Origin of the sequence: Ruania zhangjianzhongii, from assembly GCF_008000995.1 — a bacterium.
Classification (GTDB): Bacteria; Actinomycetota; Actinomycetes; order Actinomycetales; family Beutenbergiaceae; genus Ruania; species Ruania zhangjianzhongii.
The window spans coordinates 1,432,114-1,660,492 of record NZ_CP042828.1; the positions used below are offsets into that span (position 1 = coordinate 1,432,114).

At 69.3% G+C, this 228,379-nt stretch carries 215 protein-coding genes, 6 tRNA genes and 1 pseudogene (1 of these 222 cut by a window edge); 148 read left to right on the plus strand and 74 right to left on the minus strand.

What is annotated here, in order from left to right; all coding sequences use genetic code 11:
* Positions 1-1,384 carry the 5' portion of a penicillin binding protein PBP4B gene (gene pbp4b / locus FU260_RS06595; RefSeq protein ID WP_147916337.1) on the minus strand. It extends 1,028 nt beyond the left edge of the window, so the window shows 1,384 of its 2,412 coding nt (coding positions 1-1,384); its start codon is at positions 1,382-1,384; its stop codon lies beyond the left edge, outside the window.
* Between the two features lie 430 nt (positions 1,385-1,814).
* Here pbp4b and FU260_RS06600 point away from each other — a divergent pair, with 430 nt between their 5' ends.
* The 13 genes from FU260_RS06600 to FU260_RS06660 all read left to right on the plus strand — a co-directional run bounded on the left by FU260_RS06600 (position 1,815) and on the right by FU260_RS06660 (position 14,864).
* A complete protein-coding gene (locus tag FU260_RS06600) occupies positions 1,815-2,351 on the plus strand; it encodes a RidA family protein (protein WP_147916338.1) in 537 nt (178 codons plus the stop codon).
* A 93-nt stretch (positions 2,352-2,444) separates the two neighbouring features.
* Positions 2,445-3,434, plus strand: a complete 990-nt coding sequence (locus tag FU260_RS06605) for a LacI family DNA-binding transcriptional regulator (RefSeq protein ID WP_147916339.1) — start codon at positions 2,445-2,447, stop codon at positions 3,432-3,434.
* Positions 3,435-3,489: 55 nt separating this feature from the next.
* Positions 3,490-4,383 carry a creatininase family protein gene (locus FU260_RS06610; RefSeq protein WP_168211681.1) on the plus strand — a complete coding sequence of 298 codons (894 nt, stop codon included), beginning with the start codon at positions 3,490-3,492 and terminating at the stop codon, positions 4,381-4,383.
* A 31-nt stretch (positions 4,384-4,414) separates the two neighbouring features.
* A complete protein-coding gene (locus tag FU260_RS06615; protein WP_147916340.1) occupies positions 4,415-5,074 on the plus strand; it encodes a class II aldolase/adducin family protein in 660 nt (219 codons plus the stop codon).
* 1 nt (position 5,075) lies between these two features.
* Entirely contained in the window at positions 5,076-6,302 is a 1,227-nt protein-coding gene (locus FU260_RS06620; protein ID WP_168211682.1) for a Tm-1-like ATP-binding domain-containing protein, read from the plus strand.
* A 67-nt stretch (positions 6,303-6,369) separates the two neighbouring features.
* Positions 6,370-7,452, plus strand: coding sequence for a zinc-dependent alcohol dehydrogenase (locus tag FU260_RS06625; protein WP_147916342.1), 1,083 nt, complete (start codon positions 6,370-6,372; stop codon positions 7,450-7,452).
* A 41-nt stretch (positions 7,453-7,493) separates the two neighbouring features.
* A complete protein-coding gene (locus FU260_RS06630; protein ID WP_147916343.1) occupies positions 7,494-8,252 on the plus strand; it encodes an ABC transporter ATP-binding protein in 759 nt (252 codons plus the stop codon).
* Positions 8,252-9,097, plus strand: coding sequence for an ABC transporter permease (locus FU260_RS06635; RefSeq protein WP_147916344.1), 846 nt, complete (start codon positions 8,252-8,254; stop codon positions 9,095-9,097). The genes FU260_RS06630 and FU260_RS06635 overlap by 1 nt, the downstream gene beginning before the upstream one ends.
* A 21-nt stretch (positions 9,098-9,118) precedes the next feature.
* Entirely contained in the window at positions 9,119-10,165 is a 1,047-nt protein-coding gene (locus FU260_RS06640) for an ABC transporter substrate-binding protein (protein WP_147916345.1), read from the plus strand.
* Between the two features lie 26 nt (positions 10,166-10,191).
* The gene (aceB, locus tag FU260_RS06645; protein WP_210418217.1) at positions 10,192-11,781 is read left to right on the plus strand and encodes a malate synthase A; all 1,590 of its coding nucleotides are present in this window, start codon (positions 10,192-10,194) and stop codon (positions 11,779-11,781) included.
* Positions 11,782-12,568: 787 nt separating this feature from the next.
* Positions 12,569-13,405, plus strand: a complete 837-nt coding sequence (locus tag FU260_RS06650; RefSeq protein ID WP_147916346.1) for a transporter substrate-binding domain-containing protein — start codon at positions 12,569-12,571, stop codon at positions 13,403-13,405.
* A 65-nt stretch (positions 13,406-13,470) separates the two neighbouring features.
* On the plus strand, positions 13,471-14,142 hold the full coding sequence (locus FU260_RS06655; protein ID WP_147916347.1) for an amino acid ABC transporter permease: 672 nt from the start codon (positions 13,471-13,473) through the stop codon (positions 14,140-14,142).
* Positions 14,139-14,864: an amino acid ABC transporter ATP-binding protein gene (locus FU260_RS06660; protein ID WP_280527389.1), complete on the plus strand. Its 726-nt coding sequence runs from the start codon at positions 14,139-14,141 to the stop codon at positions 14,862-14,864. The genes FU260_RS06655 and FU260_RS06660 overlap by 4 nt, the downstream gene beginning before the upstream one ends.
* 112 nt (positions 14,865-14,976) lie before the next feature.
* Here FU260_RS06660 and FU260_RS06665 read toward each other — a convergent pair whose 3' ends face one another.
* Together FU260_RS06665 and FU260_RS06670 are read right to left on the minus strand one after the other, a co-directional pair.
* A complete protein-coding gene (locus FU260_RS06665) occupies positions 14,977-16,542 on the minus strand; it encodes a beta-N-acetylhexosaminidase (protein WP_244951268.1) in 1,566 nt (521 codons plus the stop codon).
* Positions 16,535-18,118 (minus strand): alkaline phosphatase D family protein, encoded by a 1,584-nt coding sequence (locus FU260_RS06670; protein WP_147916349.1) that lies wholly within the window; start codon positions 18,116-18,118, stop codon positions 16,535-16,537. Before FU260_RS06670 ends, FU260_RS06665 begins: the two co-directional genes overlap by 8 nt.
* A 183-nt stretch (positions 18,119-18,301) precedes the next feature.
* Between FU260_RS06670 and FU260_RS06675 the strand changes: the two genes are divergently transcribed.
* The 6 genes from FU260_RS06675 to FU260_RS06700 all read left to right on the plus strand — a co-directional run bounded on the left by FU260_RS06675 (position 18,302) and on the right by FU260_RS06700 (position 25,730).
* Entirely contained in the window at positions 18,302-19,330 is a 1,029-nt protein-coding gene (locus FU260_RS06675; protein ID WP_268957777.1) for a LacI family DNA-binding transcriptional regulator, read from the plus strand.
* Positions 19,331-19,404: 74 nt separating this feature from the next.
* Positions 19,405-20,709 (plus strand): ABC transporter substrate-binding protein, encoded by a 1,305-nt coding sequence (locus tag FU260_RS06680; protein ID WP_147916351.1) that lies wholly within the window; start codon positions 19,405-19,407, stop codon positions 20,707-20,709.
* 85 nt (positions 20,710-20,794) lie between these two features.
* A complete protein-coding gene (locus FU260_RS06685; RefSeq protein ID WP_168211684.1) occupies positions 20,795-21,640 on the plus strand; it encodes a carbohydrate ABC transporter permease in 846 nt (281 codons plus the stop codon).
* Position 21,641: 1 nt separating this feature from the next.
* Positions 21,642-22,505 carry a carbohydrate ABC transporter permease gene (locus tag FU260_RS06690; protein WP_147916353.1) on the plus strand — a complete coding sequence of 288 codons (864 nt, stop codon included), beginning with the start codon at positions 21,642-21,644 and terminating at the stop codon, positions 22,503-22,505.
* Positions 22,506-22,560: 55 nt separating this feature from the next.
* Complete coding sequence (locus FU260_RS06695) at positions 22,561-24,231, plus strand: FAD-dependent oxidoreductase (protein WP_147916354.1); 1,671 nt, start codon at positions 22,561-22,563, stop codon at positions 24,229-24,231.
* Between the two features lie 53 nt (positions 24,232-24,284).
* Positions 24,285-25,730: an arylsulfatase gene (locus FU260_RS06700; RefSeq protein ID WP_235912255.1), complete on the plus strand. Its 1,446-nt coding sequence runs from the start codon at positions 24,285-24,287 to the stop codon at positions 25,728-25,730.
* Here FU260_RS06700 and FU260_RS06705 read toward each other — a convergent pair.
* Positions 25,682-25,763: transfer RNA gene (locus FU260_RS06705), tRNA-Leu, on the minus strand. The genes FU260_RS06700 and FU260_RS06705 overlap by 49 nt on opposite strands.
* Positions 25,764-25,785: 22 nt before the next feature.
* Between FU260_RS06705 and FU260_RS06710 the strand changes: the two genes are divergently transcribed.
* The 6 genes from FU260_RS06710 (at position 25,786) to FU260_RS06735 (ending at position 31,206) form a co-directional block, all read left to right on the plus strand.
* Positions 25,786-26,478, plus strand: a complete 693-nt coding sequence (locus tag FU260_RS06710) for an HAD family hydrolase (RefSeq protein WP_147916355.1) — start codon at positions 25,786-25,788, stop codon at positions 26,476-26,478.
* Between the two features lie 243 nt (positions 26,479-26,721).
* Positions 26,722-27,750: a phosphate/phosphite/phosphonate ABC transporter substrate-binding protein gene (gene phnD, locus FU260_RS06715; RefSeq protein ID WP_147916356.1), complete on the plus strand. Its 1,029-nt coding sequence runs from the start codon at positions 26,722-26,724 to the stop codon at positions 27,748-27,750.
* A 96-nt stretch (positions 27,751-27,846) separates the two neighbouring features.
* Positions 27,847-28,629, plus strand: coding sequence for a phosphonate ABC transporter ATP-binding protein (gene phnC, locus FU260_RS06720; RefSeq protein WP_147916357.1), 783 nt, complete (start codon positions 27,847-27,849; stop codon positions 28,627-28,629).
* Complete coding sequence (gene phnE / locus FU260_RS06725) at positions 28,626-29,450, plus strand: phosphonate ABC transporter, permease protein PhnE (RefSeq protein ID WP_147916358.1); 825 nt, start codon at positions 28,626-28,628, stop codon at positions 29,448-29,450. The genes phnC and phnE (FU260_RS06725) overlap by 4 nt, the downstream gene beginning before the upstream one ends.
* The gene (gene phnE / locus FU260_RS06730) at positions 29,447-30,334 is read left to right on the plus strand and encodes a phosphonate ABC transporter, permease protein PhnE (RefSeq protein WP_147916359.1); all 888 of its coding nucleotides are present in this window, start codon (positions 29,447-29,449) and stop codon (positions 30,332-30,334) included. The genes phnE (FU260_RS06725) and phnE (FU260_RS06730) overlap by 4 nt, the downstream gene beginning before the upstream one ends.
* Positions 30,331-31,206, plus strand: coding sequence for a MurR/RpiR family transcriptional regulator (locus tag FU260_RS06735; protein WP_147916360.1), 876 nt, complete (start codon positions 30,331-30,333; stop codon positions 31,204-31,206). Before phnE (FU260_RS06730) ends, FU260_RS06735 begins: the two co-directional genes overlap by 4 nt.
* A 121-nt stretch (positions 31,207-31,327) precedes the next feature.
* On the opposite strand, the gene FU260_RS06740 is transcribed toward FU260_RS06735, so the two are convergent.
* Positions 31,328-31,804, minus strand: coding sequence for a peroxiredoxin (locus tag FU260_RS06740; RefSeq protein WP_147916361.1), 477 nt, complete (start codon positions 31,802-31,804; stop codon positions 31,328-31,330).
* A gap of 121 nt (positions 31,805-31,925) precedes the next feature.
* On the opposite strand from FU260_RS06740, the gene FU260_RS06745 reads away from it, so the two are divergent.
* Both FU260_RS06745 and FU260_RS06750 read left to right on the plus strand, forming a co-directional pair.
* Positions 31,926-32,001: transfer RNA gene (locus tag FU260_RS06745), tRNA-Lys, on the plus strand.
* A gap of 94 nt (positions 32,002-32,095) precedes the next feature.
* Positions 32,096-33,046 (plus strand): ATP-grasp domain-containing protein, encoded by a 951-nt coding sequence (locus FU260_RS06750; protein WP_147916362.1) that lies wholly within the window; start codon positions 32,096-32,098, stop codon positions 33,044-33,046.
* Positions 33,047-33,110: 64 nt separating this feature from the next.
* Here FU260_RS06750 and FU260_RS06755 read toward each other — a convergent pair whose 3' ends face one another.
* Positions 33,111-36,917, minus strand: coding sequence for a lamin tail domain-containing metallophosphoesterase family protein (locus FU260_RS06755; protein ID WP_147916363.1), 3,807 nt, complete (start codon positions 36,915-36,917; stop codon positions 33,111-33,113).
* 115 nt (positions 36,918-37,032) lie between these two features.
* On the minus strand, positions 37,033-38,373 hold the full coding sequence (gene mgtE, locus FU260_RS06760; RefSeq protein WP_147916364.1) for a magnesium transporter: 1,341 nt from the start codon (positions 38,371-38,373) through the stop codon (positions 37,033-37,035).
* 296 nt (positions 38,374-38,669) lie between these two features.
* Between mgtE and FU260_RS06765 the strand changes: the two genes are divergently transcribed.
* Complete coding sequence (locus tag FU260_RS06765) at positions 38,670-39,533, plus strand: DMT family transporter (protein ID WP_147916365.1); 864 nt, start codon at positions 38,670-38,672, stop codon at positions 39,531-39,533.
* Between the two features lie 48 nt (positions 39,534-39,581).
* Here the strand turns inward: FU260_RS06765 and FU260_RS06770 are convergent, their stop codons facing one another.
* Positions 39,582-39,989 carry a VOC family protein gene (locus FU260_RS06770; protein ID WP_147916366.1) on the minus strand — a complete coding sequence of 136 codons (408 nt, stop codon included), beginning with the start codon at positions 39,987-39,989 and terminating at the stop codon, positions 39,582-39,584.
* Positions 39,990-40,063: 74 nt separating this feature from the next.
* Between FU260_RS06770 and FU260_RS06775 the strand changes: the two genes are divergently transcribed.
* Positions 40,064-40,642 (plus strand): TetR family transcriptional regulator, encoded by a 579-nt coding sequence (locus FU260_RS06775; RefSeq protein WP_147916367.1) that lies wholly within the window; start codon positions 40,064-40,066, stop codon positions 40,640-40,642.
* Here the strand turns inward: FU260_RS06775 and FU260_RS06780 are convergent.
* The 8 genes from FU260_RS06780 to FU260_RS06815 all read right to left on the minus strand — a co-directional run bounded on the left by FU260_RS06780 (position 40,615) and on the right by FU260_RS06815 (position 50,333).
* Positions 40,615-41,202, minus strand: a complete 588-nt coding sequence (locus FU260_RS06780) for a TetR/AcrR family transcriptional regulator (RefSeq protein ID WP_147916368.1) — start codon at positions 41,200-41,202, stop codon at positions 40,615-40,617. The genes FU260_RS06775 and FU260_RS06780 overlap by 28 nt on opposite strands.
* A gap of 1 nt (position 41,203) precedes the next feature.
* The gene (locus tag FU260_RS06785) at positions 41,204-42,709 is read right to left on the minus strand and encodes an FAD-dependent monooxygenase (RefSeq protein WP_147916369.1); all 1,506 of its coding nucleotides are present in this window, start codon (positions 42,707-42,709) and stop codon (positions 41,204-41,206) included.
* A 150-nt stretch (positions 42,710-42,859) separates the two neighbouring features.
* Positions 42,860-44,359 (minus strand): CoA-acylating methylmalonate-semialdehyde dehydrogenase, encoded by a 1,500-nt coding sequence (locus FU260_RS06790; protein ID WP_147916370.1) that lies wholly within the window; start codon positions 44,357-44,359, stop codon positions 42,860-42,862.
* A gap of 33 nt (positions 44,360-44,392) precedes the next feature.
* Complete coding sequence (locus tag FU260_RS06795) at positions 44,393-45,715, minus strand: aspartate aminotransferase family protein (protein WP_147916371.1); 1,323 nt, start codon at positions 45,713-45,715, stop codon at positions 44,393-44,395.
* A 55-nt stretch (positions 45,716-45,770) separates the two neighbouring features.
* Positions 45,771-46,796, minus strand: coding sequence for a TIGR03842 family LLM class F420-dependent oxidoreductase (locus tag FU260_RS06800; RefSeq protein ID WP_147916372.1), 1,026 nt, complete (start codon positions 46,794-46,796; stop codon positions 45,771-45,773).
* A 9-nt stretch (positions 46,797-46,805) separates the two neighbouring features.
* Positions 46,806-48,236, minus strand: a complete 1,431-nt coding sequence (gene hydA / locus FU260_RS06805; RefSeq protein WP_147916373.1) for a dihydropyrimidinase — start codon at positions 48,234-48,236, stop codon at positions 46,806-46,808.
* A gap of 18 nt (positions 48,237-48,254) precedes the next feature.
* Positions 48,255-49,103, minus strand: a complete 849-nt coding sequence (locus FU260_RS06810; protein WP_147916374.1) for a nitrilase-related carbon-nitrogen hydrolase — start codon at positions 49,101-49,103, stop codon at positions 48,255-48,257.
* Positions 49,104-49,382: 279 nt separating this feature from the next.
* Positions 49,383-50,333 (minus strand): AraC family transcriptional regulator, encoded by a 951-nt coding sequence (locus tag FU260_RS06815; protein WP_147916375.1) that lies wholly within the window; start codon positions 50,331-50,333, stop codon positions 49,383-49,385.
* A 103-nt stretch (positions 50,334-50,436) separates the two neighbouring features.
* Between FU260_RS06815 and FU260_RS06820 the strand changes: the two genes are divergently transcribed.
* Together FU260_RS06820 and FU260_RS06825 are read left to right on the plus strand one after the other, a co-directional pair.
* Complete coding sequence (locus tag FU260_RS06820; protein ID WP_147916376.1) at positions 50,437-52,023, plus strand: MFS transporter; 1,587 nt, start codon at positions 50,437-50,439, stop codon at positions 52,021-52,023.
* Positions 52,016-52,888 (plus strand): LLM class flavin-dependent oxidoreductase, encoded by an 873-nt coding sequence (locus FU260_RS06825; protein WP_147916377.1) that lies wholly within the window; start codon positions 52,016-52,018, stop codon positions 52,886-52,888. Before FU260_RS06820 ends, FU260_RS06825 begins: the two co-directional genes overlap by 8 nt.
* Here the strand turns inward: FU260_RS06825 and FU260_RS06830 are convergent.
* From FU260_RS06830 to orn, 5 genes are all read right to left on the minus strand, one after another.
* Positions 52,885-53,748: an alpha/beta fold hydrolase gene (locus tag FU260_RS06830; protein WP_168211685.1), complete on the minus strand. Its 864-nt coding sequence runs from the start codon at positions 53,746-53,748 to the stop codon at positions 52,885-52,887. The two genes, FU260_RS06825 and FU260_RS06830, sit on opposite strands and share 4 nt — an antisense overlap.
* Positions 53,748-54,329: a GNAT family N-acetyltransferase gene (locus tag FU260_RS06835; RefSeq protein ID WP_147916379.1), complete on the minus strand. Its 582-nt coding sequence runs from the start codon at positions 54,327-54,329 to the stop codon at positions 53,748-53,750. Before FU260_RS06835 ends, FU260_RS06830 begins: the two co-directional genes overlap by 1 nt.
* 60 nt (positions 54,330-54,389) lie before the next feature.
* Positions 54,390-55,199 carry an alpha/beta fold hydrolase gene (locus FU260_RS06840; protein WP_168211686.1) on the minus strand — a complete coding sequence of 270 codons (810 nt, stop codon included), beginning with the start codon at positions 55,197-55,199 and terminating at the stop codon, positions 54,390-54,392.
* A 109-nt stretch (positions 55,200-55,308) separates the two neighbouring features.
* A tRNA-His gene (locus FU260_RS06845) sits at positions 55,309-55,384 on the minus strand.
* Between the two features lie 133 nt (positions 55,385-55,517).
* A complete protein-coding gene (gene orn, locus FU260_RS06850; RefSeq protein ID WP_268957778.1) occupies positions 55,518-56,192 on the minus strand; it encodes an oligoribonuclease in 675 nt (224 codons plus the stop codon).
* A 408-nt stretch (positions 56,193-56,600) separates the two neighbouring features.
* Between orn and FU260_RS06855 the strand changes: the two genes are divergently transcribed.
* From FU260_RS06855 to FU260_RS06865, 3 genes are read left to right on the plus strand one after another with little or no spacing between them, the layout of a single operon-like run.
* Entirely contained in the window at positions 56,601-57,122 is a 522-nt protein-coding gene (locus FU260_RS06855; RefSeq protein ID WP_147916381.1) for a DUF1697 domain-containing protein, read from the plus strand.
* Complete coding sequence (locus FU260_RS06860; RefSeq protein ID WP_147916382.1) at positions 57,119-57,553, plus strand: FluC/FEX family fluoride channel; 435 nt, start codon at positions 57,119-57,121, stop codon at positions 57,551-57,553. Before FU260_RS06855 ends, FU260_RS06860 begins: the two co-directional genes overlap by 4 nt.
* Positions 57,550-57,927, plus strand: coding sequence for a fluoride efflux transporter FluC (locus FU260_RS06865; protein WP_147916383.1), 378 nt, complete (start codon positions 57,550-57,552; stop codon positions 57,925-57,927). The genes FU260_RS06860 and FU260_RS06865 overlap by 4 nt, the downstream gene beginning before the upstream one ends.
* A 27-nt stretch (positions 57,928-57,954) precedes the next feature.
* Here FU260_RS06865 and FU260_RS06870 read toward each other — a convergent pair whose 3' ends face one another.
* The 4 genes from FU260_RS06870 to FU260_RS06885 are packed head-to-tail and all read right to left on the minus strand — an operon-like array spanning position 57,955 to position 60,211.
* Positions 57,955-58,716: an ABC transporter permease gene (locus FU260_RS06870; RefSeq protein ID WP_147916384.1), complete on the minus strand. Its 762-nt coding sequence runs from the start codon at positions 58,714-58,716 to the stop codon at positions 57,955-57,957.
* 9 nt (positions 58,717-58,725) lie between these two features.
* Entirely contained in the window at positions 58,726-59,517 is a 792-nt protein-coding gene (locus tag FU260_RS06875) for an ABC transporter ATP-binding protein (RefSeq protein ID WP_147916385.1), read from the minus strand.
* Positions 59,514-59,882 (minus strand): DUF1048 domain-containing protein, encoded by a 369-nt coding sequence (locus FU260_RS06880; protein ID WP_147916386.1) that lies wholly within the window; start codon positions 59,880-59,882, stop codon positions 59,514-59,516. Before FU260_RS06880 ends, FU260_RS06875 begins: the two co-directional genes overlap by 4 nt.
* On the minus strand, positions 59,879-60,211 hold the full coding sequence (locus FU260_RS06885) for a PadR family transcriptional regulator (RefSeq protein ID WP_147916387.1): 333 nt from the start codon (positions 60,209-60,211) through the stop codon (positions 59,879-59,881). Before FU260_RS06885 ends, FU260_RS06880 begins: the two co-directional genes overlap by 4 nt.
* Before the next feature lie 384 nt (positions 60,212-60,595).
* Between FU260_RS06885 and FU260_RS06890 the strand changes: the two genes are divergently transcribed.
* From FU260_RS06890 to FU260_RS06900, 3 genes are all read left to right on the plus strand, one after another.
* Complete coding sequence (locus FU260_RS06890) at positions 60,596-61,015, plus strand: DUF2695 domain-containing protein (protein ID WP_147916388.1); 420 nt, start codon at positions 60,596-60,598, stop codon at positions 61,013-61,015.
* 74 nt (positions 61,016-61,089) lie between these two features.
* On the plus strand, positions 61,090-61,659 hold the full coding sequence (locus tag FU260_RS06895) for a DapH/DapD/GlmU-related protein (protein ID WP_147916389.1): 570 nt from the start codon (positions 61,090-61,092) through the stop codon (positions 61,657-61,659).
* 159 nt (positions 61,660-61,818) lie between these two features.
* Positions 61,819-62,805 carry a GlxA family transcriptional regulator gene (locus FU260_RS06900; RefSeq protein ID WP_147916390.1) on the plus strand — a complete coding sequence of 329 codons (987 nt, stop codon included), beginning with the start codon at positions 61,819-61,821 and terminating at the stop codon, positions 62,803-62,805.
* 115 nt (positions 62,806-62,920) lie between these two features.
* On the opposite strand, the gene FU260_RS06905 is transcribed toward FU260_RS06900, so the two are convergent.
* Positions 62,921-62,993: transfer RNA gene (locus tag FU260_RS06905), tRNA-Arg, on the minus strand.
* 114 nt (positions 62,994-63,107) lie between these two features.
* Here FU260_RS06905 and FU260_RS06910 point away from each other — a divergent pair.
* The 5 genes from FU260_RS06910 (at position 63,108) to FU260_RS06930 (ending at position 69,191) form a co-directional block, all read left to right on the plus strand.
* Entirely contained in the window at positions 63,108-64,763 is a 1,656-nt protein-coding gene (locus tag FU260_RS06910) for a GTPase domain-containing protein (protein WP_147916391.1), read from the plus strand.
* The gene (locus tag FU260_RS06915; RefSeq protein WP_147916392.1) at positions 64,760-66,271 is read left to right on the plus strand and encodes a GTPase; all 1,512 of its coding nucleotides are present in this window, start codon (positions 64,760-64,762) and stop codon (positions 66,269-66,271) included. Before FU260_RS06910 ends, FU260_RS06915 begins: the two co-directional genes overlap by 4 nt.
* Positions 66,272-66,351: 80 nt before the next feature.
* The gene (locus tag FU260_RS06920) at positions 66,352-66,948 is read left to right on the plus strand and encodes a single-stranded DNA-binding protein (RefSeq protein WP_147916393.1); all 597 of its coding nucleotides are present in this window, start codon (positions 66,352-66,354) and stop codon (positions 66,946-66,948) included.
* A gap of 95 nt (positions 66,949-67,043) precedes the next feature.
* Positions 67,044-68,726, plus strand: coding sequence for an energy-dependent translational throttle protein EttA (gene ettA / locus FU260_RS06925; protein WP_147916394.1), 1,683 nt, complete (start codon positions 67,044-67,046; stop codon positions 68,724-68,726).
* A 3-nt stretch (positions 68,727-68,729) separates the two neighbouring features.
* Entirely contained in the window at positions 68,730-69,191 is a 462-nt protein-coding gene (locus FU260_RS06930) for an acyl-CoA thioesterase (protein WP_147916395.1), read from the plus strand.
* A 285-nt stretch (positions 69,192-69,476) separates the two neighbouring features.
* Here FU260_RS06930 and thpD read toward each other — a convergent pair whose 3' ends face one another.
* From thpD to ectA, 4 genes are all read right to left on the minus strand, one after another.
* Entirely contained in the window at positions 69,477-70,370 is an 894-nt protein-coding gene (gene thpD / locus FU260_RS06935; RefSeq protein ID WP_147916396.1) for an ectoine hydroxylase, read from the minus strand.
* Positions 70,371-70,557: 187 nt separating this feature from the next.
* Positions 70,558-70,950: an ectoine synthase gene (locus FU260_RS06940; RefSeq protein WP_147916397.1), complete on the minus strand. Its 393-nt coding sequence runs from the start codon at positions 70,948-70,950 to the stop codon at positions 70,558-70,560.
* A 39-nt stretch (positions 70,951-70,989) separates the two neighbouring features.
* Entirely contained in the window at positions 70,990-72,252 is a 1,263-nt protein-coding gene (ectB, locus tag FU260_RS06945; RefSeq protein WP_147916398.1) for a diaminobutyrate--2-oxoglutarate transaminase, read from the minus strand.
* 117 nt (positions 72,253-72,369) lie between these two features.
* The gene (ectA, locus tag FU260_RS06950) at positions 72,370-72,942 is read right to left on the minus strand and encodes a diaminobutyrate acetyltransferase (protein ID WP_147916399.1); all 573 of its coding nucleotides are present in this window, start codon (positions 72,940-72,942) and stop codon (positions 72,370-72,372) included.
* 205 nt (positions 72,943-73,147) lie between these two features.
* Between ectA and FU260_RS06955 the strand changes: the two genes are divergently transcribed.
* Positions 73,148-74,149, plus strand: coding sequence for an N-acetylmuramic acid 6-phosphate etherase (locus FU260_RS06955; RefSeq protein ID WP_147916400.1), 1,002 nt, complete (start codon positions 73,148-73,150; stop codon positions 74,147-74,149).
* 92 nt (positions 74,150-74,241) lie between these two features.
* On the opposite strand, the gene FU260_RS06960 is transcribed toward FU260_RS06955, so the two are convergent.
* The 3 genes from FU260_RS06960 to ptsP all read right to left on the minus strand — a co-directional run bounded on the left by FU260_RS06960 (position 74,242) and on the right by ptsP (position 77,325).
* Positions 74,242-75,117 (minus strand): acyl-CoA thioesterase, encoded by an 876-nt coding sequence (locus tag FU260_RS06960; RefSeq protein ID WP_147916401.1) that lies wholly within the window; start codon positions 75,115-75,117, stop codon positions 74,242-74,244.
* Positions 75,114-75,521, minus strand: coding sequence for a globin (locus FU260_RS06965; protein ID WP_147919361.1), 408 nt, complete (start codon positions 75,519-75,521; stop codon positions 75,114-75,116). The genes FU260_RS06960 and FU260_RS06965 overlap by 4 nt, the downstream gene beginning before the upstream one ends.
* A gap of 121 nt (positions 75,522-75,642) precedes the next feature.
* Positions 75,643-77,325, minus strand: a complete 1,683-nt coding sequence (ptsP, locus tag FU260_RS06970; protein ID WP_147916402.1) for a phosphoenolpyruvate--protein phosphotransferase — start codon at positions 77,323-77,325, stop codon at positions 75,643-75,645.
* A 109-nt stretch (positions 77,326-77,434) separates the two neighbouring features.
* On the opposite strand from ptsP, the gene FU260_RS06975 reads away from it, so the two are divergent.
* The 3 genes from FU260_RS06975 to FU260_RS06985 all read left to right on the plus strand — a co-directional run bounded on the left by FU260_RS06975 (position 77,435) and on the right by FU260_RS06985 (position 80,543).
* Positions 77,435-77,674: a PTS sugar transporter subunit IIB gene (locus FU260_RS06975; RefSeq protein ID WP_147916403.1), complete on the plus strand. Its 240-nt coding sequence runs from the start codon at positions 77,435-77,437 to the stop codon at positions 77,672-77,674.
* A 245-nt stretch (positions 77,675-77,919) separates the two neighbouring features.
* Positions 77,920-80,100, plus strand: coding sequence for a 4-alpha-glucanotransferase (malQ, locus tag FU260_RS06980; protein WP_147916404.1), 2,181 nt, complete (start codon positions 77,920-77,922; stop codon positions 80,098-80,100).
* Positions 80,097-80,543: a PTS sugar transporter subunit IIA gene (locus tag FU260_RS06985; RefSeq protein WP_147916405.1), complete on the plus strand. Its 447-nt coding sequence runs from the start codon at positions 80,097-80,099 to the stop codon at positions 80,541-80,543. The genes malQ and FU260_RS06985 overlap by 4 nt, the downstream gene beginning before the upstream one ends.
* An 83-nt stretch (positions 80,544-80,626) precedes the next feature.
* Here the strand turns inward: FU260_RS06985 and pepN are convergent, their stop codons facing one another.
* Positions 80,627-83,200, minus strand: a complete 2,574-nt coding sequence (gene pepN, locus FU260_RS06990) for an aminopeptidase N (RefSeq protein ID WP_147916406.1) — start codon at positions 83,198-83,200, stop codon at positions 80,627-80,629.
* A 138-nt stretch (positions 83,201-83,338) separates the two neighbouring features.
* Between pepN and FU260_RS06995 the strand changes: the two genes are divergently transcribed.
* A complete protein-coding gene (locus tag FU260_RS06995; protein WP_147916407.1) occupies positions 83,339-83,671 on the plus strand; it encodes a cupin domain-containing protein in 333 nt (110 codons plus the stop codon).
* A gap of 91 nt (positions 83,672-83,762) precedes the next feature.
* Positions 83,763-84,416, plus strand: a complete 654-nt coding sequence (locus FU260_RS07000) for a mycothiol-dependent nitroreductase Rv2466c family protein (RefSeq protein ID WP_268957779.1) — start codon at positions 83,763-83,765, stop codon at positions 84,414-84,416.
* Between the two features lie 18 nt (positions 84,417-84,434).
* On the opposite strand, the gene FU260_RS07005 is transcribed toward FU260_RS07000, so the two are convergent.
* Positions 84,435-85,397: an aminoglycoside phosphotransferase family protein gene (locus FU260_RS07005; protein WP_147916408.1), complete on the minus strand. Its 963-nt coding sequence runs from the start codon at positions 85,395-85,397 to the stop codon at positions 84,435-84,437.
* Between the two features lie 90 nt (positions 85,398-85,487).
* On the opposite strand from FU260_RS07005, the gene FU260_RS07010 reads away from it, so the two are divergent.
* Both FU260_RS07010 and FU260_RS07015 read left to right on the plus strand, forming a co-directional pair.
* Complete coding sequence (locus tag FU260_RS07010) at positions 85,488-86,063, plus strand: hypothetical protein (RefSeq protein ID WP_147916409.1); 576 nt, start codon at positions 85,488-85,490, stop codon at positions 86,061-86,063.
* A gap of 114 nt (positions 86,064-86,177) precedes the next feature.
* The gene (locus tag FU260_RS07015; protein WP_147916410.1) at positions 86,178-86,576 is read left to right on the plus strand and encodes a rhodanese-like domain-containing protein; all 399 of its coding nucleotides are present in this window, start codon (positions 86,178-86,180) and stop codon (positions 86,574-86,576) included.
* 88 nt (positions 86,577-86,664) lie between these two features.
* Here the strand turns inward: FU260_RS07015 and FU260_RS07020 are convergent, their stop codons facing one another.
* Complete coding sequence (locus FU260_RS07020; protein ID WP_168211932.1) at positions 86,665-88,614, minus strand: M13 family metallopeptidase; 1,950 nt, start codon at positions 88,612-88,614, stop codon at positions 86,665-86,667.
* A gap of 182 nt (positions 88,615-88,796) precedes the next feature.
* On the opposite strand from FU260_RS07020, the gene FU260_RS07025 reads away from it, so the two are divergent.
* Positions 88,797-89,246: a ribose-5-phosphate isomerase gene (locus tag FU260_RS07025; RefSeq protein ID WP_147916412.1), complete on the plus strand. Its 450-nt coding sequence runs from the start codon at positions 88,797-88,799 to the stop codon at positions 89,244-89,246.
* On the opposite strand, the gene FU260_RS07030 is transcribed toward FU260_RS07025, so the two are convergent.
* Positions 89,221-89,955, minus strand: coding sequence for a hypothetical protein (locus FU260_RS07030; RefSeq protein WP_168211578.1), 735 nt, complete (start codon positions 89,953-89,955; stop codon positions 89,221-89,223). The genes FU260_RS07025 and FU260_RS07030 overlap by 26 nt on opposite strands.
* Before the next feature lie 21 nt (positions 89,956-89,976).
* Between FU260_RS07030 and FU260_RS07035 the strand changes: the two genes are divergently transcribed.
* The gene (locus FU260_RS07035; RefSeq protein WP_328592993.1) at positions 89,977-90,345 is read left to right on the plus strand and encodes an MGMT family protein; all 369 of its coding nucleotides are present in this window, start codon (positions 89,977-89,979) and stop codon (positions 90,343-90,345) included.
* Positions 90,346-90,458: 113 nt separating this feature from the next.
* Here FU260_RS07035 and FU260_RS07040 read toward each other — a convergent pair whose 3' ends face one another.
* Together FU260_RS07040 and FU260_RS07045 are read right to left on the minus strand one after the other, a co-directional pair.
* Positions 90,459-90,815, minus strand: a complete 357-nt coding sequence (locus FU260_RS07040) for a nuclear transport factor 2 family protein (RefSeq protein WP_147916415.1) — start codon at positions 90,813-90,815, stop codon at positions 90,459-90,461.
* Positions 90,812-91,288: a carboxymuconolactone decarboxylase family protein gene (locus FU260_RS07045; protein ID WP_147916416.1), complete on the minus strand. Its 477-nt coding sequence runs from the start codon at positions 91,286-91,288 to the stop codon at positions 90,812-90,814. Before FU260_RS07045 ends, FU260_RS07040 begins: the two co-directional genes overlap by 4 nt.
* Before the next feature lie 95 nt (positions 91,289-91,383).
* Between FU260_RS07045 and FU260_RS07050 the strand changes: the two genes are divergently transcribed.
* The gene (locus tag FU260_RS07050) at positions 91,384-92,265 is read left to right on the plus strand and encodes a LysR family transcriptional regulator (RefSeq protein WP_147916417.1); all 882 of its coding nucleotides are present in this window, start codon (positions 91,384-91,386) and stop codon (positions 92,263-92,265) included.
* Here FU260_RS07050 and cysE read toward each other — a convergent pair.
* The 3 genes from cysE to FU260_RS07065 all read right to left on the minus strand — a co-directional run bounded on the left by cysE (position 92,256) and on the right by FU260_RS07065 (position 95,054).
* Positions 92,256-92,834 (minus strand): serine O-acetyltransferase, encoded by a 579-nt coding sequence (gene cysE, locus FU260_RS07055; RefSeq protein WP_147916418.1) that lies wholly within the window; start codon positions 92,832-92,834, stop codon positions 92,256-92,258. The two genes, FU260_RS07050 and cysE, sit on opposite strands and share 10 nt — an antisense overlap.
* Positions 92,835-92,847: 13 nt before the next feature.
* On the minus strand, positions 92,848-93,783 hold the full coding sequence (gene cysK, locus FU260_RS07060) for a cysteine synthase A (RefSeq protein ID WP_147916419.1): 936 nt from the start codon (positions 93,781-93,783) through the stop codon (positions 92,848-92,850).
* A 275-nt stretch (positions 93,784-94,058) separates the two neighbouring features.
* Positions 94,059-95,054: a DUF1648 domain-containing protein gene (locus FU260_RS07065; protein WP_168211687.1), complete on the minus strand. Its 996-nt coding sequence runs from the start codon at positions 95,052-95,054 to the stop codon at positions 94,059-94,061.
* Between the two features lie 281 nt (positions 95,055-95,335).
* Between FU260_RS07065 and FU260_RS07070 the strand changes: the two genes are divergently transcribed.
* From FU260_RS07070 to FU260_RS07080, 3 genes are all read left to right on the plus strand, one after another.
* The gene (locus tag FU260_RS07070; protein ID WP_147916421.1) at positions 95,336-95,593 is read left to right on the plus strand and encodes a type B 50S ribosomal protein L31; all 258 of its coding nucleotides are present in this window, start codon (positions 95,336-95,338) and stop codon (positions 95,591-95,593) included.
* A gap of 98 nt (positions 95,594-95,691) precedes the next feature.
* A complete protein-coding gene (gene rpmF / locus FU260_RS07075) occupies positions 95,692-95,862 on the plus strand; it encodes a 50S ribosomal protein L32 (RefSeq protein ID WP_147916422.1) in 171 nt (56 codons plus the stop codon).
* A 146-nt stretch (positions 95,863-96,008) separates the two neighbouring features.
* Positions 96,009-96,377: a helix-turn-helix domain-containing protein gene (locus FU260_RS07080; protein ID WP_147916423.1), complete on the plus strand. Its 369-nt coding sequence runs from the start codon at positions 96,009-96,011 to the stop codon at positions 96,375-96,377.
* A 79-nt stretch (positions 96,378-96,456) separates the two neighbouring features.
* On the opposite strand, the gene FU260_RS07085 is transcribed toward FU260_RS07080, so the two are convergent.
* The 3 genes from FU260_RS07085 to FU260_RS07095 all read right to left on the minus strand — a co-directional run bounded on the left by FU260_RS07085 (position 96,457) and on the right by FU260_RS07095 (position 98,144).
* Complete coding sequence (locus tag FU260_RS07085; RefSeq protein ID WP_147916424.1) at positions 96,457-97,074, minus strand: ClpP family protease; 618 nt, start codon at positions 97,072-97,074, stop codon at positions 96,457-96,459.
* The gene (locus tag FU260_RS07090) at positions 97,071-97,712 is read right to left on the minus strand and encodes a ClpP family protease (RefSeq protein ID WP_147916425.1); all 642 of its coding nucleotides are present in this window, start codon (positions 97,710-97,712) and stop codon (positions 97,071-97,073) included. The genes FU260_RS07085 and FU260_RS07090 overlap by 4 nt, the downstream gene beginning before the upstream one ends.
* Before the next feature lie 355 nt (positions 97,713-98,067).
* Positions 98,068-98,144: transfer RNA gene (locus tag FU260_RS07095), tRNA-Pro, on the minus strand.
* A gap of 138 nt (positions 98,145-98,282) precedes the next feature.
* On the opposite strand from FU260_RS07095, the gene FU260_RS07100 reads away from it, so the two are divergent.
* A tRNA-Gly gene (locus FU260_RS07100) sits at positions 98,283-98,356 on the plus strand.
* Positions 98,357-98,402: 46 nt separating this feature from the next.
* Here FU260_RS07100 and FU260_RS07105 read toward each other — a convergent pair.
* Entirely contained in the window at positions 98,403-99,293 is an 891-nt protein-coding gene (locus FU260_RS07105; protein ID WP_147916426.1) for a glycerophosphodiester phosphodiesterase, read from the minus strand.
* Between the two features lie 263 nt (positions 99,294-99,556).
* Here FU260_RS07105 and tig point away from each other — a divergent pair, with 263 nt between their 5' ends.
* The 5 genes from tig to FU260_RS07130 all read left to right on the plus strand — a co-directional run bounded on the left by tig (position 99,557) and on the right by FU260_RS07130 (position 105,418).
* Complete coding sequence (gene tig / locus FU260_RS07110; RefSeq protein ID WP_147916427.1) at positions 99,557-101,044, plus strand: trigger factor; 1,488 nt, start codon at positions 99,557-99,559, stop codon at positions 101,042-101,044.
* A 265-nt stretch (positions 101,045-101,309) separates the two neighbouring features.
* Entirely contained in the window at positions 101,310-101,930 is a 621-nt protein-coding gene (locus tag FU260_RS07115) for an ATP-dependent Clp protease proteolytic subunit (RefSeq protein ID WP_147916428.1), read from the plus strand.
* A 29-nt stretch (positions 101,931-101,959) separates the two neighbouring features.
* Positions 101,960-102,628 carry an ATP-dependent Clp protease proteolytic subunit gene (locus tag FU260_RS07120; RefSeq protein WP_147916429.1) on the plus strand — a complete coding sequence of 223 codons (669 nt, stop codon included), beginning with the start codon at positions 101,960-101,962 and terminating at the stop codon, positions 102,626-102,628.
* Between the two features lie 241 nt (positions 102,629-102,869).
* Complete coding sequence (clpX, locus tag FU260_RS07125) at positions 102,870-104,153, plus strand: ATP-dependent Clp protease ATP-binding subunit ClpX (protein ID WP_147916430.1); 1,284 nt, start codon at positions 102,870-102,872, stop codon at positions 104,151-104,153.
* Positions 104,154-104,227: 74 nt separating this feature from the next.
* On the plus strand, positions 104,228-105,418 hold the full coding sequence (locus tag FU260_RS07130) for a baeRF2 domain-containing protein (RefSeq protein ID WP_147916431.1): 1,191 nt from the start codon (positions 104,228-104,230) through the stop codon (positions 105,416-105,418).
* Here FU260_RS07130 and FU260_RS07135 read toward each other — a convergent pair.
* Positions 105,415-106,752, minus strand: a complete 1,338-nt coding sequence (locus FU260_RS07135) for a hypothetical protein (protein WP_147916432.1) — start codon at positions 106,750-106,752, stop codon at positions 105,415-105,417. The genes FU260_RS07130 and FU260_RS07135 overlap by 4 nt on opposite strands.
* A 93-nt stretch (positions 106,753-106,845) precedes the next feature.
* Between FU260_RS07135 and FU260_RS07140 the strand changes: the two genes are divergently transcribed.
* Complete coding sequence (locus FU260_RS07140; protein WP_147916433.1) at positions 106,846-107,211, plus strand: chorismate mutase; 366 nt, start codon at positions 106,846-106,848, stop codon at positions 107,209-107,211.
* A gap of 261 nt (positions 107,212-107,472) precedes the next feature.
* Here the strand turns inward: FU260_RS07140 and FU260_RS23530 are convergent, their stop codons facing one another.
* Complete coding sequence (locus FU260_RS23530) at positions 107,473-109,182, minus strand: HNH endonuclease signature motif containing protein (RefSeq protein ID WP_168211579.1); 1,710 nt, start codon at positions 109,180-109,182, stop codon at positions 107,473-107,475.
* Between the two features lie 238 nt (positions 109,183-109,420).
* On the opposite strand from FU260_RS23530, the gene fgd reads away from it, so the two are divergent.
* Positions 109,421-110,443, plus strand: a complete 1,023-nt coding sequence (fgd, locus tag FU260_RS07155; protein WP_147916436.1) for a glucose-6-phosphate dehydrogenase (coenzyme-F420) — start codon at positions 109,421-109,423, stop codon at positions 110,441-110,443.
* A gap of 40 nt (positions 110,444-110,483) precedes the next feature.
* Here the strand turns inward: fgd and FU260_RS07160 are convergent, their stop codons facing one another.
* The gene (locus FU260_RS07160) at positions 110,484-111,389 is read right to left on the minus strand and encodes an NADP-dependent oxidoreductase (protein WP_147916437.1); all 906 of its coding nucleotides are present in this window, start codon (positions 111,387-111,389) and stop codon (positions 110,484-110,486) included.
* A gap of 52 nt (positions 111,390-111,441) precedes the next feature.
* Between FU260_RS07160 and FU260_RS07165 the strand changes: the two genes are divergently transcribed.
* On the plus strand, positions 111,442-111,711 hold the full coding sequence (locus FU260_RS07165) for a hypothetical protein (protein ID WP_147916438.1): 270 nt from the start codon (positions 111,442-111,444) through the stop codon (positions 111,709-111,711).
* A 23-nt stretch (positions 111,712-111,734) separates the two neighbouring features.
* Here the strand turns inward: FU260_RS07165 and valS are convergent, their stop codons facing one another.
* The 5 genes from valS to FU260_RS07190 form a co-directional block, all read right to left on the minus strand.
* Positions 111,735-114,392 carry a valine--tRNA ligase gene (gene valS / locus FU260_RS07170; RefSeq protein ID WP_147916439.1) on the minus strand — a complete coding sequence of 886 codons (2,658 nt, stop codon included), beginning with the start codon at positions 114,390-114,392 and terminating at the stop codon, positions 111,735-111,737.
* Positions 114,393-114,577: 185 nt separating this feature from the next.
* Positions 114,578-115,381: a carbohydrate ABC transporter permease gene (locus FU260_RS07175; protein WP_147916440.1), complete on the minus strand. Its 804-nt coding sequence runs from the start codon at positions 115,379-115,381 to the stop codon at positions 114,578-114,580.
* Positions 115,378-116,289, minus strand: a complete 912-nt coding sequence (locus tag FU260_RS07180) for a carbohydrate ABC transporter permease (protein ID WP_147916441.1) — start codon at positions 116,287-116,289, stop codon at positions 115,378-115,380. The genes FU260_RS07175 and FU260_RS07180 overlap by 4 nt, the downstream gene beginning before the upstream one ends.
* Position 116,290: 1 nt before the next feature.
* Positions 116,291-117,658 (minus strand): extracellular solute-binding protein, encoded by a 1,368-nt coding sequence (locus tag FU260_RS07185; protein ID WP_147916442.1) that lies wholly within the window; start codon positions 117,656-117,658, stop codon positions 116,291-116,293.
* A complete protein-coding gene (locus tag FU260_RS07190; RefSeq protein WP_147916443.1) occupies positions 117,655-118,800 on the minus strand; it encodes a carbohydrate kinase family protein in 1,146 nt (381 codons plus the stop codon). The genes FU260_RS07185 and FU260_RS07190 overlap by 4 nt, the downstream gene beginning before the upstream one ends.
* 69 nt (positions 118,801-118,869) lie before the next feature.
* Between FU260_RS07190 and FU260_RS07195 the strand changes: the two genes are divergently transcribed.
* Positions 118,870-119,865, plus strand: coding sequence for a TIGR03557 family F420-dependent LLM class oxidoreductase (locus tag FU260_RS07195; protein ID WP_235912229.1), 996 nt, complete (start codon positions 118,870-118,872; stop codon positions 119,863-119,865).
* On the plus strand, positions 119,865-120,599 hold the full coding sequence (gene cofE, locus FU260_RS07200) for a coenzyme F420-0:L-glutamate ligase (RefSeq protein ID WP_147916445.1): 735 nt from the start codon (positions 119,865-119,867) through the stop codon (positions 120,597-120,599). The genes FU260_RS07195 and cofE overlap by 1 nt, the downstream gene beginning before the upstream one ends.
* An 87-nt stretch (positions 120,600-120,686) precedes the next feature.
* On the opposite strand, the gene FU260_RS07205 is transcribed toward cofE, so the two are convergent.
* From FU260_RS07205 to FU260_RS07225, 5 genes are all read right to left on the minus strand, one after another.
* A complete protein-coding gene (locus tag FU260_RS07205; protein WP_147916446.1) occupies positions 120,687-121,943 on the minus strand; it encodes a phospholipase D-like domain-containing protein in 1,257 nt (418 codons plus the stop codon).
* Positions 121,944-122,001: 58 nt separating this feature from the next.
* Entirely contained in the window at positions 122,002-122,811 is an 810-nt protein-coding gene (locus FU260_RS07210; protein WP_147916447.1) for an ABC transporter ATP-binding protein, read from the minus strand.
* Positions 122,808-123,914 (minus strand): putative F420-0 ABC transporter permease subunit, encoded by a 1,107-nt coding sequence (locus FU260_RS07215; RefSeq protein WP_147916448.1) that lies wholly within the window; start codon positions 123,912-123,914, stop codon positions 122,808-122,810. Before FU260_RS07215 ends, FU260_RS07210 begins: the two co-directional genes overlap by 4 nt.
* Before the next feature lie 9 nt (positions 123,915-123,923).
* A complete protein-coding gene (locus FU260_RS07220; RefSeq protein WP_147916449.1) occupies positions 123,924-124,943 on the minus strand; it encodes a putative F420-0 ABC transporter substrate-binding protein in 1,020 nt (339 codons plus the stop codon).
* A 238-nt stretch (positions 124,944-125,181) separates the two neighbouring features.
* Complete coding sequence (locus FU260_RS07225; RefSeq protein ID WP_147916450.1) at positions 125,182-125,940, minus strand: hypothetical protein; 759 nt, start codon at positions 125,938-125,940, stop codon at positions 125,182-125,184.
* Positions 125,941-126,072: 132 nt separating this feature from the next.
* Here FU260_RS07225 and FU260_RS07230 point away from each other — a divergent pair, with 132 nt between their 5' ends.
* From FU260_RS07230 to galE, 18 genes are all read left to right on the plus strand, one after another.
* Positions 126,073-126,582: an RNA polymerase sigma factor gene (locus FU260_RS07230; protein WP_147916451.1), complete on the plus strand. Its 510-nt coding sequence runs from the start codon at positions 126,073-126,075 to the stop codon at positions 126,580-126,582.
* Positions 126,575-127,372, plus strand: a complete 798-nt coding sequence (locus FU260_RS07235; RefSeq protein ID WP_147916452.1) for a hypothetical protein — start codon at positions 126,575-126,577, stop codon at positions 127,370-127,372. Before FU260_RS07230 ends, FU260_RS07235 begins: the two co-directional genes overlap by 8 nt.
* Before the next feature lie 93 nt (positions 127,373-127,465).
* Entirely contained in the window at positions 127,466-128,182 is a 717-nt protein-coding gene (locus FU260_RS07240; protein ID WP_147916453.1) for an ABC transporter ATP-binding protein, read from the plus strand.
* Positions 128,182-128,919: an ABC transporter permease gene (locus FU260_RS07245; protein ID WP_147916454.1), complete on the plus strand. Its 738-nt coding sequence runs from the start codon at positions 128,182-128,184 to the stop codon at positions 128,917-128,919. The genes FU260_RS07240 and FU260_RS07245 overlap by 1 nt, the downstream gene beginning before the upstream one ends.
* 35 nt (positions 128,920-128,954) lie before the next feature.
* On the plus strand, positions 128,955-129,557 hold the full coding sequence (locus FU260_RS07250; protein WP_147916455.1) for a TetR/AcrR family transcriptional regulator: 603 nt from the start codon (positions 128,955-128,957) through the stop codon (positions 129,555-129,557).
* A 61-nt stretch (positions 129,558-129,618) separates the two neighbouring features.
* Positions 129,619-130,314 carry a GNAT family N-acetyltransferase gene (locus FU260_RS07255; protein WP_147916456.1) on the plus strand — a complete coding sequence of 232 codons (696 nt, stop codon included), beginning with the start codon at positions 129,619-129,621 and terminating at the stop codon, positions 130,312-130,314.
* Between the two features lie 148 nt (positions 130,315-130,462).
* On the plus strand, positions 130,463-132,070 hold the full coding sequence (locus tag FU260_RS07260) for a carboxyl transferase domain-containing protein (protein ID WP_147916457.1): 1,608 nt from the start codon (positions 130,463-130,465) through the stop codon (positions 132,068-132,070).
* Between the two features lie 5 nt (positions 132,071-132,075).
* Positions 132,076-134,256 (plus strand): acetyl/propionyl/methylcrotonyl-CoA carboxylase subunit alpha, encoded by a 2,181-nt coding sequence (locus FU260_RS07265; RefSeq protein WP_187368372.1) that lies wholly within the window; start codon positions 132,076-132,078, stop codon positions 134,254-134,256.
* A gap of 34 nt (positions 134,257-134,290) precedes the next feature.
* Positions 134,291-135,625: an acyl-CoA dehydrogenase family protein gene (locus tag FU260_RS07270; RefSeq protein ID WP_235912230.1), complete on the plus strand. Its 1,335-nt coding sequence runs from the start codon at positions 134,291-134,293 to the stop codon at positions 135,623-135,625.
* Positions 135,622-136,116 (plus strand): MaoC family dehydratase, encoded by a 495-nt coding sequence (locus FU260_RS07280; RefSeq protein ID WP_147916458.1) that lies wholly within the window; start codon positions 135,622-135,624, stop codon positions 136,114-136,116. Before FU260_RS07270 ends, FU260_RS07280 begins: the two co-directional genes overlap by 4 nt.
* A 75-nt stretch (positions 136,117-136,191) precedes the next feature.
* The gene (locus FU260_RS07285) at positions 136,192-137,031 is read left to right on the plus strand and encodes an HpcH/HpaI aldolase/citrate lyase family protein (protein ID WP_147916459.1); all 840 of its coding nucleotides are present in this window, start codon (positions 136,192-136,194) and stop codon (positions 137,029-137,031) included.
* Between the two features lie 5 nt (positions 137,032-137,036).
* A complete protein-coding gene (locus tag FU260_RS07290) occupies positions 137,037-137,912 on the plus strand; it encodes an SDR family NAD(P)-dependent oxidoreductase (RefSeq protein ID WP_147916460.1) in 876 nt (291 codons plus the stop codon).
* Between the two features lie 34 nt (positions 137,913-137,946).
* Positions 137,947-139,389 carry a class I adenylate-forming enzyme family protein gene (locus tag FU260_RS07295; RefSeq protein ID WP_147916461.1) on the plus strand — a complete coding sequence of 481 codons (1,443 nt, stop codon included), beginning with the start codon at positions 137,947-137,949 and terminating at the stop codon, positions 139,387-139,389.
* A 124-nt stretch (positions 139,390-139,513) separates the two neighbouring features.
* Positions 139,514-140,656, plus strand: a complete 1,143-nt coding sequence (locus tag FU260_RS07300; RefSeq protein WP_147916462.1) for a PIN domain-containing protein — start codon at positions 139,514-139,516, stop codon at positions 140,654-140,656.
* A gap of 249 nt (positions 140,657-140,905) precedes the next feature.
* Positions 140,906-144,172 (plus strand): isoleucine--tRNA ligase, encoded by a 3,267-nt coding sequence (ileS, locus tag FU260_RS07305; protein ID WP_147916463.1) that lies wholly within the window; start codon positions 140,906-140,908, stop codon positions 144,170-144,172.
* On the plus strand, positions 144,163-145,599 hold the full coding sequence (locus FU260_RS07310; RefSeq protein ID WP_147916464.1) for a bifunctional folylpolyglutamate synthase/dihydrofolate synthase: 1,437 nt from the start codon (positions 144,163-144,165) through the stop codon (positions 145,597-145,599). The genes ileS and FU260_RS07310 overlap by 10 nt, the downstream gene beginning before the upstream one ends.
* Before the next feature lie 247 nt (positions 145,600-145,846).
* Positions 145,847-146,416 (plus strand): hypothetical protein, encoded by a 570-nt coding sequence (locus FU260_RS07315; RefSeq protein WP_147916465.1) that lies wholly within the window; start codon positions 145,847-145,849, stop codon positions 146,414-146,416.
* Between the two features lie 35 nt (positions 146,417-146,451).
* Positions 146,452-147,453, plus strand: a complete 1,002-nt coding sequence (gene galE / locus FU260_RS07320) for a UDP-glucose 4-epimerase GalE (protein WP_147916466.1) — start codon at positions 146,452-146,454, stop codon at positions 147,451-147,453.
* A gap of 83 nt (positions 147,454-147,536) precedes the next feature.
* Here the strand turns inward: galE and FU260_RS07325 are convergent, their stop codons facing one another.
* From FU260_RS07325 to FU260_RS07345, 5 genes are all read right to left on the minus strand, one after another.
* Positions 147,537-148,052 carry a mycothiol transferase gene (locus FU260_RS07325; RefSeq protein ID WP_147916467.1) on the minus strand — a complete coding sequence of 172 codons (516 nt, stop codon included), beginning with the start codon at positions 148,050-148,052 and terminating at the stop codon, positions 147,537-147,539.
* Positions 148,053-148,066: 14 nt separating this feature from the next.
* The gene (locus tag FU260_RS07330) at positions 148,067-149,014 is read right to left on the minus strand and encodes an ABC transporter substrate-binding protein (RefSeq protein WP_147916468.1); all 948 of its coding nucleotides are present in this window, start codon (positions 149,012-149,014) and stop codon (positions 148,067-148,069) included.
* Positions 149,014-149,463, minus strand: coding sequence for an ABC transporter permease (locus FU260_RS24085; RefSeq protein ID WP_244951270.1), 450 nt, complete (start codon positions 149,461-149,463; stop codon positions 149,014-149,016). The genes FU260_RS07330 and FU260_RS24085 overlap by 1 nt, the downstream gene beginning before the upstream one ends.
* Positions 149,464-149,757: 294 nt before the next feature.
* A complete protein-coding gene (locus FU260_RS07340; protein WP_147916469.1) occupies positions 149,758-150,468 on the minus strand; it encodes an ABC transporter permease in 711 nt (236 codons plus the stop codon).
* The gene (locus FU260_RS07345; protein WP_147916470.1) at positions 150,465-151,292 is read right to left on the minus strand and encodes an ABC transporter ATP-binding protein; all 828 of its coding nucleotides are present in this window, start codon (positions 151,290-151,292) and stop codon (positions 150,465-150,467) included. Before FU260_RS07345 ends, FU260_RS07340 begins: the two co-directional genes overlap by 4 nt.
* Positions 151,293-151,555: 263 nt before the next feature.
* On the opposite strand from FU260_RS07345, the gene dhaK reads away from it, so the two are divergent.
* The 6 genes from dhaK to FU260_RS07375 all read left to right on the plus strand — a co-directional run bounded on the left by dhaK (position 151,556) and on the right by FU260_RS07375 (position 158,734).
* Positions 151,556-152,563 (plus strand): dihydroxyacetone kinase subunit DhaK, encoded by a 1,008-nt coding sequence (dhaK, locus tag FU260_RS07350; RefSeq protein WP_147916471.1) that lies wholly within the window; start codon positions 151,556-151,558, stop codon positions 152,561-152,563.
* A complete protein-coding gene (gene dhaL, locus FU260_RS07355) occupies positions 152,560-153,201 on the plus strand; it encodes a dihydroxyacetone kinase subunit DhaL (RefSeq protein WP_147916472.1) in 642 nt (213 codons plus the stop codon). Before dhaK ends, dhaL begins: the two co-directional genes overlap by 4 nt.
* Positions 153,198-153,986, plus strand: coding sequence for a dihydroxyacetone kinase phosphoryl donor subunit DhaM (dhaM, locus tag FU260_RS07360; RefSeq protein WP_147916473.1), 789 nt, complete (start codon positions 153,198-153,200; stop codon positions 153,984-153,986). Before dhaL ends, dhaM begins: the two co-directional genes overlap by 4 nt.
* A 101-nt stretch (positions 153,987-154,087) precedes the next feature.
* Positions 154,088-154,705 (plus strand): TetR/AcrR family transcriptional regulator, encoded by a 618-nt coding sequence (locus FU260_RS07365; protein ID WP_210418218.1) that lies wholly within the window; start codon positions 154,088-154,090, stop codon positions 154,703-154,705.
* A 105-nt stretch (positions 154,706-154,810) separates the two neighbouring features.
* Positions 154,811-156,664 carry an MDR family MFS transporter gene (locus FU260_RS07370; RefSeq protein ID WP_147916474.1) on the plus strand — a complete coding sequence of 618 codons (1,854 nt, stop codon included), beginning with the start codon at positions 154,811-154,813 and terminating at the stop codon, positions 156,662-156,664.
* Between the two features lie 474 nt (positions 156,665-157,138).
* Entirely contained in the window at positions 157,139-158,734 is a 1,596-nt protein-coding gene (locus FU260_RS07375; RefSeq protein WP_147916475.1) for an HNH endonuclease signature motif containing protein, read from the plus strand.
* 130 nt (positions 158,735-158,864) lie between these two features.
* Here FU260_RS07375 and FU260_RS07380 read toward each other — a convergent pair whose 3' ends face one another.
* From FU260_RS07380 to FU260_RS07390, 3 genes are all read right to left on the minus strand, one after another.
* Positions 158,865-159,875 carry a Gfo/Idh/MocA family protein gene (locus FU260_RS07380; protein WP_147916476.1) on the minus strand — a complete coding sequence of 337 codons (1,011 nt, stop codon included), beginning with the start codon at positions 159,873-159,875 and terminating at the stop codon, positions 158,865-158,867.
* Positions 159,872-160,930: a Gfo/Idh/MocA family protein gene (locus FU260_RS07385; RefSeq protein WP_268957780.1), complete on the minus strand. Its 1,059-nt coding sequence runs from the start codon at positions 160,928-160,930 to the stop codon at positions 159,872-159,874. Before FU260_RS07385 ends, FU260_RS07380 begins: the two co-directional genes overlap by 4 nt.
* Before the next feature lie 88 nt (positions 160,931-161,018).
* Positions 161,019-162,200, minus strand: a complete 1,182-nt coding sequence (locus tag FU260_RS07390; RefSeq protein WP_147916478.1) for a Gfo/Idh/MocA family protein — start codon at positions 162,198-162,200, stop codon at positions 161,019-161,021.
* Positions 162,201-162,396: 196 nt separating this feature from the next.
* Between FU260_RS07390 and FU260_RS07395 the strand changes: the two genes are divergently transcribed.
* The 7 genes from FU260_RS07395 to FU260_RS07425 all read left to right on the plus strand — a co-directional run bounded on the left by FU260_RS07395 (position 162,397) and on the right by FU260_RS07425 (position 168,540).
* The gene (locus tag FU260_RS07395) at positions 162,397-162,960 is read left to right on the plus strand and encodes a DUF4233 domain-containing protein (RefSeq protein ID WP_147916479.1); all 564 of its coding nucleotides are present in this window, start codon (positions 162,397-162,399) and stop codon (positions 162,958-162,960) included.
* Positions 162,957-163,385: a nucleoside-diphosphate kinase gene (gene ndk / locus FU260_RS07400; protein ID WP_147916480.1), complete on the plus strand. Its 429-nt coding sequence runs from the start codon at positions 162,957-162,959 to the stop codon at positions 163,383-163,385. Before FU260_RS07395 ends, ndk begins: the two co-directional genes overlap by 4 nt.
* Positions 163,386-163,600: 215 nt before the next feature.
* Positions 163,601-165,124, plus strand: a complete 1,524-nt coding sequence (locus FU260_RS07405; protein WP_147916481.1) for a CoA-acylating methylmalonate-semialdehyde dehydrogenase — start codon at positions 163,601-163,603, stop codon at positions 165,122-165,124.
* Positions 165,121-166,029 (plus strand): sugar phosphate isomerase/epimerase family protein, encoded by a 909-nt coding sequence (locus tag FU260_RS07410; protein ID WP_147916482.1) that lies wholly within the window; start codon positions 165,121-165,123, stop codon positions 166,027-166,029. The genes FU260_RS07405 and FU260_RS07410 overlap by 4 nt, the downstream gene beginning before the upstream one ends.
* Positions 166,017-167,144, plus strand: coding sequence for a Gfo/Idh/MocA family protein (locus FU260_RS07415; protein WP_147916483.1), 1,128 nt, complete (start codon positions 166,017-166,019; stop codon positions 167,142-167,144). Before FU260_RS07410 ends, FU260_RS07415 begins: the two co-directional genes overlap by 13 nt.
* Positions 167,145-167,182: 38 nt before the next feature.
* Positions 167,183-168,034 (plus strand): prephenate dehydratase, encoded by an 852-nt coding sequence (locus tag FU260_RS07420; RefSeq protein WP_147916484.1) that lies wholly within the window; start codon positions 167,183-167,185, stop codon positions 168,032-168,034.
* A 278-nt stretch (positions 168,035-168,312) separates the two neighbouring features.
* Positions 168,313-168,540, plus strand: a complete 228-nt coding sequence (locus tag FU260_RS07425; protein ID WP_147916485.1) for a hypothetical protein — start codon at positions 168,313-168,315, stop codon at positions 168,538-168,540.
* Positions 168,541-168,648: 108 nt separating this feature from the next.
* Here the strand turns inward: FU260_RS07425 and FU260_RS07430 are convergent, their stop codons facing one another.
* Positions 168,649-169,905 carry a CehA/McbA family metallohydrolase gene (locus FU260_RS07430; RefSeq protein WP_147916486.1) on the minus strand — a complete coding sequence of 419 codons (1,257 nt, stop codon included), beginning with the start codon at positions 169,903-169,905 and terminating at the stop codon, positions 168,649-168,651.
* Between the two features lie 120 nt (positions 169,906-170,025).
* Here FU260_RS07430 and smc point away from each other — a divergent pair, with 120 nt between their 5' ends.
* The 24 genes from smc to dprA all read left to right on the plus strand — a co-directional run bounded on the left by smc (position 170,026) and on the right by dprA (position 194,388).
* The gene (gene smc, locus FU260_RS07435; RefSeq protein WP_147916487.1) at positions 170,026-173,589 is read left to right on the plus strand and encodes a chromosome segregation protein SMC; all 3,564 of its coding nucleotides are present in this window, start codon (positions 170,026-170,028) and stop codon (positions 173,587-173,589) included.
* A 204-nt stretch (positions 173,590-173,793) separates the two neighbouring features.
* Positions 173,794-174,102 (plus strand): hypothetical protein, encoded by a 309-nt coding sequence (locus FU260_RS07445; protein ID WP_147916488.1) that lies wholly within the window; start codon positions 173,794-173,796, stop codon positions 174,100-174,102.
* A 45-nt stretch (positions 174,103-174,147) separates the two neighbouring features.
* A complete protein-coding gene (ftsY, locus tag FU260_RS07450; RefSeq protein WP_147916489.1) occupies positions 174,148-175,332 on the plus strand; it encodes a signal recognition particle-docking protein FtsY in 1,185 nt (394 codons plus the stop codon).
* A gap of 156 nt (positions 175,333-175,488) precedes the next feature.
* Positions 175,489-176,742 (plus strand): ammonium transporter, encoded by a 1,254-nt coding sequence (locus FU260_RS07455; protein ID WP_147916490.1) that lies wholly within the window; start codon positions 175,489-175,491, stop codon positions 176,740-176,742.
* A complete protein-coding gene (locus FU260_RS07460) occupies positions 176,739-177,077 on the plus strand; it encodes a P-II family nitrogen regulator (RefSeq protein ID WP_147919365.1) in 339 nt (112 codons plus the stop codon). Before FU260_RS07455 ends, FU260_RS07460 begins: the two co-directional genes overlap by 4 nt.
* Before the next feature lie 2 nt (positions 177,078-177,079).
* Positions 177,080-178,822, plus strand: a complete 1,743-nt coding sequence (locus FU260_RS07465; RefSeq protein WP_235912232.1) for an HD domain-containing protein — start codon at positions 177,080-177,082, stop codon at positions 178,820-178,822.
* A 22-nt stretch (positions 178,823-178,844) separates the two neighbouring features.
* Positions 178,845-180,431, plus strand: coding sequence for a signal recognition particle protein (gene ffh / locus FU260_RS07470; RefSeq protein ID WP_147916491.1), 1,587 nt, complete (start codon positions 178,845-178,847; stop codon positions 180,429-180,431).
* A gap of 4 nt (positions 180,432-180,435) precedes the next feature.
* Positions 180,436-181,569: an amidohydrolase family protein gene (locus FU260_RS07475; RefSeq protein WP_235912233.1), complete on the plus strand. Its 1,134-nt coding sequence runs from the start codon at positions 180,436-180,438 to the stop codon at positions 181,567-181,569.
* A gap of 260 nt (positions 181,570-181,829) precedes the next feature.
* Positions 181,830-182,189 (plus strand): GntR family transcriptional regulator, encoded by a 360-nt coding sequence (locus FU260_RS07480; protein ID WP_147916493.1) that lies wholly within the window; start codon positions 181,830-181,832, stop codon positions 182,187-182,189.
* Positions 182,186-183,088: an ATP-binding cassette domain-containing protein gene (locus FU260_RS07485; protein WP_147916494.1), complete on the plus strand. Its 903-nt coding sequence runs from the start codon at positions 182,186-182,188 to the stop codon at positions 183,086-183,088. The genes FU260_RS07480 and FU260_RS07485 overlap by 4 nt, the downstream gene beginning before the upstream one ends.
* On the plus strand, positions 183,088-183,876 hold the full coding sequence (locus FU260_RS07490) for a hypothetical protein (protein ID WP_147916495.1): 789 nt from the start codon (positions 183,088-183,090) through the stop codon (positions 183,874-183,876). The genes FU260_RS07485 and FU260_RS07490 overlap by 1 nt, the downstream gene beginning before the upstream one ends.
* Position 183,877: 1 nt before the next feature.
* Positions 183,878-184,801 carry an ABC transporter ATP-binding protein gene (locus FU260_RS07495; RefSeq protein WP_147916496.1) on the plus strand — a complete coding sequence of 308 codons (924 nt, stop codon included), beginning with the start codon at positions 183,878-183,880 and terminating at the stop codon, positions 184,799-184,801.
* Positions 184,798-185,568: an ABC transporter permease gene (locus FU260_RS07500; RefSeq protein ID WP_147916497.1), complete on the plus strand. Its 771-nt coding sequence runs from the start codon at positions 184,798-184,800 to the stop codon at positions 185,566-185,568. Before FU260_RS07495 ends, FU260_RS07500 begins: the two co-directional genes overlap by 4 nt.
* A 213-nt stretch (positions 185,569-185,781) precedes the next feature.
* Positions 185,782-186,291 (plus strand): 30S ribosomal protein S16, encoded by a 510-nt coding sequence (gene rpsP / locus FU260_RS07505; RefSeq protein WP_147916498.1) that lies wholly within the window; start codon positions 185,782-185,784, stop codon positions 186,289-186,291.
* Positions 186,291-186,530 carry an RNA-binding protein gene (locus tag FU260_RS07510; protein ID WP_147916499.1) on the plus strand — a complete coding sequence of 80 codons (240 nt, stop codon included), beginning with the start codon at positions 186,291-186,293 and terminating at the stop codon, positions 186,528-186,530. The genes rpsP and FU260_RS07510 overlap by 1 nt, the downstream gene beginning before the upstream one ends.
* A gap of 86 nt (positions 186,531-186,616) precedes the next feature.
* Positions 186,617-187,186, plus strand: a complete 570-nt coding sequence (rimM, locus tag FU260_RS07515) for a ribosome maturation factor RimM (RefSeq protein ID WP_147916500.1) — start codon at positions 186,617-186,619, stop codon at positions 187,184-187,186.
* Positions 187,183-188,439, plus strand: a complete 1,257-nt coding sequence (trmD, locus tag FU260_RS24575; RefSeq protein ID WP_147916501.1) for a tRNA (guanosine(37)-N1)-methyltransferase TrmD — start codon at positions 187,183-187,185, stop codon at positions 188,437-188,439. The genes rimM and trmD overlap by 4 nt, the downstream gene beginning before the upstream one ends.
* Positions 188,440-188,606: 167 nt before the next feature.
* Entirely contained in the window at positions 188,607-188,966 is a 360-nt protein-coding gene (gene rplS / locus FU260_RS07525) for a 50S ribosomal protein L19 (RefSeq protein WP_147916502.1), read from the plus strand.
* 76 nt (positions 188,967-189,042) lie between these two features.
* Entirely contained in the window at positions 189,043-189,906 is an 864-nt protein-coding gene (lepB, locus tag FU260_RS07530) for a signal peptidase I (protein WP_147916503.1), read from the plus strand.
* A complete protein-coding gene (locus tag FU260_RS07535; protein ID WP_413038337.1) occupies positions 189,903-190,649 on the plus strand; it encodes a ribonuclease HII in 747 nt (248 codons plus the stop codon). Before lepB ends, FU260_RS07535 begins: the two co-directional genes overlap by 4 nt.
* Before the next feature lie 46 nt (positions 190,650-190,695).
* A complete protein-coding gene (locus tag FU260_RS07540; RefSeq protein WP_022916852.1) occupies positions 190,696-191,001 on the plus strand; it encodes a DUF2469 domain-containing protein in 306 nt (101 codons plus the stop codon).
* A gap of 316 nt (positions 191,002-191,317) precedes the next feature.
* Positions 191,318-191,674 (plus strand): YraN family protein, encoded by a 357-nt coding sequence (locus FU260_RS07545; protein ID WP_147916505.1) that lies wholly within the window; start codon positions 191,318-191,320, stop codon positions 191,672-191,674.
* 1 nt (position 191,675) lies between these two features.
* Positions 191,676-193,232 (plus strand): YifB family Mg chelatase-like AAA ATPase, encoded by a 1,557-nt coding sequence (locus tag FU260_RS07550; protein WP_235912234.1) that lies wholly within the window; start codon positions 191,676-191,678, stop codon positions 193,230-193,232.
* Entirely contained in the window at positions 193,225-194,388 is a 1,164-nt protein-coding gene (dprA, locus tag FU260_RS07555) for a DNA-processing protein DprA (protein WP_147916506.1), read from the plus strand. The genes FU260_RS07550 and dprA overlap by 8 nt, the downstream gene beginning before the upstream one ends.
* Before the next feature lie 106 nt (positions 194,389-194,494).
* Here dprA and FU260_RS07560 read toward each other — a convergent pair whose 3' ends face one another.
* Positions 194,495-195,208 (minus strand): SDR family NAD(P)-dependent oxidoreductase, encoded by a 714-nt coding sequence (locus FU260_RS07560; RefSeq protein ID WP_147916507.1) that lies wholly within the window; start codon positions 195,206-195,208, stop codon positions 194,495-194,497.
* Between the two features lie 56 nt (positions 195,209-195,264).
* On the opposite strand from FU260_RS07560, the gene FU260_RS07565 reads away from it, so the two are divergent.
* The 3 genes from FU260_RS07565 (at position 195,265) to FU260_RS07575 (ending at position 197,891) form a co-directional block, all read left to right on the plus strand.
* The gene (locus tag FU260_RS07565; RefSeq protein ID WP_147916508.1) at positions 195,265-195,813 is read left to right on the plus strand and encodes a MarR family winged helix-turn-helix transcriptional regulator; all 549 of its coding nucleotides are present in this window, start codon (positions 195,265-195,267) and stop codon (positions 195,811-195,813) included.
* 195 nt (positions 195,814-196,008) lie between these two features.
* Positions 196,009-196,959 carry a tyrosine recombinase XerC gene (locus FU260_RS07570; protein ID WP_147916509.1) on the plus strand — a complete coding sequence of 317 codons (951 nt, stop codon included), beginning with the start codon at positions 196,009-196,011 and terminating at the stop codon, positions 196,957-196,959.
* A gap of 140 nt (positions 196,960-197,099) precedes the next feature.
* Positions 197,100-197,891, plus strand: a complete 792-nt coding sequence (locus FU260_RS07575; RefSeq protein WP_168211688.1) for a class I SAM-dependent methyltransferase — start codon at positions 197,100-197,102, stop codon at positions 197,889-197,891.
* Here FU260_RS07575 and FU260_RS07580 read toward each other — a convergent pair.
* The gene (locus FU260_RS07580; RefSeq protein ID WP_235912235.1) at positions 197,882-198,556 is read right to left on the minus strand and encodes a murein hydrolase activator EnvC family protein; all 675 of its coding nucleotides are present in this window, start codon (positions 198,554-198,556) and stop codon (positions 197,882-197,884) included. The genes FU260_RS07575 and FU260_RS07580 overlap by 10 nt on opposite strands.
* 382 nt (positions 198,557-198,938) lie before the next feature.
* On the opposite strand from FU260_RS07580, the pseudogene rpsB reads away from it, so the two are divergent.
* From rpsB to FU260_RS07635, 11 genes and pseudogenes are all read left to right on the plus strand, one after another.
* Positions 198,939-199,910, plus strand: a pseudogene (gene rpsB, locus FU260_RS07585) (30S ribosomal protein S2); the annotation flags it as partial.
* 229 nt (positions 199,911-200,139) lie between these two features.
* The gene (tsf, locus tag FU260_RS07590) at positions 200,140-200,979 is read left to right on the plus strand and encodes a translation elongation factor Ts (protein WP_147916513.1); all 840 of its coding nucleotides are present in this window, start codon (positions 200,140-200,142) and stop codon (positions 200,977-200,979) included.
* A 146-nt stretch (positions 200,980-201,125) separates the two neighbouring features.
* Entirely contained in the window at positions 201,126-201,878 is a 753-nt protein-coding gene (gene pyrH, locus FU260_RS07595) for a UMP kinase (RefSeq protein ID WP_147916514.1), read from the plus strand.
* On the plus strand, positions 201,875-202,432 hold the full coding sequence (gene frr, locus FU260_RS07600; protein WP_147916515.1) for a ribosome recycling factor: 558 nt from the start codon (positions 201,875-201,877) through the stop codon (positions 202,430-202,432). The genes pyrH and frr overlap by 4 nt, the downstream gene beginning before the upstream one ends.
* Positions 202,433-202,439: 7 nt before the next feature.
* Complete coding sequence (locus FU260_RS07605; protein WP_235912236.1) at positions 202,440-203,477, plus strand: phosphatidate cytidylyltransferase; 1,038 nt, start codon at positions 202,440-202,442, stop codon at positions 203,475-203,477.
* Between the two features lie 17 nt (positions 203,478-203,494).
* Positions 203,495-204,646 carry a dual-specificity RNA methyltransferase RlmN gene (gene rlmN, locus FU260_RS07610; RefSeq protein ID WP_187368373.1) on the plus strand — a complete coding sequence of 384 codons (1,152 nt, stop codon included), beginning with the start codon at positions 203,495-203,497 and terminating at the stop codon, positions 204,644-204,646.
* A gap of 95 nt (positions 204,647-204,741) precedes the next feature.
* Positions 204,742-205,287 carry a DivIVA domain-containing protein gene (locus FU260_RS07615; RefSeq protein WP_147916517.1) on the plus strand — a complete coding sequence of 182 codons (546 nt, stop codon included), beginning with the start codon at positions 204,742-204,744 and terminating at the stop codon, positions 205,285-205,287.
* Positions 205,284-206,492, plus strand: coding sequence for a 1-deoxy-D-xylulose-5-phosphate reductoisomerase (gene dxr, locus FU260_RS07620; RefSeq protein ID WP_147916518.1), 1,209 nt, complete (start codon positions 205,284-205,286; stop codon positions 206,490-206,492). Before FU260_RS07615 ends, dxr begins: the two co-directional genes overlap by 4 nt.
* 12 nt (positions 206,493-206,504) lie before the next feature.
* Positions 206,505-207,857 carry a M50 family metallopeptidase gene (locus FU260_RS07625; RefSeq protein WP_147916519.1) on the plus strand — a complete coding sequence of 451 codons (1,353 nt, stop codon included), beginning with the start codon at positions 206,505-206,507 and terminating at the stop codon, positions 207,855-207,857.
* A 147-nt stretch (positions 207,858-208,004) separates the two neighbouring features.
* The gene (gene ispG / locus FU260_RS07630; RefSeq protein WP_147916520.1) at positions 208,005-209,168 is read left to right on the plus strand and encodes a flavodoxin-dependent (E)-4-hydroxy-3-methylbut-2-enyl-diphosphate synthase; all 1,164 of its coding nucleotides are present in this window, start codon (positions 208,005-208,007) and stop codon (positions 209,166-209,168) included.
* A gap of 28 nt (positions 209,169-209,196) precedes the next feature.
* Entirely contained in the window at positions 209,197-210,078 is an 882-nt protein-coding gene (locus tag FU260_RS07635) for a GNAT family N-acetyltransferase (protein ID WP_147916521.1), read from the plus strand.
* A gap of 279 nt (positions 210,079-210,357) precedes the next feature.
* Here FU260_RS07635 and FU260_RS07640 read toward each other — a convergent pair whose 3' ends face one another.
* Complete coding sequence (locus tag FU260_RS07640; protein WP_147916522.1) at positions 210,358-211,236, minus strand: Fpg/Nei family DNA glycosylase; 879 nt, start codon at positions 211,234-211,236, stop codon at positions 210,358-210,360.
* A 95-nt stretch (positions 211,237-211,331) separates the two neighbouring features.
* On the opposite strand from FU260_RS07640, the gene FU260_RS07645 reads away from it, so the two are divergent.
* Positions 211,332-213,116 (plus strand): proline--tRNA ligase, encoded by a 1,785-nt coding sequence (locus tag FU260_RS07645; protein ID WP_210418219.1) that lies wholly within the window; start codon positions 211,332-211,334, stop codon positions 213,114-213,116.
* Between the two features lie 84 nt (positions 213,117-213,200).
* On the opposite strand, the gene FU260_RS07650 is transcribed toward FU260_RS07645, so the two are convergent.
* On the minus strand, positions 213,201-214,151 hold the full coding sequence (locus FU260_RS07650; RefSeq protein ID WP_168211689.1) for a DUF4439 domain-containing protein: 951 nt from the start codon (positions 214,149-214,151) through the stop codon (positions 213,201-213,203).
* Between the two features lie 77 nt (positions 214,152-214,228).
* On the opposite strand from FU260_RS07650, the gene FU260_RS07655 reads away from it, so the two are divergent.
* The 11 genes from FU260_RS07655 (at position 214,229) to dapB (ending at position 226,828) form a co-directional block, all read left to right on the plus strand.
* Complete coding sequence (locus tag FU260_RS07655) at positions 214,229-214,723, plus strand: ribosome maturation factor RimP (RefSeq protein ID WP_147916524.1); 495 nt, start codon at positions 214,229-214,231, stop codon at positions 214,721-214,723.
* Between the two features lie 11 nt (positions 214,724-214,734).
* Positions 214,735-215,757 carry a transcription termination factor NusA gene (nusA, locus tag FU260_RS07660; protein ID WP_147916525.1) on the plus strand — a complete coding sequence of 341 codons (1,023 nt, stop codon included), beginning with the start codon at positions 214,735-214,737 and terminating at the stop codon, positions 215,755-215,757.
* A 137-nt stretch (positions 215,758-215,894) separates the two neighbouring features.
* Entirely contained in the window at positions 215,895-216,230 is a 336-nt protein-coding gene (locus FU260_RS07665; RefSeq protein WP_147916526.1) for a YlxR family protein, read from the plus strand.
* A gap of 69 nt (positions 216,231-216,299) precedes the next feature.
* Positions 216,300-219,170 (plus strand): translation initiation factor IF-2, encoded by a 2,871-nt coding sequence (infB, locus tag FU260_RS07670; protein ID WP_147916527.1) that lies wholly within the window; start codon positions 216,300-216,302, stop codon positions 219,168-219,170.
* A 144-nt stretch (positions 219,171-219,314) separates the two neighbouring features.
* Complete coding sequence (gene rbfA, locus FU260_RS07675; protein ID WP_147916528.1) at positions 219,315-219,788, plus strand: 30S ribosome-binding factor RbfA; 474 nt, start codon at positions 219,315-219,317, stop codon at positions 219,786-219,788.
* Positions 219,769-220,689, plus strand: coding sequence for a tRNA pseudouridine(55) synthase TruB (gene truB, locus FU260_RS07680; protein ID WP_147916529.1), 921 nt, complete (start codon positions 219,769-219,771; stop codon positions 220,687-220,689). The genes rbfA and truB overlap by 20 nt, the downstream gene beginning before the upstream one ends.
* 56 nt (positions 220,690-220,745) lie before the next feature.
* Complete coding sequence (locus FU260_RS07685) at positions 220,746-221,726, plus strand: bifunctional riboflavin kinase/FAD synthetase (RefSeq protein WP_147916530.1); 981 nt, start codon at positions 220,746-220,748, stop codon at positions 221,724-221,726.
* Between the two features lie 163 nt (positions 221,727-221,889).
* Entirely contained in the window at positions 221,890-222,159 is a 270-nt protein-coding gene (rpsO, locus tag FU260_RS07690) for a 30S ribosomal protein S15 (protein ID WP_147916531.1), read from the plus strand.
* Positions 222,160-222,366: 207 nt separating this feature from the next.
* Complete coding sequence (locus tag FU260_RS07695; RefSeq protein ID WP_147916532.1) at positions 222,367-224,583, plus strand: polyribonucleotide nucleotidyltransferase; 2,217 nt, start codon at positions 222,367-222,369, stop codon at positions 224,581-224,583.
* 6 nt (positions 224,584-224,589) lie between these two features.
* Positions 224,590-225,969: a M16 family metallopeptidase gene (locus tag FU260_RS07700; protein ID WP_147916533.1), complete on the plus strand. Its 1,380-nt coding sequence runs from the start codon at positions 224,590-224,592 to the stop codon at positions 225,967-225,969.
* A gap of 100 nt (positions 225,970-226,069) precedes the next feature.
* Entirely contained in the window at positions 226,070-226,828 is a 759-nt protein-coding gene (dapB, locus tag FU260_RS07705) for a 4-hydroxy-tetrahydrodipicolinate reductase (RefSeq protein WP_147916534.1), read from the plus strand.
* A gap of 56 nt (positions 226,829-226,884) precedes the next feature.
* Here the strand turns inward: dapB and FU260_RS07710 are convergent, their stop codons facing one another.
* Positions 226,885-227,538 (minus strand): TIGR00645 family protein, encoded by a 654-nt coding sequence (locus FU260_RS07710; RefSeq protein WP_147916535.1) that lies wholly within the window; start codon positions 227,536-227,538, stop codon positions 226,885-226,887.
* A gap of 209 nt (positions 227,539-227,747) precedes the next feature.
* Positions 227,748-228,296 (minus strand): GNAT family N-acetyltransferase, encoded by a 549-nt coding sequence (locus FU260_RS07715; protein WP_147916536.1) that lies wholly within the window; start codon positions 228,294-228,296, stop codon positions 227,748-227,750.
* Between the last annotated feature and the right edge of the window lie 83 nt (positions 228,297-228,379).

Sequence of the window (228,379 nt, forward strand, 5' to 3'; positions counted from 1 at the left end):
ACATCAACGGTGTCTGGCAGATCGATTCGATGATCCCGGACCGGTCGGTGTGCTCGGTGGTCTGGTACCAGAGCTCACCGGCAGCGTTCAGGTTCTGGTACTGCGGGTCCGGGATCATCCCGCCGCGGTGGTGCAGCAGGTCACGCAAGGTGATGGTGTCCTTGCCGGTGTAGACATCCTCGATCCCGCCTTCGCCGCCGACCGTCCAGATCCCGGTGTAGATCGAGCTCTCGTCGGCGAAGCACTCCCAGCCGGGGAAGCTGGCCACCGGCTGGTCCAGATCCAGCCGGCCCTGGCTGACCAGGTGCTGGATCGCGTAGTTGGTCGCGTACATCTTGGTGTTCGACGCCAGATCGAACAGCGTGTCGGTGCTGGCCGGCTCCCGCTGGCCGGCAGGCAGCAACTCCGCTGGCATCGTCTGCCCGTTCTCCTCGTGAGTGGAGTAGCGCAGGGCGTCTCCGTAGGCATCCTCCTTGACGATCTTGCCGTCCTTGGTGACGATCACCGCGACGGCCGGCCCACCGTCGTCGACCTGGGCCTGGATGTAGTCATCCAGCTCCGCGAGCCGGCCGGGATCGAAGCCGACCTGCTCCGGCTCGGCGCGCTGGAGCTCATCGTGGGCGACGTCCGCGGGCAGGAGGAGCCAGGAGTCCTCGCCCTGCGTGTGCGTGCCGACCTGGAACAGCCGCTCGATCTGGCCGAAGGAGAGGTAGTACTCACCGTCGGCCCGGAATCCGTCGACGTCGTCGAAGACCAGATCGGTGTAGTCCTCGAGCATGTTCCCGGTGACGTTCGACCCGATCCGGTTGGTATCGACGGCGATCTCGTAGTAGTCCCGGCCGCGGAAGACGGTGAGGATGTCGAGCGAGCCGGACGGGGCCCCGTCGAACTCGTATCCGTTCGTGCCGTAGGAGTAGGTGAGGTCGAGCAGCTCGGTGAGGTCCTCCACCGCCACGTACGGTGTGCCCTCGCGCCAGCTCACCTCCTCGTCGGGAATGGCCTGCGGTGCGGTGTAGCCCCGCGGGTCGCCGTCGATCGCCCAGACCTGCGCTGAACCGTCCTCGGCGCGCACGTAGCGGGTGTCCTCGCCGAAGGTGCCGTCGTCCACGGTGAAGCCCAGGTAGGCGTCCGGATCGGTACGGACGAAGCTGAAGGTGTACTCCGCGCCGAAGCGGTCGACGTCGAACCCGGTCAGTCGCCCGTCCCGCCCGTCCAGCGAGCGAGCCTCGACGGCACGTGGTCCAGCCACGGTGGGGGAGGAGTAGTGCACGGTCAGCTCGATCCGGTGGTTGCCCTCGGCAGCTGCGGGCAGGACGCCCGCGCTGAGCACGGACATCACCATCGCTGCACCCAACCCCGCCGCGATACGACGCTGCACTGTCATCGATCTCTCCCTCACCGGTGAGGACCCGATCTGCCACGACCGGAACCATCGCCGCGGTGCGATGAAACTCCCTTACGTAAGACACCACCTTGCCGTAACAGCCTTACCGTGTCAACGCGGCGCCGGCGGGCGCGATCGCGGTCTCGCGCGGTACGCCGATTGCCTGTGCCGTGCCCACGTGCGGGCACGATCTCGGCCGGGGTTTCCGGGCTGTCGGGGCCGGGAGGCCGCGCCTGTGCCGCACGACGTGCGGGCATGATCAGCGCGGCGGTCGGGCTGGGGCGGCGCTCGGTGGATGCCTCAGCGTGAAGAGCTCGGGACGAAATGGCGCCGACCTCTTGACGGCCCTTCGACGGTGCGTTATCGTCATTCATAGTAAACGGTTACTATTCCAGACCGAAAGCCGCTGAGAAGGCGCAGTGACTACCCGATGGGGGGTGCCGTGAAGGAGAACAACCGCACGACGATTCACTACCTTGCCGCGGGTACTCTCGGCCTCACCTTGGTGGGCTGTTCGGGAGGGAGTGGCGACGCGAGTAGCCCCGGTGATTACGCGCAGACATCAGAGAATGGTGTCAGTGTTCTCACACCTGACGGTGCCATCGATCCGACCGGCACCTGGAATGTCGGGACACGGTCTGGCGACTATGTTCACGTCGCCGGGATGCGTGGTATCGACCCGGACACCAATGAGCTCGTCGACGGTGACCTCGAACGGGTCCGGCAGGGCTTTCTGAACATGCAGACGATCGCCGAGTCGGAAGGGGCGACGCTCCAGGACGCTGTCCGGCTCGTCGTCTACGTCACCGATATGGACGAGCATCGCCCGCTGGTCAACGAGGTGCAGGAAGAGCTCTGGGGCGAGGCGATGTACCCGCCCCGCAGCATCATCGAGGTGACCGCACTGAACGACGACGACATCTTCGAGGTCGAGGGCACCTTCTACGCCCCGGTCGAGGACGACTAGTCCGGCACGGGCCGGCGCAGCAACCACCAGATCAGGAGGATGGTCGACCGATCACCGCAACGCAAATAGTAACCGGTTACTAGGGAGTGCACGATGGGTGTGACGATTCGGGATGTGGCCGCCGAGGCGCAGGTCTCGGTAGCAACGGTCTCGCGAATCACCTCGAACTCGGGGTACCCGGTCGGCGCGGCCACTCGGGAACGGGTGGTCGCCGCGATCGAGAAGCTGGGCTATCGGCCGAGCGAAGTTGCCAAAGGGCTCTCGATGCGCGGATCTACGCTGATCGGCGTACTCGCGCCGGACATGGCGAACCAGTACTACGCGGAGATCACCCGCGGTATCGAGGATGTCGCGCACGCCGAGGACTACCAGGTGGTGTTCTGCAGCTCCGACCGTGACTCCGACCGGGCCACTGCCTATGTCGACTCACTGGTGCGACGGCGGGTGGCCGGTCTGGTCGTCGTCGGCGGCGGTAGCGAGGTGGCCCTGGCTCCGGACGACGTCTCCCCCTACGAGGCTGCCGTCGTGATGGTCGGGCGTCCCTCGTCGGAGTTCTCCACCGTCCAGGCGGACAACGACCACGCCGGACAACGTCTGGCCCACCACTTTGCCGATCTCGGCCACCAGAGCATCGGCTACCTCGCCGGTCACTCCGAGTCCTCGGCGAGCACGGTGCGTTACGAGGCGATCACCGCCGCGCTGACCGGCCGAGGTGTCCCCGGCCCGAGGGTCGAACGCGGCGCCTACACCGAGGCGGGCGGGTACCGGGCGGCCACCGCCCTGCTCGAGGCCCGCGCGCGGCCGACGGCGATCATCGCCGCCAACGACCGGATGGCTATCGGCGCTCTAGCCGCCGCTGAAGACCTTGGACTCCGAGTACCGGACCAGGTCGCACTCGCCGGATTCGACAACACGCCGATCTCGGAATACGTGCGGCCTGCGCTGACGACTTTCTCGTTGTCCTCACGAGACATGGGCGCACAAGCAATGCGCCTGATTCTTGCTGGAAAGGAGGGCGACAACACAATCCAGCATATGACAGTGCGTGGCGATCTCGTCATCCGCGCAAGTTGCGGATCTTGAGGACGAGGACGCGTACGAGTTTCAACCGACTCCCACAATGAAGGAGAAACCAGAAATGGCAGTGAAGGACTACACCACGACCGACGCGGCAAACGAGCGCCGTCGCAACATTCTTGGCATGTCCTACTCGGAAGTTGCCGAGCGTTTGGCCGAGCCGGGTCAGGACACCGTGCTGGTGCCGATGGGAAGTACCGAGAAGCACGGTGCGCACATCCCGCTGGGGACGGACAGCTACGTGACGATGGAGGTCGTCTACCGGGCCGCCGCTGCTGTGGATGCTCTCTTCACCCCGTTGCAGCCGTTCGGGTACTCACCCCATCACATGGGGCGTAACGAAGAGGGCGCCGGCACGATCACGCTGCGTGCCGACACCTACCGCCGCGTGCTGCACGACGTGGCACGAAGCCTGATCTTCCACGGCGTGAAGAAGATCATCTTCGTCTCCCACCACGGCTCGAACACCAAGCCGATCGACGAGCTGATGCGTCAGCTGCGGTACCAGACCGGCGCCTACATCTCGTTCTACAAGACACCCACCGAGCGCGAAGCGAACGTGGTGCAGCACCTGTTCGAGAACACGCCGGAGGAAACCCCGGGCTGGCACTCCAGCGAGCTGGAGACGTCCTGCCTGATGGCCACCGCCGACAATCTGGTGCACATGGACCGAGCGGTCGACGACCGGGCGCACGCGCCTGCCTACATGGGCGATGCGTTCTCCAAGATCGACGGCGTCGGCACCGTGAAGTTCAAGGGGTCGGAGAACATCTGGGTTCCGATGGAGCACCACGAGTACTCCGACACCGCCACGATCGGCAACCCCTTCCGGTCCACCAAGGAGAAGGGCTTGAAGATGTTCGACGCGATGGCCGACCACCTGGCGGCCTACGTCGAAGAGGTGCGCAAGTTCGAGGTGGGCGAGGTCAACAGCGACTACCCCGAGCGCGCCTGACGTCCACGCGCCACCTGAGGAGGTGATCCGGATGACCAGCACCGACGATCAGTGGACGGTGCGCATGCTGCGCGAAGAGCTCGTGGCGATCTCGCAGCGCAGCTACCAGCGCGGCCTGGTGCCCGGGGTGAGCGGAAACAACTCCGTTCGAGTTCCGGGAACCGACACGATGCTGATCAAGACATCGGGTAGCTGCATGGGCGATATGACGCCTGAGGACACGGTTCATATGACCCTGGGTGGCGACGTCCTGGACGGAGAGCGGCGGCCCTCCAAGGAGTGGCAGTTCCACGCCGCGATCTACCGGGTGCGGCGAGACGTGGGTGCGATCGCGCATCTACATCCGCCGTACTCGGTGGCCTTCTCCGTCGCGGGGCAGATTCCACCGCTGGTCACGGCCGCCACCCGTGGCCACGTCCGCGAGATCGGGATGGTGGGGCTACTTCCCGCCGGCTCGATCGAGCTGGCAGAGGCGGTCGAAGCTGCGATGAGCGGCACGCAAGCGCGCGCAGTGCTGATGCAGGAACACGGCACCATTACGGTCGGCCCGGACCTGCGCACCGCCTACTACCGCACCGAGTATCTCGAGGACAACGCCCGCGTGGCGATCCTCGCCGGGATGGCCGCCGGTCAGCTCCCGGGGGACCTCGTCCTGGCCCACGACAGCGACCCGACGGCGGAAGGCGGCTGACGTGCCCACGCCGATCGTCGCCGTCCTGGCCACCCTCGACACCAAACAGGCCGAGGCCGACTATCTTGCGGAACAGATCCGCACCGCCGGCGGGACTCCACGCATTCTGGACATCGGCCTCGGCACGGGTGGTCGGGCGGGCGACGTCGGCAACGAGGAGATCGCCGGCAGGTCCGCACACACGGTCGCCGAACTGCGGCAGAGCCCTCGCCACGTGGCGATGCAAGAGATGGGCCACGGGGCGGGCGAGATCTTGCGGCAGTGGTACGAAGCCGGCGGTGTGCACGGTGTGATCGCCGTAGGCGGCAACCAGGGCACGGCGATCGCCTCGATCGCCATGCGCGAGCTCCCGATCGGGCCCGCCAAGCTGATCATCTCGACGGTGGCTTCCGGAAACGTCCGTCAGTACGTGCTGGACAGCGATATCACCATGCAGTTCTCCGTCGCCGATCTGCTCGGCGGTCCCAACGTCGTCACCCGGGACATCCTGCGGCGATCCGCTGCTGGGGTGGTGGCGATGGCGGCCGCAGCCATGACCCCACCCGAACCCGAATCGCGCACCGTGGTGGCGATCACCGCGTTCGGCAACACCGAACCAGCGGTCGTAGCCGCGATGACACATCTCGAACAGGCCGGATATGCGTGCGTACCGTTCCACGCCTCCGGTGCCTGCGGCTCAGCGATGGAACGCCTCATCGACGAAGGAACGATCGACGCCGTACTCGACCTCACCACCCATGAGGTCCTCGGCGAGATCGAACCGCGGGACATCTACGCCCCGGTCCGCCCCGGCCGCCTGAGGGCGGCAGGACGGCGCGGTGCTCCCCAGGTGGTCGTCCCCGGCGGCCTGGAGTACTTCTGCTTCGGTGGCGTCGAGACCATCCCCACCGAGTATCGCGACCGACCGACGCATATCCACAACCCCTACAACACCAACGTCCGGACCAGTGCCGAGGAGCTACGGCAGGCGGGCGAGCTCGTTGCGGCACGCCTGAACGAAGCAACCGGCCCGGTGGCCGTGCTGATCCCCACGCTCGGTTGGTCCGGCGTCGGCAGCCCGGGCGGAATCCTGCACTCGCCGGCGACCAACCAGGCATTCATCGATGCGCTGCGTGATCAGCTGGCCGACCACATCCGGCTCGAGCAGCACGCCCTCGCCATCAACGACCCGGAGTTCGCCGAACTGGCAGCACGCACGCTGATCGACCTTCTCCCGGCACCACGCTGAGGCGCCTTCGGCTACGGCACGGCGCCACCTGAAGTAGTTCATCACCCTTCGCAAAGGAGCTTTGACAATGACAGCCGATCACACCACCGCGATCCCGGACACGATGCGAGCCGCCGTCCTGTACGGCCCTGGCGACATTCGCGTCCAGGACAAGCCGGTGCCACGCCCGGGACCCGGCGAGGTCCTCGTGAAGGTCACCGTCTGCGGGATGTGCGGAACCGACCTGAAGATCTACGACGGACACTTCCCGCAGACCCCTCCGTATGGCACGTTCACCCCTGGTCACGAGTGGGCGGGCGCCGTTGTCGAGCTCGGGGAGAACGTGGACGAGGTCGCCCTGGGCGACCGGGTCTGCATCGAGGCTCACAGCGGCTGTGGTCGCTGCGGAAACTGCATGGCCGGGCTCTACACGGCGTGCACGAACTACGGCGACGTCGCCAAGGGCCACCGCGCCAGCGGGATGAGCGTCGACGGTGGCTTCGCGGAGTACGCCGTGCACAAGGTCGGCTCGCTGTACAAGATGCCGGACAACGTCTCGGACAACGACGCTGTGCTCATCACCACCGCCGGGACCGGCCTGTTCGGTCTGGACACGGCCGGCGGCTACATCGTCGGGGACACAGTGGTCGTGATCGGTCCCGGCCCGGTCGGACTGATGACCGTCCAGGCCTGCAAGCAGCTCGGCGCCCGTGAGGTGATCCTCGTCGGCACCCGCGCCAGCCGGCTCGCCAAGGGTGCAGAACTCGGCGCCGACCACATCATCGACGCCTCGGTCACCGACCCCGTGCAGGCAGTGCAGGAGATCACCGGTGAGGGCGCCGACCTGGTGATCGAGACCTCCGGTGCGGTGCGCACCCCGCAGCAGGCCGTCGACATGGTCGGCCGCGGCGGCAGGCTGCTGTTCGTCGCCTTCTACCCCGAGCCGGTCACCCTCGACCTGAGCGCCGTGGTCCGGAGAAACGTGCAGGTGTCCACCACCCGAGGCGAAGGCGGCAACAACGTCCGCCGGGCCCTCGCGCTGGCCGAGATGGGCCGGTTGCGTGGCGAGGAGCTCGTCACCCACGAGTTTGCACTCGACGACATCGCCGAAGCGTTGCGGGTCGTCCGCGACCGCGACGGGGATCCGCTCAAGGCGGTGATCAGGTTCTGATCCGTCCTGCAGGCCTGACTCCGACCGAATGAGGAGAAGTCATGAGCGTGAGTCTCAGCGTCGAAGACGTGCACGTCCAGTTCAAGAACACCACCATCATCGACGGGATGTCGCTGACCGTCGAGAACGATGAGTTCGTCAGCATCGTCGGGACCTCCGGCTGCGGGAAGACCACCTTCTTGCGGGCGATCGGTGGGCTGCTACCGCGACAGTCCCGGATCGGCGAGGCCCAGCTGCACGGGTCGCCGCTCCGGAGCCCGGAGCCGCGCGTGGCGATGGTCTTCCAACACTTCGGACTGTTCCCGTGGAAGACCGTCGAGGAGAACATCAGGTACGGCCTGGAGGTCCAGGGCCGCACCGACGGCCGGGACCGGATCGAGAGCCTGCTCGAGGTGATGCACCTCGGCCCGGCCCGGAAGAAGTATCCGAGCCAGCTCTCCGGCGGGATGAAGCAGCGCGTCGGCATCGCCCGCGCCCTGGTCCTCGAGCCGGACCTGCTGTTGCTCGACGAGCCGCTCAGCGCGGTCGACGCGATCACCCGGGAGATCATGCAGAAAGAGGTGATCGACCTGATCGAGGCCGAACGCCGCACGGCGCTCCTGGTCACCCACGACCTGGACGAGGCGATCATCCTCTCCGACCGGATCATCGTCCTCGGCGGACCACCCGCACACGTGGTCCTTGACGTCCGCTCACCGATCGAGAGGCCACGCTCCCTCGAGAAGGTGCGCAGCCACCCTGACTATCTGCCGCTGCGGAACGAGCTGTGGCAGGCCCTGGAGCTCGGGAGGAACAAGTGATGACCGATACCCCACCCCCGGCCAAGTACGACCCGCTGGCGACCACTGCCTCACAGGCCGAGGTGAAGCAGCGGCGCACGATGAAGCTCAGCCAGCCGCCCCGGCCACGACGCCTGGTTCGGTACGGCGCCCTGGTGCTGCTGCTGGTGATCTGGGAGATCTACGGGCGAAGCGTCAACCCGATCGTCTTCACCTACCCGACGGCGGTCGCCGAGGCATTCGTGGCAATGATCGCCGACGGCACCCTGACCGAAGCCCTCGGACAGACCTCGCTGGTGCTGGCGATCGGCGCCGCGGCGGGCATCGTGTTCGGCGTGACCCTCGGGCTGCTGATGGGCCGCAGCTGGATCGCCAAAGAGGCCCTCGACACTCCGGTGAACGCGCTCTATGCCCTGCCGGCGGTCGCACTCGTCCCGGTGATCGTGCTCTGGTTCGGCTTCGGCGACAGCGCGAAGATCTTCGTGGTCGCGTTCTTTGTTTTCTTCCCGGTCGTGATCAACACGACCAGGGGTGTGGAGGAGGTCGACTCCGAGCTCCTCGAGGTCACGCGTTCGTTCTGCTCGCCGGAGCGAAGGGTCTGGCGCGACCTGCTCATCCCCGCTTCTCTCCCGTATGTGTTCACCGGCGTCAAGCTGGCAATCGGCCGAGGGCTAGTCGGTGTGATCGTGGCGGAGTTCTTCACCGCGATCTCCGGCCTCGGCAACCTCATTGTGACGAACGCCAACACCTTCCAGACGGCGCGGATGTTCGTCCCCATCGTCGTGTTGTCCCTGATCGGCGTGATCCTCACCGGCCTCCTCGGTCTGGTCGAGCGGCAGCTGACTCCGTGGCGACGTGAATCCTGACGACACACTTGGAGCAGAACGATGCACAGTTCACCTACACGGCGCGGGGCCCTAGCGGCCGCGCTCGCCGCCACGATGTGCGCCGCCCTAGCGGCGTGTAACAACAGCGGAGGTGGCGCAGGCGGAGAGTCCTCCGAGCTGAACATCGCCCTTCCCACCGGCGTGACCAGCTTTGCGAACAGCGACGTCGTCGTCGCCGATGAGCTCGGCTACTTCGAGGACGTCGGGCTCACCGTCAACCTGACCAACCTGCGCTCCGGCTCCTCGGTGACCACCGGCGTCGTCGGTGGCGAGTTCGAGATCGGCGGCGCGAGCATCGAGCCGGTGATCAACGCTTACGCCGGCGGTGGCACGGTGCGGATCATCGGCAGCTACACCGACCGGCTCGAGGTGGAGATGGTCACCCCGGACGACATCGCATCGGTGGAGGACCTGCGTGGCGCATCCCTCGGGATCCAGGAGATCGGCGCCTTCCGCGAAGTGATGACCCGGATGGTGCTCGAGGGCGCCGGGATGACCCAGAACGACGTCTCCTACGTCTCCGTCGGTTCGGATGCCTACGTCTCAGCGCTCATCCAGCGCCAGATCGCTTCAGCGGTCCTGCACCCCGAGCAGCGCATCCAGGCCCAGCAGGAGGACGAGTCCCTGCACAGTCTGATCAACCTCTCCGAGGTGGAGCCGGACTACTACTACGGCACCTACTTCACCTCCACCGACTTCTTGGCAGAGAACCCGGAGACCGCTGCCGCGTTCACCGAGGCGATCACTCGCGCTCACCGCACGATGTACGAGGACCGGGAGGCCGTCGTCCCGATCATCGCCGAGGCCACCGGGATGAGCGAGGACATCATCGACGGTGCCTGGGAGGTCTACATGGAGCAGGTCTGTGCCTTCCCGGTCAACGAGGGCCTGGATGCCGACCGGCTGGACTACACCCTGCAGCGGATGGAGGAGATGGCCACTCTCGCCGAGGGAGCCGAGGTCGATCTGAACGAGCTGGTGGACCGCGGCCCGATCGAGACCGCGGTTCAGAACCTGGGTACAGCAGATGAACGATGCGGCCCCTGACCGGGTCCATCGAGTGAGGAGTAAGAATGACGATGCAGGTGGATGGGATCGAGATTGTCGGCGAGCTGCCCGAGCGCGCTGAGGACGTGCTCACCCCGAGGGCCCTCGAGCTGGTGGTGCTGCTGCACCGCCGGCTCGGGGAACGGCGGCTGGAGCTGCTGACCGACCGGCGCCGGCGGGTCGACGCGTTGGCCGCCGGCGGGTCGTTGGACTTCCTCGCCGAGACCGCCGACGTGCGCGCCGACGAGACCTGGCAGGTGGCGCCGCCGGCCCCCGGACTGGAGGACCGCCGGGTGGAGATCACCGGTCCCACCGACCGGAAGATGACCATCAACGCACTCAACTCTGGTGCGAAGGTGTGGTTGGCCGACCTCGAGGACGCCAACACCCCCCGCTGGTCGGCCGTGGTCGGGGGTCAGCTGAACCTTCTCGATGCGATCAACCGGACGGTCGACTTCACCGCGGAGAACGGCAAGTCCTACGCCCTGAAGCCGGACGAGGAGCTGGCCACGATCGTGATGCGGCCGCGCGGTCTGCACCTGCCGGAGAAGCACCTCCTCGTCGACGACGCACCCACCTCGGGTGCGCTGGTGGACTTTGCGCTGTTCGTCGCCACGGCAGGTCTGCGGCAGATCGAGAAGGGGCAGGGACCGTACTTCTACCTGCCCAAGCTGGAGTCCCACCTCGAGGCCCGGTTGTGGAACGACGCGTTCGTGCTGGCCCAGGACTTCCTCGGCATCGACCAAGGAACGATCCGCGCGACCGTGCTGATCGAGACCTTTCCGGCAGCCTTCGAGATGGAGGAGATCCTCTACGAGCTGCGGGAGCACTCCGCCGGTCTGAACGCAGGCCGCTGGGACTACATGTTCTCGGTGATCAAGAGCTTCAGGACCCGGGGTGCGGAGTTCCTGCTGCCGGACCGGAACAGTGTGACGATGACCGTGCCGTTCATGAAGGCCTACTGCGAGCTGCTGGTGCGCACCTGCCACACTCGCGGTGCGCACGCTATCGGTGGAATGGCCGCGTTCATCCCGAGCAAGGACGAGCAGGTGAACGCTGCCGCTTTCGAGAAGGTCCGTGCGGACAAGGCGCGCGAGGCCGGGCAAGGGTTCGACGGCTCCTGGGTGGCCCACCCGGGCATGGTGGAGCTGTGCCGGGAGGTGTTCACCGAGGTGCTGGGCGAGCGTGGGAACCAGATCGAGAACAAGCGCGAGGACGTGCAGGTCACCGCGGCCCAGCTGCTCGATGTCGCCGCCACGCCGGGGCAGATCACCGAGGACGGTCTCCGGATGAACATCTCGGTGGGCATCCAGTACCTGGCCGCCTGGTTGGGCGGGCTCGGTGCCGTCGCGATCAACAACATGATGGAGGACGCCGCCACCGCAGAGATCTGCCGGTCGCAGGTGTGGCAGTGGCTGCACAACGGGGTCACCCTCGCCGATACTGGGCGCCAGGTCAGTGCCGAGCTGGTCGAGCAGCTGGTGGCCGAGGAGGTGGCCAAGCTCCCCGGCAGCGAGGAGGACTATGCGGAGGCGCGCCAGACCTTCCTCGAGGTGGCGGTGGCGGAGAAGTACGTCGACTTCCTCACCCTGCCCGCCTACCAGCGGATGCCCTAGGCGTCCGGTACCGGGGCCACCAGCACAGTCCGGGGCGAACACCTCGCCGCACCGGGCTCCCGGTGGTCCGCCGTCGCCCCACCTGCAGCACCCCACGGCACAGGACTGCCAGAACGACCACGGTGAGCATCGCCGTCGGCGCCCCGAGCGTGCTCCTGCACAGCAGGACCAGCGGGAGCACCGCGAGGCCGACGGACCCGGGTCCGTCGGTACGCCTGAACGCAGGTGAGGTGGCGGCGGTCGGCCCGGCGATCGTGATCAGCGTGGGTGGCCAGACGCGGCCAGGTCGACCAGCAGCCACACCGCCGTGACGGTCGGCACCCGCGACCTCGTTTCGCTCGTCTCCTGGCTGAGGACCGATCCTCGGGAGAGGCGAGCGTCGTCGTCGGGCATCACCCGCACCGAAAGCAGCGATGAACGGTATTCAGAATCGTCGAATTCTTCACCGTCAGCGGCGTGCGGAATTTGCTAGAACAATCGTGCGTTGAATGCGCCGGAAGAGCCCGGGGGATAACGGTATCGCAACGATTCTGAGCTACGGAGATGCGGAGTTCAAGGGCGGTCGAGCATTCTGTCGCGCAGCGGTGCGCCACGACCGGATCGGCAGATCCATGCCGTTCCACGCCGCTCGCCCATCACCGTGAACGGGTGGAACGGCGCGGTTCTGGGCCCCTGCGCAGGTTTGACAGTACTGCACCCCCTCTATAGTTTCGACAGGTGGAGTGCGGATCCACATGACATTCTGACTCCTGCTCACCTGAAACTTGCGCTGAAGGAAAGGTCCTTCGTGAAATACAACAAGCGATTCACGACCACTGCTGCGGTTGCGGCAACGTTCCTGCTTGCCGGCGGGCTGGCCGCCTGCGGAGGCGGCGAGGGAGAGGGCGACGGCGGAGGCGACGGCGGCGGGCTGGAGGACTCCTATGTCGTGGCCACCGATACCGCGTTCGTGCCGTTCGAGTTCGAGGAGGATGGCGAGTACGTCGGTTTCGACATCGACATCATCAACGAGGTCGCCGACCGCGTCGGCTTCGAGATCGAGCTGGAGACCACGAACTTCGACGGCATGATCCCCGGTCTGCAGACCGGGACCTTCGACATCGCGATCGCCGGGATGACCATCACCGACGAACGTGCCGAAGCTGTCGACTTCACCAGCCCGTACTACAAGTCCGGTCTGCGGATCGCCGTACCGGTGGACAACGAGGACATCACCAGCGTCGATGACCTGGAGGGGCTGACCATCGCCACCCGGCTGGGCTCCACCAGTGCGGACTACATCGAGAACAACATCGAGGGTGCGACCCCGAACACCTACGAACAGCTCGACCAGGCCTACCTCTCGGTCGAGGGCGGTGGCTCGGATGCGGTGCTGTACGACGCCCCGAACGTGGAGTACTACATCCTCACCGCCGGTGAGGACAGCCTGAAGGTCGTCGGTGAGCTGCTCGAGGCCCAGAACTACGGCATCGCCGTGTCCCAGGGCAACGAGGAACTGGTCACCGCGATGAACGAGGCACTGGCCGCGATGATCGAGGACGGCACCTACGCCGAGATCTACACCGAGTGGTTCGGCAGCGAACCGGAGTGGTTGGACGAGCTCGCCGAGCTGCAGGCCGGCTGACTCACCGGGATGGACCTGAACGCGGGTGAGGTTTCGCCTGCCCCGACTCGGAAGGTGGGTACCGGATGAGGACCCTGGCTGACTTCGACTGGGCGGGGGTCATCGAGTTCCTGCCGGAGCTCGGCGAGGGCCTGCTGTACACCCTGCTGGTCTCGGTGGTCGGGCTGGTGATCGGCTTCGCCCTGGGAGCGCTCTTCGGGCTGCTGCGGCTGAGCCGGTTCAAGATCGTCAACGCGCTCGCCACCATCTACATCGAGGTGGTGCGCGGTACACCCCTGCTGGTGCAGGCGATCTGGCTGTTCTACGCGCTACCGCTGATCATCCAGTACACCCTGCCGTCCCTGCTCGCCGGCATCATCGTGATCGGGATCAACTCCGGCGCCTATATCGCCGAGATCGTCCGCGGTGCGGTGCAGTCGATCGAGAAGGGGCAGATGGAGGCCGGCCGCTCGCTCGGCATGAGCCACCACATCACGATGCTGAAGGTGATCTGGCCGCAGGCGTTCAAGCGGATGATCCCGCCGCTGGGCAACCAGTTCATCATCAGCATCAAGGACACCTCGCTGCTCTCGGTGATCCTGGTGCCCGAGCTGCTGTTCCAGAGCCGGACGATCGCCTCCAACCACTTCAACGCGGTGGAGATCTATACCTTGGTGGCAGTGTTCTACCTGGCGATCACGCTGACCCTGTCCGGCGTCCTACGAATCACTGAGAAGCGTCTGGAGCTGCGGTCATGATCATCGACGTCACCGACCTGCACAAGTCGTTCGGCGACAACGAGGTCCTCACCGGGATCGACCTGTCCGTAGCCGACGGCGAGGTGGTCTGCGTGATCGGACCCTCCGGCTCCGGGAAGAGCACGCTGCTGCGCTGCCTGAACCGGCTGGAGGACATCACCAGCGGTGAGGTGGTGGTGGACGGCCACCACCTGGCCGACCGCAAGATCCGGATCGACGACGTGCGCGCCGAGATCGGCATGGTGTTCCAGCAGTTCAACCTGTTCCCGCACATGAGCGTGATCGAGAACATCATGCTCGCGCCGATGATGGTCCGCCGGCTCGGCAAGGCCGGTGCCCGGGACCGCGGGCGCGCACTGCTGGCGAAGGTAGGTCTGGCGGAGAAGGAGAACGACTACCCCCGGCGGCTCTCCGGCGGCCAGCAGCAGCGGGTGGCGATCGCCCGGGCGCTGGCGATGGAACCACGGATCATGCTCTTCGACGAACCCACCTCAGCACTCGACCCCGAGCTGGTCGGGGAGGTGCTGGCGGTGATGAAGAACCTGGCCAAGGAGGGGATGACGATGGTGGTGGTCACCCACGAGATGGGTTTTGCCCGCGAGGTCGGCGACCGGGTGATCTTCATGGACGATGGCGCGATCGTGGAGCAGGGAACTCCGCAGGACGTCTTCGACCGCCCCCGCGAAGTGCGCACGCAGGACTTCCTGAACAAGGTGCTCTGAGCCGGCGGCGGCGAAGCGCCGCCGCCCTCGCATCGAATCCACCTGGCGCCTTGGAATCCAGTGGCAACCGGATTCCAAGGCGCTCAGTGGATGCCGAGCGATCAGGGCAGGATCAGTGCCGACGGCGCCCGGTCCCGCCGCGTTGCCACGGGTGCGGACCGGCCAGCGGCCGGTAGTTGACGCCCAGCGCGGTCAGGCGGCTCAGATGCGCCGGGAGGCGATCCATCAGGTCGGTCCGGGACTCTGGCGCTGACCAGCCAGCTTCAGCGACAGCGCAGAGCCGAGGGAACGCGGCGTACTCGACCTCGCGTGCCGTGGGCAGGAACTCGCTCCAGAGCTGTGCCTGGACGCCGAGGACCTGGCCGGGCAGGTCGGGTGCCTCGGCCGGCTCGGGCTCCCAGCTGAGGATGTCCGCCAGGGTAATAATCCGGCGCTGGGCGATCGGCTCGTCCGGGTCGTCGGAGGAGGCGTAGTCCAGATAGGTCACCCACTTGGTGGCCATCACGACGTCGTGACCGGCGGTCAGTCCTTGGACCGCATGCTCGGCACCCCGCCAGGCCGTGACGATCGTGTCCGCCGGCATACCGCCGTCATCGAGGATCTCGTCCCAGCCGACGGCGCGGCGGCCGTGGGCAGCGAGGTAGGCGTGCAGCTCGCGCAGGAACCAGCTCTGCAGCTCGTCCACCGACGCCAGGCCGAGCTCGCTCGCCCGAGCGGCAGCGGCCTCGCTGGCCCGCCACTCGGTCCGAGGCACCTCGTCCCCGCCGATGTGCACCCACGGTCCGGGGAACAACTCGATCAGGACATCCAGCACCTCCTTGGCGAAAGTGAGGGCCTCCTCGGTGGGCGCCAGCACGTTCTCGGAGATGCCCCAGGTACGGCGTACCTCGACCGGCTGGCCGGTGTTGCCGAGCTCGGGGTAGGCAGCCAGGACGGACTGCACGTGCCCCGGGAGGTCGACCTCGGGCACGATCGTGATCCGCCTCCGGCTCGCGTACTCGACGATCTCGCGGATGTCCGCCGCCGAGTAGTAACCACCGTGCGGGGTGCCGTCGAAGCCGGCGTCCCGTCCGACGACGGTCTCTGCTCGCCACGACGCCCGTTCGGCGAGCAGCGGGTGAGTCGGGACGTCCAGGCGCCAGCCCTGATCGTCGGTGAGGTGCAGATGCACGACGTTCAGCCGGTGCAGGGCAGCGAGGTCGATCGACCGCAGCACCGAATGCACCGGCAGGAAGTGTCGGGCGACATCGATATGGACGCCCCGCCAGCCGAACCGCGGTGCGTCCTCGATCTCACAGCAGGGCAGCGGCGGCGCTCCCGTGACCGGAGCGTGGCGCAGCGCATCGGCCGGGAGGAGCTGGCGAACGGTCTGCACCGCGCGGGCGAGGCCGTCTGCCGAGGCGCCGGTGAGCACCGCCCGCTCGCCGGTGATGTCGATGCGGTACCCCTCGGGCTGCGCCGAGATGCCGGAGTCGATGTGCAGCGCCACCGTTGCCGGCTCGCCGGGCGCCACCACCTGGACCGAGACACCGGCCCGGGTGAGGATCTCGGCGAGCAGGGTGGCGCTCGGCGCGGCGGAATCGTCTGAGCTCAGGCCGACCCGCCCCTCGAGGGTGAGCTGTCCGGTCCGCGCGCGATAGTGCCCGGGCGCGGGGACCAGGCCGGGATGCTCAGACACGGTGGGCGCCCACAACGCCGTCCTCGATGGCGAACGTCGCCCGGGTGTAGATCGGGAAGTCCGGCTCGGAGATCTTCTCCATCACCCGGAAGTCGTTCTGCAGCTGGTCCTTGGTCACGGTGATCCGGCAGTAGCCCCGCTGGAAGTTGACGAACTTCAGGTGCGGGTTCGTCTTGAGGTAGTCCTCTCCGACCGGAAGCATGTCCGCGCCGTCCTTGTTGCTGCTCAGTGACGTCCCGACGATCTCGGTGCCGACCGACGGCGAATCCGGATCGTCATAGTTGGTCTTCAGGTCCGAGATGTAGTTGCTGTGCCGGTCGCCCGTCAGCACCACGAGGTTCTCGGCCTCCCGGTCATAGGCCTCGGTGAGGACGTTGTCTCGTTCGGCGACGTAGGCGTCCCAGCCGTCCATGAAGAACTTCTCGACCTCCTCGTCCGGATCGCGGTCCACCTGCACCATCGGCACCTGGTTCCCGATGAGCTTCCACCGCGCATCGCTGGCGGAGAAGCCGTCGACCAACCAGTCGCGCTGGCGTCCGCCGAGCATCGTGGCATCCGGATCGGTGCGTGAGGACCTGGACGTGCGGTACTGGCGGGTGTCCAGCATCGTGAACTCGGCGAGGGTGCCGTACTGGAGCTTGCGGTGGATGCGGATCTCGGCGCCGTTGGGCATCTGCGCCTGTCGCAGCGGCAGGTTCTCGTACATCGCCTGGAACGCGTCCGCCTTGCGCTGGCGGAACACCTCGGGGTCCTGGTCCGGCTCGTCGTCGGGCTCGGAGTTGCCGGCCCACCAGTTGTTCTCGATCTCGTGGTCGTCGAAGGTGTGCACCCAGGGAAACTGGGCGTGAGCGGCCTGCAGGTGTTCGTCCATCTTGTACAGCGAGTACTGCAGCCGGTACCGGGGCAGGTCGAAGCACTCGGTCAGCAGGTAGTCGTACAGGGGTTCGCCGTTGTGGTGGAAGACCGGGTTCTCGATGTAGGACTCTTCGTAGATGTAGTCGCCGAGGTGGACGACCATATCGAGGTCCTCGTTCGCCAGGTGCTTCAGGGCCGTGTAGTACCCGGCCTCATAGCTCTGGCAGGACGCGACGGCGAACTTCAGTGCCTCAGGGCTCTCGTGTGGCGAAGGAGTGGTCCGGGTGTGCCCGACGGGGGAGACTTCGCGCCCCACGAAGAACCGGTACCAGTAGTCCCGTCCGGGCTCCAGCCCGGAGATCTCCGGATGGACCGAGTGCCCCAGCCGCGGCGTCGCGTGCGCGACCCCACGGCGGACCACGCGGCGGAACCGCTCGTCGGTCGCCACCTCGTAGCGGACCGGCACCACCCGCTCGGGCATCCCGCCGCGCCCGTCCGGGGCGAGCGGCTCGGGTGCCAGCCGCGTCCAGAGCACCATGCCGTCCGGCTGTGGATCTCCCGAGGCCACTCCGAGGCTGAACGGATACCCGGAGAACCGCCCGGGGGCCGCTGCTGCGGTGTCCCAGGCGCCGGTACCCAGCAGGATCGCTGCTGCGCCGGCTCCGGTATAGCCGAGAAACCCTCGTCGGCTCGGCAGGTGTACACGCGGTCTCGATGACATCCGTCGTCCTCTCCCGATGTGCCGGTCGCACCGGCGCTGGTGTCCATGACCTTCGTGGGCCGGTGACCTGGATGTCAAGTGGCTAATTCAAATTAGGGGTCCTAGATGATCAAGTTGCTCCGAAACGTTGACCAGGAGGCTGCCGATTGCTAACGTGCCCATCTAATGCGTATTGGAGAAGCCATGGCGACGCGGCCCAGACAGAGCGATATTGCGCGACTAGCAGGTGTCTCGCAGACGACCGTGTCGTTAACGCTGAATGGCAAGACCGCTGCGTACGGGATCAATCGGGAGACCGAAGAGCGGATCATGTCTGCCGCTCGCGATCTCGGGTACGTCCCGAACGTGACGGCCCGTGCGCTGCGCGGTGGCCGGAACCGACTGATCGGCGTGCACGCGTATGAGCCCCTCTTCCCGACCAGCCGGGAGTCCTACTACGAGGAGATCCTCGTCGGCATCGAGCAGGGATCGATCCGGGCCGGTCACGATCTCGTGCTGTTCACCTCGATCCATCAGGACCAGCGCCGCGCGAACATCTTTGACGAGGGACGCAACCGTCTCCGGATCGCCGACGGCGCACTGATCCTCGGCTTCGACCAGCACGACGACGAGCTCGTCCGGCTGGCCGAGGAGGGATTCCCGTTCGTGTTCATCGGCCGACGAGAGAAGCCGGCCGCGTTGGGGCCGTACGTGACCGCCGACTACGTGAGCGCCGTCGCCGACGCCACCTTGCGCGTGCACGAGGCCGGCCACCGGCGAGTGGCCTACCTGGGGGTCTGCGACAACGCCGAACCTCGCGCGGAGCGGCGAGAGGGCTTCCGGCACGGTGTCGAGGAGACCGGGCTGGAGGTCGTGGACCAGACCTGGAGCAGCACGGAGGAGTTGGACGAGGCCTGGGCCCGCCGGCTGCTCGACGGTGGCGTCACTGCGCTCCTGATCGAGAGCGCCTCGTCGCTGGAGACGCTCGCGGTGCGTTGCGCCGAGCTGGGCCTGAGCATCCCGGACCGGCTCTCCGTCGTCGGCCTCGACTCGATCACTGATCCCACGCGCACCTCACGGGCCTGGACCCACGTCCAGGTGCCGTTGCGGGAGATGGGCAGCCGCGCCGTCGAACTGTTGCTGGAGTTCCTCGACGGCGGACATGGACCCACCTATCACGAGCGACTGAGCTGCACCTTCGTCCCGGGCGAGACGCTCCGGCAGGTGACCTGACCTGACTTGACCTGAACTGCCGTGCCGGCACCGATGTTGGCACGGGCAAGTACCAACGAGAGAGGACAACCACGATGAGACGAACTCGACGCGTGCCCACGGCGATCGCCGCCGGCGCCCTGGCCGGATCTCTGCTGCTGACCGCCTGCTCCGGCGGAGGATCCGGTGAGGGCGACGGTGACTCGCTCACTGTCTGGTTCCCCGGCAACAGCGAGGCCGAGATGGCCCTGGTGAACGACACGATCGTGCCTGCCTTCGAGGAGGAGTCCGGCATCGATGTGGCGGTCACCTACGTCGACTGGGCTGACCTCGGCCCCAAGCTGAACGCCGCGTTCGCGGCCGGTACCGCCCCGGACGTGATCGGTCACGGGTTGGCCGCGACCGCCGACCTCGTGGCTAACGGCCGCGTCCTGGATCTCTCGGCCTATGTGGACGAGATGGACCCCGAAGCGGTCGAGGACATGTCCTCCTCCCTGCCCGGCGGTGAGGTGGATGGCGCGCCGTACATGGTCCCGCTCTTGATGACCGCCCGGATGATCGCCTACAGCGGCACCGACTTCGAAGACGCCGGTCTGGACCCGGAAGCACCGCCGGAGACCTGGGGCGAGGTCAGGGACGTCGCCGAGCAGCTCACCGAGCGCGATGGTGCGGACATCAGCCGGGCCGGACTCGTGGTGCCCAGCGACCCGATCGGCGTGCAGCAGAGCTTCGGGACATTCCTGTGGTCCAACGGTGGGGAGTTCCTGAACGAAGACAACACCGCCGCGACGATGAACACTCCGGAAGGTGTCGAAGCCCTGGAGTTCTACGCCAGTCTCTACCAGGGCGAGACCGCCGTGGACAACACCCTCGGCGTACAGCTGCCGGGTCAGCCCGCTGAGGCCCCCGTGGTCACTGGTGCCGCCGCGATGCAGCTGGTCTCCGCCGGGGACATCGTCAACCTGCAGGAGTCCGGCCCCGACCGAGACCTGCGCCTGATGATGCCGCCCGCCTTCGAAGGCAACGAGCCGGGTGCGTTCGGCGGGCCAGGGAACGGGCTGATGATCAACGCTGACAGCGACGTCCCCGATCTTGCCTGGGACTTCATCTCCATGATGATCGAACCCGAGACCAACCTGGAGTACGTGCAGTCGCTGGGTGCGCTGCCGGTGCACGCCTCCTCGATCGACTCCGAGTACATCTCCGCCAGTCCAGATCTGGAACGGGCGGTGGAGGCCCTCGCGAGCACCCACTCCAACCCGAACGTTCAGGGGTGGACGCAGATGCGGGATGCGATGGGTCAGCACCTGGAGCGGGCGCTGCACGGCGAGGTCGACCCCGCCGAGGCTCTCGAGCAGGCGAACGGCGAGGTGGAGCAGGTCCTTGCCTCGGCTTCGTGATCCAGAGGTGCGCCGGGGCGCTGCGGCGCCCGGCGCACCCCGCGCGCGGCCGCGGAAGAGCAGGCTGGGCCGTCCGCAGGCTCGGATGGGACTGCTGTTCGTGGTCCCGGCGGCGCTCTATGTGGTGATCTTCCAGCTCGGTCCGGTGCTCTACGGCCTGGTGCTCAGCTTCAGTTCGTACAGCCCGATCAGCCGCTCCGGTCCGGAGTTCATCGGCTGGGACAACTACGCCGCGATCTTCAACGACCCTCAGTTCGGCCAGGCGATGCTGGTGACCGGCCGGTACGTGCTCCAGGTGCTGCCGGTCACTGTGGTGATCGCTCTGGGCCTGGCGATGCTGTCCAACCGGGCGTTCCGTGGCGTTGGACTGTTCCGGACCGGCCTGTACGTCCCGCATGTGGTCTCGCTGACTGCGGTCAGCATGGTCTGGCTGTGGATGTACTCCGACCAGGGTCTGGTCAACCAGGTGCTGGACTTCTTCGGGCAGTCCGGCCAGCGGTGGCTGACCACTGAGGGCGGCGCGCTGAACGCCGTCTCGGTGATGCGCATCTGGAAGGCGCTCGGCAGCAACATGGTGCTGCTGCTGGCCGGGCTGCAGACGGTTCCGAAGGACTTGTACGAGGCAGCCCGGGTGGACGGCGCGAACGCGTGGCAGCAGTTCCGCGCCGTGACGTTGCCGGGGATCCGCCCCATGCTGACTTATGTGGTGGTGATGGACATCATCTACCTGGCCCAGGGCTTCGCGGAGATCTTCGTGCTCACCCAGGGTGGCCCGTACGGCACCACCACCACGGTGAACTACCTGATCTATACCGAAGCGTTCCAGTACAACGAGATGGGTAGCGCGTCGGCGATGGCCTTCGTGCTGTTCGCCTTCATCGCCGGACTGACGATCGTCGCGCTGCGAGCTGGTCAGGGGAGGAGAAGCTGACATGATCGGACGTCGACGACTCACCCGACGGGCGTGGCCCCGGATCGTGGCGCTTGCCGCAGTCACCGCGCTGGTGCTGCTGCCGTTCTGGTGGATGCTCAGCCTGGCGTTCACGCCCGAAGGTCAGAGCGTGAGCTTCATCCCGGAGCAGCCCACGGTCGAGAACTTCCAGATCGCGGTCCAGGCCGCCAACTTGGACACCGCCTTCGCCAACTCGACGATCATCACCGTCGTCGCCGTGGCGACGAACTGCATCGTGCCGGTGATCGCGGGCTACGCCTTCGCCCACCTGCCGTTCCGTGGTAGCAAACCGCTCTTCTACGTGTTGCTGTCCACAGTGGCGATCCCGGTCTCGGTCACGCTCATCCCGCTGTTCCTGATGGCCCGCAACTTCCCGTTGGCGGGCGGCAACGACCTCTTCGGCGACGGCGGAAGCGGGCTGCTCGACTCGGTCGGCGGGCTGATGCTGCCGTACCTAGTGGGCACGATGAACATCTTCCTGTCCCGCCAGTACTTCGCCGGGATGGATCGGGACTTCGCCGAGGCGGCCCGGATCGACGGTGCGAGTGAGTTGCGAACCTTCGCGAGGATCTACCTGCCGATGGCGAAACCGCTGCTCGCGCTGGTGGCGGTGTTCTCCTTCACCGGGGTCTGGGACGACTTCCTCTGGCCACTGGTGGTCTCCGCCTCGGAGCGCAGCACTACCGTCCAGCTCGCCATCACCACATTCGCCGCCAGCGGGAACGTGCGCTACGGCGCGTTGATGGCCGCGACGATCCTGGTCACCCTGCCGGTCCTGGTGGTCTTCCTGTTCAACCAGCGAGGGTTCATCGCCGGTCTGTCCGAGGGTGGGATCAAGGGGTGACGGTTGCGGCCGGCCTGACCTGTTTCAGCAACCATTCACGAAGGAGCATGCGCACGTGCCACATCACAGCGCTGACGTACTGATCATCGGGGCCGGACTGGGCGGCGTCGCCGCTGCACGCGCGGCCCTCGCCCTCGGGCGGACGGTGATCCTCACCGACGCGGGGGACTGGCTCGGTGGACAGCTGACCACGCAGGCCGTGCCGCCGGACGAGCACCCGTGGATCGAGAGTGATCTGGTGTCGGCGAGCTACCGCGACCTGCGCACCCGGATCCGGGACTACTACCGCAACCACCGCCCGCTGACCGCTCAGGCGAGCCAGGACGAGCACCTCAACCCCGGTGCCGGGTTCGTCTCCAAGCTCTGCCACGAACCCCGCGTGTCGGCTGCTGTGCTGGCCGAGATGCTCGCCCCCGCCGTCGCCGAGGGACGACTCACTCTGCTGTTCGGGCAGGAACCGGTCGCTGCCGAACGGGACGGCGAGCGCGTGGCCTCCGTGACGACCCGGGATCGCGCCACCGGTCAGCGGCAGGAGCTGGTCGGTCAGGTGGTGCTGGATGCGACCGAGCTCGGCGACCTGCTCGAGCTTGCGGACATCCCGCACGTGGTCGGTGCCGAGTCCCACGCCCAGACCGGTGAGCTGCATGCACCCGAGCAGGCCGACCCGCTGGACCAGCAGGCGATCACCTGGTGTGCGGCCGTGGAGTACCGGGCCGGCGAGAACCACGTGATCGAGGAGCCGGCGAGCTATGCCTACTGGCGGGACACCGTCGATCCCCGGTGGTCCGGTTCGCAGCTGTCCTGGACGGACATCCACCCGATCACGCTGGAGCACCGCTACCGGCCGCTGTTCGCCGGCACACCGGAGCAGGCGATCGACAGCAAGGATCGCGACCTGTGGCACTACCGCCGGATCCTCGCCCGCCGTCAGCTGCAACCGTCCTACACCGGCGGTGACATCTCGCTGGTGAACTGGCCGCACACCGACTACTGGGAGCTGCCGCTGGTCGGGGTGCCCGAGGAGACCCGGCAGGAGGCGTTGCGCAGCGCTCGCGAGCTGACGCTCTCGTTCGTGTACTGGATGCAGACCGAGGCCCCGCGACCCGATGGTGGCCACGGTTATCCCGAGCTGCGCCTGTGCGGCGAGGTGCTCGGCACCGAGGACGGCCTGGCCCGTGAGCCCTACGTCCGCGAGTCGCGGCGGATCAAGGCGCTGTTCACCGTGACGGAGGCGCACATCGGCTGCGAGATGCGTGGCGCGAGCGCTGGGTCCGCGATCTTCGAGGACACGGTCGGCATCGGGCACTACCGGATCGACCTGCACCCGTCCACGTCCGGACGCACGTACGTGGATATCGCTTCGTTCCCGTTCCAGATCCCGCTCGGTGCCCTGATCCCGGAGGAGACCACCAACCTGCTGGCGGCGAACAAGAACATCGGCACCACGCACATCACCAACGGCGCTTATCGGCTGCATCCGGTGGAGTGGTCGATCGGTGAGGCGGCTGGTGCGATCGCCGCGTACAGCCTGAAGGTGGGCCTGACCGCGGCCGAGGTGCGCGAGGACCCGACCGAGCTGGCCGCGTTCCAGCAGCTGCTCGCCGACGAGCTGGGGGTGACGCTGGAGTGGCCGGACGAGATCCGCCGGACCGGGGCGCCGGACGCCACCGGGCCCGTGCTGAAGAAGCAGCTGGCGAGTGCCGCCGTGCGGAAGCCGTCACGATGACTGAGGCACTGGCGGAGGACGGGGTGCGGGCACAGCCGAACATCCTGCTGATCATGGCGGACCAGTGGCGCGGGGACTGCCTTGGCGCCGCCGGGCACCCCGTGGTGCGGACCCCGTTCCTGGACCGGCTGGCTTCCGGGGGGACCCGCTACGCGAAGGCGTACTCGGCGGTGCCGTCCTGTACTCCCGCGCGCGCTTCGCTGATGACCGGGCTCCGGCCGACGACGCACGGGCGGGTCGGGTACGAAGATGCGGTGCCGTGGGACTATTCCACGACGCTCGCCGGAGAGTTCACCCGCCACGGGTACCAGACCCAGGCGGTGGGCAAGATGCACGTCGATCCGCCGCGAGCGCGGCTCGGGTTCGAGAACGTCGTCCTGCACAGTCCGCTTGGGATCATCCGGGCCGCGCGGCAACAGGGCCAGGACCCCGATCTGGTCGATGACTACCTGCCGTGGCTACGACTGCGGTTGGGCCGGGACGGGACCTTCTTCGACCACGGCATCGACAGCAACTCCTGGGTGGTCCGCCCGTGGGACAAGCCCGAGCACCTGCATCCCACGAACTTCGTGGCGACCGAGGCGGCGGACTTCCTCCGCCGGCGCGATCCGACCAAGCCGTTCTTCCTGTTCGCGTCGTTCAACGCACCGCATCCGCCCTATGACCCGCCGAGCTGGGCCCTGGACCAGTACCTGCACACCGAGATGCCAGATCCGCCGGTCGGCGACTGGGCCGAGGCGTTCCAGCAGTGGGCCGACCCGCTGAATCCGACCGCACTGGTTGGTGCGGTGCCGGATGAGACCCTGCACCGGGCACGAGCCGGCTACTACGGTCACATCAGCCATGTCGACCAGCAGATCAATTATCTGCTGGAGGAGCTCGACCACCGGGGACTGCGCGAGAACACGGTGATCTGCTTCCTCTCCGACCACGGCGAGATGCTCGGCGACCATCACCTCTACCGCAAGGGCTTTCCCTATGAAGGATCAGCCCGGATACCGATGATCCTCAACGGCCCGGGTGTCCCGTCGGGCGAAGTTTGCACCGACGTCGTCGAGCTGGGGGATGTGATGCCCACACTGCTTCAGGCGGCTGGGCTTCCGGTGCCCGACGACGTGGAGGGGCTGAGCTTCCTGCCCGCCGCTGGCGACGAGCACGCGCCAGCGCGCGCTTGGCTGCACGGTGAGCACACCCTGTTGGGACAGTCGTTCCAGTGGCTGACCGATGGGCACGAGAAGTATGTGTGGTGGAGCGCCACCGGCAACGAGCAGCTTTTCGACCTCGAGGCGGATCCGGCGGAGTGCACCGACCTCGCACAGTCAGCCGAGGCGCAGGAACGGCTCGCGCGCTGGCGGGAGAGACTGATCGGCGTGCTGACCAGCCGGGAGGAAGGGTTCGTCGCCGACGGCCAACTGGTGCCGAATCGACCCGTCCGGCCGACCCTGAGCAGTGCGCGAGGTGGGACTCGAACCCACACGCCCGAAGGCACAGGAACCTAAATCCTGCGCGGCTACCAGTTACGCCACTCGCGCTCTCGTCCCATAGCCTAGGGCCGTGTCGACTTCAGATCCATCCGCCGTCCTCGTTCTCGACTTCGACGGGACCGTCTGCATCGGCGACGACCCGGTGCTGTTCTACGCCGAAGAGGTCGCCGCCCGCCACGGCGCCGCAGCCGGCGTTGCCGACCAGGTTCGCGAATTCCTCGCCGGTGAGCGGCACGTGGCCGGTGCTGCCGACGGGTACCACGCCGTGCACCGGCTCTCGGCCGCGGTCGGCGCCGGCCAGGAACTGCTCCGGGAGGCCTATCTCGCTTCCCGCTCCAGACTGGACGCCGGAGAAGGAGACACCCGCGCCCCGCACGGGCTCAGCGACGCACTGGCAGAGCTGCGCGGGGCCGACGTACGGCTCGTGCTGGCTACCAACTCACCCCGGATCGGCATCGAGAAGTGGCTCGCCAGCCGGGACCTGGACCACCGGATGGACGAGGTCATCTCCGATGCCGGGAAACCGGCCGGAATGCCCGACCTGCTGGAACAGGTGGCCAGCCGTGCGGGGCTGCAGGTGCCGAGCACCCTGGGCAGCATCGGGGACGTCTGGGCGAACGACGTCGGCCCGGTGATGGCCCGCAGTGGTACCGGCTTCTTCATCGACCGCTTCGGCACGGGTCAGCAGCCGAGCTCCTACACCGGCAGCACGTTCGAGGACCTCCTCCCGGCACTGCGGGAGTGGGCCGCCCAGCCCCGCTGACGACGGCGGGTGACGCGGGCCGTGTCCGGCTCACCGGGGCGCCGAGGTGCTGTCCGTCTGTCTGCCGTTCGTGGTGCCTGCCGTGCACCAGACGGTTACCGAGATGCAACCTTCCATTCCCTGGCGCATCGGCGGCGCGGTCAGTACCGTGAAATCCGTGTTCACGGCCGAGACGTTCGATGCAATGGCGTTTCGGCACTCCATTCCGGTGCCGCGGCACCACCGAACCGTGAGGTGCGAACGATGAAGCGAAACCTGCGTTGGGCCGCCGTGGGCGCCGTGGCTGCCTTGGCTCTGACCGCCTGTGGCAGCAACCCGAACGAGCCCGAGGACTCTGCTGACGGGGGCGACTCCGGTGACGGTGGTGGCCAGGAGGAGACGGTCGAGAACCCGGAGACGTTGATTCTCGGTCTGGTGCCTTCTCAGGAGGTGGACACTCTCGTGGAGGACGCGGACGCGCTCGGCGCGCTGATCTCCGAGGAGGTCGGTATCCCGGTGGAGACGTTCGTCTCGGAGAGCTACGCCGCACTGGTGACCGCGATGGGCACCGGCCAGGCGCACATCGGTATGTTCGGTCCGATCGCCCTGGTGCAGGCCGCGGACCAGGGTGGTGCGGAGATCATCCTGCAGTCGGTGCGCTACGGCTCGCCGACCTACCACACGCAGTGGTTCACCAACGATCCGGGCACCTACTGCCTCGACGACGTCGTAGAGGTGACCAACGACGACGGATCGGTCTACACCTTCTGCAACGGCACCGATAGCGCGGAGTCCGGCCCGGCGGGCGAGGACGCCCTGGCGCTGATCGAGCAGGACACGCCGATCTCCATGGTGGACGCCGCCTCAGCCTCGGGGTACTACTACCCGGCCACCCAGCTGCAGCGAGTGGCGGACCTGGACCCGTTGGCACTGAACACCCAGTTCGCCGGTGGCCACCCCAACTCGATCCTCAATGTCGCCAGCGGCGACTACCCGGTGGGGGTGAGCTTCGACGACGCCCGGGACAACCTGGTGGAGGAGAACCCGCAGATCGGCGAGGAGGTCACGGTGTTCGCCTACTCCGGCGAGATCCCGAACGACGGTGTGGCCGTGGCCGGCGACCTCTCCGACGAGCTGACCCAGCAGATCTCTGACGCCATGATCGCCGTGATGGAGACCGAGGAGGGTGCGGCCCAGTTCGATGCCGTGTACTCGATCGAGGGGCTGGTCCCGGCCGACCTGGACGCCCTCGAGGAGGCCCGCGAGGTCGAGGCGAACTTCGCCGGTCTGTGACCGGCGGACCCGGGAACTGCGCGGGGCGGGCGATGCCCGCTCCGCGCGTTGCGGGGAGTCCGCACAGTGAGCACCGTCCGGCAGTGAGGGAGCAGCATGATCGAGTTCCGTGACGTGTCAGTCACCTACCCCAACGGCACCAAGGGCCTGGACGGGGTGAACCTGAGCATCCCGGACGGTGAGTTCGTCGTGGTCGTCGGCCTGTCCGGCGCCGGTAAGTCGACCCTGGTGCGCACGATCAACGGGCTGGTGCCGGTGACCGGTGGTGAGCTCACCGTCAACGGGGAGAACCTCGTGGGGGCGAGCAAGCGCCGGCTGCGGGCGCTGCGCTCGAACATCGGGATGATCTTCCAATCCTTCAACCTGGTCAACCGCACCTCGGTGATGAACAACGTGCTCACCGGCCGGCTGCACGCCACCGGCACGCTGCGGTCCCTGCTCGGCTGGTTCTCCGCGGACGACAAGGAGGTCGCCTTCGACGCCCTGGAGCGGGTCGGCATCGTGGAGAAGGCCTACATCCGCGCCTCCCAGCTCTCCGGTGGGCAGCAGCAGCGAGTCGCGATCGCCAGGGCACTGGCCCAGGACCCGCGGGTGGTCCTTGCCGACGAGCCGGTCGCCTCCCTCGACCCGCCGACCGCGAACGCGGTGATGCGGGACCTGCAGCGGATCAACCGGGACCTGGGCATCACCACGGTGGTGAACCTGCACTTCCTCGATCTGGCGCGCCGCTACGGCGACCGGATCATCGGGATGCGTGCCGGCAAGGTGGTCTTCGACGGGACCGCGGCCGAGGCCGATGACGCCGTGTTCGAGGACATCTACGGCCGCTCGCTGACTGCCGAGGACGTCGCGGAGAGGGAACCGGGAGCGCTGGCGTGAGCGCACCCGCGGCCCAGGCGACCACCGGCGCCAGGCGGCCCGACCGCCCCCGCAAGCCACCGCCGTCGATCGGAGGGCTCGTCGGCCTGGTCGCCTTCGCGGTCATCACCGCCTGGGCGGCGATCGGCGTGGAGTTCACGCTCGCACCACTGATCACGAACCTCACCCGGGGCAGCGACGTGATCTGGTACTACCTGCACCCGAACTGGGAGATCCTCACCCGCCCAGCGGTGGCCGAAGGCTTCCTGGAGACCCTGTACATCGCGATCATCGCCAGTCTGATCGGCTGCATCCTCGCACTCGGACTGTCCATGCTGGCCTCGAAGGTCTCCGCCCCCAATAGTGCGGTCTACCAGGTCAGCAAGATCGTCCTCTCCCTGATCCGGTCGCTGCCGGACATCGCCTATGGTCTGCTGTTCGTCGCGTTCGTGCAGACCGGGGCACTGCCGGGCATCCTCGCCCTGATCGTGTTCAACATCGGGGTGGTGGCCAAACTCACCCCGGAGAGCATCGACGCCGTGGACCGCGGCCCCATCGAGGCGGTCGAGGCGGCCGGCGCCACCCGGTTCCAGCGGGCCCGGTTCGCGATCTTCCCGCAGGTGGCACCGAACTACCTGTCCTACTGCTTCTATGTGTTCGAGCTCAACCTGCGCGCCTCCATGGTGCTCGGTTTCGTCGGCGCCGGCGGCATCGGTGAAGTGATCAACCTGCTGATGACCCGGCTCGACCACTCCTCGGTCTCGGCCGTGGTGGTCGCCCTGTTCGTGGTGGTGTTCGTGCTCGACCAAGCCTCCCGCACGGTGCGAAGGAGGCTGACGTGACCGCTACGCAGACCCGCACCGGCAGCAGCACCGTCCGGCCGAAGCCACCGTCGAAGCTGCGGCCCACCCTGGTGGTGGTGATCACCGGCGCGATCGCCCTGGCGGCGCTGCTCGCCGTGGATGCCCGCTGGGAACGGTTCCCGCAGATCTTCACCGAGGCCCCGGCCTACATCGCGCTGATGGCCGACGGCGTGTTCCAGAACCCCTTCACCATGCCGTGGAGCGAGTACTGGACGAAGACCTTCGGGTACATGTTCGAATCGGTGCAGATGGCCTGGATGGGTACGGTGATCGGCGCGCTCCTGTCCTTCCCGCTGTCCTTCTTGGCAGCGAGCAACGTTGCTCCGCGCTGGGTGGTGCTCCCGGTACGCCAGGTGCTGAACGTGATCCGTGCGCTACCGGAGATCGTGCTCGCCATCGCGTTCATGATCCCGATCTTCGGGCTCGGCGCCCTGGCCGGCACGATGGCCCTGGGCATCGGCTCGATCGGCACCTTGGGCAAGCTCTCCAGTGAGGCGATCGAAGGCATCGACACCGGGCCGGTGGAGGCCTTGAGCGCCACCGGCGCGAACAAGGCGCAGGTGTTGCGCTGGGCCGTGGTGCCGCAGGTGCTGCCGGAGATCGTGGCCTTCTGGCTGTACCGGTTCGAGATCAATATCCGCGCCAGCGCGATCCTCGGCATCGTCGGCGCCGGTGGGATCGGCTCCATCCTCGGCCAGCTCTTCAACGGCCGGATGTGGGACCGGATCGGTATCACGCTCGTGGTGATCATCGGCGTGACCGTGATCGTGGACCAGATCTCCGCAGCGGTCCGGCGGCGGATCATCTCCGGTTCGGCGCGGCCCTCGGTGGAGGCGAGCAGCGGCCCCGTGGAGGCAGCATGAGCGGCACAGTGATCCCGGAGATGGGTTCGGTGCCCGCCCTGATCCGGGCCGGCGTCTCCGCGCTGCACCCCAGCGAGCAGCGGGTGGCACAGGTGTTCATCGACCGCCCGGAGTGGACCATCGAGGCCGCCGCCCAGGACGTCGCCGATGCGGCCGGAACCTCGCGGGCCACTGTGGTGCGCGCCGCGCAGCGACTGGGTTTCACCGGCTACCCCCAGCTGCGGGTGCTGCTTGCCCGGGATCTGGGCCTGAGCGCCACTCAGCCGCCACTGACCGACCACAGCGGCGCCGTCGGCGTGGTGCGTGCCTACGTGCGGGAGGTGGCCAGTGCCGCACACGACCTGGCCGCGCTGCTCGATCCCGAGGACGTGCAGCGTGGTGTGGACCTGCTCCGCGCGGCCCGTTCGATCCTGGTGCTCGGCAATGGGCTCTCCGCACCGGTGGCGATGGAGGCCGCGATGCGGCTGAACGCCATCGGCCGCAACGCCGAGGCGCCCACCGACCATGTGGCTCAGGGAGTGCGGGCGCGGCTGCTCGGACCGGAGGATGTCTGCCTGGTGGTCAGCGGCTCGGGGTCCACCCGTCCCACGGTGCAGGCGGCACGCGCGGCTCGGACCGCTGGAGCGGCGCTGATCGCGATGACGGCGTTCACCACCTCACCGCTGACCGAGATCGCGACGGTGAGCTTCGTCTCGGCGCTGGGTGCCGGCTCGTTCCGGGACGAGATCACCCGCACCTCGCGGCTGTCCCAGACGATCATGGTGAATGCGTTGATCCGGGCCCTGATCCAGGCTGACCCGGAGGCCGCGCAGATGGCGCAGGCACGGATGCTGGACGTGATCGGCGAGGTGTTCCTGCAGGATCCGCCGTAACCGCGGCCCTCGGCGCTTGATCACGCTCGTGTGTGTGATTACTGGGGCCATACCCCCAGTGATCGCACACACCAGATGGTGCGAGTCGACGGCGGAGCTCAACGGGCCTAGATCGGTCGCCTCAGTCGATCTTCAGGTCGCGGCGCAGCTTGGCCACATGCCCGGTGGCGCGCACGTTGTACTGGGCCAGCGCTACGGTCCCGTCCGGGGCGACGACGATCGTCGAGCGGATGACGCCGGTGTAGGTGCGTCCGTAGTTCTTCTTCTCGCCCCAGGCGCCGTACGCCTCGAGAGCGGTGTGCTCAACGTCACTGAGCACCGGAAAGGTCAGCGATTCGGCCTCGACGAACGCCGCGAGCTTGTCCACGGGGTCGGGGGAGATGCCCACCACGGCGTAGCCGGCGCCGCCCAACGAGGCCAGCGAGTCCCGGAAATCGCAGGCCTGCTTGGTGCAGCCGGGGGTCCCGGCAGCCGGGTAAAAGTACACGATCACGCCATTTTCAGCCTGTGGCAGCAGGTCCGACAGGCTCACCGTGGAGCCGTCGGCGGCGGGGAGGGAGAAGTCGGGTGCGGGCGTGCCCACCTCAAGACGGGACATCGAACAGGCCTCCTCAGAGTCGGTGTCCGGCCAGCCTATCCGGGCCCGGTGCGGGCCTGTGGCGGGGTGCCGGCGGGTTCGCTTCGGCCGCGCCGCGGCTGCTAGTATCGCTGTCGCGCAAGCGCCTCTAGCTCAATTGGTAGAGCAAGTGACTCTTAATCACTGGGTTCCGGGTTCGAGTCCCGGGGGGCGTACCAGAATCGTTGGAATATCAACGGAAACGGCAGACTGGGGCTTGACCGATGGTGGTAGCGGCCCAGGTCCGCCGGACCTGACGGTACGGTTTGGTCTGTGTCCACTCCACGACTGGCCCTCGTTACCTGCGCCGACTATCCCCACCTGTTTGAAGAGGACGCGCCGCTGATCCCGGCGCTGGCCGAGCGGGACATCGCCGCCGAGGCGGCGGTCTGGGACGACCCGGGGGTGGACTGGGCCGCCTACGACATGGTGGTGATCCGTTCCACCTGGGACTACACCGCCCGCCGGCGCGAGTTCATCGAGTGGGCCGGATCGGTGCCCCGGCTGGTGAACCCGCCGAACGTGGTGCGCTGGAACACGGACAAGCACTATCTGCAGGCACTGGAGGACCATGGGCTGCGGGTGGTGCAGACCACCTGGCTCGAGCCGGATCGTGGCTATGACAAGCGCGCCCTGCATAACAGGTTCCCGGCCCGGGAAGACTTCGTGATCAAGCCGGCGGTCAGCGCCGGCTCAGTGGGTGCTGGCCGGTACACCGCCACTGATGCGAACTCCCGGCGATATGCGATCGAACACGCGATGCGGTTGCTGAACGAGGGGCACTCGGTGATGGTGCAGCGGTACATGCCCCAGGTGGACGTGCACGGCGAGATCGCGCTGGTCTACTTCCACGGCACCTACTCGCATGCGATGAAGAAGGCCGCCGAGCTCACCGACGTCGGCGAGGTCGCCACCGCCGATGGCTTCGAGACCGAGGAGATGGAGGTCTACAAGGCCACTCCCGCCGAGATCGAGGCCGGCCAGGCCGCCCTCGCATTCGCCCGCGCCCGGATTCCCGGGCGAAGCCTGTCCAGCCGACCGCTCGCCTACGCGCGGGTGGATATGGTGCCGGCCGGTGACGGTGAGCCGGTACTGATGGAGATGGAGCTGGTGGACCCGCGGCTGCACCTGCCACTGGGCCGGCAGGCGCTGGGCCGATTCGCTGACTCGCTCGCGGCCGAGCTGCGGATGGGGCCGGACGCCGCCAACATCGATCTCGCCTGAGAAGCGCGCAGTGCCCCGGACGCCACTCGCGTCCGGGGCACTGCCCGTCTCCGGGTCGGACCGCCTAGCGGCGTGCCTGCAGGGCTAGCGACCGCCTGCGCAGCAGCAGGCCGGCTGCCAGCAGGAGCAGCGCCACCACGGCGACGCCGAGCACTGTGGCACCGGTGACGGCCAGTCCGCTGCCGTCATCGGAGCCGGCACCGGCCTCCGGGTCATCGGCGTCCGGGTCGCCGCCGCTACCGGCGGCCGCATCGTCCTCGGACGGGTCCGAGGCGTCGCCCGGGTCGCCGCCGCCACCTGTCGGCTCCTCGCCCGGATCCTCGGTGGGGGAGTCGGTCGGGTCCTCGGTCGGCGGGTCCGTGGGGGCGGCCGCGGCCGGGAGCACCGCCGGCACCGAGGTGACACGGTTGCCGTCGGGGTCGCTGACCCGGGCGTACCAGAGCCGGTCGACGTCCGAGGCTTCGGCCAGGTCGACCTCTGCCGTCTCCTCCGGAGCTACTGTTCCGCCGTCGATCTCCTCGGCGGGGCCGGTGACAGCCCACAGTTGCGGCGCCAGGGTGGTGCTGCGGACCAGGTCCACCGCCACCACGAACTCTTCGTCGGAGGCGTCGTAACGGGCATCGTCCCCGCGGAACGCGGGCTCGTCATACCGCCACGACTCGAACGTGTCCAAGGTGGGGGAGTAGGCGTTGACCGCCATCAGCCCGGCGTCGAGGTCCAGCTGCAGCAGCCGCTGGAACCCGGTGTCCCGATCGAGCCAGTCGTCCCGCGTGACGGTCGGGTCCTCCGCCTGGGTGGACCGGTAGCCCTGGTAGTCCGCGAGCATCTCCACCACCATCCGGCCAGAGGAGCCGACGTTCTCGACCGCCACGGTGCCGGGGGTGACTTCGGTGGCGTCGGTCTGCTCACCGGTCACCGGGTCGCCGTACTGCGTGGAGACCCCGTGGTAGTGCCCGCCGAGGACGAGAAACACGTTCTCGTTCGGGGCCACGACCGTCTCCCACACGGCGACGCCGGTAGCCGGGTGGCGCAGGTCGACATTGTCACGCACGCCACTGGTGTGCAGGTAGGAGTGGGTGGACAGAACCACGCTGTGGTCCGGGTGCGCTGCTGCCTGATCGGAGGCCCAGGCCAACTGCTCGTTGCTGGGCCGGTAGGGCAGGCTGATCACGAGGAAGTCCACCCCGCCTTCGGAGAAGTAGTCCGTGTGCGCGGAGTTGTCCCCGGGCGCCCACGCCTGGCCGTACCAGGACTCCTCCTCGAACAGGCTCGGCCCGAAGTACTCGTTGTACAGGGTGTTGTCCCGACCCCAGAAATTGTCGTGGTTGCCCGGCAGCACACCGTTGGGAACGTCGGCGTCGTTGAGCAGGCCAATGATGTTCTGGGCGGCCTGGAACTCCCGGTCGGCCCGCTCCTGCGGGTGGTTGCCGTTCATCCAGTTCTCCACGATGTCACCGGTCAGCGTGCTGTAACCGATGTTCCGGGCCGCGGCGTTGGCGATCAGCCAAGTCGCCTGCTGGCGGAAGACGTCGCGGAACCCTTCGGCGAGGAACTGGGTGTCCGGCATGTGGTTGATCGCGACGTCGTAGCTGCCCGGATCCGCGAACGCGTTGTCGTGGACACCGATCTCCTCGATCAGCCCGCCGTTCGTCCGCGGGCCGTCGATCACCAGCACATGTGCGGTGCCTTCGGAGATGGCCGACGGCGGAATTTCCGTGGCGAGCGTCAGGTCACCGTCCGCAGAGGGTACGGCGGTATCGCCGCTCTGCCAGGCGCCGTCGGACCAGATCAGCAGCTGCAGCTCGTTCCGGGCGGTGGCGCTGCCGTGCCAGACGAACTCTGACTCCTCGGTGGCGTCGATCTCGAACCGTTGGAACGGGTAGCCGGTACCGGAGGCAGTCACCTCACCGGGTTCGGCGACGATCTGCTCACCGTCGATCTCGAGGGTCTCCGGCACTGGCACCGGGCTCACCCCCTCCCGCACGACGGCGTCGCTCGTCTCGCGCAGGTCTGCCACCCGGGCGGTCACCTCGAGGGTGCTGCCGGACTGGTCCGAGGTGGTAATGCCGGTGGGCTCGCCCTCGCCGCCGGATACGGCCGGGGTGCCGGGCACATGGTTCGTCTCGACCGTGACTGGGTCGAGCTCACCGGGCAGCGGCTCGGTGGGGTCGATGATCTCTGCGTCGATCAGCTCGCCGGGCGTGCGCTCGGCGGTGACGACGAAGTCCAGCTCGTTGTCCCCGGTGGACTGGGCGCGGGTGTAGCTCTCGCCCTGGTCGGTCTTCGTCCAGTTCCGGGCCTCCTCGCCGAGGCGGCAGGGGGTGTACTGGTCGACGATGACGTCGTAGGAGGCGAAGGCATCGACGAGCTGGTTGTTCTCGTCGGTGAGGTAGAGACCGTAGCCGTCGGTGTGGTTCAGACCGGTGCCGTACAGGCCGTCGGCGATCTCCTGCAGCGCGGCGGGTGCTCCGTCGGACACCCCGAGGTAGGTCTGGCCGGGCTCGATGGTGGCGTCCAGGTCGGCGATCTGCACCGACTCGCCCACCCCGGGTTGGCCGGTGCCGAAGCAGCGGTAGGCGCTCCACCCGGACAGGTCGACCGGTTGGTCCCCGTAGTTGCCGAGCTCGAAGAACTCGTCGCTCCCGCCGGCGGGCCCGCCGGCGGTGATCTCGCTGATCCGCACGTCCTGGAAGCCACCCCACTCGGGTACCGGCTCGAAGTCCGTCGACGGGTCGTCGATGCCCGGGGTGCGGGTGGCGGTCTGGATGAAGTCGGTGAGGTTGTCCCCGGTGTCCGAGACTCGCTGGTGGGTGGTGTTGTCGAAGTTGTTCAGCTTCTCGTGGATCGGCCGGCCGTCGCTGCAGGCGCTGTTCTTGTTGTTGTAGACACCGATGCGATCGACGATCTCGTCCTCGGCGGTGAGCAGCATGGCGCCGGAGTCGCGCCAGTGCATGGCGGTGCCGTAGGTGATGTCGGCCTCCTCGGCGTGGGCGCCATTGGCGCGCGCGGCGAGATAGCTCGCGCCCGGCTCGAGGGTGGTGCCCTCGGGCAGCGCGCCGATCTGGAGGTACTGGGTACCGTTCTCGCCGCAGCGGAAGAGCTGGTAGCCGGTCATGTCGACCGTGTCGTCACCGTAGTTGGTGACCTCGACGTACTGGTCCCAGGTGGAAGTGTCACCGCCGTTGGTGAACTCGGAGAACCGCAGCCCATTGTCGATGCGGGGCACGTCCTGCTCCGTCGCATTCGGCTCATCGACAGTACGTGGGGCGATGATCCAGTCCGCCTCGATGTCCCCGGTGTGCGACACGCGCTGGTGGGACTCCTCCAGCCGGTGCTGCAGAGCGTCCTGCAGCCACTGGCCCTCGACGTCACAGTCGTTGTTGACGTCTTCGTGGTAGAAGCCGATCGCATCCACCCGCTGCCCGGTCTCGTCCTCGAGGATCGCGCCGTAGTTGTAGCTGGCCAGGTTGGTGCCGTAGTAGGAGTCCGCCTGATAGCCGGAGCTCTCACCTGCTGCCGTGTACTGCTCGCCCGGCTGGAGCACCGTGCCCTCGGCCACGATCGCCTGCGGACCGTAGGAGGCGCCGGTCCCGCCACAGCGGTAGATCCGGTAGGAGGAGATGTCCATCGGTGCATCGCCGTAGTTGGTGATCTCGATGAAGTTCCTCGCGGAGGACCGACCCGCCTGGGTGTCACCGTTCTGACCACCGTTGGCGATCTCGCTGATCAATACCGGTGAGCCTGGTTCGATGTCGTAACGCAGCGGTGCGGGAGCTGCCGCGGCTGGGACCGCTGCGGCCAGCACCAGTGCGGCGGCGACGCCGGTAGCCGCGAGAGCAGCCCCGGATCGCCGTGGGAATGGGTTGTGCATGAGATCCTCTCGTCACCTGCGGACGGGATGTCGGCAGGCCCAGGACAGCCTGGCGGTCCGGGTGGAACGACCGGTGTCGGTCAGGCGACCAGGTGATGACGGGCAGGAGACCGAGTCAGAGGCCGAGGATGGCGCGGGCGATGGTGAAGTAGATGATCAGGCCGGTGGCATCACAGAACGTGGAGATGAACGGGGTGGAGAACACCGCTGGGTCCACCCGGCAGGCCTTGGCGATGATCGGCATCAGCCCGCCGACGGTCGCGGACATCGTGCACACTGCCAGCAGTGTCAACCCGATCACCGCCCCGATCGGTACCTCATAGGCGAGGCTGGCCACTGCGAATCCGAGTGCACCGAGCGTCAGTCCGAGCGCGAAACCGGTGCGCAGCTCTTTCAGCGCCACCCGGCCGGCATCCCGGGTGCTCAGCTCGTTCATCGCCAGTGCGCGGGTGACCGTGGTGGCAGCCTGGGCACCGGTGTTGCCACCGGTGCCGGTGAGCAGCGGGATGAACAGGGCGAGTGCTACCTTCTCCGCCAGGGTGGCTTCGAACAGCTCCAGCACTTGCACGGTGAGGATCGCTGAGACCGCCAGGACCAGCAACCACGCGATCCGCGCCTTGGTGATCGCCCGCACGGGGGTGAGCAGGTACGTGCGGCGCAGCGGCTCGCTGCCGCCGGCGCGCGCGTGGTCCTCATCCTCAGCGGCGCGGATGATGCGGATCGCATCGTCGATGGTGAGCAGCCCGACCAGCCGGTCCTCACGGTCGACCACCGGTAGCGCGAGCAGCCCTCCGTCCAGGCAGCGGCGGGCCGCCCTCTCGTCGCCGTCGTAGGCAGGCGCCGAGACCGGCGTATTCATCACCGCGGCCACCAGGTCGCTGTCCTCGGCACGCATCAGCTCGCGCAAGCTCATGATCCCCACCAAGGTGCGCGAGGAGTCCACCACCGGCACGGTGTAGATGGTCTCGTAGGTCGCCTCGTCTCGCCGCACCCGCGCCAGCACTGCCTGCACCGTCTCGTCCGGGCGAGCGATCAGATACTCCGGGCTCATCTTCCGCCCGATCGACCCCTGCGGATAGCCCAGGATCGGCGCGGTCGCCGTTCGCTGCCGCTCGCTCAGGGTCTTCAGCAGCCGCTTGGTGACCTTCGCCGGCAACTCGTCCAGCAGGGCGACCACATCGTCCGGGTCGAGCGCCTCGAACACACCGACCACCTCAGCCTCGGCGAGTTCGGTGATCAGGTCGGCCTGCGCCGCCGGCTCCAGGCGTTCGAACACGTCGATCGCGGTGTCCTTGGGCAGCAGCCGGAAGACGACAGCGGCGTCCACTGGGGAGAGTCGGTCGAGGAGCTCGGAAATCTCTGGCCGCGGGGTCGAGGCGGTGAGCGTCGCCAGCGTGGCCAGATCGGCGCGTTCGACCAGGTCGTGGATGGTCTCGAGAGTTTCGGTCATGGTCATGGCGGCACCTCCGCACAGGTGACGGCGCGGACGCGCTGTGCGCGGCCGGACCGGGGGAGTGGGGCCGTAGCAGGCACTGTGGAGTGCCCCGGGGCTACGGCGGGAATGCGCCTGGGTTTCGCCTGGCTCAGGAGTGCGCGGCGCGGCACGCGGACCTGATGGCGCGGCAATGTCGGCTACTACTGCCGGTGTCCATGGCCATCTCCGTTCGCGCGTGAGCCGATCCTGACGGTAGCCAGATTACCTGGTCCCAGGTCCGGGCCGGACACCGACGGATCGGTAGGGTGGGTGATCCTGTGACTGCCACCGCGCTGACTCTGGTGCTCTGTGCCGCACTGTTCCACGCGCTGTGGAACAGCGCAGCCAAGGGCGCCAGTGGCGACAGCTACGTGTTCGTGTGGGTGAACTCGGTGGGCTCGGCGGTACTCTGCCTCCCGCTCGCGCTGGTGCAGCTGGCCCAGGCGGGCTGGCCGTGGAGCTGGGAGCTGCTGGTCGCCGCCGTGGGGTCAGCGCTCTTGCATATCGTGTACAGCCTGGTGCTCCAGACGGGCTACCAGCGCGCCGAGCTCGGTGTGGTCTACCCGGTGGCGCGTGGAGTCGGACCGCTGCTCACCATGCTGGTCGCGTTGCTGGTACTGGGGGAGCGGCCTGGCGTGGCCGCGGTGCTCGGCGGCGTCGTGGTGCTCGCCGGCATCCTGGTCGTGACCACCGGGAATAGTGTGGCCCGCCGGGACCGGCTGGTGCGTGGGCTGGTCTACGGCAGCGCTACCGGTGTGGCGATCGCCGGGTACACCCTCTGGGACAACCACGCCGTGGTGGCCTGGGAGCTGGCGCCGCTGACCTACTTCGCGTTCACGATCACGATCCAGTCCCTGCTCCTCACTCCCGGTGCCCTGCTCCGGCGACGCCACTGGCAGGGGACTGTTCGCGCGAACTGGCACCGCAGCGCCGTCGTGGCCGTGCTCTCTCCACTCGCCTACATCCTGGTCCTGATAGCGATGCAGACCACCCCGGTTTCCGTGGTGGCACCGGTGCGAGAGTCCTCGATCGTGATCGGCTCGTTGTTGGCCTGGTGGCTGTACCAGGAACCGAACCCGGTGCGCCGGCTCATCGGTGCGGTGGTGGTGCTCGCCGGGATCGCCCTGATCGCGGCTGGGTAGCGGCCCGATCGGACGTGCGCTGGGACCAGGCGGGCAGCAGCCGAGGGCTCAGGCCAGGGTGTAGGCACCGGCGAACTCGGCGGACGGAGCGATCGGCTGGATCACGTCCAGGAGTACCCCGTCCGGTGCGGGCACGATGAAGTGACGTTGGCCGAAGTCCTCGTCCCGCAGGCTCAGCACCGGCTGCAGACCGGCCGTGGTGGTCAGCCGATCGTGCACCTGGTCGACGTCGTCCACCTCGACATTCACCAGCACTCCCTGGGGGAGAGCCCGATACTCCGGTGGAACGGTGGCGTGCTGGTAGTCGAGCAGCGCCAGCTCGAACGAGCCCAGGCGCAGACTGGCGTACCAGTCGATCTCGAACGTGGTCTCGAACCCGAGCGCCGTGCGGTAGAAAGCTGCCGCGGCGGTGACGTCCCGTGACATCAGGACCGGGTAGAGGCTGGTGACGGACATGGCATCTCTCCTTTTACGTACACTAAGAATGTAAAGAGCACGATACATACACTGTGTACGTAAAGGAAGGGTCCGTGCCCCGTACCTCTGCTGCCGTCGCCGCGCAGACCTCGCGCGACATCCTCGACGCCGCCACCGAGCTGCTGGCCGGCCGTGGCATCACCGAGGTCTCCTTGGCCGATGTCGCCACCGCCGCCGGCCTCACCCGCGGGGCCGTCTATCACCACTACCGGAACAAGGCCGGACTGTTCCGCGCGGTCGTCGCCCACCTGCAGGCGGACGTCGCGACCGCCGTGGTCGCAGCTGCCGAGCGAGCCGGCGCTGACCCCGGCGACCAGCTGCGCGCCGGCTGCCACGCGTTCGTGGACGCGATCACTGCCGCCCCCGCGGCCCGGGTCCTGCTGATCGACGCGCCGGCCACGATCGGCTGGCAGGAGTGGCGGGATCTGGACGCGCAACACTCCGGGCAGCACCTTCGCGAGGCGCTCGCCAGTGCAGGTGTGCTCGCCGACCTCCTCGAAGCCAGCGCGGTCCAGCTCTCCGGGGCGATGAACGAGGCGGCGCTCTGGCTCGCCCAGGACGCCGGCGGCCCTCGTGCGCATGCCGGTGCCCACCGCGTGCTGGATCAGCTGCTGGACGCAGTACTGACCTGACCACCGTGACCTCCGCCGTCGAGATGATCGGCGGTGGACAGGAAACCTTCGATGAGCTCATCGGCTGCGACCCGGTCTCCGCTCAGGCAGAGCTCGAACAGAGCGCCGCGCGCCAGTGCCAGCGCGGTCCGCGCGTTCCGGGCCGCCTGCTCGGGCCGGTGACCGGCGCGGAGGAAGACCTCGGTGAGCACCTCGTTCCACGCCGCGACCCAGTCGCGCAGCGTGCTCGCCCAGGCTCTGCCCTGCATCGCCGCAGCAGCGCACTCGAAGAACAGCGGACCCCAGAGCGAGGCCTCGTCGGCCAGGCGTTGCCAGAGCGCCCGGGCGGCCCCGAGTGGATCAGCCTCGCGGGTCAGCAGCGCCTCGAGATCCTGGGGGCGGCGGGCCCAGGTGCTCGCCACGACCGCCGTCAGCAGGCCGTCTCGCGAGCCGAAGTGGTAGATCAGCATCCGGTGGCTGGTGCCGACTCGCTCGGCCAGGGTGCGCAGGCTGGTGTCCCCCACCCCGTGTTCGGCAAGATGAGCGACGACCCGGCCCAAGAGCTCCTCCCGCGGACTCATCTCAGCTCACCGTCACCGGGCCGAGGAGGTCTTCGGCTCTGGCCCGAGCAGCGGCCACGTCTGCTCCGGTCGAGGCGATGTACCCGTCGGGCCGGACCAGGACATAGCCGGTGCTGCGGCGGTAGGCCCTGCGCACCGCGCCACCGGGGTCGGTGCCGGCGTCCACGACGACCGTGCGGAAGTGGCCGTGGCTGCGCTCGAGGCCGCCGGCTCCGAAGGTGATCAGTGTGCAGTGGTCCACGCCGAACTGCTGGTGCAGCCTGCCGCCGGCATACGGGGCGTCCGGTGCGCGGTCGCCGACCTGCGGACCGCGTGCCAGCACCTTCCGACCGGTGCGGTAGGTGGTCGCGAGCTGAGAGTTCGCCAGGCTGCCTCGGGCAGCCGCGCTACGACTACGGCCGCCGAGACGCAGGACGAGATCCCGGAGCCTGCGCACCAACGGATGGCGCACTGCGTACATCCGCCGCCGGGCGTCGACGTCCTTGATCGTGGCCACCGCGACCGGCCGGCGCTCCGCCTCGTACTCCGCCAGCAGGGAGGCAGGGGTTCCGCGGGTGACCGCGGCGATCCGCCAGCTGAGGTTGACCGCGTCCTGGATGCCCAGGTTCATCCCCTGCCCACCGAACGGTGGGAACACGTGTGCGGCATCGCCGGCGAGGAAGGCGCGCCCGCGGGCGTAGCTCGCGGCCAGGCGTAGCCGGCTGTGGAAGATCGAGGTCCAGTCGATCCGCTCGATCCGGGCAGCGGTCGGCCCGCGCTCGCGGAACAGGCCGACCAGGACCTCCTCGGTGAGCTCGGGCAGAGCGCCGGTGCTGGCAGTGTCAGTCATATCGGCGAAGAATCGCCACAAGCCCTCCTCGCCCGGCAGGCGCATCAGCATCAGCGGCCCCTGCGGACCCAGCCACATCGCGCTGTCGCCGATCGACACGCCGGGATCGAGCACCGCATCGGCGAGGTAGTACGTCTCGCCGGTGTCATCGCCGGGGAAGTCGATCCCCAGCTCGGCGCGCACCTGGCTGCGGGCACCGTCGGCACCGATCAGGTAGTCGGCGGTCAGCCTCTGCCCATCGGCGAGCCGGGCGTGCACCCCGGAGTCGTCCTGGGTGAGTGCGGTCAGCTCGGCGCCGGTCTCCACCCGCACGCCTCGCTCGGCCAGACGACGGCGGAGCAGGTCCTCGAGTCCTGCCTGGGGGAGGACATAGGTGTAGGGGAACCGGCTCGACGGCGGGATCCAGGGCATCCGGACGAGCTCCCGGTCGCCGGTCATCATCGAAGCACCGGAGAGCCGGTAGGCCACCTGTTCGACCTGATCGGCGATACCGAAGCCGTCGAGCAGCTCCATCGAACGGGCCTGCAGCCCCAGGGCGCGTGAGGTCCGGCTCGGCCCGGAGCGCCGCTCGATGATCCGGCAGGGGACGCCACCGGCGGTCAGCGTGAGTGCTGCCACCATCCCGGTCGGCCCGGCGCCGACCACGAGCACAGTGGCATCGGAGCTCTTCTTGATCATGTACCAAATGGTACATACGTGAGGGCGGGCTGTCACGAGTGAGGTACGTCATGCGGCCGAGCCGGGTGTCCGACACGGAGATCTCCTATGGCACGTCGCAGACCCGAGGGTCAGGTCTGCTCCTTCCCGCTGGTGTCCGCCAGCGTGCTGTCAGTCGTGCTCGGGGAAGCCGAGGTTGAGACCGCCGTGGCTGGGGTCCAGCCACCTGCTGGTCACTGTCTTCTCCTGGGTGAAGAACGCCAGTCCGTGCGCGCCGTAGGCCTTGGCGTCCCCGAACAGCGAGGCTTTCCAGCCGCCGAAGGAGTAGTAGGCCACCGGCACCGGGATCGGCACGTTCACCCCGATCAGGCCGACGGTCGCCTCGAGCTGGAAGCGCCGCACGGCACCGCCGTCGTTGGTGAAGATCGCGGTACCGTTGCCGTACCGGCTGGCGTTGATCAGCTCCAGACCTTCGTCGTATCCGGCGACGCGGATCACCGAGAGCACCGGTCCGAAGATCTCGTCGGTGTACACCGACGACGTTGTCGGCACCCGGTCCAGCAGCGTGGGGCCGAGCCAGAAGCCGTTCGGGTCGCCGTCCGGCTGCACGTCGCGTCCGTCCACCACCAGGTCGGCGCCGTCAGCCGTCGCGACGTCGAGGTAGGACCTGACTTTGTCCCGGTGCTCGGCGGTGATCAGCGGGCCCATATCGCACCCGCGACGCCCGTCTCCGGTGCGGAGCCCGGACATCCGCTCCCGGATCTTGGCGACGAGCTCATCTGCGATCGACTCCACGGCGAGCACCACCGAGATCGCCATACAGCGCTCTCCGGCCGAACCGAAGCCGGCGTTCACCGCAGAGTCCGCGACCAGGTCCAGGTCGGCGTCGGGCAGCACCAGCATATGGTTCTTCGCCCCGCCCAGGGCCTGGACCCGCTTGCCGCGGGCGGTCGCCGTCTCGTACACGTGCTGGGCGATCGGGGTGGACCCGACGAAGGAGATGGACGCCACCTCGGGGTCGGTCAGCAGCGCGTCGGCCGCCTCGGCGTCACCGTGTACCACGTTCAGCACGCCGTCCGGCAGTCCGGCCTCCTTGAGCAGCGCAGCCATCCAGTTCGCCGCGCTGGGGTCTTTCTCCGAAGGTTTGAGCACCACCGCGTTGCCGGCCGCGATGGCCAGCGGGAAGAACCACAGCGGCACCATGGCCGGGAAGTTGAACGGGCTGATCACTGCGACCACGCCCAGCGGCTGGGTCAGGGAGTACACGTCGACGCCGGTGGAGACGTTCACGGAGTACTCGCCCTTGAGGTGGCTCGCCGCACCACAGGCGAACTCCACCACCTCGATGCCGCGGGCGATCTCACCGCCGGCGTCGGACAGCACCTTGCCGTGCTCCGCGGTGAGGATCTGGGCGAGTTCGTCCTTGCGGGCCAGCAGGAGCTCCCGGAACGCGAACAGCACCTGTTGACGTTTGGCCAGGGACACCTGGCTCCAATCAGCGAACGCGGCCTTGGCGGCCCGCACCGCGGCGGCGACGTCATCGGCGGAACCGAACCGGACCTGCTTGCTCACCACCCCCTGTGCCGGGTCGTAGACCGGGCCGGTCCGGGTACCGGTGCCAGGAGAGGGAGCGCCGTCGATCCAGTGGTCGAGTACGGTCGTGGTGGTCATGATCGGTTCCTTCCAGGACGCGGGCAGGGGCGGTTAGCCGAGCAGGTCGAGGGACAAGACCTCGTCCAGGGCAGCGACTCCCTGGGCGACCTCCTCGGCCGTGATGACACACGGTGGGACGACGTGGATGCGGTTCCCCGCCAGCTGCGGCAGCACCCCACGCGCGAGCAGCTCGGACTTGACCCGGTTCATCACGACCGCCCCGACCGGTTCCCGAGTCGCGCGGTCGGTGACGAGCTCGAGGGCCCAGAACACTCCCTCGCCGCGGACCTCGCCGACGACCGCGTGCCGTTCGGCCAGGTCTGCGAGTGCCGGACCGAGGACGTCGGAGCCGATCTGCGCGGCATGGTCGATGATCCCTTCGGCGGCCATCGCACGGATCGAGCCGACGATGCTGGCCATCGCCAGCGGGTGCCCGCTGTAGGTCAGGCCGCCGGGAAAGACCCGATCGTCGAATGTGGCAGCGATCTCGTCAGAGATGATCACCCCGCCGGCCGGGACGTAACCGGAGTTGACGCCTTTGGCGAAGGTGATCAGATCCGGCACGACGTCGTAGCCGTCGAGTGCCAGCCAGCGGCCGGTCCGGCCGAACCCGGCCATCACCTCGTCGAGGATCAGCGTGATCCCGTGCCGGTCGGCCAACGCGCGTACCCCGGCCAAGTAACCCGGTGGGGGAATGAGAACTCCGGCGGTGCCCGGAACCGTCTCCAGCAGGATCGCGGCAATGGATGCAGGGCCTTCGCAGGTGATCACCCGTTCCAAGTGGTGCAGGGCGCGTTCGCACTCCTGAAGCGGTGCGGACGCCCAGAACTCGCTGCGGTACAGGTAGGGACCGAAGAAGTGCACGTGGGCGCGGTCGTACTCGTTGGACTGCCGGCGCCAGTCCCCGGTGGAGGCGATCGCCGCACCGGTGTTGCCATGGTAGGAGCGGTAGGAGGAGAGCACCTTGTCCCGCCCGGTGTGCACGCGAGCCATCCGGATCGCGTTCTCGATGGCGTCGGCACCGGCGTTGGTGAAGAAGATCTTCTCCATACCCGCGGGTGCGCGCTCGGCGATCAGCCGGGCAGCTTCGCTGCGGGCAGCGTTCGCATGCGGGGGCGCCACCGTGGTGAGGATCTCGGCCTGCTCCCGGATCGCGGCGACCACTGCGGGGTGCTGGTGGCCGATGTTGGTATTGACCAGCTGGGAGGAGAAGTCCAGATACTCCCGCCCGCTGTGGTCCCACACCGTGCTGGCCCTGCCGCCGGCCAGCACGAGGGGATCCAGCGCCCGCTGGGCGGACCAGGAGTGGAACACGTGTGCACGGTCCAGCGCGCTGATCTGCTCAGCGGTGGTGGAGTCGGACCTCTGGAACATATCGCTGCCCTCCTGCTCGTGCGGACCACCGTTGGCCCACGGTGCTGATGCGGTGCTAGTTGCCGCCTTCTTCGAGGGCGACCTGTGCGTCCAGAGCCGGGATCACGGTCTCGCCGTAGGCCCGCAGAGTGCCGTCCTGGTTGTCGTGCTGTAGATATCCGGCGAACTGGTGCACGCCGAGATCGCGAAGTGCGCGGAGCTTCGCGATGTGCTCCTCGGCATTGCCGAGAAGGCAGAACCGGTCCACGATCTCGTCTGGGACGAAGTCGGTATGGGTGTTCCCGGCACGTCCGTGCTCGGAGTAGTCGTACCCCTGGCGGCCGGCGATGTAATCGGTCAACGCGTGCGGGACGGCGCCGGTGGAGCCATAGCGGGCGACGATGTCAGCGACGTGGTTACCCACCATCCCGCCGAACCACCGGCACTGCTCGCGCATGTGTGCGACATCGGAGCCGATGTACATCGGCGCAGCCACGCAGACGGTGATCTCGTCCGGATTGCGCCCGGCCTCGGTAGCCGCCTGGCGCACGGCCGCGATCATCCATTCGGCGATGTCCAGGTCGGCCAGCTGCAGGATGAACCCGTCGGCCACCTGACCGGTCAGCGCCAACGCCTTCGGCCCGTACGCGGCGACCCACACCTCCAGCTCGGACCCCTGACTCCAGGGGAACTGCACCTGCGTGCCGCGGTAGGTGACCGGTCGGGAACTGGCGAGCTCGCGGATCACGTGCACCGATTCGCGCAACGTGTGCAACGTCGTCGGCGCGGCACCGAGGACCCGTACTGCCGAGTCGCCCCGGCCGATACCGCACACCGTCCGGTTGCCGTACATCTCGTTCAAGGTCGCGAACACCGATGCCGTCACGGTCCAGTCCCGGGTCGCCGGATTGGTGACGAACGGGCCGACCTTGATCGTTTCGGTCTGGGCGAGGATCGCCGAGTGGATCACATAGGGCTCCTGCCAGAGCAGGTGGGAGTCGAAGGTCCACACGTGGCTGAAGCCATACTGCTCGGCAGCGCGGGCCAGCTGGACAGTGCGCGCGGCCGGCGGGTTGGTCTGTAAGACGATGCCGAAGTCCATGGCGACTCCTCAGAGGAGGTACTGGGAAAGGTCGCGCTTGAGATAGCGGCCGTCGCCCTTGCGGCCCAGGTAGGTGTCGGCATCGACGATGACCTTGCCCCGGGACAGGACCGTGTCCACGTGACCGTCGATCTCGAACCCCTCCCATGCGGAGTAGTCCATGTTCATGTGATGCGTCGCCTCGTACCCGATGGAGGTGTGTCCGTTCGGGTCGTAGATGACGACGTCGGCGTCCGCGCCGGGGGCGAGGACACCTTTGCGGCCGTACATGCCGAACATCCGAGCCGGTGTGGTCGAGGTCAGTTCGACCCACCGTTCCAGGGTCAGCTCCCCGGTGACCACACCTTGGTAGATCAGATTCATCCGGTGCTCGATCGAGCCGATCCCGTTCGGGATGGCCCGGAAATCCGCCCGGCCCAGTTCCTTCTGGTCCTTGAAGCAGAACGGGCAGTGGTCGGTGGAGACCATCTGCAGATCATTGGTGCGCAGCGCCTGCCACATGGTGTCCTGGTGCCCTTCGGGGCGCGAGCGCAGCGGCGTGGAGCAGACCCACTTGGCACCCTCGAAGCCGTCGGTGCCACCCGCGCCGAGCTGATCCTCCAGAGACAGGTACAGGTACTGCGGGCAGGTCTCACCGAACACGTTCTTTCCGGCGGTTCGAGCGGTGGCGAGCTGGGCGACGGCCTGTTTGGCGCTGACGTGCACCACGTACAGGGGCGCGTCGGTGACGTCGGCGAGCATGATCGCCCGGTGCGTGGCCTCTTCTTCCATCTGCCAGGCCCGGGCGATGCCGTGGTAGTACGGACCGGTCTTGCCCTCGGCGACCAGCTGCTCGGCGAGGACGTCGATCGCGGGGCCGTTCTCTGCGTGCATCATCGTCAGCAGCCCGGTGTCACGGGACTTCTGCATCGCCCGCAGCACCTGCGCATCATCGGAGTAGAACACCCCGGGGTAGGCCATGAACAGCTTGTAGCTGGTGACGCCTTCGTTCACCAGCGTGTCCATCGCGGCCAGGGAGTCGGCATCGACTCCGCCGATGATCTGGTGGAAGCCGTAGTCGATAGCGCAGTTGCCGGCCGCTTTCTCGTGCCAGGCGGCCAGACCGTCCTGGACTCGCTCGCCGTGACGCTGGATCGCGAAGTCCACGATCGTGGTGGTGCCGCCGTGGGCAGCGGCGCGAGTGCCGGTCTCGAAGGTGTCCGAGGCATTCGTCCCCCCGAACGGCATCTCCATGTGGGTGTGGGCGTCGATACCGCCGGGAATGACGTACTGACCGGAGGCATCGATCACCGTGTCCACGGAGGTGGTCAGCTCCGTGCCGAGGAGAGCACTGCCGGGGGCAAGGAGGGCGACGATCCGCTCGCCGTCGATCAGGATGTCCGCTTCGCCGCGGCCGGTCGCGCTGACGAGCGTCCCGCCGGTGATCAGGGTCGTGGTCATGGTCAGCTCCGTCGCTGGTTACGGTCGGGTGGTCGCTGTATAGGTGTCCGGCCGGCGGTCCCGGTAGAACTGCCAGTCGTCGCGCATCTGCTGCACCATCTCCAGGTCGATCTCGCGGATGAGCACCTCCTCGTGCTCCGCGGAGCCGCGCTGACCGACGATGTTCCCGCGCGGATCGATCACCTGGCTCGTGCCGTAGAAGAAGACGGCCTGGTCGCCGTACTCGTTGTCCTCCAGGCCGACACGGTTGGGCTGGAGGACGAAGTAGCCGTTGGCAACGGCCGCAGCCGGGCCCTCAACTTCCCACAGCCGGTTGGACAGCCCGGGTTTGGTGGCGTTGGGGTTGAAGACCATGTGCGCGCCGTTCAGACCCAGCTCGCGCCAGCCTTCCGGGAAGTGCCGGTCGTAACAGATGTACACCCCGACCTTACCGACGGCGGTGTCGAATACCGGGTAGCCGAGATTCCCGGGGCGGAAGTAGAACTTCTCCCAGAACTTCTCCAGGTGCGGGATGTGGTTCTTGCGGTACTTGCCCAGGATGGTGCCGTCCGCGTCGACCACGACGGCGGTGTTGTAGTAGATCCCGGCCTGTTCCTGCTCGTAGATCGGCAGGATCATCACCAGGCTCAGTTCCTTGGCCAGGGCCGCGAACCGCTGCACGATCGGACCATCGGCGGCCTCGGCGAAACGGTAGTACGTGGCGTCCTGGGTGATGCCGAAGTACGGGCCGTAGAACAGCTCCTGGAAACAGATCACCTGTGCGCCCGCCGTCGCAGCATCCCGGGCAAACTGCTCATGCTTGTCCAGCATGGACGCGGTGTCCCCGGTCCAGGTGGTCTGGGTGATTGCTGCCTTGACGATGCTCACTGCTGCCTCCACGTGTCGTGGCCGGTCGCACTATCGGCCGCATCCGTTGGTCGGTGGATCTCACCCCCGGGTCAGACACCAGACCGCCAGACCCAAGCGCGCGTCTCGGGGCGGTGGGATGCCTCTACTTCCCAGGTGACCTCTCTTCCTTGAGGGTGTGGCCGCACGCTATCTGACCGAGGCCGGATCCGGGAAGGGGCGGGGGCGAGCTCGGCGTCTCCTTCCGCAGAATCCTCCGGCCCTTCCGTAAGTGGTGAGGCAGAGCGCCTGCTGGCATCGTCAGGGTAAGGCCGCGGCCCGCCCGCTCTGGCGTTGCCGGCGGTAGCGGCCGGGTGCGATGTCGTGCGCACGCCGGAACGCGGCGGCGAAGGCGAACTCGGAGGTGTAGCCGACCCGGAGGGCGACCTCCCGCAGCGGAGCGTCGGAGTCGGTGAGCAGTCGCGCCGCCAGGGTCATTCGCCACCAGGTCAGGTAGGCCATCGGCGGCCGACCCGTCAGGCCAGCGAATCGGCGGGAGAACGCGGCGCGAGAGAGTCGGGACTGCGCGGCGAGGTTGGGCACGGTCCAGGGGTGGGCAGGATTGCGATGCATGGCATCGAGTGCAGTGAGCATCGCCCGGTCGGCCAGGGCGGCTGCCCAGTCTGTGGCGCCATGGCCGCCGCCACGTGCGGTGTCGAACCAGGCACGGAGAACGTAAAGGAGAAGGGCGTCCAGCAGGGCCGGGACGAGCGCATCGGTCCCGAGGGTGGGAGTCTCCAGCTCAGCGGAGAGCGCTTCGATCGCCATCTGTAGCTGGTGGCGGTGCCCCGCTCTGGCCGGGAGGTGAAGGATCGCGGGCAGCTCGCCCAACAGCGGATGCGCTCGCGTCGGATCGACCCGGTATCCGCCGCACAGAGTCACCGTCGTGCGCCCACCAGGGGTACCGGCGCAGACAGACCCGAAGGACTCTGTGGGTGCGAGCTCGGCCACCTCGGTGGTCAGCGGTGTCGTGGGTTCGCTGGAGATGGCGTAGGCATCTCCGCGTGGGGAGAAGACGACGTCTCCGACACCCAGCTCCACGGGCTGGTGGTCCTCGGTGCGCAACCAACCAGACCCGCGGACGACGATCAGAAAGCCCGCCGTCCGGGGATCGGCGGAGAAGTCGTGACCCCACGGCTCGTGCCACTGAACCCGTCCCGCCCCGGGCTGACCCGTCCGCATGCTGACGATCACGTCGCTGAGCAGGTCCATGAGCAACACGTTACAGCACCTATCTACTGAACAAGAGGAATGCGTATGAAAACAAGCCAATGACGCATTGGTCGTGCTCGATTACGTGGATAGCGTCGTATCCATGACTACTGAGACCAAATCGGCCGCCCCGCCTCGGGCCGGAGCTCGAGAATGGGCGGCACTGGCCGTCCTGGCACTGCCGACAATCCTCCTGGGCCTGGACAACAACGTCCTCTTCCTCGCCCTGCCGCACCTGACTGCCGAGCTTGCGCCGAGCGGTACGCAGCTGCTGTGGATCACTGACATCTATGGCTTCATGATCGCGGGCTTCCTGGTCACGATGGGCAGCCTCGGTGATCGAATCGGCCGCAGGCGACTGCTCCTGATCGGCGCCACGGCGTTCGGGCTGGCCTCGATCGTGACGGCCTACGCGAGCAGCCCGGAGATGCTGATCGGCGCGCGGGCACTCCTCGGTGTCGCCGGCGCCACGCTGATGCCGTCGACCCTGGCCCTGATCAGCACGATGTTCCTCGATGGCAAGCAGCGTGCCACCGCGATCGCGGTGTGGATGAGCGCGTTCCTCGTCGGGGGGTCTGCTGGGCCGATCGTCGGCGGCCTCATGCTCGATCGCTTCTGGTGGGGATCGGTGTTCCTGCTCGGCGTGCCGGTGATGGCAGTGCTACTGGCCCTGGGCCGGGCCCTGCTGCCCGAGTCCCGATCAGCGACCTCCGGCCCGTTGGACCTGGTCAGTGTGGGTCTGTCGATCGGCGCGATCCTGCCAGCGGTCTACGGCCTCAAGGAATTGGCAACGGAGGGGGTCGGCGCGGTCCCGATTCTTACCGTGCTCGGTGGCGCCGTGGCGGCGATGCTCTTCGTCCGGCGGCAACGGTTGCTGATCGCTCGGTCGGACCAGCCGCTTGTCGACCTGCGCCTGTTCGGAGATCGGGCGTTCAGCACAGCCGTGGTTCTCCTGCTGCTGGTCACGATGATCATGGGTGGTGCCCTGCTGTTCGTGACGCAGTACCTGCAGCTTGTCCAGGGGTTGACCGCTCTGCATGCCGCACTGTGGTTGCTGCCCTCAGTCCTCGCCCTGGCCGGTGGGAACATGCTCGCGCCACTGCTCGTCCAGCGCGTTCGGCCCGGCGCTCTGATTGCCGGATCGCTGCTGATCGTGGCGGTCGGGCTAGCCGTGCTGACTCAGGTCCCGAGCGTAGACGGCCTGGCCTGGTTGATCGCGGGCTACGGCATCACGAGCCTTGGCATGGGGCCGCTCGCGACGGTGGGGACTGACATCGTCGTCGGCTCCGCGCCACCAGAACAGGCTGGATCGGCGTCTTCGCTGTCCGAAACCAGCAGCGAGCTCGGGATTGCGCTGGGGGTTGCCCTGTTCGGCAGCGTAGGTGCGGCGGCCTACCGCTCGCACGCGGTCGGTGATGCTCTCCGGGGGCTGCCGACCCAGGTGACCGAACGGGCTCAGGAGGCGCTCGCCGGAGCCGTCGCCGAGGCTGGTCAGCTCACCTCAGCGCAAGCAGCCGAGCTGTTGGCAGTGGCCCGAGGTGCCTTCACGTCTGGGCTGCACGTGGTCGCGGGGGTGAGCGCCGCCGTGGCACTGCTCTTCGCGGTCGTGGCGCTTGCAGTCCTTCGGCGCCTACCCGCTGCCGGCGATACCGCGGCAGTTGCTCATCAAGGAGACCACCACGATGCCTGACTACGGACATGACCTGCGCTTCGGCGCCGGCCTTCCCTCGACCACTGCCTCTGCGGCCGCCGTCGTCGAACTTGCCGAGATGGCGGACCGAAGCGGGGTGGATCTGCTGGCCTTCGCCGATCATCCTTATCATCCCGGCTTCCTCGATACCTGGACGTTGCTGAGCTATGTGGCCGCCCGCACCACCACCGTGCGATTGGCGGCGAGCGTGCACCCGGTTCCGCTCCGAGGGCCGGCTGTGCTGGCTCGCGCTGCCGCCAGCCTGGACGTTCTGAGCGGTGGCCGGATCGATCTCGGGCTCGGCGCGGGCCACTTCTGGGACGGGATCGAGGCGATGGGTGGGCCGCGGCGAACCCCTGGGGAGGCGGTGACCGCGTTGGCGGAGGGGGTCCAGGTGATCCGCGCGCTCTGGGATGTTCGTGCGCCGGGCCTCGCCCACCTGCACGGGGAGCACTACCGCCTCGCTGGTGCCCATCGCGGCCCCCGCCCGGCGCATGACGCTGGCATCTGGATCGGTGCGTACAAGCCGCGGATGCTGCGGCTGACCGGACGGCTCGCCGATGGTTGGTGGCCGTCGTTGCCCGCTCTGGCCGAGCACGGTTCGATCACCCTGGCCGAGGGGAACGCGGTCGTCGACCAGGCTGCCGCAGACGCCGGCCGTTCACCGGCAGATATCCGGCGCCTGCTCAACCTGGGTGCTCTGCTTCCGGTGCAGCAGATTGCGGAATTGGCGATCGAGGACGGCGTGAGTGTCTTCACCGTGGACGTGTCTGATCGGTACTCGCTCGAGCACGTGGCTCGAGAGACTGCTCCGGCTGTCCGGGAACTGGTCGCAGCAGAGCGACGCCGCAACGCGCCGCGCTAGCAGCTTGACCCCGGTCGCGGGCCTTCACCCGTGCGGGCGAGGAGACGCAGGAGCTCTCGGTTGAATGCGTCTGGATTGTCCTGGTTCGCATTGTGGCCCGCATCGGGGATCACCACGTAGTCGATGCGCGGGTCGCTCGCGGCCCAACCAGGGGCGTCCTTGGGGATGTTGCCGGTGCCGTCGTGCTCACCGTGAGTCAGCAGGAACGGGACATCGATGCGAAGGTCGGGGAATCCCGCTCGGCTCACGGCGGTGGCTATGGCTTGGAAGACCCGGACCAGGTCGCGCTGTGCGATCACCGACATCGCGTCCACCGCGTATGCCTGCACGTCCTGACGAACTGCCGTGGCTTTCGCCATCGAGCGGTGCAGATGGGCGAGCGGCCACACGCCGAAGCTGCGAGCGACGACCTGCAGCGCTACCTGATCGGCCCAGCTCAGCCCGAACGCGATCGGGGTTGAGCCGATCACCGCGAGGCCCACGACTCGCTCGGGTGCGCGCAGGATGATGTGCTGGGCGAGGTACGCCCCCATCGACTGGCCGACGAGCACCACCTGGCCGATGCCTGCGTCGTCCAGGACTGCGAGCAGATCCTCGACATAGTCGGTGATCGTGAGCCGTTCGATGCCGAAGGGCTGTGACCGGCCGTGGCCACGAGCGTCCCAGACGAGTACGCGGTGTTCGGCGAGCACCGCCGGGATCTGGGCATTGAACATGCGATGGTCCATGGTCGCCCCGTGCAGGAAGGCGACCGCTGGATGGCCCTGGTCACCGCCCACCCAGTAGTGCAGAGCGCTACCGTTGCGCTCCAGCACGCGCGGCTCGAGACCGTCAGCGGTGACCGTCCAGTCGGTAGTCATCATCGTTTCCCTGGGGCTACCCGTGTCGATCGGCGTCGGCGGTCGGTGAAGGCGAGATCCAGCCCGTCTTCGCCGTCCTCGTCCAGGGCCGGATCGCGGCTGAGGCCCGCCTTCAGCGCTACAGTACGCGAGGCCACGTTCTCCGGCCGGACCCGAGCGAGGATCGTTGCTCCTGGTTGAGAGGTCTGGGCCCAGGTGATCGCCGCACGCGCCGCCTCGGTGGCGTAGCCGCGGCCCCATACTTCTGGGCGGAACCGGTAGATCAGGTTCAGCACCGGCTGCTCCCGGGCCAGCATGCCCTTCACTCCGCAGTAGCCGACCACAGGAGTCCGGCCGGTCTCTCGCACGCACCAGTAGCCGAAGCCGTGCCGTTCCCAGTGCTGGATCCAGCGACCGACCAGGTCCTCAGCCTCGGCCAGATCACTGATCAGGTCGGAGGGATTGTGTTCCACCGCGCGTGGGTCGCCGGCGATGGCCAGCACCGCGGCCGCATCGCCACGCTCGGGCGGGTCCAGCCTCAGCCGGTCAGTGTGCAGCACGAAGCTGTTGTTCGAGTCGGGCGTGCGTGCTCTAGAAGGCATCGTGACATTGTCGCGGACTGTGCCGCCGTCTCGCGTGGCGCGGCTGGGCAGCGTCCGCTACTACCCACTCGCACCTGCGCCCAGATACTCCCGCAGGATGCGGGTCCAGGCCTCGACGGCGTCCAGATGCCCGTCGTGGCTCGCGCCGGCGAGCGCGGCGCGTGCGGTGGCCGGCCGCCGCCGGATCAGCTCATCCTGCTCCTCGAGGCTGAACATGCCGTGCTCGGCGAAGATGGCAAGGGTCGGGACGGTGAGCTGTTCCCACTCCGCCCAGCGGGGCCGATGTACCTCGAGGATGGTCCGTCGCATCACGTCGGCGTCGAACCGCGGTCGCAGTCCCTGCGGTGTGGTTTCGAGATCCGCGATCCAGGCGTTCGCCAGGGGAGTGTCGCCCAGGTGTGCCCGGGCGTGGTCCACCCCGGCGAACGGCACCGGCCAGGAGGCGAAGTAGTCGCCGAGCTGGTCTGCCTGCTCGGGGTCATCGTCACCGGCCACATGACCTTCGAGCATCACCAGGGCGCTGACCAGATCGGGTCGACTGGCCGCCGTCAGGAAAGCGGTGTGGGCGCCCATCGACTGGCCCACCAGTGCGGCGGGCTCTCCGGGCAGGAGACGCTCCAGCACGGCGACGACGTCATCGACGAATGCTTGCCGGGAAACATCGGCCGGGTGACGGGAGCTATCGCCGTGACCGCGCTGGTCGATCAGCAGCACGCGGAAGCTGTCGGCGAGCCGGTCAGCGGTGGGCAACAGCTCCCGGGAGCTGCCCGCCAGCCCGTGCAGCAGGACCACTGCGGGCCCGTTGCCGCCGCGGTCGGTCACCGAGATGTCGACATCTCCCCGTCGGATCAGGCGTCGGGCTGTGGTCACGAGGTCTGTCCTCCTGCATCGGTTCCTGAGGGGCGTGCAGTGCCCAGAACCAGACGAGGCCCGGACCTCGACCGGGATCTGCGGGTCGTGGTCTCGGGCCTCGTGCGTCTGGGGTGAGTAACGGGACTTGAACCCGCGACATCCGCGACCACAACGCGGCGCTCTACCAACTGAGCTATACCCACCATGTGCCTGCCGGGCGTACCGCGGCCTGCGAACAACCAGTGTAGCGAAGATCGACGCCGCCTTGGTACATCGCCGGTGTGCGCTCGGCCACCCGGGCGTGGCCGCTGCAGGTTCATCGCGCCTGCGCCGGACTCACTCCACGCCTGGCGCAGGGGCGCTCGCATCCGCGGGAGCGGCGGCCAGCGTGGGGGAAGCGGCGATCACCTCCGCCTTCCGCTTCGCGGTCGCCGAGTCCGGCCCGACACCCTCGGGCAGTAGCACGCTGCGGTAGTAGCGCAGCTCGTCGATGCTCTCCGCGATGTCGGCCAGCGCGCGGTGCCCACCGTTCTTCTTCGGCGAGTTGAAGTAGGCCCGCGGGTACCAGCGGCGGGCCAGCTCCTTGAGCGAGGAGACGTCGATGATCCGGTAGTGCAGGTGAGCGACCAGCTCGGGCATATCCCGTTCCAGAAAGCCCTTGTCGGTACCGACGGAGTTGCCGGCCAGTGGTGCCTTGCCCGGATCGGGCACGAACTGCTTGATGTAGTCGAGCACCTGGGCCTGCGCATCGGCCAACGTGGTGCCGCCGGGGAGGTCCTCCAGCAGACCGGAGGTGGTGTGCATCGTGGTCACCACCTCGCCCATGTTCGCCAGCGCCTCGGCCGGTGGTGCGATCACGATGTCGAATCCGGGGTGCAGCGCGTGCAGCTCGGAGTCGGTGACGATCACGGCGATCTCGATCAGTGCGTCGTCGACCAGGCTCAGCCCGGTCATCTCGCAGTCGATCCAGACGATCCGGTCGCCTTGTCCGGAAGAAGGTGCGGTATTCACCGCCCCAGCCTAACGGCGCCCGGTGCTGCGGGCCTCGCCCCGTCGACCCGCGCCGCCACCCGCGCGGGCCGACGTGGCGTCAGCTCGCGCGGGTGAAGGTGCTCGGGTCAGACAGGGCCGGAGACGACGAAGGGCGGCCGGTTTCCCGACCGCCCCGCGCTGCCACCGTAGTGCTGCGCCTATTCCGGATCCGCTCCAGGATGCTCCTGCGGGATGCGGCTTCGGCGCGAAGGTGTGCCTGCTCGAGGCGTTGTATGTCGTACACGATGAGGGGTTCCATAGGTGGGCCTTTCGGTGGTGGCGTCCTCATGCCCAGTGGGGCACGGGAAGTTACTGTCGCACCGCCGACGGCGCACGGTCACGTCTTTTTCTTCCGCTCTTCTGGGTCGGTGGTTACGGTAAGTGCTCATGACCAGCTATGCGGTGCTGCTGCGCGGCGTGAATGTCGGTGGGCGCACACTGAAGATGGCTGAGGTGCGCGAGGCACTGGCCGAGGGCGGGTTCCCCGCGGCGCGTACGGTGCTGGCGAGTGGAAACGTGCTGCTGGACAGTGCAGCCGATGCTGCCCAGGTGGGCCCCGCCGTCGAAAGCATCCTCACCGAACGGTTCGGCTACCGGGCCCGGGTGCTGGTGCGCAGCATCCAGGAGCTGGCCGAGATCGTCGCCGACTACCCGTTCGACACCGACGAGAGCAGCCACCATCCCTACGTCGTGTTCTGCCGGAGCGCGGCAGTGCTCGATGACCTCCGCGAGGTACTGACGGCGATAGACGAGACGGAACGGATCGCCCCCGGCGCCGACGTGCTCTACTGGGAGCTGCCGCGCGGGCGCAGCCTGGACACCGCCGTCGCGAAGGTGCTGGCACGAGCCAGGTACAAGGAGGACACCACCACCCGCAATCTGCGCACGCTGCGGCGCCTGCTGCCGTGACACGTTCGGCGCTTCCGCGCCCCGCTGTGCTGGGCTTGATCCTCGCCGGGGGAGCGGTAGGCACCACGGGGCGCTACCTGCTCGAGACCGCGTTCGCACCGCCGGCGGGGCACTGGCCGTGGGTGACCTTCGTGATCAATGTGACCGGGGCGTTCCTGCTCGGCGGACTGCTGTTCGGACTGGGCCGCAGCGGCGAGGACACCGGCGCGCGGCGCGGCCTGCGGCTCGGCGCGGGCACCGGCCTGCTCGGCGGGTTCACCACCTACAGCACGTTCACCCTCGAGGTCCATGGCCTGTTCGGCGGCGGTCAGCTCTGGACCGGGCTGGGCTACGCCGCGGGCAGCGTGCTCACCGGTGTGGCGGCCGCCGCCGGGGGAGCGCTGCTGGCTCGGTGGCTGGTGCCGGTGCAGCGCCCGGAGGCAGGCCGGTGATCGTCCTGGCGGTAGCACTGGCCGGGGGTGTGGGCGCGGTCCTGCGGTTCGTGGTGGACGCTCTGGTGGCCCGATGGCACGATCGCTCGGTGCCGCTGGGCACGATCGTGGTGAACGTGACCGGCTCGTTCCTGCTCGGCCTGCTGGTGGCACTGGTTCATGGCCACGCGGGCTTGGACGCGCTGGTCACCGTGCTCGGCACCGGCCTGCTCGGCGGCTACACCTCGTTCTCCACCGCCAGCGTGGAGGCGGTGACCATCGCGCTGCGTGACGGCGCCCGTGCCGCCGTCACCGCCGTGGGGCACGCCGTAGTGATGCTGCTGGTGAGCCTGGCGGCGGCCGGGCTCGGGCTGTGGCTCGGCGCAGGGTTCTGACCCGGTCGGCGCCCTGGCCGGCCTCGCTCACGCGAACCGCTTGCGGTAGGTGACCCTTGCGAGCAGGTACGCGCCGACAAGGACGCCGGTGCACCAGGCGAGAGCGACCCACAGGTCGCCGCCCACCGGCTGGCCGGCGAGCAGGGCGCGCAGCGCGTCCACGATCGCGGTGACCGGCTGGTGTTCGGCGAACCACCGCACCGGTCCGGGCATCGTGGCGGTGGGCACGAACGCGGAGCTGACGAACGGCAGGAAGATCAGCGGGTAGGCGAACGCACCCGCACCGTCCACAGTCTTCGCGGCCAGCCCAGCGACCACGGCGACCCAGGTCAGGCTGAGCGTGAACACGGTGAGAACACCGAGCACCGCAAGCCACGCCGTCGCGCTCGCAGGTGAGCGGAAGCCCATCAGCAGGGCCACGCCGACCACGATCGCCACCGAGGCCAGGTTGGCCACCAGCGAGGTGAGCACGTGCGCCCAGAGTGCGCTGGCGCGGGCGATCGGCATGGCCTGGAACCGCTCGAAGATGCCGGCCTTGATGTCGGTGAACAGCCGGAGCGAGGTGTAGGCGACGCCGGAGGCCACGGTGATCAGCAGGATCCCCGGCAGCATGTAGCTCACGTGCGAGGTGGCGCCGGTCTCGATCGCGCCGCCGAGCACGTAGACGAACATCAGCATGATCGCGATCGGCATCACCGCGCCGGTGATGATCGTGTCCGGACTGCGGCCGATGTGGCGCAAGGAACGTCCGGTGAGGGCTGCGGTATCGCTGAGGACGTGGGTGGTCATCATGGCTCCTTAGGCGGCGGGTTTGTCGGCGCCGCTGGAGCCAGAGCCGGTGAGGTGGAGGAAGATCTCCTCGAGCGTCGGCTGTTTCGCCACGTACTCGACCGTGGTGGGCGGCAGTTGGGCCTTGAGCTCGGCCAGCGTGCCGTCGATGAGGATCCGGCCCTCGTGCAGGATGGCGATCCGGTCGGCAAGCTCCTCGGCCTCGTCCAGGTACTGGGTGGTGAGCAGGACTGTCGTACCGCGGGCGGCGAGCTCGGTGACGGAGGCCCAGACCTCGCGTCGCGCCTGCGGGTCCAGGCCGGTGGTCGGTTCGTCCAGGAAGACCACGGCCGGGTCACCGGTCAGGCTCATCGCGAGATCCAGACGGCGGCGCATCCCGCCGGAGTAGGTCGACGCCTTCCGCGCGGCCGCCTCTGTCAACGAGAACCGGGCCAACAACGCATCGGCGACGCCACCCGGGTTGGGCAGGTGCCGGAGCCGGGCGATCAGCACCAGGTTCTCCCGGCCGGTGAGGACCTCGTCCACTGCCGCGAACTGCCCGGTGAGACTGATCGACTCCCGCACCTGAGCGGCCTGGGTGGCCACATCGAAGCCGTTCACCCGAACACTGCCGGTATCGGCGGTCAGCAGGGTGGACAAGATCCGCACCGTGGTGGTCTTGCCGGCACCGTTCGAGCCGAGCAGGGCGAAGATGCTGCCACGCGCGACGTCGAGGTCCACACCGCGCAGCACCTGGACGTCGGAGTAGGACTTGGTCAGGCCCCGGACCTGGATCGCCGGCGCGGTGGTCGCAGCGGTCATGACGCAGACTCCTCGGACTCGGCGCGAGCAACGGCCTGGATCAGGCGCTGACGTTCCTTGTTGATCCACTGGCCCTCGGAATAGTTCGCCAGGAAGGTCTCGGCGAACTCCACCGGGTCCTCGCCGACGATCTCGCGCAGCGGCGTACCGGCCTGTGCGCTCTGTTCGAAGAACTCGACCAGGTCTTCCAGCATCGTGACCAGGACGTCCCCCTTGGCGATCGCGCCGAAGTAGAGCAGGTAGCGGTCCAGGGCCTCCACCGTGGTGCGGTACGGCGCGGGCAGCGCCTTGGCGCGGGTCTTGTAGTCCCGGTAGCGCTTCTTGTCCTCGAGTGGTCCGGTGACCTTCTCGATCCATCCGATCATGACTGGTCTCCTTCGTGGAGCTCGTTCAGTCGTTCTGCGAGGAAGCTCCAGGTCCTCCAGAACTCATCGAGGTAGTCCTGCCCGACGGCGTTCAGCGAGTAGACCTTGCGCGGCGGGCCTTGGGTGGAGGGCACCTTCTGCACGTCCACCAGCCCTCGCTTCTCGATCCGGACCAGCAGGGCATACACGGTGCCCTCGGCGGTGTCGCTGAACCCCATCTCGCGCAGCCGGGCGGTGATCTCATAGCCGTAGGCGGGCTGGTCGCTCAGGATCGCCAGGACGATGCCGTCCAGCGTTCCTTTGAGCATCTCGGTCATCTGCCGACCCATCGCTATCCCCTTCCGGCTACTTAGCGACAATGACTACTGGTAGATAGTAACGCTGAGTACTGGAAGGGGCAACACCGATAACGGGCATCGGCCCGGTCGGTTCGGGGTGTGGGTCATGGATGTGGTGATTGACTGTGTGCGCAGGTCGGCGCTCATCGTGGTGGTGCACTGCACCATCAGATGCGAGGACACTCACTGGGGTCGTTCCGGAGGGGGTGGGGGCTCGCGCGTGCTGATTTCGCTCTGATCGGGATGGTCCTCGACTGTGGTGTGGTTGTGACGTACTGGGCACGTCAAAATCACTCCGTAGCGGCCCGTTCGGCGGGTGCCGGATCCGGTTCTCGGCTGAGGGGTGGTGTCGGTGGCCGCTGGTTCACTGCGGAGATGACGAACCTCACCATCGACGAGACCGAGAACTACCTGCGCAGGCTGGCAGCCCAGCTGACCGACCCGCACCCGGGGGAGTGCCTGCTCTGCTACGTCTACCGGATGCTCGAGCACGGCTGTACCGGCCTGCGCTGGGCGAGCCGCTACCGCGACCTGCGCGCACCGAGGGCGACCGCACTGGAGCGGCGCCTGGGGGACAAGGGCGGCTTCTGCGACTGCGAGATCTTCATGAACGGCTTCGACCTGCGTTCCGAGTTCCTGGTGCCTGAACGGGAGGAGGTGGACGCCGAGGGCGTCGTGACGATCACCGATCCGATGTACCCGAACGTCATGCCGCACTGTCTCGGCGCGCGGCGAGGGTCGACCCGGCCGTGCGGGCTGTGGGCGGCTCGCCGCAGAGGGTGGGCGGCGTTCTGAGCTCGGGCGGCGGTGCGGATCCGGGTGACGTACCGTGAACCGCACGCTGGTCAGTGTGAACAGGTGGAGGATCTATGACGCTTGATGATCTCCTTGACGTCTTGAATGCCGGCGGGACGATCACGGGCGACTCGCCGTTGCACGTGGTCATGCATGAGGTCAGCCAGGAGGCGCTGCAGATCACCGGTGAGCTTAACGACGGTTACCAGGAGCCCGCCCGGGTGCGCGAGCTGCTGGCCCAGCTGATCGGCACAGCTGTGGATGAGTCGGTGTCAGTCTTCCCGCCCCTGTATTCGGACTTCGGGAAGAACATCACGCTCGGAAAGCGAGTGTTCATCAACGCTGGCTGCAAGTTTCAGGATCAGGGTGGGATCGTGATCGGGGACGACTGCTTGATCGGTCACAACACCGTCGTGGCCACGCTGAACCATGATCTCAGTCCTGACCGGCGTGCCGATATGCACCCGGCCCGCGTGGTCATCGGCCGGAATGTATGGATCGGCTCGAATGCCACCATCCTGCCGGGCGTGACGATCGGGCCTGATGCAGTCGTGGGTGCCGGCTCTCTGGTGACGAAGGACGTCCCTGCGGCAACCGTCGTCGTGGGGTCCCCCGCGCGGGTGGTGCGCACGCTCGCTCCTTGAGGCCCAGCACCAGGTCGAAGAACTTGCCGGCCAGGATGAGTGCGACGAGCGCAACAGCGGAGACGACTAACTGGATGAAGAAGTCCACGTGAAGGATCGTCGCGTTGCGGCATCGCCACTACCAGTGGCCAAAATGTCGCTGTTCGATACATTGTCGCCATGCATCGGGTAGCGGTATTGGCGGCGAATCATGTGAAAGGCCTGGAGCTCGCGATCCCAGGCCAGGTGTTCGGCACGGCTCACTCGGCGGAGAAGTCCGAGGGCGCGGTATTCGGTGCGCCGCTCTATGACGTGTTCATCTGCGGTGAACGGCCTGACCAGGTGGTAGTCGGGCGTTCTGGTAGCGAGATGTACCGGATGACAGCGCCGTACGAGGTGAGCGCGGCACTGTCCGCAGACACGGTGATCGTCCCTGGAATCCGCACGGATCTGGAAGCGCCGGGGGAGGTGCTCGACGTGCTCCGGGAGGCGCACCGACGCGGTACGCGCATCGCCTCGATCTGCTGCGGTGCCTTCGTTCTCGCCGCTGCGGGTCTGTTGGACGGGCGACGGGCATCGACCCACTGGACGAACGCAGCCCTGCTCGCAGAGCGGTTCCCCCAGGTCGAGGTTGATCCGGACGTGCTCTTCGTCGACGGAGGAGATGTGCTCACCTCCGCTGGTGCGGCCACCGGACTCGACCTGTGCATCCACATGGTGCGCAACGACTTCGGCGCGGCAGTCGCCGCCGACACGGCCCGCCACATCGTCATTGCTCCGCAGCGTGCCGGGAGCCAAGCGCCATTCATCGTCCATCATGAGTCGCCTGGCTCGACAGGATCGCTGCAGCCGACCATGGAGTGGCTACAGCTCCGGCTCGGCGAGCCGTTGACCTTGTCAGACATCGCCCGGCATGCAGCGCTGAGTACCCGCACCTTAGGCAGAAAGTTCCACGAGCAGACCGGGACCTCGCCGCTGCAGTGGCTGCTGGTGCAGCGGGTGCGGTGGGCCCGCGAGCTTTTGGAGAGCTCCGACCTGTCCGTGGAGGAGATCGCGCGACAGTGTGGGTTCGGTACCGCCATCAACTTGCGGAAACACTTCACCCGGCGGATCGGGCTCGCGCCGCAGGCTTACCGCCGAGTCTTCCAGCCACCCGCGCAGCGCTGAGGGATCGCGACAACCCAGCCGCGGCGCAACGGCTCCTGCGTCGCCAGTGCCCCCGGGCAGGGCCGTCGCTGCGCTCCTCCTCGTCCCGCCGGGGCAACGGCTCCTGCGTCGCCAGTGCCCCCGGCAGGACTCGAACCTGCAACCTACGGATTAGAAGGCCGTTGCTCTATCCATTGAGCTACGGGGGCGTGCTGTTCCGGTGACGGCAGAGCGCCGGGACGCACCACCGGACCGCTCACAGGATAGCGGCGTGCGGCGCGCGAAGTTGGTCACAGGGCACTCCACACGGCAGGCTAGGGAGGGTGACCCCCGAATCCTCCGACGTCCGGCCCGCGCCCGGGGAGGACTCCGTGGCTCACCCGGCGCCCTCCACCGGGGAAGAGCGGGTGCCGATGGTCGAGGTGATCGAGCATCTGCTGGCGAACCTGGACGCCGCCACGCTGCCGCTCGAGGTCCCGGGCGTGCCGGCGGCCCGAGAGGACCGCGACCGGCTCGCCACCCAGGTGCGCCACCACCTGCTGCCCCGGCTGCGTCAGGTCGCAGCCCCGGTGATCGTGGTGGTCGGCGGCTCCACCGGAGCGGGCAAGTCCACGATCGTGAACTCCGTGGTGGAGAAGGAGATCACCACTGCCGGTGTGCTGCGGCCCACCACGCGCGAACCGATCCTCGTGGTCCATCCCAAGGACGCCGACCTCCTCGAGGGGCACCCGGTGGCCGATATCGCCCAGGTCAGCCCGGAGGAGGTCGTACCGCGCGGAATGGCCTTGCTCGACGCCCCCGACCTGGACTCCGTGCACGCCGCCAACCGGGGGCTCGCCGATGAGCTGGTGGAGCTGGCGGACCTCTGGGTGTTCGTCACCACCGGCTCCCGCTACGGCGATGCCGTCCCGTGGGCGCGCCTGCATGCCGCCAGAGAGCGCGGGGTCTCCCTCGCGGTGATCCTCAACCGGGTGGACCCCGCCGCGCTGGCCACGGTGCGCCGGGACCTGTTCGAGCGGTTGGAGAGCCAGGGTTTCGGCTCGGTGCCGTTCTTCGTGATCGCGGACGTCGGACCACACGAGGGAGTGTTGCCCACCGAGCGGATCCGCGAGTTCACCCAGTGGCTGACCGTGCTCGGTGCGAAGAGCCAGTCCCGCAGCATCATTGCCCGTACCGTCCGCGGCGCCTGGCCGGCGTTGCGTGAGGACGTGCAGCGGGTGGCCGTCGCCGTGGAGGACCAGCGGCGCCACCACCTCTCGTTGCGCAACCAGGTGCGGGCCGCCACCACCGGCGCTGCTGAGCAGGTCGAGGCCGATCTGGCAGCCGGCGGGGCAGCCGTCGGCGCACCCACGACCGCCTGGCTCGCCGGTGCCAGCTCCGGTGGAATCCTCTCGCCGCTGGTGGCACCGGCGGCGAACATGGTGGAGTCCTGGCGGCACCGCCGGGCGGTGCCCGCTCGCCGCGCCGCCGTCGCCTCCTTGCGCGAGGTGAGCATGAACTCCGCCCGCACGCTGATCGCCGAGGCCTGCGAACGAGCCGAACGCTCGATCCGGACGGGCGCCGCACAGTCCACCAGCGGTGCCCAGCTCGCCGCGTTGGTCAGTCCCGAGGACGCTGCCACCACCCGCACCGAACGGCTGGATGTCCTGTTCACCGAGTGGGACGAGGTGGTCGCCGAGCTGTGCGCCACGCTCACCTTCGACTCCGACGACGCCGGTCTGGACGAGGCGGCCAAGGCCGCCCTCGTGGAGGTGGCCGCGACCGGCCTGGACGGAGCAGAACGCGCAGTGGCGAGACTCCTGTCCGACCGGGGGACCGCCGTCGTGCGGCGCCTGCGAGGCGACCTGTCCACCTGGGCGAGAGTGGCCACCGAAGGTGAGGCCGACGTCTTCCTCACCGCCCTGACCACGCTCGGGGTAGATGACGGTGCGGCCCGTAGCCTCCGGTTGCGTGCCAGTGAGCTGAAGGGATACCAGTGAGCGCTTCCTCCCCGGCCGAGACCGCGGTGCCGACCGGTGGTGCTGGCCAGGAGCTGCACCACGAGGTCGAGCAGATCACCGAGGCTCTGGCCACCGCCGGTGCCCGCGTGCCCGGCGAAGCGACCGCGGCCGCCCATACCGATCTGGCGCAGGTGACCGAGCGCCTAGCCCTGGGCGTGGACTACACCGTGGTCGCACTGGTCGGTGGCACCGGTTCGGGAAAATCGTCCCTGTTCAACGCGATGTCCTCGTTGCAGTTCGCCGACGTCGGCGTGATCCGTCCGACCACCTCCCAGGCCGCCGCGTGCATCTGGGGGAGCAAGGCGACGGCGCTGCTCGACTTTCTCCAGGTCGCGCCCGACCGGCGGATCCAGCGGGAGTCGGCGCTGGACGGCGACGCTGAAGAAGGACTGGCCGGTCTCGTGCTCCTCGACCTGCCTGACCACGACTCGGTGGAGTCGGGGCACGCCGAGCAGGTGAACCGGCTGCTCCCACTGATCGATCTGCTCATCTGGGTGGTGGACCCGCAGAAGTACGCCGACAACGTGCTGCACGAGGACTATCTGCGCGCACTGTCGGCACGGCACGAGGCGATGGTGGTGGTGATCAACCAGATCGACACGATCCCGGACGCCACGCACGAGCAGGTGCGCGCTGACGTGGCCCGCCTCCTGGTGGAGGATGGCCTGACCGACGTGAAGATCGAGCTGGTCTCGGCACGCACCGGGGACGGTATCGATGACCTGCGCTCGCTGCTCGCCGAGGTGATCGCCGGGGAGTCCGTGGCGGCACGGACCGCTCGGGACGAGGTGGCAGCGGTACGCCGACGGCTCTCCGGGCACGTGGGGGCCGCGGATCCGGCACCGCCGGAGGCTGCGCAGGTGGCCGAGGATCTGGCGACGGCGTCCGGGGTGCCGTCGGTGGCGGAGTCGATCCGCCGGGCGGTGGCCTCACCGCGCCCAGTGGCGCTGAGTGCTGTGCAACGTCCGGCAGGCAGCCGGACCGCGGCGATCCGGGACCGGTGGCTGGCAGCAGCGACTGCCGGTCTGCCTGCGCCGTGGTCCGACGCGGTCCAGGCCCAGGTAGCCACCGAGGAGTCGTTCGACGACCACGTGTGGACGGCACTCGAAGGACAGCAGCTGCCCCGCAGCACCGACCGGGTGGCCAGCGGGCAGCGGTTGGTCGGCTTCGTAGCCGGCGGGCTCGGGCTGGCACTGCTGATCGCCGGCGCCGCGCTCTTCGCCGGGTCCGCCGTGGTTGGTGGCTCATTGGCCGGGGCGGGGGTGGCGCTGCTGCTCGCCTGCCTCGTGCTGATCGTCGTGGCCGGCAGGCGCAGGCGCCGCACCTCCGCCGAACGCGCTGAGGGCTATATGCAGAGCACGACGGCGGAGCTCGCCTCTGTGGTCTCAGCGGACCTGGTCCGGCCTGCTCAGGCACCTCTGGACCAGCACCGCACGGCGCGTGCCGGCATCCACGGCGATGCCACAGTTTCCACAGCCCGGGGGTGAGGCCCACCCGCGGTGTGCTCAGTTAGGTGAAGGTGACTCTATGCACCGGACAGGCCGGTGCCTGAGCAACTGGAGTCACCATGGTCAACGAGATCGAGGTCACCCTTCGGGGCCACGTGGGGCACGAGCCGAACCTGCTGGCGAGTCCGGGAAAGCAGACGTTCCTGCGGTTGAACGTCGCCAGTACGCCGCGGGTCCGCAGCCGCGAGGGGGAGTGGGGTGACGGCGCCACTCAATGGTTTGCGGTGAAGCTCTTCGGGGAGTTCGCCGAGCATGTGGCGCACAGTGTGCGCAAAGGAGATGCGGTGCTGGTCCGCGGCCGGTTGGAGCATGAGGAGTACCAGACCCGCGACGGTGAGCAGCGCTGGACTGCCGTGATCGTGGCCGACGCATTCGGCCCGGATCTGCGCACGGCCACGGCGCACGTCACCCGCGCGGTTCGGCGCGCCGACGCCGAGACCGAGACCGGCTCGGCGGCTACCGAGGAGGCGAGCGAGCCCGCCGGAACTGCTGCCGACTCTGCGTCGGAGGAGGAGGCGGATTCGGCCACGGAGGCGGGCGAGGCTACCGAGAGCAGCGAGGAGCAGGACGCCGGGGTGGACCTATCCGGATTCCAGGTGCTGCCCGATGACGACACCGAGACGGAGGAGTCGATGGCGGAGCGGATGAGCGCCTGACCTGCGCCCGGGCTCCGATTGCCATGATCGGGGGGCGACGGGCGTAGAGTGAGGGGTTGATCTAACCCTGAAACCTGCTCATCGCTGGGAGAAAAGTGGCCGAGTACATCTACTCGATGGTGAAGGCGCGCAAGGCGCATGGCGACAAGGTCATCCTCGATGACGTGTCGATGTCGTTCCTGCCCGGAGCGAAGATCGGCATGGTCGGCCCGAACGGTGCCGGAAAGTCGACGATCCTGAAGATCATGGCTGGACTGGAACAACCCTCCAACGGTGACGCCCGGCTGGCCCCGGGCTACTCCGTGGGCATCCTCCTGCAGGAGCCGCCGCTGAACGAGGAGAAGACCGTTCTCGGCAACGTCGAAGAAGGCGTCAGCCAGATCAAGGGCAAGATCGACCGGTTCAACGAGATCGGCAACCAGATGGCCGAGCCGGACGCCGACTTCGATGCGCTGATGGCGGAGATGGGCAAGCTCCAGGGCGAGATCGACGCCGCCGACGCCTGGGACCTGGACTCCCAGCTCGAGCAGGCGATGGATGCGCTGCAGCTGCCGCCGGGGGACGCGGAGGTCACCCACCTCTCCGGTGGTGAGCGCCGTCGAGTGGCGTTGGCCAAACTGCTCCTGGAGCAGCCCGATCTGCTCCTCCTCGACGAGCCGACGAACCACCTGGACGCGGAGAGCGTGCAGTGGCTCGAACAGCACCTGGCGAAGTACCCGGGCGCCGTCATCGCTGTCACCCACGACCGGTACTTCCTCGACCATGTGGCCGGCTGGATCGCTGAGGTGGACCGGGGCCGGCTGTACCCCTACGAGGGCAACTACTCCACCTACCTGGAGAAGAAGTCCGCCCGGATGGAGATCCAGGGCAAGAAGGACGCCAAGCTGGCCAAGCGTCTTAAGGACGAGCTGGAGTGGGTGCGCTCCTCCGCGAAGGGTCGCCAGACCAAGTCCAGGGCGCGGTTGGCCCGGTACGAAGAGATGGCGGCCGAGGCGGAGCGCACCCGGAAGCTCGACTTCGAGGAGATCCAGATCCCGCCCGGCCCGCGCCTGGGCTCGCTGGTGATCGAGGCGGAGAACCTGAGGAAGGGCTTCGGCGACCGCCTGCTGATCGACGGGCTGAGCTTCACCTTGCCGCGGAACGGCATCGTCGGTGTGATCGGCCCGAACGGTGTGGGCAAGACCACCTTGTTCAAGTCGATCGTCGGGCTCGAAGAGCTGGACGGCGGCGAGCTGAAGGTCGGCGACAGCGTCAAGATCTCCTATGTGGACCAAGGTCGGGAGAACATCGACCCGAACAAGACCCTCTGGGAAGTGGTCTCCGACGGGCTGGACTTCATCCAGGTGGGCAACGTGGAGATCCCCTCGCGGGCGTACGTCTCCCAGTTCGGGTTCAAGGGCCCGGACCAGCAGAAGCCGGCCGGAGTGCTCTCCGGCGGTGAGCGCAACCGGCTGAACCTGGCGCTGACCCTCAAGCAGGGCGGGAACCTGCTGCTGCTGGACGAGCCCACCAACGACCTGGACGTGGAGACCCTGGGCAGCCTGGAGAACGCACTGCTGAACTTCCCGGGTTCAGCCGTGGTGATCTCCCACGACCGGTGGTTCCTGGACCGTGTGGCCACGCACATCCTCGCCTATGAGGGCACCGAGGAGAACCCGGCGAACTGGTACTGGTTCGAGGGCAACTTCGCTGACTATGAGGAGAACAAGGTCGAGCGGATGGGGCCGGAGGCTGCCCGTCCGCACCGGGTCACCTACCGCAAGCTCACCCGCGACTGAGCTATGGGCCGCATGCGGGTGCCGGTGCAGATGCGCTGGGCGGACCTGGACGCCTACGGGCATGTGAACAATGCCGCGATGCTCACTCTTCTGGAGGAGGCGCGCATCGCGGTGTTCTGGACCAGTCAGGGCGAGGAGTCGATGGTCTCCGGCGCCAAGGTGCTCTCTGGCGGCCCGGGCAGCGATACGCACACCCTGGTGGCGCGTCAGGAGATCGAGTACCTGGCGCCGCTGTCCTACAGCCAGGACCCGGTGGGCGTGGAGCTCTGGATCGGGCAGATCGGCGGAGCAAGCCTGCTGGTCTGCTACGAGGTGCTCACTCCCACCGGTGAGGTCTGTGCCCGGGCCGCGAGCTCGATCGTGAAAGTCGACGCCGGTACCGGCCGCCCCGCCCGGTTCAGCGATGCCGAACGGGAGGCGCTGGCCCCACTGGTGGACGATCCGGTGGAGTTCCGGCGGCGGTAGCCTGACCGACCCCACCGCGACCTCGCGCCGGGAGCGACCTGGCCCGGCAGCGACCCGGCCCGGCAGCGACCCGGCCTCGCAGCGACCTCGCGCGGGTAGCGACCTCACCCTCGGAATCCACTTGGTCCCTCGGAATCCGCTTCCTCCTGGATTCGGAGGGGGCAAGTGGATTTCCAGGGCCGGGCAGGTCCCGGGACCGAACGCTCCCTGGTGCGGCGACCTCGTACGGCCTGCCGCACGAGGGAGCATTCGCCCTCGCTAGCTCGGCTGGCTAGCTCGGGTCCGCTAGCGCAGCGGGGTGACGTCCCGGTTGCCGATGTAGCCGGGTCGCGGTGCCGGGGCGGCGTACGGCTCCTCCAGCGCGTTCTCCACGCTGTTGAACACCAGGAAGATGTTCGACCGGGGGAACGGAGTGATGTTGTTCCCGGACCCGTGCATGATGTTCGCATCGAACCACAGCGCCGAACCTGCCGGACCGGTGAACTGGTCGATCCCGTGCTCGGCGGCCATCCGGGTGATCGCGGCCTCGCTGGGCACCCCCACGGTCTGTTCCTTCAGCGAGGAGGCGTAGTTGTCCTCCGGGGTGACGCCCACACCGGGGATGAACGTGCGGTGCGAGCCCGGGATGACCATCAGGCCGCCGTTGAACGGATAGTTCGGCGTCAGGGCGATCGAGCAGCTCACCGCCCGGGGCAGCGGCATACCGTCCTCGGCGTGCCAGGTCTCGAAGTCGGAGTGCCAGTAGAAGCCGGTCCCCTGGAAACCCGGCATGTAGTTCACCCGGGTCTGGTGCAGGTACACCTCGGACCCGAGCAACTGGCGCGCCCGGTCCAGCAGCCGAGGGTCGCGGCTGAGCGCATCGATCGGCGCGCTGAAGTCCTGGACCTCGAAGAGGGAGCGGACCTGGCCGGAGGCCTTCTCGGTGATCACGCGCTCGTCGCTGCGCAGTGTGGCGTCAGAGGTGAGCCGGGTCAGCTCGGCGCCGAACGTCTCCACCTCCTCGGCGCTGAGGAAATCCTCACAGATGGTGAAGCCGCGTTCTTCGTGAGTCCTCAGTGTGTCAGCGTCGAACGGACCGTCCGAGGCCGAACCCCACACAGTGGGGTGCTCGCGGGCGATCGGATCCTCAGTGCTCACGCGCGTGGGGTAAGCGTCCGTCCGTGCGGTAGCGGCTGTCATCGATTCTCCTTTCGTCGGCGAAAACGCCGCACCCGGTGCGGCAGTTGGCCGCACCGGGTGCTAGATGACGACACCGTGGTGCCGCCAGGTCCTTCCAGCGCAAACGCCCTCCCGCGCGGTGCAGATCATCAGATCTGCTCGCGCGGAAGAGCGTTCGCGAGGTACTACTGAGGGGCCGCGTTGCGAATCAGGCCTCTTCGACGATCAACGGGTACACGCCATTCTCGTCGTGCACCTCCCGGCCGGTCACCGGCGGGTTGAACACGCACACACACCGGATCTCGGTGCGTGGGCGCACCCGGTGCTTGTCGTGGTTGTTCAGCAGGTACAGCGAGCCCGGCGCCAACTGGTGCACCTCACCGGTAGCCAGGTCCTCGATCTCGCCCTCACCATGGGTGATGAAGACGGCCTCGATGTGGTTGGCGTACCAGAAGTAGTTGTCGGTACCGGCGTACAGAGTCGTCTCGTGTACGGAGAAGCCCACACCCTCGCGGGCGAGGATGATGCGCTTGCTGCGCCAGTTCTCGGTCTTGATGTCATCCTCGGTGTCGGTGACGTCGTCGAGGGTGCGAACGAGCATGAACGGGTCCTTATCTCTGGTGACGGTTGTCGATGCTGCTCAGGCTACGGCGTCCGCCGTGGCCTGGCGCAGGATATCGAGACCGCGAGCCAGCTCCTCGTTCGTCAGCGTCAGCGGCGGCAGCAGCTTGATCACCTCGTCGCGCGGACCGGAGGTCTCCACCAGCAGACCGGCCTCGAAGGCGTTGCGGCAGGTGGCGGCAGCGTGGTCCGGGTTGGTGAACTCGAGCCCACGGGCCAGGCCGCGACCCTTGGCGGACAGGCCGTGCTCCGGGTGGTCGGCGACGATCGTGTTCAGCGCCGACTCCGCGAACGCACCCTTGGCGATCGTGGAGCGCTGCAGGTCGTCATCGGACCAGTAGGTGCGGATCGCCTCGGCTCCGGTGACGAAGGCCGGTGCGAACCCGCGGAAGGTGCCGTTGTGCTCACCCGGCTCCCACACGTCCAGCTCGGGACGCAGCAGGGTCAGCGCGAGCGGCAGGCCGTAGCCGCTGATCGACTTGGACAGGCAGATGATGTCCGGGACGATCCCGGCCTCTTCGAAGCTGAAGAAGCCGCCGGTGCGGCCGCAGCCCATCTGGATGTCGTCGACGATCAGGATGATGCCCTGCTCCTTGCACAGCGAGGAGAGCTGACGCAGCCACTCCCGCCGGGCGGTGTTCACGCCGCCTTCGCCCTGCACGGTCTCCACGATCACGGCAGCCGGGGTGTTCAGGCCCGAGCCGGCATCGTTGAGCAACCGCTCGAGGTACATGAAGTCCGGCACGTCACCGTCGAAGTAGTCGTCGTACGGCATCGGCGTGGCGTGCACCAGCGGGATACCGGCGCCGCCGCGCTTCATCGAGTTCCCGGTCACCGACAGGGCGCCCAGGGTCATCCCGTGGAAGGCGTTGGTGAACGTCACCACCGACTCCCGGCCGGTCACCTTGCGGGCGAGCTTCAGCGCGGCCTCGACGGCGTTGGCGCCACCCGGCCCGGGGAACATCACCGTGTGGTCCAGGCCGCGTGGGCGCAGAATCTGGTCGGTGAAGGTGGAGAGGAAGTCGGTGCGGGCCGTGGTGAGCATGTCCAGGGAGTGCACCACGTTGTCACCGGCGAGGTACTTGATCAGTACCTCCTTCAGGTGGCGGTTGTTGTGGCCGTAGTTCATCACGCCGGCACCGGCGAAGAAGTCCAGGTACTGGTCGCCTTCCTCGTTGTACATGAAGCTGCCCTGGGCCTTGGTGAACGTGGTCGGCCAGGTGCGGGAGTAGCTACGGACACCAGACTCAAGAGCAGTGGCATCGATACTGGTGAGTGTCATGTGAGGTCGCTTTCCTTCGTGAGGTTGCGGATCAGGTCGGGTCACGCGGTGCGAGCCGCGCGCAGCACGCCGAGGCCGGGAAGGCCGGCGCAGCCTGTGGCTATCAGGTGCGTGGAATCAGCTCCTCGAGAGCGGACTGATCAGGAGGCGGGGTTCCGCCTCGTGCCCATCGGGGAAGTCTTCGGCCCGCACACCCGCGGACCAGCTGAGCTCGGCGCCCCGGTTGCGAGCGAAGGCGGCGAACAATCGTCGGGAGGCGGTGTTGGACTCGGTCACGGTCGCTTCCATCGCCTCGACCTCGGGCAGGCCGTCGACGAGATCGTCGAGCATCCGGGCAGCGACCCGCCGACCGCGCTGGTCGCTGCGCACCGCCACCTGCCAGACGAACACGTGACTCGGGCGGGCCGGGGGACAGTAGCCGAGCACGAAGCCGACCACCTCACCGCCGCTGACGGCGACGCGGCAGGTGGCCGCGAAGTCGTCGGCAAGGATCAAGTAGGCGTAGGAAGTGTTCAGGTCCAGTTCGCCGCCGTCGCGGGCGAGGCGCCACATCGCGGCGCCTTCGCCGGCCTCAGGCGGGCGGATCTGCAGCGGCTCGTCGGACGCCGTCGGGGTGGTGCTGAGGATGTCGGTGGTAGCTGAGGGTTCAGGAGTACCAGGGCGCGTATCGGACTCAGTCGGTAGTGGCATACGGCTTCTACGGTAGGCAGTCATTGACGAGATTGAAACCGGTCCTTGACCGGAATCGGGCGATTCCCGCCGACAGCGGGCATGGAGATACTCGCTCGCTGCTGCGGGAAACCTGGGGGCACCGGACGGCCGGAAAACTCCCTCCAGATTGAGTCCATATAGTGAGACGGCCCGGGAGGTCGGAACCCGATCCCTCGATATCGAGATGTCGGTCACACTCGGTGGCTACGCTGGTGAGGTGGAGCTCGAGGGTGCGGCGGAGGGTAAGCCCGTCCTGGCCGTCCAGGTCCGCTCACCCACCGAGGAGCGCAACCCGCGCACTACCGATATCGACACCCTGGACGCCAGCGGTGTGGTGGTGGCGATCCTCACCGAGGACGCGTCAGTGGCGGCTGCCGTGGCCGCCCGGTCCGCGGCGATCACTGTGCTGGTCGAGCGCGGGGTGGCCGCGCTGGCCGACGGTGGCCGAGTGGTCTACGTCGGTGCCGGTACCTCCGGTCGGCTGGCAGTGCTCGACGCCGCGGAGCTGCTGCCCACCTACCAGGTGAGCGAGGACCAGGTCCGGGCGCACATCGCCGGGGGAGCGCCGGCGATGCTGCACCCGGTGGAGGGTGCCGAGGATGATCCGGAGCTGGGCCGGGTGGCAGTAGCGGACGTGACCGCACGGGATCTGGTCCTCGGACTTGCCGCCAGTGGGCGCACCCCCTACGTGGCCGGCGCGCTGCGGCACGCCCGGTCTGTCGGTGCCAGCACCGGGCTGGTCTCCTGCAATCCGCACGCCCCGCTGGCCGAGCTGGCGGATGTGGCCGTTCTGGTGGACACCGGGCCAGAGGTGGTGACCGGGAGCACGCGGATGAAGGCCGGCACGGCCCAGAAAATGGTCCTGAACACCTTCTCCACCGCAGTGATGGTGCGGTTGGGCAAGACCTACTCGAACCTGATGATCGATGTTCTGCCGACGAACGAGAAGCTGCACGGGCGGGTGCTGCGGATGCTCACCCAGGCCAGCGGTGCGGATCTGCACCGGTGCCAGGAGGCGCTCGAGGCGTCCGGCAGCCCGCGGGTAGCGCTGGTCAGTCTGCTGGCCGACGTTCCACCGCAGGCAGCGGCGCAGGTGCTGGCTGCCCACCCACCCGATGACCGGCGTGCGGGGGATCCCTCGGGGGTGCGATCCGCCGTCGAGCAGCTCCGCGTGTCGCGTCGCTGAGGTGCGTCGCTCCGCCTGTCCAGCCGCTGAGGTGCGTCGCTCCGCCTGTCCAGCCGCTGAGGTGCGTCGCTCCGCCCGGTGAGGCGTGCGGCTCAGCTGGGGATCTGCGGAATCCGGATCATGCCCTCCTGGGCGATCGTCGCTACCAGCTCACCGGAGCGGGCGTAGACCTTGGCCTCGCCCAGCCCGCGGCCGCCTCCAGCCGACGGGGAGGACTGGGCGTAGAGCAGCCAGTCGCCCACGTCCACGTTCCGATGCCACCACATCGCGTGGTCCAGGCTTGCCACTGAGGCGTCCTTGGTCATCCAGGACAGTCCGTGCCGGCGCATGATCGGCTCCAGCATCACCTGGTCGCAGGCGTAGGCGAGGATCGCGCGCTGCTCCAGCTGCCCAACCGGCAACGGTCCACGTGCGCGCATCCACAGGTACTGCCGGTCGGTGCGGACCTCGCCAGGGCTGGTGAACAGGGCGCCGTCGACGTGCCGCAGATCGAACGCGCCGTTGCGGTAGAAGAACTTCGCGATCGGGTGGTCCAGGGAATTGAAGAACTCCACCGAGCTGTCCAGCTCCTCCGGGGCCGGAACCTGCGGCATCGGCTCGGCGTGGTCCAGACCCTCCTGCTCCACCTGGAACGAGGTGATCATCGACAGGATCGGCTTGCCGGACTGGATCGCGTGCGTGCGCCTGGCGGAGAACGAGCGGCCGTCCCGGAGGCGTTCGACGGCGAAGGTGATCGGCTCGTCCAGGTCACCGGGGCGCAGGAAGTAGCCATGCACGGAGTGCGGCAACCTGTCCGTGGTCATCGTGCGCCCGGCGGCGAGCAGCGCCTGGGCGAGCACCTGGCCGCCGTAGACCCTGCCGTGGATCTGCGGCAGCGACGTGCCCACGAACGTGTCCTCGCCGGCCTGCTCCAGCACCAGGGCGGCCAGCACCGCCTGCAGCGGGTCGACCTCCTGCCCGCCGGTCATGCGTCCTCCTCCAGGGTGTTCACCATCGAGTGCGCGGCCCGCTCCAGGTAGTCCAGCAGCCTCGCCTCGTGCATCGGGGCCAGCTCGGCCTCCTGGACCGCCACGGTCATGAACTGCAACCAGCGGTCCCGAGCGGTCGGGGTGACGCGGAACGGTACGTGCCGCATCCGCAGTCGCGGGTGGCCGCGGGTCTCGGAGTAGGTGGTCGGGCCACCCCAGTACTGCTCCAGGAACATCCGCAGCCGGTCCTCGGCCGGTCCGAGATCCTCCTCCGGGTACATCGGCCGGAGCAGGTCGTCAGTGGCTACCTGCTGGTAGAACCGATGCACGATGAAGCGGAACGTCGGCTCGCCACCGACAGCGGCGTAGAAGGAGTCCGGGCGTTCGGCCCGCGCGGGTGTCACACTCAGGCCGGGCCGAGCGGCTGGGCGGGGGCTGGGATCTGGCAGGCTCACGGGTTCAGCCTAAGCGGTTCTCTCGGTGGGTTCGGCGTTGCTCGTCGGCCGGCTGGCCGCGGTCCGGACGTCACAGGGCAAGCTCGGCCAGGGCGGGGAGCGCGCCGCGGGCCGCGCGGCGGGCGTCCTCGGCGCTGTCGGCGGCGAGTGCCAGACTCGCTGCCGTGCGGCACTGCGCGAGCGTGGTGGCCGCCAGCAGGGCGCCGACGTCGCCGAGCGCCCGCGGCGTCATCGACAGACTGGACACCCCCATACCGACCAACACCGCTGCCAGGGCGGGATCGGCGGCCGCCTCCCCGCAGACCCCCACCGGACGGGACTGGGCTGCTCCGCCGTCGCAGGTGCGCTGGAGCAGCTGCAGCACCGCGGGGTCCCACGGCGTGGACAGCGGTGCCAGCGACCCGAGCAGCCGGTCCGCGGCCAAGGTGTACTGGGTCAGATCGTTCGTGCCGACCGAGGCGAACGCCGCCCGGGCCAGGATCGGCCCAGCCAGCAGGGCGGCGCTGGGCACCTCCACCATCACCCCGGCGGTCTCCAGCCCGTGCGCCGCGCACGCGGCCACGAAGTCCTCCGCCTCGGCCACCCGGGCGATCATCGGTGCCATCACCCACACCGGTCCGTCATGGTCGGCGGCCGCCCGCGCGATCGCGGTCAGCTGATGATCGAGCACGTCCGGGTTCTGCCAGCAGGTGCGGATCCCGCGAACCCCCAGTGCCGGGTTCACCTCGTCCGCGGCGGTGAGGAACGGCATCGGCTTGTCCGCACCGGCGTCCAGGGTGCGGATCACCACATGCCGTCCGGCGAACGCGGCGAACACCGCCGAGTACGCCTCCACCTGCTCCTCGACGCTCGGTTCGGCATCTCGGCCGAGGAAGGCGAACTCCGTGCGGAACAGGCCGATCCCCTCGGCGCCAGCGGCGGCTGCCGGTTCGGCGTCGGCCACCTCGCCCACGTTCGCCAGCAAGGCCACCCGGTATCCGTCCTGGGTGCGACCCGGCGGGTCGAAGGAGCGGGTACGCACCCGCTCCCGGGCGGCCTCCACCTGCTCCGCGGTGGGATCCAGGAGCACCTCACCGGCACCGCCGTCGACCAGCACCACCTCCCGGGCAGCGACCTCCTCGATCCCGCTTCCCACCCCGACTACGGCCGGGATGCCCAGCGCGCGCGCCAGGATCGCCGTGTGCGAGGTGGGCCCACCCTCCTCGGTGACCAGCCCTCGCACCACCTCCGGATCCAGCTGGGCGGTATCGGCCGGGGCGAGGTCCAGAGCGAGCAGGATGTAGGGCTCCTCGCGCTGGGGGACCCCCGGGCTCGGGGCACCGAGCAGTCGGGCGATGATCCGGTCTCGGACGTCGGCCACGTCCCGGGCGCGCTCGGCGAAGTAGCCGCCGAGGGACTCGAACTGGCTGGCGACCGCTCCGGCAGCCTCCCAGACCGCACGCTCGGGGGTGATCTGCTCCTCGCGGACCCGGCGCTGGGCGTCTTTGACCAGTGTGGGGTCCTTCGCGATCTGTGCCGTGGTCTGCAGCACCTCCCGCGCGGTCCCCTCCGTGTGGCCGGCTCGTTCGGTCAGATCGTCGGCGACGGCGGTCGCGGCCGCGAGGATCGCGTCCGTCGCCTCCTCGGGGCCGACGGTGGCGCGCCGTCGGGCCGGTTCGCCGGCAGCCGTTGCCATCCGTACGGTGGGGCCAGCGGCGCGGCCGGGGGAGACCCCGGCACCGTGGATGATCCGAATCTGCGTCTCGCCTGACATGCTGCCTCCCGTCGCCGCTGGGTCGAGCCTCATTCTCGTCCGGTGGCGAGAGGGCGGCCATGCGGTTGTAGAGTGGGATGTATCACAAGGAAAGTGTGGAGGAGTGGACGTGATCAAGGCCGAGGATATCCTCGCGGCACTGGGTGGAGACACCAACGTGGTCGACCTGGAGCCGTGCATCACGCGCCTGCGGGTCGAGGTGACCGATCCGGCGCTCGTGGATGAGGAGAGCCTGCGGGCCCACGGTGCGTACGGCGTAGTGCGCTCGGGCCGGGTGGTGCAGGTGGTGGTCGGCCCGGTGGCCGACGATCTCGCGGCCGACATCGACCAGCTCCGCCCCGCCCCCTGAGTTGCTGGTGCCCTGGGCTGCCGGAGTTCGGCGGTGGGCCGGAGGGCGTGAGTCGATGGGTGGGCCGCACCGGCCGGATGCGATCGATCTCTGTCGGAATGCCGGTGGTCGGCGGCTTCGGGTGTGGGCGACTGAGCAGCGACCGGCGCCAACGCGGCAGAACCCGGGCTGACTCTGGCAAGATCTAGGCAGCGGGCACAGAAGGACCGCCACCGATCGATGGGGAGCACTGGTTACACGCCGTGATGGAGGACAACATCGACGTCGGCAGCGACGCCCTGCGTGCTCTCGCCACCGCGTATGGGGTGGCCACCGAGTTCTGGGACTACCACGGCACCCATCGGCACGTGCCCGCAGCGACGTTGCGAGCGGTCCTGGCCGCGATGGATGTCCTCGCCGAGACCGACCACCAGGTGCAGGCCGCACTGACAGCTGCCGAGGCGGCGCCCTGGCGGCGCACGCTGCCGCCGTCCGTGGTGGTCCGGCAGGGCACCCGGGCCCAGGTGCCTGTACACGTGCCCGACGGCGCGATGGTGCGGCTGCGGGTGGTCCTCGAGGACGGGTCCGAGCGAGCGCTGCGGCAGGCGGACGTGTGGGTGGAGCCACGCGAGGTGGACGGCGCGACGGTCGGCCGGGCCACGTTCGACCTGCCGAGGGACCTGCCGCTGGGCTGGCACGAGCTGGTCGCGGACGTCGACCAGCGCAGGACCGCCAGCCGGGCGCCGTTGGCCATCACCCCGGCGCGGTTGCCGCTGCCGGAGCTGCGCACCGAGCAGGGCGAGCGCGCCTGGGGGCTGATGGCGCAGCTGTACTCGGTCCGCTCGGCGAACTCCTGGGGGATCGGCGATCTGGCCGACCTGACCGAGCTGACCAGCCTGTCCGGTGAGTTGGGCGCGGACTTCCTGCTGATCAACCCGCTGCACGCCGCCGAGCCGAGCCCGCCGATGACGCCCTCGCCGTACCTGCCGACCACCCGCCGGTTCCTCAATCCGCTCTACATCCGGCCCGAAGACATCCGGGAGGCCGCGTACCTGCCGAACAGCCAGCGCACGCTGCTGGAGTGGGCCCTGGACGCACTGAAACCGATGAACACCGACTCCGGCCCGATCGACCGGGACGTCGTCTGGGCGGAGAAGAAGTCGGCGCTGGAGACGATCTTCACGGCTGGCCGCAGCCGTGCGCGCGCGGGCGCACTGCGCAGGTTCCGCACCGAGCAGGGCCGCGGACTGGAGGATTTCGCCCTCTGGTGCGCTGTCGCCGAGCAGCACACCGACGGGGAGCCCTGGCCGCTGGACGACCCGGCCCCCGGCGCACTCGCCGCGGTGCGCCGCGAGCTCGCCGAGCGGATCGACTTCCACTGCTGGCTGCAGTGGATCGCCGACGAGCAGCTGGAACGGGCCCAGCACACGGCGCTCGCTTCCGGGATGCGGATCGGGGTGATGCACGACCTCGCCGTCGGGGTACACCCCCGGGGCGCGGACTCCTGGTCGATGCGCGATGTCCTCGCCCGGGGGATCACCGTGGGTGCACCGCCGGATATGTACAACCAGCAGGGTCAGGACTGGTCCCAGCCACCCTGGCGGCCGGATGCCCTCGCCCGCTCCGGCTACCGGCAGCTGCGGGACATGGTGCGCACCATCGTGCGGCACGCCGGTGCGCTGCGGGTGGACCACATCATGGGGTTGTTTCGGCTCTGGTGGATCCCGGACGGGGCGGCGGCCGACCAGGGCACCTACGTGCGCTACGACCACGACGCGATGGTCGGGGTACTGGCCCTGGAGGCGCACCGGGCCGGTGCGACGGTGATCGGCGAGGACCTCGGCACCGTGGAGCCGTGGGTGCGCGACTACCTGGCTGATCTGGGCGTGCTCGGCACCTCGGTGCTCTGGTTCGAGCAGACCGACGACCGGCCCCGGCCACCGGAGGACTACCGGGAGCTGGCGCTGGCTACGGTCACTACGCACGATCTGCCACCGACGGCCGGGTATCTCGCCGAGGAGCACGTGGACCTGCGCCGCCGGCTGGGACTGCTGGTGGAGCCAGTAGCCCAGGTGCGGCTGGCCGCACAGATCGAGCGGGAACGGATGCTGCAGGCGCTGCGGGAGCGTTTCCTGCTGCCCCCTGACCCGACCGAACGGCAGGTGGTGGAGGCGTTGCACCGGTTCGTGGTGCACAGCCCGTCCGTACTCGTCGGCGTGGCGCTGACCGATGCGGTCGGGGAGCGGCGGGCGCAGAACCAGCCCGGCACCGACACCGAGTACCCGAACTGGAAGATCCCGTTGGCCGACGGTGGCGAGACCGCGGTGCTGGTGGAGGACCTGGCCGGTAACGCACGGTTCTCCTCGCTGGTGACCGCGGTGCGCCGCGAGCTGGTCGAGCGAGCCGCCACCCGAGAGTCGCCGACCCGCCGGTCCGCGCGGCCGTGAGGGTGCACGCTCCGCTGGCCGGGCGGGTGCTCGCGCTCGCGGACGTACCCGACGAGGTCTTCGCCCAAGGGCTGGTCGGCCCGGGTCTGGCGATCGAACCCAGCGGGGCCGGAGCGGTGACGGTGGTGGCACCGGTGGACGGGCAGGTGGTCAAGGTGCACCCGCACGCCTTCGTGCTGCTCGCCGCCGAGGGGCGGGGTGTGCTGGTGCACCTGGGTATCGACACGGTCGAGCTGGGTGGGTCCGGTTTCACCGTGCAGATCGCCGAGGGGCAGGCTGTGGTGGCGGGTGAGCCGATGATCACCTTCGATCCGGCAGCCGTGGCCGCGGGCGGGCGTAGTCCGGTGTGCCCGGTGGTAGCTCTCGACGGCGCAGCCGAGCAGGTGCACCCGCTCGCCCGGGAGCAGGTCGCCTCGGGCGCTCCGCTCTTCGACTGGCGCTGAGGCCGCTCGTCGTGGAACCGCGAACCTGAGGCGATCAGATCAGGGGGAGGTTCAGGGTGTCGATGTGCACCGTTCTTCCGGGGTCAGCCGGGGTTGCGGTCCCGGGCCTGGGCGGCCAGGGCCCGGCGCACAGTGTCCCGGGACTCGACCACGAGCCGGCGCAGTGCGGGCAACCGGTCACCGAGCGTGGTGAGGAACTCGTCGGTGCGGGCCAGCACGTCGACCCCCAGCGAGTCGTCCAGATCGGCCAGCTTCGCCGGGTACAGGCCGATCACGATGTTTTGCGCCATCTCGTTGGTCCGCTCGGCCCAGACCCGTTCGATCGAGTCGAAGTAGCGCTCGGTGAACGGGACAAGCAGGGATCGGTTCCGGGCCCGGCTGAACCCGCCGATCACCGCGGCCTGCACAGCGTTCGGCAGATCGTCGCTCTCCACCACCGAGGCCCACACCGCCTCCTTGGCCTCTGCGGTGGGCAGAGACGCGCGGGCTCCGGCGGCCGCGCGCTGCCCGGTCGCGGTCGCGTCCTGCCTCAGCTCTGCGGCGATCTGCTCCTCACCCGCGGCACCGGCGGCCACCAGCGCCGTGAGCAGCTCCCAGCGCAGATCGGTGTCCACGGTCAGCCCGGTCAGCGTCGTGCTGCCAGCGAGCAGGCCCTCCAGCACCTCGGCGTGCGCGTCAGTGCTCGCGCGCGCGGCGAACGCCTTCACCAGCTGGAACTGGCTGTCCGAACCGGCTTCGGCAGCACCGGCCAGCGCCCAGAGCCGGTCCGCCACCTCGACGGCGACCTGCTCACGCCGCGCGGGGTCGGTGTAGAAGTCCACCGCCGTGGCCAGCTGGCGCAGCAGCACCAGCGTCGTGGTGGAGTCGGTCTCGGCGCCCAGGTTCGCCAGCAGCAGGTCGAGGTAGCGGCTGGCCGGCCATTCGCCGTCCCGGGTCATGTCCCAGGCCGCGCCCCAGACCAGCGACCGCGGCAGTGAGCTGGTGAAGTCGGACAGGTGCTCGGTGGCCACCGCGAGCGACTTCTCGTCCAGGCGGATCTTGGCGTAGGCGAGGTCATCGTCGTTGACCAGGATCAGCTGCGGCCGGGTCAGCCCGACCAGCTCCGGCACCGAGGTGGCCGGGCCATCGATGTCCAGCTCGACCCGGTGGGTGCGCACCAGCGCGCCCTGGGCGTCCACGTCGTAGCCGCCCACCGCGATCCGGTGCGGGCGCAGCACCGGATGACTCTGTGGTGCGTCTTGGGTGATGGTGAAGGAGGTGATCCGGCCGGTCGCGTCCGTCTCCACCTGGGGTCGCAGCACCGTGACACCGGCCTCCTGCAGCCACACCCGGGACCACGCGCTCAGGTCCCGGCCGCTGGTGGCCTCTAGCTCGGTCAGCAGGTCGGTCAGCTCGGTGTTGGCGTAGGCGTGCTTGCGGAAGTAGGCACGGACTCCGGCAAGAAACTTCTCCTGCCCCACCCAGGCGACCAGCTGCTTGAGCACGGAGGCACCCTTGGCGTAGGTGATGCCGTCGAAGTTGACCTCCACGTCCTCCAGGTCGTTGATCTCCGCGACGATCGGGTGGGTCGAGGGCAGCTGGTCCTGCCGGTACGCCCAGGACTTCTCCAGTGCGGCGAACGTGGTCCAGGCCTCCTGCCACCGGGTGGCTTCGGCGGTGGCGAGGGTGGAGGCGTACTCGGCGAACGACTCGTTCAGCCAGAGGTCGTTCCACCAGCGCATCGTGACCAGGTCCCCGAACCACATGTGCGCCAGCTCGTGCAGGATGGTCACCGCGCGCCGCTCCACTGTGGCCTCGGGCGCCTTGGACCGGAAGACGTAGTGCTCCACAAAGGTCACGCAGCCGGCGTTCTCCATCGCACCGGCGTTGAACTCCGGCACGAACAGCTGGTCGTACTTCTCGTACGGGTAGGCCAGGTCGAACGCGTCCTCGTAGAAGGCGAACCCGGCCCGGGTGATGTCCATGATGTTCTCGGCGTCCAGGTGCTCGGCGAGTGAGCTGCGGCAGAACACGCCGAGCGGAACCCGGCGGCCATCGCGAGAGGTGAGCTCGCCGTCGACGCGGTGATAGGGCCCGGCCACGAGCGCGGTGACGTAGCAGGGCAGCACCGGGGTGGGTGCGAAGGTCCAGGTGGCACTGCCTGCACCGGCTGGCGCCGGCTCTGGGGTGGGGGAGTTGGAGACCACCTGCCAGTGCTCCGGCGCGGTCACGGTGAACGCGAACGTTGCTTTCAGGTCCGGCTGCTCGAAGACTGCGAACATCCGGCGGGTGTCGGCCACCTCGAACTGGGAGTACAGGTAGACCTCGTCGTCAACGGGATCGACGAACCGGTGCAGTCCCTCGCCGGTGTTCATGTAGGCGCAGTCGGCCACCACGGTCAGCTCGTTCTCCGCCGCCAGATCCTCGAGCTGGATGCGGGAGTCGGCGAACACCTCCGCCACCGGCAGCCCGCGCCCGTTCAGCACCACCTCGTGCACGGTCGAGGCGATCAGGTCGATGAAGCTGCTCGCGCCCGGGGTGGCGGTGAAGCGCACAGTGGTGCGAGAGGCGAAAATCGTCGGCCCCCGGGTCAGGTCCAGCTCCACGTGGTATTCGCTGACCGAGAGCACCTCGGCGCGCTCGCGGGCTTCGATCCGGGTGAGGTTCTCTCCGGGCATCTGCACTGCTCCTTGGGGTGACGGGCGATGGTGCGTCATCGACTCTGACCGGTGGGCCGGAATCGATCCTGCCACGTTGCCGGCCACCTGCCGAGATGATTGAGCGGGCGCGCGGCCGCCGGCCGTAGGGTGAGGAACATGCTCGATCAGCGATGGATCTTCCACGACGACGTTCCGACGACCGCGGCTGGGGAGGGCGTCACCCGCCGGGTGCTGGCCTACGACAGCGAGGTGATGTGCGTGGAGAACACCTTCGCGGCGGACGCTGTCGGCCCGCTGCACCACCACCCGCACACCCAGATCACCTATGTGGTCAGCGGAGTGTTCGAGTTCGAGATCGACGGAGTGGTCAAGACGGTCCGCGCCGGGGACTCGATGCTGAAGTCCAGCAACGTCCCGCACGGCTGTGTGTGCCGTGAGGCCGGTGTGCTGCTGGATCTGTTCACGCCGATGCGCGAGGACTTCGTCTGAGCCGACGGCCCTCCGGCGGGAATGTCTACTGTCACGGCGCGGTTGTGCCGGACGAGAAGAGCACCGAGCTGAAAGCCGAGGAGCCACAAGAGTGAGCACGCAGACCGAGATCCCCGACACCGGTACCGAAGAGCAGTCCACGGATGTGGCGGACTTCTGGTTTGACCCCGCCTGCCCGTGGGCTTGGATGACCTCCCGCTGGATCACCGAGGTGGAGAAGGTCCGCGATATCACCGTGCGTTGGCACATCATGAGCCTGTCCGTGCTGAACGAGGGGCGCGAGGAGCTCGATGCCGGCTACCGGGAGATGCTCGGCAAGGCGATCGGCCCGGTCCGGGTGATCAACGCCGCCCGCCAGCTGCACGGCGAGCAGTGGGTCAAGCCGCTCTACGACGCGATCGGCACCCGGTTCCACCCCGGTGGTCGGGGCGAGGACCGGCACGCCGTGCTGGTGGAGGCGCTCGACGAGGTCGGTCTGCCGGCAGAGCTGATCCGGTATGCCGAGACCGACGAGCTGGACGAGTCGCTGCGCGCCTCGCACGCGAAGGGCATCTCGCTGGTCGGCGAGGATGTCGGTACGCCGGTGGTGGCGTTCAATGGCACGGCGTTCTTCGGCCCGGTGATCACCCCCGCACCGAAGGGTGAGGAAGCCGGTCGGCTCTGGGACGGGGTGGTGGCGGTGGCGGCCTATCCGGGCTTCTACGAGCTCAAGCGCACCCGGTCTCAGGGACCGATCTTCGACTGAGCCGAGACGCTCGAGCGTTCACCGCCCCGCCAGCGCCTTGGCCACGGTCACCAGCCGGGTGACCTGCATCCGGTCGACCTCGGCTGCCTCGAGCTCCCAGAGTGCGTCTCGGACCAGGCGTAGGTGGGCGAGCGCCCGCGCGCGGTCGAGATCCACCCCGGTCACGTCCGCGAGGGTCTCCAGACGCCGTCGCACCGCCTGGCGCAGGTTGGTGGCGCGCTCCAGGGCAGGCCAGGTGTTCAGCAGCACGGGCTGGAACGCCCAGCCGGGCTCAGCGGCGAGCACCGAGGCGTCGATGGCCACCCACTCGCCAGGGTCCGGGCGCCAGAGCACATTGCCGTGGTGCAGGTCGGTGTGCGTCAGCCGGGCATCAAGGCCGTTGTCGGTGAGCAGGTCGGAGGCCAGCGCCCGCGCCTCCTCGAGCATCCGCCTGGGGAAGGCGACGGCGTTGCTTGCCGGGGCGAGCGCGACGTCCAGGTCTGTGCGGAGCTCGCGCAGGTGGTCACTGAGCGTGTCCGCCCAGGGCGGTGCGGACCGGTCCAGCGCGGTGATCAGGACCCCGAGGTCCTCGGTGGCGGTGAGCTCACCGAGTGCGGAGCCGGCTGCCTCCTGCTCCAGGGTGCGGTCGGCATCCAGGCGCTCCAGCAGCATCGCCCAGCGGGCCGGGTCGGCGGCGAGCAGCCGCACAGCGCTGCGCCCGTTCCACAGTTGCAGCGCCCGGTGCTCATCCCGGCCCTCGGTGTGCGGCCAGACGATCTTGGCCACGGCCCGCCCGCGCGGGGAGCGCACCGGCAGCACCAGGGCGGAGTAGCCGTGCCGCGGGGGCCCGTCGAGCTCCAGGTCCCACTCCTGCAGCACAGCAGAGGCGAGTGCCGGCAGCCGGTCCAGCCAGTCCGCGCCGGTGGGCATCCCCGGGTCCGGTACATGCCTGGACACCAGGCGGACCAGTTCGTCCGGGATGATCACGTCGGCGGAGGGCACCCGTCTTGCCTATCACCTCCGTCCCGGTTGGGAGCGCAGCGGCCGCTACCGTTAGAGTGACATGCTGATCGGCGCACGAACGGAGGAGACATGGCCAAGCGCGGCGCAGTGGGTCCCGCAGCGATCACCCTCATCGTGATCGACGTGCTGCTCATCGCCGCACTCGTGGTGATCATGGTCACTTGGCCAGATACCTCCGGCGCCGAGGAGGAACCCACCTCCTCCGCCAGTGCCTCGTCAGACGCGTCCGGTGCCGGCGGCAGCGGAGACGGGGAGGAGACCACCCAGGCCGATGCGGTCGAGGTGCCCGAGGGTGCCCGGGATGTGGCTGGGTTCGTGATGCCCAGCGGAAACATCTGGTGCGAGCTCGCCGAGCAGGACACCCAGTGCGTGATCGAGAACTTCAACTATTCCCCTCCCTCGATCGAGGACTGCGGCGACGACGTTGCCGGACACGTCTGGCAGGTCACCGCCGAGGAGGCCGGACCTGCCTGCCCCGGTGATGAGGTCCCCGAACCTTCTCAGGAGCTCACCGAGCTCGACTATGGCGAGGCCACCACTGTCGGTGACTTCCTCTGCGAAAGCACCGAGGAAGGCGTCACCTGCCGCTCGGTCTCCACCGGGCATGGCTTCGAGATCGCCCGGGAGGGCACCCGCAGCTTCTGACCAACGTCCAGAATCCGAGACGATCCGCTGCTCGTCCCGGCCGGATCGCCGGCGCTGTTGTGATGGTGCTACTCACCCGCACCAGGCGGGTACCAGCACCCGAGCGAGCAGACCATGACTCTTACCACCGGAACCACCTGGGACCTCGTCCTCAGTGCGCCCACCCGGCGCAGCACTCGGGCCGGTGGGTGTGGGATGAGCCCGCGGGCGCTGTACCAGGAGCTGCTCTACGACCGGGTGCGGGTGGTGGACCTGCGCACCAGCGCTGAGCGATCGGCGGGCGTGCTGCACCCGGACTTTCCCCTGGACGTGGTGCACCCGGCCGAGCTGGTCGCACACCTGGTGAACACTCCTGCTCTGCAGCCGGTGGTGCTGCTCAGCCAGGACGGCACCGCCGCCGCTGCTGCGGCGGACCAGCTCCGCACGCTCGGTCTTGCCCAGGTGGGCTACGCCGACGGCGGTTACCGGGCGTGGGCCGAGGCCGGTCTCCCAGTTCTCGGCCACACCGGCTGAGCGAATCGACCTCGACACCGGCTGAGCGGGTCCAGACCCGTACCGGCTGAGCGCAGCACCGGCCGTGCTCAGCCGGGCCGGCAGGTGCTCACCAGATCTGCACCCGCTCCTCGGGCGGGAGGTAGAGCCCGTCTCCGGGCTGGACGTCGAAAGCGGTGTAGAACTCGTCCAGGTTCCGCACCACCGCATTGCACCGGATCTCGTCCGGGGCGTGCGGGTCGATCGCCAGCAGGCGGAGCATCTCCTTGTCCCGGACCTTGGTGCGCCAGGCGCGGGCCCAGCCCACGAACAGCCGCTGCATGTCGGTGAGTCCGTCGATCACCTCGGCCTCGCGGCCGGAGCGGGCCAGCGCGATCCGATAGGCCTTGATCGCGATTCCCAGGCCGCCGATGTCGCCGATGTTCTCCCCGACCGTCAGCGCGCCGTTCACCTGCTGGGCATCGTCGAGCTGTGCTGGGGAGATCTGGTCGAACTGGGCGATCAACGCCTGGGTGCGCTGGTCGAACTCGGCCCGGTCGGACTCGGTCCACCAGTCGTGCAGCCGGCCCGCGCCGTCGTAACGGCTGCCCTGATCGTCGAACCCGTGCCCGATCTCGTGTCCGATCACGGCCCCGATCGCCCCGTAGTTGGTGGCGTCATCAGCCTCGACGTCGAAGAACGGCGGCTGCAGGATCGCCGCGGGAAAGACGATCTCGTTCATCGTCGGGTTGTAGTACGCGTTCACCGTCTGCGGTGTCATGAACCACTCGTCGCGGTCGATCGGTCCGCCGAGCTTGCCCAGCTCGTAGTCCGTGTCGAACGCGTGCGCGGCGCGGACGTTCCCGAGCAGGTCGTCAGCGCGCACCCGCAGTGCGGAGTAGTCCCGCCACTTCACCGGGTAGCCGATCTTCGGCGTGAAGGCCTCGAGCTTGGTCAGGGCCAGCTCCTGAGTGGCCGGGCTCATCCAGTCCAGGTCCGTGATGGATTGCCGGTAGGCCTCGATCAGGTCGGCGACCAACACATCCATCGCGTCCTTGTGCGACGGCGGGAAGTGCCGGGAGACATACAGCTTGCCGACCGCTTCGCCGAGCACCCCCTGCACCAGGGAGACGGCACGCTTCCACCGCTCGCGGATCTGCTGCGCTCCGGTCATCGTGCGGCCGACGAAGTCGAAGTTCTCCGCCACCACGGATTCGGTCAGGTACGGCGCACGGGCGCGGACCACTCGCCAGCTGAGCCACAGCTTCCAGTCCGCCAGGTCACCGTCGGCCCACAGCGTGCCGAAGCCGGTGAGGAACTCCGGCTGCCGCACCACCACCTCGGCCAGGGCGCCGGCGTCACCGAGTGCGGTGGTCCACGCGTCCCAGTCGAAGCCGGGAGCGTGTGCGCGCAACGCCTCCGCGGTCATCGGGTTGTGGGTGGCCTGGGCGTCGCGGCTGCGCACGTTGTCCCAGTGGTGGCCGGCGAGCCGGGTCTCCAGGGTCATGATCCGCTCGGCCGCGTCGGCGGCCTCGGCGCCGGTGACCACACCGGCCAGGGTGAGCATCCGGGCGAGGTGCGGGGGATAGGCCTCGCGCACTCCCGCGTGTGCCTCATCGGTGTAGTAGGCCTCGTCCGGCAGGCCGAGCCCGGACTGCTCCAGGTACACCCGGTACCGGGTCGGGTCGGCGGCGTCGACGTCCACGAACGGGGCGATCACCCCACCCACTCCACTGCGCTGCAGTGCTCCCAGCACTGCCGCGAGCTCGCTGTGGTCGGCCGCGGCCCGCACCAGGCTGAGCTCCAGATCGAGCGGTTCGGTGCCGAGCGCCTCAACCTTCTCGGTGTCCATGAACGAGGCGTACACGGCGGCGATCTTCGCGGCCTCGGCGCCGGCCGGGTCGTCAGCGGGTACCGCGGCTGCTTCGGTGATCAGGTCGCGCACGTCCTTCTCCGCCTGGTCGTGGAGCTGGTGGAGGGTGCCGTCCCGGCCGCGGTCGGCCGGGATCTCGTGAGTCGCCAGCCAGGTGCCGTTGACGTGCCGGAACAGGTCGTCCTGCGCCCGTACGGTGGGATCCATCGCGGCGCGGTCGGCCGCGGCTCGGTCGGCCGCTGTCAGCCGGTCGGTGGGCTCGCTCGGCACATGCGGGGTGGGATCGGCAGCGGAGGTCTCGGTGCTCATCCCTCGAACATACCTGCGCACCGCTGCCCGATCGCCCACGCGGGGCCGCGCCTCACCGGCCGGTGCGGCAGAATGTCGCTATGCGCATCCACATCGCCGCCGACCACGCCGGGTACGAGCTCAAGGCCATCCTGATCGAGCACCTGCGCAGCGAGGGGCACGACGTGCACGATCACGGCGCCCTGGTCTACGACGCCCAGGACGACTATCCGCCGGTGTGCTTCGCCGCCGGGGAGGCGGTGGTCGCCGATCCGGGCTCGCTCGGTGTGGTGATCGGCGGCAGCGGAAACGGTGAGCAGATCGCGGCGAACAAGGTGCGCGGGGTACGCGCGGCGCTGGCCTGGAACACCGAGACCGCGCAGCTGGGACGCCAGCACAACGATGCCAACGTGGTGGCGATCGGTGCCCGCCAGCACACCACCGAGGAGTCGGTGCAGATCGTCTCGGCGTTCGTGGCCGAAGCGTTCTCCGGTGATCCCCGCCACCAGCGGCGGATCGACCTGGTCAGCGAGTACGAGTCCGGTCGCTGAGCAATCGCCGGGTGCCCGCCACCAGCGCCAGGTGCAGCGGCACCAGTACCACCGCGACCGCGGGCAGTAGCCAGCACAGCGCCACCCAGAGTCCCATGATCAGCGCCGTGGCCACCACGGTGACCAGCTGACGCCATTCGTCGCTGTGCTCGCGTTCCCGCACGGCCGAGGCCCGGGACACCTCGCCGGCCCTGCTGTCGGCTGCGAGCAGCCCACGCAGCCGTAGCGCTCGGACCACATCGGCAGCAGCGGAGCCGGCCAGCCACCCGGTGGCTGCCGCCACCGCCACCGCCACGATGGACCCATCGGCCCAGGCGCGGCCGGCCAGGGCGACCAGCAGGGCCAGCACCGGGGTCAGCGCCGCCCCGGTGAGCACCGAGACGGTCACCAGACGACGTTCGGTGGCAGTGCGGGGGGCGTTGCCGTCGCGCCGAGCCAGGTCCGCGGAGGCGACCAGCAGGCCCACCGCGGTGGCGATCAGCCATGCCAGCAGACCCGCCCCGACCCAGGTGAGACCCGCCGTCGCCGGCAGCAGGAGTCCCACGGTGACGACTGCGAGCAGGACCAGCGCCGCCCGCAGTCCGGAGACCACGGCGAGCCGGGACCGGTAGCCACGCACCACGGCGCGTTCGTCCACATGGTCGTGCTCGTGGGTGGCCTCGCAGTGTGGGCAGATGTACGGCTCTGCGGGCGCGGGTGTCTCGCTCATCTCATAGGCGATCATAGGCAGGTGCGCGAGGTGGCTGAGGACTATGTGGAGGCGGTGCTGGACCTGGTGTGTGCCATCCCACCCGGGCGGGCGAGCACCTACGGCGTGATCGCCGAGACCATTCGGGAGGCGACTGGACGTGGTGGGCCCCGGGTGGTCGGGATGGTGATGTCTCGCTACGGCGGCGAGACTCCCTGGTGGCGGCTGGTCAATGCGCGCGGCGACCTGCCGGACGACAAGCGCGACCGGGCACTGCCCCGGTGGCGCGAGGAGGGGATCCCCCTCATCCGGACCGACCCGCCGCGGGTGGACCTGCGGCGAGCCGGTTGGGAACCGGGGGAGGAGCCGGAGGACGGTGGCGCTACCGCCACCGTCGACCGAGCCACCTGACCCGGGCGAGCGCAACTCACCTGACCCAGGCGAGCGCAACTCACCTGACCCAGGCGAGCGCAACTCACCCGACCCAGGCGAGCGCAACCGGGGCGCACCCGCCTGGACCGACGTCAGGTGGCGGTGAGCGGCCGCGGGTCGAACGTCACCCGGATGCGGGTGATCAGACCATCCTCGACGCGGCTCCAGTTCACCGTCGGGATCGGCGGAGTGTGATCGGTGATCAGGTCGAACCAGGTCATCGCGTCGACGCCCTCGACCACCCGGGCATGCAGCACCAGGTCGGTCATGATCGAGGTGGCCATACCGCGAAGCCCGGCCACGCACTCCTCCACCCCGGACGCGGTGCCCATCACCCCGGCGAACTCGACACCGGGGGCGAGCACCGTGCGTAGTCGCTCGAAGTCGCGGCCGCGCCAGGCGTCGAAGTAGGTGGCGACGGTGGCCCGGGTGGTCTCAGTCCGGTTCACAGCGCCGGCGTCCAGGCTCGGGTGGAGACACCGACGGCGTTCCAGGCGTTGATCGCGACGTTCAGGCTGACCAGGGCGCTGAGCTCGGCCGGTGTGAGGTGCGTGGCAGCGTCCTGCCAGACCGCCTGGGGGACGTGGGTCTCGCTGAGCCGGGTGATGCTGTCCGTGAGCGCGAGCGCCGCCCGCTCCCGGGCGGTGAAGAATGGCGACTCCCGCCAGAGGCTGACTGCAGCGATGCGTCCGGCCGGCTCGCCGGCAGCGGCCGCGTCGCGGGTGTGCTCGTCGACGCAGTACGCGCAGCCGTTGAGCTGTGACGCTCGGATCCGGACGAGCTCTCGAAGGCCAGGTTCGATCCCGGCTTCGTCGAGCTCGTGAGTGGCTGCGGCGTCGAGAGTCGTCAATGCACGAGAGAACGTGGGTGCTGTGGTGTCGATGTCCAGCCGGGTGAGGATGTCGACGGTCGTCGTGGTCATCAGCAGTTCCTTTTCTGTGGGGATGCCACCAGCCTCACGCGCATCGGACCTATCTGTCCAACATCAGAAACCGATCAGAAGTATCATTGGTAGATATGGAACTGCACCAGTTGCGCTACTTCCTCGCGGTCGCCGACACTGGATCGTTCACCGCTGCGGCAGGGGCGGTGCGGGTCAGCCAGTCCGGTATCAGCACCCAGGTGCAGAAGCTGGAACGCGAGCTCGGGCTCTCGCTGATCGACCGCTCGGCGCGCCGCATCTCGTTGACTCCTGCCGGGGAGCGGCTGGTGCCATTCGCGCGCGGGGCGGTCTCCGCCGTCGAGGACGTGTCCGGGGCCGCGGCCGACATCCGGGGACTGGTGACCGGATCACTCAGTGTCGCGACGGTGACCGGCCTGGCGTGGCCCGGACTGTTCGACGCCCTGGCGACGCTGCACGCACAACACCCCGGTATCGACATCCGCCTCCGCGAGGGGACTTCCCAGGACCTGATCGAGCAGGTGCGCGAAGGTTCGGCCGATGTCGCGATCGCCGCATGGTCCGACGTCGAACCGGCCGGCCTCCGGTCCTGCGTGGTCTTCGATGACGCGCTGGTCGCGGTGGTCGCCCGCGGCCACCCCTGGGCTGCGCGCAGTGGCCTGAGAGCCATCGATCTCGCCCACGCCGACCTCATCACCCTCCCGCGCGGAACCGGGGCCCGTGCAGCGCTAGAGACGCTGATGACCGGTGTGGGTAGCACTGTCGAGCCGCGCTGGGAGGTCACCACGCCCACGTTCGTGCAGATGCTCACCACTCGCGGGCTCGGCGTGGGCATCGTGAGCGCGACGACCGCCGAGCAGTGGGACGGAGTGGTCGCCGTGCAGGTCTGCGATGGACGCGCGCGCTCGCGGCTCGGCATCGTCTGGCGGGACCGGCCGAGTCACGCAGCCCGCGCGCTGGTGGACGAGCTTGAGCAGCGCGGCACCGCTCAGATGTAGATCGCCGGGTCGATCAGGTCGTCCTCGGCGCGGGCGGGAACGTGCCGGGGCCGCCCCGGTACGCCCACCACCACGGCGCCGTCGGGCACATCCTTGACCACCACCGCGTTCGCCCCGACCTGCACGTCGGACCCGAGGGTGACCGGGCCGAGGACTTTGGCTCCGGCACCGATCACCACCCGGTCGCCGACCGTCGGGTGCCGCTTGCCCTTGCTCATCGAGCGTCCACCCAGGGTGGAACCGTGGAACATCAGCACGTCGTCGCCGACCACCGAGGTCTCCCCGATCACTACCCCCATACCGTGGTCGATGAAGAACCGCCGACCGAGTACTGCCCCAGGGTGGATCTCCACTCCGGTGAGAGCGCGCGCCAGCTGGGACAGCAGGCGTGCCGGGAGTCGCAGGATCTGGGTGCGCCACATCTGGTGTGCCAGCCGGTACAGCCACAGGGCGTGCACGCCGGGGTAGGTCAGCGCCACCTCGACGGCGGAGCGTGCGGCCGGGTCACGGCGTCGCGCCGTGGCCAGGTCCTCGGCGATCAGATCGCGCAGGGGCAGGTGGGGTGACACGTGCTCCTCGGTCTCACTCGGCCAGGTCGGCGAACAGCAGGGTGGACAGGTAGCGCTCACCGAAGTCCGGGATCACGGCCACGATCGTCTTCCCGGCGTTCTCCGGGCGCTTCGCGACGTCGACGGCGGCCTTCAGCGCAGCGCCGGAGGAGATGCCCACGAGCAGGCCCTCTTCCCGGGCGGAGCGGCGGGAGTAGTCGAGCGCGTCGTCAGTGGCGACGGGGATCACCTCGTCGTAGATGCTGGTGTCCAGCACCTCCGGGACGAAGTTCGCGCCCAAGCCCTGGATCTTGTGCGGTCCGGCCTGGCCACCGGAGAGGATGGGGGAGTCCGCGGGCTCCACCGCGATGATCTGCACCTCGGGCTTGCGCTCCTTCAGCACCTGGCCGACCCCGGTGATGGTGCCGCCGGTACCGACACCGGACACGACGATGTCGACGTTGCCGTCGGTGTCGTTCCAGATCTCCTCGGCAGTGGTCCGGCGGTGGATCTCTGCGTTCGCCTCGTTCGCGAACTGGCGGGCGAGCACCGCCCCGGGCCGCTCGGCGGCGATCTGCTCCGCCTTCTCCACGGCACCCTTCATCCCGCCGGAGCCGGGGGTGAGGACGAGCTCGGCACCGTAGGCGCGAAGGAGCATCTTGCGCTCGTTCGACATCGTCTCCGGCATCGCCAGCACCACGTGGTACCCGCGGGCGGCGCCGACGAACGCCAGCGCGATCCCGGTGTTCCCGCTGGTGGCCTCGACGATGGTGCCGCCGGCGGGCAAGTCCCCGGAGGCTTCGGCGGCGTCGATGATCGACACCCCAATCCGGTCCTTGACGCTGTTGGCGGGGTTGTAGAACTCGAGCTTGGCGAGCACTGTGGCGCTCGCGCCCTCGGTGAGCGAGTTGATCCGCACCAGCGGGGTGTTGCCGATGAGCGCGGTGGCGTCGTCGTAGATACGTGCCATGAGAGGAAGTCCTTTGCTGCTAGTGGTCGGTAGATGCTGCTGAGCTGGTAGTGCCCGTCCGGTGTGGCGGGCTCAGGCAGGTGCTGCAATGCGTCCTAGCCTGCGGGGCGAGCGCGGGGGCTCGCAGGCGCCCGCGCTCTACGGACAGCAGCAGCCAGACGGCACGATCACGGTCAGCCGCGAGGGCGACATCCGAGCTCCAATTGGTTGAAGGTGCGAGTGAATCGCATCCTATCCTCTCACTTGTCGCCCGGAACTGGAACAGCACGGCCCCGTCAGTGACCACCGGCGGCGGAGGCCTCCCGGCTGCGCTCGGCGATCGTGTTCAGCAGGGCCGCAACCTCTGCCGCGCCATCGATGGTCACCACGAACACCCGGTCCCCGGACCGCTGCACCTGGATCGCCTCGCCGGCCCGAGTGACGACCCCGGTGCGACCGTCTCCAGCCGCGCGCAGCCCCCAGCCGCCGAACTCCTGGAAGGGGGATACCTGGACGACGTCAGCGCGCACCACCTCGTTCGCCGGGATCTGCTCGCGCGGCCAGCCCGCCTGCGCGGCGACGGTCAGGCCGCGATGATCGATGCGTACCCGCCAGCGGAGCAGACTTAGCGGCAGGGTGCCCACCACGACCACGAACGCCACCGGCCACCAGTGTCCGGTGGCGCTAGCGAACCACACGCCGAGGCCGAGGAGCACCGCTGTGGCGAGCCAGATCGGCCAGACCCGCGTGGTGCGTGCTTCCCCGGCCCAGAACGCCGAGGTGGGCAGAGCGGATCGCGGTGCGTCTGCGGGCACCGGGGCGGTGCTCGGCTGCGGAGGGTCATCGCCGGCGAGAGCTCCGGCGCCGAAGCCGATGACCAGTGCCGCCACGACCGTCACCGCCATGCCGATCGCGGGATCGGCGGCAGCCGCCGGGTCGATGACGTCCAGTTGGACTGCCGCACTGCTGAGGACGATCCCGGCGAACAGTGCACCCATCCCGGCCGAGACCCCCACCAGCAGCCGCCTGGTGAGCGCGATTCGGGCGGCGGTGAGGCAGAGAATGCTGACGATCAGCCAGCTCACCCCGCCGAGCACCAGCGGCACGGCGATCAGCTCGGACAGGCTGCCGGTGCGATCGACCCCGTTCGGCCCCCAGTGCACAGCGACCTCCGGTGGCATCCGGTCCCGCCAGCTCAACACCACCAGCACTGCGGTGACCAGAAGCACGGCCGGCAACGCGATGCCGAGCAGCACCGTGCGGGTACGGTGAGGGGGTGGAGCTTGAGCCACAGCGGAGTACACCTCGCGAAGTTCGTCACGGCCGTCGTCACGGATTTCGATCCACAGCAGCACCCTACTGTGAGTGATGCGTCACATCTGCTGCGAACCAGGGCGGATGTGCTGCTGCGCGGCTAGGTGTTCCCGCCAACTTGTGGGTATCATCGTCCGGGCGCTTCGTGACTGCAGTCTCGCGCGCCCAGCGTGTGCTGCCAGGGTGCGGACCGTGTTCCGGCGCCGCCAGCCACACTCCTGACGCCGCAACCGCGCAGCCGAACTAGAGGGAAGCAGACATGAAGAAGGACATTCACCCGGACTACAAGCCGGTCGTGTTCCGGGACATCTCCGCGAACTTCGCCATCCTCACCCGGTCCACCCTCACCTCGGAGACCACGGTGGAGTGGGAGGACGGGAACACCTACCCGGTCGTGGACGTGGACATCTCCTCGGCCTCGCACCCGTTCTACACCGGTAAGCAGAAGATCCTGGACACCGCCGGCCGCGTGGAGAAGTTCCGCCAGCGGTACGCCAAGGCGGGCTCCAAGGCCTGAGGCCGATCCGCCGGGCCAGGTCCCGGTGATCACCATTTCCACACCGCGCACGCCCGCGTGCCGGTCGACACACCACGACAGAAGGGGAGGTAGGGCCCATGGCAGTTCCCAAGCGCAAGATGTCGCGCAGCAACACCCGCTCGCGCCGTTCGCAGTGGAAGACGCAGCCCACAGACCTCGTCCCGGTCCGCTCCGGTGGGCGCGAGGTCAAGGTGCCGCGGCGCCTGGCCCGGGCCGTCGAGCGCGGCCTGGTCGACGTCGAGGACTGAGCGCCGACACAGACCACACACCGGCCGTCTCCGCAGCAGCGGGGGCGGCCGGTGTTCTTTCTGCCCAGGACGTCCGGGGCGAGGCGACCTCTCTGCTCTGAGCGGAAGACCGCCGTCGGGAAGCGCCTGCGGCCATAGCATCAAGCATGCGCAACCGACGACTGCATGCCGTGCCCACCTCACCGCCGAGCGCAGCGCCGCGACCGGGACGCACGGCGCGCGAACCGCTGTGGCGACACCTGCTCGGGCAGCGGCTGCGGCGCGAGCGCACCGACCGCGGCCAGACTCTGACCGAGACTTCCGACCGCGCCGGTATCTCCCCGCAGTACCTGTCCGAGATCGAGCGCGGTATCAAAGAGCCATCCAGCGAGATGATCGCCGCCGTGGCCGGGGCGCTCGAAGTCACTTTGTTGGACCTGACCGTTGCCGTGGCGCGCGAGCTGAACGGGCAGCGGGCGACGGCGCAGCACCAGGCGACGACGAACTCCGGTCAGGGCTTCGCGCTAGCCGCCTAACATCCGCACCCGCCGCCTAGGTCGTCCTGTCAGGCGTGCGCTATAGCGCACGGGTGACAGGACGACCCGGAATGCGGGCTCAGCCAGCCAGTGCGGCGCGAGCCGCGGTCTCCCGCTCGGCGAGTACTGCGTCGATCAAGCCGTACTCCACAGCCGCTGCAGCGGTGAGTACCCGGTCCCGGTCGGTGTCCGCACGTAGGGTCGCGCTCGGGTGCCCGGTGGCGCCGGCGAGGATCTCTTCGATGTCGGCGCGCACCCGGACCAGTTCGTCCGCCTGCACGATCAGGTCCGGGATGGCGCCCTGACTCCGGCCGACCGGCTGGTGCAGCACCATCCGGGCGTGCGGGAGCGCGGCCCGCTTGCCCGGGGTGCCGGCGGCGAGCAGCACGGCACCCACCGCGACCGCCTGGCCCACGCAGATGGTGGCCACGTCCGGGCGGACGTAGCGCATGGTGTCCACCACGGCGAGCATCGCGCTCGGGTCGCCGCCCTCGCAGTTGATGTAGAGCTGGATGTCCGCATCGGGGTTGTCCGACTCCAGGTGCAGCAGCTGGGCGATCAGCACGTTGGCCACTCCGGCGTCGATCGGGGTGCCCAGGTAGACGATCCGCTCGGTGAGCAGGTGGGAGTAGACGTCCATGATCCGTTCGCCCCGCGGGTGGGCGGCGATTACGTTCGGTACGGCGTAGGTGCTCATCGCATGCCTCCTGTGCTCTCGTGCAGCCGCGGGCCGATCCCGACCGGGCGCTGGCGGGTTGGGGCGATCGTGTGGAAGGAGTCGACGATCTCGTCGATGAAGCCGTAGGTCAGCGCCTGTTCGGCAGTGAACCAGCGGTCGTGCAGGGAGTCGGCGAAGATCTTGGCGGGGTCCTGGCCGGTGTCCTCGGCGATCAGTCCGAGCACGGTGTCCCGGGTGTGCCGGAGCTCGTCGGCCTGGGTCTCCACGTCCACTGCGGTGCCGGCGAACCCTGCCGAGCCCTGGTGCATGAGAATGCTCGCGTGCGGCAGGGCGCGGCGTTTGCCCGGAGTGCCCGCGGACAGCAGGAACTGGCCGGCACTGTAGGCGGTACCTAGGGCGAGGGTGGCCACATCGGGACCGATGGTGCGGATCACGTCCCGGATCGCCAGCATCGAAGGCACGGAGCCGCCGGGGGAGTGGATCCACAGGGAGATGTCGGCGTGCGCGTCCTCGGTCGCCAGCGAGATCAGCTGGCTGAGCAGCAGCATGCCGTTGTCGTCATCCAGCGGGCCGTCCAGGACGAGTACGCGCTGGTGGTACAGCTCGGCCCGGGCGCGTTCGCCGAACCGTGGTGGGCTGGGGTTCTCTTCGCTCATGTCCCCACGATGGGCCGATGGGCGCAGGGCGTCATGGCGGTGCTGCCCAGAGCAGCGTGCTGCTGCTGTGAGCAGAGTGCGCGGCGCTGGCGGCGGCCGGACCGGCACTTCGGCGCTGGCGGCCGCTCGTTCCGCTCCGCCGCCGGCCGGTTCGACGTCGGCCGGTTCGATACTTCCTGCACTGAGGCGATACCCGCGAGCACTACTCAGTGCCGGGAGTATCGCGTGAATGGATTCACGCCGGGGAGGAAGTCTCGGGATGACAGGAGCCGTCGCTGGCGCTCCTCCCAAATCCTGGCAGTGCGCGATGTGCGCGCCCGGCCACCCTCGTTCCTCGGGCGGCCAGTCGCACACATGGTCGGGATGACAGGATTTGAACCTGCGACCTTCCGCTCCCAAAGCGGACGCGCTACCAACCTGCGCCACATCCCGTGGACCGGGCCGCACCGGATCGAGGCGGCCGGGACCGAGACCGAGTCTAGAGCGTGCCGGCGGGCTCCGGTGACCAGGTCGCTGTGGTGGCCCGGCGGTGCACCCACCCCTGCGGACCCGGTAGGCTTGTTCCCGCCCGCGGGTGTAGCTCAATGGTAGAGCCTCTGCCTTCCAAGCAGATGGTGCGAGTTCGATTCTCGTCACCCGCTCCACAGTCCCTGGCCCAGCCAGGGCACTACCGGGCTCCGCCAGGCCCCGTCAGCGTCCGAGCGCGCCGCCGATGAACGCCGGTGCGTCCGTGACGATCCCGGCCACCCCCAGCTCCACCAGATCCGGCAGGTCGTTGGTGTAGTTCACCGTCCAGGCGAAGACTGGCAGGTCCGCAGCCTCGGCATAGGCGTACGTCTCCGGGGTGAGGGACTGGTGGTCGGCCGCGATGCCGGTGGCGTAGTCGGCCACGCCGTCCACCCAGGCCTGGTCGGGAATCTCGCCGATGATCGGCCACACCGGGACGTCCGGTAGCGCCTCGTGAAACGCGCGGGTGGCCTCGGTGTCGAACGAGGAGACGACCACCAGGTCGTCAGCAACGAGCTCAGCCCATACCTCGGTGCCGAGTGCCTCGGCGACAGCCTCGGCCAGCCCCGGTGAGTTCTCTGGGGACTTCATCTCGATGTCCACCCCGAGGTCCGGGCCGACCGTCTCTGCGACCTCGTCGAGGGCTGGGATCGAGGTCCCCTCGAACTCTGGCGAGAACCAGGCGCCCGCGTCCAGCTGCTGCAGTTCCTCCCAGGTAAAGGAGGTGATCGGATCGTCGATGCGGTCGGGGAACACACCGGCGACGTCGGTGGTGCGCTCGGGGGTGTCGTCATGGAACAGGAACGGCACACCGTCGGCAGAGAGCTGGACATCCACCTCGACCAGATCGGCCCCTGCCTCAACTGCCGCATCAAAAGCGGGCACCGTGTTCTCCGGCGCATCCTGCGATGCCCCGCGGTGCGCGATGATCGTCGTCTCCGGTGCCTCGGCCACCGGACTGGACTCCGGCTCCGGAGCGTCGGACGAAGGATCCTGCGTACCGGTGCCGCTACAACCCACGGCAGCAGCGAGCAGGAGGGCGGTCGGTACAACGTGACGGAACTGGAACTGCATCGTTCTCCCCGGTCGGGAACCCCGCAGCGCCGCCTCCGGCGACCACGGCTGGACCGGAGTGAGGATAGCGGAGTCGATGCTCCAGGCTCGATCGCCTCGCCCCCGGGCAGAGGCTGCACGCCGTGTCAAGGTCGGGCGAGCGCGGCAGGTACGATAGAAGCCGCTGTTCGCTGCCGCATGCCCTCATGCGTGCCCGCGGACACATCCAAACGATCTGGGCCTCGCCCCCGCCGGCCCATCAACCCACGAGTGGAGAGCACGTAGTGAAGAGCGCCGTCGAGAACCTCGAGCCCACCCGGGCAAAACTGACCGTTGAGGTGCCTCTGGACGAACTGCAGCCGAGCGTGGACCACGCGTACTCCCACATCGCTGAGCAGGTCAACGTCCCAGGCTTCCGCAAGGGCAAGGTGCCGCCCCGGATCATCGACCAGCGCGTCGGTAAAGGTGCAGTGATGGAGCACGCCGTGAACGACGCGCTGCCCGAGCTGTACCGCCAGGCGATCAGCGAGACCGAGCTCCGCCCGCTGGGCCAGCCGAACATCGAGGTCACCGCGGTCCCCGGGCTCAGCGAGGATGCCCCGGACCTGGTGTTCACCGCTGAGATGGACGTGCGCCCGGACTTCACCCTGCCCGCCCTCGAAGAGATCACCCTCACCCTGGACGATGTGGACGTCACCGACGAGGACGTCCAGGAGCGGCTCACCTCGCTACGCGAGCGCTACGCCACGCTCGTGGGCGTGGAGCGAGCCGCTGCCGACGGCGACTTCGTCACCCTGGACCTGAGGGCCACCATCGGCGAGGAGGAGATCGACTCGGTCTCCGGCGTCTCCTACCAGATCGGCTCCGGGGACATGCTGGACGGCTTGGACGAGGCACTGACCGGGTTGGAGGCGAACGAGACCACGACCTTCACTGCGCCACTGGCAGGTGGGGACCGGGCCGGTCAAGAGGCCGAGGTCACGGTCACTCCGACCGCGATCAAGGAGCAGGAACTGCCCGAGGTGGACGACGAGTTCGCCCAGACCGCTTCCGAGTTCGACACCGTGGCCGAGCTGGACGAGGACCTGCGCAAGCAGGTCTCCGACGCCAAGGAGAACAACCGCGCCGTCGCCGCCCGGGACCAGCTGCTCGAGCACCTGCTGGAGTCGACGGACTTCCCGCTGCCCACCGGTGTGATCGAGAACGAGGTGCACCAGCACCTGGAGAACGAAGGACGGCTCGAGGACGACGAGCACCGGGCCGAGGTCACCGAGGAGACCACCAAGGCGTTGCAGCGTCAGCTGCTGCTCGACACGCTCGCCGAGCAGGTCACCGTCAACATCGAGCAGAACGAGCTGCTGGAGTTCCTGATGCGCACCGCGCAGCAGTACAACCAGGAGCCCAGCGAGTTCATCCAGCAGGTCAGCCAGAGCGGCCAGATCTCGCTGTTCGTTGCCGAGCTGACCCGGAACAAGGCACTGGCCGTCGCCCTGCGCCAGGTCAAGGTGGTCGACTCGACCGGCACCGAGGTTGACCTCAGCGCCTACATCGGCTCCGACGAGGAGGACGCTGCTGCCGCTGCCGCCCAGGAAGCCGCGGCAGCGGGCACCGGCGCCGGGACCGAGCAGGTCCTCGTCGAGGACGTCAGCGCCGCGAGCGCGGAGTCCGGTGAGTCGGGCGACAGCGCCGACTCTGCTGACAGCGCCGAGTCAGCCGAGAGCGCCGAGTCCGCGCCGAGCGCTGACAGTGCCGAGGATGCCGCCAAGGCCTGAGCCGTACCTGCTGATGCCTCCCGAGGGAGTGCGACGGCGTCCCGTGGCCCGAACGCCCCTGCCTCACCACATCGAGGCGGGGGCGTTCGCCCCTCCCCGGTGCACTAGTGCTGCCCCGGCGAGTCCCGCCGTCGCCAGGCGCTGGAACGACTCCGGCTGCGCCGTCAGCGAAACCAGCGGGAGCCGGGCAGATCTGGCCCGGCGGCGGCGTTAGTGTCAAGCACAGGACCCACCAAGTCATTACCCGACGATCAGGAGCACACACGTGAGTGAGTTTCCGCAGTCCGCCGCCGGCGACACCCCAGGGCTTGCCCTGGGTGACCACATCTACAGCCGGCTGCTCAAGGAACGCATCATCTGGCTGGGCTCGGAGGTCCGCGACGAGAACGCGAACCAGATCTGCGCGCAGATGCTGCTGCTCGCCGCCGAAGATCCCGACCGGGACATCTGGCTGTACATCAACTCCCCGGGCGGTTCGGTGACCGCGGGCATGGCGATCTACGACACCATGCAGTACGTCGCGCCGGATGTGGCCACCGTGGGCATGGGGATGGCCGCCTCGATGGGGCAGTTCTTGCTCGCCTCCGGCGCAAAGGGCAAGCGCTACGCCACCCCGCACGCACGAGTGATGATGCACCAGCCCTCCGGCGGCATCGGCGGCACCGCCTCCGACATCAAGATCAACGCCGAGCTGATCCTGCACATGAAGAAGCAGATGGCCGAGCTGACCGCCGAGCAGACCGGCCGCAGCGTGGAAGAGATCAACCGGGACGCCGACCGGGACCGGTGGTTCACCGCCGCCCAGGCCCTGGAGTACGGGTTCATCGACCACGTGGTGACCGAAGCGACCGCTGTTGCCGGCGGTGGCGGCACCAAGAAGTCCTGACCGCCGAGCACCGAAGAGGAGCAACAAACGTGAACTTTTCCCCCCAGGCTTTCGGCGGCCGGGCCGGTAGCGCCCCCTCGGCCCGGTACGTGTTGCCGCAGTTCGAGGAGCGCACCCCCTACGGCTTCAAGCGCCAGGACCCGTACACCAAGCTGTTCGAGGATCGGATCATCTTCCTCGGTGTGCAGGTGGACGACGCCTCGGCCGACGACATCATGGCCCAGCTGCTGGTGCTGGAGAGCCAAGACCCGGACCAGGACATCACCCTCTACATCAACTCCCCGGGTGGGTCCTTCACGGCGATGACCGCGATCTACGACACCATGCAGTACATCCGACCGCAGATCCAGACCGTCTGCCTCGGCCAGGCCGCCTCCGCTGCGGCCGTGCTGCTGGCTGCCGGTACCCCCGGGAAGCGGCTCGCGCTGCCCAACGCCCGCGTGCTGATCCACCAGCCGGCCCTCGAAGGCGGCTACGCGCAGGCTTCGGACATCGAGATCCACGCTAACGAGGTGATGCGGATGCGGGAGTGGTTGGAGACCACGATCGCCCGGCACAGCTCGACCAAGCTCGAGCAGGTCCGCCAGGACATCGAGCGGGACAAGATCCTCTCCGCCGAGCAGGCCAAGTCCTACGGCCTGGTCGACCAGGTGCTGGAGAGCCGCAAGGCGCCCGCGGAGCTACCGAAGGGCTCCTGAACCCGCTGTACCCAGGGGTGGTCCGCAACTGCGGGCCACCCCTGCGTGCATCGTCGACGGAAGGACGACACGCCCCCGCTAGGTCGATATCCCCCTCGTCGGCGACGTATCGTTGATGGTGGTGCGTCCGCCGCACCGGCAGGAGAACCCGTAGGAATTCCAGTGGTCGCCACCGCCCGGATGACGCAGAATGACCAGACGGCCACGTTGTCCCAGCATGACGGCAGAGAGGTGAGACGAGATGGCCCGAGTGGGTGAAGGCGCCGATCTGCTTAAGTGCTCGTTCTGTGGCAAGAGCCAGAAGCAGGTCGTCAAGCTCATCGCAGGACCCGGTGTGTACATCTGCGACGAGTGCATCGACCTGTGCAACGAGATCATCGAAGAGGAGCTCGCGGAGGCGAATGAGCTCGGGCTGGTGGACCTGCCCAAGCCGCGCGAGATCTTTGACTTCCTTGAGGAGTACATCATCGGCCAGGACCCGGCGAAGAAGTCGCTGGCGGTCGCCGTCTATAACCACTACAAGCGAGTCCAGGCCGGTCCGGCCGCTGCTTCCACCACCGGCGAGGACGCCGATGTCGAACTCGCCAAGTCAAACATCCTGCTGATCGGTCCCACCGGCTGCGGGAAGACGTACCTGGCACAGACCCTCGCCAGGATGTTGAACGTCCCGTTCGCCATCGCCGACGCCACGGCGCTCACCGAGGCCGGCTATGTGGGTGAGGATGTGGAGAACATCCTGCTCAAGCTCATCCAGGCCGCGGACTTCGACGTGAAGAAGGCCGAGACCGGGATCATCTACATCGACGAGATCGACAAGATCGCCCGGAAGAGTGAGAACCCGTCGATCACCCGGGATGTCTCCGGTGAAGGGGTGCAGCAGGCGCTGCTGAAGATCCTCGAGGGCACTCAGGCTTCCGTGCCGCCGCAGGGCGGGCGCAAGCACCCGCATCAGGAGTTCATCACGATCGACACCACGAACGTGCTGTTCATCGTGGCCGGTGCGTTCGCCGGGCTGGACGAGATCATCTCCTCGCGTGCGGGGCGCCGTGGCATCGGCTTCGGTGCACCGCTCAAGGAGGCTGAGCAGGCCGATGTGATCGAGGACGTGATGCCGGAGGATCTGCTGAAGTTCGGGCTGATCCCGGAGTTCATCGGACGACTGCCCGTGCTCACCACTGTCTCCCCGTTGGACGCACCCGCGCTGGTGCGGATCCTCACGGAGCCGAAGAACGCGCTGATCAAGCAGTACGAGCGGATGTTCGAGATCGACGGCGTCGAGCTGGAGTTCACTGACGATGCCGTGGAGGCCGTGGCCGACCAGGCGATCCTGCGCGGTACCGGGGCTCGTGGCCTGCGGGCGATCATGGAGGAAGTCCTCCAGCCGGTGATGTTCGATGTGCCTAGCCGCGAGGACATCGCGCGGGTGGTCATCACCCGTGAGGTAGTGCTGGAGAACGTGAACCCGACACTGGTTCCGCGCGAGGCTCCCCGGAACAAGCGGACGCCTCGGGAGAAGAGCGCCTGACCAGGTAGCGGATGCCCGCCCGCTGTAGCAGGGTGGGAGAGACCAAGCACCCGAACAGGAAGCGATGGTCTGCCGTGCACGTTCCCGTACCTGATCTGCCGGCGGATGCGCCGGTGCTGACCGTGATCCTCGACGCGACCTCAGGCGCCGACTCCCGCGACACGACGGTGCTGCACCGGTGGTCGGACCTGCGCCGTGCGCTCACCCCGGAAGGGGTCGACGCCGTCCCGTCAGTGGATTGCGACGCCGTCACCGAGGCTCTGGGCGTCCCGGTCCACGTGCGTGGTGAGTTCGGCCGCGTCCTCGTCGCCGCCGGTGGTGAGGTGGTCCTGGACCGCCTCCTCCCGGAGCCGCCCCGGGCGGATCGCGCTGTGGTCAGCGACCGTCCGCATGCCTTCGCGCTCGCGAGGGCCGCCGATGCCACGGTGCGGTACCTGCTGGTCACCGTGGACCGAGCCGGTGCGGACTTCGCTCTCTACGACGCGCCGGCCGGGCTGACCGGTGAGGTGGAGGAGTCCCGGACGGTGGAGGGTGGGCACGACGCTCTGACCAAGCCGAACCTGGGTCCGCTCGGTCACAAGCGCATCGACAACCGCGCCGAGGACTCGTGGGAGCGCAACGCCGAGGCGGTGGCCACCGAACTGGAACGGATCTACACCGCACGCGGCCCGGAGCTGGTGCTGCTGACCGGCGACCTGCGCGCAGTGGCGTTGGTGCGGGAAGAGCTCGGCCGGCCGGTACGCGAGAAGGTGGTGGAGATCTCCGGTGGCGGGCGAGCCGAGGGGGTGAACGCTCGGGCTCTGCGGGACCAGGTCGCGGCGGCGCAGACCGAGCTGCGCAGCCGCCGCCGCACGTCGACCGTGGAGAAGTTCCGCCAGGAAGCCGGCCGGGACGGGGCTGCAGTATCCGGTGCCGAGGCAGTGCTGGACGTGCTGCGCAAGGGGCAGGTGGCGGAGTTGATGCTGGCACCGGACGTTGCCGGGCCGCCGAGCCGGCTCGCGAAGCGGTCGTTGTGGATCGGTCCCGGGTCGTTGGAGCTGGCACGCGATGCCGAGGACCTGCACAGCCTCGGTGTGCAGAACCCTCGCGAGGTCCGAGCCGACCTTGCCATCGGCCGAGCGGTGCTGGAACAGGGCGCCGGGATCACCATTGCCGAGGAGATGGACGCCGTACCGGACGGCGTCGGCGCGCTGCTCCGGTGGCACGACTCCGGCACGCCCGGAGAGCACGCTCTCGCTGGGAGTGCAGACAGCCGGCGGGTCTAGACCACCCGCACGATGGTCGCGGCTTCGGCGGCCAGCAGACGATGCAGGTCGGTCAGGAACATCTCTGCGACAGCCCGCTGTGGTTCGGTGGGCGTCTGCCGGAACTCATAGCGGGCAGCGACGACTCCACAGGCAGCCCAGAGGTTCGGTGCGGTGAGAGCACGGACAGAGACCTCCGCCGTCAGCGGAGAGAGAGCACGGTCGAGTTGCCCCGGCCACTGGATCGACTCCCCGCGCGGGACGTCGGTGCTGGTGCCACGGAGCCGTAGGTGAGAGCGCAGACGGTGCCGGTGGCAGAACGTGGCAGCCTCCTCGGTGGTCAGCCGCACGCGGGCGAGCAGGCCGGCCCGCAGCAGGGAGGCGATCCATGGCTCCGGTTCGGCCACCTGCAGCGCCCGGGCTGCCGTGGTGGTCTCCTCCGGACCCCAGGGCCGCGCCCCGGCCGTCGCAGTGTCCGCACGAGTACTGTGCGCCGCCTGCCAGACCCGGTACTCCTGCTCGCCGACGTGGTGCTGGTCGATGCCATCATCGATCCGGGCGGTTGCCCACTCCGGCATCTTCCCTCCCCCCTGGACCACCGAGCCGATGGGCAGCAGCAGCTCGGGCCTCGGCTCCCAGCCCGGGAACGTCGTCTCGGCGTGATTGTCCTCATGGGTGTCCGTCGGGGCAGTGGAGGCAGGCGTGAGATGGCGGAGCACCACGCTCAGATCCCGGATCTCGGGGTCGTCGCCGAGCGTCGCGATGGCGCCGTCGTGGAAGTTGACCGCGTTGGCGTCGAGCTGGTGCATCTGCTCGGCGGGACCGTAGTTCAGGAAGCCCAGGGTTCGCCCATCGGCGGTGACGTGCTCAGCGTTGCTCAACGTGTGGTTCGTCCACACGGCCCACGCCGGGTCGAATGCTCCGACGAGCACGCGCAGCAGCGCCTGGGCGGTGGCAGCGCTGCGTAGCGTGTTACTGCGACGGGGTGGATAGACGGCGCAGGTGCTGATCGCCCGGTCGTTGACCTGACCGGCGGAGACCTTGACTTGCAGCCCTGGCACCCCGACCGCGTTGAGGTACAGCAGATAGCCAGCCGCCTCGATGTGCACGGGCGGCTTCTGGGAGTCCTTGATCGCACCCGCGGTCACGAACTTGGCTAAGCCGGCGACATCGTCGCCAGCGACCACAGTCTTCGGCCGCTGCCGCTTCCAGCCGTTGATCGCCGGCTCGTGTTCGCTGATCGCGCTGAGCAGCACGGAGAGGCGCGTCGCGATCTCCTCCGGCGTCCAAGGCCGGGCCGGCCAGGCACCGGCCAGGGCCAGACCGTGCGGATCGAGGAGCAGGACTGCGGACATGTGCACCCTTCATCAGACCTGTGTCAGCCTATTGGGCGTCCACCGGATGATCGCCGGCGGCGCGGCCCGATCGGTGTCACCTAGGATCTCCCCATGACTGAGGGAACCGACCGCGGTGTACCTGCCGAGCTGCTTCGGATGCGGGGCAGCATCGACAACATCGACGCCGCGCTCATCCATCTGCTCGCCGAGCGGTTCAAGTGCACCCAGCTGGTGGGGCGGCTGAAGGCGGAGGAGGGGCTCCCGCCGTCGGACCCGGCGCGGGAGGAACGCCAGATCGCGCGCCTGCGCGTGCTGGCCGAGGAGTCGGGGCTCGACCCGGTGTTCGCGGAGAAGTTCCTCGCGTTCATCGTCGCTGAGGTGATCCGCCACCACGAGGACATCGCGACGACCAGGAACGCTCAGTCGGGGCGTATCGACGGCGAGCAGCGGGGCGCTCAGCGGGTCGATGGCGAGTAGCGACGCGCTCAGCGGGTCGACGGCGAGCAGCGACGCGCGCGGCGGGTCGATGGCGAGTAGCGACGCGCGCGGCGGGTCGACGGTACCGTCAGCCTGCGGGCCTGCGGGCCTGCGGGCCTGCGGGCCTGCGGGCCTGCGCGCCTGCGGGTCCAGGTGCGATGACGGTCACTGGTGCCGGCACCGCGGTGAGTCCTACCAGCCCGCCACCCAGACACGCCGAATGCCCCGCACGTGGCACGCGCGGGGTCCGGGGCGGGAGGGTCAGAACGGGGGCGGGTCGCCCGGTGACTCCGGTGTCACCCGTTCGGTGCTGGCCGTCTCCAGATCTCTCGGAGCAGCGCCGGCGACAGACGGCACTGCCCACGGTGGCGGCTCGACGAGCTCCTTCGCGGCGGCATGCGCACAGACTTCCCCGACGGCTGGGACACGGAACGTTCCGCGGCCGTCCACCAGGTAGCGGTCACCGGCCGATGAGTACCAAAGGTAGGTGCCCGGCGTGACCATCACGTATGACCAGCCAGCATGGGTCTTCGCCCGGTGATGCCGCCGACACAACGGCGCCAGGTTGCACCCGCAGGTGGGCCCGCCCTCGTCGAACGGCACGATGTGGTCCAGATCGGCCCGTCGCGAGCTCCGCGTGCAGGACGGGAACACGCACTGCGCGTCCCGGACAGTCACCTGGGTACGCATCGAGGCGGGAACCTCGTACTTCTCGACCGGGTGGTGCCCGGCCAGATCGATCACTGGGAGCACAGTCACGCGGGCCCCGGGGCTTGCGCACCAGCGGCGAATCTGTTCCGCCGACACTGGTGTTCGGGTGTTCGCACAGCGACCGAGGCCGCCGAGCCCGCCGAGCCCGCCGAGCCCGCCGAGCCCGCCGAGCCCGCCGAGCCCGCCGAGCGGGGTCAGTTCCTCCGCATTCAGGTGCAGGATGAGCTGCATCCGACGGCCGGCAGGCTCCACCGGCGGGCTCGGCAGCACCGTCTCGCCACCTGGCCCACCCGAGGCATCCGGGTCATCGGCGAGCGCGCTAGGGATATCCGGCGCACCGCTTGCCGCGTGCTGGGAAGCGGGGTCGCCTGCGGGGGCGACGCCGCTGCCGGTCGCCTCACCGGCCGGGATCGGCAGTGACTGATCTTGCCGAGCGATCTCGCCCAGTGCCCGGGCCCGCCGCACGTCGAGGCCCTCCTCGGAGCCGCAGGTGCGCAACTGGGCAGCTCTGGCAGCCACTGCCGCATCCAGATCCAGGGCATCGGCAGTGTCGAGCAGCCCATCGACAGGCACGACACCGTCGGAACCGGGCCGTTGCGGATCTGCCAGGTCGCCGAAGTGGAACGTGAAGTGCTGCCCATCCGCGGCCAGGCGGCGCTCGGCCTCAGCCGCCTCGGGGTCGAACCGGTGCAGCGCCGCGGAGACCGCCCGCCGCACCTGCGCGCCAGAGCACGACCCGATCACCGGTGCGAGCTGGGCATCCACCCACGCTGCGCCGTCGGCGGGAAGGCGCATGGTGCTCCGGGCGACCTCCCGTGCCCGCCACAACCGCACCTCGCCACACCGGACCCGCTCCCACAGACACGGCAGCCGGAAGCCGAGTTCGGTCACCTCGCCCACGTACCCGCGCGCCGCGTCCAGAGACATGGACAGGGTGGTCGCGAGCTCACAGAAAGCCAGGTCCCACACCATCGGTGCTCCCGGGCCGGCGAGACGCATCGGCGCCTGGAGCCCGGGCAGGGCGGGCCGGACCACCCCCTCGTCGAGCTCGATCACCTGCTCGGCCAGGGTGCTGTCGGATGCGGTGAGGCGCTCAGCGATGCGATGCCCGCGTACCCAGTCGGTCACCAGGCTCGCCGCTTCGACCTCCCAAGCGGTCGTCGCCTCACGTGCGGCAACCAGCGAGCGCAGCACACCCTCCTTGGGCCCGCGGCGCAGCGGCGGCTGCGGGGCGGGTGCCGGGAGTGCTGTGGTCGTCATGAGTCCACTCAACCATCGACCACTGACACGCGAGATCGTGCCGGGGAGGGCTGTGGACAACCTGGCAACAGTGATCGGAGCACCTGCCTACGGTGCGTACCGGTGGGTGCCCCCGTGGTCTCAGTGGGTACTCGTGGTCGCCGCCTGCGGCCTCGATAGAACCCGTGGTCGCCTCGGGGCGGTCTGGGGCCGTAGATTGAGCGGAAGTCCAACGATCGACGACCTGGAGAGTGCCCGCATGCTTCCACTGACCCTCGGCTACAAGGCCTCTGCTGAACAGTTCGGCCCGCGTGAGCTCGTCGAGCTCGGCGTGGCAGCGGAGGCGCACGGGATGGAGTCAGCGGCTATCTCGGATCACTTCCAGCCGTGGCGGCACACCGGCGGGCACGCGCCGTTCTCGCTGGCGTGGCTGGCGGCCGTGGGGGAGCGGACCTCGACGATCCGTCTCGGCACCTCGGTGATGACCCCCACGTTCCGGTACAACCCGGCCGTGCTGGCGCAGGCCTTCGCCACTCTCGGTGTGCTCTACCCGGGCCGGATGATGCTCGGCGTCGGCTCCGGAGAAGCACTGAACGAGATCGCCACCGGGTACGCCGGTGCCGGTGAGCAGACCTGGCCGGAGTTCAAGGAGCGGTTCGCGCGGCTGCGTGAGGCAGTCCGGCTGATGCGGGAACTATGGGCCGGTGAGCGGGTCAGCTTCGAGGGCGAGTACTACTCCACCCACGAGGCGAGTATCTACGACCGGCCCGACGGCGGTGTGCCCGTCTACATCGCCGCCGGCGGCCCGATGGTCGCCCGGTATGCGGGCCGTGCCGGAGACGGGTTCATCTGCACCTCCGGGAAGGGGATGGACCTCTACACCGAGAAGCTGCTGCCCGCAGTGGCCGAGGGTGCGGCCAAGGCCGAGCGGGACGCCGAGAACATCGACCGGATGATCGAGATCAAGATCTCCTACGACACCGACCCGGACCTGGCGCGGGAGAACTGCCGGTTCTGGTCGCCGCTGTCCCTGTCCGCGGAGCAGAAGCACTCCATCAACGACCCGGTGGAGATGGAGCGGGCCGCGGACGCCCTGCCGATCGAGGAGATCGCGCAGCGGTGGATCGTCGCTTCCGACCCCGACGATGCCGTGGAGCAGGTGCTCGCCTACCGGCGCGCCGGCTTCAACCACCTGGTCTTCCATTCCCCCGGGCACGATCAGCGCCGGTTCCTGGAGCTGTTCCAGCGCGACCTTGCGCCGCGGCTGCGCGACGCCGGCTGAGCGGGGATCATCCGCACTGGCACCCCGCCAGTGGAGGGCCTTAGCCGGCCGCCCCCACGGTCAGCACGATCTTCCCGGTTGCCTGCCCGCTCTCACAGCGGCGGTGCGCCTCTGCGGCCTCGGACCAGTCCAGCTCACCGTCGATCAACAGCTCCAGCTCACCAGCGGCAACGAGGTCGGCCACCTCGGCCATCGTGTCCCAGGACCGACCCTCGGACCCGCTGGTGACCACCGCCTCGGTGCTGCCGGAGAAGTCCGCGATGGTGACCACCTTGCCCGCATCCCCGACCAGCTCGACCAACTCGCCCGCGGAACCGTGACCAGCCAGGTCCGCTGCGCCGTCGACGTGGGAAGCCAGTGCGCGCACCCGCTCGACCAGCCCCGGGCCGTACGGGACCGGGGTAGCACCCAGCCGGCGGACCAGCTCCTGCTTACCGGCCGAGGCGGTGCCGATCACTGCGAGCCCGCGGCGTAGCGCCAGCTGCACCAGGATCGTGCCGACCCCGCCGGAGGCGCCGTCGACCACCAGCACCGACCCGGGCTGATCAGGGAGCAGGCCGAGCACCCGGCCGGCCGTCTCGGCCACTGTCGGCAACGCGGCTGCCTGGGTCAGGCTCAGACCGTCGGGAACCGGGGCCCAGGAACTGAGCACGGCGCGCTCGGCGAGCACGGCGGACCCGGCACCGAACACCCGGTCGCCGACCTGCACCCCGGTCACCTCCGGTCCCACCTGGTCCACCACGCCAGCGGCGTCCAGCCCGGTGCCCCGGGGCTTCCGTAGCGGCCCGGAGGCCATCGCCCCGGAACGCAGCTTGACGTCCATCCGGTTCACCGAGGCCGCGCCGACGGCGATCCGCACCTGCCCAGGTCCGGCCTCCGGGGTCGGGGCGTCGGTGATCCGGAGCACGTCCGGGTTGCCGTATTCGTGGTATCGCACTGCACGCATGCGGCCAGTATGCCGGGTGCATCGAGCCGGGGCAGCGGCCTATACTGACACGGTGCGGACAAGTGCGAGCCCAGAAGCAGCGCGGACCGGGTGGACCGACCGGGAGTTCATGCCGAAGCTGATGCACGTGTTCCTGCGCGTCGGCCGCCTGATGCTGTTGGCCGGAGCCGGCATGCTCGCCCTGGGCGGGATCCTGACGATGCTGTGGCCCGGCGTGATCGCGAACTCCCTGCTGGTCTGGATCGGCCCGCAGATCACGATCGTCGGGGCCTTGAGCTATGGCTACGCCCGATCAGAGGTGGCCAAGCACCACCGCAGCTGAGACCGAGCCGCCCGCCAGCGGCCCTACTTCTTCTTCGGCGGCGGGGGGAGCAGCTCGCCGGCCACCTGCACACCGTCGGCGCCATCGGCCGCAGCACTCAGCGTCAGCTCGCCGGCCACCCGGCCGGCGGCCCGGAGGTCGCCCAACACCGACTGCACCGCAGCATGGTTGGCCTCCGCGAGCGCGAGCTCGGCCGAAGCAAACTCGGTCCGTTGGGACACCTTCGCCTCCGACTTCACCTTCCGCAACGCAGCCAGCGCGGAGCCGGCCGTCGAGACCAAGGAGGGATCGCCGTCGCCGGCAGCGGTGCGCAGCACCTGCGGGGTGGGCCAGGCGGCGCGGTGCACCGAACCTTCCCGCCACCAGGTCCAGACCTCCTCAGTGGCGAACGGCAGCACCGGGGCGAGTAGCCGCAGCAGCACGTCCAGCGCCAGCCAGAGCGCCGCTCGCGCGGACTCGGTGGCCGCCAGGGAGAACATCTCGTTGCCGTATGCGCGGTCCTTGACCAGCTCCAGGTAGTCGTCGCAGAAGGTCCAGAAGAAGGACTCGGTGATCTCCAGCGCACGGGCGTGGTCGTAGCTCTCGTAGCCGGCGGTCGCAGTGTCCACCACAGTGGCGAGCTGGGCGAGGATGGCCCGGTCGATCGGCTCGGTGACCGCCTCGGGGCGCAACGTGACCTGCTCGTCGCCGGCGAAGGAGAGCGCGAACTTGCTCGCGTTCAGCAGCTTGATCGCCAGCCGGCGGCCGATCTTCATCTGCCCCTCGTCGAAGGCGGTATCCCCACCGAGGCGCGCCGAGGCTGCCCAGTAGCGCACCGAGTCCGAGCCGTGCTGCTGCAACAGACCGAGCGGGGTGACCACATTGCCCTTGGACTTGGACATCTTCTTCCGGTCCGGGTCCAGGATCCAGCCGGAGATCGCGGCATGGCGCCACGGCAGCGAGTCGTGTTCGGCGTTCGCCCGCACCACAGTGGAGAACAGCCAGGTGCGGATGATGTCGTGACCCTGGGGCCGCACGTCGTAGGGGAAGACCCGGGAGAAGAAGTCCTCGTCGCGCTCCCACCGCCCGGCCAGCTGCGGGGTGAGCGAGGACGTCGCCCAGGTGTCCAGGACGTCCGGGTCGCCGATGAAGCCGCCGGGCTCGCCGCGCTGAGACTCGGTGTACCCCGCGGGCACATCGGTGGCCGGATCCACCGGCAGCAGGTCCCCGGTGGGCACCAGCGGCTCGTCGTAGATCACTTCGCCCGTCTGGTCCAGGCGGTACCAGAGCGGGAACGGCACGCCGAAGAACCGCTGCCGGGAGAGCAGCCAGTCGCCGGTGAGGCCGTCCACCCAGTTCTCGTACCGGGACTGCATGTACTCCGGGTGCCAGGACAGCTCGCGGCCCCGCTCCACGAGCTTCGTCCGCAGCTCCGCGTCCCGGCCACCGTTGCGGGCATACCACTGCCGGGAGGAGACGATCTCCAGCGGCTTCTCACCGCGCTCGTAGAACTTCACCGGGTGGCTGATCTTCCGGGGCTCGCCGTGCAGGTCACCGGAGGCGGTGAGCAGCTCGACCATCTTCTTCTGCGCGGAGAACACGGTCAGCCCGACCAGCTGCTCGTAGGCGGCCAGTCCCTGAGCAGAGGTGATCGCCGCCGGTGGCTCGGCGAGGATGCGGCCGTCGCGGCCGAGGATCGTCCGGGTGGGCAGGTTGAGCTCGCGCCACCAGGTGACGTCGGTGGTGTCGCCGAAGGTGCAGATCATCGCGATCCCGGCACCTTTCTCCGGGTCGGCCAGCGGATGCGCCAGCACCGGCACCTGCACTCCGAACACCGGGGAGGTGACCTCACGGCCGAACATCGGCTGGTAGCGCTCGTCGTCCGGGTGCGCCACCAGCGCCACACACGCGGCGAGCAGCTCCGGGCGGGTGGTCTCGATGTACACCGGTGTGGTGCCGTCGTGGAAGGAGATCCGGTGGTAGGAGCCGTCCCGCTCCCGGTCCTCCAGCTCGGCCTGTGCCACGGCGGTCTGGAACGTCACGTCCCAGAGGGTGGGGGCCTCGATCTGGTAGGCCTCACCCCGGGCGAGCTGACGCAGGAACGCCCGCTGGGAGGTCTGCTGGGAGGTGGGGCTGATCGTCTGGTAGGTCTGTGCCCAGTCCACGCTCAAGCCCAGGTAACGGAACACCTGCTCGAAGCTCTTCTCGTCCTCGGCGGCGAGGGTGAGGCACAGTTCGACGAAGTTCTGCCGGGAGACCGGGGTGGGCCGGTGGTTCTTCGGCACGTCCCCGGCGAACGGCGGGGCGAAGTCCACCTGGTAGGGCAGCGAGGTATCCACCTGCACGCCGTAGTAGTTCTGCACTCGGCGTTCGGTGGGCAGGCCGTTGTCGTCCCAGCCCATCGGGTAGAACACCTCCGCCCCGCGCATCCGCTGGTAGCGGGCCAGGCAGTCGGTGTGCGTGTAGGAGAACACGTGGCCGATGTGCAGCGACCCGGACGCGGTGGGCGGGGGAGTGTCGATGGAGAACACGTCTGCCCGCTCGGCGCTGCGGTCGAAGGCGTAGGTGCCCTGCTCGCCCCAGGCGGTGGCCCAGCGGTCCTCGAGCCCGTCCAGCGACGGCCGGTCCGGTACCTGGGCGACCGGGCGGATCGGCTCGGTCGGCAGGTGCGGGTTCGGCGGTGTGGTCGCTGCATCAGTCATGAGCCTGATCATCCCAGAAACCCGGGCCTGGCCAGAAATCCGATCATGGTCAGTGCGGGCTCAGCACCGGAATGCCCGCATCGGTGACGGCGTCGCGCACACGCAAGCGGAGAGCAGTTGCTTCGCGTCGGGCAGCAGGGCCGGGCGTGCTCTGGTCACGACGCGGATGGTCTCGATCCTTAGCACTACTCCCGCACCGCCCCTTCAAGCATGCCGCGGATGAAGTGTCGTTGCAGGAACAGGTAGACGATCACCACCGGCAGCGCCACCAGCACCGCGGCCGCGGCGAGCAGCGAGGTGGCCTGCACGTGCTGCCCCTGGAACAGCGCGAGTGCCAGTGGTGCGGTGCGGTAGGCGCCGTTCGGGCTCATCACCAGCGGGATGAGGAACTCGTTCCAGGTCCACATGAACACCAGCACGGTCATCGTGATGATCGCCGGCCGGCCCAGCGGCACCAGGATGGACCAGAGCACCCGGCGTTCGCTGGCACCGTCCAGCTGGGCCGCCTCCATCAGCGATCGTGGTGCGGTGCGGAAGTACGCGCGCATCCAGTACGTGCCGAAGGCGATGGACTGCGCCATCTGCGGGAACGCCACCGCCCAGAGCGTGTTCGTCATTCCGAGGGTGCGCAGGTCGTAGAACAACGGCACCACGATCGCCTCGGTGGGCACCATGATTCCCACCAGGATCAGGGGGAAGGCTACGCCCGAGCCACGGAAGTTCATCGTGCCGAACGCGTACCCGGCCAGGATCGACGCCACCAGCGCGACAGCGAGCACTGTGCCGGAGACCAGCAGGGAGGTGCGCAGGTAGCGGGCGAAGTTGCCCTCGCTCCACGCCTGCGCATAGTTGCCCAGCGCCACGCCGGACTCGCCGAGCGGCGGCTGCACCGAGGTGAACAGCACCACCGCGATCGGGGCGAGGGCGAACGCGGCCACCACGATCAGCAGCAGATAGTTCATCGCAGTCTCGAACCGGGAGACGATCATCGCGACTCCTTCGGCTCGACGATCCGGTTGATCACCAGGTTGATCGCGAAGATCAGCACGGTCAGCGTGATCGCCACCGCTGCCGCCGAACCCACCTGCCCGGTGCGGAACGCGCGCTGGAACACCTCGTAGGCGGGCACAGTGGTGGAGTTGCCCGGTCCGCCGGCGGTGGTCACGTAGACCAGATCGAACGTCTTCAGTGCGGCCACCACGGTCAGCGTCAGCGCCACGGCGATCTCCCCGCGGATGCTCGGCAGGGTGAGTGCGAAGAACTCCCGCACCGCACCGGCACCGTCCAGCCGGACCGCCTCGTACTGTTCGGTCGGCACCCTGGACATCCCGGCGAGCATCAGCACGGTGACCAGCCCGGTCTGCACCCAGGTGCCGACCAGGCCCACTGCCGGCAAGGTCCAGGTGTAGTCGCCCAGCCAGGCGCGGGTCAGCTGGTCCAGCCCGACGGCGGTCAGTGCGGCGTTCAGGGGACCGTCCGGTGCGTAGATGGCCCGCCAGGCCACTGCCACCACGACCATCGCCAGCACCTGCGGCACGAACACCACGGTCCGGAACAGGCCGAGGCCACGCACGCGGGCCCGGTTCAGTACCGCGGCCACCGCCAGGCCGATCACCAGCGGCAGCAGCGCGAAGAACGCGATCAGCACCAGCGCATGCCCGAACGCTGCCCGCAGGCCGGGGTCGGAGACCAGGTCGGCGTAGTTGGCCAGACCCACGAACGTGGACGTGCCCAGCCCGTCCCACTCGAACAGGGAGAACTGGGCCGAGCGCACGAGCGGGTAGAGCAGGAACGCCCCGTAGACCACGAGCGCGGGCGCCAGGTACAACCACGGCCGCCACCACCGCGCGCGCCTCCGGCCCGGGCGTTCACGCGTGCTGGGCTGGGCCGCGGTCATCTCAGCCGCCCGAGGTGAACGCGCTGTAGTCGTCCTCCAGCATCTGCATCGCCTCCTCGGGCGTGGACTCCGCCGCGATCAGGTTCTGCAGGGCAGCTCCCAGGGTGTCGCCCATCGTGGGGGTCGCCCAGTCCAGGTAGGGCAGCAGGTTGCCGTTCTCGGTGACCTCGCCGAAGGCGGCGTAGATGTCGGCGTTCACCCCGGAGGCGGGAGCCAGGTCGGCGGTGCGGTTGACCGGCATGTTCCCGGTGTCGGCGAGCACCTCCATCGCCTCGTCGCTGGTGATGAAGTCCACGTAGCCGGCGGCGGCGTCCGCGTTCGGGCTCTGCTCGGTGACGGCGAACGGCAACCCGGTGCCTCCGGTGGTGGACAGTGTGCCGTCGGCCGCCGCGGGCACGTAGAAGCCGAGGTCGTCACCCATCGCCTCCTGCAGGTCCGCGGCCAGCCAGGACCCGCCGATCAGGAACACGCCGTCCCCGGAGGCGAAGTTGGACCAGGCGGCGTCGTAGTCGGTGCCGTTCGGCCCGTCGTTGAAGTAGCCGCTGGCGGACCAGTCGGCCAGCTCGGTGGCGGCGGCGATGTTCTCCTCGCTGGTCCAGGACGCACCGGCGTTGCCCATACCGAGGGCGCGGATCGCCTCGGCCGGGGTGTGCTGGGCCTGGATCGGGCCGAACACGTGCCCGGCCGGCCAGCCTTCGATGTTGCCAAGCTGGATCGGGGTCAGGCCCTCCTCGGCCGCCCGGCCGAGGACATCCCGGAAGGTGTCGAAGTCGCCCTCGAGCAGCTCGTCCTCTCCTCCCACCTGTTCGAGCGCGGAGCGGGAGTAGAACACCCCGACCACCTCGCCGACCTGCGGCAGGCCGTACAGGTTGCCCTCGCCGAACGTGACACCATCCTCGGAGTAGCGGGAGACGGCGAGCACATCGGCGGAGAATCGGTCGGCCCAGCTGTACGCCTCGGCGTAGGGCTCGAGGTTGAGCAGCAGCCCGGCGGAGACGAACGCGCCCATCGTGCCGCGGCCGTTGTTCGCCTGCACCACGTCCGGTGCCTCGTTGCCGGTCAGTGCCCCGCGCAGCGTGGTCTCCAGATCGTCGAAGGACTGGGAGTTCCGTTCGATGGTGATGTTCGGGTACTCCTCCATGAACGCCTCGTTCAAGCGCTGCATCTGCTCGTCCTGCCCGCCGCGGACCTCCTGGTCCCAGACCGTCAGAGTGACCTCACCGAGGGAGGCCAGGTCGGTGCTCACCTCGCTGGCTTCGGCCGGAGTGGTCTCCTCCTCACCGGTACCGCTGCCGGGGGCGCAGGCGGCGAGCAGGCCGGCAGCGGTGGCCAGTGCTGCGGCCGCGGCCAGAGAGCGTCGTGAGATCATGGCTGTCCTTCTTCCTGGGTGGGTGCCTCCGGCGGAGTGGCCGCGGCGAGTCCGGCGTCGGAGATCCGGGCGATGGTGGCCTCGGCGCGGCGCACCCGGCGGGTGGCCATACCGGTGAGCAGGTCGTCGACGAATGCGTAGTCGCGCGCGGTGATCGCGGCCTCCGGGTCGGTGGCTGCGCTGCGGAGCACCTGGCGGCGCCAGTCGGCGATGTCGCCCCAGCCCGGGGCAGCCAGCGAGCCGCCGAATTGTTGGACCGCGAGGCTGGAGCACAGTACGGCGAACCGGAGCCGTTGCTCCAACGGCCAGCCGCGCAGCGTGCCGAGCACCAGGGCGGCGGCGAACACGTCCCCGGCACCGGTCGCATCCACCAGGTCGGTGCGCAGCGAGGGCACCCGGGCGCGCTGCCCGGTGCTGCGCTCGACCGCCAGCGCCCCTCCGCTGCCGCAGGTGACGACCGCGAGCGGGACGTGCTCGGCGAGGGTTTCTACTGCCTCTTCGGGGGAGGAGGTGCGGGTGTAGCCCATCGCTTCGTCGGCGTTCGGGGTGAACGCGTCGCAGTGCCTCAGGTCGTCGAGGATCTGCCGGTCCCACGCCTGCTCCGGGTCCCAGCCGGCGTCGGCGAAGATCAGCGCACCCGCCTCACGCGCTCGGCGCCACCAGGGGGCTGCGCGCAGCTCCGGATCGCCGAGGTCCACCAGCACGGCCCCGGTCCGCGGCGGATCAGCGATCAGATCGGCGACCGGCTCGGGGGTGCGGTGCCCGTGGGTGACCATGCTCCGGTCATCCTCCAGGGCCAGCGAGACGGTGACCGGCGTGTGCCAGGCATGGAACTGGCGGGAGTAGCTCAGGTCGACGTGCTCCTGGTCGGCGAGCACCTGCCACATCCAGTCCCCGTACAGGTCGTCGGCGAACCCCGCTGCCAGCCCGGTGCGCAGCCCCAGACGAGAGCAGGCGACGGCTAGATTGGCGATACCACCGGGGGAGGAGCCCATCCCCGTGGTCCACACTTCGGTGCCCGGAGCAGGGGGATGGGCGAAGCCGGTGAAGATCAGGTCGAAGAACACGGTCCCGGTCAGCAGGACGTCCATCGACGGCGCGGACGCAGGCGGCGGTACGGGCGGGTGAGCGGAGGCGGTCATAGTGATTCCTGAGTGTGCCACGCGGCCGGTGTCGGAGCCATGAGCCCTGCCGCTAGTAGGCTGCCCGGCATGGTGCAGATCGGCTTCGCAGCGGCGTTGGAGCATCTGCACCCCCGGCAGGCGGTCGAGCTTGCCGAGCGCGCCGAAGCCCACGGCTTCTCCGGAGTCGCGGCCTCGGACGTGATGGCGCCCTGGGTGCCCGCCCAGGGGCAGGCCTCGTTCGTGTGGAACGTGCTCACCGCGATCGCCGAGCGCACCACCGGAGACGTCGGTCCCGCTGTGGCAGTACCGACCTTCCGCTGGCATCCGGCGGTCCTCGCGCAGGCCAGTGCCACGCTGGCAGCGATGTACCCGGGCCGGCACTGGTTGGGTATCGGTGCCGGAGAGGCGATCAACGAGCACTCGGTGGCACCGTACTGGCCGGAGGCCCCGGAGCGGATCAACCGGATGTTCGAGGCGATCGAGATCATCACCAAGCTGCTGGCCAACTCCGCTGCCGGGAAGGACACCAAGCACTCCGGGAAGTATTTCAAGATGGAGTCCACCCGGCTCTGGACCATGCCGGCGGCGCCGCCGCCGATCCTGGTCGGCACCGCCGGACCGGTCACCGCCCGCCGCGCGGGTCGGCATACCGACGGCATCCTCTCCCTCGGCGGGCCGAGCGAGAAGGTGGCCGCCCTGTTCGATCGGGTCCGCCAGGGTGCGCGGGAGGGCGGCAAGGATCCCGACGCCACCCATCGGGTGGTCCAGCTGCACTCCTCCTGGGCGCCGACCGACGCCCAGGCACTGGAGAACACGCTGCGCACCTGGCCCAACGGCGCGCTCCGGTTCGCCAAGGCGGACCTGCGCTCCCCGTTCGAGGTGGCCCAGATCGCCCGGATGATCCGCCCCGCGGACGCCCGCGCCGCGATGGTGATCTCCGCAGATCCGGCCGACCACCTGGCCGAGATCCAGCGCTACGTGGACCTCGGCGCCACCGCCATCTACCTGCACAACACCGGCCCGAACCAGGCCGAGTGGATCGAGAAATTCGGAACCGACGTCCTTCCCCAGGTGGTGCACTGATGTTGCTTGCCCAAGCTCCCGACGGCCTCGGCGAGGTCACCTCGAGTACTGACCTCGCCGCCGTCCTGACCCCGCTGCTCGGCGGACTGACCTGGCCTCAGGGGCCGGGCGGCGTCACCGACGGCGACATCGTGGTGGTGGCCTCCAAAGTGGTCGCCAAGGCCGAAGGCCGGCTGCGCGCCGCGACCAGCCGCGAGGAGGCGATCGACGCCGAGACGGTGCGCGTCGTAGCCACCCGTAGCTATCCGGACGGGTCCACGCTGAAGATCGTGGAGAACCGGCAGGGTCTGGTGATGGCCGCCGCCGGGGTCGACGCCTCGAACGTGCACCCGGGCACCGTGCTGCTGCTGCCCGAGGACTCCGATGACTCCGCCCGACGGTTGCGCCGCGGGCTGTCCGCCCGGCTGGGCGTTCGGCCCGCTGTGCTGGTCACCGACACGGTCGGCCGGCCCTGGCGGCGCGGGATCGCCGATATCGGTATCGGTGCCGCCGGACTGCAGGTCCTGCAGGATCTGCGCGGGCAGCGCGACCAGCACGGCCGCGAGCTGGCCGCCACGATCGTCAACGCGGCCGATGAGATCGCCGCCGCCGCCGATCTGGTCCGCGGCAAGACCGATGGCCGCCCGGTCGCCGTGGTGCGCGGGCTCGGCCACCTGGTCACTCACGAGGACGGCGACGGTGCTGCCTCGGTGATCCGACCTGCCGAGGAGGACATGTTCCGCACCGGCAGCTGAGCCGCGCCGTGCACCGCGAGGGTGGCCTCAGTGTCTAGATTCAGCGGATTCTCGACATCGAGCCCACCCTCGTGGTCCGGGAAAGACTCACATCAGCGGGCCGAACGGTTTGATCAGGTACTCCAGCACCCGGGTGAACCAGCCGCGGGCGTTCCACTGCTCCAGAGTCAGCTCGGTGCAATTGGTCAGGTCGGTGGCGAACACCCGCTCCATGTGCTCGGCCAGGCCGTCGTCGTAGAACTCCAAGTTCACCTCGAAGTTCCCAGTCATGGACATCCGGTCGATGTTCGCAGTGCCGATCGTGGACCAGCGCCCGTCCACGGTCATCGTCTTCGCGTGCACCATCGCGTCCCGGAACAACCAGAGGGTGACCCCGGCCTCGAGCAGGCGCGAGTAGTAGGACCGGGCCGCCCAGTCCGCGAGCACGTGGTTGGACACCCTGGGCACCAGCACCCGCACGTCCACGCCGCGTCTTGCCGCGGCGATCAGGGTGTCCAGGATCTCCCGGTCCGGGATGAAGTAGGCCTGGGTGATGTACACGTGGTCCTCGGCCCGGTCGATCGCCTCCAGGTACAGCCCGCGCACGGGGAACAGCAGCCGGCTCGGTGCGTTCTCCGCCGCTCGGATCCGTGGCTCCCACGCCCGCGAGCCGGTGTCCGGCAGCTTCGGGTGCTTGCGCCGCCGGTGATCGTTCCAGAAGTCCACGAACGCGTCCTCGAGCTCCCAGACCGAGGGCCCGGCGACCCGCACGTGGGTATCGCGCCACATCGTGGCGTACAGCGAGCCGATGTTGTACCCACCGACGTACCCGACCTCGGAGTCCACCACGAGGATCTTGCGGTGGTCCCGCCCGGTCTTGCGCGGGTTCATCGTGACCAGCCCGGGGCGGATCAGCGGGAACCAGAGCGCATGCAGGGTGGGCAGGTCCGGCATCCGCTTGAACCGGGGGTCGACCACCAGGTTTCCCCAGGTGTCCACGGCGATGTACACCTCCACCCCGCGCTTGGCCGCGGTGATCAGCTCGTCCTTGAAGATCTGCCCGATCTCGTCCGACTTCCAGATGAAGGTCTCGAAGTAGATCGTCTCCTTCGCTTCCCGGATGGAGGCGAGCATCGCGTCGTAGACGTGCTGGCCGAAGGTGAACACGGTCACCTCGGAGCCGGCCACCGGCAGTGTCCGCGGCGGCGTGCGCGGGAACTCGCCGCCGGGCGGGTAGCGCCGCTTCCGCATCCGGTCCACGGTGACGACCGTGGCGATCCCCGCTCCGTGTGCCGCCACCGCTGCGATCACCCACCAGCGCGCCGCGCGTTGGACTCGCCGCAGTACTCCGGACCAGTTGACCATGGGTGCCAACGTACCGTGCACTGGCCGACGCGGGATCCGCCGCAGGTCGGAGCCGGAGTCACTCCAAAGGGGCAAACGTCAGGGTCGGTCCGTACCGTCCGGGCACCCACTCCGCTGCCACGCCGTACACCTCGGCGATCAGGTCTGGGGTGAGCACGTCCTGCGGTGCGCCGGTGGCCACCACCAGTCCGCGTTCCAGCACTACCACCTGGTCGCACACCCGCGCCGCGTGGTTCAGGTCGTGCAATGCCATCAGTACCCCGGTGCCGGCGTCGGCCACTTCCTGCACCACGGAGAGCATGGCCAGCTGGGCCGCGATGTCCAGGTGGTTGGTCGGCTCGTCCAGGAGCAGCAGCTGTGGCTCCTGGGCGAGTGCCCGGGCGAGCTGCACCCGCTGCCGTTCGCCTCCGGAGAGGGTGGCGAAGTTGCGGTCGGCGAGCTCGGCAGCGCCCGCGCGGTGCAGGCAGGCGTCGGCCAGCTCGGTGTCGGTTGTGCTCTCTGCCCCGAACATCCCCTGGTGCGGGATGCGGCCGAGCAGCACCACGTCCCGGGCGGTCAGCGGGATATCGGTGCGGGCGTCCTGCTCCACCAGGGCCAGCACCCGGGCGCGCCGGCGCCGGCTCATCCCGGCCAGGTCCGCGCCGTCAAGCCGCAGCTGCCCGGCCGACGGCGAGAGCGCCCCGACGATCAGCCGCAGCAGCGTGGACTTGCCGGACCCGTTCGGTCCGATCACCCCGGTCACCTCGCCGCTGCGCAGCCGCAGGTCCACGCCGCCGAGCAGCGTCGCCGACTCCACCCGGTAGGTCAGGTCCTCGCCGGTCAGCTCGGTCACCGTCAGCTGCGCGACGGCGGAGGTGTGCGTGCTCATGATCTGTTCCGGTTGCGCATCAGCAGCCAGGCGAACACGGGTGCGCCGATCGCCGCGGTGAGGATCCCCACCGGAACCTCCGAGGGCGCGAAGAACGAACGTGCCCCGGTATCGGCCCAGAGCAGGAACACCGCACCGACCACAGCGGCCACCGGCAGCAGCCGGGAGTGCCGGGCGCCGAGCAGCAGTCGCACCACGTGCGGCACCACCAGGCCGATGAACCCGATCGAGCCACTCACCGCCACCATCGCGCCCACCAGCAGCGCCGTCAGGGTGAGCAGCAGCCACCGGGTACCGCTCACGTGCACACCGAGCGAGGCGGCAGCGGTGTCGCCGAAGGTGAACGCATCCAGTGTGCGTGCTCGCGCCAGCAGCACTGTGCCGATCACCACCAGCGCCCCCACGGCGATCGCGACCGAGCTCCAGGTGGCACCGGCCACCGACCCCATCAGCCAGTTGATGATCTCCCGGTAGGAGTCGCCCTGAGCGCTGGCCACGATCGCGAACGAGACCAGCGCCGAAGCGCCCTGCGCCACGGCGATCCCGGCCAGGATGGTCCGCGAGGGGGTGAGCCGCCCGCCGATTCCCGCCAGCGCCAGGGTCGCCCCGAGTGCCAGCAGCGCTCCGACGAACGCGGCCAGTGGAAGCGCCACGGCGAACCCGAGCAGCAGCACCGCCACCGCGCCCAGCGCCGCACCGGAGGAGACTCCGAGCAGGTACGGATCGGCGAGCGGGTTCCGGGTGATCGCCTGCATCACGGCACCGGACAGCGCGAGCCCGGCACCCACCGCCGCCGCGGTGAACAGCCGCGGCGCCCTACCCTGCCAGACGATCGCATCCCGGATCCGGGAGAGCGGGTTGGTGCCGGGGTCCAGGAAGCCCAGACCGTGCTCGGCCAGCCAGGTGAGCAGATGGTGCCGGGCACTACCGAGCACCTCGGCCGGGGTGATCCCGGCCGGGCCGATGGTCAGCGCCACCAGCCCGGAGACGATCAGCAGCCCGGTCGCCAGCAGCAGCCACGGAGCGAGCCGCGGTGCTCGGCCGGCACGCGGCACCGGCGCGGCCTGCGCCGCTGCGGTGGGTGCGAGCTCGGTCCGGGTCATCGGGCTCGCTCAGCTCTGCCCGGTCAGGTCGGCGAGCTGGTCGGCCAGGTCGACGGCGGCGGGTGCGCTGCGTACTCCGGCTTCGCTGGCGGGGAACGGCAGCACCAGGTAGCGCTCGTCGATCACCGCGTCCATCGTCGAGGTCACCGGGGAGGATTCGAGCACCTCGATCTTGTGCTCGGCGGTGTTCCACGCCGAGTCCACCAGCACGATCACGTCCGGGTTCTGCGCAGCGATCGCCTCCCAGGACCCCGATGCCCAGGACTCCTCGACGTCGGCCATGATGTTCTGCAGCCCGACGGTCTCCAGCAACAGCTGTGGCGCCCCGATCCCACCGCCGACGTACGGGATGTCCGAACCGGAGGAGTACCACAGTGCGGTCAGGTCCTCGCTGGAGGGCTGCACCTGAGCCAGGGCATCCCGCTGCTCGGCCACCAGGGCCTCGGCCCCCTCCGGTGCGCCGAGCAGGTCCCCGGCTTCGAGAATGTCATCGAAGATGTGCTGATACGTCAGCGGGTTCGGCTGGTAGTCCTCTTCCAGGCAGGCGGCCGGGTTCACGTAGGTGGCGATGCCCAGCTCGGTCAGCTCGCTGCGCTCCCCGGCCGAGTCGGCGGAGAAGTTGGACTCCCAGCCGGCGAGCACGAAGTCGGGTTCAGCGGCGAGCACCACTTCCGAGGACGGCGCGCGCTCGGCGAGCACCGGAACCTCACCCCCCGCTTCGGCCAGGTCGTCCGGGAGTGGGCCGTCGGCAAACGCGGTGCCGACCAGCCGGTCCGCCAGACCGAGAGCCAACACCAGCTCGGTGGAGGTGGACTTGATGGTCACGATCCGCTGCGGGGGAGCATCGACGGTGACCTCGGTACCGCAGTTGTCCACGGTCAGCGGGTAGCCGCCGGTGTCTGCGGAGGCGGCACCACCGGAGGAGGTGACGTCCTCCTCGTCCGGCGAGGCTCCGCCGTCGGCGGTCGAGCAGGCGGTGACGGTGAGGAACGCGAGCACAGCGGCAGCGATCGGGGCACGACGGGGCACGGGCAGAACTCCAGCACAGCAGGAAGCGATGGTGGGTGCGGGACCATCCGGCCAGATCCGGCCGGTCGTGCCCGGGGCACATCAGCCCCAGGGTGTCCGTGCGACGAAGTCTAACCTGCCGGCGCGCTCGACGGCCGTCTGCAGCGCGGATCGGTACCGGAGGCGCATATCGCGGCGCTGCAGATACGCCAATCGCACTGCAGACGCCCGTTCGATGCGGCTCAGCCGCCGGCGTGGGTCAGAGGCTGTCGCACACCGCGCCCCAGTTCGTGTGGCCCCACCAGGCCTTGTGCCAGAACGCTGCGGAGAAGTGGTCGTAGCCGGCGTGGTAGACCGAGCGGCTGTAGGTGGTGCCGCTGTAGAAAGTGCCGGACCGGGTGCCGAGCGTGCTGCCGGTACCGCAACCGGAGGAGCTGGACCGCTCGTAGACCCGCAGGAATCCTTGGGTGGACCCGCCGCCGCGGTAGGTGTAAGAAGCCACCACGTAGCTCCCGGAGCGGTTCAGGCAGATCGTGCTCGGTCCGCTGATGGACCGGCAGGCACTCGCCACGGTGGCGTTCGCGGAGAGCTGCTGCGCCTCGGGGGAGGAGGTGCAGTCCTCTTCTCGGTCGACCATCGGCACCTCGAGCTCGGCGGGTGCTCCGGCGAAGGTGCCCTCTGGCACAGTGGTGCTCACAATGTCGACCGAGATCAGCTCACACCCGCGGGTGGCGGAATCCGCGGCCCAGTCCGTGCTGCGTGCCTCGGCGAACAGGTCGCTGGACCAGTCCTGCCACTCGGTGGCGCTGGCGTTCGTTCCCGGTGTCGACGGCTCGTCCGTCGGGGCGTCGCGGCCCGGTGTGGCGAGTGCTTGTGCGGCCCCGACGGTCAGGAGCATGGAGGTCAGTGCCGCTACGGTGACCGTGCGTGCCCGGCGCCGCCGTGAGGCCTGCGGTGCCGGGAGCGACGGCGCCGAACTCGCGCTGTGGCGGATGTGCTGCTGGTCTGGAGTCATCATCGTCGATCCCTCTCCCCACCGGCTCTCGGCGGCCGGCACTGCGTCCGATGCAGTGATGCTCTCAGAAAACTCGTCTGTAATCATCTCGGGGGTGCCGGACATATCTAGGTGTAAGGGACGGGGAGGCGGCGGATGAGGGCCGACCCGGAGGGACGGTTCGACGCCCTGTACAGGGCTCACCATCAGGAGTTGTTGGCCTTCATCCGCCGCCGGTCAGAAGTTGGGGATGCGGAGGACGTGGTGGCCGAGACCTTCGTTGTCACGTGGCGCCGGATCGACGATGTCCCCGATCCGGCGCGGGGCTGGCTGTTCGCCGTCGCCCGCAACATCCTGCGCAACCACGAGCGCTCGCATCACCGGCAGCGCTCCTTGCGGGTGCACCTGGCTGCTCAAGGGCCGGTGTCCTCCCCGGACCCGGCAGCAGCGATCGCGGGCCGTACCGATCTGGTGCGCGCCTGGAACAGGCTCACCGACAATGAGCGGGAAGTCATCGCCCTCACCGCCTGGGACGAGCTGACCCAGGACGAGGCTGCGACTGTGCTGGGCTGCACCAAGGCCGCCTACGCCGTCCGTCTCTACCGGGCGCGCCGCCGACTCTTGCATCTGATCGACCGGACCACCTCGGGGGTGCGGCGTGCCTGAAGACTCGACACTGCTGCGCGCAGTGAAGACCCTGAACCCGGTACCCACCGGCGAGGTGCCGGTCTCGGCGACCCTCCGCGAGGAGATTCGGGCCCGGATCGACGCCGAGGCGGACACGGTACCGACCGCGGACGTGGTGCCGCGCCCGATCTCCCGGCCGACCCGCCGGATCCTCGCCGGTGCAGCGGCGGCGGTGCTGTTGCTGGTCGGAGTGTTCACGCTGATCCCGCAGAACTCGCCGGAGGCATATGCGAGCTGGACCGCCACCCCCACCGAGCTTGCACCGGCCGGGCTCGAGGAGATGGCCGAGCTCTGCCCACCCAGTGAGATCCCGCTGGGGCAGGAGATGGTCGAGGTGACCCCGACCATCGCCGAGCAGCGCGGTGACTACCGGATGATGCTGTCCGTGGCTGACGCCGGCTACCAGTGGTGCTTCGTGATGCCGGATCCCGAGGCGGAGGGCGGGGTGCAGCGCGGAGCGGAAGGCGTCGCCTGGCCCCCGGAGCAGTCCATCGAGCCGGAGGGCCCTGGTGAGGTGACGTTCCTGGAGGGCGGCACCCAGGAACCGTTCCCGGACCTCGGGCCGCTGACCATGGCGGTCGGCACCGCCGGCTCGGACGTGACCAGCGTGCGGGTGACCACCGCCGACGGTAGCTTCGCCGATGCCACCGTCGCCGACGGGTGGTGGATCGTCTGGTTCCCGGGCGAGGTGGAGTTCGCCGGCTCGCTCACGGTGACTACCACCGACGGGGAGCAGACCGAGGTGCCGGCGCAGTCCGCCCTCGGCTGACTCGCCGGCCCGGCTCGAGCTGACGTACGCGCCGTGCTATTGCTGCTCGCCAGTAATTCATCTACCGTTGAATTATTGGCGGAAGGACGAGCGATGGACGCTGCTATCGAGATCACCGGACTGGTGGTGGATCGCGGCGGGCGCACTGTGGTGCGGGGCGTCGACCTGAGCGTGCCGGCCGGATCGGTGACCGGGCTGCTCGGCCCCAGCGGCAGCGGGAAGACCACGCTGCTGCGCGCCATCGTCGGGGTGCAACGGGTGCGTTCCGGCTCCGTCGAGGTGCTCGGCCACGCGGCCGGTAGCCCCCCGCTGCGCCACCGGATCGGGTACATGACCCAGGCACCGAGCATCTATGCCGACCTGACGGTCACAGAGAATGTCCGCTACTTCGCCTCGCTGTACCGGCTCGGCCGGGACGCTGCCGCCCGGGCGATCGACGCCGTCGGCCTGACCGACCACGCCGACCAGGTGAGCCGCACCCTCTCCGGCGGGCAGCACTCCCGCGCCTCGCTGGCCTGCGCGATCGTCGCTCAGCCGGACCTGCTGGTCCTGGACGAACCGACCGTCGGCCAGGACCCGCTGCTCCGCGACGAGCTGTGGCAGCAGTTCCACGATCTGGCCGCACGGGGGACCACGATCCTGGTCTCCAGCCACGTGATGGACGAGGCGAACCGGTGTGATGAGCTGGTGCTGATCCGCGACGGCGCCCTGCTGCACACCGGGACTCCTGCGGCACTGAAGGCTAAGGCCGGCTGCGAGGACCTGGACGAGGCGTTCGGTCGTCTGGTCCGGCGGACGGAGGCGGCCTGATGCATGCCCGGCTGCTCGGCGCCACAGTGGGCCGGATCCTCGGCCAGTTGCGCCACGACCGCCCGACGATGGCGCTGGTGCTGCTGATGCCGATCGTGCTGCTCACCTTGGTGAAGTACATGTTCTCCGGCAACGACCCGTCCTTCCAGCGGGCCGCCCTGGTGATGCTCGGCATCTTCCCGTTCGTGCTGATGTTCGTGGTGACTTCGATCGCCATGCTTCGCGAACGCACCTCGGGCACGCTGGAACGGTTGCTGACCACCCCGATCGGCAAGCTGGACATCCTGTTCGCCTACGGTCTCGCGTTCGCGCTGGCGGCTACGGCCCAAGGTGCGGTGGCCACCGGTCTGGCGTACTGGCTGCTCGGGCTGGAGACCGCCGGGCCGGTGTGGCTGGTGATCCTGATCGCGGTGGCGAATGCGGTGCTCGGCGTGGCGCTGGGGTTGCTCTGCAGCGCGTTCGCGCGCACCGAGTTCCAGGCGGTGCAGTTCATGCCCGCTGTGGCGATCCCGCAAATCCTCCTCTGCGGACTGTTCGTGCCCCGGGAGCAGATGGCTGGCTGGCTGGAGGCGATCAGCAACGTGCTACCGCTGTCCTACTCGGTGGAAGCACTGCTGGAGGTCGGGGCGAACGTCGATCCGACCGGGGTGATGTGGCGGGACCTGGGCATCGTGCTCGGCGCGGTCGTGCTCGCGCTGGCGCTCGGTGGGCTGACATTGCGCCGCCGCAGTGCGTGACCGGGTGTGCGCCGCGCGCCGGTTAGGGTGCTGACGTGGCACGGCGGACCGGGAGACGCCCGGGGAACTCGGGGGCGAAGGCGCAGATCCTGGCGGCCGCCCGGGAGCAGTTTGCCGAGAACGGGTACGAGGGTGCCTCGATCCGCGCGATCGCGGCTGCAGCCGAGGTGGACCCGGCCCTGGTGCACCACTACTTCGGCACCAAGGAAGAGTTGTTCGTGGCGGCGGTCGCACCGCCCGCCGACCCGGGTGAGCTGATCCCGCAGGTGATCCAGGGCGATGTGGACCACCTGGGCGAGCGGGTGGTGCGGATGTTCCTGACCATGCTCGAGTCACCTGGCACCGGCCCAGGGTTCCGGGCGCTGCTGCGTGGGGCACTGGCGAACGACCTGTCCGCGCGGCTGCTCCGGGAGTTCTTCACCCGCCAGGTGGTCCGCCGGCTCACTACCGCGCTCGACGGCGTGGTGCCGGCCGGCGAGATGCCGATCCGCGCCGATCTGGTCGCCTCGCAGATCTTCGGGCTGGTCTTGGTGCGGTACCTGATCGGAGTGGAGCCGATCGCGAGCATGGACCATGAGCAGGTGGTCTCCGCGGTGGCCCCCACGGTGCAGCGATACCTGACCGGCGACCTCAGCTGAGATCGCGGCAGCGGAGGCAAACCCGTTGCCCAGGCCGCTCGGGTGGCTCTACCGTTCCGCCATGTCCCACCTCACCTCTCTCGACCGTCTGCGGACCCTCTGGCCGCCGAGCCTGCTGCGCGCCCGGGCTGGTGACCTGGAGTTGCGCTACCTCGACGACGACCTGCTCATCGAGTTGGCGGAGCTCGCCCCGCGCGGGGTGCACGACCCGGGCACGATGCCGTTCCTGTTCCCGTGGACCCGGGGGACGCCTACGGAGGTGGCCCGGAGTGTGCTCGTCTATCAGTGGCGCGCCCGCGCGGCGGTCACTGCCCACAGCTGGAGCCTGGAGCTGGCGGTGCTGCACCGCGGCGAGCCGGTAGGGATCCAAGCGATCGAGGCTGACGACTTCCCAGTCGCCCGCTGCGTCACCTCCGGCTCCTGGCTCGGTCAGGCGCATCAGGGGCAGGGCCTCGGTACGCAGATGCGCGCGCTGATGCTGTACCTGGCGTTCGAGGGGCTCGGCGCCGAGACCGCGACCACCTCCGCGTGGGCGGACAACCCTGCCTCGAACGCTGTCTCCGCCAAGCTCGGCTACCGCCCGAACGGCAGCAGCCGGCAGGGCCGTGAGGGCAAGCCCACCGAGCACCGGCACTACCGGATGGACCGTGCGAACTTCGACGCCCAGGCGGCCGCCCACACCGAGCTCCTCGGCCATGTGCACCTGGCGGGTGTGGCCGAACTGCGCGATTTCCTGCAGATCCCCGCGGAGCGCTGAGCTGGCGTTCTGCGCTGCGGTGTGGTTCCGACGCGCCACATGCGTCGGAACCACCCCGTAGGGCGGGCGCAGCGATCTCCGCCCGCGGCCATCGCCCCCGTGGCATCCTGACCCTGCGGGCGATCCCCGCACGAGGTAAGGAGAGTCGATGCCGATTCTGACCACCGCCGCAGACCCGGCGAGCGAAGAGTTCACGGCGAACGAGGTGGCCCAGCGCGCCCTGGCCACCGAGCTGCACCAGCGCCTCGCGCAGGTGGCCCGCGGCGGTCCGGAACGCTCCCGTACCCGGCACGTCCAGCGCGGCAAGCTGCTCCCGCGGGAGCGCATCCGGGTGCTGCTCGATCCCGGCAGCCCGTTCCTGGAGATCGCGCCGCTGGCGGCGTGGGACCTGTACGACGGGGAGTCTCCCGGGGCGGGGGTGATCGCCGGGATCGGCACGGTCGCCGGCCGGCAGGTGATGGTGCTCGCGAATGATGCCACTGTCAAAGGCGGCACCTACTACCCGATGACGGTGAAGAAGCAGCTGCGCGCCCAGCAGATCGCCGCCGAAAACCGGCTGCCCTGCCTGTACCTGGTGGACTCCGGTGGCGCCTACCTGCCGATGCAGGACGAGGTGTTCCCCGATGCCGACCACTTCGGCCGGATCTTCGCCAACCAGGCGACCATGTCCGCCGCCGGTATCCCGCAGCTGGCCGCAGTGCTCGGCTCCTGCACCGCCGGCGGTGCGTACGTGCCGGCGATGAGCGACGAGTCCGTGATCGTGCGCGGGCAGGGCACGATCTTTCTGGGCGGCCCGCCGTTGGTGAAGGCAGCGATCGGCGAGGAGGTCACCGCTGAGGAGCTCGGCGGCGGCGACCTGCACGCCCGCACCTCCGGCGTGGTGGACCACCTCGCCGAGGACGACCCGCACGCCCTGGCCATCCTGCGCGACGCGGTCGCCACGTTGCCACCACCGCTCCCGCCGGCCTGGGATGTGCACGAGACCCGGCCCCCCGCCGTCGATCCGGACACGCTCTACGGTGCGGTCACCACGGATCTGCGCACCGCCCAGGACCCGCGCGAGATCATCGCCCGGATCGTCGACGGCAGCCAGACCCACGAGTTCAAGGCGGAGTACGGAGCCACCCTGGTCACCTGCTTCGCCCGGATCCACGGCCACCCGGTGGGCATCGTCGCCAACCACGGGGTGCTGCTGAGCGAGTCGGCGGTCAAGGGCGCCCACTTCATCGAGCTGTGCGACCAGCGCGGCATCCCGCTGCTGTTCCTGCAGAACATCTCCGGCTTCCTGGTCGGCAAGGACGCCGAGGCCGGCGGGATCGCCAAGCACGGCGCGAAGATGGTCACCGCCGTGGCCACCACCCGGGTACCCAAGCTCACCGTGGTGGTCGGCGGGTCCTTCGGTGCCGGCAACTACTCGATGTGCGGGCGCGCCTACGCACCGCGGTTCCTGTGGATGTGGCCGCAGGCGCGGATCTCGGTGATGGGCGGGGAACAGGCCGCGAAGGTGCTCACCACTGTCCGCGCCGACCAGGCGGCGGCCCGCGGTGAGGAGTTCGACGACGCCGCCGCCGAGGCACTGGCCGCACCGGTGCGCGAGCAGTACGAACGCCAGGGCAACCCGTACTACGCCACCGCCCGGCTCTGGGACGACGGCCTCATCGACCCGGCGGACACCCGCACCGTGCTCGGTCTGGCGCTGGACGTGTGCTCCCGCACCCCGCTGCCCGCACCAGGCTTCGGCCTGTTCCGGATGTGATCGCGATGACGATCCCTTTCGAGACAGTCCTGGTGGCGAACCGCGGTGAGATCGCCGTGCGCATCATCGCTACCCTGCGCGCGCTGGGGATCCGCTCTGTAGCGGTGTACTCCGATGCCGACGACGGCGCGCCGCACGTTCTGCAGGCAGACGTCGCCGTGCGGCTGGGGCCGGCTCGGGCGAGCAAGTCCTATCTGGACGTGGCCGCGATCATCGCCGCGGCCCGATCTACCGGGGCCGAGGCGATCCACCCCGGGTACGGCTTCCTCTCCGAGAGCCCCGCGCTGGCGCGCGCCTGCGCCGAGGCTCAGATCACCTTCATCGGCCCCCGGGTAGCGGCACTGGCAGCGATGGGGGACAAGATCCGGGCGAAGGAGCTGGCCCGGGCGGCCGGGGTACCGGTGATCGACGGCGTGGCCGAACACCCTGCGGACACGGGGCACGGCGCGCCAGTTGACGGGGCCGACCCGGGCGAGCGGGACCGGGCGCTGGCCGAGGTGGCCGCCAGTCTCGGCTTCCCGGTGCTCATCAAGCCTTCGGCCGGGGGCGGCGGCAAAGGGATGGTCCGCGCCGAGGACGCCGCCGCACTACCCGAGGCGATCGCCTCCGCCCGCCGGGTCGCCGCTGCCGCGTTCGGCGACGACACCCTGCTGGTCGAGCGATTCCTGCCTGCACCCCGGCATATCGAGGTGCAGGTGCTCGCCGATGTGCACGGCCGAATGGTGGCGCTGGGGGAGCGGGACTGCTCGCTGCAACGCCGGCACCAGAAGGTGATCGAGGAGGCACCGGCCACTCTGCTCGACGGTCCCACCCGCACCCGGCTGGCCGAGGCCGCGTGCGCGGTCGCCGCGAGCGTGGACTATCGCGGTGCGGGCACAGTGGAGTTCCTCGTCTCCGCTGAGGATCCGGAGCAGTTCGCCTTCCTGGAGATGAACACCCGGCTGCAGGTGGAGCACCCGGTCACCGAGGCGGTGCTCGGTGTGGACCTGGTGGCCTGGCAGGTGCGTCTCGCCGCCGGGGACCGGCTCGACCTCGACCCCGGTCAGCTGCACCCCGCCGGGCACGCTGTGGAGGCCCGGATCTACGCCGAACGCCCGGACGCCGGCTTCCTGCCAGCCACCGGCACTGTGCACCAGGTTCGCTGGCCGGTCGGGGTACGGGTGGACGCCGGGATCGATGCCGGGTCGGTGGTCAGCACGCACTACGACCCGATGCTGGCGAAGGTGATCGCCACCGGCGCCGACCGCGCGGAGGCGCTGCACCGCCTCGATGGCGCGCTCGCCGAGACGGTGCTGCTCGGGGTGGACACCAACATCGGCTACCTGCGCCAGGTGCTGGCCACTGAGGATGTACGCGCCGGCACCGCCGATACCACCTTCCTGGACACTTTCGGTGCCACCACCACCGCCACGGGCGCGACCGCAGCCACGGGCACCGCCACGGGAGCGACCGCAGCCACGGGCCCCGCCGCCGCGCCGCGGCCACTACCGGAGGAGGCGGTGATCGCCGCGGGGCTGCTGCGGCACGCCGCTCGCTGGCGCGGCGGTCTCTGGGCGCAGCCGTCCGGCTGGCGGATCGGTGCGCCGGAGCCACCGGTGTACCGATTCGAGACGGCCACTGGCGGCGTCGGTGTGGCGATCAGCGGAGCGCCGGAAGCAGCGACCGCCCAGGTCCTGCCGGCGGCACCGACCCGCGACGCCGCCGTGGGGGTTGCTGACTCGGACCTGGCCACCCCGGCGGCACCCACAGCCGCCGAGTACCCGCTACGCCAGGTGAGCCTGACCCTGCGGCCGGGCTCCGCCGTCGAGCAGCTGCTCCGCATCGACGGGACAACTGTGCGGGTGCACTCCACCCTGACCGAGGAGGATCTCTGGCTGCATACTCCCGCCAGGACTCACCATCTGGCGATCGCCCAGCCCGTGGCCAGCACGACCCGTGCGGCCAGGGCTGATGCCCAGGTGCGATCCCCGATGCCCGGCACTGTGGTGGCCGTGCACGTGCTGGAGAACGACCTGGTGGCTGCCGAGGACCTGCTGGTGACCGTGGAAGCGATGAAGATGGAATATCAGGTGCGGGCGGGCAGCGCAGGTAGAATCCACCTGGCAGCCAGCGTCGGCGACCAGGTCGCCGCAGAGCAGGTGCTGGCCCACATCGACCCCGACGATCCACAAGATCACCCGGGGTGAGCAACGATCCACAAGATCAGACAGGGAAGTCACCATGCCTTACGGGTTCACCGCGGAGCACCTCGCGCTCGCCGACCAGGTCCGCTCCTTCGCCGATGACGTGGTCCGGCCGGCCGCCTACGACTACGACCGCAAGCGCGAGCTGCCGCTGGAGATCATCGCGCAGATGGGCCAGCACGGGATGTTCGCGCTCCCGTTCCCGGCCGAGTACGGCGGCCAGGACGACTTCGTGGGCTTCTGCCTCGCGGTGGAGCAGATCTCCCGGGTGGACCAGTCCCTGGGCGTCACCCTGGAGGCCGGCATCGGGCTCGGGGCGCTGCCGATCTTGCGGTTCGGCACCCGTGAGCAGCGCCAGCAGTGGCTGCCGGCGCTCGCCCGCGGAGAGGCCCTGGCGGCGTTCGGACTGACCGAGGCCGGCTCCGGGTCGGACGCCTCCGGCACCGCCACCACTGCCCAGCTGACCGACGGGCAGTGGGTGATCAACGGCACGAAGCAGTTCATCACCAACTCCGGCACACCGATCACCTCGGTGATCACCATTACCGCCGTCACCGGGCAGCTGAGGCGGCCGGACGGGTCCACCGTTCCGGAGCTGTCCGCGATCCTGGTCCCGGCCGGCACCCCAGGCCTGGAGGTCGGCCCGGCCTACGACAAGATCGGCTGGCACACCTCGGACACCCATCCGCTCACCCTCACCGACGTGCGCGTGCCGGAGGCGAACCTGCTCGGCGAACGCGGCCGCGGGTACGCCAACTTCGTCGCTTCCCTGGACGAGGGTCGGGTGGCGTTCGCCGCGCTGTGTTCCGGCGCCGCCGAGGGCTGCCTGGAGGAGGCGTTGGCCTACGCCAAGGAGCGGGAAGTGTTCGGTCGGCCGCTCGCGACCAACCAGTATGTCGCGTTCACCCTGGCCGAGATGCAGGCTCGGGTGCACTCCGCGCGGCTGGCCTGGATGGAGGCTGCGCGGATGATGGCCTCCGGGGAGAGGTTCAAGCTGCAGGCCTCGCTGGCCAAGCTGATCTGCTCCCAGGCTGCCGTGGCGAATGCCCGCGACGCGTCCCAGCTCTTCGGCGGCTACGGGTTCCTCGCCGAGAACGTGGTAGCCCGGCACTACCGGGACTCGAAGGTGCTCGAGGTGGGGGAGGGCACCACCGAGGTGCAGCTGGGCGTGATCGCCCGAGAGCTCGGGCTGTGCGATACGGGGTTCAGCCACCGCCCAGCGGATGCATCGGCGGCACCGGCCGCGCCGGAGGCACCGGCTGCACCGGCTGCACCGGCTGCACCGGCTGCACCGGCGGCATCGGCGGCACCGGCCGCGCCGGAGGCACCGGCTGCACCGGCGGCACCGGCCGCGCCGGAGGCCACCGGATGAGCGAGCAGCCCGAACCTGCGCCGCGGGAGATCCGCCAGCGCGGGCTGTACTACGAGGAGCTGGAGCTGGACGTGATCTACCGGCATGCTCCGGGTCGGACGCTCACCGAGAGCGACAACGTGCTCTTCTCCACGTTGAGCATGAACCCGCAGGCACTCCACCTGGACGCCGCCTGGTCGGCTGGCCAGCCGTTCGGCAAGCCGTTGATGAACTCGCTGTTCACCCTGGCCACGCTGGTCGGGCTCTCCGTGGGGCACCTGACCCAGGGCACCACTGTGGCCAACCTTGGCTTCGAGACCGTCACCTTCCCGGCGCCGCTGTTCCACGGTGACACGCTGTACGCCTCGACTGTGGTGCAGGCGAAGCGGCCGTCGAACAGGCGCCCCGGGCAGGGTGTGGTCACCTTCGAGCACACCGGGCACAACCAGCATGGCGAGCTCGTGGCCACAGCGGTACGCTCGGCGCTCCTCTGGTTCGCTCCGACGGAGTGAGAAGATGGAGGCGATCGCCCGCCGATGGGCCGACGGAGCCCGCCCGGGCGACCGCATCGATGCGAGAAAGGCACTATGAGTACCAGTTCGTTCACCCTCGGACCTGCGCTGCTGTTCTGCCCGGCGGACCGGCCGGACCGGTTCACCAAAGCGGCCGAGCGGTCCGACGGCGTGATCCTCGACCTCGAGGATGCGGTGGCGAACCGGGCGAGTGCCCGGGAGGCGCTGGTGGCCCACCCGTTGGATCCCGGCCGCACGGTGGTGCGGGTGAACGGAGTGGCCTCCGGTGAGCTCGAGGAGGATCTCTCCGCCGTGCGTGCGGCCGGCTACCACACGGTGATGCTGGCGAAGATGAGCACCCCGGAGGACGTGCAGCATCTCGACGACCTGCAGGTGCTGGCGCTGTGCGAGACCGCGCGCGGTGTGCTCGCCGCTCCGGAGATCGCCGCCGAACCGTCAGTGGTGGGGCTGATGTGGGGCGCTGAGGACCTGATGGTCTCCCTCGGTGGCACCTCGAGCCGGTTCTCGATCAGTACTGGCGGGGTGGCCGCCCCGTACCGGCCGGTCGCCCGGCACGCCCGCTCCCGGGTGCTGCTCGCCGCCCGTGCCTTCGGCAAGGCCGCGATCGATGCGGTGCATGTGGACATCGCGGACATGATCGGGCTTCGCGCCGAGGCCGAGGACGCGGTCGCCTCCGGCTACACCGCCACTGCGTGCATCCACCCGGACCAGGTGCCGGCGGTCCGGGACGCGTACCGGCCGACCACCGAGGCGGTCGCCCGGGCCCGCCGGGTGCTCGAGGAGGCCTCCGGTGCCGGCGTGCACCGGGTTGATGACCGGATGATCGATGCGCCGATGCTCGCTCAGGCTCGTGCCGTGCTGGACCGTGCCGAGCAGCTCGGCGACGCGGACTGACGCGCGTGCCGGCGGCTTGGCCGCGAGGCGCGCGGGCGCTGCTCGGGATGGCCGGGCTCGGCCCGTCGCCGGAGCAGGTGGGCCAGGTGGTCCGTGGCCGCATCGTGGTGATCACCGGCGCCTCCCGCGGTATCGGAGCGCAGCTGGCGGTGCGCCTGGCCGCTGTCGGCGCCACCGTGGCGCTGCTCGCCCGGGACGCAGCGGCCCTGGAGGCTGTCGCCGCCCGCTGCGGGCCGGCGGCGCACGCCTACCCGGTGGACCTGCGCGATACCGGGGCCGCGCGTGCCGTGGCCGAACGGATCCTGGCCGAGCACGGCACACCGGCGGTGCTGGTGGCCAATGCCGGCCACTCGATCCGCCGGTCGGTGGCAGCCAGCACGGACCGGTTCCACGACATCGAACGGCTCACCGGGGTGAACTTCACCGGTCCGGTGGCGCTCACCCTGCCGCTGCTGGCGGCGATGCGTGCCGACGGCGGAGGTCACCTGGTCTGGGTCGGTTCGGCCGGAGTAGGGCTGCCTGGGCCTGGGTTCAGCGGGTATCTGGCGACGAAGGCTGCGTTCGAGGCGTGGCTGCGCTGCCTCGGCCCGGAAGCGGCCGCCGACGAGGTGCAGATCAGCACGGTGCACCTGCCCCTGGTCCGCACGGCGATGAGCGCCCCGACCCGGGGCTATGACCGGCTACCGGCGCTGACCGCGACCGATGCGGCGGCGGTGCTGTGCCGCGCGATTGTGCACCGGCCCCGGGTGATCAGCCCGTGGTGGGCGCGGCTGGGTAGCGTCCTGACCGCTGCCGCACCAGCGACCGCGGAGCGGCTGGCTGCTACGAGCATCGCCGCCGCTGGTTCGCCCGCAGGCGGGTCGAGCACCCGTGCCCGGTAGCGGGCCGAGCCGCGCGGCGCGCAGTCGCCGGTCCATGTGGCACCTGGTGCCGGAGGCGGCGAGCGTGCTCCGGGCGGCGGGCCTGCGGCCGAAGGACGTCGCGGCACTGGGCGCGTTCACCGGCGTCGGCAGCAGGTGTGGCTCAGCTGGCACCGGCAGCTCTGGTGCCACCGGGCCCGAGCGTTCGGGCAGCCTTCGCGGGTATGGGCTGACCGTGGCCGGGGTGGGGATCTGGGCGGCGCGGCGCGCCAGGCACGCTCCGGTGCTCATCGACGACGGCGGGCCGGTCAGCGGGACCGCGTTGCTGCAGCTGGTGGCGGCAATGGCGGATGACCTCCGCGACGAGCGTGCCGTAGTGGTCAGCCGGGCCGACGACCGGCACCTGGTGGCCACGCTGATCGCCGCCGGAACGGTCGGGGTGGACGTGGTGCTCGTCGGGCCGCGGGCCGGCGCCGAGGAGGTTGCGGCAGCGCGGCAGCGGGCCGACGACCTGGCCGGGACCGGACCCCGACTGTCGGGGCAGCGACGGCGCGCACCTGCGGTGGTGTTGCACAGCTCCGGCACCACCGGTCGGCCGCACCCGCGCACCCAACGGGACGTCGGCCTCGCCCAACTGCCCACTCTCGTCTCGCTGATCGCGGCCCTCGGCCTGCGGCGGGCCGAACCGATGCTCCTCGCCGCGCCGGTCAGCCACGGACACGGCCTGTCCGCACTCGCCGCCGGGTTGCTGCTCGGGTCGCCGGTACTGCTCGGTGCCGCCCGCGCTCCGGACCGTGGGCTCAGCCAGCTGGCCGAGCACCGCGTGCGCACCTGGGTGGGGCTACCGACCCAGCTCGCCGACCTGATTACTGCCGCTGATGCCCGCCCGGGCAGCCCCGCGGGCGCTGCGCTGGGTGGACTGCGCCGAATCGTCACCGGGTCTGCGCCCCTGCCGGAGGAGCTCACCGCCGACGTGCACCGCCGGCTCGGCGAGGTGCTGGTGAACTATTACGGCAGCACCGAGGCCGGAACGGTGACTATCGCCAGGCCTGCGGACCTGGCGGCAGTACCAGCCACCGTTGGCCGCGCCGCCACCGGTGTGCAGATCGAGATCCGCGACCCGGCCGGCCGGGTCGCACCGGTGGGACAGGTCGGTGAGGTGGTGCTGCGCTCGCGGTGGCGGGCCGCCGGAGAACCGGTGTGGATCCACAGCAAGGACCGGGGCTGGCTGGACGAGGCGGGCCGGCTGGTGCTGGTCGGGCGTAGCGACGATGCCGTGCTGGTCGGCGGGCATGTGGTCAGCCTGGCGGCGGTGACGGCCTGGCTGCGTTCCCGGCCCGGGGTGCAGGAGGTGGCCGTGCGGGTGCAGCCCGACCAGCGGCTCGGCAGTGTGCTCGCGGCTCGGGTGCGCGGCACTGTGGACCTGCCCACTTTGCACGCCGAGGCCCGGACGGCCCTCGGTGACGCGGCCGCACCGCGGCACCTGTTGCCCTGGTGAGCCACCACCAGGGCGACCCGTGCAGGCCAGGGGAGCACCGCCGTCGACGACTGTGCTGCTCCGGGCGTGACCTACCGGCTGAGCGCCGGGCATCGAGCGCCGGTGGTGCTCTAGGGTTCAACACATGGATTCCGAAGAGCGTCTGGCCGTCTTCCTCGACTACGAGAACCTCGCCCTCGGGGCGCGTGACCATCTGGGCGGGATGTCCTTCGACTTCGGTCCGATCGCCGACGCGCTCGCCGTGCGCGGCCGGGTCGTGGTGCGCCGGGCGTACGCCGACTGGTCCTACTTCGACGAGGACCGCCGTTCGCTCACCCGGCACCAGGTGGAGCTGATCGAGATGCCGCAACGGATGGGCGCCTCCCGGAAGAACGCCGCCGACATCAAGATGGTGGTGGACGCGATCGAGATGGCGTTCGAGCGGGACTACATCTCCACGTTCGTGATGTGCACCGGGGACAGCGACTTCTCCCCGCTGGTGCACAAGCTGCGCGAGCTGAACAAGCGCGTGATCGGCGTGGGGGTGGAACTGTCCACCTCCCGGCTGCTGCCCCCGGCATGCGATGAGTTCCTGTTCTACGACCGGCTCGAAGGGGTGGAGGCGCCGGACGAGAGCGAACCGACCGAACGCCGTCGCCGAGGCCGCCGCAGTGCGAGCCCGCCGGCCACCGGCCGCTCCAGCACCGGCACCGGAGCCGCTGGCGGACCGGCTCCCGTGGTCGCCACGCCAGCCCCGGAGGATGCCGCCGACCCTGTCGCCACCTCCGCCGACGATGACGATTCCAGCGGCTCCGAGGAATCCCAGTCGCTGGAAGTGCTGGTGGCGCAGACCCTGGCGGGGCTGCAGACCTCCTCCAGCGGCGAGATCACCGCGTCGGTGCTCAAGCGCACGCTGCTGCGCAAGGACCCCACGTTCAGCGAGTCCGACCACGGGTTCCGCAGCTTCTCCGAAGTGCTGCGCCACCTGGCCGAGCGCGGCATCGTGGAGCTGGCCGCCGGCCCGGCCGCCGGGGACCCGGAAGTGTCGCTGCCCGAACAGGGGGAGACCGAGGATGCGTTCGCGCTGCTGCGCTCGGTGGTGTCCGGCTCCGGCGGTCCGGTGCCGCTGTCCGGACTGAAGAACCAGTTGCGCAAGCAGCGGCCGGACTTCTCCGAGAAGACCCTCGGCTACCGCAGCTTCCTGCAGTTCATCAAGGGTGCCGAGGCCGCTGGCGTGGTCGTCCTGCGGTGGGACGAGGATGCCGAGGACTACCTGCTCACCGTGTGAGCGTGCCGGGCGGGAATCGCCCTTGGTGCCTCCGCTAGACTGGGGGGCACAGGCATCGACCCGGCTATCACCGGTGAGCCTTTCGGAAGAACAGCCCTGCCGGGCCCAGTAGAACCGAACGGGTAGGCCCGTCACAGCCGCAGATGAAGTGGCGGGCCCCCTGCGGGCCGGCAAACGAGGTGGTACCGCGGGTCGCGCCTACTCGGGCGCGGATCGTCCTCGGACAGATCCGACCTCGAAGGACCGCAGATGAGCAGCGAGCGCCACTACCCCCGGCACACCGACGCTGACGGGGTCACCCCCTCCCCGAGTTTCCCGACCGTCGAGACCGACGTGCTGGCCTACTGGAAGGCCGACGACACGTTCCAGGCGTCCATCGATGCACGGCCGGCGGGCGAGGACGGGGCGGACGAGTTCGTCTTCTATGACGGCCCGCCGTTCGCCAACGGGCTGCCGCACTACGGGCACCTGCTCACCGGGTACGTCAAGGACGTCGTTCCGCGGTTCCAGACGATGATCGGCAAGCGGGTGGAGCGCCGGTTCGGCTGGGACACCCACGGTCTGCCGGCCGAGTTGGAGGCCGAGCGGCTGCTCGGCATCTCCACCAAGGCCGAGATCGAGGAGATGGGGATCGAGGCGTTCAACAAAGAGTGCCGCGAGTCCGTCCTTCGCTACACCAAGGAGTGGCAGGAGTACGTCACCCGGCAGGCCCGGTGGGTGGACTTCGAGAACGACTACAAGACTCTCGACCTGACCTACATGGAGTCGGTGATCTGGGCGTTCAAGCAGCTCTACGACAAGGGCCTGGCCTACGAGGGCTATCGGGTGCTGCCGTACTGCTGGCAGGACGAGACTCCGCTGTCCAACCATGAGCTGAGGATGGACGACGACGTCTACCAGATGCGCCAGGATCCGGCGGTGACTGTCGGAGTGCGGCTGTCCACCGGCGAGATCGCCCTGGTCTGGACGACTACCCCCTGGACACTGCCGTCCAACTTGGCCATCGTCGTCGGCGAGGACATCGACTACGTGGTGGTGGAGTCGAAGGCAACCGGCACGACTGAACGCTACGTACTCGCCGAGGCCCGGCTGGAGGCCTATGACCGTGAGCTGCGCAACGAGGGGGTCGAGGACCTGGCCGAGCAGGTGGTCGCCCGGCTGAAGGGCGCCGATCTGCTTGACCGCAGCTACACCCCGCCGTTCAGCTACTACCTCGGGCACGAGAACGCGTTCCGGGTGGTGGCCGCCGACTTCGTCACCACGTCGGACGGTACCGGGCTGGTGCACACCGCCGGTGCCTTCGGTGAGGACGACAAGGTGGTCACCGACCGGGAGAACATCGAGGCAGTGATGCCGGTGGGTCCGGACGGGAAGTTCACCGAACCGGTCAGCGACTACGCCGGCCAGCTGGTGTTCGACGCGAACGCCCCGATCATTGCCGACCTGAAGGCCGCCACCCGCGGCGAGGCAGCCGGATCGGTGACGGCCGGCACTGTGCTGCTGCGGCACGAGACCTACGACCACTCCTATCCGCACTGCTGGCGGTGCAAGAACCCGCTGATCTACAAGGGCGTGGAGTCCTGGTTCATCGCCGTGACTCAGTTCCGGGACCGGATGGTGGAGCTGAACGAACAGATCACCTGGGTGCCCGAGCACATCAAGCACGGCCAGTTCGGCAAGTGGCTTGAAGGTGCGCGGGACTGGTCGATCTCCCGGAACCGGTACTGGGGCACGCCGATCCCGGTGTGGGTCAGCGATGACCCGGCTCACCCGCGGATCGACGTGTACGGCTCGATCGCTGAGCTGGAGGAGGCGTTCGGCGTGCAGGTGAATGATCTGCACCGGCCGTTCATCGACGACCTCACCCGCCCGAACCCGGACGATCCGACCGGTCGCTCCACGATGCGGCGCATCCCGGATGTGCTGGACGTGTGGTTCGATTCCGGATCGATGCCGTTCGCCCAGGTGCACTACCCGTTCGAGAACACCGACTGGTTCGAGCATCACTACCCGGGTGACTTCATCGTGGAGTACATCGGGCAGACGCGCGGCTGGTTCTACCTGCTGCACGTGCTGGCCACCGCCCTGTTCGACCGGCCCGCGTTCCGGACGGTGCTCTCCCACGGCATCGTGCTCGGCAACGACGGACGCAAGGCGAGCAAGTCGCTGCGCAACTACCCCGACCCAGCCGAGATGTACGACCAGCACGGCTCCGACGCGGTGCGCCTCGCCCTGATGGGCTCCCCGGTGCTGCGCGGGGGCAACCTCGTGGTGGCTGAGGAATTGATCCGCGATCAGGTGCGCCAGGTGCTGCTCCCGCTGTGGAACACCTGGTACTTCTTCGGGCTGTACGCGAACACCTGCGACGGCGGAGCGGGCTTGGATGCTCGACCTCCCCGTGCGGAGGAGGTACCGGAGCTGGCCGTGCTGGACCGGTACGTGCTCGCTCGCACCCGGTCGCTGACCGAGGCGGTCCGGGCTGATCTTGAGGCATATGAGATCGCTAGTGCCGTGGCCCGGGTGCGTGAGCACCTGGACGTGCTCACCAACTGGTACGTCCGTACCTCTCGGAACCGGTTCTGGGAGGAGGACGAGGGCGCCTATCGCACGCTGTACGCCGCGCTCGAGGTGCTGCTGCGGGTGATGGCACCGCTCGCACCGATGGTCACCGAGGAGATCTGGCGGGGCCTGACCGGCCGGCGCAGCGTGCACCTGACCGACTGGCCGGTGCCCGGCAACTCAGGCGATGCCAGCGCTGCCGCTCTGGTGGCCGACGACGACCTGGTCGAGGCGATGGACGCCGTCCGGGACGTGGTCTCCACCACGCACGGACTGCGCAAGGCGAACCAGCTCCGGGTGCGCCAGCCGCTGCGCCGGGTGCGGGTGGCCGTGGACACCCCCGAGGCGCTGGCTCCGTTCACCGACCTGATCGCGGAAGAGGTGAACGTGAAGTCCGTGGAGGTGCTGAACCTCGCTGACGGTGCGGCCGCCGAGTACGGCGTCTACACCAAGCTCACCGTGAACGCCCGCGCCGCTGGGCCGCGGTTGGGCAAGCTGGTGCAGCAGGCGATCGCCGCCTCCCGGTCGGGAGCCTGGCAGCAGGCCGCGGACGGGACCGTGGTGGCCGACGGGATCGTGTTGCAGGAGGGGGAGTTCACCCTGAGCACCGAGATCGAGGACCGGTTCGGGGACACGATCGCTGCGGGCGTGCTCGACGGCGGTGGTTTCGTGGTGCTGGACCTGGAGCTGGATGATGAGCTGCTCGGGGACGGGTACGCCCGGGACGTGGTGCGCCAGGTGCAGGACGCGCGCAAGGCCGCCGGTCTGCACGTGGCCGACCGGATCACGCTCGCGCTCGGAGTGCCGGGCAACTGGGCCCAGGCCGTTGCCGACCGGTCCGACTTCATCGCCGCGGAGACGCTCGCCACCTCGGTGCGGGTGGACGCAATGGCGGCCACCAACGATCCGGATCACTCTGTCGGGATCGAACTGGCGAAGGACCTGCAATGGACGTGACCAGTCACCGGTACGGGTACGGCGAAGAGGACAAGCCGGTGAAGTCTCCGGCCGAACAGGCCGCCGCAGCCGCCGCCGAGGCGGAGGCTGCTGAGATCTACGCCGGGATCGTCGCCCGCGCGCCGGAGCACAAGATCTCACCGACGATCGACCGCGTCGCCGAACTGGTGGATCTGCTCGGCTCCCCGCAGCATGCCTACCGAGCGATCCACCTCACCGGGACGAACGGGAAGAGCTCCACCGCCCGGATGATCGAGCGCCTGCTCCGGGAGGTGGGGCTGCGCACCGGCCGGTTCACCTCCCCGCACCTGCACTCGGTGCGCGAGCGGATCTCGATCGACGGCGAGCCGATCAGCGCCGAGCAGTTCGTGGACACCTGGCGCGACATCGAACCCTATGTGCAGATGGTGGACACCAGCCTGGCCGAGCGTGGGCAGAGCCGGCTGAACTTCTTCGAAGTGCTCACCGCGATGGCCTACGCCGCCTTCGCCGACGCCCCGATCGAGGTGGCTGTGGTGGAGGTGGGCCTGGGCGGGGAGTGGGACTCCACGAACGTGATCGACGGCGAAGTTGCGGTGTTCACCCCGATCGCGCGGGACCACGAACGCTGGCTCGGCCGCGAGCTGGAGGAGATTGCCGGCGTCAAGGCCGGGATCATCAAAAAGCTCGACCCACCCGCTGTCGTGGTCTCCGCCGAGCAGCCGGAGGAGGTGGCTGTGGTCCTCGCCCAGCGGGCCGTCCAGCAGGGCGCCCGCGTGGTCGCGCAGGGCTATGACGCCGAGGTGGCCGAGCGGATGGTGGGCGTCGGTGGACAGCTGATCAACCTGCGCACCCCCGCCGGGCTATACACCGAGATCTTCCTGCCGCTGCACGGCGCCCACCAGGCGCAGAATGCGCTGCTGGCGCTGACCGCCGTCGAGCAGTTCCTCGGTGGCGGGGCGCTCTCCGGTGAGGTGGTGGAGGCCGCATTCGCGGACGTGACCTCCCCGGCCCGGCTGGAGCTGGTCCGGTCCAGCCCGGCGGTGCTGGTCGATGCGGCCCACAACCCGGCCGGTGCCCAGGTCCTGGTCGACGCCGTGGAGGAGGCGTTCGCGTTCACCCGGCTGGTCGGTGTGGTCGGCGTGATGGCGGACAAGGACGCCGAAGGCATCCTGTCGGTGCTGGAGCCGCTGCTGGACGAGGTGGTGATCAGCCAGTCCACCTCGATGCGGTCGATGGATCCCGACGACCTCGCCGAGATCGCCCGGGACATCTTCGACGAGGACGTGGTGCACGTGCAGGCCAACCTGGCCGAGGCAATCTCCCTGGCTGCGGACCTCGCCGAGCAGGGCGAGCGGGACCAGATCGCCACCGGCACCGGTGTCCTGGTGACCGGGTCGGTGATCCTGGCCGGCGAGGCTCGGGCGGTCTTCGGGAAGAAGGACTGACCCCGTCGGTCGGGAGTGCCTGCTCGTGCGAGGAGCGAGCGATTGCCGGCCGCATGAGTGAGGGGGTTGCCGGCCGCATGAGCGAGCGCTCGTGAGCGCGGCAGGGCATACTGACGCGGGAACGCGAGTGTGATCGCATCGCCGGTGAACTGAAGATGCCGGGCTATCCACAGCCCCCGTCGGCCCCAGCAGCGGGTGAGACGGTTCAGTGGTGGAATCGCCATCGTCGATGATCCACACTGAAGGAGTGATCACGTTGGGCCTGGAGATGTGGGTGTCGATCGCCGCCCTGCTGGGCGTAGCGATTGCGCTCTACAGTGCCCTGAACGCGTCGACCAAACGGCTTCACGCAGAGATGAGTAGTTTCCGCACCGAGATGAGGGACGGTATCTCGGAGCTACGCATGGAGTTCAAGGCTGAGCTCTCGGAGGTACGCACGGAGCTCAAGGGCGACATTGCTGGTTTGGATGAGCGCCTTGCCGGGTTGCGGACGGAGCTCAAGGGTGACCTTGCCGGTTTGGATGAGCGCCTTGCCGGGTTGCGGACGGAGCTCAAGGGCGACATTGCTGGCCTGGATGAGCGGATCACCGGGTTGGACGACCGCGTCGCCAGCCTTGATTCGAGTGTCGTGAGGCTCGATGAGCGGATCGCGCGTCTCGATGATCGGGTGGCCGGCGTGGACACGCGCGTCGCCCGGTTGGATGACCGGGTCGCAGGCCTGGATGACCGCGTGTACGCGCTGGCGGTGGGCCTGAGGCCGCAGCTGCATCAGCGTGAGGGTGCGGAGCACGGCGGTCCCGCGGGGAGCACTGCCTGACCGCCGCTGGCGCCATCATCAGTACTCTGGGCGGCATGAAGGTTCTGGTCACCGGCGGCGCCGGGTATATCGGCTCCGTGACCGCTCGTGCGCTGGAGCAGGCCGGCCACGTCCCGGTGCTGCTGGACTCGTTGGTCGCGGGGGAGCGGGCATTCACCGAGGGCCGGATCTTCTACCACGGTGATATCGCCGACCGAGAGCTGCTGCGGCGGATCCTCGTCGAGCATCCGGAGATCAGTGCCACCGTGCATATGGCCGCCCGTACGGTGGTCCCGGAATCGATCGCGCAGCCGTATGAGTACTACCGCAACAACGTGGCCAAGTCGCTGGAACTGTTCGACGAGCTGACGCGGTCAGGCAGGCCGCGAGTGCTGTTCTCCTCCTCAGCGGCGGTGTACGGACCGGCACCGGATTTCGAGGTGCACGAGGACCATCTACTCGCCCCGTCCTCCCCGTACGGGCGCACCAAGCTGATGGTCGAGGAGATCCTTGCCGATCTGAGTGCCGGTACCGACCTGCGGGCGGTGGTGTTGCGCTACTTCAACCCGATCGGCTCGGACCCGGAGCTGCGCAGCGGCGTCTACGCCGGTGTGCCCAGCCATGTCCTCGGCCAGCTGGTGCGCACCGCCCTCGGGGAACAGGAGAGCTTCACTCTCACCGGCACCGGCCTACCCACCCGAGACGGCACCGGGTTGCGCGACTACGTGCACGTATGGGACCTGGCCCGGGCACATGTGCGCGCCCTGGAACGCTTCGACGATGCGCTCGCGCACGCCGAGACCGACCATCTGGTGCTCAACGTGGGCACCGGTCAGGGCGTGACGGTCCGGGAGCTGCACTCCGCCGTCGAGCGGGTGAGCGGGGTGAGTGTGCCGGTGGTGACCGCACCTCCCCGGCCGGGTGACGCCGTCGGCGCGTTCGCGAACGTGGACCGGGCGGCCGAGCTGCTCGGCTGGCGTGCCGAGCTCAGCCTTGAGGCCGGTATTGCTTCCTCGCTCGACTGGATGCGGCGGCGGTCCGAGGTGCTCGGCGGCTAGCCGGCCTCCCTGGGCCGCGAACGCTCCCGGGCGCGTCGACACTCGCGGTTCTCGCACCAGGGAGCGCTCACGAGATTGGTGGATCAAGCCCCGCGCGCGAGCGCTCCGGCCAGGAAGGCGATCTGGCCAGCATGCTGGTGGTCCTCACCGAGCACGCTCATCAGCCGCACGGCGAGCGTGACCGGCGGATCCCAGGCATCGTCCACCACCCGGTCCAGGTCGGCGTCGGTGAGGGTGGCCAGGTAGCGCGCGGTCGCCGCATGGGTGGCGCGGTGATAGTCGACCAGGTCGGCAGCGCTGAGCCCACGCACCTGCGCTACCTGGGCGCTGCTGTGCCCGAAACCGGTGTCGCCGGTCTCGAACGGGAGGCCGAAGCGCCCCGCCCAGTCGTCGGCGGTCCACACCTGCTCGGTGCCGGCCACCTCCGCCACGTGATCGTCCTGCACGCGGGTCAGGTGCCAGGCGAGCCAGGCGATCGAGTTCGCCTCCGGATCGATCCGAGCCTCCAGCTCAGCCGGCCCGATCCCGTCCAAGGCGCCGGTCAGTACCTGCTCCACGCGGGCGAACCCGTCCTTGAGCAGATCGGTGGCAGCGGTCATCATGCTCCTCTCGGTCACAGACCCGCCTCGGCGAGCCAGCCTTCGGCGATCGTGGCAGAGTCCTGTTGGTCGTTCACGCTGGCAGCGTTCATCTGGATCAGCGCGTCAGTGGTCAGCGCCTCGCTGACCGGGTCCAGCACCTCGGCCAGTTCCTCACTGAGGTCGGCGGAGACGAGCGGCACCACGTTCTGCGCCAGGATCATGTTCTCCGGGTCCTCCAGGGTGACAAAGTCCCCGGTGGCCAGGTCCGGGTCGGCGGTGTAGATGTCGCCCATGGTGATCGTGCCGTCCCGGATCGCATCCTTGGTGAGCGGGCCGCCGCTGTCGCCGATCGAGGTGAACTCCACCTGCACTCCGTAGAAGTCGCTCAGTCCGGGCGGACCGTAGGGGCGGGACTCGAGCTCAGCGTTGCCGCCTACGGTGATCGTGCCGTCGTAGTCGGCCAGATCCGCGAGGCTGGTGATGGCGTTCGACTCGGAGAACTCGGTGGTCACGTTGTAGGAGTCGGCATCCTGCGCCTCGGCGTAGTTCAACACCGCCAGCCCCTCCGGCAGCGCATCCGGAAGCGCCGCGGCGACGTCCTCCGGGCTACGTGCCTCGGTGTCCTCGGCGTAGAACTGCAGCAGGTTGCCGGTGTACTCCGGCAACACCTGCACATCCCCGTCATCCATCGCCTGCAGGTAGGCGTCCCGCTGCCCGATCTGGAACTGCCGCTCCACGGTGTAACCGGCATCCTCGAGCACCTGGGCGTAGGCCTCGGCGATGATCTCGTTGGAGTAGTAGGCCTGCGAGCCCACCACGATGGTGTCTGCGCCACCGCCGCCGTCCTCGGATCCAGCGTCGTCCGGGTCCTCCAGCGGGTCACCGGAGCCGCAGGCGGCCACCAGCGCCAGGGCGAGGCCGGCCACCAAGCCGGCGGGGGCGGTGCGGCGCCAGGAGCGCGGCGTGGCAGGAGTAGTCATCAGGATCCTTCCGTTGCAACAGCGGGGGAGTGCGAGGTCTCGGTCTCGGCGGGGCTGCCCGGCCCAGGGACTTGGTCCGGTACGCGGCGGGAGCGGGCGAGGAGCCACATGATCAGTGCGAACAGGCCGTCCAGCACCAGGGCGAGTGCCACGATCACCAGCGCGCCGCCGAGCATCTGTTCATAAGTCCGGATCGCGATCCCGCGGATGATGTAGATACCGAGGCCACCCAAGCCTACGTAGGCGGCGAGCACGGCGGTCGCCACGATCTGCAGAGTGGCGCTGCGCAGCCCGCCGAGAAGTAGCCCGAGGCCGATCGGGGCTTCCACCCGAAGCAGGATCTGCCACTCGGTCATCCCCATCGCCCGGGCGGCGTCCACCACGTCCGGATCCACCGACTCGATCCCGGCATAGGCACCGGCCAGCACCGCGGGAACACCGAGCACCACGAAGACTACGGTCGCAGCCAGTACAGCGTCCCCCGACCCCGACCAACAAGGTGAGGATGGTCAGTAACCCGAGCGAAGGAAGCGCCCGCGCGGCACCGGACAGCGCCACGGCGAGCTGCTTGCCCCGGCCGGTATGGCCGATCGCATAGCCGATCGGGATCGCGATGACGGCGGAGACCACCACCGCGATCACCGTGTACAGCAGGTGCTCACCCAAGCGGGTGAGGACGGCGTCCGGTCCGGTCTGCTGCTCGGGGGCGAACAGCCAGGCGAGCGCCTCGCGGAACAGATCCATCAGCGGACCCCCTCGCCTGCGGCACCACCAACGGAGGCGACGGCGGAGGCAGAGGTGCCCGATCGTCGTCGCCGTGGTGGACGCCGCGCCCACGGCATCAGCAGCCGCCCACCGAGGGCCAGCAGCAGATCCAGGACGAGCGCGATGACCACGGTCATCACGATCCCGGTGGCGATCTCGGCCATGATGCCGCGCTGCAGTCCATCGGTGAACAGCAGTCCGAGGGAGTCGATGCCGACCAGGATCCCCACCGTGACCAGGCTCACCGTGCTCACCGTCACCACCCGCAACCCGGCGAGCAGCGCCGGGCCGGCCAGCGGCAGGTCCACCGCCCAGAACCGCCGCCACGGTGAGTAGCCGACGGCCACCGCAGAGCGGCGCACGGACTCGTCCACCGAGGCGAACGCGTCCGCGGCGAATCGGGTCATCAGCGCGACGGCGTAGATGCTCAGCGCGATGATCAGGTTCGCATCGGCCAGCACACTGATCCCGATCACCGGCGGAAGGAGCACGAACAGCGCAAGGGACGGGATCGTGTACAGCAGGCCGATCACGCTGAGCAGGCCGCCGCGAAGCCAGGTGTAGCGCCATGCAGCCAGACCGAGCGGCACGGCGAGCAGGAAGCCGATCACGATCGGGCGCACGCTCAACCACAGGTGCCGGACGCTCAGATCCCACACGTCGGCCCAGTTGGCGGCGAGCCAGGTCACTGTCCGGCGGCCCTCTCCGCCAGCACACCGGCGGGCCGGCCGCGACCGTCCACCACCACCTGGGTGCCGTCATGATCTTCGATCCGCAACGCCCGCTGGCCCCGCTCGGCGCCGATGAACGAGGCCACGAAGTCGTCCGCCGGGGCGGCGAGGATATCCGCGGGTGTGCCCTTCTGTGCGACCACCCCGCCCGGTTTGAGGATCACCACCTGGTCACCGAGGATGAACGCCTCCTCGATGTCGTGGGTGACGAACACGACCGTCTTGTCCAGGCTGGACTGCAGCCGGAGCAGCTCGTTCTGCAGGTCCGAGCGCACGATCGGGTCCACGGCACCGAACGGCTCGTCCATCAGCAGAATGTTCGGGTCCACTGCCAGCGCCCGAGCTACGCCGACCCGTTGCTGCTGACCGCCGGAGAGCTGCCCGGGGTAACGGCGCGCCAGCGCGCGGTCCAGGCCGACGGTGTCCATCAGCTCCAGGCCACGGGTCTCGGACTCCTTCTTCCCGGCGCCGTTCAGCCGCGGCACGGTGACGATGTTGTCCAGCACCCGCCGGTGCGGCAGCAGCCCACCGCCCTGCAGCACGTAACCGATGCGCCGGCGCAGCGTGACCGGGTTCAGCGCGGCCACGTCCTCGTCGTCGATCCGGATCGCACCGGCGGTGGGATCGACCATCCGGTTGATCATCCGCAGCAGGGTTGTCTTGCCGGAACCGGAGGAGCCGACCAACACGGTGATCGTGCGGGACGGGATGACCAGGCTGAACTCCCGCACGGCCTCGGTGCCGTCCGGGAAGTGCTTGCTGACGCGATCGAACTCGATCACGACCGTGCGGCCTCGGTGCCGAGCCCGACCGCCTGTTGACGCAACATTGTTCGAGCCTAACGTGAGGGTCCGACATCGCACCCGGGCGCCAGGCCCCGTTCGCACACCCGAGAGCGCGAACAGACGAGCACAGGAGCCCCAGTCGCGGTTCAATGGGACTGTTCGACCTCGCCACTGGCCAGCCCCGTGAGGGAGGTCCACAGTAGGAACCCCACGGTGGTTTTCCTGCCCGCCAGTCGGGCGGCGCGTGCGAAGGAGCAGTCATGAAGAAGTTGATCAACGACCCCCATCAGGTGGTGGCCGAGAGCGTGGCCGGCTTCGTGGCCGCACACGCCGATCTGGTCCAGTCCAGCGAAGACCCGGAGACGCTGTTCGTCTCCCGTGCCGGCGGTGCGGTGGCCGGCAAGGTGGGCCTGGTCAGCGGGGGCGGTAGCGGGCACGAACCGTTGCATGCCGGATTCGTCGGCACCGGCATGCTGGATGCTGCTGTGCCGGGCGCGATGTTCACCTCACCCACCCCGGACCCGATCCAGGCGGCCACCCAGGCGGCCGATGGTGGCGCCGGTGTGCTGCACATCGTGAAGAACTACACCGGAGACGTCCTCAACTTCGAGACCGCCGCCGAGCTCGCCGAGCTGGACGACATCATGGTCAAGTCCGTCGTGGTCAACGATGACGTCGCCGTGCAGGACTCGCTCTACACCGCCGGGCGGCGGGGAGTGGCCGGCACTGTGCTGGTGGAGAAGATCGCCGGTGCCGCGGCCGAGCGCGGTGACGATCTGGACACGGTGCACGAGATCGCCACCCGGGTGAACGCGGGTGTGCGTTCGATGGGCGTGGCCCTGACCGCGTGCACCGTGCCGCACGCTGGCAAGCCGTCCTTCGACCTGGCCGACGATGAGATCGAGATCGGCATCGGCATCCACGGTGAGCCTGGTCGGGAGCGGATCCCGGCAGCGAGCGCTGACGAGATCAGCGGTCGGCTCACCGAGGCCGTTGCCGAGGATCTGGGCGTGACCGGCGGTGACCGGCTGCTGCTGCTGGTCAACGGGATGGGCGGCACTCCGCTCTCCGAGCTCTACATCGTGTACGGCCACGCCCGCGCGATGCTGGAGGCGCGGGGCGCCACCGTGGAGCGTTCGCTGGTGGGCAACTACGTCACCTCCCTGGAGATGCAGGGTGCCTCGGTCACGGTGCTCCGCCTGGACGAGGAGCTGCTCGGCCTGTACGACGCACCCGTGGTCACTCCGGCCCTACGGTGGGGAGCATGAACACCGAAGTAGACGTGACCTGGGCGAGAGACTGGGTCAAGGCGAGTGCCGCCGTCGTGGCGGAGAACCGGGTAGCGCTGATCGATCTCGACCGCGCGATCGGCGACGGGGACCACGGCGAGAACCTGGACCGCGGCTATACCGCGGTGCTCGGCAAGCTGGCCGACGCTGAGACCAGCACAGTGGGCGAGGTGTTCGCGCTGGTGGCAAAGACCCTGATGTCCACAGTGGGCGGGGCCGCTGGGCCGCTGTACGGCACCGCCTATCTGCGCGCCGCCAAGGTGGCCCAGTCCCAGAGCCTGGATGCGGCGGGTGTGGCCGACGTGCTTGATGCGGCGCTGGGTGGGATCGTCGCCCGCGGCAAGGCTGAGCTCGGTGACAAGACGATGGTGGATGCGTGGTCTCCGGCCGCGGCTGCGGCACGGGAGGTCGCTGCCGCCGGGGGTAGTGCGGGTGCAGCGTTGACTGCTGCCGCCGATGCCGCGGAGCAGGGCGCTGCTGCCACTGAGCCGTTCGTGGCGCGCAAGGGCCGGGCCTCCTATCTGGGTGAGCGTTCGGCCGGGCACCGGGACCCGGGCGCGCAGTCCAGTGCGCTTCTGCTGCGGGCCGCGGCAGACGCCGCTGCGGGGGCAGGATGAGCAAGCCGACGGCGGTGCTGCTGGTTTCGCACTCGGCGCAGCTGGCGGCCGGAGTCGCCGAAGTGGCCGAGCAAATGGCACCGGACGTGCTGATCCGGCCCGCCGGCGGTACGGAGGACGGCAGGATTGGCACCAGTTATGACCTGGTCGACCAGGCGGTGACGGGCCTGCTGGACGAGGGAGTCGACGCCGTCGTGCTGCTCACCGATCTCGGGTCGGCGGCGCTGACTGCGGAGTCGGTGCTCGAGCTGCGCGAGGATGACCGGCTGCAGCTGGCCGACGCCCCGTTCGTGGAGGGTGCTGTTGCCGCGGCGGTGGCCGCTCAGGGTGGCGGGGACGCCGCAGTGGTGCGTGCGGCCGCTGAGGATGCGGTATCCAGTTTTGCCGGCGACGGCGCAGCCCGGGCGGGTCGGCAGGCTCACCCGGGCGAGGTGGAAGCTGGTGAGGGTGCCGCCGGTGGCGGCACTGCAGTTGGTGAGCGTTCCGGGGCTGCTGGGGCTGACGAGGGTACTGAGGCTGCTGACGAGGGCGGGCTGGAGTGCACGCTGGTGCTGCGCAACGCGCTCGGTCTCCACGCCCGGCCCGCGGCCCAGTTGGCGCGGAAGATGAGCGAGTTCGACGCCGAGGTGAGGGTGAACGGTGTGGATGCCGCGAGCGTGTTGGCGTTGATGGGGCTAGGGCTCACCGGGGGAGCGGAGATCCAGGTGCGGGCCAGCGGTCCGCAGGCGGTTGAGGCGATGGCGCTGCTGGAAGCCGATGTGGAGGCGGGCTTCGGCGAAGAGTGACGGCGCTGCTGGCGTGATGGGCTGCTCTGTGATCGACCTCACCACCCCAGAGTCGAATTTGCAGTTGATGCACTTTTGCATGGCGAGTAATCTTTCATACCGTGCAAGAAGATGAGCTGGGTCTGCGTGAGCGGAAGAAGCGCGCCCGCAGGGACGCGCTGATCGACGCTACCCACGAACTGGTGCGGGAGAGGGGCCTGGAGCAGGTCACCGTCGAGGAGATCTGCGAACGGGTGGGTGTCTCCGTGCGCACCTTCTTCAACTACTTCGACTCCAAGCTCGATGCGGTGTTCGGTATCGCGCACACCACCTTCGACCGCGAGCTTGCCGAGGTCTACGCCACCGGCGGACCCTCCGGAGACCTGGCGGCGGACACCCGCACGCTGGTTGGTGCGCTGCTGCAGTTCCCTGGACCGTCCAAGGATCGCATCGGCACGGCGATCGAGCTGATGAAGTCCGAACCCACCCTCTACACCCGGCACATGGAGCTGTTCGACGCGATCCGCACGGAGATGCAGGACGTGATCGTCCGCAGGCTCGAGCACGAAGGCTCCGAGGCCGCCGCGCGTCCGGAACTGATCGCGATGGCCGTCTTCCACATCGCCCGCTGGGCCACCACGCTCTGGCACGAAGCCGGTAGTGCCGGGCACCCACGGGACTACATCGACGCAGCCTACGGCGACCTGTACGCGGTACTGGGCCCTCCGCCGTCGGGCTGAGCCAGCTGACCCACTCACGCGACCTGCACCGCGCGAGCGGCGAGCAGCCTGAGCGGTATCAGCCCCCCTTGACCACACCTCGCGAACTCTCTCGAAGGAACCTTCATGTCCACAGCAACCGCGCCCGCGCAAGGACAGCCTCCGGTCGTCCTGACCAAGCGCACTGTCTGGTTGATCTTCACCGCGTTGATGGCCGGGATGTTCATGGCCTCCCTGGACCAGTCCATCCTCGGCACTGCGATGCCGACGATCGTCGGCGAGCTCAACGGTGTGGAGCACCAAGGCTGGCTGATCACCGGCTACATCCTCGCCGTCGCGATCGTGATGCCGCTGTATGGCAAGTTCGGCGACCTCTGGGGCCGTCGTTGGCCGTTCCTGGTCTCCATCGCCCTGTTCACCCTGGCCTCCGCGGCTTCCGGGTTCGCCACCAGCTTCGAAGCGCTGGTGTTCTTCCGCGCCATCCAGGGGCTGGGGGGCGGTGGCCTGATGATCCTCTCCCAGGCGATCATCGCCGACATCGTGCCCGCCCGGGAGCGCGGCAAGTACATGGGGCCGATGGGTGCCCTGTTCGGGATCTCCGCTGTGCTCGGCCCGTTGCTCGGTGGGTTCTTCACCGACCACATGGACTGGCGCTGGTGCTTCTGGCTGAACATCCCGATCGGCCTGGCCGCGCTCGCGATCGCGTGGAAGACCTTGAAACTGCCCAGCCACCGCTCGACGAAGAAGCTGGATGTGCCAGGGATCATCCTGCTCGCCCTGGGCACCTCGGGCATCGTGCTCGCCGCGAGCTGGACCTCCTGGACCGGCAACACCGGGTACGACTGGTCCGACCCCGGGCTGCTCGCCATGGTGATCGGCACGCTGGCTGCGATCGGGTTGTTCATCCTGGCTGAGACCCGGGCTGCGGACCCGTTGCTACCGCTGCACCTGTTCAAGAACCGCACGTTCGCGCTGGCCAGTGGGATCGGCCTGGTGATCGGGATGAGCATGTTCGCCGCGCTCGGCTTCCTGCCCACCTTCCTGCAGATGTCCACGGGATCCGGTGTGACCCAGTCGGGGCTGCTGATGCTGCCGATGATGGTCGGGGTGATGCTTACCTCGATCGCCTCCGGGATGGCGATCGTGAAGATCGGGCGGTACCGGATGTTCCCGATCGCCGGTTTGGCCATCGCGACGGCGGGGCTCATCTGGCTCACCCGGCTCACCGGGGATATCTCGATGGTGCTGTTCTCCGCGATGATCTTTGTGCTCGGCGCGGGCCTCGGTCTGGTGATGCAGACGATCGTGCTCGCGGTGCAGAATTCGGTGGACCCGCGTGAGATCGGGACGGCGACCAGCGCGAACAACTTCATCCGCGAGATCGGAGCGGCGGTCGGTACCGCGCTGTTCAGCACGATCTTCACCTCGCGGTTGGTGGACAATCTCACCGACGGATTCACCCAGGCCGGGGTGGCGCCTGGTGCCGGCGGTGACCTCGGGGTGGACTCGCTCACTCCGGACGCAGTCAATGCGATGCCGGATGCGGTGAAGCAGATCGTCGTGGACTCCTACGCCGATGCCCTGGCGCCCTCGTTCTGGTACTTGGTGCCGCTGATGGTGGCAGGCTTCCTGCTGGCCCTGCTGATGCGCGAGGTGAAGCTTTCCGACACTGCCGGGATGGTGGCCCGCGGCGAGGCCGTTGCTGACGGCGACGCGACCACTGCGGAGCGGCGAGTCGAGGCTGAGGTGGTGGTCGCAGCGGAGGCGCTGACGGCAGGTGCGGACCAGGAGGTGCGGGCCGCGGCCGGGTCCGGGTCTGGGTCTGGTGCCGTGTCTGGCGCTGGCGCTGGCGGTGGCGCCGAGCGTGCTGGCGGTGGTACCGAGCGTGCGGGTGGTGGCACCGCCCACGTGGAGGCCGCTCCTGAGGCGGGGACCGGATCTGCTCCAGAGGGCGGGTCGGAGGGCGGCGCCGGCCGGTAGGCCGAATCGCTGATCGACCGGGGAGAGCCCGGGGTGTCGGGATGTACGTACCTGCGACGCCCCGGGCTCTCGCCGTACTGGGGCTGTGTATGCACGCTCACTGGTGCGAGGCCGGTCGAGCTTGGCTGTACTCCAGGAGCTGTGCTGAAGGAGCTGCGCTGCCGTTTCCACACCCCGCCTTGTGAGTGGGCGTGCTATTGCCACGTTTTCCACAGCCCCCCGTCGAGCGAGTGATCGGGCTGCTCGCGTCAGAGCAGACTATACGGAGAAGCCGATTTCGACCGATCTTTCGCGGATGTCGGCGCCGCCGTCACCAGGAGAGCCATGTTTGGAAGAAGTCCTCTCTCCATCGCCTTGTTGGCAGTATGTCGACTGGAGAGGGATTGTCAGTGGACTCACCTAGAGTAGGAGCAGTACCAGAACAAATATTCGAACAATGACCGAGCGGGTTGCGTGGGAGGTGAACAGAGAACAATGTCGTTGACGACCGATACAAGCATTCCAGCCACGGGTGAGCACATCACCGAACGGTTAGCGGGTGTGCGCGCGGAGCTCGAGACAATCGCTCGTGCTCCGTTCGCCCAGCTGGGCCATGAAGCGGCCTGTCAGGTTGCCACCGGGATCGAACAGCTCACGCGTGGCATGGAGGGGCTGCAAGCAGCAGCCGTGGGTGGTTTGGCGGCAGGATCGGGCTGGGCGGCGTCGGGATATCAGTCCTTCCCGGTCTTCTGGAGCGCACACACCCACCGGCGCAAGTCCACCTCCCGGGCCTCCTGGCACCAAGCCCGCGAGGTGGCTGACCATCTGCCCTTGACTGGTCAGGCGATCCAGGCCGGGCAGATCGGTGGTGAGCACGTGAAGGTACTGACCCGGTTTGCCACCAAAACCCAGGCACTGCGCGAGCAGCTCGCCGATGCCGAGATGGGAGAGAGCTTCCTGCTCGCCCAGGCGGCCCGGTTGCCGGTGGAACTGTACTCCCGGCTGGTGAAGGAATGGGCGATTCAGGCCGACCCTGAGTCTGCCGACCGCGGCTGGCGCGAAGAGGGTACGCGGGCGGAGGTGTTCCTCTCCCACGTGATGGATGGGGCCGACCTCCGTGGCTGGTTGGGCACCGAGGATGCACTGGTCTTCGAAGAGGCCCTGCGCGCGGTCATCGGCACGCCTGCAGCCGATGACGAGCGCACCCTGCCTCAACGTCGGGCGGACGCGCTCGTCCAGCTCTGCCGGTCCTACCTGGATTCCGGGCAGGGCCAAGCCAGTGCGAGGATCCGCCCGCATATTGCCCTCACTGTCGACTACCCCACCCTGGCAGCCCTTCTCGCCGCCATCGGAGCCAGGGCTGAAGGGGGACCGGCTACCGCCCGAGACGCGTTCGGCCTGCCGGTTCCCCTAGTCAACGACTCTGGTGGCCAGAGCGGGCCCGGCGGCCCCAACGACGCTGGCAACGACGCCGGCTGTGCTGGTGTGGTGATCCCGGCCGGGCTCGACTACGAATTCCTGCGCGGGGTGGCGCCGGCCACCTTCGCTGACGGCACCCCGATTCCGCACGGCCAACTCGCCAAACTCCTCTGCGACGGGGAGTTTCACCGGGTGATCTTCGGCCCCGAGGGGGAGATTCTCGACTCCGGACGCACCCAACGCTTGTTTACCCCAGGGCAGACCCGGGCGGTTCTGGCTCGGGACCGGCACTGCCAGTACCCCGGCTGCAGCTCCCCACCGTGGCAAGGGGAAATCCACCACAGCATCTGGTGGTATCACCAGGGGCGCACCAGCACCGAGAATGCCATTTTGCTGTGCTGGTACCACCACACCTACGTCCATCAACATCACCTGACCATCACCCAGCGCACCCGCGGGCCGGATAAACGGAGCGAGTGGATCTTCACCGACTCCGATGGCCGACAACGCAAAGCGACACCTCCGCCGGGCCAGGACGGTCCGGTGGAGGGGACCGGGCCGCGAGGCCAGAACGGACAGCCAGAGGGCACTGGGCCGCCGGAGGGCACTGGGCCGCCGGAGGGCAGCAAGCCTCCAGGCCGACCCCCGCCGGTCCCACCACTCCGGGAGTAGCCCTACCACCCGAGAGCGCCTCATGAATGCCGATGTGATCGCAGGACGGTATGCGTCCTGCGACGCATCGGCATGTTGTTGTGCAGTCAGCCCAAACTACGCCGTGGTAGACGCTGCGCTGGGCCCGTCGCTACGCCACGGTCACGGCCGCACCGCTAGCCGCCGATCTCTGCGCTGCCGTCACGATGGCGAGCGTCCGGGCACCGGACTCTCCGTCGGGCTGCGGAGTGCGCCCGGTGCGAACCGCATCCAGGAATTCGCCGATCATCGCTGAGTCGAGGTTCGCCCCGAACGATTCCCAGAGCGCCCCGTCGCTGCCGTGCCCGGCGACATGAGAATTGAACGGGTCGATCCGCATCGAGCCGGCGGTGCCGTGCACCTCGAGGGTGAGTCCACCCCACGTCGGTGCCGACTCCGGCTGACTCCAAGAACTGTCGATCTGCGCGATCACTCCGCTCGGATAGCGGATGTTCACCGCAGCACCGGTTTCCACGTCCCGACCGGCATCGGCACGCAGGATCTGGTTCGTCACCGCGTGCACTTCAGCAGCGGGCTCGCCGAGCAGCTCGTCGAGGAGATCTGCCAGGTGCACCACATGGTCCACCAGCGCACCACCACCGGAGCGCGCCGGGTCGGTGAACCAGGACCGTTCGGCCAGCGGCATCTTGCCGTTGTTCGTCCCGTGCACCGAGATGAGCTGCCCCAGCTGGCCGCTCCGCACCCGCGCGAGCAACTCGCCGAATTCGGGGGAGAAGCGCACCGGATAGGCCGTCATCAGCAGCACTCCGGCTTCCCGCGCCGCGTGGACCATCGCATCCGCATCGGCATCGGTGGTAGCCAGCGGCTTTTCGCACAGCACATGGGCCCCCGCAGCCACCGCCTGTTCGACGAGTTCACGGTGGTCGGCATTCTCGGCCGCTACCACCACTGCGTCCGGTCGCTCGGCGAGCACCGCTGCCACATCGGGCAGGTAACGCAGGCCGTGGTGGTCGGCGAACGCCTTCCCACGCAGCGTGCCCGGGTCCGGTTCGCCGGCATCGGTACCGACCGCCTCCACGCCAGGCGCCTGGGCCAGGAAGCGTGCGTAGCTCGCCGCGTGGGTGTGGGCGAAGGACAGCAGCCCGACTCGTAGGTTGGTCATCGGTTCTCCTCCTTCGAAGCGAATGCCACGCCAGCAGTCAAGCCGTCCCCGCCGCCGCTGCCCGCTGGTAATGGCGGAATCTCGATGGCATCGCCGGTCCGGATCGAGGTCAGGACCGCCTCGGCCACCTGTACGGCGCGGGCACCTTCCGTGCCGGTCACCTGAGCCTCGCGGCCGGCGGTGATCGCCGCCGCGAAGTCCACGATCTCAGCCGTGTAGGGACTGGTTGCCACGTCCACCGGCGGGAGGTAACTCTCGCCCTGCTGCTCGGACACATGCACCCGGGTGGCGTCCTGGCGAGCGGAATCATGGCGGAGCACTCCGCTGTCGCCAGCGATATCGAACGATGAGCTGAACGGCAGTTTCGGGTGGCCCCACACGCCGTAGCACTGGCTGATGGCACCCGAGGCGTGCGTCAGGGTCACGGTCGCGCTGGCCGCCCGCACGTCGCGAGCATCAGTCCGGGTCACCGAGCGCGCAAAGACGCTTACCGCCGGACCCGCAAACCACTCCGCCTGGTCCAGGTCGTGGATCATCTGGTCCAGCACGATGCCACCGGAGGTCTCCTCGTCGAAGAACCAGTCCGCCCGCGGTGCAGCGCTCATCCTCCGGAACCGGCAGACGGCGATTCGTCCGATCTTTCCGGCCGTCACCGCGGCGTGGGCGCGTGCGTAGGCCGGGAAGTAGCGGACCACGTGCGCAGGGAAGAGCCGCACCCCTGCCGTTCGTGCTGCAGCCACGACCTCCTCGGCCGCGGCAGTGGTGCGCGCCAAGGGCTTCTCGCACACGACGTGCTTACCGCGCGCGATCGCCGCCAGGGCAAGGTCTGCGTGGGTGTGCGTCGGCGTGACGATGTCCACCACGTCTACCTGTTCCCACAGCTCGACCAAGGAAGCCACTGGCCGCAGCCCGTGCGCCTGCGCCAGGTCGTCGGCGCCGTGCAGGGAGTAGACGACGACGTCCGCGCCAAGGGAACGCCAGGCCGGTGCGTGCACCCGCGAGATGCTGCCGGCGCCGATCAGCCCCACACGGAGTGGGGTGGGGGTGGGGTGCACGGGTGATGAACCTCGTCTCGTTCCGGGGGTGGGAGTCAGGTCTCGTGCCCGGTCCAGGCTCGGACCTCGTGAAGTGCCGTCCAGTCCATCATGGGTGAGCACGGAAGTAGTCGACGACATCCTGGGGGAGTGGCGGTACGTCACGTGGCGTCGAGGAGTCTCGGAGCGACTCGGTGGCCGCCACCGCCGTGGCGACAGCCTGTCGGGCCGCCACCGGGGAGGTGACTGTCGCCCCGCCATGACCGAGGAAATCCAGGAACTCGGTCATCGTGTCCTGGTCGGCGTCGCTGTGACCGGCCTGGTCGCCACCGATCGGGTACTCGCGGTCGCCCTCAGCCTGATAGGTGTGGCGACGGTTCCACAACCGGATGACGCCGCCGGCGGTGTCCCCGAAGTTCTCGATCCGCCCCTGTGTGCCGATCACCGTGTAGTTGCGCCAGTAGTCGGGGGTGTAGTGGCACTGCTGGTAGGAGGCGAACACTCCGTTGTCGAGTTGCAGCTGCACCATGGACAGGTCCTCGACGTCGATTACCGGATTCACCTCTCGCTGGCTCAACGGCGGCCAGTTCTCCATATCGAACCAGTCCGGCATCGAGCGATCTGAGTTGTCCCGCCGATCGGTGATGTCCCCGTACAGCGTCAGTGCGCCCATACCCACCACGCGGGTGGTGTAGCCACCGGCCAGCCAGTGGATGACGTCGATATCGTGCGCGCCCTTCTGCAACAGCAGGCCTGTGCTCCGCGCACGGTCCGCGTGCCAGTCCTTGAAGTAGAAGTCGCCGCCGTTCCCCACGAAGTGCCGGCACCAGATCGACTTCACCTCGCCGATCTCGCCGCGGGCGATGATCTCGCGCATCGTGCGGACGACGGACATGTGCCGCATGTTGTGGCCCACGTACAGCTTGGTACCCCTGCGCGCGGCTGCGGCCAGGACCGCATCAGCATCGGCAGTGGAGATAGTGATCGGCTTCTCCAGGTAGACCGCGACATCTCGGGTGAGCAACTCTGTGGCTACAGCGGCATGTGTGTCGTCCGGGCTGAGCACCAGAGCAGCGTCGACGGCGGTGCCGGAGTCAAGTAGCTCGGTGACGGAGGTGACGTGCGGTGCCGGAGCGTCGAGCCGCTCCGCCAACCGGCGTGACGCGGACGGCACCGGGTCGACGTAGGCGGCAATCACAGCTCGTTGGCCCGCGATCGCGTGGGCAGCGATCGTGGCTCGCGCACCACAGCCCACGACCGCCAGCCGCACACTCGGGTCGGGGCTGTTCATCGTGTGCTCGCAACCTCTCGGTCGGGGTCGTTCATCGTGTGCTCGCAACCTCTCGGTCGGGGTGATGTCTAGTCGGCCCCACGAGTGTCCGGGTCGCCGGCGCCGTACCGGGCGCCATCATGGCAGGCCCCGAACCCGTGGCGGTGCAGGCGATCGTGGGGCCGGGTTGCCGTGTCGCAACCATTAGGCTGGCAGGGTGAACACCCCGCACGCGGCATCCCGCCGTCCCGGTGTCGCCGGCGACCGCCCGAGCGCTGGTCCGGCACCCGAGGCGAGCGCTGGTGCGGGCAGCGCCCGGACCGAAGGCACGGACACGCCACGGGCCGAGGACACCGGCCCGCCACGGACCCAGGGCACCGAGCCCGCACGGACGCCGCGTCGGCAACGGCCGGCTCGCCCGATGTTCGGTAGCACCGTGCTGTGGAGCGAGGTGTTCGTGGTCTTCTTCGCCCTGCTGGTGGCGTTCAGCCTCCGAGTCGCCGACCCCACCGTGCTGGGCATACTCGGCGCCGTCGGGATGGTTGCGTGCGCCGTTGCCGCACGTCTGCAGCGCACCCGCGCCGGAATCGTGCTCGGCTCCGCCGTCCAGATGCTGCTTCTGCTCGGCGGCTTCCTGGTACCGACCATGTTCGTGGTCGGTGGGGTGTTCGCGATTATCTGGGCGCTCGGCGTCTGGCTCGGGCTGAAGATCGACCGCGAGCGAGCCGAACGCGAGACCAGTGCCAGTACCACCCACGCAGCAACGGAAGGTAACGGATGACCGCCGAGAACGAACGTACCTTGATCCTGATCAAGCCCGATGGGGTCCAGCGCGGCCTCACCGGCCAGATCCTCGCCCGGGTCGAGGCGAAGGGCTACACCCTCAGTGCGGTGGAACTGCGCCAGGCCGACGACGGACTGCTCGCCGCGCACTACGCCGAGCACGAGGGCAAGCCGTTCTACGCGCCGCTGGTGGACTTTATGAAGTCCGGCCCGGTGCTGGCGGCGATCGCAGAAGGTCACCGGGTGATCGAGGGATTCCGCTCCCTGGCCGGGGCCACCGATCCCACCGCCGCCTTGCCCGGGACCATCCGCGGTGACCTCGGCCGAGACTGGGGCCTGAAGGTGCAGCAGAACCTGGTGCACGGCTCGGACTCCACTGAGAGCGCCGAGCGGGAGATCGGCCTCTGGTTCCCCGGTCGCTGAGGCTCCGCTGGTTCCCCGGTCGCTGAGGCTTCCGGACCGCTGAACTGCACGTCCGCTCCGCATGTGCCTGACATACGGCCACTCTCTGCCGGGTTTGTCCTAACAAAGGTTGCGCTCGATACTTGGGCGGTGGGACGATGACGGCGACCCGACCGCACGCCCGCGCGCTCAGTGACGTAGCGCAGGTGGTGGGCGGACCCATCGTCAGGAGGACCATGTCCGCGCCCAGCATCCAGCACTTCATCAACGGTCGGCTGCGAGACGGTAGCGGTGGGCGAATCGAGGTGCAGAACCCGGCCACCGGCCAGGTCAGCGGCACCATCGATGCTGCCGGTGCGGATGAGCTCGCGGAGACCATCGCGGCCGCCACCACCGCCTTCGAAGACTGGTCCCAGCAGTCCCTGAGCCGACGCGCGAGCGTGCTGTTCGCCTTCCGGGAGCTGGTCGCCGCACATAGCGACCGGATCGCTGCCGCCATCTCCGCCGAGCACGGCAAGACCCTCGCCGACGCCGCCGGCGAGGTCGCCCGCGGGCTGGAGAACATCGAGTTTGCCTGCGGACTGCCACAGCACCTGCAGGGCGGTTACGCCGACCAGGTGAGCACCGGCGTCGACGTCTACTCCTATCGTGAACCGCTCGGGGTTGTTTCCGGCATCACCCCGTTCAACTTCCCGGCGATGGTGCCGCTGTGGATGGCGCCGATCGCGATCGCCTGCGGTAACTCCTTCATCCTCAAACCTTCTGAACGGGACCCCTCCGCCGCTCTCGTGCTCGCCGACTTGTGGCAGCAGGCCGGCCTTCCGGACGGTGTGTTCAACGTGCTGCACGGTGGTCCCGGCCTGGTGGACGCGATCCTCGCCGACCCGGGAATCGCCGCGGTCTCCTTCGTCGGCTCCACCCCGATCGCCCGGCACGTCTACGAACGTGCCTCCGCTCACGGTAAGCGGGTGCAGGCCCTGGGCGGGGCGAAGAACCATGCCGTGGTGCTGCCGGACGCGAACGCGAACGCCACCGCAGCCCACCTGGTGGCGGCCGGCTACGGATCTGCCGGCCAACGGTGCATGGCGATCTCCGCCGTCGTGGCGGTGGGCACTGTTGAGCAGGTGCAGCCTCTGCTGACCGAGCTGCAGACCCAGGCCAGCGCCGTCGTCGTCGGTCCATATACCAACGACCAAGCCGAGATGGGCCCGGTGATCACCGCGCAGGCCCGCGAACGCGTCCGCTCGATCGTCACCGAGGCCGAGACCGGTGGCGCCCGCATCCTCCTCGACGGCCGCGACCTGGTCGTGACCGGCCACGAGAACGGCCATTTCGTCGGCCCGATCCTGCTCGACGAGGTCACCCAGGACTCGGTCGCCTACACCGAGGAGATCTTCGGCCCGGTGCTCGTGGTGCTGCGGGCACGGGACCTGGACGAGGCACTGGCCATCGTCAATGCCAATCCGTACGGCAACGGTGCTGCCATCTTCACCGGCGACGGCGGAGCGGCCCGGCACTTCCAACGTCACGTGCAGTCCGGGATGGTGGGGATCAACGTGCCGATCCCGGTGCCGGTCGGATCCTTCTCCTTCGGCGGCCGCAAGGATTCCCTGTTCGGCGACACGCACGTCTACGGCCGAGAGGGTGTGGCGTTCTACACCCGGGCGAAGGCAGTCACCGCCCGCTGGCCGGAGCCGTCCGCTGCGCAGCGGGGCCCCAGTGGCGCCTCGATGGCCTTCCCCGCCGGGCAGCAGGCATGACCGCCGGCATCACCCTGGCCAATGCGCCGGTCTCCTACGGCGTGTTCGAGCTGTCCGCGTCTGAGGGAGTGGACCTCCCCGGCCCGGAGGAGCTGGCCAGGGTGATCGCCGCGGCCGGGTACACCGGGATCGACTCCGGGCCGATCGGCATGCTTGGCCGCGGTCAGAAGCTGCGAGACCGGCTCGCTCGGCATGGCCTGTCCCTCGCCGGTGGCTGGGTGGACCTTCCGTTCTCCGATGCCGAGGCGTTCACCGCGGCTCTGCCCGGCTACCGAGACGCTCTCGCCTTCTTCGCCGAGGGCAACGACCCCGCACGGCCCGCGCGGCCCACCCTCGCCGACTCCGGTTCCGAGCAGCGCCGCGCCCATCCCGGCGGAGGGCCAGGGCTGAGCCTGGGCGAACGCGGCTGGGACACGTTGGCAGCCAACGTGAGCACCGCCCTAGAGCTGGCGCGCGAGGCCGGTCTCGAGCCGACCTTCCACCACCATGCCTGCACCCACGTGGAGACGCCGGCCGAGATCGACGAACTGCTCGCCCGCAGCGATGTGGGTCTGACCCTGGACACCGGCCATCTACTTCTCGGCGGCGGTGACCCACTCACCGGGCTGCACCGCTGGGCGAGCCGGATCGACCATCTGCACCTGAAGGACGTGCGCCGGTCGGTGCTCGACGAGGTGGTCGCCGCCAGGGCGGGGATGCGCAAGGTGTGGACCGACCGGGCCTTTGTTCCGCTCGGCGAGGGCGACCTGGACCTGGAGGCGGTGATGACGCAGATCCTCAGCAGTGGCTACACCGGCTGGCTCGTCGTGGAGCAGGATGTCATCCCGCAGGTCGGTGACGACCCTCACCGTCCGCAGCGCGAACAGGTGCACAACCGCGAGGTGCTGCGCCGGTGGTTTCCGTGAGGCTGCGGATCGGCGTGCTGGGGCTCGGCGCTGTGGTGCAGAGCGTGCACCTGCCGCTGTTGCTGCGCCGCTGGGCTGAGTTCCAGGTGGTGGCTGTGGCAGACCTGTCCGCCGACCGGGCCGCACAGGTTGCCGATCGCTACGGGATCGAAGGGATGTTCACCTCCACGGCGGAGCTGCTCGCCGCACACGGGGACGGCACCTGTCCGTTGGATGCCGTCCTGGTGGCCACCTCCGGGACGCACGGGGCAGACTCGCTGGCGGTCGCTGAGGCGGGGCTGCCGGTGTTCTGCGAGAAGCCGCTTGCGCTCGCCGAGGCCGAGATCGACCGGCTGGAGGCAGCCGGCGCAAGGGTCCAGCTCGGCTACATGAAGGAATACGATCCGGCGACGGCGGAGCTCGCCCGGGTACTGGACGGCACCCGGGTGCGGGCGGTCACCGTGGAGATCCTGCACCCCAGCGCCGAACGTCAGCTGCGGTTCGCGAACCTGCTGCCCCCACCGACAGATGTTGGCGCCGACCGGCTGGCAGCCGCGACCGGCCCTACCCAGGCAGCGCTGGACACAGCCGTCGGCACCGGAACGGCGCAGCAGTGGCGGGACCTGTACGCGAACGTGGTGCTCGGCTCGATCGTGCACGACCTCTCCCTGCTCCGGCACCTGGGCTACGCCGTCGCCGAGGTGCAGACCGCTCACCAGTGGGCTGCCGAGGGTGGGCATCCAGGCTCGGTCGAGGCCGGCGGCACCCTCACCGGAGGCGCTCGATGGCAGCTGGGCTGGCACTACCTGCCGGACTACCCCGACTACCGGGAGACGGTGACCTTCCACCACGACACCGGTAGCGCGAGCCTGACTTTCGGTGTGCCGTACCTGCTGAACGCCGCGACCGTGCTGACCGTGGTCACCGCTGCCGACGACGGCGAGGTGCGCGCCGAGTACCGGTGGCCCCAGCAGGAGGCGTTCGAGAACGAGCTGCTCGCCTTCTCCGCCTTCGTCCGCACCGGAGCCGCACCACACTCGCAGACGGCGCAGGGCCGGGCGGACCTGGTCGTCGCCCAGCAGATTGTGGCCCGGCTGACCGGCGGTGCGGTGGCTGGGGAGGCGGTCCGCCGCTGAGCGTTCGGGACTCCCGCCGGGCGTGGGAAGATGCCGGGGTGACTCGACGCATCGCCTACCAGGGAGAACCCGGCGCGAACTCGGACATCGTGTGCCGCCAGCACTATCCGGACTGGGAGCCGCTGCCGTGCGCCTCGTTCGAGGACGTCTTTGCTGCCGTCGCCAGCGGTCAGGCCGAGTTGGCGCTGCTCCCGATCGACAACTCACTCGCCGGACGGGTCGCCGATATCCACCATTTCCTCCCCACCTCCGGCCTGCACATCGTGGCCGAGCACTTCCTCCGGATCGCTTTCACCCTGATGGGCGTGCGAGGTGCGGACCCCGAGAAGATCACCACAGTGCGCTCGCACGTGCATGCGCTCGGGCAGTGCCGCCAGGTGATCCGTGAGCGGCACCTGACCCCGATGGTCGCCGGGGACACCGCCGGCGCCGCCCGGGAGGTCGCCGAGCTCGCCGACCCGACCCAGGCGGCGATCGCGCCGCAGTTGGCGGCGCAGATCTACGACCTGGAGATCTTCGCCTCGGACGTGGAGGATGCTGACCACAACACCACCCGGTTCGTGGTGCTCTCGCCCGAGGAGCGGCGTACCCCTTCCGGTGCCGGGCCGGTGGTGACCACGTTCGTGTTCAAGGTGCGCAACCTGCCGGCCGCGCTGTACAAGGCACTCGGCGGCTTTGCCACCAACGGGGTGAACATGACCAAGCTGGAGAGCTACATGGTGGACGGCGAGTTCGTCGCCACGATGTTCCTCGCCGAGGTGGACGGGCACCCGGACGACCTGCCAGTGGGGCGCGCGCTGGAGGAGCTGGAGTTCTTCACCACCGAGGTGCACGTGCTCGGCGTCTACCCGGCGGATGCCTATCGGTTGGAGGCCGGCTCGCCGGTCTGAGCGCCACCTGGTCCGTACCGGATGAGGGCGCATCCTCCACCGAGGTAGCTTCCAGTACCGGAGTGACGTTCTGCCTTGGCTCCGATCCCGCAGCTTGCCTCCCATCGGGACGCTTGCCTCCCATCGGGACGCTTGCCTCCCATCTGGACGCTTGCCTCCCATCGGGACGCTTGTCTCCCATCTGGATCGGGGTGCGGATCGGGATCGGGGTGCGGGCGACCGGGTGGCGCAGGCACGGCCTGGGGATGAGGATGGAGGCCCCGATGACAGGAGGAACGATGAGCACACGGCCCGGTCCGGACTCCTGGCAGGACGCCGGTCTCGACGACGAACGCGACGACGACCCGGTCAACCTGGTGCAGGAGGCTGAGGACACCGACCCGGCAGAGGCAGGCGAGGACTACCGCCCGCACACCGCGCGACCCGATCGGGACGGTGAGGCCGATGAGGCGGACGTCGCCGATCAGGCAGTCGTGGTGCTGCACGACGACGATGACGACCACTGAGGGCTCGGCGCGGTGAGGACTCGGCACGCTGACCGGTCGACACCGTGAGGCTGAGCGGCACGGCGTCCTGCACTGAGCCGGTCGGGCCGCAGCAGCTGCCCTGCCAGCTCAGCGGCAGATCGCCAGCACCCGACGCACCGGGTCCTCCAGGTGGTACGGGCCCTGACCCCAGTCGCCGCTGATCCGCACCTCCTCAGCCAAGATTCGCCGTCGGCGGCCGGCCGCATCGACAAGCACGGCGCCGGAACCTGCCAGGGCGAGCAGATCGCCGTCGCGGCGCAGCAACAGAGGTGAGGTGAGCGGATCCGGAGTGGCATCGGGACGGACCCCGAGGCTGATCGCTGTGCGCCCGGCCGCCACCCCGGCCAGGATCGCCTCCGGAGTGCGGTCCGCAGCGGCCACCCACGTGGTCGGCGTGCCCAGCGTCCAGCCCGCACCCGCCGCATGAAAGTCCGATCCGCCGATCAACGCGGTGTGCGAGCTGCCGGGCAGGTGCTCGAGCAGCTGCCAGATCGCCCACGGCGCAGTCGCGGTGAGGTCGCGGAACCAGGAGATGTGCCAGAGCTCCACGGCGTGCGGGGCGCGGTCCAACCGGTGCTGCCACGCACAGTCGCCCTCGACCGGATGGTTCACCGAGAGCAGCCCACCGCGCCGGTCGACCTCGTCCAACCAGTGCTGCCCCGGCTGACGGAAGTCCACCCACCCGATATCGCCGTAGGCCCCGGCGTGTCCCGAGGCGGTGGTGAGCTCCTGCCCCGGCAGGAGCGTGACCTCATGCCGGGCCGCCGACGCCCCGAGCAGGCGGTGGTGGCTGATCGTGTTGTGGTCGGTGACGGCCAGGAAGTCCAGGCCCGAACTCACCGCCCGGGCCGCGATCTGGTCGATGCTTTCCCGACCGTCGGAGTGCACCGTATGTGCGTGGAAGTCCCCGGCAAACCAAGTCAGGCCCGCTCCGGCGGGCACGGACCGGCTACTACCGCGGATCCGCTGCGTCACCGGTGCGAGCCGCTCGGGCTCCACCGGGGCGGAACTGTCCATCTCCGCCTCGACCCGTACCTGCACCCCACCGGCGGGCAGATGATGCAGACCGAGCACCACGTGCCAGGTTCCCGGCTCCACGCCCGGCAGGAAGCCCGGGGTGGCCTCCTCGGCGCGTACCACGAAGTGCTGCCGAGCCCCACCCGCCCAGCCACACCAGTGCGACGGAGCCTCGCAGCCGAGGTCGATCACCGCCGTCGGGTCGGTGACCCTCAACCGCACCGCCACACTGCTCCCGCCGGCCGGCACCTCGAAGGGCACCCGCAGGTAACGCGCGCGGATCTGGTCCTCAACAGTGAGCCGCCGGTCCAGCAGCGCAGGGGTCATGGCACCACCCTGACCAGGCGAGCGCTTGGAGTCAACGATTCCGGCCCGGCCAGTGCGTGCGGCCGCCCGTGCCTGCCGGGATCCACGAACTGGCGCCGTTGAGCCGCTAGCCTGGGCACCGTGCACCTGAAAACGCTGACGCTGCGCGGCTTCAAGTCGTTCGCGTCCGCGACCACGCTCAGCCTGGAGCCCGGGATCACCTGTGTGGTGGGTCCGAACGGATCCGGTAAGTCCAACGTGGTGGACGCGCTCTCCTGGGTGATGGGGGAGCAGGGAGCCAAGTCGCTGCGCGGCGGTGCGATGGCCGATGTGATCTTCGCCGGTACCTCCTCCCGGCCGCCGCTGGGCCGCGCCGAAGTGTCCCTGACCATCGACAACGCCGACGGTGCGCTGCCGATCGAATACTCCGAGGTCACCATCTCCCGCACGCTGTTCCGCAACGGCGGCTCGGAGTACGCCATCAACGGCACCTCCTGCCGGCTGCTGGACATCCAGGACCTGCTCTCCGATTCTGGGCTCGGCCGGGAGATGCACGTGATCGTCGGCCAGGGCCGGTTGGACTCGGTGCTCTCTGCCACCCCCGAGGACCGGCGGGGATTCATCGAGGAGGCCGCCGGCATCCTCAAGCACCGCAAGCGCAAGGACAAGGCGCTGCGCAAGCTCGAGGCCACCGCGGCAAACCTGGCCCGGCTGACCGACCTGTCGGCTGAGATCCGGCGCCAGCTCGGGCCGCTGGCCAAGCAGGCCGACGTCGCCCGCCGCGCCCAGGTGGTGCAGATCGACCTGCGGGACGCCCGGGCCCGGCTGCTCGCCGACGACTTGGTCCAGCTCACCTCCTCCCTCGCCCAGGAGATCGCCGACGAGACTGCGCTGCGCGAAGAACGTTCCCGGGTGGAAGCCGAGCAGCACGAGGCCCGCCAACGCCTCACCCGGGTGGAGACCGATGCCGCGACCGCCGCCCCCGCACTGCGTGAGGCGAGTGAGATGTGGTACCGGCTCTCCTCGCTGCGCGAGCGTCTGCGCGGTACGCACACGCTGGCCGGAGAGCGGTGCCGGCTGCTCGGCACCCCGCAGACCGAGGAGAACCCCCGCCGCGATCCCGCCGATCTGGACGCCCAGGCCGCTCGCGCACGGGAGGCCGAGGCCGAGCTGACCATGGAGGCGGAGAAGGCCCGGGGCGACCTGGAGGCGATGGTCACCGAACGCACCTACTCCGAACAGCGCAGCGCTGAGGCCGAACGGGCGCTGGCAGCAGTCCACCGGGGAGTGGCCGACCGGCGGGAGGGGCTGGCGCGACTCACCGGCCAGGTGGCCGCGATGCGCTCCAAGGCGGAGGCCAGCGAGGCCGAGCTGGACCGGCTCCGCCGAGACCTCGACGAGGCACTCCAGCGCGCGGAGGCCGCCGAACGGGAGTTCGTCGCCCTGGAGCAGCAGGCCGTCGGCGCCCAGGAGGGTGAAGAGGGGCTGGACGAAGCACACGAACAGGCCCTGGCCACCCTGGAAGAGGCCACGGCCGCCGTCACCGAGCTCACCGAGACCGAACGTGAGGCCGAGGGGGACAAAGCCACCTGGACAGCACGCCTGGACGCGCTACAGATGTCCCTCGCCCGCAAGGACGGTACCGGTGCACTGCTCTCCGCCGAGCTGCCCGGGGTGCTCGGCTCGGTCGCCGACCTGCTCACCGTGGAGACCGGGTACGAGAACGCGATTGCTGCGGCGCTAGGACACCTCGCCGATGCCGCCGCCGCAGAGTCGGTGGACGTGGCCGTGGACGCGCTCCGGCACGTGCGGGAGGCCGAGGCCGGTCAGGCGCGGGTGCTGATCGCCACCGACGCCACCGCCGATGCTGCCGCCCCCGGAGCCCGGCCGAGCCCGGACCAGGGCCGTTGGGCCACCGACCTGGTCGAACCCGCTGAGGCCCTCACCGGCACTATCACCGGCCTGCTCGCCGATGTCGTGGTGGTGGAGGACCTGCACGCTGCCCGGCAGCTGTGCGCCGCCTCGCCGGAGCTGGTCGCAGTGACCACCGATGGCGATGTGCTCGGCACGGCCCAAGCCCGCGGCGGGGTCGCCGGTGGGCCCAGCGTGCTCGAGCTGCATGCCGCCAGGGACGAGGCCGAGACCCAGCTCGCGGACGCGCTCGCGCGGATCGAGCGCACCCGATTCGCGCTCGGCCCGGCTCGGGAAGCCGTGCAGAGCGCGCAGGCCGAGGTGGACTCCACGCTCGAGGCGCTGCACTCCTCGGACGCCAACCTGGCCGCAGTGGCGGACAAGCTCGGCCAGCACGGGTCGGCGATGCGCGGGGCGCGCGCCGAGGCGGACCGGATCCGGCCGGCGATCGAGGAGACCGAGAAGACCCGCGCCACCCGGGCCGAGGAACTCGCCGAGCTCACCCAGCGGCTGGAGAACGCGCAGGATCAGCCCGAGGACGAGGGGGTGGACCTGGACCAGGCCACCGCGGACCGGGACGCGCGCGCCGAGGCCGCGACGGCCGCCCGGGCCAAGGAGACCGACGCACGCCTGGTGCTGCGTACGGTGGAGGAGCGGGTCAAGGCGATCACCGGGCGGGCGGAATCCCTGGAACGGGCCGCCCAGGCCGAGCGCCGCGCCCGCGAGGTCGCCGCGGAGCGGGCCAGACGCCGCACCGAGCAGTCCCAGGTGGCCGCAGCGGTACGGGACGGTGCCGCTCGTGCCCTGACCGCGATCGAGGACTCGCTGGCACAGGCAGAACGGCGCCGACAGGCGGCCGAGGACGAGCGAGCCACCCGGGAGGAGGAGCTCACCAGCCTGCGTACCGCGCTGGACGAACTGTCCGCCCGGCACGCCAAGCTCACCGATGTGGTGCACCGTGACGAGGTCGCCCGGGCGCAGCAGAAGCTCCGCGTGGAGCAGCTCGAGCAGCGGGCGATCGAAGAGCTCGGCCTGGAACCGGACGTCCTCGCGCAGGAGTACGGACCGGACCAGCTGGTGCCCCAGGTGCCCTCGCCGGGCTCGGAGGAGGAGCCCGGCCCGCCACGCCCGTACGTGCGCGAGGAGCAGGAGAAGCGGCTGCGCGCGGCCGAGCGGGCGCTGAAGCTGCTCGGCAAGGTGAACCCGCTCGCCCTGGAGGAGCACGCCGCGCTCGAGGAGCGGCACCAGTTCCTCAGCGAGCAGCTGAACGACCTGAAGAAGTCCCGGGCCGACCTGCTGGACATCGTTGCTCAGATCGACGAACGCGTGCAGGAGGTCTTCACCGAGGCCTACACCGACACCGCCGCCCAGTTCGAGCAGGTCTTCGCCCGGCTCTTTCCCGGTGGTGAGGGCCGGCTCGTGCTCACCGATCCGGACGACATGCTCACCACCGGGATCGAGGTGGAGGCCCGGCCGCCGGGGAAGAAGGTCAAGCGGCTCTCCTTGCTCTCCGGCGGGGAACGGTCGCTGACCGCTGTGGCCCTGCTGGTCTCGATCTTCAAGGCCCGGCCAAGCCCGTTCTACGTGATGGACGAGGTCGAGGCGGCCCTCGACGACACCAACCTGGGCCGGCTGCTGGAGATCTTCCGCGAGCTGCGCTCGGACTCGCAGCTGATCGTGGTTACGCACCAGAAGCGCACGATGGAGGTTGCCGATGCGCTCTACGGGGTGACCATGCGTGGCGACGGCGTCACCACGGTGATCTCCCAGCGGCTCCAGGAGGACGCGGGCTGAGCAGGTCCGGTCCGGCCCCCGCGGGCAGGTCCGGCCCGCCCCGCGGGCAGGTCCGGTCCGGCCCCCGCGGGCAGGTCCGGTCCGGCCCCCGCGGGCAGGTCCGGTCCGCCCCGCGGGCAGGTGTGCTCCGGATCATGGTCGACGGCGTGTCTCCCCTCGGCGTGTCGCGCCGGGTTTGCAGCACGCCGGGCGATACTGGGGACTGTGAGTGGACCTTTCGTTGCCGTGATTGCCGCGATGGTGGCAGCGTGCACGCTGCTGCTCGCTCTGGTCCGCCGACACGTGCCCGCCGAAGGCCTCGTGCCGTGGGTGCGGGAGTCCTTCCGCTCCGTCCGGCAGGAGCACGCCGAGGTGGCCGAGCACGCCGAGGACGCCGAGACCACGGCGACCGCCGCCGTCGACCAGCAGCCTGCGCGAGTGAGCGACCTGCTGGACATGGGCGAGGACGGTCCCGCTTACCACCAGGCCCCGGACCTGATCGAGATGGTCGGCCGGCGGCGCAGCTCGCGCTGAGGCGGGATTAGCCTCTCACCGGCGCAGTAGGTCACACTGTTGCACGTGCTTGAGGACATCTGGCTCTACCTGGTCATTGCCGCCGTCGTCCTGATCGGCGGGATCTCCGCTCTGGTCACCACCCGGAAGCGACGCGGCCCCACCGACACCCGCGCGGACGCCCCGACGCTGGCGTCGCCGGAGGCCGAGGAGGACACCGGCGCCGGCGCGAGCGCGCCGCCGGACCAGGCAGCGCCTGCACCGGCGGCCGAGGAACCAGCCGCAGCCAGTGCCCCCACCCTGGAGCGCCCGGAGTCCGCCGCCGGGCGGATGGTGCGCCTGCGGGCGCGATTGGCTCGCTCCGGCACCCTGGGCGCCACCTTGCTGAACCTGCTTTCCCGCGGCGACCTGACCGAGGCCGACTGGGAGGAGATCGAAGAGACCCTCCTGCTCGCCGACGTCGGTGCAGGCCCGACCGATGAGCTGATCGCCGCGCTGCGCACCCGGGTGAAGGTGCTCGGCACCAGTGACCCGGCGCAGGTGCGGGCGATGGTCCGCGAGGAGCTGCTCACTCTCGTGGATCCGGAGATGGACCGGCGGCTGGCGGTCAGCCCGGTAGTCGGCGACGACGGCGAGCCGCACCCGGCCACCATCCTGATGGTCGGGGTTAACGGCACCGGGAAGACCACCACCGTCGGCAAGCTCGCCCGGCTGCTGGTTGCCGAGGACCAGGACGTCCTGCTCGGTGCCGCCGACACCTTCCGCGCCGCCGCAGCCGACCAGCTCGCCACCTGGGGAGAGCGCGTGGGTGTGGGCGTGGTGCGCTCGGAGAAGGAGGGGGCGGATCCTGCCTCGGTCGCCTTCGACGCAGTGAAGACCGGCCGGGAGACCGGGGTGGACGTAGTGATCGTCGATACCGCCGGGCGACTGCAGAACAAGGCCGGGCTGATGGACCAGCTCGGCAAGATCCGCCGCGTGGTCTCCCGTCAGGCACCGGTCGCCGAGGTGCTCCTCGTCCTGGACGCCACCACCGGGCAGAACGGGATGCGCCAGGCTCAGGTGTTCGCCGAGGCCGTGGACATCTCCGGCATCGTGCTCACCAAGCTGGACGGAACGGCCAAGGGAGGCATCGTCGTCTCCGTGCAGCGCGAGCTGGGCGTGCCGGTGAAGTTCGTCGGACTGGGGGAGGGGCCGGACGACCTCGCCCCGTTCGATCCCGAGGCGTTCGTGGACGCCCTGCTGGAGGGATGAAAACACCCGCGGAATCCCACCCGCCGAAACGTGACGTTCACACCCGGGCGGAAAGCGTCACACCGGCGTAACACGTCTGGTCACAGCGCGAAATGAGCACCACGCACTCTCTTTCCTAGGCCGGCCGCCCGAGCCGGCACGTGCGGAGAAGAGTGCATGGAACCTTATATCGATACCGGGATCACGGCGTGGATGCTGGTCTCGGCGTCCCTGGTGCTGCTGATGACCCCCGGACTCGCGTTGTTCTACGGCGGGATGACCCGCTCCAAGTCCGTCCTGAACATGATGATGATGTGCTTCGGAGCCCTCGCACTGATCGCCGTCATCTACCCGCTCTGGGGCTGGTCGATGTCCTACGGGGAATCACTCGGCGGAATCCTCGGCAATCCGCTGGACCAGTTCGGCCTCGGCGGCAGCTTCGATCAGGTGTCGGTGCTGGACACCGAGACCGGTGCGGCGATACCGACGATCGTGGACGTCGGCTTCCAGACGACGTTCGCGATCATCACCGTGGCGTTGATCGCCGGTGCGCTCGCCGACCGGGTGAAGTTCTCCACCTGGATGGTCTTCGCCGGCCTCTGGGTGACGTTGTCCTACTTCCCGATGGCACACATGGTCTGGAGCGGCGGCCTGCTCTCCGGTGACGGTCCGTTCGCCGCGATCGCCGAACCGGTGGATTTCGCCGGCGGCACCGTGGTGCACATCAACGCCGGAGTGGCCGGACTGGTGCTCGCGCTGATCGTCGGTAAACGGAAGGGCTTCGGCGCGGAACCGATGCGCCCGCACAACCTTCCCCTGGTGATGCTCGGTGCCGCCCTGCTGTGGTTCGGCTGGTTCGGCTTCAACGCAGGATCGGCCTACGGCGCCGACGAGACCGCCGGTCTGGCCTGGGTGAACACCACGACGGCAGCGGCCGCGGCCGTACTGGGCTGGCTGGTCACCGAGAAGCTCAAGTACGGCAAGGCCACCTCGTTGGGCGCCGCCTCCGGCGTGGTCGCCGGACTGGTCGCCATCACCCCCGCCGCCGGTGCCCTCACCCCGGTCACCTCCATCGTGCTCGGTGTGCTCGCCGGCGGGCTTTGCGCCCTCGCCGTCGGGCTGAAGCACAAGCTCGGCTATGACGACTCCCTGGACGTGGTCGGGGTACACCTCGTCGGTGGTTTGGTCGGCACTGTCGGAATCGGGTTCCTGGCCACTGACGGTGGCCTGCTGTTCGGCGGCGGGGTGAACCTGCTGGTCGTGCAGGTGATCATCGCCGCGGTCGCGATACTTCTCTCCGGGGTCGTCACCCTGGTGCTCGGGCTGGCGCTGAAGTCCCTGATGGGCTGGCGGGTCGCCACCGAGGACGAGGTCCGCGGTATCGACCTGGCCGAGCATGCTGAGGGCGCTTACGAAGGGATCAACTCATGAAGCTCATCACCGCGGTGATCCAGCCGCACACTCTGGACCAGGTCAAGGCCGCACTGCAGTCCGCAGGTGTGCGCGGGATGACGGTCAGCGAGGTCAGCGGCTACGGCCGGCAGAAGGGACATACCGAGGTCTATCGAGGGGCGGAGTACACCGTCGACCTCGTGCCCAAGGTGCGCCTCGAGGTGCTGGTCTCCGACGAGGAAGCCTCGGCCCTGGCCGAACTGGTGGTGCGTGTGGCACGGACCGGAAAGATCGGGGACGGGAAGGTCTGGGTGACGTCCGTGGACGAGGTGATCCGGGTGCGCACCGGGGCCAGCGGCCCGGACGCGCTCTGAAAGTGGCCGTCCCGGCCGGCCACGGTCAGGCCCCGCAGCTGCGGAGCCTGACCGTGGCCCGGCTGGCCCTGACCGGAGCGGGTTCCGGTTACCGCCGGCAGCTGGCTGACCTCGTCGATGCCGCACTGGTCGATCTCTGGCAGGAGGTGACCGCACGGGTCGGTATCGAGGCCGGGGTGGCGCTGGCCGCGGTCGGTTCACACGGACGCCGGGACGCCGGGCCGACGAGCGACCTGGACCTGCTGCTCGTCCACGACGGCACGGTGGCGCCGGACCTGCTCACCAACCTGGCGCAGGCACTCTGGTACCCGATCTGGGACGCCGGCGTCGACCTCGACCACTCGGTCCGCAGCGTGGTGCAGTGCCGGCACGTGGCCTCGGCGGATGTGGTGGCGGCCACCGGCATGCTGGACCTGCGGCACGTCGCCGGCGACTACGAGCTGACCGGCCGGGCCCGCTCCGCGGTGCTCGCCGACTGGCGGGCCGCAGCCCGCCTGCGGATGCCCGAGCTGATCACCTCCACCCGGGTGCGTGCCAGCACCCACGGGGAGCTCGCCTACCTGATCGAAGCGGACCTGAAGGAGAGCAGGGGCGGGCTGCGGGACGCCGTCGTCTGCTCCGCCCTGAGTACGAGCTGGCTGGCCGACCGGCCGCACGGCGGGTTCGACCGTGCCTATCAGCGCCTGCTGGATGCCCGCGATGCGCTCGCGGTCACCGCGCGGACCCGCACCAACCTGCTGCTGCGGGTGTACGCCGACGAGGTGGCCACCCGGCTCGGCCACCGCGACGCCGACGATCTGCTCGCCGAGCTTGCCCAGTGCGGTCGGGTGATCGCCGCAGCGCTGGACGTGACGGTCCGCCACGCCCGCCAGGCACTGCGGCGACCCACGCCCCGGTTGCGGCCGGTGGTGGTCCGCGGTCGATGGCAGCCGCCTCGGCTGCCGGTGGTGGCCGAGCAGCTGGCCGAGCACGACGGCGAGCTCGTCCTCGCCGCTGGCGTCGATCCTGCCCGAGACCCCGAGCTGACCGTGCGGGCCGCTGCCGCAGCGGCCCGCACCGGCCTGCCACTCTCCCCGGTGACGATCCGCTCGCTGAGCCAGGCTGCCGCACCTGTCCACCCCTGGCCTGCCGCTGCCCGCCTGCACCTGCTCACCCTGATGCGCTCCGGCCCGGCACAGATCCCGGTGTGGGAGGACCTCGATCTCGCTGGGGTGGTGACCCGGTGGATCCCAGAGTGGGCGGCGGTGCGGAACCGGCCACAGCGCAATCCGGTGCACCGGTACACAGTGGACCGGCACCTGGTGCAGACAGTGGCGAACACTCACGACGCTCCGGCGAGCCTCCCCGGCCGAGACCGGCTGCTGTGGGCGGCATTGCTGCACGACATCGGCAAGGTGACCGGAGTGCAGCACCACCCCAGCGCCGGTGTGCCGATCGCCGCCGCGGTGCTGGACCGCTTCGGAGTTGCGGCGGCGGACGCGGGCGACGTGCTCACCTTGATCCGGCAGCACTTGCTTCTGGCCGAAACCGCCACCAGTCGAGACGTCGCTGATCCGGTGGTCGCCGAGGAGGTGGCTGCCGCCCTGGACCACCGCACGGACCTGATGCTGTTGCTCCGGGCGCTCACCGAAGCCGATGCTCTCGCGGCCGGGCCGAAGGCGTGGACATCCTGGCGAGCGAACCTGGTGGAGCGACTCACAGTGAACGCGCTCCGCTGGTGCAGATATCCTGGTCGCAGCACCTGACCGCCTGCCTGAGGATTCCCACGTGTTCGCCAGCCTGTCTGATCGGCTCAACGCCACCTTCAAGTCCCTGCGCGGGAAGGGTCGGCTGTCGGAGACCGACATCGAGACCACTGTCTCCCAGATCCGCCGCGCCCTGCTCGATGCCGACGTTGCCGTGCCCGCTGTGCGGGCGTTCACCGCCGCCGTGCGGGAGCGGGCCGGTTCGGCGGAGGTGTCCCAGGCGCTGAACCCGGCGCAGCAGGTCGTCAAGATCGTGCACGAGCAGCTGATCGAGATCCTCGGCGGCGACTCCCGTGAGATCACCTTCGCCAAGCACCCGCCGACGGTGATCATGCTGGCCGGCCTCCAGGGTGCCGGTAAGACCACGCTCGCCGGGAAGCTCGGCGCCTGGTTGAAGGAGCAGGGGCATACTCCGCTGCTGGTGGCTGCCGACCTGCAGCGCCCGAACGCGGTCACCCAGCTGCAGGTGGTCGGTGACCGTGCCGGTGTGCCGGTCTGGGCGCCGGAGCCGGGTAACGGGGTAGGTGACCCGGTCGCTACCGCGCGCACCGGTGTGGACCAGGCGCGGGCGAAGTACCACGACGTGGTGGTGGTGGACACCGCCGGCCGCCTGGGTGTGGACACCGAGATGATGCAGCAGGCGGTCGATATCCGGGACGCAGTGCGCCCGGACGAGATCCTGTTCGTGGTGGACGCCATGATCGGTCAGGACGCGGTCACCACCGCCCAGGCGTTCTCCGAGGGTGTCGGGTTCACCGGAGTGGTGCTGTCCAAGCTCGACGGCGACGCTCGCGGTGGTGCCGCGCTGTCCATCCGCACGGTCACCGGAGCTCCGGTGCTGTTCGCCTCCACCGGTGAGCGCCTCGGTGATTTCGAGCGGTTCCACCCGGACCGGATGGCCTCCCGGATCCTCGACATGGGCGATGTGCTCACCCTGATCGAGCAGGCGGAGAAGGCCTTCGACGAGGACCAGGCCGCCGAGATCGCGAACAAGATCGCCGGCGACGGAGACTTCACCCTGCACGACTTCCTGCAGCAGATGCAGCAGCTGAAGAAGCTCGGCCCGATGAAGAAGATGCTCGAGATGATGCCCGGAATGGGGCAGATGCGTGAGCAGCTGGAGAACTTCGACGAGTCCGACGTCACCCGCATCGAGGCGATGGTGCAGTCGATGACCCCGGCGGAGCGGGCGAACCCGAAGCTCATCAACGGCTCTCGTCGGTCCCGGATCGCCCGCGGCTCGGGCACTACCGTCAGTGAGATCAACGGGCTGCTCGAGCGGTTCGAGCACGCGAAGACGATGATGCGCTCGATGGCGCGCAACGGCGGCCAGATGCCGGGGATGGGTGGGTTGCCCGGGATGGGCGGGATGCCCGGGGCCGGGAAGAAGTCCAAGGGCCGGATGGCACCGCCGAAGAAGACGAAGAAGGGCAAGTCCGGTAATCCAGCCAAGCGTGCCCAGCAGGAGCGGGAGGCAGCCGAGCGCGCAGCGCGGGGCCCACAAGCGCCGAGTGGCTCCTCCTTCGGGGTGAGTCAGGACCCCGGTGATGTGGACCCGACGTCGCTGGACCTGCCCGCCGGGTTCGAGAAGTTCCTCGGCCGCCGCTGACGCCGTGACCGACACGACCACCTGGCGTCTGACCGGCCACCTGTTGGTCGGCGATACCGGGGAGCGCGCCGGTGTGGCCGCAGGTGGTGGGGCCCTCGAGCGCCCAGAGGCTTGGGTGCACCGCGGACGGTGGACGTTCACCGACCCGGGGGTCGAGGCTGTCACTGTGTCCGGGTACGTGCTGCCCGGGCTCGTGGACGTGCACTGCCACATCGGCCTGGGCGACCAGGGGCCGGTCGACCGGGAGACCTCGTTGGCCCAGGCGAGAGCCGACCTGCAGGCCGGCACCCTGCTGGTGCGCGATGCCGGCTCGCCGGCGGACACCCGGTGGCTGGACGGACGCACCGATGCGCCCCGGATCCTCCGGGCCGGTCACCATCTTGCCCGGCCGAAGCGGTACCTGCGCTACTACGCCCGAGAGCTCGACGAGGTCACCGACCTGCCGACCGCGATGGCCGAGGAGGCCGACCGTGGCGACGGTTGGGTGAAGATCGTCGGCGACTGGATCGACCGCGCCCGGGGTGGGGACAGTGTGCTGGAGCCGCTCTGGCCCACGGACCAGCTGCGTGCTGGGGTGGCCGCCGCGCACGAGCGGGGCGCCCGGGTCACCGTGCACACGTTCGAGACCGAAACCTCGGCGCAGATGCTCGACGCCGGTGTCGACTGCATCGAGCACGGTACCGGGATGACGGCCGAGCAGATCGAGCGCGCTGCAGCGGCCGCGATCCCGGTGGTGCCCACGTTGCTGCAGATCGCCCGGTTCGGTGCGATCGCGGACCAGGGGCGGGCCAAGTACCCGCGCTATGCGGAGCAGATGCGCACGATGCATGCTCGGCGCTACCAGCACGTGCGGGACCTGCACGAGGCCGGTGTACCACTGCTGCTCGGCACCGATGCGGGCGGGACCATCCCACACGGTCTGATCGCCGCGGAGGCGGCCGAGCTGGTCCAGGCCGGTGTGCCGGCGGCCGACGTGGTGGCGGCGGCGAGCTGGCGGGCCCGGGACTACTTAGGGGTTCCGGGGATAGCCGAGGGAGCGATCGCGGACGCGGTGGTCTACGCCGACGACCCGCGGACCGACATCGGGGTGCTTGCCCACCCGGATGCAGTGATCCGCGCCGGTGTCCGGGTGCGCTGACCGGGTTCCCGCCCGTCGTCTCGCGCTGGTGCGCCGGTGTCCGGGTGCGCTGACCGGATCCTCGGCACCGGGGACTCCCGCATCACCCCCGCACGGCCGCCTCCGCGCGGATTCGATATTTCCAACGCCCAGTAGTGCGCGCCGAGCACGGCACAGCGTGCCAGGTAACGCATGGATCGATTCACGCGGAAAAGAGGGTTGACCCGCCGTCAGTTCTATGGTTCATTAGTCGAGTAATGAACCAATGAACGGAGGTCAGCATGTTCGACGGGCGTGACCCGATCTACGTGCAGATCGCTGACCAGATCAGGGCCGACGTGATCGCCGGACGGCTCCGAGAGGAGGAGCAGGTGATGTCCACCACCCAGTACGCGCAGACGTTCCGGATCAACCCGGCCACTGCAGCCAAGGCATTCGCCGAGCTGGTCGACGACGGCGTGCTCTACAAGCGTCGCGGTGTCGGCATGTTCGTCGCATCGGGCGCCTACGACCGGCTGCGCGGCAGTGGTCGGAAGGAGTTCTTCACCGACCGGCTCGACCCGGTCCTGGCCGAAGCCCGCGACCTCGGGATCAGCACCGCCGAGATCCTCGCCCACATCAACGCCACGGAGGAGTCATGACCGCACCGAGTGCAGCACCGCTGGATGTCCAGCTGCGAAACGTGCGCGCCGACTACGGCTCGACCACCGCTCTGGACGGCGTGGACGTGAACATCCCGGCCGGAACGATCACCGGCCTGCTCGGCCGCAACGGGTCCGGCAAGACCACGATGCTCTCGCTGATCGCCTCGCTGCGCCGGCCCACTGCCGGCCAGGTGCTCGTCGGCGGCGAGGATCCGTTCGAGAACGAGACCCTGATGGAGCAGATCTCTCTGACCCGGGAGTCCGGCGATGTGCTCTCGGACGAGAGCCTCGCCGTCAACCTTCGTTATGCGGCCGACTCCCGCCCCAGCTGGCACGGCGATCTGGCGGGGCGGGCGCTGGAGATGTTCCAGCTGCACCCCAAGCGGGTGGTGCAGAAGCTCTCCCGCGGCCAACGGTCCGCCTTCGGTGCCGTGCTGGGCCTGGCTACCCGGGCGCCGGTCACCATGCTCGACGAGGTCTACCTCGGCATGGATGCACCCTCCCGATACGCCTTCTACGACCTGTTGCTGGAGGACTACCTTGCCTGCCCGCGCACGATCATTCTGTCCAGCCACCTGATCGTGGAGATCGAGCGGTTGCTGGAGCACGTGGTGATCCTCGACCGGGGCGGGGTCCTCGTAGCCGAGGAGTCCGAGAGCCTGCGGAGCCAAGGACTCCAGGTCACCGGCCGCAGCAGCGACCTGGACGCCCTCCTGGCTCGGCTGGACGGGATCACCATCCTCGCCACCCGGTCCCTCGGGCCCACCAGCCAGATCACGCTGACCGGAACCACCGAGCGGCTCCGGGCGGCCGAGACCGCAGTGCGCGCGGCAGGAATGGACGTCTCCGGCGTGAACCTGCAAGACCTCTTCGTCCACCTCACCGGGAGTTCCTGATGAAATCCGACACCGAAGCAGCACTGTCGGCGACCGTGGCCGGCGCGTACCGCTGGGCCGGCAGGCCCAACCCGCACCAGCGACAGTGGCGCCGCACCCTGCGATGGATGCTCGGCATGCAGGCCGTTCTCGGCTTGTGGTTCTGGGGGGTGATTCTTGTCAACGCCCTGATCGCCTACGTCGTGGCCGCGCAGTTCGGACCGATGCAGGTTTCGATCTTCCAGTTCGTCACCCACGGTGCCCTCTGGTTCCCGTTCTCCATCATGATCATCACCTCGGCCGCCGCGATCACCACCCACGTCGCCCAGGGCAGGACGCGGCGGTCGTTCATCCAGGCGGCCCTGCTCACCGTGCTCGCTGTGGCGGTCGTCTACGGCGTCCTGATGACAGTGGGTATGCACCTCGAGGGTGCGCTGTACGAGTCGCTGGACTGGACCCAGGGGCATATCGCCGACGACACCTCGTCCACGCCACCGCTCACGCCGTGGCAGGAACCGCTCGGACTCACCCTGCTCACCTACATCACCCGGACCGGCGCCGGTGCGATGGCCGGTCTGCTGGTCGGAGTCAGCTACTACCGGTTCGGCGGCTGGCGCGGCACCGGGCTGCTCATCCTCACTGCACTGCCCGCACTGGCAGCCCAGGAGTCCATCAGCGGCTTCTTCCGCGACTCCGTGAACAATCCGCTGCTCGTCAGCAGTGTCGTCTCACTGGTGCTGATCGGAGCCGGCGCCATCGCGTACTACCTGCTCACCCGCAACCTTTCCATCAACAATCCGAGGACCTGAAATGTCTGTGATCGAAGCGCACCAGTTGCGCAAGACCTACGGCGACACCACCGCCGTCGACGACGTCAGCCTGACCCTGGAAGAAGGGCAGATCCTGGCTGTACTCGGCCCGAACGGTGCCGGGAAGACCACCACAGTGGAGATGATCGCCGGACTGCGTCAGGCCGACGCCGGCACGGTCCGCGTGCTCGGCCAGGATCCGCAGGCCCACCCGGCCTCGATTCGCGAGCACGTGGGCATGCAGCTCCAGGCCGCTCACCTGCCGGCCCGGATCACCGTGGCCGAGGCCGTGGACCTGTACGGCTCGTTCTACGCCGATCCCCGCGATACGACCGAGCTGCTGTCTCAGCTCGGGCTGGGGGACAAGGCCGGTACCGCGTTCAAGGAGCTGTCCGGGGGCCAGCAGCAGCGGCTGTCTATCGCCCTCGCGCTCGTCGGCCGGCCGCGGATCGCCATCCTGGACGAACTCACCACCGGTCTCGACCCACACGCCCGCCGCGAAGTGTGGGGACTGATCGAATCTGTGCGGGACAGCGGGGTCAGCATCCTGCTGGTCACCCACTTCATGGACGAGGCCGAACGTCTCGCCGACCAGGTGGTCATCATCGACGAGGGCCGCGTCGTGGCCAGCGGATCCCCGACCGAGCTGACCGCGGCACTCGCTGAGGGCTATCAGTTCCAGATGCGCTTTGCCGAGGAGCTCCCTGCGGAGCTGGTCCAGAAGCTGCGCGACCTGGCCGAAGTGGACGAGCTCACCACCACTGGCGACCGATACCAGGTGACCGGACAGCGCGAGGTGCTGCCCGCCGTCGTCAGTGCCCTTTCCAGTGCAGGCGCCATCCCGACCGAGCTCAGCACGATCAACCACAACCTTGAGGACGTCTTCGTCCACACCACCACATCGCGCGAGGAGATCCGCTCATGACTACTGCAGCCTTCATGCCCCGAGGGGTGGCGCCGCTGATCCGCAGCGAGGCACGGCTGTTCACCCGAGACTTCGGAAACGTGTTCTTCGTCCTGGCGTTCCCGGCCATCGTGCTGGTCGGTGTGGGCCTGGCGATCCCCGGGATGGACGAGGTGATCACCAACGGCCCCGCTACCGGACTGGCCACGATCGTGGTGATGGTTCCGCCAGTGCTGGCTACCGCAATGGCTACTCCGGCGCTGACCACGATGCCCGGGATCATTGCCGGCTACCGGGAGCAGGGCGTGCTCACCCGGCTGTCGACCACCCCGATGCGCCCGTCCGGCGTTGTCCTCGCCCAGGTCCTCATCGGCGTGGTCTCCTTCGTGATCGCGACCATCCTGGCGCTGGTGGTGGGCTCGCTGGTGTTCGACATCGTGATGCCGGTCCGGCCCGGTCTCGTCGCGCTCAGCCTGGTGCTCGGCGCCGTTGCGATCTTCGCGGTCGGGATGATTATCGCCGCCCGGGCGTCCAAGGCATCGACCGCGCAGGGCATCGCGATGCTCGTGTTCTTCCCGATGCTGTTCTTCGCCGGGTTGTGGACGCCCGAGCCGATCATGCCCGATCTCATCGCGGACATCGCCGGCTGGACCCCGTTGGGCGCAGCGAGCCAGGCCATCTCGGCCGGCTGGCTGGGAGGCCCGATGCCCTGGCAACAACTGGCCGTGATGGTCGGCTACGCCGTGCTGAGCGCGGCGATCGCCGTGCGCTTCTTCCGCTGGAAGTGAGCGAAAGGCGGGCAACGTGTGCGAACCCACGTTGCCCGCCGTCAGCGATGGTTGGGGTTCACGGCGACGATCTGGCAGAATATGCCTCTGTACTCAGCCTGGCTGGCCCCTCTCACCGGCCCGTGCTGTGCCCTCGGACCACCGACGGAGCCGAAGCCCCACCCGGCGCCGTGCGCGCGTCCACCTCAAAACAGCTCAGGAGTGTCCACCACAGTGGCAGTCAAGATTCGTCTCAAGCGCCTCGGCAAGGTCCGTGCGCCGTACTACCGTGTCGTCGTGGCCGACTCGCGCACCAAGCGTGATGGTCGGGTCATCGAGGAGATCGGCAAGTACCACCCCACCGAGGAGCCCTCGCTCATCGACATCAACGGCGAGCGGGCACGGTACTGGCTCGGCGTCGGCGCCCAGCCCAGCGAGCAGGTGCTCGCACTGTTGAAGGTCACCGGTGACTGGCAGGCCTTCAAGGGTCTGCCAGGCGCTGAGGGCACGCTGAAGTCGAAGGTGGTCAGCGAGGAAGGGGCCGCAGAGGCGGTCAAGGCTGCCGAAGCGGATGCCGAACTGCGCAAGGCCAAGGCTGCCGAGGCCAAGACGGCTGCTGAGGCGAAGAGCGCCGCGGACGCCAAGGCCGAGGAGAGCGCGGACGCGGAGGCGCAGACCTCCGACGCCGAGGCTCCGGAGGCAGAGGCCGCCCCGGACGCCGAGTCGAGCGAAACCTCTGAGTGATGCTCGCTGACGCGCTGGAGCACCTGGTCCGCGGCATCGTCGACCACCCCGACGACGTACAGATCAAGTCGAAGTCGCTGCGCCGAGGAGACCTGCTCGAGGTCCGGGTCAACCCCAGCGACCTCGGCCGGGTGATCGGTCGCTCCGGGCGTACCGCGCGGGCGCTGCGCACCGTCGTGGGTGCGTTGGCGACCGATGGTCCGGTGCGCGTGGACGTGGTGGACGTCGACCGGCGCTGACCGGCGAACCAAGAAATGACCGAACACAGGCTCGCTCCCTGGGGGAGCGGGCCTGCGTTCGTTCGCGGCCAGAAGAGGGAGATCCGGTGACCGGACCCAGTGGTGACGACGAGCTCTACCTTCGCCTCGCCACCATCGGCGCGGCTCGTGGTCTGGCCGGGCAGGTACGCCTGCGCCTGCACACCGACGATCCGGAGTCCCGATTGGCTCCCGGCGCTGTGCTGACCACCGAGCCGGTCAGTTCCGGGCCGCTGGAGGTGACCGGTCTGCGCCGGATCCAGCAGCACTGGTACGCGTCTTTCGCCGGCGTCACCGACCGCACCGGTGCCGAGGGGCTGCGTGGGGTGGTGCTGCTCGCCCCGCCGGAGATCGGGGAGCCGGAGGCGTGGTACCCGCATGAGCTCGCCGGGCTGCGCGCTGAGCGCGCCGATGGCGCGGTCCTCGGCACGATCGACGGCGTGGAGCACCTTCCCGCCCAGGATGCGCTGGTCCTGCGCGAGGTAGGCGGCGGGCGCACCTTGGTGCCGTTCGTGACCGAGATCGTGCCGGTCGTGGACGTGCCCGGTGGCCGGGTGGTGCTCGCGCCGCCGCCGGGACTGCTCGCCCAGGACGAAGAGCCTGGCGACGGCGACGATCAGTCGGGCGGGCAGTCATGACCGGCCGGATCGACGTGCTGACGATCTTCCCCGGCTATCTTGCCCCACTCGAGCTCAGCCTGGTGGGCAAGGCGCGTGCCGCCGGCCTGCTCACCGTCGACGTGCACGACCTGCGTACCTGGGCCAGTGATCGGCACCGCACTGTGGACGACACTCCGTTCGGTGGCGGCGCCGGCATGGTGATGCGCCCCGACGTGTGGGGCCTGGCACTCGACGAGGTGCTCAGCACCGGTGCGGACGTCAGCCAGACCGTGCTGATCCCGACTCCGGCCGGGGAGCCGTTCACCCAGGCGCTGGCCGAGGAGCTTGCCTTGCTGGTGTGCGCGGGCGGACAGCTCGCCCTGGCGTGCGGTCGCTATGAGGGCATCGATGCCCGGGTCGGTGAGCACTATGCCCGCGCCGGTGAGGTGAACGTGCGTGAGGTTTCTATCGGGGACTACGTCCTCAACGGGGGCGAGGTTGCCGCTCTGGTGATCATCGAGGCCGTGGCGCGGCTGATGCCCGGAGTGATCGGCAACCCGGACTCGCTGGTGGAGGAGTCGCACGGCTCCGCCGGTCTGCTGGAGTACCCGGTGTATACCAAGCCGCCGAGCTGGCGTGGTCAGGACGTTCCGGAGGTGCTGCTCTCCGGTGACCACGGCCGGATCGGCCGCTGGCGCCGCCGTCGGGCGGTCGACCGCACCGCCCAGCGTCGCCCGGACCTGATCGAGGCTCTCGGCCCCGCACAGGTGCGCCCGGCGCGGGCGCTCGATGCCGAGGCGCTCGCTGAGGTGGCCGCCCGGACCTTCCCGCTCGCCTGCCCGCCGTCGGTCACTCCCACGGACGCGGCAGCGTTCGTGGCGGAGAACCTCAGCGCGGAGCAGTTCCGGCGCTACCTGCGCGACCGCCGTCGGCACGTGCTCGTGGCAGAGCTGGCCGGCGCCGTCGTCGGCTACACGCTGCTCGTGGTGGGTGCTCCCGAGAACGAGCGGGTCCGGGCGGCGGCGCCGGACGCCGGCGCCGAGCTGAGCAAGTGCTATGTGCTCGAGGACTTCCATGGCCAGGGTCTGGCCGCCCTGCTGCTCACCGAGACCCTTGCCCTGGCTGCCCGCAGCGGCCTGACGGCCCTCTGGCTCGGGGTGAACCGGGCGAACGAGCGGGCACAGCGGTTTTACGGCAAGCATGGCTTCGAGCGGGTGGGGGAGCGGACGTTCACCGTGGGCACACGGACCGAGCACGACTACGTGATGGCCCACACACTCCGCTCGGCCTGATTTCATCGGCCGGGGCTGCTGTGGCAGAATAGGCCAGTCATGCCGGGCGCTCACCGCCTCTGCCACAGGGGAGCGGGATCCACTGCCCAGGGCGTGATCATCGACTCGGAGGCGGTTCGCCGCCCGGACAAGCGCGGGTGACCTGTGGCAGCCGCGGGAAGGTACCCATGAACATCCTGGACAACGTCGACGCCGCATCGATCCGTGAGGACGTCCCCGACTTCCGGCCCGGCGACACCGTGAAGGTGCACGTGAAGGTCATCGAGGGCAACCGCTCCCGTATCCAGGTCTTCCAGGGTGTCGTTCTCGCCCGCTCCGGTGGTGGCGTCCGCGAGACCTTCACGGTCCGCAAGGCGTCCTTCGGCGTTGGTGTCGAGCGGACCTTCCCGCTGCACTCGCCGACGGTGGACCACATCGAGGTGGCCAGCCGCGGGGTCGTGCGCCGCGCCAAGCTGTACTACCTGCGCGACCGGCACGGTAAGGCCGCCAAGATCCGCGAGCGTCGCGAGACCAGTTCCGCGAAGTGACCTCCGGCCGGCGCCGCACTGGCGCTGACCGGCTAAGAGAAGCTGATGCGGGCCTGCGCGACGAGGACGGGGTGACATGGCGCCTGCCGACGAGAACGAGGACAGGCAGCCGGACCCGACGCGTCGCAGTGAGGACGAGGTGACCTCAGCGGGCAAGCACGCATCCGGGCGCGGGCGGGCGGGCGACGAGCACCGCGCTGCCGATGACTCCTCGCCCGCTGGCGGTGATGACTCCGGCGACAGCGCCGTGGCGGCGGAGGGCTCCGACCAGGACGGCAGGCGCCGGCATCCGGTGCGGGCGTTCCTGCGCGAGTCCGCGATCGTGGTGGTCTCGGCGCTGATCCTGTCTCTGGTCATCAAGACGTTCCTCGCGCAGGCGTTCTTCATCCCGAGCGTGTCGATGGAACCGACTCTGATGGTCGGGGACCGGCTGGTGGTGAACAAGCTCGCCCCGCAGGTGATGGACCTGGAACGTGGTGACGTGGTGGTCTTCCTCGACCCCGGCGGCTGGTTGGACACCGAACCGCACGAGCTGAACGCTGCCGAGCAGGTGCTCACCTGGATCGGGCTGCTGCCCGAGCATGCCGATGAGCACGTGATCAAGCGGATCATTGGCACCGGTGGCGATCACGTGACCTGTTGCACCGACGAGGGGCTGATCTCGGTGAACGGCGAACCGATCACCGAGCCCTATGTGGTACCCGGTGCTGAGCCCAGTGAACGAACCTTCGACGTGACGGTTCCGGAGGACCACCTGTTCGTGCTCGGCGACAACCGACCCCGCTCTGCGGATTCGCGCTACCACGCCGGGTCGGTGGGCGGAGGATTCGTGCCGGTGCGTAATGTGGTGGGCAGAGCATTTGTCATCACCTGGCCACTGGATCGCATCGAATGGTTGAGCAACCCCACCGACACGTTCGCCGACGTCCCCGACCCGTGAGGTCCTCCCCGCCCACCCGGATGTTGGAGCGCGAACTGCTCGGCGCCGGGCATCACCTGGTTGCCGGGATGGACGAGGTGGGCCGTGGTGCCCTGGCGGGTCCGGTGAGCGTGGGGGTAGCGGTGGTGGACGCCAGCACCGGCCGGATGCCCGCGGGACTGCGCGACTCCAAGCTGCTGCGGCCCGAGATGCGAGAGAAGCTGCAGGCACCGATCCGGCGCTGGTGCCTGGCCGGAGCGGTGGGCCATGCCCTCCCGGCCGAGATCGACCGGTTCGGCATCATCGCAGCCCTGCGGCTCGCCGGAACTCGGGCACTGACCACACTGCGGGAGACCGGTGTGGTGCCCGACGTGGTCATTCTGGACGGTTCGCACGACTGGCTCACCCCACCAGGATCTCAGCCGGGACTGTCGACGACGGCGCCCGGCCTGTTCACCGATCACGCACCTCCCGTAGTACGAACCCAGGTGAAAGCGGACCTGCGCTGCGCAGTAGTGGCCGCGGCCAGCGTCCTGGCCAAGTGCGAACGGGACGCCATGATGGTCGCTCGGCACCCCGAGTACCCGGCGTTCGGCTGGCAGAACAACAAGGGCTACTCCGCCCCCGAGCATCTGGCCGCACTGCGGGAGCACGGCCCGTGCGAGGAGCACCGGCGCAGCTGGGCCCTGCCGACCGGCGAGGAGCCGATGGCGCAGGCGCTGTTCATCGAGGGTGAGCTCGCCGGCGGCACGCGGGCGCCCTAGCCCCGACCTGCTGCCGGTACCTCCTTCGGCGGTGCATGATGGAGGGGTGAGTAGCGAGGATCTGGAGAACTACGAGACCGATATGGAGCTCGCGTTGTACCGCGAGTACCGCGATGTGGTCAGCCTGTTCTCCTACGTGGTCGAGACCGAGCGCCGGTTCTACCTGGCCAACCACGTGGATCTGCAGGTGCGGTCCGCCGGCGGAGAAGTGTTCTTCGAGCTGACCCTCGCGGATGCCTGGGTATGGGACGTGTACCGGTCGGCCCGGTTCGTGAAGTCGGTGCGCGTGGTGACTTTCAAGGATGTGAACGTCGAGGAGCTCGCCAAGCCGGAGCTCGACCTGCCCAGCTGACCTCCACCTCGGCGGCGGACCTCACTTCCTGCCCCCAGGAAGTCGGGAACGCCCGGTGACGCCGCGAAGGCCCGCTGAAGTCGTGAAGGCCTGCTGAAGTCACGAGTTCCCGTTGACGTCGTGAACGCCCGCTGAAGTCGCGAGCCTGCTGACGTCGCGAAAGCCCGCGGGTGCGGCGCGTGACTGCCTGCCCACCGCGCGGGCGAGCGGTCGCGCTTGGTGAGGAACGCCGTCGTGCCACGTTTTCCACAGGGGGCCCTCCCTGGCTGACGGGAACAGGGTCGATACCCCCAGGATCACCACAGGAGGTGATCCGATGGCTGCGAAAGACGTCCTCGGCCGCACGGGCGAGGAGCTCGCCGGGCGCTGGCTGGAGCGTGCCGGGTGGGAGATCCTGGACCGGAACTGGCGCTGCCGCACCGGGGAGATCGATCTGGTCGCGCTCGACGGTGACGACCTGGTGGTCGTGGAGGTGAAGACCCGGCGCAGCCTGCGGCTCGGGCACCCGGCTGAGGCGGTGACCGCGCGCAAGCTGGCCCGGTTGCGGGTACTGGCAGGCCAGTGGCTCGCCGAGCACGACGTGCGCGCCGCCGGGCTTCGGGTGGACGTGATCGCCGTGTGGCTGCCCGATGACGGCCCCGCCCGGATCGACCACCGGCAGGGGGTGAGCTGACATGTCCGGTCAGCCGTTGCGGGCTGCCCGCACGCTCTCGGTGGCCATCGTCGGCCTGCAAGGGCAGGTGATGGAGGTGGAGACCGCTTTGCACCAGGGGCTGCCCGCGGTCCAGCTCATCGGGCTGCCGGACACGGCCGCGGCCGAGGCGCGCGAACGGGTCCGAGCCGCAGTGATCGCCACCGGGCTGACCTGGCCCAGTGTCCGCCTCGTGGTGAACCTGCGCCCCGCCGATCTGCGCAAATCCGGGTCCGGGTTCGACCTGGCCGTGGCAGTCGCGGTCCTTCGCGCCGCCGGACTGGCGCCGGCCCGGCGGTCCGAGCACCGGGTCCATCTGGGTGAGCTCGGGCTGGACGGTACCGTGCACCCGATCCGCGGTGTGCTGCCTGCCGTTGCGGCCGCAGTGGCTGCCGGGCATCCCGAGGTGGTGGTCCCGGCGGACAATGTGCCCGAGGCCGAGCTGGTGCCCGGCGCGCAGGTGACCGGAGTGCAGCACCTCAGCGAACTGGCCTTCGCCTACGGTGCGGAAGGGCTACGGAGGCTGCCGCCGGCACCGCTTGCCCGGGCTGAGGTCGCGGCCCTGCCCGAACCGGCAGCGAAGGACCTGGCCGACGTGATCGGGCAGGAACAGGCCCGGCACGCGCTCGAGGTCGCCGCGGCCGGCGGGCACCACCTGTTCCTGAACGGACCACCCGGGGCCGGCAAGTCGATGCTCGCTGCCTGCCTTCCTGGATTGCTTCCAGATCTGGATGACGCAGCTGCCGTGGAGGTGACCACCGTGCACTCCGTGGCCGGCAGCTACCAGCCGACCACTGGGTTGATCCGCCGGCCGCCGTACGAGGCACCCCACCACACCGCCAGTAAGGCCGCGATCATCGGCGGCGGGAGCCGGACGTTGCGACCTGGTGCAGTGGTGCGTGCCCATCGTGGCGTGCTGTTCCTGGACGAGGCCGCCGAATTTAGTCGCAGCGTGCTGGACACGCTGCGTCAGCCGGTGGAGGAAGGGCATGTGGTGCTGCAGCGAGCCAAGGAGACGGCGACCTACCCATGCCGGATCCAGCTCGTGCTGGCGGCGAACCCGTGCCCCTGCGGCTGGGCCACCGGGAAGGGCCTGCGCTGCCGGTGCAGCCCGAACGCGCTGCGGCTGTACCAGAACAAGCTGTCCGGTCCGCTGCTGGACCGGGTGGATATCCGCGTGGACGTCGCCTCGGTCACCCGCACCCAGCTGCTCGGCGCCGCCACGGGGGAGTCCAGCGCCGCTGTTGCCGCCCGGGTCGCCGCGGCTCGTCAGGCACAGACGCGCCGGTGGGCGGACACCCCCTGGCGGACCAATGCCGAGGTGGACGGACCCTGGTTGCGCGCCTATACCCGGCGGATCGATGACGCGTTGCTGGATCCGCTGCGGCGGCCCGGTGACACCTCGGAGCTGACCATGCGTGGTGTGGACCGGGTCGTGCGCGTCGCTTGGACGCTGGCAGATCTGCAGGGACTGGATCACCCCGGGCCGACGGAGATCGGCGCGGCCCTCACCCTACGGAATCGAGACCTGCATGTCTGACCGGCTACCCTTCGACACCAGCGACGACCGGATGGCCCGTGCGGCCTGGTCGCGAATCGCCGAACCGCGAGATGCGCAGGCCGGGGCTCTGGTCCAGGCGCTCGGCGCTGGGCCGGCACTGCAGTGGCTCGCCGCCGCTGCCCAGGCCTGGAGCGACCCGCCGGTGCTCGCCCCCGGCGCCAGGTGGCACACGGCGGCCCAGCGGTGGATCCCGCGGTTGACCGGTCTCGACCTGCGCCGCGAGCTGGACGTGCTCGCCCGCCGGGGTGGCCGCGTGCTCATCCCCGACGACCCCGAGTGGCCAGCGGGGCTGGCAGACCTGGGCACCGACGCGCCACCGTGTCTGTGGCTGCTCGGCGATCCATCGGCACTGTCCCGGCCGGCGGTCGCGGTGGTCGGGTCCCGCGCCTGCAGCCCGTACGGGGCGGAGATCACCAACACGATGACCACAGAACTTGCCGCCGACGGACTGGTGATCGTCTCCGGCGGTGCCTTCGGGGTCGATGCCGCCGCGCACCGAGCCACCCTCGCCGGCGACGGGGCGCCGGTCGCGGTGATGGCCGGTGGACTGGACCGGTTCTACCCGGTCGGTAATGCCGCTCTGCTCGCCGAGGTGGCCCAGTACGGTGCGGTGCTCAGCGAGGTACCTCCGGGCAGCTCACCGATGCGACAACGGTTCCTCTCCCGGAACCGGCTGATCGCGGCTCTGGCCGAGGTGACCGTGGTGGTGGAGGCGTCCTGGCGCTCTGGGGCGCTGAACACCGCGGGCCACGCCGCGGAGCTGGGCCGCACCGTGGCTGCCGTGCCCGGTCCGGTCACCTCCTCGACCTCCGCCGGCTGCCACCGGCTGATCCGAGAGGGAGCGGTGTGTGTGACCGACGCCGCGGAGGTGCTGGAGCTGGTCGGCCCGTGGGACGCAGCCGCCGGTGCGGGAGAGCCGCCGGTCGCTGCCGGTCTGCTCGACGGTCTGGGCCCTGGTCAGGCCCAGGTGCTGGACGCGATGCCGGCGCGGGCCGGAGTGGAACTCGCCGGACTGGTGCGCAGCAGCGGCGTCGGTGAACCGGAGGTGCGCTCCGCGCTGGGATTCCTCGAGCTCGCCGGCCGGGTGGAGCGCGACGGGGTGCGCTGGCGTCGTGCCCGAAAGCAGCGGACCTGACCGGGCCCGCAGCTGCCGACTGCCACCTACCCATCCCGAACGCTCTTCGGTGCGGTGTGGGCCGAGACGAAAGCTGCATCGCGGAGCGCTCGCGGATCGGGTGGACCTACCGGGTGGTGTAGGCGCCGCCGTTGACATGAATGGTCTGGCCGGTGATCTGCCGGGCCTGTGCTGAGGCCAGGAACGCGACCGCTCCAGCGATGTCCGCAGGCCGGCCGGGTCGGCCCAGAGTGGTTCGCTCGACGAGCCTCGTGTGGCGCGCCTCGGGCAGCGGACCGCCGAACAGGTCGGTGCCCTCGGTGTAGCCGGGGGAGACCACGTTCGCAGTGATGTCCCGGGGGCCGAGACGCTCGGCCAGCCCGACGTTCCAGGCCTGGAGTGCCGCCTTGGCGACGGAGTAGGGGTTGCCGGCGTACTCGGCGCCGATCGAACCGATGCTCACCACGGAGCCGCCGGCACGCAGCCTGTCCTCCAGTGCGGTGACCAGCAGAGCGGCACCCACCAGATTGACATCGAGGTTGTGCCGCCAGGCCGCGGCGACGTCCGACAGCGGTGCCCCCGGCGCCGGGGTCGGCGCGGCGAAGGCGCCCGCATTGTTCACCAGCACGTCCACGGCAGTGAGATGGTCACCCAGTGCGGCGACCGAGTCGACATCTGCCACGTCCAGACGAAGACCGCGGGCTCCCCACTCAGTTGCCTGCGGGCCGACCTTGGTGCTGCGGCTGGTGACCACGACCTCATAACCATCGGCGATGAGTTGCTCGGCAACAGCCCGTCCGATGCCGCGTGTCCCTCCGGTGACGAGCGCTGTCTTGTTCATTGGCGCTACCTCCCGTACTCTCGTTTAGATCTAAACAGTGAGAGGAGTCAACCGCGATGACAGCGCACGTGTCAAGAGGCGGCGACCAGGGGCGGAGCGGCGACCTGCAGCGGGCTCGCTCGGTGGCGACGGCGTGGCAGCGTGAGCTGCCCGATGTACCCACCCGATCGATCGCCCTGGTGTGGCTGGTGAAGGCGGTAGCGGTCGCCTTGCGTAACGGACGAGCCGGCCTCCTGGACCAGCTGGGTATCGATGCCGCCACGCTGGACCTGCTCAGTACGCTGCGGCGCCGCGGAGAGCCGTACCGGCTGACTACCCGGCAGCTGGCGGAGCGGTGTCTGGTCAGCGCGGGGGCGATCTCCCAGCGGATCACCCGCGCCGAGCGGGATGGCTTGGTCCTTCGCAACCCAGGGGAGGGGCGCAGTGTCGAGGTTGCGCTGACCGAGAGGGGGCACCAGCTGGTTGAGCGCACCGCCGGCAAGGTGCTGGCCGCCGACGATGATGTCACCGCCGAGATCGGCGACGAGGACCTGGGCCGGCTGGAACAGCTGCTCAGCGCCTGGTTGGCCTCGATGAAGGAGTCTGGTGGCGCCGCTGGCTCGTGAGTCTCGGGTCGACGGATGCTCGCCCATGCGGCGTGGATCGTCCGCGTGATCCGCGCCAGGATGCGTCCGCGCGGAGAGTGGCCGATCACCGCGCGCCGCGCCCGATCACCGCGCGCCGCGCCCGATCACCACGCGCCGCGCCCGATGCCCGCCCGCCTCGGCCGAACCGCGCGGCGATCGTGCCATTCTGATGTCATGATCACCACCGAGCAGCAGCGCGACGCAGGCCTGCTCGATGCCTTCGCTAGCCACCTGGCGATCCAGCGTGGACTCTCCGAGCACACCGTGCGCGCCTACTGCGGCGACGTGCTCACCATGCTCGCTCTGCTCCCGCACGGCGCGGACGGAACCGATCCAGCCGATCTGTCGAGACTGTCACTGCCGGTGCTGCGGCAGTGGCTCGCCCAGGAGTCCGGCCGGGGGCTGTCCCGAGCCACGCTGGCGCGTCGGGTCGCGGCCGTGCGGTGCTTCACCGCCTGGGCCCAGCGCACCGACCGGATCGCCGCCGACCCCGGACAGCGCCTGCTCTCCCCGCGTCCGGGCAGCACAGTGCCGCAGGTGCTCAGTGCTGCTGAGGCAGCCGCGGTGATGGACGCGGCCCGCGACCGGATCGCCGCCGCGGACGAGACCGTCACCGCTGCCCGAGCCACCCGGGACTGGGCGGTGCTGGAGCTGCTCTACGCCACCGGGGTCCGAGTCTCCGAGCTGGTCGGTGCGGACGTGACCGACCTGAACCTGGGCGACCGGCTGCTGCGAGTCCTCGGGAAGGGGGACAAGGAGCGGATGGTGCCATTCGGGCGCCCGGCGAGCACCGCCGTCGAGCGGTGGCTGGCTGTGCGGGAGCACCTGCTGGTCACCGGCCCTACCGATTCCGGTGCCCTCTTCCTCGGTAACCGCGGCGGCCGGCTCGGTGCGCGTCAGGTGCGCGACCTGGTGCACCGCACCACGGCACTTGCCGGGGTGCGTGACCTGGCACCGCACGGACTCCGGCACTCCACCGCGACCCACCTGCTCGACGGCGGCTCGGACCTGCGCTCGGTCCAGGAGGTGCTCGGGCACGCATCGCTGTCCACCACCCAGCGGTATACGCACGTCTCCACCGAACGGCTCCGGTCGGCGTTCGCCCAGGCGCATCCGCGCGCCTGAGCCCGCCGAACCGGGCAAGCAGCCTGACCCCACTGGGCATGCAGCCGGACCGAACCGGGCATGCAGCCGGACCGAACCGGGCATGCAGCCGGACCGAACCGAGCATGCAGCCGGACAGGGGGTGTCCTACGCTGAGGAGCATGGCGACGATGCCCGCGTACTCCCCGGACGCCGCGGCCCGCTACGACCGTACGGCGGAGCCGCTGATGGTCCCGCTCGCGGCGGTACTGGTGGATGCGGCCCAGGTACACCTCGAGGCTGCGGTGCTCGACGTCGTCTGCGGCCCCGGCTTTGCCGCCCGGATTGCCGCTGAGCGGGCCGGGCCGATGGGCACTGTAGTGGGCGTGGACCCCGACCCGGCGATGTTGCAGGTCGCTTCTGGACACGGGGCGGGATACGCGATCGAGTGGCTGCAGGCGGAGCCGGATAGCTTGCCGCTGGCCTCCGGCAGCCAGGACGTGGTGGTCAGTCTGCACGGGATGACCGCGCTGGCCGAACCTCGGCCGGCGCTCGGTGAAGCCTTGCGTGTGGTCCGCGAGGATGGCTCTTTCGCGGCCACAGTCTGGTCGCCGATCGAGGCCAACCCGTACCTGACAGCGCATGCACGCGCACTGACCGAACAAGGTTCGACCGGGGCCGTCGAGGTGCTTCGTGCGGCCACCGGATATGGTGCCGACGACCTGGTCGGGGATCTGCGGGCGGCAGGCTGGCACGAACCGGTCAGCCGCGAGGTCACATTGCGGATCCGGTTGGCCGGCACGATCGCCGCTGCCGCCGAGCGCCTCCGAGGGATGCCGTGGGGCGCCCGGCTCGATGCGGAGGAGGCGCTGGCAGCCGCACGCTCGATGTTGACGTCGCTGGTCGAGTTCGCCGAGGCCGACGGCTCCCTGGTGGTGCCGTTTCGCGCGCAGCTCGTGCACGCTTATCCCTGAGTCGGTGGATACAGTCGGATCACCACCTCCGCACCGAGAAGCAGCAGCGGATCCAGGTAGTCATCGCGACCGGTGCGCACACCCCAGTGCAGGCAGGTGCTTTCGCAGTGCGAGCCGGCATCGCTCAGCTGGCCGATCATGCTTCCCCGGTCGACGGCGTCTCCCGCCTGGACCGTGGGCGTGACCGGTTCGTAGGTGGTGCGCAGGCCGTCCGTGTGCTGGATCGAGACCACCGGGCGCCCGGCGACCATCCCAGCGAATGCCACCGTGCCCGGACCTGCCGCCCGCACGGTCGCGCCGGCCTCGGCGGCCAGATCCACACCGCGGTGCCCGGATAGCCAGGGCAGCGGCGGCGGGTCGAACCTGCGCAGCACTGCGGGTGCGCCGCCGTCGCCGGCCACTGGCCAGTCGTAGCCCGACTGGGAGGTGCTGATGTCGGTCGGCAGAGGTTCGGTGCTGAGCGGGCGGGTGGCGGGTGGTCCCGTGCTGAGTGGGCGCGTGCCCAGTGGGCCGGTGAGGAGTGGGCCGGTGTCGAGCGAGCCGGTGCCCCGTGCCCCGGCGGGCGCCAGGAGCAGTGGGCCGGGGGTCGGGGTGTTGGCCGGAGCTGCCCGTGCAGGCGCTATCCCGGCGAGTACCGCGAGGGCCAGCAGCAGTGCCGACAGCACTCGACAGCTGGTCCGTGGGGGTGGCCCGTGGCGTTGGGGAGGAGATCGCATCAGGTCAGCACAGCACCTCCGCCCCCGGTCCGGCAGCGGCCAGCGAGGGGGTTGTGGACAAGCAGGCATCACGGACCGGCCCGCGCCGATCGGGTAGCATGTGCACTGCAGGTGGTGTGTCCGCAGGGCGCCCCACCTGACATCGCGTGCGCACCCCCGGGTTTGCCCGGGATCACGCGGCGAGGTCCGGCACTAGTTGTCGGTGCCGCGGATCATGCGCACTAGGCATGGGCCGTGCCGGAACGGGCGGCCCAGAACATCAACCAAATCCGCCCGCGCTGAGCCGTGGGCAGCAGATGTGTGGGCTTGCCCACACCAGGAAGGACGAGCCATGGCCGTCGTCACCATGCGCCAGCTCCTCGAGAGCGGCGTGCACTTCGGGCACCAGACCCGGCGTTGGAACCCGAAGATGAAGCGCTTCATCTTCACCGAGCGCAACGGCATCTACATCATCGACCTGCAGCAGTCGCTGCAGGACATAGACCGTGCGTACGAGTTCGTCAAGGAGACCGTCGCGCACGGCGGCACCATCCTGTTCATCGGCACGAAGAAGCAGGCCCAGGAGGCCGTCGCCGAGCAGGCCACCCGCGTGGGCATGCCGTTCGTGAACCAGCGCTGGCTGGGTGGCATGCTGACCAACTTCGGCACTGTGAGCAAGCGCCTGCAGCGGCTCAAGGAGCTGGAGGAGGTCGACTTCGACGACGTCGCCGCCAGCGCCTTCACCAAGAAGGAGCTGCTGATGCAGCGCCGCGAGCGGGACAAGCTCGCCCGCACCCTGGGCGGTATCCGCGATATGGCCAAGCTGCCCTCCGCCGTCTGGGTGGTGGACACCAAGAAGGAGCACCTCGCCGTTGCCGAGGCCCGGAAGCTGAACATCCCGATCGTGGCGATCTTGGACACCAACTGCGATCCGGACGAGGTCGACTACCCGATCCCGGGCAACGACGACGCCATCCGCGCTGTCGGTCTGCTCACCCGCGTGGTCGCCGACGGTGCTGCTGAGGGCTTGGTCGCCCGCCACGGTGGCGGCGACTCCGCCGGGAGCAGCGACGCCGAGCCGCTGGCCGAGTGGGAGCGCGAGCTGCTCGCCACCCACGAGGAGGAGAAGTCCGAGGCCCCGGCGGCCGAGGCCGCTGCTCCGACCGAGACGCCCGCTGCCGAGGCTGCTGCCGACGCAGCCGCCGAGGTCTCCCCGGCCACCGCCGACGCCCCAGCCGACGCTCCGGCTGCTGAGCCCGCTGCAGACGCCCCGGCCGCCGAAGCAGCTGCTGAGGCAGCTGCGGAGGCTCCGGTTGAGGCTGCGACCGAGGCTGCCACGGAAGCTCCGGCTGAGGACGCGACTGAGGCTGCCACGGAGGCCCCGGCTGAGGCTGCCACGGAAGCTCCGGTTGAGGCTGCCACGGAGGCCCCGGCTGAGGCTGCGACCGAGGCTGCCACGGAGGCCCCGGCTGAGGCTGCCACGGAGGCCCCGGCTGAGGACTCCGGCGAGACCACGCAGGACTGACCCACCCAGATCTTCGAGAGGATCATTGATGGCGAACTACACCGCCGCTGACATCAAGGCGCTGCGCGAGCGCACCGGCGCCGGCATGCTCGACGTGAAGAAGGCCCTCGACGAGGCCGACGGCGATCAGACTAAGGCGCTGGAGATCATCCGGGTCAAGGGGCTGAAGGGCGTCAGCAAGCGCGAGGCCCGTGCGGCCTCCGATGGCCTGGTCGCCACCTCGATCAACGATGAGGGCGCCGGCCAGGTCGGCGTCCTGGTCGAGGTGAACTCCGAGACCGACTTCGTGGCGAAGAACGAGGTGTTCACGAGCCTGGCTGAGAAGGTCGTGGCCGCAGCCGCGGCCTCGGGCGCCACCGACGCCGAGCAGCTGCTCGCCGCCGAGGCCGACGGCGGGACCGTGGCCTCAATGGTCGAAGAGACCGCCGCCACTCTCGGTGAGAAGATCGTGGTCCGCCGCGTGGCTCGTGTCTCCGGTGAGAAGGTCAGCGAGTACCTGCACCGCACCAACAAGGACCTGCCCCCGCAGGTCGGCGTGCTGGTGGCCAGCGACGCCGCCGGAGCTGCCGTGGCCCGCGACGTGGCCATGCACATCGCGGCGTTCTCCCCGACGTACCTCTCCCGTGAGGACGTCCCGGCGGACAAGGTTGCCGACGAGCGCCGGATCGCCGAGGAGACCGCACGGAACGAGAACAAGCCGGAGCAGGCTCTCCCGAAGATCATCGAGGGACGCCTGAACGGTTTCTTCAAGGAGGTCGCGCTGCTTGACCAGCCGTTCGCGAAGGACCCGAAGCAGACGGTCGGCCAGATCGTCGCCGCGACCGGTGGCACCCTCACCGGCTTCGCGCGGTTCCGCGTGGGCGCCTGAGGCGGAGGACATCCCGGTGTGGCCCCGGTCCGCACGCGGACCGGGGCCACACCCGTACCATCACCTCAGGGACCTGACCTGATCGGCCGGGACCACCGGGACACTCGCTACACACCTGCTGTCCGTACATCTCTGGGAGGAAGCCGATGACCACCGCATCACCTGCCGCACGCCGCGTTCTGCTCAAGCTCTCCGGCGAGGTGTTCGGCGGTGGATCGGTCGGCCTGGACCCGGACATGGTCTCGGCGATCGCCAGAGAGATCGCCACCGCCGTGCACGACGGTATCCAGGTGGCGATCGTTGTCGGTGGCGGGAACTTCTTCCGTGGCGCCGAGCTGTCCCAGCGCGGACTGGACCGAGCCCGCGCCGACTACATGGGCATGCTCGGCACGGTGATGAACTGCCTGGCCCTACAAGACTTCCTGGAGAAGGCGTCGGTGAGCACCCGGGTGCAGACCGCCATCACCATGGGCCAGGTCGCCGAACCGTACATCCCGCTGCGTGCCATCCGGCACCTGGAGAAGGGCCGCGCCGTGGTCTTCGGCGCCGGTGCGGGCATGCCGTACTTCTCCACCGACACGGTCGCGATCCAGCGCGCCCTGGAGACGCACTGCGAGGAGGTCCTGGTCGGTAAGAACGGTGTGGACGGCGTCTACACCGCCGATCCGCGCACCGACCCGACCGCGGTGCGCATCGACCACCTCACCTTCGACGAGGCGATCCAGAAGGACCTGCGGGTCGTCGACTCCACCGCCCTGGCCCTGTGCCGCGACAACCGGCTGACGATGCGGGTGTTCGGGATGGGCACCCCCGGAAACGTCGCCGGTGCGCTCAAGGGTGAGAAGATCGGAACCATCGTGACGTCCGAGCCCGATCCCCAGACCAAGGAGCAAGCGTGATCGACGAGACCCTTCTCGAAGCCGAGGAGAAGATGGACAAGGCCGTCGAGGTGGCCCGCGAGGACTTCGCCGGGATCCGCTCCGGACGGGCGAACGCCGGCATGTTCGAGAAGATCGAGGTGGACTACTACGGCGCGCCCACACCACTGCAGCAGCTCGCCTCGGTCACCATCCAGGAAGCCCGGACCGTGCTGATCGGCCCCTACGACAAGGGGGCGATGACCACGATCGAGAAGGCGCTGCGGGAGTCCGACCTGGGCGTCAACCCCGGGAACGACGGGAACGTGATCCGGGTGGTGCTGCCCACCCTGACCGAGGAGCGCCGCCGCGACTACGTCAAGCTTGCCAAGTCCAAGGGTGAGGACGCCAGGGTCGCGCTGCGCAACGTCCGCCGCCGGGCCAAAGAGGAGCTGGACCGGATCGCCAAGGACGGCGAGGCCGGCGAGGACGAGGTCGCTCGCGCCCAGTCTGAGCTGGACTCGCTGACCAAGAAGCACACCGACATCGTCGACGCGTTGCTCGCCGGCAAGGAGAAAGAGCTCCTCGAGGTCTGAGGCGTCCATGCCCGCTGACACCCCCACCTCCGAGCCGAGCCCCGAGGACGCCCCGTCGGCGACTTCGCGGCGGGCTCGGCGGACCGCTGAGCGGGCGGCCCAGCTGGAAGCCGAGCTGGCCGACCAGCCGGATTCGGTGACCACCGGTCAGCTGCCGATGGGCCAGGCCGAGCTACCCGCCTCACCTGTCGAGGAGCCTGAACCGCGCGATCTGTTGGCCGAACCCGAGCCTGCTTCCCGTGCCGGGCGGAACCTGCCGGTCGCGATCGGAGTCGGGCTGGGCCTCGGCGCAGTGCTGCTGGCCTCGCTGCTGATCCGCAAAGAAGTTTTCCTCGGCCTGGCGATCCTCGCTTGCGTCGGCGCGCTCTGGGAGCTGGACCGTAGCCTGCGCACCCGGGACATCCGGCTGCCGATGCTGCCGTTGGCGGTCGGCACTGTCGGCATGCTGGTCTCGGCCTACACCGCAGGGATCGAGGCCCTGCTGGTGGCCTTCGTCCTCACCGCGGGTGGGGTGTTCGTCTGGCGGGTGGTCGACGGCGGCGGCGTGGTGGCCCTGCGGGAGGCGACCACCGGCATCTTCGCCGCCGCCTATATCCCGTTCCTGGCCGGCTTCCTGACCATCATGCTCTCCGCCGACGACGGCGAGCTGCGGGTGCTGATGCTGATCGCACTGGTGGTCGCGAACGACACCGGCGGCTACACCGCGGGTGTGCTCTTCGGCCGGCACCCGATGGCGCCCACTGTCAGCCCGAAGAAGTCCTGGGAAGGGGCGATCGGCTCCCTGGTGCTCGCCGTGGCGGTGGGTGTGGGCTTCGCGCTCTGGGGGCTGGACCTGGACTGGTGGGCCGGCGCGGTGCTCGGGGTCGTGGCAGTGCTCGGCGCGATCATCGGCGATCTGGCCGAGTCTCTGCTCAAGCGTGACCTGGGCGTCAAGGACATGGGCACCCTGCTCCCCGGGCACGGCGGCATCCTGGACCGGGTGGACTCGATCCTGCTCGCCTCCCCGGTGGTGTTCGCAGTGATGCTCGTGCTGGCACCGACATGAGCGAGAATGGAGCCATCATGAGTTCCCAGCCCCAGGTCCTGCCCGGTCATGCCCCGGATGCCGAGTCGCGTCCGCAGCTCTCCTTCGCCGTCCCCCGCCGCGGGAAGCCGCCCCGACACTTGGCGGACCTCACCCTGGCTGAACGTATCGAGGTGCTCGGCGAGCTCGGCGAACCCGGCTACCGGGCCAAGCAGCTGTCCACGCACTACTTCGCTCGGCTCACCCGTGACCCGGAGCAGATGACCGACATTCCGGCCGCGTCCCGGCAGCAGATGTCCGATCTGCTGCTGCCCGACCTGCTCCACGAGGACCGCCGGCTCACCGCCGATGATGGCGCCACGGTGAAGACGCTGTGGTCCCTGTTCGACGACGTCAAGGTCGAGTCGGTGCTGATGGCCTACCCCGGCCGGGCCACCCTGTGTGTCTCCAGCCAGGCCGGCTGTGGGATGGCCTGTCCGTTCTGTGCCACCGGGCAGATGGGCCTGACCCGGAACCTGTCCACCGCTGAGGTGATCGAGCAGGTCCGCCACGCCGCGGTGATGTGCGCCGGCGGCGAACTGGCCGGCGGCGAGCGCCGGTTGACCAACGTGGTGTTCATGGGCATGGGGGAGCCGTTGGCGAACCTGAAGACCGTGCTCGGTGCGGTGCGCCGGATGGTTGCACCGCCGCCGGAAGGCCTCGGGATGTCTGCCCGGCACATCACCGTCTCCACGGTGGGCCTGGTGCCGGCGATCCGCCGGCTCACCACCGAGGGCATCCCGGTCACTTTGGCGCTGTCCCTGCACGCGCCGGACGATGAGCTGCGCTCCGAGTTGGTGCCGATCAACTCCCGCTGGTCGGTGGCCGAGGCGCTGGACGCCGCCCGCGCCTACTTCGAGGCCACCGGTCGACGGGTGAGCATCGAGTACGCGCTGATCAAGGACATGAACGACCATGGCTGGCGCGCCGACCTGCTCGCCGCTGAGCTGAACAAGCGCGGTAACGGCTGGGTGCACGTGAACCCCATCCCGCTGAACCCCACTCCGGGGTCGATCTGGACGGCGAGCGAGAAGCACGTCGAGGACGAGTTCGTGGCACGCTTACGTTCGGCGGGAATCCCCACCACAGTGCGGGATACTCGTGGTAGCGATATCGACGGTGCGTGCGGGCAGCTCGCCGCCCAGGAGTAACGCAGCAGACCAGGAGTAACGCAGCAGACCAGGAGTAACGCAGCAGACCAGCGGTGAAGCGGGCGAGGCGACGACGAGCGAGAGGAGGGCCGGCGATGGCCGATCTGTTTCCCACAGTCAAGGGCTGGGGCAGCGGGTACGACCGGGACGAGGTCGAGGACTTCTTCACGCGCGCGCGCAGCGCTTACGAGGACGGTACCGCCGAGCTCGACGGCGGCGATGTACGCACGGTGGCGTTCGAGCTGGACCGCGGTGGGTACGACCCGGCCGCCGTGGACGCAGCGCTGGACCGGCTGGAGGCCGCGTTCGTGCAACGTCGCCGCGCTGACCACATCGCTGCGCACGGGCAGGAGGACTGGATGGAGCAGGTCGCCGAACGCGCCACCACCCTCTACCCCCGGCTGGTGCGCCCCGCAGGAGAGCGGTTCGCCCCGCCCGAACGCGGCCGTGGCTACCAGGCGACCGCCGTCGATGCGGTACTGGACAAGCTGGTGGACTACTTCGATACCGGCACGGCACTGACCGCCGGGCAGCTGCGCAACGTCACCTTCCCCTCTGCCTCTCGCTCGCGCGCGTACGCCGAGGGCCCGGTGGATGCGTTCCTGGACCGGGCCGTGGACGTGCTGCTGGCCGTCGAATGACCCGCAGGGTCACAGTCCTCGGGTCGACCGGATCGATCGGCACCCAGGCGATCGAGGTGATCACCGCCCACCCGGAAGCCTTCCGCGTCCAGGCGCTCGCCGCCGGTGGGTCGAACCCCGTGCTGCTCGCGCAGCAGGTGCTGCAGGTGGGAGCCGCTCGGGTCGCGATTGCCGACGACGGCGCGGTGCCGGCTTTTCGAGCCGCCCTCACCGAGGCTGCGGCCCGCGCCGGGAGCAGTGGGCGGCAGGTCGAGGTGCTCACCGGCGCTGCGGGGGTAGCCGAAGTGGCCGGTGATGGTGCCGATGTGGTGCTGAACGGCATCACCGGCAGCATCGGGCTGGCCCCGACGCTGGCCGCCCTGGCCGCCGGATCGGTGCTGGCCCTGGCGAACAAGGAATCGCTGATCGTCGGCGGCTCCCTGGTGACCCGCGCCGCGGCGCAGGGCCAGATCGTGCCGGTGGACTCCGAACACAGTGCGATCGCCCAGTGCCTGCGCGCCGGCAGCGCGGCTGAGGTCCGCCGTCTGGTGCTCACCGCCTCCGGCGGACCGTTCCGCGGCCGCAGCCGGGCCGAGCTGGCTGAGGTCACCCCTGCCGAGGCGCTGCGGCACCCGAACTTCGCGATGGGGCCGGTCGTCACCACCAACTCGGCCACGATGGTGAACAAGGGCTTGGAGGTGATCGAGGCGCACCTGCTCTTCGAGGTGCCCTTCAACGACATCGAGGTGGTGGTGCACCCCCAGCAGCAGATCCACTCGATGGTGGAGTTCCGCGACGGGTCGACCATCGCCCAGGCGGGGCCACCGCGGATGCTGGTGCCGATCGCCCTCGGCCTGTCCTGGCCGGAGCGGCTGACCGGTGTGGACACCCCGTGCGACTGGTCCCGTGCCAGCAGCTGGGAGTTCGCCCCACTCGACCACGAGGCCTTCCCCGCGGTCCGGCTGGCGGAGCGGGCCGGACGCGCTGGCGGTACCTTCCCTGCGGTGTACAACGCCGCCAACGAAGTCTGTGTGGCAGCGTTCCACGCCGGCGAGCTGTCCTTTCCCGCGATCACCGATGTCCTCGCCCAGGTGGTGGACAGCCACGCCGGCACCGTCGGGGACCCGGTGCGCCGCACCGGAGCGGAGTTGACTCTGGCCGGGGTGCTCGCCGCGGACGGTTGGGCCCGCGAGCACGCGCAGCGTGCTGTCAGGAACGCGACGTAGTCTAGGGCGGTTATGGACTTCTGGTTGGGTGTGCTGATCGTCGCGGTCGGATTGATCGTGTCCATCGCGCTGCACGAGCTCGGACATCTCGTGCCCGCGAAGCTGTTCAAGGTCAAGGTCTCCCAATACTTCGTCGGCTTCGGCAAGACGCTGTGGTCCACCCGTCGGGGCGGCACCGAGTACGGCATCAAGATGCTGCCCCTGGGCGGGTACGTGCGGATGATCGGGATGTTCCCGCCGGCCGAGGACACCCGCAGCGAGGACGCCCGCACCGAAGAACGGGTCCGGCGCACCGGTTTGCGCGGGATGGCCGCCTCGGTGATCGAGGACACCCGGGCCGCCTCCACCGCCGAGCTCACCGACGAGTTGCGTCCCGGGGACGGATACAAAGCTTTCTACGAGCTCACCACACCGCGCAAGCTGGCGGTGATGTTCGGCGGGCCGGTGGTGAACCTGATCATCTCCGCCGTGCTGTTCGCGATCATCCTCACCGGGTTCGGCCTGGCCACCCCGAGCAACCAGCTCGGGTCTGTGGCCGAGTGCGTGGTCCCGGCCACCGAGGAGCGGGACTGCACGGCCTCGGACCCCGCCTCACCCGCTGCCGCGGCCGGACTGCAGCCGGGCGACCGGATCGTCTCCTGGAACGGGACGCCGGTGGACAGCTGGGCCGACGTCACCGCCGGGATCGAAGCGACCGGAACCGACCCGGCCGAGGTAGAGGTACAGCGGGGCGAGGAGACGCTGACGCTGACCGTCACCCCGGAGCTGACCGAACGCCCGCAGGTCAGCGACGGTGAGTACGTGCTCGACGACGACGGTGCTCCGGTGCTCGCCGAACAGGCCTACGTGGGTATCGGTGCCACCTACGAGCTGTACCGCCAGCCGATCAGCGAGGTGCCCGCGTATGTGGGCAACGTGCTGGTCTCGACCTTCGAAGTCGTGCTCACCCTGCCGCAACGGTTGGTCTCGATCGCGCAGTCCACCTTCGGTGGTGGCGAGCGTGATCCCGGTGTGGTCGGCCTGATCGGGGTGGGCCGGTTCGCCGGGGAGATCACCTCGATCGACGCCGCCCAGTACGGGATGAAGGAACGGACCGCCGATCTGCTCTCCCTGGTCGCCTCGCTGAACATGGCGCTGTTCGTGTTCAACATGATCCCCTTGCTGCCGCTGGACGGTGGGCACGTCGCCGGCGCCTTGTTCGAGGGGGCCAGGCGTCGGCTGGCCCAGCTGTTCGGGCGCCCCGACCCCGGGCATGCGGATACGGCGAAGCTGATGCCACTGACCTATGTGGTGCTGGTGGTGCTGGTGGGGATGAGCCTGATGCTCGCGGTCGCGGACATCTTCAACCCCGTGACGCTGTTGTGACCCCGATCTGACTAGACCCGATCTGTCTCGACTTGATCTGACTGGACCCGATCTGACCTGATCTGACCTGACTTGACGTGACCGTCTGGACCGAATCGACCGCCGACCGCCGCAGCGGTCGCGGCACCAGCGTGGGAGACTCGCCGTATGAACGTTCCGGTGAACATGGGGATGCCGACCGTCAAGGAGGCTCCGCCGGTGCTGGCGCCGCGGCGCCGGACGCGCGCGATCCGGGTCGGGTCCGTACCGGTCGGCGGGGACGCGCCGATCTCGGTGCAGTCGATGACTACCACCCCCACCAGCGACATCAACGCCACCTTGCAGCAGATCGCCGAGCTGACCGCCGCCGGCTGCGACATCGTCCGGGTGGCGGTTCCGACGGGCGACGATGCGGCCGCGCTGCCCGCGATCGCGGCCAAGTCGCAGATCCCGGTGATCGCCGACATTCACTTCCAGCCCCGGTACGTGTTCGCCGCGATCGACGCCGGCTGCGCTGCCGTGCGGGTCAACCCGGGCAACATCCGCAAGTTCGACGACCAGGTCAAGGAGATCGCTGCGGCGGCCGCAGCAGCCGACGTGTCGCTGCGGATCGGCGTGAACGCCGGTTCGCTCGACAAGCGCCTGCTGGAGAAGTACCAGAAGGCGACACCCGAAGCCCTGGTGGAGTCCGCCGTCTGGGAAGCCTCGTTGTTCGAGGAGCACGGCTTCCACGACTTCAAGATCTCCGTGAAGCACAACGACCCGGTGGTGATGGTGCGCGCCTACGAGCTGCTCGCCGAGGTCGGGGACTGGCCGCTGCACCTCGGGGTCACCGAAGCCGGCCCGGCGTTCCAGGGCACGATCAAGTCGGCGACGGCGTTCGGCGCCCTGCTCAGCCAAGGGATCGGTGACACCATCCGGGTCTCGCTGTCCGCGCCGCCGGTGGAGGAGGTGAAGGTCGGGCTGCAGATCCTGCAGTCGCTGAACCTGCGCGAGCGCAAGTTGGAGATCGTCTCCTGCCCCTCCTGCGGGCGCGCCCAGGTGGACGTGTACACCCTCGCGGACGAGGTCACCGCCGGGCTGGAACACCTCACCGTGCCGCTTCGCGTGGCTGTGATGGGCTGTGTGGTGAACGGCCCCGGTGAGGCCCGGGAGGCAGACCTCGGCGTGGCCTCCGGCAACGGCAAGGGTCAGATCTTCGTCAAGGGCGAGGTGATCAAGACCGTCCCCGAGGCGGAGATCGTGACGACCCTGCTGGCTGAGGCGAACCGGATCGCCGAGCAGATGGGATCGGAGCAGGAATCCGGGCCGGTGGCGGTGACGGTCTCCTAGGTGGGCCCAGGTGCGGCACAATCGCATCATGCCGTCGTGGCCCCGCCGTTCCCGGACCGCTCGCCCCGCCCCCGCGCTGGACGTGCGGGACGCGCGCGGGCTACCGACCGGCGACATCCGGGACTTCTGCCTCCAGGCACCGGTGGATGCGGCGCTGCTCGGTGAGCACGTCGAGGCGCTCGGCCGGTTCTCCTTCTACGGTGACCAGCTCTGGTGCCTGATGGCCGGCGGAAGCCTGCAGGGGCTGTGCTGGACCGGCGGGAACGTCGTGCCCTACCGGATGCCTCCGGGTGGTGCCGAGCTGGTGGCCGAACGGTTGCGAGCACGCCGGCGCCGATACTCCTCGATCGTCGGACCGGCTCAGGACGTGCTGCCGCTGTGGGAGCTGCTGGAAGCCGATGCGCCGCCGCCGCGGGAGGTGCGGGCCGATCAGCCGTCGTTGATCATCACCGGCGAGCCGCTGGTCGCCGCCGAAGCCCGGGTACGGCTCTCCGACCGCGCCGATCTGGATGTGCTGCTGCCTGCCTGTGTGGCGATGTTCACCGAAGAGGTGGGCTACTCCCCGATGGACGCCGGCAACGGTTATGAGCGGCGCGTGCGCACCCTGGTGGAATCCGGACGCTCGTTGTCCTGGGTGGCGCAGACCGAGTACGGCAGGGAAGTCATCTTCAAGGCCGAGTTGGGCACAGTGGCCCTCGGCGTGACCCAGGTGCAGGGGGTCTGGGTGAACCCCCGCTACCGCGGTCGCGGGTACGCCGCAGCCGGGATGGCAGCAGTGGTCGAGTACGCCCAGCGGCATGTGGCACCAGTGGTCTCGTTGTACGTCAACGGCTACAACACCGCCGCGCTCGCGGTCTACCGGAAGGTCGGCTTCACCCAGGTGGGCACCTTCGCCACTGTCCTCTTCTAGCCTCCCGCCCCGCCCACCCCTCCAACCCTCCACCTGCCCACCCAACCCTCCGCCCACCCCCCGTCAGTTGAATCCATTCAGTCGTTACTTCTCGCGAGGAGTCGTGCTCCGGGGTATCGCCCCGGCGAAGCCGGTAACGAACCGGCCGGTAGGGGAGCGGGCCACGCCACCGGCGGGTAGGGAGCGGGCCACGAACCGGCCGGTAGGGAGCGGGTCGCGACCGGGCTGCTGGGGGAGTGGGCGTGCGGCGGCAGGACGTGCGCGGGGATCCGGCCAGCCTCAGCGCAGCAGCCGGGACATCCGTCGGTCGGCGAGTAGCTTGCCACCGGTCTGACAGGTCGGGCAGTACTGCAGCGACGAGTCCGCGAAGGACACCTCCGCCACGGTGGCGGCACACACCGGACACTTCTGACCGGCGCGACCGTGCACCGCCATCCCCGCGCGCTTCGCATCCTTCAGCTCCGCCGCGGGCCGCCCGCTCGCTCCCTCGACCGCGGCGGCGAGCACGGTCTGGATCGACTCGTGCAGCCCGGCGACCTCCGTCTCGGACAGGGTGGCGCTGATCGCGAACGGACTCATCCGGGCGGCGTGCAGGATCTCGTCGCTGTAGGCGTTGCCGATCCCGGCGATCACCGACTGGTTCCGCAGCACTCCCTTCAGCTGGGTCCGCCGCGAGCCCAAGATCTCGCCGAGCAGGGCAGCGGTGAACGACTCGTCGAGCGGATCAGGGCCGAGGCTAGCCACCATCGGCACCTGGGCCGGGTCGGTGACCAGATACACCGCCAGCTTCTTCCTCGTGCCGGCCTCCGTCAGGTCGAATCCGGAACCGTCGTCGAAGCCGACCCGAAGCGCGATCGGGGAGCGGCCGGGTCGTACCTGCGTCTTCGGCAACTCCTCGTACCAGCGCAACCACCCGGCCCGGGCGAGGTGGAAGACCAGGTGGACTGCGCCGTCGCCGGACATCGGCCGCACCCTCAGATCCAGCCACTTACCGTGCCGAGCAGCCCCGGTGACCGTGCCGCCGAGCAGGTCCTCCAACGGTGGCTGGAAGGTCTTCAGCGCCTGGATCGAGGCCAACCGCGCCACGCTGATCCGCCGGCCGCTGGTGCGCGCCGCCAGGAAGTCCACCAGTCCCTGCACCTCGGGCATCTCCGGCATGGCACCCAGTGTGCCGCGGGCACAGCCCGGCCGCCAGTGTCCTGGCCGCGGGCCATTCGGCGGAGGTCCCATCGGGTGGCCGATAGACTCGCCGGGTGCTGATGCGGATGTCGTCCCTGTTCCTGCGGACCCTACGAGAAGACCCGGCCGATGCCGAGCTCCCCAGCCACCGCCTCCTGGTGCGCGCTGGATATATCCGGCGGGCGGCGCCGGGCATGTACAGCTGGCTGCCGCTCGGTCTGCGCGTGCTCAGCAAGATCGAGCAGATCGTGCGCGAGGAAATGACCGCTGCCGGCGCCCAGGAGGTGCACTTCCCGGCGCTGCTGCCGCGGGAGCCCTACGAGGCAACCGGCCGCTGGACTGACTACGGGCCGAACATCTTCCGGCTCAAGGACCGGCGGGAGAACGACTACCTGCTCGCGCCCACGCACGAGGAGCTGTTCACCCTGCTGGTCAAGGACCTGTACTCCTCGTACAAGGACCTGCCGCTGACCCTGTTCCAGATCCAGACCAAGTACCGCGACGAGGCTCGCCCTCGAGCCGGGCTGCTGCGCGGGCGCGAGTTCATCATGAAGGATGCGTACTCCTTCGACATCGACGACGCCGGGCTGGAGCGGTCCTACCAGGTGCAGCGGGACGCCTACGAGCGGATCTTCACCCGGTTGGGCCTGGAGTACGTGATCGTGGCTGCCACCAGCGGAGCGATGGGTGGTTCGCTCTCCGAGGAGTTCCTGTTTCCGACGCTGTCGGGTGAGGACACGTTCGTGCGTTCCCCGGGGGGCTACGCCGCCAACATCGAGGCTGCCCAGTCTGCCGTTCCGGAGCCGATCGATTCGACGGGCCTGCCGCCCGCTGAGGTCCGGGACACCCCGGACTCCACCACCATCGAGGCACTGGTCGATCGCGCCAACGAGCTCTTCCCCCGCCCGGATCGTCCCTGGTCCGCGGCGGACACCCTGAAGAACGTCGTGCTCGCGCTCCACCATGCAGACGGCAGCGAGGAACTGGTGGTCGTCGGGCTGCCGGGGGACCGTGACGTCGACCTGGACCGGCTCGCCGGCGCGCTCGAACCGACGACGGTGGCCGCCGCCACCGACGAGCAGATCACCGCCCGGCCGGAGCTGGTGAAGGGCTACATCGGCCCTGCCGTGGTCGGGCCGAACACAGCGGCCGGTGACGGTGAGGACCGCACCGCGCTGCGTTACCTGCTCGATCCTCGAGTGGTGCCCGGCACCAGCTGGGTCACCGGTGCGGACCGGGACGGCCAGCACGTCTTCGGCCTGGTCGCCGGCCGCGACTTCACTGCTGACGGCACCATCGAGGCAGCAGAAGTGCGCGCAGGGGATCCCGCACCGGACGGTTCCGGGCCGCTGGAGCTGGCGCGCGGGATCGAGATGGGACACGTCTTCGCCCTGGGCCGCAAGTACGCCGAGGCGCTCGGCCTGACCGTGCTGGACGAGAACGGCAAGACGGCGACCGTCACCATGGGCTCCTACGGCATCGGCGTCTCCCGGGCGGTGGCCGCCGTGGCGGAGAACACCCTGGACGCCAAGGGGCTGGCCTGGCCGGTGAACCTGGCGCCGTATCAGGTACACCTGCTGGCCACCGGGAAGGATCCGGCGGTGTTCGCCACCGCCGAGCAGATCGCCGGTGAGCTGGACGCGGCCGGCATCGAGGTGCTCTACGACGACCGGAAGAAGGTCTCGGCAGGGGTGAAGTTTGCCGACGCCGAGCTGCTCGGGATGCCGTATGCCCTGGTGGTCGGCCGGTCCCTGGCCGACGGTCTCGTGGAGATCCGCCACCGAGCCACGGCCGAGCGCGAAGAGATCGCTCCTGGTGTGGCCGCGGCGCGCGTGATCGACCTGGTCCAGGCCGGCTGAGGGCACTCGCCCCCAGTCAGCCGGTCCGCAAGGTCAGCCGGTCTGCAAGGTCAGCCGGTCCGCAAGGTCAGCCGGTCCGCAAGGTCAGCCGGTCTGCAGGCCCGGGAAAGCCTCGTCGGCGGGCGGGGGTGCGGCGGCCGCCGCGGCACGAGTCCAGGTGAGCAGGACGCTGCGGTCCCCGGCCGAGGCCGGTCCGATCAGTGTCAGCCAGGCGGGCACCAGCTGAGCCCGCCAGGTCCCGATCGTCTCGCTCAGGTCCTCGCCGACGGCGTAGCTCACCTGGCGTGGGTCATCGGCAGTGCCGTCGTAGCCGGCCAGGACCGCCACCTGCTCGGCCAGCGCCCGGCTTTGCTCCGCCCGGGCGACGGCCCGATCGCGTTCGTCGCCGCTGCCGCGCGCGGCCTGCACCTCGTAGGCGTAGCCGAGGGCGTCCAGGGTGCGGCACAGCGGCGCTGTCCCGGCATCGAGCTGCTCAGGCAGCGCGCCGTCCGGTTCCGGCGCGGCCGGCGCCTCGCTCCCGATCGTCTCGGCGAGGCGCACCAGCGCACCGTCCCGGTACACCGCGATGGAGCCCAGCAGCGTGGCCGTGTCCGGCTCCCAGAGCGGTTCGGCCAGAGCTTCCTGGACCTGCCCGGCAGCCTCGGTCAGCGCCGCCAGCACCTCCTCTCCGGTGGCGGTCGGTTCCGGTTCGGGGGTCGGGCTGGGATCGTCCGGGCGCGGCGGTGGGGTCCAGATGCCGCCGAGCGCCTCCAGATGCGCGGCCGAAGCATCCGCCAGCGCGAGGAGCTCCGCGCTCGCGTCCTCGCCACCCTCTTCGCCGGCTGCAGCTCTGGCCAGGGTGATGAGCGTCTCGGTGCTCTCCGCGAGCTCCGCGCGCACAGTTTCGGCGGCATCCGCAGTGGGCACCTCGGGAGGCGGGGAGTCCAGCCGCACCGAGCACCCGGTCAGCGCCAGGACGAGCAGGATCACGGTGACCAGACCTGCTGCGGGGGTGGTGACGGCCCGGGTGTGGCGGGTCGGAGCGGGAGAGTGCACGCGTTGATCGTGCCATGGACCGCGGCCTAGGCTGTGCAGCACGCGGTCAATCGACAACTGCACAAGGAGATCAAGCGATGAGTCCGTCCCCCGGACCTGAAGCGCTCAGCGCGCAGGTGGAGGAGATCCTCGAGCCCGTGGTCGACACTGCCGGCCTGTACCTGGAGGGTGTGCGAGTCAGTGGTGCCTCCAGCCGCCGCCTGGTGCGCGTGACCGTGGACCTGCCCGATGGGCCGGGCGGTGTCAGTTCCGACCAGCTCGCCGACGTCTCCCGCGCCGTGTCCGGGCGGCTGGACGATGCTGAGGACCTGTTGACCGGTTCCTACCTGCTGGAGGTCTCCACGCCCGGGGTGAGCCGTCGGCTGGAGAACGCCCGCCACTTCCGCCGCGCGCAGGGGCGGTTGGTGACGATCACCACAAAGTCCGGGACGAGCTCCGGACGAGTGCGTGAGGTCACCGAGTCCGAGGTGGTGCTGGCGCAGGAATCGGGTAGCGTCAGCGTGCCGCTGTCAGAGGTGGTGCGAGGCCGGATCGACGTGGAGCTCAAACCCGTCGACGACGCCCAGGACTGAGAGGAATCGTCATGGACATCGACATGACCACGCTGCGGATGATCGAGCAGGAGCGCGACATCCCCCTGGACACGCTGGTCGGGGCGATCGAACAGGCGCTGCTCTCCGCCTACCACCGCACCGACGGTGCCTACACCCACGCTCGGGTCGAGCTCGACCGGGGCAGCGGGCATGTCAGCGTCTATGCCCGGGAGGTGCTCGTCGACGGAGACGAAGAGGCCTCACCGGAGCTCGGACCGGAGTTCGACGACACACCGGCCGACTTCGGCCGGATCGCGACCGCGACCGCGCGGCAGGTGATCCTGCAGCGGCTTCGCGACGCCGAGGACGATCAGGTGCTCGGCCAGTACCGCGGCAAGCAGGACGAGGTGGTCGCCGGGGTGATCCAGCAGGGTCCGGACCCGCGGGTGGTGCTGATCGACCTCGGTGAGGTGGAGGCGGTGCTGCCCGCACACGAGCAGGTGCCGACCGAGACCTACACCCATGGTGAGCGGATCCGCGCCTACGTACTCGATGTCGCCCGCGGTGCGAAGGGTCCGAGTATCACGGTCTCGCGCACCCACCCGAACCTGGTGCGCCGGCTGTTCGCCCTCGAGGTCCCGGAGGTCGCCGACGGCAGCGTGGAGATCACCGCGCTCGCTCGTGAGGCCGGGCACCGGACCAAGATGGCAGTGCGCTCGACGGTCGCCGGTCTGGGGGCCAAGGGGGCGTGCATCGGGCCGATGGGCCAGCGCGTGCGCGCGGTGATGGCTGAGCTGCGCGGGGAGAAGATCGACATCGTCGACCACAGCGAGGACCCGGCCACGTTCGTGGCCAACGCACTGTCCCCGGCGCGGGTGGCCAGCGTGCAGGTCGTCGACGAGGCGTCGCGCTCCGCGCGGGTGATCGTGCCCGACTACCAGCTCTCGCTGGCGATCGGCAAAGAAGGCCAGAACGCCCGCCTGGCCGCGCGGTTGACCGGGTGGCGTATCGATATCCGCCCGGACACCGCCGTCGACGAACCTGTGATCAGCCCGGCCGCACCGGAGGAGTAAGCAGGCACACGGTGCCGACACGGGCGGGTGCGGCCAGTCGCCGAGTAGTATAGTTTCCCGTTGGGTCACCTGCCCCAAGCATCCCGCCACGGATCCCGGTCCGTGGTGCGCCCTGGAGTCGACGAGAGATCGCAGTGATGACGAGCTCCGCCTCAGTTCCGGTGCGTACCTGTGTGGGATGCCGGGCTCGAGACCCGAGGTCCAGCCTGGTACGCCTCGTGGTGGATCGGACGGCTGCGGCACCCGCCGTGATCGTCGATCCTCACACGAGCGCCCCGGGCCGGGGAGCGTGGGTGCATCCGCAGCCGCACTGCCTGGATCACGCCATCACCCGCCGGGCCCTGGCCCGGGCACTACGAGTTCCGACTACGGTCGGGTACGCAGCGGTGGTGGAGTGGTTCGACCAGAACACCACGCATGAACGTTGGTCATCGAACAAGAGAGCGGGTCAGAAGCCGATGGGCACCCGATGAGCACCCTGCGATGAACACGCACCACTAAGACGGTCCTCCCTGCCTCGGGATGGCCGAGACAGGAGAGTTGTGGCAAAAGTCCGCGTCCATGAGCTCGCGAAGGAGCTTGGACTCGACAGCAAGACCGTGATGGCGAAGCTGAACGAACTCGGTGAGTTCGTGAAGTCTGCGTCATCGACCATCGAACCGCCGGTGCAGCGCCGCCTTCGGGAGGCGTTCCCAGCGAAGCCAGAGCAGGAGGCTCCGGCCGAGCCGGCGGCAAAGAAGAAGCCTGCGGCACCGAAGAAGCCCTCGAGTGGCGAGGCGAAGCCTGCGGCCGTCCCGGCCGAGCCCCGCGCCGCGGAGCCTGCTGCGCCGACCCCGGCGCCGAAGGCCCCGGAGCCAGCAGCTGAGCCGACCCCGCCCACCCCGGCGGCTCCGGCCGAGCCGGCGGCACCCGCGGCACCCGCGGCACCGGCGGCCGAGGCCGAGTCCGCCCCCGAAGCAGACCGGCCGACCCCGGCCGCACCCAAGCCGGGCGCACGACCCGGTCCACGGCCCGGAAGTGGCCGTCCCGGGAACAACCCGTTCGCCTCCTCCCAGGGCATGCCTCGGCCCGGTGCACCGCGCCCCGGTCAGGGCCGTGGCGGCCAGGGCCGGCAGGGTGGCGGTGGTCCGCGTCCGGGGAACAACCCGTTCGCCCCCGCTCAGGGCATGCCGCGCCCCGGCAGCCCGCGTCCGGGCGGTCCGACCCGCAGCGGATCCGGCGGCGGGCAGCGTCACGGTGGCGGCGAGGGTCGTAGCACTGATGAGGCGCGCCCCGGTGGCGTGCGCCCGTCTCCCGGGATGATGCCCGGTCGCAGCTCGGTCGGTCGACCCGGCGCCCCCACCCGCGGTGGTGGCGGTGGCGGCGGTGGCCGAGGCGGTGGCCGCGGTGGCGGTCCCGGCGGCGGTGGCGGCGGCGGTGGCTTCGGTCCGCGTCCCGGTGGCGGCTTCGGTGGCCGCGGGGGTCGCGGTGGCCGCGGCAGCACCCAGGGTGCGTTCGGTCGCGCCGGTGGCCGTCCGGTCCGTGGGCGCAAGTCCAAGCGGGCGAAGCGGCAGGAGTTCGAGCGCCAGTCTGCGCCGTCGCTCGGCGGCGTGCAGGTACCTCGCGGTGACGGCACCACGTCTATCCGGATCCGCGCCGGCGCATCGCTGGCCGACTTCGCCGATCGGATCGATGCCGACCCAGCAAGCCTGGTGACCGTGCTGTTCCATCTCGGTGAGATGGCCACGGCCACCCAGTCCCTGGACGAAGACACCTTCCAGACGTTGGGCGCCGAGCTCGGCTACCTGATCGAGATCGTCTCGCCGGAGGAGGAGGACCGCGAGCTGCTGGAGTCCTTCGACATCGACCTGGCCGCCGAGGAGGCGGGCGAGTCCGAGGAGGACCTCGCCCCGCGTCCGCCGGTGGTGACCGTGATGGGTCACGTCGACCACGGTAAGACCCGACTGCTGGACGCGATCCGCAGCACGGACGTGGTGGCCGATGAAGCCGGGGGGATCACCCAGCACATCGGCGCCTACCAGGTGCGTACCGAGCACGAGGACGTCGACCGTGCCATCACCTTCATCGACACCCCCGGTCACGAGGCGTTCACCGCCATGCGTGCCCGTGGTGCCGACGTCACCGACATTGCGATCCTCGTGGTCGCTGCCGATGACGGTGTGATGCCGCAGACGATCGAAGCGCTGAACCACGCACAGTCGGCGAACGTGCCGATCGTGGTCGCGGTGAACAAGGTGGACAAGCCGGACTCCAACCCGGACAAGATCCGCCAGCAGCTCACCGAGTACAACCTGGTGGCCGAGGAGTACGGCGGCGAGACGATGTTCGTGAACGTCTCGGCGACCCAGCGCTCCGGTATCGAAGAGCTCCTCGAGGCCGTGCTGCTCACCGCAGACGCCGCGCTGGAGCTGCGGGCCAACCCGGGGAAGGACGCACGTGGTGTGGCGATCGAGGCGAACCTGGACAAGGGCCGGGGTGCGGTAGCAACCGTCCTGGTCCAGTCCGGCACCCTGGCTGTCGGGGACTCGATCGTCGCCGGGACCGCCCACGGGCGGGTTCGGGCCATGTTCGACGAACACGGTGAGAACGTCGCCGAGGCGGGCCCGGCCCGGCCGGTCCAGGTGCTCGGGCTCACCTCCGTGCCCCGCGCCGGTGACACCTTCCTGGTGGCGCCCGACGACCGAACCGCCCGGCAGATCGCCGACAAGCGCGAGGCCGCCGAGCGTGCCGCGACCCTGGCCAAGCGCCGGAAGCGGATCTCGCTGGAGGAGTTCACCCAGGCGCTCGAGCAGGGCAAGGTCGAGACCCTCAACCTGGTCCTCAAGGGCGACGTGTCCGGTGCCGTGGAGGCACTGGAGGACGCGCTGCTCAAGATCGATGTGGGCGACGAGGTCGACCTGCGGATCATCCACCGTGGTGTCGGTGCGATCACGCAGAACGACGTCAACCTCGCCACTGTCGACAACGCGGTGATCATCGGCTTCAACGTGCGTCCTGCCGAGCGGGTCACCGAGATCGCCGACCGCGAGGGTGTGGAGATCAAGTACTACTCGGTCATCTACGCCGCGATCGAGGAGGTGGAGAGCGCGCTCAAGGGCATGCTCAAGCCGGAGTTCGAGGAGGTCCAGCTGGGCACGGCGGAGATCCGCCAGGTGTTCCGGTCCTCCAAGTTCGGCAACATCGCCGGCTCGATCGTCCGTTCCGGCACCATCCGCCGGAACAGCAAGGCACGCTTGCTGCGCGACGGCGTGGTGATTGCCGACGATCTGTCCGTCTCCTCGCTGCGGCGGGAGAAGGACGACGTCGTCGAGGTCCGCGAGGGCTTCGAGTGCGGTATCGGCCTGGGCCACCGGGACGTTGCCGAGGGCGATGTCATCGAGACGTTCGAGATGCGCGAGAAGCCGCGCGACTGATCGTCGCCACGCAGCCGACGGCGTCGGGAGCAGCACCTGCAGGTGTGCTCCCGACCGCCGTCGGCTGGCACAATCACGACCAGCGGCGCCCACTCGGGCGCCGCATCCGGCGGCCTGACCGCCACCAGGACAGAAGGACTTCCCATGGCTGACAGCCCGCGCGCTCGCAAGCTGGCCGATGCGATCCAGCAGATCGTGGCCACCATGCTCGACACCAGGATCAAGGACCCGCGCCTCGGCTTCGTCACCGTGACCGACGTCCGGGTGACCGGGGACCTGCAGCACGCCACCGTCTTCTACACCGTGCTCGGAGACGACGAGGAGCGCGCCTCCTCGGCCGCAGCGCTGGCTTCGGCCAAGGGCTTGATCCGTTCCGAGGTGGGCAAGCGGACCGGGGTGCGGCTGACCCCCACGCTGGAGTTCGTCCCGGACGCGCTCCCGGAGACTGCCGCCCACCTCGAGGACGCGCTGCGCCGGGCCGCAGCCGACGATGCTGCCCTGGCCGCCAAACGCCAGGGTGCTGCCTACGCCGGCGACGCCGACCCGTACCGAGCACCCGCCGAGGACACCGACGCTGCCGAGGACGCCGACGCCGGCGATGACCCGCAGCAACGCTGAGCCGGTCGGCGACGGGCTGGTCCTGGTGGACAAGCCCGCCGAGTGGACCAGCCATGACGTCGTCGCCCGGATGCGCCGGCTGGCCGGGACCCGCAAGATCGGGCACGCGGGCACCCTGGACCCGATGGCGACCGGGCTGCTCGTGCTCGGGGTGAACCGCGCCACCCGGCTGCTCACCTACCTGGTCGGTGCGGACAAGGAGTACACCGCCACCGTGCGGCTGGGCCAGGACACGGTGACCGACGACGCCGAGGGCGAGATCACCCGCTCCCCAGGTGCTGCGCACCCGGGTGAGCTGACCACCCGGCTGCCCGCCGCCGTCCTCGGCCTGACCGGCACGATCGACCAGGTGCCCAGTGCGGTCAGCGCGATCAAGGTGAACGGACAGCGCTCCTACGCCCGCGTGCGCGCCGGGCAGGAGGTCGCCCTGACTGCCCGGCAGATCACTGTGCATACCTTCGAGGTCACCGGCTCCCGGCCGGCGGTGGCCGACGACGGCACTGCGGTGCTCGACCTGGACGTGCGCGTGGAGTGCTCGTCCGGCACCTATGTGCGGGCGCTGGCCCGCGACCTCGGTGCGGAGCTGGGCACCGGCGGCCATCTCACCGCACTGCGGCGCCACCGGGTGGGACCGTTCGACCTCCAAGGCGCACACACGCTGACCGAGCTCGCTGAACGGGTCGACCTGCTCAGCGTCACCGACGCGCTCCGGGCACGGTTCCCGGCCCGTGAGCTGACTGCCGCCGAGGCGCGCGCGGTGCGGTACGGGCAGAAGCTCGACGCCACCGGAAGCTCCGGCGTGATCGCCGCGTTCGACCCGGACGGACACGGCATCGCCCTGCTCACCGACAATGACGCCGGCAACCTTGCCCGGCCGGTGCTCGTGCTGGACCCGGCCTGATGACCGGCGGCGCGCGCATTTCCCCCGAGCCGGGCCCTGGTGGCACGCTGGGGCCTGTGCAGCGCTGGTACGGAATCGAGCAGGTCCCTGCCGACCTGCCCGGCAGTGTGGTCACCATCGGAAACTTCGACGGCGTTCACCTGGGTCATCAGGCCGTCCTCGCCCAGGTGGTCGCCGCCGCGGGTAGCCTCGCCGTCCCGGCCGTGGCCCTGACGTTCGACCCGCACCCGGCGCAGGTGCATCGGCCAGGATCGGCACCCGAGCTGCTCACCGGACTGACCGATCGGCTCGACCTGCTCGCGGCGACCGGTATCGACGCCACCTGCGTGATCGCCTACTCCGAGGAGTTCGCCGCGCAGAGTCCGGAGGAGTTCGTCCGCCGCTATCTGGTGGATGCACTCGCGGTGCGGGCCGTGGTGGTGGGTGAGGACGTCCGTTTCGGTGCCGGGAACGCGGGGGACCGGGTCACGATGACCGAGCTCGGCCGGCGCTGGGGTTTCGAGGTGCAGATCGCTCACGACGTGGTCGCTGACGGGCAGCGCCGGTGGTCCTCCACCTGGGTGCGCGAGCTGCTCGCCGCGGGCGACTGTGCCGGCGCGACCCAGGTGCTCGGCCGACCGCACCGGATGCGCGGGCGGGTGGTGCACGGCGAGGCCCGCGGGCGGCTGCTCGGCTTCCCGACGGCGAACCTCGCCACCAGTGCCACCGGCACCATTCCCGCCGACGGCGTGTACGCGGGCTGGCTGCTGCGCACCCCCGGGCCCGGTGAGCAACGGATGCCAGCGGCGATCTCCATCGGCACCAACCCGACCTTCGACGGACAGGTGCGGCAGGTGGAGGCGCATGTGCTCGGCCGCAGCGACCTGGACCTGTACGGCGAGGACGTCGTGGTCGAATTCGTTCGCCGGCTGCGGCCCACGCTGCGCTTCGACGGGATCGACCCGCTGGTGGCTCAGATGCGTCAGGACGTCCTGGAGGCCGCTGACGCACTCGGCGTCGACCGGCCCGAGCTGCTGCCAGCGCTCAAGCAGCCCTGACCGGGCTGCAGCGTGCGGCCGCGACCGAGGTCACACCAGGGCGCCGTAGGGGTCGAGGCCCCGCAGGTGGTAGCCTGGAGAAGCCGTCAGATCGGCCGCGGATGCCTCATGCCCGGGTGGACATGCCCCGGAGCTCCGCGCAACAACCATTGAAGGAGAACCGTTGGCTCTGGAGCCGGAAGTCAAGAAGCAGATCATTGCCGAGTACGCCACGACCGAGGGCGACACCGGTTCCCCCGAAGTTCAGGTTGCTCTGCTCACCCGCCGCATCAAGGACCTGACCGAGCACTTCAAGGAGCACACCCACGACCACCACTCGCGTCGTGGTCTGCTGCTCCTGGTCGGCCAGCGCCGTCGGCTGCTCGGCTACCTGCGGGAGACCGACATCAACCGCTACCGCGCACTGATCGAGCGTCTCGGCCTGCGCCGCTGACCTGATCGCCGGCTCGGACCCGTGGGGTCCGGGCCGGTTCGTCGTGCGGGGTGCGCCCGCACCACAACTTCATCCGACAACTACATATCGTCACCAACCACAGCCGCGGGAGCCGATGGTCCTCGGTAGTGGCTTCCGGACCTGCCGGTCCGTGGGCCTCGATCGATGACCGCCGGACCGTGGCGCGATCACCTAAGGAGGGCACCCGTGGAGGGTCCCGAGATCAAGTTCGCCGAGGCCGTTATCGACAACGGTTCCTTCGGCACCCGCACCGTCCGCTTCGAGACCGGCCGGATCGCCAAGCAGGCCTCCGGCTCGGCCGTCGCCTACCTGGACGAGGACACGATGGTCCTGTCCACCACCACTGCCGGGAAGCACCCGAAGGACCACTTCGACTTCTTCCCGCTCACCGTGGACGTGGAGGAGCGCCAGTACGCCGCTGGGAAGATCCCCGGCTCGTTCTTCCGCCGCGAAGGCCGTCCGTCCACCGAGGCGATCCTGGCCTGCCGGCTGATCGACCGCCCGCTGCGCCCGCTGTTCGTCAAGGGACTGCGCAACGAGGTGCAGGTGGTGGAGACCGTCCTGGCCATCCACCCCGACGACGCCTACGACGTGCTCGCCATGAACGGCGCGTCCATCTCCACCCAGATCTCCGGCCTGCCGTTCTCCGGCCCGGTCGGGGCCACCCGCATCGCGCTGGTGGACGGGCAGTGGATCGCCTTCCCGCGTTACAGCGAGCTCGAGCGCGCCGTGTTCGCCATGGTGGTGGCCGGCCGCGTGGTCACCACGGACGACGGCACCGAGGACGTCGCGATCGCGATGATCGAGGCCGAGGCCACCGATAACTCCTGGACCCTGATCAAGGACCAGGGCGTCGGCGCTCCCACCGAAGAGGTGGTCGCCCAGGGCCTGGAGGAGTCCAAGAAGTTCATCCGTGTGCTGGTCGAGGCGCAGCGTTCCCTCGCCGCCCAGGCCGCTAAGGACGTCCAGGAGTTCCCGGTCTTCCCGGAGTACGCCGAGGACGCCTACGGCGCTGTCGAGTCCGACGTCGCCGACAAGCTGGCCGAGGCACTGTCCATCGCCGGCAAGGCCGAGCGCGAGTCCCGGATGGACGAGATCAAGGACCAGATGCTCGGCGCGCTCCAGGACGGCTTCGACGGCCGGGAGAAGGAACTGTCGGCTGCTTACCGTGCGGTCACCAAGAAGCTCATCCGCAAGCGCATCCTCACCGACTCCTTCCGGATCGACGGCCGTGGCCTGCGGGACATCCGCCCGCTGTCCGCCGAGGTGGAGGTTCTTCCCCGGGTGCACGGCTCGGCGCTGTTCGAGCGCGGCGAGACCCAGATCCTGGGCGTGACCACGCTGAACATGCTCAAGATGGAGCAGCAGCTGGACACCCTCTCCCCGCAGACCCGCAAGCGGTACATGCACAACTACAACTTCCCGCCCTACTCCACCGGTGAGACCGGCCGGGTGGGTAGCCCGAAGCGCCGCGAGATCGGCCACGGGGCGCTTGCCGAGCGGGCCATCGTCCCGGTGCTGCCCGGCCGCGAGGAGTTCCCCTACGCGATCCGCCAGGTCTCTGAGGCACTCGGCTCGAACGGGTCCACCTCGATGGGCTCGGTGTGCGCATCCACCCTGTCGATGCTGAACGCCGGTGTGCCGCTGCGCGCCCCGGTCGCCGGTATCGCGATGGGTCTGGTCTCCGACACCATCGACGGGAAGACCGAGTACGCGGCACTGACCGACATCCTGGGCGCCGAGGACGCCTTCGGCGACATGGACTTCAAGGTCGCCGGTACGCGCGAGTTCATCACGGCGATCCAGCTCGACACCAAGCTCGACGGGATCCCGGCGCACGTGCTCACCAGCGCGCTCACCCAGGCCCGCGAGGCCCGGCTGCACATCCTGGACGTGATGGCCTCCGCCATCGACACCCCGGACGAGATGGCACCGACCGCACCGCGAGTGATCACCGTGCAGGTCCCGGTCGCCAAGATCGGTGAGGTCATCGGCCCGAAGGGCAAGATGATCAACCAGATCCAGGAGGACACCGGCGCCGACATCTCGATCGAGGACGACGGCACCGTGTTCATCGGCGCAACCGACGGCCCCTCCGCCGAGGCAGCGCGGCAGGCGATCAACGCGATCGCCAACCCGCAGATGCCCGAGGTGGGGGAGCGGTTCATCGGCACCGTCGTGAAGATCATGTCCTTCGGTGCGTTCGTGTCCCTGTCCCCGGGCAAGGACGGTCTGCTGCACATCTCCCAGATCCGCAAGCTGGTCGGTGGCAAGCGGATCGAGAGTGTGGAGGACGTGCTCTCCGTCGGTCAGAAGATCGAGGTGGAGCTCGCCGAGATCGATGACCGCGGCAAGCTCTCGTTGCACGCGATCAGCGAAGAGCCGGCGACCTCGGACGACTGAGCTCAGGTGCCACAGCTGCCGTTGGGCCCGGCGGGAACGCCGGGTGTAGAAGTACGGGTCGAGACCGGTGCGGGCGCCCAGGTGCGCCGCTCGGTGCTGCCCGGCGGCATCCGAGTGCTGACCGAGGCGATGCCCGGTCAGCGCTCGGCCACTTTCGGCGCCTGGGTGGCCGTCGGCTCACGAGATGAGACCGACGGCCACCACGGCTCCACCCACTTCCTCGAGCACCTGTTGTTCAAGGGCACGCCCACCCGGGACGCGATGGCGATCGCCTCCGCGTTCGACGCCGTAGGCGGGGAGGCGAACGCCGCCACCGGCAAGGAACACACCTGCTACTACGCGCGGGTACTGGACGCCGACCTGCCGATGGCCACCGAGGTGATCGTCGACATGGTGACCTCCGCCCTCCTCGACGAGGGTGAATTCGCCAGCGAACGCGAGGTCATCCTCGAAGAGTTGGCGATGACCGAGGACGACCCCGCGGACGTCGCCTACGAACGGTTCGCCGGCCAGGTGTTCGGCCAGCACCCGCTGGGGCGTCCGATCGGAGGTACCCCGGCAACGATCGGGGCCGTCCCACGCGACGCCGTCTACGAGCACTATCAGCGCGTGTACACACCGGCCGAGCTGGTGGTCACCGCCGCCGGCGGGGTGGACCACGACGCACTCTGCGAGCAGGTGCTGGCCGGAGTGGCGCGTGGCGGCTGGTCACTGGAGACGAGCGCCGTTCCGGCGGCGCGCCGCGCGACCGGTGAGGCGTTCACCTCCCGGGTGGCAGCCGTTCCGGGGATGCCCACCGAGGCGAGTGCCCTCACCGTGCACCGCAGCACCGAGCAGGCGAACGTTCTGCTCGGCGGGTTCGGTCCGGCCGGCAACGACGAGCGTCGATTCACGCTGACCGTGCTGAACGCCGTCCTCGGCGGCTCGATGAGCTCGCGGCTGTTCCAGGAGGTGCGGGAGAAGCGCGGCCTGGCTTACGCCGTCTACTCCTTCGGCTCGACGTTCGCCGACGCCGGGATGTTCGGTCTGTACGCCGGCTGCGCACCGGGGAAGGTCACCCAGGTGGTGGAGCTGCTCGACGAGCAGTGGCGGCTGTTGGCCACCGAGCCGATCAGCTCCGACGAGCTGGAGCGCGGCATCGGTCAGATGCGCGGCGCCCTGGTGCTCGGCCTGGAGGACACCAGCTCCCGGATGTCCCGGCTCGGTCGCAGCGAGATCACCACAGGGGAGTTCCTCACCCTGGACGAGACGCTGGCGCGGCTACGTGCCGTCACCGCTGAGGATGTGCGTGCACTGGCCGCCGACCTGTACGGCCAGCCCCGGCATCTGACCGTGGTCGGTCCGTTCGAGACGGACGTCGCCGCCACGGCACTGCCACGGTCCTGACTGTCACCGCGCTGGCACAGGCCTGACTGCCGCCGTGGCACTGTCACGGTCCTGACTACCCCCGCGCTGGCCCGGTCGTGACCGCCGGTACGCTGGCGGTATGAACGATTCACCTGCTCCTGCGCCCATCCGCGTCGCTGTCCTGGGGGCCGCCGGCCGGATGGGATCGACGGTGTGCGACGCGGTCGAGGACGCCGACGGGCTGGAGCTGGTGGCCCGGTACGACCTCGGTGACGACGTCGCCTCGCTGACCGGTGTGGCCGACGTGGCCGTGGACTTCACCGTGCCGGAGGCCACCGAGGCGAACGTGCACGCCCTGATCGACGCCGGAGTGCATGCGGTCGTGGGCACCACCGGGTGGACCGAAGCGTCGTTGAACCGGGTGCACGACCACCTCGCCGAGGCGCGGACCGGAGTCCTGATCGCGCCGAACTTCGCCCTTTCCGCGGTACTGGCGATGCGGCTGGCCACCCAGGCCGCGAGGTTCTTCGAGTCGGTGGAGATCATCGAGCTGCACCACCCGAACAAGGTGGACGCACCGTCCGGGACCGCTGTGCACACCGCCCAGGCCCTCGCGGCCGTCCGGCAGGACCTGCCGGCTGCCCCCGATGCCACCGAAACGTCCCTGGACGGGGCGAGGGGCGCCGTCGTGGACGGGATCCCGGTGCACTCGGTGCGGTTGCGCGGACTGGTGGCGCACGAGGAGATCCTGCTCGGCAATCCCGGTGAGCAGCTGACCATTCGCACCGACAGCTTCGACCGCAGCTCGTTCATGCCCGGTGTGGTGCTGGCCGTGCGCGCGATCGGCGACCACCCCGGCCTTACTGTGGGCCTGGACGGTGTGCTTGACCTGGACTGAGCCGGCCCGCCGCCGCCGCGGGTGAACTGACTCCCGCGACCGGATCGCCCGGAGGTTCAGCTCTTCGACGGCTCCGGAGCGGGCACGTGGTTCTGCTCCGCGGTCGCCCGGGCATGCGCAGCGCGCTCGGCCTGGGTCAGCGACATCTTGTCGATCCACGCCAGGGCGATGGCGGAGAGGATGAAGGCGAGGTGGATGAGGGTCTGCCACATCATCGTGCTGGACTCCATCGACTCGGAGTTGATGAAGGTGCGCAGCAGGTGGATCGAGGAGATCCCGATGATCGACATCGCCAGCTTGGTCTTGAGCACGTTGGCGTTCACGTGGGAGAGCCACTCCGGCTGGTCCGGGTGATCATTCAGACGAATCCGGGACACGAACGTCTCGTACCCGCCGATGATCACCATGATCAGCAGGTTGGAGATCATCACCACGTCCACCAGGCCGAGGACGAACAACATCGTCTGCGCCTCGCTGCTCATATCGGCGTAGTCCGGAGGCAGGTGTGAGACGTCGCCGAGCACCGTGTAGCCGACGAGGTGCCAGAGCTCCTTGACGAACTGCCAGACGTAGACCCCCTGGGCCACGATCAGTCCGAGGTACAGCGGCACTTGCAGCCACCGGGAGAGGAAGATCAGGTGCCCCAAGGGCGAAGCGCCGGGGTGACGGCGTGCGGAGGAGACGGTCGAGTCGGTCGAGTGCTCGGACAACCGAGTGCCTTTCGAAGATGCGACAGGGACTGACTCGCACCGCCGGGTGACAGGGCCGCTGCCCACCGACAGCGGCCGGGCGTCAGAGTATCAAGCCGTCGCGGTGGCCGGAGTCAGCGGCGCCAGGCGGCCAACAGCGTGGCCAGCGGCCTGGCCAACAGCGGGGGCGTCCGACCGTCGCGGGGCTCGAACGTCTCCGGGCGAAGAGTTCAGGAGAGCACAGCGGAGAACGCCAGCTCGTTCACCTGGGTCCCGGCCACATCGAGCACGCGGCGGATCCCGAGCGGCTCCAAGCCGGCGGTGGACAGGAACGCCGCGCGGACGTCGTCGCCCTCGATCGCCCAGGCACGCACATGGCTGGCGTTAGTGGCCCGGAGGAGATCGGTGCAGGCCGCCAGCAGCCGGGAGCCGTGCCCCTCGCGGGCGCTGGCCGGATCCACCTCGAGAGCCACGATCTCCCCGGTCTCCTGCGTCTGTGGCGCGGGGGCCAGTGCTGCGAAGCCGACCACCTCCGGGCCGTGGCAGGCGGTGAGCATCCGGTGCTTGGCTGAGGGCGGCGAGGAGATCGCGGTCCGCCAGGCAGCGGCGAACTGCTCGGCGTCCAGACCGTCGAGAGCTGCTGCGGGCAGCACTCCGGCGAGTCCGGTGCGCCAGGAGGCCACCTGGATCCTGCCCAGGTGACGTGCATCCTCGGCGAGGGACGGACGCACCGAGACATCCGCCGTCAACCCGTGCGCGTGTCCGTGGTGCTCAGCCATGCTCGCCAGCCTAGGCGATCAGCACGCGCGCCCCGCGCACCTGGCGGTCGCCCGCCGCCCAGTGCACCTGCCCGCTGTCCGGC

Excerpts from the sequence above, each read along its gene's own strand:
- FU260_RS06920 (WP_147916393.1), top strand. The coding sequence starts at position 66,352 with ATGGTCAACGAGATCGAGGTCACCCTTCGGGGCCACGTGGGGCACGAG.
- FU260_RS06825 (WP_147916377.1), top strand. The coding sequence starts at position 52,016 with ATGCCTGACTACGGACATGACCTGCGCTTCGGCGCCGGCCTTCCCTCG.
- ileS (WP_147916463.1), top strand. The coding sequence starts at position 140,906 with ATGAGCAGCGAGCGCCACTACCCCCGGCACACCGACGCTGACGGGGTC.
- FU260_RS07230 (WP_147916451.1), top strand. The coding sequence starts at position 126,073 with ATGAGGGCCGACCCGGAGGGACGGTTCGACGCCCTGTACAGGGCTCAC.
- FU260_RS07265 (WP_187368372.1), top strand. The coding sequence starts at position 132,076 with ATGACGATCCCTTTCGAGACAGTCCTGGTGGCGAACCGCGGTGAGATC.
- FU260_RS07640 (WP_147916522.1), bottom strand. The coding sequence starts at position 211,236 with ATGCCGGAGATGCCCGAGGTGCAGGGACTGGTGGACTTCCTGGCGGCG.
- FU260_RS06660 (WP_280527389.1), top strand. The coding sequence starts at position 14,139 with ATGATCATCGACGTCACCGACCTGCACAAGTCGTTCGGCGACAACGAG.
- FU260_RS06820 (WP_147916376.1), top strand. The coding sequence starts at position 50,437 with ATGACTACTGAGACCAAATCGGCCGCCCCGCCTCGGGCCGGAGCTCGA.
- trmD (WP_147916501.1), top strand. The coding sequence starts at position 187,183 with ATGACCGGCCGGATCGACGTGCTGACGATCTTCCCCGGCTATCTTGCC.
- cofE (WP_147916445.1), top strand. The coding sequence starts at position 119,865 with ATGTTGCTTGCCCAAGCTCCCGACGGCCTCGGCGAGGTCACCTCGAGT.
- FU260_RS06675 (WP_268957777.1), top strand. The coding sequence starts at position 18,302 with ATGGCGACGCGGCCCAGACAGAGCGATATTGCGCGACTAGCAGGTGTC.
- FU260_RS07560 (WP_147916507.1), bottom strand. The coding sequence starts at position 195,208 with ATGAACAAGACAGCGCTCGTCACCGGAGGGACACGCGGCATCGGACGG.
- FU260_RS06630 (WP_147916343.1), top strand. The coding sequence starts at position 7,494 with ATGAGCGTGAGTCTCAGCGTCGAAGACGTGCACGTCCAGTTCAAGAAC.
- FU260_RS07215 (WP_147916448.1), bottom strand. The coding sequence starts at position 123,914 with ATGACCCGGACCGAGCTCGCACCCACCGCAGCGGCGCAGGCCGCGCCG.
- FU260_RS07495 (WP_147916496.1), top strand. The coding sequence starts at position 183,878 with ATGTCTGTGATCGAAGCGCACCAGTTGCGCAAGACCTACGGCGACACC.
- dhaL (WP_147916472.1), top strand. The coding sequence starts at position 152,560 with ATGAACACCGAAGTAGACGTGACCTGGGCGAGAGACTGGGTCAAGGCG.
- cysK (WP_147916419.1), bottom strand. The coding sequence starts at position 93,783 with ATGGCACGTATCTACGACGACGCCACCGCGCTCATCGGCAACACCCCG.
- FU260_RS07300 (WP_147916462.1), top strand. The coding sequence starts at position 139,514 with ATGGATTCCGAAGAGCGTCTGGCCGTCTTCCTCGACTACGAGAACCTC.
- ispG (WP_147916520.1), top strand. The coding sequence starts at position 208,005 with ATGAACGTTCCGGTGAACATGGGGATGCCGACCGTCAAGGAGGCTCCG.
- FU260_RS06870 (WP_147916384.1), bottom strand. The coding sequence starts at position 58,716 with ATGACCACCCACGTCCTCAGCGATACCGCAGCCCTCACCGGACGTTCC.
- pyrH (WP_147916514.1), top strand. The coding sequence starts at position 201,126 with ATGACCACCGCATCACCTGCCGCACGCCGCGTTCTGCTCAAGCTCTCC.
- FU260_RS06615 (WP_147916340.1), top strand. The coding sequence starts at position 4,415 with ATGACCAGCACCGACGATCAGTGGACGGTGCGCATGCTGCGCGAAGAG.
- FU260_RS07490 (WP_147916495.1), top strand. The coding sequence starts at position 183,088 with ATGAAATCCGACACCGAAGCAGCACTGTCGGCGACCGTGGCCGGCGCG.
- FU260_RS07295 (WP_147916461.1), top strand. The coding sequence starts at position 137,947 with ATGTGGCACCTGGTGCCGGAGGCGGCGAGCGTGCTCCGGGCGGCGGGC.
- FU260_RS07175 (WP_147916440.1), bottom strand. The coding sequence starts at position 115,381 with ATGATCGTCTCCCGGTTCGAGACTGCGATGAACTATCTGCTGCTGATC.
- FU260_RS07205 (WP_147916446.1), bottom strand. The coding sequence starts at position 121,943 with ATGGTCAACTGGTCCGGAGTACTGCGGCGAGTCCAACGCGCGGCGCGC.
- FU260_RS07455 (WP_147916490.1), top strand. The coding sequence starts at position 175,489 with ATGGAACCTTATATCGATACCGGGATCACGGCGTGGATGCTGGTCTCG.
- FU260_RS06885 (WP_147916387.1), bottom strand. The coding sequence starts at position 60,211 with ATGGGTCGGCAGATGACCGAGATGCTCAAAGGAACGCTGGACGGCATC.
- FU260_RS07185 (WP_147916442.1), bottom strand. The coding sequence starts at position 117,658 with ATGATCTCACGACGCTCTCTGGCCGCGGCCGCAGCACTGGCCACCGCT.
- FU260_RS07180 (WP_147916441.1), bottom strand. The coding sequence starts at position 116,289 with ATGACCGCGGCCCAGCCCAGCACGCGTGAACGCCCGGGCCGGAGGCGC.
- FU260_RS06690 (WP_147916353.1), top strand. The coding sequence starts at position 21,642 with ATGATCGGACGTCGACGACTCACCCGACGGGCGTGGCCCCGGATCGTG.
- FU260_RS06995 (WP_147916407.1), top strand. The coding sequence starts at position 83,339 with ATGCTCGATCAGCGATGGATCTTCCACGACGACGTTCCGACGACCGCG.
- FU260_RS07410 (WP_147916482.1), top strand. The coding sequence starts at position 165,121 with ATGACCGCCGGCATCACCCTGGCCAATGCGCCGGTCTCCTACGGCGTG.
- FU260_RS06830 (WP_168211685.1), bottom strand. The coding sequence starts at position 53,748 with ATGACTACCGACTGGACGGTCACCGCTGACGGTCTCGAGCCGCGCGTG.
- valS (WP_147916439.1), bottom strand. The coding sequence starts at position 114,392 with ATGACTGATGCAGCGACCACACCGCCGAACCCGCACCTGCCGACCGAG.
- FU260_RS07380 (WP_147916476.1), bottom strand. The coding sequence starts at position 159,875 with ATGACCAACCTACGAGTCGGGCTGCTGTCCTTCGCCCACACCCACGCG.
- FU260_RS07280 (WP_147916458.1), top strand. The coding sequence starts at position 135,622 with ATGAGCGAGCAGCCCGAACCTGCGCCGCGGGAGATCCGCCAGCGCGGG.
- FU260_RS07190 (WP_147916443.1), bottom strand. The coding sequence starts at position 118,800 with ATGACCGCCTCCGCTCACCCGCCCGTACCGCCGCCTGCGTCCGCGCCG.
- FU260_RS06835 (WP_147916379.1), bottom strand. The coding sequence starts at position 54,329 with ATGCCTTCTAGAGCACGCACGCCCGACTCGAACAACAGCTTCGTGCTG.
- FU260_RS07080 (WP_147916423.1), top strand. The coding sequence starts at position 96,009 with ATGCGCAACCGACGACTGCATGCCGTGCCCACCTCACCGCCGAGCGCA.
- rlmN (WP_187368373.1), top strand. The coding sequence starts at position 203,495 with ATGAGTTCCCAGCCCCAGGTCCTGCCCGGTCATGCCCCGGATGCCGAG.
- dhaM (WP_147916473.1), top strand. The coding sequence starts at position 153,198 with ATGAGCAAGCCGACGGCGGTGCTGCTGGTTTCGCACTCGGCGCAGCTG.
- FU260_RS06780 (WP_147916368.1), bottom strand. The coding sequence starts at position 41,202 with ATGAGTCCGCGGGAGGAGCTCTTGGGCCGGGTCGTCGCTCATCTTGCC.
- FU260_RS07480 (WP_147916493.1), top strand. The coding sequence starts at position 181,830 with ATGTTCGACGGGCGTGACCCGATCTACGTGCAGATCGCTGACCAGATC.
- ptsP (WP_147916402.1), bottom strand. The coding sequence starts at position 77,325 with ATGTCAGGCGAGACGCAGATTCGGATCATCCACGGTGCCGGGGTCTCC.
- FU260_RS06960 (WP_147916401.1), bottom strand. The coding sequence starts at position 75,117 with ATGACCGGCGGGCAGGAGGTCGACCCGCTGCAGGCGGTGCTGGCCGCC.
- FU260_RS06815 (WP_147916375.1), bottom strand. The coding sequence starts at position 50,333 with ATGGACCTGCTCAGCGACGTGATCGTCAGCATGCGGACGGGTCAGCCC.
- thpD (WP_147916396.1), bottom strand. The coding sequence starts at position 70,370 with ATGACAGCCGCTACCGCACGGACGGACGCTTACCCCACGCGCGTGAGC.
- FU260_RS06940 (WP_147916397.1), bottom strand. The coding sequence starts at position 70,950 with ATGCTCGTTCGCACCCTCGACGACGTCACCGACACCGAGGATGACATC.
- FU260_RS06795 (WP_147916371.1), bottom strand. The coding sequence starts at position 45,715 with ATGTTCCAGAGGTCCGACTCCACCACCGCTGAGCAGATCAGCGCGCTG.
- FU260_RS07030 (WP_168211578.1), bottom strand. The coding sequence starts at position 89,955 with ATGAGCGAGACACCCGCGCCCGCAGAGCCGTACATCTGCCCACACTGC.
- dhaK (WP_147916471.1), top strand. The coding sequence starts at position 151,556 with ATGAAGAAGTTGATCAACGACCCCCATCAGGTGGTGGCCGAGAGCGTG.
- FU260_RS07140 (WP_147916433.1), top strand. The coding sequence starts at position 106,846 with ATGACTGAGGGAACCGACCGCGGTGTACCTGCCGAGCTGCTTCGGATG.
- FU260_RS07090 (WP_147916425.1), bottom strand. The coding sequence starts at position 97,712 with ATGAGCGAAGAGAACCCCAGCCCACCACGGTTCGGCGAACGCGCCCGG.
- FU260_RS07460 (WP_147919365.1), top strand. The coding sequence starts at position 176,739 with ATGAAGCTCATCACCGCGGTGATCCAGCCGCACACTCTGGACCAGGTC.
- FU260_RS07545 (WP_147916505.1), top strand. The coding sequence starts at position 191,318 with ATGGCTGCGAAAGACGTCCTCGGCCGCACGGGCGAGGAGCTCGCCGGG.
- FU260_RS07285 (WP_147916459.1), top strand. The coding sequence starts at position 136,192 with ATGAGTACCAGTTCGTTCACCCTCGGACCTGCGCTGCTGTTCTGCCCG.
- FU260_RS06930 (WP_147916395.1), top strand. The coding sequence starts at position 68,730 with ATGGGCCGCATGCGGGTGCCGGTGCAGATGCGCTGGGCGGACCTGGAC.
- dprA (WP_147916506.1), top strand. The coding sequence starts at position 193,225 with ATGTCTGACCGGCTACCCTTCGACACCAGCGACGACCGGATGGCCCGT.
- lepB (WP_147916503.1), top strand. The coding sequence starts at position 189,043 with ATGGCGCCTGCCGACGAGAACGAGGACAGGCAGCCGGACCCGACGCGT.
- FU260_RS06755 (WP_147916363.1), bottom strand. The coding sequence starts at position 36,917 with ATGCACAACCCATTCCCACGGCGATCCGGGGCTGCTCTCGCGGCTACC.
- aceB (WP_210418217.1), top strand. The coding sequence starts at position 10,192 with ATGACGATGCAGGTGGATGGGATCGAGATTGTCGGCGAGCTGCCCGAG.
- tsf (WP_147916513.1), top strand. The coding sequence starts at position 200,140 with ATGGCGAACTACACCGCCGCTGACATCAAGGCGCTGCGCGAGCGCACC.
- FU260_RS07010 (WP_147916409.1), top strand. The coding sequence starts at position 85,488 with ATGGCCAAGCGCGGCGCAGTGGGTCCCGCAGCGATCACCCTCATCGTG.
- truB (WP_147916529.1), top strand. The coding sequence starts at position 219,769 with ATGACCCGCAGCAACGCTGAGCCGGTCGGCGACGGGCTGGTCCTGGTG.
- FU260_RS07195 (WP_235912229.1), top strand. The coding sequence starts at position 118,870 with ATGGTGCAGATCGGCTTCGCAGCGGCGTTGGAGCATCTGCACCCCCGG.
- malQ (WP_147916404.1), top strand. The coding sequence starts at position 77,920 with ATGGAGGACAACATCGACGTCGGCAGCGACGCCCTGCGTGCTCTCGCC.
- FU260_RS07375 (WP_147916475.1), top strand. The coding sequence starts at position 157,139 with ATGTCGTTGACGACCGATACAAGCATTCCAGCCACGGGTGAGCACATC.
- FU260_RS07020 (WP_168211932.1), bottom strand. The coding sequence starts at position 88,614 with ATGGATCCCACCGTACGGGCGCAGGACGACCTGTTCCGGCACGTCAAC.
- ectB (WP_147916398.1), bottom strand. The coding sequence starts at position 72,252 with ATGACACTCACCAGTATCGATGCCACTGCTCTTGAGTCTGGTGTCCGT.
- nusA (WP_147916525.1), top strand. The coding sequence starts at position 214,735 with ATGGACATCGACATGACCACGCTGCGGATGATCGAGCAGGAGCGCGAC.
- FU260_RS07665 (WP_147916526.1), top strand. The coding sequence starts at position 215,895 with ATGACGAGCTCCGCCTCAGTTCCGGTGCGTACCTGTGTGGGATGCCGG.
- FU260_RS07510 (WP_147916499.1), top strand. The coding sequence starts at position 186,291 with ATGCTCGCTGACGCGCTGGAGCACCTGGTCCGCGGCATCGTCGACCAC.
- fgd (WP_147916436.1), top strand. The coding sequence starts at position 109,421 with ATGCTTCCACTGACCCTCGGCTACAAGGCCTCTGCTGAACAGTTCGGC.
- FU260_RS07370 (WP_147916474.1), top strand. The coding sequence starts at position 154,811 with ATGTCCACAGCAACCGCGCCCGCGCAAGGACAGCCTCCGGTCGTCCTG.
- FU260_RS07240 (WP_147916453.1), top strand. The coding sequence starts at position 127,466 with ATGGACGCTGCTATCGAGATCACCGGACTGGTGGTGGATCGCGGCGGG.
- ndk (WP_147916480.1), top strand. The coding sequence starts at position 162,957 with ATGACCGCCGAGAACGAACGTACCTTGATCCTGATCAAGCCCGATGGG.
- pepN (WP_147916406.1), bottom strand. The coding sequence starts at position 83,200 with ATGCCCGGAGAGAACCTCACCCGGATCGAAGCCCGCGAGCGCGCCGAG.
- FU260_RS07715 (WP_147916536.1), bottom strand. The coding sequence starts at position 228,296 with ATGGCTGAGCACCACGGACACGCGCACGGGTTGACGGCGGATGTCTCG.
- FU260_RS06635 (WP_147916344.1), top strand. The coding sequence starts at position 8,252 with ATGACCGATACCCCACCCCCGGCCAAGTACGACCCGCTGGCGACCACT.
- FU260_RS07390 (WP_147916478.1), bottom strand. The coding sequence starts at position 162,200 with ATGAACAGCCCCGACCCGAGTGTGCGGCTGGCGGTCGTGGGCTGTGGT.
- FU260_RS06890 (WP_147916388.1), top strand. The coding sequence starts at position 60,596 with ATGACGAACCTCACCATCGACGAGACCGAGAACTACCTGCGCAGGCTG.
- clpX (WP_147916430.1), top strand. The coding sequence starts at position 102,870 with ATGGCCCGAGTGGGTGAAGGCGCCGATCTGCTTAAGTGCTCGTTCTGT.
- FU260_RS06800 (WP_147916372.1), bottom strand. The coding sequence starts at position 46,796 with ATGGACTTCGGCATCGTCTTACAGACCAACCCGCCGGCCGCGCGCACT.
- FU260_RS07260 (WP_147916457.1), top strand. The coding sequence starts at position 130,463 with ATGCCGATTCTGACCACCGCCGCAGACCCGGCGAGCGAAGAGTTCACG.
- ectA (WP_147916399.1), bottom strand. The coding sequence starts at position 72,942 with ATGCCACTACCGACTGAGTCCGATACGCGCCCTGGTACTCCTGAACCC.
- FU260_RS07330 (WP_147916468.1), bottom strand. The coding sequence starts at position 149,014 with ATGACTACTCCTGCCACGCCGCGCTCCTGGCGCCGCACCGCCCCCGCC.
- FU260_RS07310 (WP_147916464.1), top strand. The coding sequence starts at position 144,163 with ATGGACGTGACCAGTCACCGGTACGGGTACGGCGAAGAGGACAAGCCG.
- FU260_RS06685 (WP_168211684.1), top strand. The coding sequence starts at position 20,795 with ATGGGACTGCTGTTCGTGGTCCCGGCGGCGCTCTATGTGGTGATCTTC.
- FU260_RS07325 (WP_147916467.1), bottom strand. The coding sequence starts at position 148,052 with ATGACCGCTGCCACCGATCTGCTCAAGGACGGGTTCGCCCGCGTGGAG.
- FU260_RS07245 (WP_147916454.1), top strand. The coding sequence starts at position 128,182 with ATGCATGCCCGGCTGCTCGGCGCCACAGTGGGCCGGATCCTCGGCCAG.
- FU260_RS07255 (WP_147916456.1), top strand. The coding sequence starts at position 129,619 with ATGTCCCACCTCACCTCTCTCGACCGTCTGCGGACCCTCTGGCCGCCG.
- FU260_RS07270 (WP_235912230.1), top strand. The coding sequence starts at position 134,291 with ATGCCTTACGGGTTCACCGCGGAGCACCTCGCGCTCGCCGACCAGGTC.
- FU260_RS07550 (WP_235912234.1), top strand. The coding sequence starts at position 191,676 with ATGTCCGGTCAGCCGTTGCGGGCTGCCCGCACGCTCTCGGTGGCCATC.
- FU260_RS07025 (WP_147916412.1), top strand. The coding sequence starts at position 88,797 with ATGCGCATCCACATCGCCGCCGACCACGCCGGGTACGAGCTCAAGGCC.
- FU260_RS06655 (WP_147916347.1), top strand. The coding sequence starts at position 13,471 with ATGAGGACCCTGGCTGACTTCGACTGGGCGGGGGTCATCGAGTTCCTG.
- FU260_RS07070 (WP_147916421.1), top strand. The coding sequence starts at position 95,336 with ATGAAGAAGGACATTCACCCGGACTACAAGCCGGTCGTGTTCCGGGAC.
- dxr (WP_147916518.1), top strand. The coding sequence starts at position 205,284 with ATGACCCGCAGGGTCACAGTCCTCGGGTCGACCGGATCGATCGGCACC.
- FU260_RS06735 (WP_147916360.1), top strand. The coding sequence starts at position 30,331 with ATGAGCGGCACAGTGATCCCGGAGATGGGTTCGGTGCCCGCCCTGATC.
- FU260_RS06790 (WP_147916370.1), bottom strand. The coding sequence starts at position 44,359 with ATGACCACCACGACCGTACTCGACCACTGGATCGACGGCGCTCCCTCT.
- FU260_RS07655 (WP_147916524.1), top strand. The coding sequence starts at position 214,229 with ATGAGTCCGTCCCCCGGACCTGAAGCGCTCAGCGCGCAGGTGGAGGAG.
- FU260_RS07625 (WP_147916519.1), top strand. The coding sequence starts at position 206,505 with ATGGACTTCTGGTTGGGTGTGCTGATCGTCGCGGTCGGATTGATCGTG.
- dapB (WP_147916534.1), top strand. The coding sequence starts at position 226,070 with ATGAACGATTCACCTGCTCCTGCGCCCATCCGCGTCGCTGTCCTGGGG.
- FU260_RS07045 (WP_147916416.1), bottom strand. The coding sequence starts at position 91,288 with ATGACCACGACGACCGTCGACATCCTCACCCGGCTGGACATCGACACC.
- FU260_RS07615 (WP_147916517.1), top strand. The coding sequence starts at position 204,742 with ATGGCCGATCTGTTTCCCACAGTCAAGGGCTGGGGCAGCGGGTACGAC.
- FU260_RS06895 (WP_147916389.1), top strand. The coding sequence starts at position 61,090 with ATGACGCTTGATGATCTCCTTGACGTCTTGAATGCCGGCGGGACGATC.
- FU260_RS06640 (WP_147916345.1), top strand. The coding sequence starts at position 9,119 with ATGCACAGTTCACCTACACGGCGCGGGGCCCTAGCGGCCGCGCTCGCC.
- FU260_RS07405 (WP_147916481.1), top strand. The coding sequence starts at position 163,601 with ATGTCCGCGCCCAGCATCCAGCACTTCATCAACGGTCGGCTGCGAGAC.
- FU260_RS06875 (WP_147916385.1), bottom strand. The coding sequence starts at position 59,517 with ATGACCGCTGCGACCACCGCGCCGGCGATCCAGGTCCGGGGCCTGACC.
- FU260_RS06855 (WP_147916381.1), top strand. The coding sequence starts at position 56,601 with ATGACCAGCTATGCGGTGCTGCTGCGCGGCGTGAATGTCGGTGGGCGC.
- FU260_RS06900 (WP_147916390.1), top strand. The coding sequence starts at position 61,819 with ATGCATCGGGTAGCGGTATTGGCGGCGAATCATGTGAAAGGCCTGGAG.
- phnC (WP_147916357.1), top strand. The coding sequence starts at position 27,847 with ATGATCGAGTTCCGTGACGTGTCAGTCACCTACCCCAACGGCACCAAG.
- FU260_RS06955 (WP_147916400.1), top strand. The coding sequence starts at position 73,148 with ATGTCGGTCACACTCGGTGGCTACGCTGGTGAGGTGGAGCTCGAGGGT.
- hydA (WP_147916373.1), bottom strand. The coding sequence starts at position 48,236 with ATGACCACGACCCTGATCACCGGCGGGACGCTCGTCAGCGCGACCGGC.
- FU260_RS07570 (WP_147916509.1), top strand. The coding sequence starts at position 196,009 with ATGATCACCACCGAGCAGCAGCGCGACGCAGGCCTGCTCGATGCCTTC.
- FU260_RS06700 (WP_235912255.1), top strand. The coding sequence starts at position 24,285 with ATGGCGGACCAGTGGCGCGGGGACTGCCTTGGCGCCGCCGGGCACCCC.
- FU260_RS07225 (WP_147916450.1), bottom strand. The coding sequence starts at position 125,940 with ATGATGACTCCAGACCAGCAGCACATCCGCCACAGCGCGAGTTCGGCG.
- FU260_RS06680 (WP_147916351.1), top strand. The coding sequence starts at position 19,405 with ATGAGACGAACTCGACGCGTGCCCACGGCGATCGCCGCCGGCGCCCTG.
- FU260_RS07015 (WP_147916410.1), top strand. The coding sequence starts at position 86,178 with ATGACTCTTACCACCGGAACCACCTGGGACCTCGTCCTCAGTGCGCCC.
- rplS (WP_147916502.1), top strand. The coding sequence starts at position 188,607 with ATGAACATCCTGGACAACGTCGACGCCGCATCGATCCGTGAGGACGTC.
- FU260_RS06625 (WP_147916342.1), top strand. The coding sequence starts at position 6,370 with ATGACAGCCGATCACACCACCGCGATCCCGGACACGATGCGAGCCGCC.
- FU260_RS06610 (WP_168211681.1), top strand. The coding sequence starts at position 3,490 with ATGGCAGTGAAGGACTACACCACGACCGACGCGGCAAACGAGCGCCGT.
- FU260_RS07500 (WP_147916497.1), top strand. The coding sequence starts at position 184,798 with ATGACTACTGCAGCCTTCATGCCCCGAGGGGTGGCGCCGCTGATCCGC.
- mgtE (WP_147916364.1), bottom strand. The coding sequence starts at position 38,373 with ATGACCATGACCGAAACTCTCGAGACCATCCACGACCTGGTCGAACGC.
- FU260_RS07605 (WP_235912236.1), top strand. The coding sequence starts at position 202,440 with ATGCCCGCTGACACCCCCACCTCCGAGCCGAGCCCCGAGGACGCCCCG.
- FU260_RS07160 (WP_147916437.1), bottom strand. The coding sequence starts at position 111,389 with ATGCGTGCAGTGCGATACCACGAATACGGCAACCCGGACGTGCTCCGG.
- FU260_RS07085 (WP_147916424.1), bottom strand. The coding sequence starts at position 97,074 with ATGAGCACCTACGCCGTACCGAACGTAATCGCCGCCCACCCGCGGGGC.
- FU260_RS07635 (WP_147916521.1), top strand. The coding sequence starts at position 209,197 with ATGCCGTCGTGGCCCCGCCGTTCCCGGACCGCTCGCCCCGCCCCCGCG.
- FU260_RS07105 (WP_147916426.1), bottom strand. The coding sequence starts at position 99,293 with ATGCAGTTCCAGTTCCGTCACGTTGTACCGACCGCCCTCCTGCTCGCT.
- FU260_RS06880 (WP_147916386.1), bottom strand. The coding sequence starts at position 59,882 with ATGATCGGATGGATCGAGAAGGTCACCGGACCACTCGAGGACAAGAAG.
- FU260_RS06670 (WP_147916349.1), bottom strand. The coding sequence starts at position 18,118 with ATGTCATCGAGACCGCGTGTACACCTGCCGAGCCGACGAGGGTTTCTC.
- galE (WP_147916466.1), top strand. The coding sequence starts at position 146,452 with ATGAAGGTTCTGGTCACCGGCGGCGCCGGGTATATCGGCTCCGTGACC.
- FU260_RS07485 (WP_147916494.1), top strand. The coding sequence starts at position 182,186 with ATGACCGCACCGAGTGCAGCACCGCTGGATGTCCAGCTGCGAAACGTG.
- FU260_RS07050 (WP_147916417.1), top strand. The coding sequence starts at position 91,384 with ATGGAACTGCACCAGTTGCGCTACTTCCTCGCGGTCGCCGACACTGGA.
- FU260_RS07425 (WP_147916485.1), top strand. The coding sequence starts at position 168,313 with ATGAGCACACGGCCCGGTCCGGACTCCTGGCAGGACGCCGGTCTCGAC.
- FU260_RS06770 (WP_147916366.1), bottom strand. The coding sequence starts at position 39,989 with ATGTCCGTCACCAGCCTCTACCCGGTCCTGATGTCACGGGACGTCACC.
- FU260_RS07565 (WP_147916508.1), top strand. The coding sequence starts at position 195,265 with ATGACAGCGCACGTGTCAAGAGGCGGCGACCAGGGGCGGAGCGGCGAC.
- FU260_RS06605 (WP_147916339.1), top strand. The coding sequence starts at position 2,445 with ATGGGTGTGACGATTCGGGATGTGGCCGCCGAGGCGCAGGTCTCGGTA.
- rpmF (WP_147916422.1), top strand. The coding sequence starts at position 95,692 with ATGGCAGTTCCCAAGCGCAAGATGTCGCGCAGCAACACCCGCTCGCGC.
- FU260_RS07210 (WP_147916447.1), bottom strand. The coding sequence starts at position 122,811 with ATGAGCACGCACACCTCCGCCGTCGCGCAGCTGACGGTGACCGAGCTG.
- phnD (WP_147916356.1), top strand. The coding sequence starts at position 26,722 with ATGAAGCGAAACCTGCGTTGGGCCGCCGTGGGCGCCGTGGCTGCCTTG.
- FU260_RS07575 (WP_168211688.1), top strand. The coding sequence starts at position 197,100 with ATGGCGACGATGCCCGCGTACTCCCCGGACGCCGCGGCCCGCTACGAC.
- FU260_RS07430 (WP_147916486.1), bottom strand. The coding sequence starts at position 169,905 with ATGACCCCTGCGCTGCTGGACCGGCGGCTCACTGTTGAGGACCAGATC.
- FU260_RS07135 (WP_147916432.1), bottom strand. The coding sequence starts at position 106,752 with ATGTCCGCAGTCCTGCTCCTCGATCCGCACGGTCTGGCCCTGGCCGGT.
- FU260_RS06600 (WP_147916338.1), top strand. The coding sequence starts at position 1,815 with ATGGGGGGTGCCGTGAAGGAGAACAACCGCACGACGATTCACTACCTT.
- FU260_RS06740 (WP_147916361.1), bottom strand. The coding sequence starts at position 31,804 with ATGTCCCGTCTTGAGGTGGGCACGCCCGCACCCGACTTCTCCCTCCCC.
- rbfA (WP_147916528.1), top strand. The coding sequence starts at position 219,315 with ATGGCTGACAGCCCGCGCGCTCGCAAGCTGGCCGATGCGATCCAGCAG.
- FU260_RS23530 (WP_168211579.1), bottom strand. The coding sequence starts at position 109,182 with ATGACGACCACAGCACTCCCGGCACCCGCCCCGCAGCCGCCGCTGCGC.
- FU260_RS06785 (WP_147916369.1), bottom strand. The coding sequence starts at position 42,709 with ATGATCAAGAAGAGCTCCGATGCCACTGTGCTCGTGGTCGGCGCCGGG.